Annotated in this window: 186 protein-coding genes and 5 tRNA genes (2 of these 191 cut by a window edge); 75 read left to right on the top strand and 116 right to left on the bottom strand. The window is 72.8% G+C overall.

Features of this window, described 5'->3' with window-relative positions; genetic code table 11:
- From IE265_RS11525 to hrcA, 7 genes are all read right to left on the bottom strand, one after another.
- Positions 1 to 668, bottom strand: the beginning of a protein-coding gene (locus tag IE265_RS11525) for a S41 family peptidase (RefSeq protein WP_190035361.1). 2,578 nt of this gene lie to the left of the window's left edge; the window shows 668 of its 3,246 coding nt (coding positions 1-668); it begins with the start codon at positions 666 to 668; the stop codon falls past the left edge of the window.
- A gap of 45 nt (positions 669 to 713) precedes the next feature.
- Positions 714 to 1,259 carry a hypothetical protein gene (locus tag IE265_RS11520; protein ID WP_190035360.1) on the bottom strand — a complete coding sequence of 182 codons (546 nt, stop codon included), beginning with the start codon at positions 1,257 to 1,259 and terminating at the stop codon, positions 714 to 716.
- Between the two features lie 83 nt (positions 1,260 to 1,342).
- The gene (locus IE265_RS11515; RefSeq protein ID WP_190035359.1) at positions 1,343 to 1,762 is read right to left on the bottom strand and encodes a VOC family protein; all 420 of its coding nucleotides are present in this window, start codon (positions 1,760 to 1,762) and stop codon (positions 1,343 to 1,345) included.
- A gap of 142 nt (positions 1,763 to 1,904) precedes the next feature.
- Positions 1,905 to 2,651 carry a 16S rRNA (uracil(1498)-N(3))-methyltransferase gene (locus IE265_RS11510; protein ID WP_190035358.1) on the bottom strand — a complete coding sequence of 249 codons (747 nt, stop codon included), beginning with the start codon at positions 2,649 to 2,651 and terminating at the stop codon, positions 1,905 to 1,907.
- Positions 2,648 to 3,733 carry a nitronate monooxygenase gene (locus IE265_RS11505; RefSeq protein WP_190035357.1) on the bottom strand — a complete coding sequence of 362 codons (1,086 nt, stop codon included), beginning with the start codon at positions 3,731 to 3,733 and terminating at the stop codon, positions 2,648 to 2,650. Before IE265_RS11505 ends, IE265_RS11510 begins: the two co-directional genes overlap by 4 nt.
- 111 nt (positions 3,734 to 3,844) lie before the next feature.
- The gene (dnaJ, locus tag IE265_RS11500) at positions 3,845 to 4,981 is read right to left on the bottom strand and encodes a molecular chaperone DnaJ (RefSeq protein WP_190035356.1); all 1,137 of its coding nucleotides are present in this window, start codon (positions 4,979 to 4,981) and stop codon (positions 3,845 to 3,847) included.
- A complete protein-coding gene (gene hrcA, locus IE265_RS11495) occupies positions 4,982 to 5,998 on the bottom strand; it encodes a heat-inducible transcriptional repressor HrcA (RefSeq protein WP_190035355.1) in 1,017 nt (338 codons plus the stop codon).
- A gap of 226 nt (positions 5,999 to 6,224) precedes the next feature.
- Between hrcA and IE265_RS11490 the strand changes: the two genes are divergently transcribed.
- Positions 6,225 to 6,956, top strand: coding sequence for an MBL fold metallo-hydrolase (locus tag IE265_RS11490; RefSeq protein WP_190035354.1), 732 nt, complete (start codon positions 6,225 to 6,227; stop codon positions 6,954 to 6,956).
- A gap of 46 nt (positions 6,957 to 7,002) precedes the next feature.
- Positions 7,003 to 7,803: a DUF3097 domain-containing protein gene (locus IE265_RS11485; protein WP_190035353.1), complete on the top strand. Its 801-nt coding sequence runs from the start codon at positions 7,003 to 7,005 to the stop codon at positions 7,801 to 7,803.
- A gap of 609 nt (positions 7,804 to 8,412) precedes the next feature.
- Here IE265_RS11485 and hemW read toward each other — a convergent pair.
- From hemW to lepA, 4 genes are all read right to left on the bottom strand, one after another.
- Positions 8,413 to 9,645, bottom strand: coding sequence for a radical SAM family heme chaperone HemW (gene hemW, locus IE265_RS11480; protein ID WP_190035352.1), 1,233 nt, complete (start codon positions 9,643 to 9,645; stop codon positions 8,413 to 8,415).
- Positions 9,646 to 9,676: 31 nt separating this feature from the next.
- Entirely contained in the window at positions 9,677 to 11,734 is a 2,058-nt protein-coding gene (locus tag IE265_RS11475) for a SpoIIE family protein phosphatase (protein ID WP_229916130.1), read from the bottom strand.
- A gap of 815 nt (positions 11,735 to 12,549) precedes the next feature.
- Entirely contained in the window at positions 12,550 to 14,436 is a 1,887-nt protein-coding gene (locus IE265_RS11470; RefSeq protein ID WP_190035350.1) for an AMP-dependent synthetase/ligase, read from the bottom strand.
- A 266-nt stretch (positions 14,437 to 14,702) separates the two neighbouring features.
- A complete protein-coding gene (gene lepA, locus IE265_RS11465) occupies positions 14,703 to 16,571 on the bottom strand; it encodes a translation elongation factor 4 (protein ID WP_190035349.1) in 1,869 nt (622 codons plus the stop codon).
- Between the two features lie 221 nt (positions 16,572 to 16,792).
- Between lepA and rpsT the strand changes: the two genes are divergently transcribed.
- Complete coding sequence (gene rpsT / locus IE265_RS11460; RefSeq protein WP_190035348.1) at positions 16,793 to 17,059, top strand: 30S ribosomal protein S20; 267 nt, start codon at positions 16,793 to 16,795, stop codon at positions 17,057 to 17,059.
- 679 nt (positions 17,060 to 17,738) lie between these two features.
- Here rpsT and holA read toward each other — a convergent pair.
- The 5 genes from holA to IE265_RS11435 all read right to left on the bottom strand — a co-directional run bounded on the left by holA (position 17,739) and on the right by IE265_RS11435 (position 23,398).
- Positions 17,739 to 18,725, bottom strand: coding sequence for a DNA polymerase III subunit delta (gene holA / locus IE265_RS11455; RefSeq protein WP_190035347.1), 987 nt, complete (start codon positions 18,723 to 18,725; stop codon positions 17,739 to 17,741).
- Positions 18,726 to 18,767: 42 nt separating this feature from the next.
- On the bottom strand, positions 18,768 to 19,013 hold the full coding sequence (locus IE265_RS11450) for a hypothetical protein (protein WP_190035346.1): 246 nt from the start codon (positions 19,011 to 19,013) through the stop codon (positions 18,768 to 18,770).
- A gap of 63 nt (positions 19,014 to 19,076) precedes the next feature.
- Positions 19,077 to 19,958 (bottom strand): YceI family protein, encoded by an 882-nt coding sequence (locus IE265_RS11445; protein ID WP_190035345.1) that lies wholly within the window; start codon positions 19,956 to 19,958, stop codon positions 19,077 to 19,079.
- Positions 19,959 to 20,130: 172 nt separating this feature from the next.
- Entirely contained in the window at positions 20,131 to 20,958 is an 828-nt protein-coding gene (locus IE265_RS11440) for an arylamine N-acetyltransferase family protein (protein ID WP_190035344.1), read from the bottom strand.
- A 4-nt stretch (positions 20,959 to 20,962) separates the two neighbouring features.
- Positions 20,963 to 23,398 carry a ComEC/Rec2 family competence protein gene (locus IE265_RS11435; protein WP_506005194.1) on the bottom strand — a complete coding sequence of 812 codons (2,436 nt, stop codon included), beginning with the start codon at positions 23,396 to 23,398 and terminating at the stop codon, positions 20,963 to 20,965.
- Here IE265_RS11435 and IE265_RS39530 point away from each other — a divergent pair.
- Complete coding sequence (locus IE265_RS39530; protein ID WP_506005195.1) at positions 23,295 to 23,618, top strand: hypothetical protein; 324 nt, start codon at positions 23,295 to 23,297, stop codon at positions 23,616 to 23,618. The genes IE265_RS11435 and IE265_RS39530 overlap by 104 nt on opposite strands.
- A gap of 175 nt (positions 23,619 to 23,793) precedes the next feature.
- On the opposite strand, the gene IE265_RS39480 is transcribed toward IE265_RS39530, so the two are convergent.
- From IE265_RS39480 to leuS, 4 genes are all read right to left on the bottom strand, one after another.
- Entirely contained in the window at positions 23,794 to 25,032 is a 1,239-nt protein-coding gene (locus IE265_RS39480) for a ComEA family DNA-binding protein (RefSeq protein WP_190035343.1), read from the bottom strand.
- A 304-nt stretch (positions 25,033 to 25,336) separates the two neighbouring features.
- Positions 25,337 to 26,182: a DegV family protein gene (locus IE265_RS11425; protein WP_190035342.1), complete on the bottom strand. Its 846-nt coding sequence runs from the start codon at positions 26,180 to 26,182 to the stop codon at positions 25,337 to 25,339.
- Positions 26,183 to 26,254: 72 nt separating this feature from the next.
- Positions 26,255 to 27,022: a hypothetical protein gene (locus IE265_RS11420; RefSeq protein WP_190035341.1), complete on the bottom strand. Its 768-nt coding sequence runs from the start codon at positions 27,020 to 27,022 to the stop codon at positions 26,255 to 26,257.
- Positions 27,023 to 27,588: 566 nt separating this feature from the next.
- Positions 27,589 to 30,462: a leucine--tRNA ligase gene (gene leuS / locus IE265_RS11415; protein WP_190035340.1), complete on the bottom strand. Its 2,874-nt coding sequence runs from the start codon at positions 30,460 to 30,462 to the stop codon at positions 27,589 to 27,591.
- 415 nt (positions 30,463 to 30,877) lie between these two features.
- Here leuS and IE265_RS11410 point away from each other — a divergent pair, with 415 nt between their 5' ends.
- Together IE265_RS11410 and IE265_RS11405 are read left to right on the top strand one after the other, a co-directional pair.
- The gene (locus IE265_RS11410) at positions 30,878 to 32,152 is read left to right on the top strand and encodes a ferric reductase-like transmembrane domain-containing protein (protein ID WP_190035339.1); all 1,275 of its coding nucleotides are present in this window, start codon (positions 30,878 to 30,880) and stop codon (positions 32,150 to 32,152) included.
- Positions 32,152 to 33,768 (top strand): NADH-quinone oxidoreductase subunit NuoF family protein, encoded by a 1,617-nt coding sequence (locus tag IE265_RS11405; protein ID WP_190035338.1) that lies wholly within the window; start codon positions 32,152 to 32,154, stop codon positions 33,766 to 33,768. Before IE265_RS11410 ends, IE265_RS11405 begins: the two co-directional genes overlap by 1 nt.
- Before the next feature lie 114 nt (positions 33,769 to 33,882).
- On the opposite strand, the gene IE265_RS11400 is transcribed toward IE265_RS11405, so the two are convergent.
- The 10 genes from IE265_RS11400 to IE265_RS11355 all read right to left on the bottom strand — a co-directional run bounded on the left by IE265_RS11400 (position 33,883) and on the right by IE265_RS11355 (position 39,706).
- Positions 33,883 to 33,955 (bottom strand) — tRNA-Ala (locus IE265_RS11400).
- Positions 33,956 to 34,404: 449 nt separating this feature from the next.
- Positions 34,405 to 34,638: a hypothetical protein gene (locus IE265_RS11395; RefSeq protein WP_054231942.1), complete on the bottom strand. Its 234-nt coding sequence runs from the start codon at positions 34,636 to 34,638 to the stop codon at positions 34,405 to 34,407.
- 3 nt (positions 34,639 to 34,641) lie between these two features.
- Entirely contained in the window at positions 34,642 to 34,815 is a 174-nt protein-coding gene (locus IE265_RS11390; RefSeq protein WP_190035337.1) for a hypothetical protein, read from the bottom strand.
- Between the two features lie 407 nt (positions 34,816 to 35,222).
- Positions 35,223 to 35,295, bottom strand: a tRNA-Ala gene (locus tag IE265_RS11385).
- A 124-nt stretch (positions 35,296 to 35,419) separates the two neighbouring features.
- Positions 35,420 to 36,082 (bottom strand): histidine phosphatase family protein, encoded by a 663-nt coding sequence (locus IE265_RS11380; RefSeq protein WP_190035336.1) that lies wholly within the window; start codon positions 36,080 to 36,082, stop codon positions 35,420 to 35,422.
- Positions 36,079 to 36,525 carry a ribosome silencing factor gene (gene rsfS / locus IE265_RS11375; RefSeq protein ID WP_190035335.1) on the bottom strand — a complete coding sequence of 149 codons (447 nt, stop codon included), beginning with the start codon at positions 36,523 to 36,525 and terminating at the stop codon, positions 36,079 to 36,081. Before rsfS ends, IE265_RS11380 begins: the two co-directional genes overlap by 4 nt.
- A gap of 158 nt (positions 36,526 to 36,683) precedes the next feature.
- Positions 36,684 to 38,537 (bottom strand): LCP family protein, encoded by a 1,854-nt coding sequence (locus tag IE265_RS11370; protein ID WP_190035334.1) that lies wholly within the window; start codon positions 38,535 to 38,537, stop codon positions 36,684 to 36,686.
- Between the two features lie 16 nt (positions 38,538 to 38,553).
- Entirely contained in the window at positions 38,554 to 39,228 is a 675-nt protein-coding gene (nadD, locus tag IE265_RS11365; protein ID WP_190035333.1) for a nicotinate-nucleotide adenylyltransferase, read from the bottom strand.
- A gap of 47 nt (positions 39,229 to 39,275) precedes the next feature.
- Positions 39,276 to 39,440, bottom strand: coding sequence for a hypothetical protein (locus IE265_RS11360; protein WP_190035332.1), 165 nt, complete (start codon positions 39,438 to 39,440; stop codon positions 39,276 to 39,278).
- 110 nt (positions 39,441 to 39,550) lie between these two features.
- Positions 39,551 to 39,706, bottom strand: coding sequence for a hypothetical protein (locus tag IE265_RS11355; protein ID WP_190035331.1), 156 nt, complete (start codon positions 39,704 to 39,706; stop codon positions 39,551 to 39,553).
- Between the two features lie 102 nt (positions 39,707 to 39,808).
- Between IE265_RS11355 and IE265_RS11350 the strand changes: the two genes are divergently transcribed.
- Complete coding sequence (locus tag IE265_RS11350) at positions 39,809 to 40,903, top strand: M48 family metallopeptidase (protein WP_229916129.1); 1,095 nt, start codon at positions 39,809 to 39,811, stop codon at positions 40,901 to 40,903.
- A gap of 4 nt (positions 40,904 to 40,907) precedes the next feature.
- Here the strand turns inward: IE265_RS11350 and IE265_RS11345 are convergent, their stop codons facing one another.
- From IE265_RS11345 to proB, 5 genes are all read right to left on the bottom strand, one after another.
- A complete protein-coding gene (locus tag IE265_RS11345; protein WP_190035329.1) occupies positions 40,908 to 41,975 on the bottom strand; it encodes an SCO2583 family membrane protein in 1,068 nt (355 codons plus the stop codon).
- Positions 41,976 to 42,222: 247 nt separating this feature from the next.
- On the bottom strand, positions 42,223 to 42,822 hold the full coding sequence (locus IE265_RS11340) for an SCO2584 family spore wall biosynthesis protein (protein WP_444545244.1): 600 nt from the start codon (positions 42,820 to 42,822) through the stop codon (positions 42,223 to 42,225).
- Between the two features lie 110 nt (positions 42,823 to 42,932).
- Positions 42,933 to 44,219, bottom strand: a complete 1,287-nt coding sequence (locus IE265_RS11335) for a glutamate-5-semialdehyde dehydrogenase (protein ID WP_190035327.1) — start codon at positions 44,217 to 44,219, stop codon at positions 42,933 to 42,935.
- An 82-nt stretch (positions 44,220 to 44,301) separates the two neighbouring features.
- Positions 44,302 to 44,760: a DUF8830 family protein gene (locus tag IE265_RS11330; RefSeq protein WP_190035426.1), complete on the bottom strand. Its 459-nt coding sequence runs from the start codon at positions 44,758 to 44,760 to the stop codon at positions 44,302 to 44,304.
- Positions 44,761 to 44,898: 138 nt separating this feature from the next.
- Complete coding sequence (gene proB / locus IE265_RS11325; RefSeq protein WP_229916128.1) at positions 44,899 to 46,026, bottom strand: glutamate 5-kinase; 1,128 nt, start codon at positions 46,024 to 46,026, stop codon at positions 44,899 to 44,901.
- Between the two features lie 485 nt (positions 46,027 to 46,511).
- Here proB and IE265_RS11320 point away from each other — a divergent pair, with 485 nt between their 5' ends.
- The gene (locus IE265_RS11320) at positions 46,512 to 48,620 is read left to right on the top strand and encodes a CDP-glycerol glycerophosphotransferase family protein (protein WP_190035325.1); all 2,109 of its coding nucleotides are present in this window, start codon (positions 46,512 to 46,514) and stop codon (positions 48,618 to 48,620) included.
- Positions 48,621 to 48,904: 284 nt separating this feature from the next.
- Here IE265_RS11320 and obgE read toward each other — a convergent pair whose 3' ends face one another.
- The 18 genes from obgE to IE265_RS11230 all read right to left on the bottom strand — a co-directional run bounded on the left by obgE (position 48,905) and on the right by IE265_RS11230 (position 75,738).
- Entirely contained in the window at positions 48,905 to 50,341 is a 1,437-nt protein-coding gene (gene obgE, locus IE265_RS11315; RefSeq protein ID WP_190035324.1) for a GTPase ObgE, read from the bottom strand.
- Positions 50,342 to 50,461: 120 nt separating this feature from the next.
- A complete protein-coding gene (gene rpmA / locus IE265_RS11310; protein ID WP_006374707.1) occupies positions 50,462 to 50,716 on the bottom strand; it encodes a 50S ribosomal protein L27 in 255 nt (84 codons plus the stop codon).
- A 14-nt stretch (positions 50,717 to 50,730) separates the two neighbouring features.
- On the bottom strand, positions 50,731 to 51,051 hold the full coding sequence (gene rplU, locus IE265_RS11305) for a 50S ribosomal protein L21 (RefSeq protein WP_054231928.1): 321 nt from the start codon (positions 51,049 to 51,051) through the stop codon (positions 50,731 to 50,733).
- Positions 51,052 to 51,366: 315 nt separating this feature from the next.
- Positions 51,367 to 52,719 (bottom strand): phospholipase D-like domain-containing protein, encoded by a 1,353-nt coding sequence (locus IE265_RS11300; RefSeq protein WP_190035323.1) that lies wholly within the window; start codon positions 52,717 to 52,719, stop codon positions 51,367 to 51,369.
- A gap of 323 nt (positions 52,720 to 53,042) precedes the next feature.
- Positions 53,043 to 57,179, bottom strand: coding sequence for an Rne/Rng family ribonuclease (locus IE265_RS11295; protein ID WP_190035322.1), 4,137 nt, complete (start codon positions 57,177 to 57,179; stop codon positions 53,043 to 53,045).
- Positions 57,180 to 57,428: 249 nt separating this feature from the next.
- Entirely contained in the window at positions 57,429 to 58,226 is a 798-nt protein-coding gene (locus IE265_RS11290) for a TIGR03936 family radical SAM-associated protein (RefSeq protein WP_190035321.1), read from the bottom strand.
- Between the two features lie 48 nt (positions 58,227 to 58,274).
- Complete coding sequence (locus IE265_RS11285; RefSeq protein WP_190035320.1) at positions 58,275 to 59,684, bottom strand: hypothetical protein; 1,410 nt, start codon at positions 59,682 to 59,684, stop codon at positions 58,275 to 58,277.
- 148 nt (positions 59,685 to 59,832) lie between these two features.
- Complete coding sequence (locus IE265_RS11280; RefSeq protein WP_190035319.1) at positions 59,833 to 61,794, bottom strand: TIGR03960 family B12-binding radical SAM protein; 1,962 nt, start codon at positions 61,792 to 61,794, stop codon at positions 59,833 to 59,835.
- A 40-nt stretch (positions 61,795 to 61,834) separates the two neighbouring features.
- Complete coding sequence (locus tag IE265_RS11275; RefSeq protein WP_190035318.1) at positions 61,835 to 63,391, bottom strand: CYTH and CHAD domain-containing protein; 1,557 nt, start codon at positions 63,389 to 63,391, stop codon at positions 61,835 to 61,837.
- Between the two features lie 135 nt (positions 63,392 to 63,526).
- Complete coding sequence (gene rodA, locus IE265_RS11270; RefSeq protein ID WP_190035317.1) at positions 63,527 to 64,726, bottom strand: rod shape-determining protein RodA; 1,200 nt, start codon at positions 64,724 to 64,726, stop codon at positions 63,527 to 63,529.
- Positions 64,723 to 66,975: a penicillin-binding protein 2 gene (mrdA, locus tag IE265_RS11265; protein ID WP_190035316.1), complete on the bottom strand. Its 2,253-nt coding sequence runs from the start codon at positions 66,973 to 66,975 to the stop codon at positions 64,723 to 64,725. Before mrdA ends, rodA begins: the two co-directional genes overlap by 4 nt.
- A gap of 122 nt (positions 66,976 to 67,097) precedes the next feature.
- Positions 67,098 to 67,769 (bottom strand): rod shape-determining protein MreD, encoded by a 672-nt coding sequence (mreD, locus tag IE265_RS11260; RefSeq protein ID WP_190035315.1) that lies wholly within the window; start codon positions 67,767 to 67,769, stop codon positions 67,098 to 67,100.
- A gap of 13 nt (positions 67,770 to 67,782) precedes the next feature.
- Positions 67,783 to 68,727, bottom strand: coding sequence for a rod shape-determining protein MreC (gene mreC, locus IE265_RS11255; RefSeq protein ID WP_190035314.1), 945 nt, complete (start codon positions 68,725 to 68,727; stop codon positions 67,783 to 67,785).
- Between the two features lie 161 nt (positions 68,728 to 68,888).
- Complete coding sequence (locus tag IE265_RS11250) at positions 68,889 to 69,908, bottom strand: rod shape-determining protein (RefSeq protein WP_081217257.1); 1,020 nt, start codon at positions 69,906 to 69,908, stop codon at positions 68,889 to 68,891.
- A 620-nt stretch (positions 69,909 to 70,528) separates the two neighbouring features.
- Positions 70,529 to 70,942 (bottom strand): nucleoside-diphosphate kinase, encoded by a 414-nt coding sequence (gene ndk / locus IE265_RS11245; RefSeq protein ID WP_190035313.1) that lies wholly within the window; start codon positions 70,940 to 70,942, stop codon positions 70,529 to 70,531.
- A gap of 151 nt (positions 70,943 to 71,093) precedes the next feature.
- Complete coding sequence (locus IE265_RS11240; RefSeq protein ID WP_190035312.1) at positions 71,094 to 71,447, bottom strand: DUF4233 domain-containing protein; 354 nt, start codon at positions 71,445 to 71,447, stop codon at positions 71,094 to 71,096.
- Between the two features lie 3 nt (positions 71,448 to 71,450).
- Positions 71,451 to 72,956: a bifunctional tetrahydrofolate synthase/dihydrofolate synthase gene (gene folC / locus IE265_RS11235; protein ID WP_190035311.1), complete on the bottom strand. Its 1,506-nt coding sequence runs from the start codon at positions 72,954 to 72,956 to the stop codon at positions 71,451 to 71,453.
- A 151-nt stretch (positions 72,957 to 73,107) separates the two neighbouring features.
- Positions 73,108 to 75,738, bottom strand: a complete 2,631-nt coding sequence (locus tag IE265_RS11230; protein WP_190035310.1) for a valine--tRNA ligase — start codon at positions 75,736 to 75,738, stop codon at positions 73,108 to 73,110.
- 137 nt (positions 75,739 to 75,875) lie between these two features.
- Here IE265_RS11230 and IE265_RS11225 point away from each other — a divergent pair, with 137 nt between their 5' ends.
- On the top strand, positions 75,876 to 76,793 hold the full coding sequence (locus IE265_RS11225; RefSeq protein WP_190035309.1) for a hypothetical protein: 918 nt from the start codon (positions 75,876 to 75,878) through the stop codon (positions 76,791 to 76,793).
- A 71-nt stretch (positions 76,794 to 76,864) separates the two neighbouring features.
- On the opposite strand, the gene IE265_RS11220 is transcribed toward IE265_RS11225, so the two are convergent.
- The 6 genes from IE265_RS11220 to IE265_RS11195 all read right to left on the bottom strand — a co-directional run bounded on the left by IE265_RS11220 (position 76,865) and on the right by IE265_RS11195 (position 82,263).
- Positions 76,865 to 77,116: a hypothetical protein gene (locus IE265_RS11220; protein WP_190035308.1), complete on the bottom strand. Its 252-nt coding sequence runs from the start codon at positions 77,114 to 77,116 to the stop codon at positions 76,865 to 76,867.
- A 198-nt stretch (positions 77,117 to 77,314) separates the two neighbouring features.
- Entirely contained in the window at positions 77,315 to 78,601 is a 1,287-nt protein-coding gene (gene clpX, locus IE265_RS11215) for an ATP-dependent Clp protease ATP-binding subunit ClpX (RefSeq protein ID WP_190035307.1), read from the bottom strand.
- A 160-nt stretch (positions 78,602 to 78,761) separates the two neighbouring features.
- Positions 78,762 to 79,442: an ATP-dependent Clp protease proteolytic subunit gene (locus tag IE265_RS11210; RefSeq protein WP_190035306.1), complete on the bottom strand. Its 681-nt coding sequence runs from the start codon at positions 79,440 to 79,442 to the stop codon at positions 78,762 to 78,764.
- A gap of 78 nt (positions 79,443 to 79,520) precedes the next feature.
- Positions 79,521 to 80,126 (bottom strand): ATP-dependent Clp protease proteolytic subunit, encoded by a 606-nt coding sequence (locus tag IE265_RS11205; RefSeq protein ID WP_190035425.1) that lies wholly within the window; start codon positions 80,124 to 80,126, stop codon positions 79,521 to 79,523.
- A gap of 448 nt (positions 80,127 to 80,574) precedes the next feature.
- A complete protein-coding gene (tig, locus tag IE265_RS11200) occupies positions 80,575 to 81,984 on the bottom strand; it encodes a trigger factor (protein ID WP_190035305.1) in 1,410 nt (469 codons plus the stop codon).
- A 202-nt stretch (positions 81,985 to 82,186) separates the two neighbouring features.
- Positions 82,187 to 82,263: transfer RNA gene (locus tag IE265_RS11195), tRNA-Pro, on the bottom strand.
- Between the two features lie 153 nt (positions 82,264 to 82,416).
- Between IE265_RS11195 and IE265_RS11190 the strand changes: the two genes are divergently transcribed.
- Positions 82,417 to 82,490 (top strand) — tRNA-Gly (locus tag IE265_RS11190).
- Between the two features lie 472 nt (positions 82,491 to 82,962).
- Here the strand turns inward: IE265_RS11190 and IE265_RS11185 are convergent.
- A complete protein-coding gene (locus IE265_RS11185; RefSeq protein WP_190035304.1) occupies positions 82,963 to 83,157 on the bottom strand; it encodes a hypothetical protein in 195 nt (64 codons plus the stop codon).
- A gap of 568 nt (positions 83,158 to 83,725) precedes the next feature.
- Here IE265_RS11185 and IE265_RS11180 point away from each other — a divergent pair.
- Positions 83,726 to 84,904, top strand: a complete 1,179-nt coding sequence (locus IE265_RS11180) for an acyltransferase family protein (protein ID WP_190035303.1) — start codon at positions 83,726 to 83,728, stop codon at positions 84,902 to 84,904.
- Here IE265_RS11180 and IE265_RS11175 read toward each other — a convergent pair.
- Complete coding sequence (locus IE265_RS11175; protein WP_190035302.1) at positions 84,901 to 85,491, bottom strand: HD domain-containing protein; 591 nt, start codon at positions 85,489 to 85,491, stop codon at positions 84,901 to 84,903. The genes IE265_RS11180 and IE265_RS11175 overlap by 4 nt on opposite strands.
- Positions 85,492 to 85,916: 425 nt before the next feature.
- On the opposite strand from IE265_RS11175, the gene IE265_RS11170 reads away from it, so the two are divergent.
- Positions 85,917 to 87,059, top strand: a complete 1,143-nt coding sequence (locus IE265_RS11170; protein WP_190035301.1) for a cation:proton antiporter — start codon at positions 85,917 to 85,919, stop codon at positions 87,057 to 87,059.
- Between the two features lie 503 nt (positions 87,060 to 87,562).
- On the opposite strand, the gene IE265_RS11165 is transcribed toward IE265_RS11170, so the two are convergent.
- On the bottom strand, positions 87,563 to 88,744 hold the full coding sequence (locus IE265_RS11165) for a PP2C family protein-serine/threonine phosphatase (protein ID WP_190035300.1): 1,182 nt from the start codon (positions 88,742 to 88,744) through the stop codon (positions 87,563 to 87,565).
- 186 nt (positions 88,745 to 88,930) lie between these two features.
- On the opposite strand from IE265_RS11165, the gene IE265_RS11160 reads away from it, so the two are divergent.
- Positions 88,931 to 90,166: a GNAT family N-acetyltransferase gene (locus tag IE265_RS11160; protein WP_190035299.1), complete on the top strand. Its 1,236-nt coding sequence runs from the start codon at positions 88,931 to 88,933 to the stop codon at positions 90,164 to 90,166.
- A 3-nt stretch (positions 90,167 to 90,169) separates the two neighbouring features.
- Here the strand turns inward: IE265_RS11160 and IE265_RS11155 are convergent, their stop codons facing one another.
- Both IE265_RS11155 and IE265_RS11150 read right to left on the bottom strand, forming a co-directional pair.
- Complete coding sequence (locus tag IE265_RS11155; protein WP_190035298.1) at positions 90,170 to 90,979, bottom strand: Fpg/Nei family DNA glycosylase; 810 nt, start codon at positions 90,977 to 90,979, stop codon at positions 90,170 to 90,172.
- Between the two features lie 267 nt (positions 90,980 to 91,246).
- Entirely contained in the window at positions 91,247 to 91,732 is a 486-nt protein-coding gene (locus tag IE265_RS11150) for a ribose-5-phosphate isomerase (protein ID WP_190035297.1), read from the bottom strand.
- Between the two features lie 314 nt (positions 91,733 to 92,046).
- On the opposite strand from IE265_RS11150, the gene IE265_RS11145 reads away from it, so the two are divergent.
- Positions 92,047 to 93,510: an amino acid permease gene (locus tag IE265_RS11145; RefSeq protein WP_190035296.1), complete on the top strand. Its 1,464-nt coding sequence runs from the start codon at positions 92,047 to 92,049 to the stop codon at positions 93,508 to 93,510.
- Between the two features lie 121 nt (positions 93,511 to 93,631).
- Here IE265_RS11145 and IE265_RS38290 read toward each other — a convergent pair whose 3' ends face one another.
- Positions 93,632 to 96,751, bottom strand: a complete 3,120-nt coding sequence (locus tag IE265_RS38290) for a protein kinase domain-containing protein (protein WP_308434783.1) — start codon at positions 96,749 to 96,751, stop codon at positions 93,632 to 93,634.
- Between the two features lie 195 nt (positions 96,752 to 96,946).
- Between IE265_RS38290 and IE265_RS11135 the strand changes: the two genes are divergently transcribed.
- The gene (locus tag IE265_RS11135; RefSeq protein WP_190035295.1) at positions 96,947 to 97,666 is read left to right on the top strand and encodes an LPXTG cell wall anchor domain-containing protein; all 720 of its coding nucleotides are present in this window, start codon (positions 96,947 to 96,949) and stop codon (positions 97,664 to 97,666) included.
- A gap of 171 nt (positions 97,667 to 97,837) precedes the next feature.
- Here the strand turns inward: IE265_RS11135 and IE265_RS11130 are convergent, their stop codons facing one another.
- The gene (locus IE265_RS11130; protein WP_190035294.1) at positions 97,838 to 98,422 is read right to left on the bottom strand and encodes a biotin transporter BioY; all 585 of its coding nucleotides are present in this window, start codon (positions 98,420 to 98,422) and stop codon (positions 97,838 to 97,840) included.
- Positions 98,423 to 98,868: 446 nt separating this feature from the next.
- Here IE265_RS11130 and IE265_RS11125 point away from each other — a divergent pair, with 446 nt between their 5' ends.
- The 8 genes from IE265_RS11125 (at position 98,869) to IE265_RS11090 (ending at position 107,576) form a co-directional block, all read left to right on the top strand.
- Positions 98,869 to 100,137: an ROK family transcriptional regulator gene (locus IE265_RS11125; RefSeq protein WP_190035293.1), complete on the top strand. Its 1,269-nt coding sequence runs from the start codon at positions 98,869 to 98,871 to the stop codon at positions 100,135 to 100,137.
- Positions 100,138 to 100,671: 534 nt separating this feature from the next.
- Entirely contained in the window at positions 100,672 to 101,745 is a 1,074-nt protein-coding gene (locus IE265_RS11120) for an ABC transporter substrate-binding protein (protein WP_190035292.1), read from the top strand.
- Positions 101,746 to 101,750: 5 nt separating this feature from the next.
- Positions 101,751 to 102,611, top strand: a complete 861-nt coding sequence (locus IE265_RS11115; RefSeq protein WP_190035291.1) for an ABC transporter permease — start codon at positions 101,751 to 101,753, stop codon at positions 102,609 to 102,611.
- Positions 102,587 to 103,372 carry an ABC transporter ATP-binding protein gene (locus IE265_RS11110; RefSeq protein ID WP_190035290.1) on the top strand — a complete coding sequence of 262 codons (786 nt, stop codon included), beginning with the start codon at positions 102,587 to 102,589 and terminating at the stop codon, positions 103,370 to 103,372. The genes IE265_RS11115 and IE265_RS11110 overlap by 25 nt, the downstream gene beginning before the upstream one ends.
- Positions 103,369 to 104,703 carry an LLM class flavin-dependent oxidoreductase gene (locus IE265_RS11105; RefSeq protein WP_190035289.1) on the top strand — a complete coding sequence of 445 codons (1,335 nt, stop codon included), beginning with the start codon at positions 103,369 to 103,371 and terminating at the stop codon, positions 104,701 to 104,703. Before IE265_RS11110 ends, IE265_RS11105 begins: the two co-directional genes overlap by 4 nt.
- A gap of 56 nt (positions 104,704 to 104,759) precedes the next feature.
- Positions 104,760 to 105,653, top strand: a complete 894-nt coding sequence (locus tag IE265_RS11100; RefSeq protein ID WP_190035288.1) for a TauD/TfdA dioxygenase family protein — start codon at positions 104,760 to 104,762, stop codon at positions 105,651 to 105,653.
- A 137-nt stretch (positions 105,654 to 105,790) separates the two neighbouring features.
- Complete coding sequence (locus IE265_RS11095; protein WP_190035287.1) at positions 105,791 to 107,179, top strand: amino acid permease; 1,389 nt, start codon at positions 105,791 to 105,793, stop codon at positions 107,177 to 107,179.
- 178 nt (positions 107,180 to 107,357) lie between these two features.
- Complete coding sequence (locus tag IE265_RS11090; RefSeq protein WP_190035286.1) at positions 107,358 to 107,576, top strand: hypothetical protein; 219 nt, start codon at positions 107,358 to 107,360, stop codon at positions 107,574 to 107,576.
- 89 nt (positions 107,577 to 107,665) lie between these two features.
- Here the strand turns inward: IE265_RS11090 and IE265_RS11085 are convergent, their stop codons facing one another.
- Positions 107,666 to 108,316: a DsbA family protein gene (locus IE265_RS11085; protein ID WP_190035285.1), complete on the bottom strand. Its 651-nt coding sequence runs from the start codon at positions 108,314 to 108,316 to the stop codon at positions 107,666 to 107,668.
- A gap of 160 nt (positions 108,317 to 108,476) precedes the next feature.
- Here IE265_RS11085 and pepN (IE265_RS11080) point away from each other — a divergent pair, with 160 nt between their 5' ends.
- A complete protein-coding gene (gene pepN / locus IE265_RS11080; protein ID WP_190035284.1) occupies positions 108,477 to 111,053 on the top strand; it encodes an aminopeptidase N in 2,577 nt (858 codons plus the stop codon).
- Positions 111,054 to 111,235: 182 nt separating this feature from the next.
- On the top strand, positions 111,236 to 112,282 hold the full coding sequence (locus IE265_RS11075; RefSeq protein ID WP_190035283.1) for a putative endonuclease domain-containing protein: 1,047 nt from the start codon (positions 111,236 to 111,238) through the stop codon (positions 112,280 to 112,282).
- Positions 112,283 to 112,478: 196 nt separating this feature from the next.
- Here the strand turns inward: IE265_RS11075 and IE265_RS11070 are convergent, their stop codons facing one another.
- Both IE265_RS11070 and IE265_RS11065 read right to left on the bottom strand, forming a co-directional pair.
- A complete protein-coding gene (locus IE265_RS11070) occupies positions 112,479 to 114,248 on the bottom strand; it encodes a TIGR03767 family metallophosphoesterase (RefSeq protein WP_190035282.1) in 1,770 nt (589 codons plus the stop codon).
- 200 nt (positions 114,249 to 114,448) lie between these two features.
- Complete coding sequence (locus IE265_RS11065) at positions 114,449 to 114,967, bottom strand: NUDIX hydrolase (protein ID WP_190035281.1); 519 nt, start codon at positions 114,965 to 114,967, stop codon at positions 114,449 to 114,451.
- A 220-nt stretch (positions 114,968 to 115,187) separates the two neighbouring features.
- Between IE265_RS11065 and IE265_RS11060 the strand changes: the two genes are divergently transcribed.
- Positions 115,188 to 118,493 (top strand): S8 family serine peptidase, encoded by a 3,306-nt coding sequence (locus tag IE265_RS11060; protein ID WP_190035280.1) that lies wholly within the window; start codon positions 115,188 to 115,190, stop codon positions 118,491 to 118,493.
- 184 nt (positions 118,494 to 118,677) lie between these two features.
- Here IE265_RS11060 and IE265_RS11055 read toward each other — a convergent pair whose 3' ends face one another.
- Positions 118,678 to 119,946 (bottom strand): hypothetical protein, encoded by a 1,269-nt coding sequence (locus IE265_RS11055; protein WP_190035279.1) that lies wholly within the window; start codon positions 119,944 to 119,946, stop codon positions 118,678 to 118,680.
- A 1-nt stretch (position 119,947) separates the two neighbouring features.
- Positions 119,948 to 120,502: an RNA polymerase sigma factor gene (locus tag IE265_RS11050; protein WP_190035278.1), complete on the bottom strand. Its 555-nt coding sequence runs from the start codon at positions 120,500 to 120,502 to the stop codon at positions 119,948 to 119,950.
- Positions 120,503 to 120,807: 305 nt separating this feature from the next.
- On the opposite strand from IE265_RS11050, the gene IE265_RS11045 reads away from it, so the two are divergent.
- Positions 120,808 to 121,824 (top strand): aspartate-semialdehyde dehydrogenase, encoded by a 1,017-nt coding sequence (locus tag IE265_RS11045; RefSeq protein ID WP_190035277.1) that lies wholly within the window; start codon positions 120,808 to 120,810, stop codon positions 121,822 to 121,824.
- Positions 121,825 to 122,177: 353 nt separating this feature from the next.
- On the opposite strand, the gene IE265_RS11040 is transcribed toward IE265_RS11045, so the two are convergent.
- Positions 122,178 to 122,666 (bottom strand): DUF1203 domain-containing protein, encoded by a 489-nt coding sequence (locus tag IE265_RS11040; protein WP_190035276.1) that lies wholly within the window; start codon positions 122,664 to 122,666, stop codon positions 122,178 to 122,180.
- Between the two features lie 112 nt (positions 122,667 to 122,778).
- Here IE265_RS11040 and pepN (IE265_RS11035) point away from each other — a divergent pair, with 112 nt between their 5' ends.
- Complete coding sequence (gene pepN, locus IE265_RS11035) at positions 122,779 to 125,355, top strand: aminopeptidase N (protein ID WP_190035275.1); 2,577 nt, start codon at positions 122,779 to 122,781, stop codon at positions 125,353 to 125,355.
- A 390-nt stretch (positions 125,356 to 125,745) separates the two neighbouring features.
- Here pepN (IE265_RS11035) and IE265_RS11030 read toward each other — a convergent pair whose 3' ends face one another.
- Together IE265_RS11030 and IE265_RS11025 are read right to left on the bottom strand one after the other, a co-directional pair.
- A complete protein-coding gene (locus IE265_RS11030) occupies positions 125,746 to 127,038 on the bottom strand; it encodes a M14 family zinc carboxypeptidase (protein WP_229916127.1) in 1,293 nt (430 codons plus the stop codon).
- Positions 127,039 to 127,544: 506 nt separating this feature from the next.
- On the bottom strand, positions 127,545 to 128,558 hold the full coding sequence (locus tag IE265_RS11025) for an EamA family transporter (RefSeq protein WP_229916126.1): 1,014 nt from the start codon (positions 128,556 to 128,558) through the stop codon (positions 127,545 to 127,547).
- A gap of 123 nt (positions 128,559 to 128,681) precedes the next feature.
- Between IE265_RS11025 and IE265_RS11020 the strand changes: the two genes are divergently transcribed.
- Positions 128,682 to 129,197 (top strand): MarR family winged helix-turn-helix transcriptional regulator, encoded by a 516-nt coding sequence (locus tag IE265_RS11020; RefSeq protein ID WP_190035274.1) that lies wholly within the window; start codon positions 128,682 to 128,684, stop codon positions 129,195 to 129,197.
- Here IE265_RS11020 and IE265_RS11015 read toward each other — a convergent pair.
- Positions 129,181 to 130,875 (bottom strand): FAD-dependent monooxygenase, encoded by a 1,695-nt coding sequence (locus tag IE265_RS11015; RefSeq protein ID WP_190035273.1) that lies wholly within the window; start codon positions 130,873 to 130,875, stop codon positions 129,181 to 129,183. The two genes, IE265_RS11020 and IE265_RS11015, sit on opposite strands and share 17 nt — an antisense overlap.
- Before the next feature lie 223 nt (positions 130,876 to 131,098).
- On the opposite strand from IE265_RS11015, the gene IE265_RS11010 reads away from it, so the two are divergent.
- Positions 131,099 to 131,722, top strand: a complete 624-nt coding sequence (locus tag IE265_RS11010; RefSeq protein ID WP_190035272.1) for a TetR/AcrR family transcriptional regulator — start codon at positions 131,099 to 131,101, stop codon at positions 131,720 to 131,722.
- A 362-nt stretch (positions 131,723 to 132,084) separates the two neighbouring features.
- Here IE265_RS11010 and IE265_RS11005 read toward each other — a convergent pair whose 3' ends face one another.
- The 3 genes from IE265_RS11005 to IE265_RS10995 are packed head-to-tail and all read right to left on the bottom strand — an operon-like array spanning position 132,085 to position 135,100.
- A complete protein-coding gene (locus IE265_RS11005) occupies positions 132,085 to 132,369 on the bottom strand; it encodes a hypothetical protein (RefSeq protein WP_190035271.1) in 285 nt (94 codons plus the stop codon).
- A gap of 20 nt (positions 132,370 to 132,389) precedes the next feature.
- Complete coding sequence (gene malQ, locus IE265_RS11000; protein WP_190035270.1) at positions 132,390 to 134,771, bottom strand: 4-alpha-glucanotransferase; 2,382 nt, start codon at positions 134,769 to 134,771, stop codon at positions 132,390 to 132,392.
- The gene (locus tag IE265_RS10995; protein ID WP_190035269.1) at positions 134,771 to 135,100 is read right to left on the bottom strand and encodes a hypothetical protein; all 330 of its coding nucleotides are present in this window, start codon (positions 135,098 to 135,100) and stop codon (positions 134,771 to 134,773) included. The genes malQ and IE265_RS10995 overlap by 1 nt, the downstream gene beginning before the upstream one ends.
- Positions 135,101 to 135,362: 262 nt before the next feature.
- On the opposite strand from IE265_RS10995, the gene IE265_RS10990 reads away from it, so the two are divergent.
- From IE265_RS10990 to IE265_RS10980, 3 genes are read left to right on the top strand one after another with little or no spacing between them, the layout of a single operon-like run.
- On the top strand, positions 135,363 to 135,896 hold the full coding sequence (locus IE265_RS10990) for a PadR family transcriptional regulator (protein WP_190035268.1): 534 nt from the start codon (positions 135,363 to 135,365) through the stop codon (positions 135,894 to 135,896).
- Positions 135,893 to 136,606 (top strand): ABC transporter ATP-binding protein, encoded by a 714-nt coding sequence (locus IE265_RS10985; protein ID WP_190035267.1) that lies wholly within the window; start codon positions 135,893 to 135,895, stop codon positions 136,604 to 136,606. Before IE265_RS10990 ends, IE265_RS10985 begins: the two co-directional genes overlap by 4 nt.
- A complete protein-coding gene (locus IE265_RS10980) occupies positions 136,603 to 137,958 on the top strand; it encodes an ABC transporter permease (RefSeq protein ID WP_190035266.1) in 1,356 nt (451 codons plus the stop codon). Before IE265_RS10985 ends, IE265_RS10980 begins: the two co-directional genes overlap by 4 nt.
- A 132-nt stretch (positions 137,959 to 138,090) precedes the next feature.
- Here the strand turns inward: IE265_RS10980 and IE265_RS10975 are convergent, their stop codons facing one another.
- Positions 138,091 to 138,627 carry an HNH endonuclease gene (locus tag IE265_RS10975; protein ID WP_190035265.1) on the bottom strand — a complete coding sequence of 179 codons (537 nt, stop codon included), beginning with the start codon at positions 138,625 to 138,627 and terminating at the stop codon, positions 138,091 to 138,093.
- A gap of 273 nt (positions 138,628 to 138,900) precedes the next feature.
- On the opposite strand from IE265_RS10975, the gene IE265_RS10970 reads away from it, so the two are divergent.
- From IE265_RS10970 to IE265_RS10925, 10 genes are all read left to right on the top strand, one after another.
- Positions 138,901 to 139,974, top strand: coding sequence for a mechanosensitive ion channel family protein (locus IE265_RS10970; protein ID WP_190035264.1), 1,074 nt, complete (start codon positions 138,901 to 138,903; stop codon positions 139,972 to 139,974).
- Positions 139,975 to 140,285: 311 nt separating this feature from the next.
- Positions 140,286 to 141,449 (top strand): ROK family transcriptional regulator, encoded by a 1,164-nt coding sequence (locus IE265_RS10965; RefSeq protein ID WP_190035263.1) that lies wholly within the window; start codon positions 140,286 to 140,288, stop codon positions 141,447 to 141,449.
- Positions 141,450 to 141,536: 87 nt separating this feature from the next.
- Entirely contained in the window at positions 141,537 to 142,865 is a 1,329-nt protein-coding gene (locus tag IE265_RS10960; RefSeq protein ID WP_190035262.1) for an ABC transporter substrate-binding protein, read from the top strand.
- 6 nt (positions 142,866 to 142,871) lie between these two features.
- Complete coding sequence (locus tag IE265_RS10955; RefSeq protein ID WP_190035261.1) at positions 142,872 to 143,840, top strand: carbohydrate ABC transporter permease; 969 nt, start codon at positions 142,872 to 142,874, stop codon at positions 143,838 to 143,840.
- Positions 143,841 to 143,843: 3 nt separating this feature from the next.
- Positions 143,844 to 144,737 carry a carbohydrate ABC transporter permease gene (locus IE265_RS10950; RefSeq protein ID WP_190035260.1) on the top strand — a complete coding sequence of 298 codons (894 nt, stop codon included), beginning with the start codon at positions 143,844 to 143,846 and terminating at the stop codon, positions 144,735 to 144,737.
- Position 144,738: 1 nt separating this feature from the next.
- A complete protein-coding gene (locus IE265_RS10945) occupies positions 144,739 to 146,004 on the top strand; it encodes a 6-phospho-beta-glucosidase (protein WP_190035259.1) in 1,266 nt (421 codons plus the stop codon).
- Positions 145,995 to 146,969, top strand: a complete 975-nt coding sequence (locus IE265_RS10940; RefSeq protein WP_190035258.1) for an N-acetylglucosamine kinase — start codon at positions 145,995 to 145,997, stop codon at positions 146,967 to 146,969. Before IE265_RS10945 ends, IE265_RS10940 begins: the two co-directional genes overlap by 10 nt.
- A 204-nt stretch (positions 146,970 to 147,173) precedes the next feature.
- Positions 147,174 to 148,622, top strand: a complete 1,449-nt coding sequence (locus IE265_RS10935; RefSeq protein WP_190035257.1) for a GlnX family signal transduction membrane protein — start codon at positions 147,174 to 147,176, stop codon at positions 148,620 to 148,622.
- A 14-nt stretch (positions 148,623 to 148,636) separates the two neighbouring features.
- Positions 148,637 to 149,650: a glutamate ABC transporter substrate-binding protein gene (locus tag IE265_RS10930; RefSeq protein ID WP_190035256.1), complete on the top strand. Its 1,014-nt coding sequence runs from the start codon at positions 148,637 to 148,639 to the stop codon at positions 149,648 to 149,650.
- 237 nt (positions 149,651 to 149,887) lie between these two features.
- Positions 149,888 to 151,210 (top strand): hypothetical protein, encoded by a 1,323-nt coding sequence (locus IE265_RS10925; protein WP_190035255.1) that lies wholly within the window; start codon positions 149,888 to 149,890, stop codon positions 151,208 to 151,210.
- 1 nt (position 151,211) lies between these two features.
- On the opposite strand, the gene IE265_RS39475 is transcribed toward IE265_RS10925, so the two are convergent.
- The gene (locus IE265_RS39475) at positions 151,212 to 151,556 is read right to left on the bottom strand and encodes a hypothetical protein (protein WP_444545243.1); all 345 of its coding nucleotides are present in this window, start codon (positions 151,554 to 151,556) and stop codon (positions 151,212 to 151,214) included.
- On the opposite strand from IE265_RS39475, the gene IE265_RS10920 reads away from it, so the two are divergent.
- The 4 genes from IE265_RS10920 (at position 151,531) to IE265_RS10905 (ending at position 158,051) form a co-directional block, all read left to right on the top strand.
- Entirely contained in the window at positions 151,531 to 153,801 is a 2,271-nt protein-coding gene (locus IE265_RS10920) for a serine/threonine-protein kinase (RefSeq protein WP_444545242.1), read from the top strand. The two genes, IE265_RS39475 and IE265_RS10920, sit on opposite strands and share 26 nt — an antisense overlap.
- Positions 153,802 to 153,804: 3 nt before the next feature.
- Entirely contained in the window at positions 153,805 to 155,196 is a 1,392-nt protein-coding gene (locus tag IE265_RS10915; RefSeq protein ID WP_190035254.1) for a protein phosphatase 2C domain-containing protein, read from the top strand.
- 217 nt (positions 155,197 to 155,413) lie between these two features.
- Positions 155,414 to 156,760, top strand: a complete 1,347-nt coding sequence (locus tag IE265_RS10910) for a vWA domain-containing protein (protein ID WP_190035253.1) — start codon at positions 155,414 to 155,416, stop codon at positions 156,758 to 156,760.
- A gap of 91 nt (positions 156,761 to 156,851) precedes the next feature.
- A complete protein-coding gene (locus IE265_RS10905) occupies positions 156,852 to 158,051 on the top strand; it encodes an FHA domain-containing protein (protein WP_190035252.1) in 1,200 nt (399 codons plus the stop codon).
- Positions 158,052 to 158,186: 135 nt separating this feature from the next.
- Here IE265_RS10905 and IE265_RS10900 read toward each other — a convergent pair whose 3' ends face one another.
- On the bottom strand, positions 158,187 to 159,173 hold the full coding sequence (locus IE265_RS10900) for a methyltransferase domain-containing protein (protein WP_190035251.1): 987 nt from the start codon (positions 159,171 to 159,173) through the stop codon (positions 158,187 to 158,189).
- A 120-nt stretch (positions 159,174 to 159,293) separates the two neighbouring features.
- Between IE265_RS10900 and IE265_RS10895 the strand changes: the two genes are divergently transcribed.
- A complete protein-coding gene (locus IE265_RS10895) occupies positions 159,294 to 159,707 on the top strand; it encodes a globin (protein ID WP_190035250.1) in 414 nt (137 codons plus the stop codon).
- Between the two features lie 162 nt (positions 159,708 to 159,869).
- Here IE265_RS10895 and IE265_RS10890 read toward each other — a convergent pair whose 3' ends face one another.
- The 7 genes from IE265_RS10890 to IE265_RS10860 form a co-directional block, all read right to left on the bottom strand.
- Positions 159,870 to 160,559 (bottom strand): DUF8185 domain-containing protein, encoded by a 690-nt coding sequence (locus tag IE265_RS10890; protein WP_190035249.1) that lies wholly within the window; start codon positions 160,557 to 160,559, stop codon positions 159,870 to 159,872.
- A complete protein-coding gene (locus IE265_RS10885; protein ID WP_190035248.1) occupies positions 160,556 to 160,975 on the bottom strand; it encodes an acyl-CoA thioesterase in 420 nt (139 codons plus the stop codon). Before IE265_RS10885 ends, IE265_RS10890 begins: the two co-directional genes overlap by 4 nt.
- A gap of 2 nt (positions 160,976 to 160,977) precedes the next feature.
- Positions 160,978 to 162,642 (bottom strand): energy-dependent translational throttle protein EttA, encoded by a 1,665-nt coding sequence (gene ettA / locus IE265_RS10880; protein ID WP_190035247.1) that lies wholly within the window; start codon positions 162,640 to 162,642, stop codon positions 160,978 to 160,980.
- 638 nt (positions 162,643 to 163,280) lie between these two features.
- A complete protein-coding gene (locus IE265_RS10875; RefSeq protein ID WP_229916125.1) occupies positions 163,281 to 164,687 on the bottom strand; it encodes a Cys-Gln thioester bond-forming surface protein in 1,407 nt (468 codons plus the stop codon).
- 287 nt (positions 164,688 to 164,974) lie between these two features.
- Entirely contained in the window at positions 164,975 to 165,553 is a 579-nt protein-coding gene (locus IE265_RS10870) for a single-stranded DNA-binding protein (RefSeq protein WP_190035245.1), read from the bottom strand.
- 280 nt (positions 165,554 to 165,833) lie between these two features.
- A complete protein-coding gene (locus IE265_RS10865) occupies positions 165,834 to 167,942 on the bottom strand; it encodes a YfjP family GTPase (protein WP_373302928.1) in 2,109 nt (702 codons plus the stop codon).
- The gene (locus tag IE265_RS10860) at positions 167,939 to 169,546 is read right to left on the bottom strand and encodes a dynamin family protein (RefSeq protein WP_190035243.1); all 1,608 of its coding nucleotides are present in this window, start codon (positions 169,544 to 169,546) and stop codon (positions 167,939 to 167,941) included. Before IE265_RS10860 ends, IE265_RS10865 begins: the two co-directional genes overlap by 4 nt.
- A gap of 311 nt (positions 169,547 to 169,857) precedes the next feature.
- Between IE265_RS10860 and IE265_RS10855 the strand changes: the two genes are divergently transcribed.
- The 3 genes from IE265_RS10855 (at position 169,858) to IE265_RS10845 (ending at position 172,608) form a co-directional block, all read left to right on the top strand.
- Positions 169,858 to 169,930: transfer RNA gene (locus IE265_RS10855), tRNA-Arg, on the top strand.
- Positions 169,931 to 170,578: 648 nt separating this feature from the next.
- A complete protein-coding gene (locus IE265_RS10850; RefSeq protein ID WP_190035242.1) occupies positions 170,579 to 172,141 on the top strand; it encodes a serine/threonine-protein kinase in 1,563 nt (520 codons plus the stop codon).
- 197 nt (positions 172,142 to 172,338) lie between these two features.
- Positions 172,339 to 172,608, top strand: coding sequence for a chaplin (locus IE265_RS10845; protein WP_190035241.1), 270 nt, complete (start codon positions 172,339 to 172,341; stop codon positions 172,606 to 172,608).
- Positions 172,609 to 172,892: 284 nt separating this feature from the next.
- On the opposite strand, the gene IE265_RS10840 is transcribed toward IE265_RS10845, so the two are convergent.
- From IE265_RS10840 to IE265_RS10805, 8 genes are all read right to left on the bottom strand, one after another.
- A complete protein-coding gene (locus tag IE265_RS10840) occupies positions 172,893 to 173,759 on the bottom strand; it encodes a tyrosinase family protein (protein ID WP_190035240.1) in 867 nt (288 codons plus the stop codon).
- Entirely contained in the window at positions 173,743 to 174,252 is a 510-nt protein-coding gene (locus tag IE265_RS10835) for a tyrosinase family oxidase copper chaperone (protein ID WP_190035239.1), read from the bottom strand. Before IE265_RS10835 ends, IE265_RS10840 begins: the two co-directional genes overlap by 17 nt.
- 66 nt (positions 174,253 to 174,318) lie before the next feature.
- Positions 174,319 to 174,825 carry a hypothetical protein gene (locus tag IE265_RS10830; RefSeq protein ID WP_190035238.1) on the bottom strand — a complete coding sequence of 169 codons (507 nt, stop codon included), beginning with the start codon at positions 174,823 to 174,825 and terminating at the stop codon, positions 174,319 to 174,321.
- Between the two features lie 98 nt (positions 174,826 to 174,923).
- On the bottom strand, positions 174,924 to 175,505 hold the full coding sequence (locus IE265_RS10825; protein WP_190035237.1) for a vitamin K epoxide reductase family protein: 582 nt from the start codon (positions 175,503 to 175,505) through the stop codon (positions 174,924 to 174,926).
- 1 nt (position 175,506) lies between these two features.
- Entirely contained in the window at positions 175,507 to 176,004 is a 498-nt protein-coding gene (locus tag IE265_RS10820; RefSeq protein ID WP_190035236.1) for a DUF5949 family protein, read from the bottom strand.
- Positions 176,005 to 176,225: 221 nt separating this feature from the next.
- On the bottom strand, positions 176,226 to 176,519 hold the full coding sequence (locus tag IE265_RS10815) for a hypothetical protein (RefSeq protein ID WP_190035422.1): 294 nt from the start codon (positions 176,517 to 176,519) through the stop codon (positions 176,226 to 176,228).
- 321 nt (positions 176,520 to 176,840) lie between these two features.
- Positions 176,841 to 177,614, bottom strand: coding sequence for a hypothetical protein (locus tag IE265_RS10810; protein WP_190035235.1), 774 nt, complete (start codon positions 177,612 to 177,614; stop codon positions 176,841 to 176,843).
- Between the two features lie 248 nt (positions 177,615 to 177,862).
- Positions 177,863 to 178,102: a chaplin gene (locus IE265_RS10805; protein ID WP_190035234.1), complete on the bottom strand. Its 240-nt coding sequence runs from the start codon at positions 178,100 to 178,102 to the stop codon at positions 177,863 to 177,865.
- A gap of 309 nt (positions 178,103 to 178,411) precedes the next feature.
- Here IE265_RS10805 and IE265_RS10800 point away from each other — a divergent pair, with 309 nt between their 5' ends.
- From IE265_RS10800 to IE265_RS10760, 9 genes are all read left to right on the top strand, one after another.
- Entirely contained in the window at positions 178,412 to 179,557 is a 1,146-nt protein-coding gene (locus IE265_RS10800; protein WP_190035233.1) for a DUF3344 domain-containing protein, read from the top strand.
- A 55-nt stretch (positions 179,558 to 179,612) separates the two neighbouring features.
- Complete coding sequence (locus IE265_RS10795) at positions 179,613 to 180,806, top strand: glycosyltransferase family 4 protein (protein WP_190035232.1); 1,194 nt, start codon at positions 179,613 to 179,615, stop codon at positions 180,804 to 180,806.
- Entirely contained in the window at positions 180,803 to 182,242 is a 1,440-nt protein-coding gene (locus tag IE265_RS10790) for an exopolysaccharide biosynthesis polyprenyl glycosylphosphotransferase (RefSeq protein ID WP_190035231.1), read from the top strand. Before IE265_RS10795 ends, IE265_RS10790 begins: the two co-directional genes overlap by 4 nt.
- A gap of 98 nt (positions 182,243 to 182,340) precedes the next feature.
- Entirely contained in the window at positions 182,341 to 183,606 is a 1,266-nt protein-coding gene (locus tag IE265_RS10785) for an O-antigen ligase family protein (RefSeq protein ID WP_190035421.1), read from the top strand.
- Positions 183,603 to 185,558: a lipid II flippase MurJ gene (locus IE265_RS10780; protein WP_190035230.1), complete on the top strand. Its 1,956-nt coding sequence runs from the start codon at positions 183,603 to 183,605 to the stop codon at positions 185,556 to 185,558. The genes IE265_RS10785 and IE265_RS10780 overlap by 4 nt, the downstream gene beginning before the upstream one ends.
- A complete protein-coding gene (locus IE265_RS10775; protein ID WP_229916124.1) occupies positions 185,542 to 186,318 on the top strand; it encodes a polysaccharide deacetylase family protein in 777 nt (258 codons plus the stop codon). Before IE265_RS10780 ends, IE265_RS10775 begins: the two co-directional genes overlap by 17 nt.
- Complete coding sequence (locus IE265_RS10770; protein WP_190035229.1) at positions 186,315 to 187,442, top strand: glycosyltransferase; 1,128 nt, start codon at positions 186,315 to 186,317, stop codon at positions 187,440 to 187,442. The genes IE265_RS10775 and IE265_RS10770 overlap by 4 nt, the downstream gene beginning before the upstream one ends.
- Positions 187,439 to 188,095: a YveK family protein gene (locus IE265_RS10765; RefSeq protein WP_190035228.1), complete on the top strand. Its 657-nt coding sequence runs from the start codon at positions 187,439 to 187,441 to the stop codon at positions 188,093 to 188,095. Before IE265_RS10770 ends, IE265_RS10765 begins: the two co-directional genes overlap by 4 nt.
- Positions 188,092 to 189,198 carry a GNAT family N-acetyltransferase gene (locus IE265_RS10760; protein WP_190035227.1) on the top strand — a complete coding sequence of 369 codons (1,107 nt, stop codon included), beginning with the start codon at positions 188,092 to 188,094 and terminating at the stop codon, positions 189,196 to 189,198. The genes IE265_RS10765 and IE265_RS10760 overlap by 4 nt, the downstream gene beginning before the upstream one ends.
- A 22-nt stretch (positions 189,199 to 189,220) precedes the next feature.
- Here IE265_RS10760 and IE265_RS10755 read toward each other — a convergent pair whose 3' ends face one another.
- The gene (locus IE265_RS10755) at positions 189,221 to 190,612 is read right to left on the bottom strand and encodes a glycoside hydrolase family 26 protein (protein ID WP_190035226.1); all 1,392 of its coding nucleotides are present in this window, start codon (positions 190,610 to 190,612) and stop codon (positions 189,221 to 189,223) included.
- A 153-nt stretch (positions 190,613 to 190,765) separates the two neighbouring features.
- Here IE265_RS10755 and IE265_RS10750 point away from each other — a divergent pair, with 153 nt between their 5' ends.
- Together IE265_RS10750 and IE265_RS10745 are read left to right on the top strand one after the other, a co-directional pair.
- A complete protein-coding gene (locus IE265_RS10750) occupies positions 190,766 to 192,031 on the top strand; it encodes a carboxylate--amine ligase (protein WP_190035225.1) in 1,266 nt (421 codons plus the stop codon).
- Complete coding sequence (locus IE265_RS10745; RefSeq protein WP_190035224.1) at positions 192,031 to 193,290, top strand: FAD-dependent oxidoreductase; 1,260 nt, start codon at positions 192,031 to 192,033, stop codon at positions 193,288 to 193,290. Before IE265_RS10750 ends, IE265_RS10745 begins: the two co-directional genes overlap by 1 nt.
- A gap of 97 nt (positions 193,291 to 193,387) precedes the next feature.
- Here IE265_RS10745 and IE265_RS39110 read toward each other — a convergent pair whose 3' ends face one another.
- From IE265_RS39110 to IE265_RS10730, 3 genes are all read right to left on the bottom strand, one after another.
- Positions 193,388 to 194,293, bottom strand: coding sequence for a chaplin (locus IE265_RS39110; protein WP_190035223.1), 906 nt, complete (start codon positions 194,291 to 194,293; stop codon positions 193,388 to 193,390).
- 106 nt (positions 194,294 to 194,399) lie between these two features.
- Positions 194,400 to 194,657: a chaplin gene (locus IE265_RS10735; protein WP_190035222.1), complete on the bottom strand. Its 258-nt coding sequence runs from the start codon at positions 194,655 to 194,657 to the stop codon at positions 194,400 to 194,402.
- 287 nt (positions 194,658 to 194,944) lie between these two features.
- Positions 194,945 to 195,361, bottom strand: coding sequence for a rodlin (locus IE265_RS10730; protein WP_190035221.1), 417 nt, complete (start codon positions 195,359 to 195,361; stop codon positions 194,945 to 194,947).
- Between the two features lie 251 nt (positions 195,362 to 195,612).
- Between IE265_RS10730 and IE265_RS10725 the strand changes: the two genes are divergently transcribed.
- Positions 195,613 to 196,026, top strand: a complete 414-nt coding sequence (locus tag IE265_RS10725) for a rodlin (RefSeq protein WP_190035220.1) — start codon at positions 195,613 to 195,615, stop codon at positions 196,024 to 196,026.
- A gap of 186 nt (positions 196,027 to 196,212) precedes the next feature.
- Positions 196,213 to 196,623: a rodlin gene (locus IE265_RS10720; RefSeq protein ID WP_190035219.1), complete on the top strand. Its 411-nt coding sequence runs from the start codon at positions 196,213 to 196,215 to the stop codon at positions 196,621 to 196,623.
- A 26-nt stretch (positions 196,624 to 196,649) separates the two neighbouring features.
- Here IE265_RS10720 and IE265_RS10715 read toward each other — a convergent pair whose 3' ends face one another.
- Entirely contained in the window at positions 196,650 to 198,608 is a 1,959-nt protein-coding gene (locus tag IE265_RS10715) for an AMP-dependent synthetase/ligase (RefSeq protein ID WP_190035218.1), read from the bottom strand.
- 233 nt (positions 198,609 to 198,841) lie between these two features.
- Between IE265_RS10715 and IE265_RS10710 the strand changes: the two genes are divergently transcribed.
- Positions 198,842 to 200,593 carry an arabinofuranosyltransferase AftB family protein gene (locus IE265_RS10710; RefSeq protein WP_190035217.1) on the top strand — a complete coding sequence of 584 codons (1,752 nt, stop codon included), beginning with the start codon at positions 198,842 to 198,844 and terminating at the stop codon, positions 200,591 to 200,593.
- Positions 200,594 to 200,696: 103 nt separating this feature from the next.
- Here IE265_RS10710 and IE265_RS10705 read toward each other — a convergent pair whose 3' ends face one another.
- The 4 genes from IE265_RS10705 to IE265_RS10690 all read right to left on the bottom strand — a co-directional run bounded on the left by IE265_RS10705 (position 200,697) and on the right by IE265_RS10690 (position 208,072).
- Positions 200,697 to 202,412 (bottom strand): vWA domain-containing protein, encoded by a 1,716-nt coding sequence (locus IE265_RS10705; protein ID WP_190035216.1) that lies wholly within the window; start codon positions 202,410 to 202,412, stop codon positions 200,697 to 200,699.
- A gap of 271 nt (positions 202,413 to 202,683) precedes the next feature.
- Entirely contained in the window at positions 202,684 to 203,547 is an 864-nt protein-coding gene (locus IE265_RS10700) for an ABC transporter permease (RefSeq protein ID WP_190035215.1), read from the bottom strand.
- Entirely contained in the window at positions 203,544 to 206,480 is a 2,937-nt protein-coding gene (locus IE265_RS10695; protein WP_190035214.1) for an alpha/beta fold hydrolase, read from the bottom strand. Before IE265_RS10695 ends, IE265_RS10700 begins: the two co-directional genes overlap by 4 nt.
- A 125-nt stretch (positions 206,481 to 206,605) precedes the next feature.
- On the bottom strand, positions 206,606 to 208,072 hold the full coding sequence (locus IE265_RS10690) for an APC family permease (RefSeq protein WP_190035213.1): 1,467 nt from the start codon (positions 208,070 to 208,072) through the stop codon (positions 206,606 to 206,608).
- A 923-nt stretch (positions 208,073 to 208,995) separates the two neighbouring features.
- Between IE265_RS10690 and IE265_RS10685 the strand changes: the two genes are divergently transcribed.
- Together IE265_RS10685 and IE265_RS10680 are read left to right on the top strand one after the other, a co-directional pair.
- Positions 208,996 to 209,466, top strand: coding sequence for a hypothetical protein (locus tag IE265_RS10685; RefSeq protein WP_190035212.1), 471 nt, complete (start codon positions 208,996 to 208,998; stop codon positions 209,464 to 209,466).
- Positions 209,463 to 210,131 carry an HNH endonuclease gene (locus IE265_RS10680; RefSeq protein ID WP_190035211.1) on the top strand — a complete coding sequence of 223 codons (669 nt, stop codon included), beginning with the start codon at positions 209,463 to 209,465 and terminating at the stop codon, positions 210,129 to 210,131. Before IE265_RS10685 ends, IE265_RS10680 begins: the two co-directional genes overlap by 4 nt.
- A gap of 106 nt (positions 210,132 to 210,237) precedes the next feature.
- On the opposite strand, the gene IE265_RS10675 is transcribed toward IE265_RS10680, so the two are convergent.
- Complete coding sequence (locus IE265_RS10675) at positions 210,238 to 210,420, bottom strand: hypothetical protein (protein ID WP_190035210.1); 183 nt, start codon at positions 210,418 to 210,420, stop codon at positions 210,238 to 210,240.
- Between the two features lie 162 nt (positions 210,421 to 210,582).
- Here IE265_RS10675 and IE265_RS10670 point away from each other — a divergent pair, with 162 nt between their 5' ends.
- Positions 210,583 to 210,813 (top strand): winged helix-turn-helix domain-containing protein, encoded by a 231-nt coding sequence (locus IE265_RS10670; RefSeq protein WP_190035209.1) that lies wholly within the window; start codon positions 210,583 to 210,585, stop codon positions 210,811 to 210,813.
- Positions 210,814 to 211,433: 620 nt separating this feature from the next.
- Here IE265_RS10670 and IE265_RS10665 read toward each other — a convergent pair.
- From IE265_RS10665 to IE265_RS10645, 5 genes are all read right to left on the bottom strand, one after another.
- The gene (locus IE265_RS10665; RefSeq protein WP_190035208.1) at positions 211,434 to 212,696 is read right to left on the bottom strand and encodes a phage major capsid protein; all 1,263 of its coding nucleotides are present in this window, start codon (positions 212,694 to 212,696) and stop codon (positions 211,434 to 211,436) included.
- A gap of 235 nt (positions 212,697 to 212,931) precedes the next feature.
- Positions 212,932 to 213,174, bottom strand: a complete 243-nt coding sequence (locus IE265_RS10660) for a hypothetical protein (protein ID WP_190035207.1) — start codon at positions 213,172 to 213,174, stop codon at positions 212,932 to 212,934.
- Between the two features lie 151 nt (positions 213,175 to 213,325).
- Positions 213,326 to 214,612 carry a YfjI family protein gene (locus IE265_RS10655; protein WP_190035206.1) on the bottom strand — a complete coding sequence of 429 codons (1,287 nt, stop codon included), beginning with the start codon at positions 214,610 to 214,612 and terminating at the stop codon, positions 213,326 to 213,328.
- Positions 214,609 to 215,523 (bottom strand): bifunctional DNA primase/polymerase, encoded by a 915-nt coding sequence (locus tag IE265_RS10650; RefSeq protein ID WP_190035205.1) that lies wholly within the window; start codon positions 215,521 to 215,523, stop codon positions 214,609 to 214,611. The genes IE265_RS10655 and IE265_RS10650 overlap by 4 nt, the downstream gene beginning before the upstream one ends.
- A complete protein-coding gene (locus tag IE265_RS10645; RefSeq protein ID WP_190035204.1) occupies positions 215,520 to 215,714 on the bottom strand; it encodes a helix-turn-helix domain-containing protein in 195 nt (64 codons plus the stop codon). Before IE265_RS10645 ends, IE265_RS10650 begins: the two co-directional genes overlap by 4 nt.
- 126 nt (positions 215,715 to 215,840) lie before the next feature.
- Here IE265_RS10645 and IE265_RS10640 point away from each other — a divergent pair, with 126 nt between their 5' ends.
- The gene (locus tag IE265_RS10640; protein ID WP_190035203.1) at positions 215,841 to 216,371 is read left to right on the top strand and encodes a helix-turn-helix domain-containing protein; all 531 of its coding nucleotides are present in this window, start codon (positions 215,841 to 215,843) and stop codon (positions 216,369 to 216,371) included.
- Positions 216,340 to 217,455, top strand: a complete 1,116-nt coding sequence (locus IE265_RS10635; protein ID WP_190035202.1) for a tyrosine-type recombinase/integrase — start codon at positions 216,340 to 216,342, stop codon at positions 217,453 to 217,455. The genes IE265_RS10640 and IE265_RS10635 overlap by 32 nt, the downstream gene beginning before the upstream one ends.
- A gap of 39 nt (positions 217,456 to 217,494) precedes the next feature.
- Here the strand turns inward: IE265_RS10635 and mmsA are convergent, their stop codons facing one another.
- The 3 genes from mmsA to IE265_RS10620 all read right to left on the bottom strand — a co-directional run bounded on the left by mmsA (position 217,495) and on the right by IE265_RS10620 (position 222,591).
- Entirely contained in the window at positions 217,495 to 218,997 is a 1,503-nt protein-coding gene (gene mmsA, locus IE265_RS10630) for a CoA-acylating methylmalonate-semialdehyde dehydrogenase (protein ID WP_190035201.1), read from the bottom strand.
- A 14-nt stretch (positions 218,998 to 219,011) separates the two neighbouring features.
- A complete protein-coding gene (iolD, locus tag IE265_RS10625; protein ID WP_190035200.1) occupies positions 219,012 to 220,937 on the bottom strand; it encodes a 3D-(3,5/4)-trihydroxycyclohexane-1,2-dione acylhydrolase (decyclizing) in 1,926 nt (641 codons plus the stop codon).
- Between the two features lie 769 nt (positions 220,938 to 221,706).
- Positions 221,707 to 222,591, bottom strand: coding sequence for a Cgl0159 family (beta/alpha)8-fold protein (locus tag IE265_RS10620; protein ID WP_435843707.1), 885 nt, complete (start codon positions 222,589 to 222,591; stop codon positions 221,707 to 221,709).
- A 374-nt stretch (positions 222,592 to 222,965) separates the two neighbouring features.
- On the opposite strand from IE265_RS10620, the gene IE265_RS10615 reads away from it, so the two are divergent.
- From IE265_RS10615 to IE265_RS10605, 3 genes are all read left to right on the top strand, one after another.
- The gene (locus IE265_RS10615; RefSeq protein WP_190035199.1) at positions 222,966 to 223,895 is read left to right on the top strand and encodes a sugar phosphate isomerase/epimerase family protein; all 930 of its coding nucleotides are present in this window, start codon (positions 222,966 to 222,968) and stop codon (positions 223,893 to 223,895) included.
- A gap of 273 nt (positions 223,896 to 224,168) precedes the next feature.
- Complete coding sequence (locus IE265_RS10610; RefSeq protein WP_190035198.1) at positions 224,169 to 224,369, top strand: helix-turn-helix transcriptional regulator; 201 nt, start codon at positions 224,169 to 224,171, stop codon at positions 224,367 to 224,369.
- A 191-nt stretch (positions 224,370 to 224,560) separates the two neighbouring features.
- Positions 224,561 to 225,181, top strand: coding sequence for a GNAT family N-acetyltransferase (locus IE265_RS10605; RefSeq protein WP_190035197.1), 621 nt, complete (start codon positions 224,561 to 224,563; stop codon positions 225,179 to 225,181).
- Between the two features lie 304 nt (positions 225,182 to 225,485).
- On the opposite strand, the gene IE265_RS10600 is transcribed toward IE265_RS10605, so the two are convergent.
- The gene (locus IE265_RS10600) at positions 225,486 to 226,520 is read right to left on the bottom strand and encodes a zinc-dependent alcohol dehydrogenase family protein (RefSeq protein WP_190035196.1); all 1,035 of its coding nucleotides are present in this window, start codon (positions 226,518 to 226,520) and stop codon (positions 225,486 to 225,488) included.
- 272 nt (positions 226,521 to 226,792) lie between these two features.
- On the opposite strand from IE265_RS10600, the gene IE265_RS10595 reads away from it, so the two are divergent.
- Both IE265_RS10595 and IE265_RS10590 read left to right on the top strand, forming a co-directional pair.
- Entirely contained in the window at positions 226,793 to 227,032 is a 240-nt protein-coding gene (locus IE265_RS10595; RefSeq protein WP_190035195.1) for a heavy-metal-associated domain-containing protein, read from the top strand.
- Between the two features lie 91 nt (positions 227,033 to 227,123).
- Positions 227,124 to 229,394: a heavy metal translocating P-type ATPase gene (locus IE265_RS10590; RefSeq protein ID WP_190035194.1), complete on the top strand. Its 2,271-nt coding sequence runs from the start codon at positions 227,124 to 227,126 to the stop codon at positions 229,392 to 229,394.
- A 669-nt stretch (positions 229,395 to 230,063) separates the two neighbouring features.
- Here the strand turns inward: IE265_RS10590 and IE265_RS10585 are convergent.
- Positions 230,064 to 230,686, bottom strand: the final stretch of a protein-coding gene (locus IE265_RS10585; protein ID WP_190035193.1) for a citrate synthase. The gene runs 667 nt beyond the window's last position; only the last 623 of its 1,290 coding nucleotides appear in the window; the start codon falls outside the window, past its right edge — the gene reads right to left on this strand; the stop codon is at positions 230,064 to 230,066.

Here is a 230,686-nt window from a genome sequence, read left to right as displayed (position 1 = left end):
TCGGCGAGGGACGAGTAGACGGCCCCGACGCCCTCGTGGTCGGACAGGAAGGCGATCCGGTCGCCCACCCACGACGGGTACTCGATGTTGCCGTCGAGGTCCGCGTGCAGCCGCTCGAACCGCCCGGCCGCCTCGCCCTCCCCCTCGATCCACAGCTTGCCCGCGGTGCCGCCCCGGTAGCGCTTCCACCAGGCGGCCTCACGGCCCATGGGCGCGGAGAGCAGCACCGTACGGGGCCCGTGGGCGACGTCGCCCACGGGGCCGTAGGGCAGGGTGTCGGCGGGTCCTCCGTCGAGCGGCACGGACCGCGCCCAGCTCCTGCGCAGGCTGGCCTGCCCCTGCGTGCTGAGCGCGAGGACCCGCCCCTCCGAAGTCCAGCCGCGCACCTGGGTCCGCCAACTGCCCCAGTACGTCAGGCGGGTGGTGGACCCGCCGTCGACCGGGGCGATGTGCACCTCGGGCGCTCCGTCCCGGGTGGAGGTCCAGGCGACGGTGGTGCCGTCCGGGGAGATCCGCGGATGGCTGACCGGGACGTTGTCGGCGCTCACCCGCCAGGCGCGACCGCCGTCGAGCGGCGCGACCCAGACGTCGTCCTCGGCGGTGAAGGCGAGCAACTCGCCCTGCAGATGGGGATACCTGAGGTATGCGGAGGATGCAGGCTGTGTCACCCGATCACCCTATGCAGCGCTCCTGTCCGCGGCCAGGCCTTTGGATCACTTGCCCTCGAAGCAGGAGCACGTCGGGTTCGGGTACGCGGTGACGGTCCGCGTGACCGTGACGGTCGGCACGGGCTGTCCGGGCGGCGGGGTCGTCCGGGCGCCGACCGGTGGCGTGCCCGCGCGGCAGTTGCCGAGGACGGCGAGACGGAACCGCTCCTTGCCGTCCACCCTGGCGGTCAGGTCGCCGCGCACGCAGGTCCCGTTGACCTCCTGGGTGACCCTGCCCTTGATGGTGATGTCCCCGCCGTCCTTCGTCTCCCCCACGCAGTCGACGGTCGCGACACTGCGCGCGCTGGGCGAGCTGCCCGCCGTGACCTTGTCCCCGTAGGACGCCGTGCAGGTGAGCCACCGCACGTCGACGCCCCGTCTCTCCAGCTCCTTGGTGCCCGTCTGGTCGGTCGTGATCGCCACCGCGGCCGTGCTGAGCCCGTCGCCGGGCTCGCACGCCGTCAGCCCGAACACGGCCGCCACCGCGACCAGGCCCGCCAGGGAACCCCGGCGGCCACTCGGACGACGCCTAAAACGCCTCAATGCCCCCATGCACGGCAGGGTGCCACCCCTGCGCGGGCGGCGGTAGACCGCATGCGGCCACGATCGGGTGGCGTTCGGTGGCGTTCGGCGCGTCAGCCGAGCAGCAGCTGCCACTCCTGGAGTTCCACCAGGTTCCCCTCCGGGTCCTTGAGGTACGCCACCCGCAGCCGGTCCGTCGGCGCGACGGGCTCCCCGAGCAGTGCCGCGCCCCGGGAGACGATCCCGGCGCAGTAGGAGTCGAGGTCGGAGACCCTCAGCACCACGAGCGACCGGTGCCCGGCCTCCGTGCCGCCCGGCCCGTCCGACGCGCCCAGCTCTCCCAGCTCGCCCAGGATCTCGGCCATGGCGCCCCGGTCCTGGAGCGCGATCCCGGCCGAGCCGGTCGTGGGACTGAACCTCTCGTAGGGCCCGTCCACCGCCCCCGACTGCGGCTTGAGGCCCAGCACGTCGGCGTAGAAGTGGTAGCAGACCCGGAAGTCCGAGACGAGCAGCCGTACCTGAGCGAGTTCCACCGCGTGTCTCCCGGAGCTGGATGCGAGCCGTTTCGTGGGCCGTGGTGCGGACCCGAGCCGTGTCGTGGGCCCGGAACCGGGCCCTGGACTGGACATGTGCCCCGTCACGGGTCCCGTGTACCGGTTCGCGGTTGGCCCCGGTTCAGGACCAGCGGCCCGTGCGCCCCAGCAGCAGCGCCGTCGCCGCGGTTCCCGCGGTCGAGGTGCGCAGCACGCTGCGGCCCAGCCGGTACGCCTTCGCCCCGGCCCGGGTGAACGCCTCCAGCTCCTCCGGGGACACGCCCCCCTCGGGTCCCACGACCAGCACGATCTCCCCGGTGGCGGGCAGTTCGGCGGTCGCGAGGGGCTCACTCCCGTACGCGCGGTCCTCGTGCAGCACGACCGCGAGATCGGCCGTGGCGAGAAGTGAGGCAACCTGCTTGGTCGTCATCGCGTCCGAGACCTCCGGGAAACGCACCCGGCGCGACTGCTTGCCCGCCTCGCGCGCGGTCGCCCGCCATTTGGCGAGCGCCTTGAGGCCGCGGTCGCCCCTCCACTGCGTGATGCAGCGCGAGGCGGCCCACGGGACGATCCCGTCGACGCCGGTCTCCGTCATCGTCTCGACGGCCAGTTCGCCCCGGTCGCCCTTGGGCAGCGCCTGGACGACGGTGACCCGGGGGGCGGGCGCGGGTTCCTCGCGCACCCCGTCGACGCCGGTCACGACGAGCCGGTCCTTGCCCTCGGCCGCCTTCACGACGCCCTCCGCCCAGCGCCCCAGCCCGTCGGTGAGGACCACGTCCTCACCCGCGCGCAGCCGCTTCACGGACACCGCGTGCCGTCCCTCGGGACCGTCGAGCACGAACTCGGGGCCGGGGGGCACCTCGTCCACCACGAACACGGGAGCCGTCATCGGGCCGACCCCCTGCCCTGCCGGGCCGACAACGCTGTCCTGGCGGCGGCGAGTTCGGCCGCCAGCACCTCGACGAGCTGCCCGGCCGGCAGCTCGCGCGCGAGCCGGTGCCCCTGTCCCGCCCACAGCGCCATGGCCTGCGGGTCCCCCGCCTTGGCCGCCGCCTTGCGCACCGGTGCCGTCAGATGGTGGACCTCGGGGTACGCGGCGGGCGCGTACGGCCCGTGCTCGCGCATGAAGCGGTTCACGAGGCCGCGCGCGGGCCGGCCGGAGAACGCGCGCGTCAGCTCCGTGCGCACGAACAGGGGGTTGGTCAGTGCCTGCTTGTGCAGGGCGTTGGCGCCCGACTCGGGGGTGGCGAGGAAGGCCGTGCCGAGCTGGGCCGCGTCGGCGCCCGCGGCCAGCACGGCGGCGATCTGGCTGCCGCGCATGATGCCGCCGGCCGCGACGACCGGGATCTGCACGGTCTCGCGGACCTGCGCGATCAGCGACAGCAGCCCTATGCCCGAGCCGTCGGTCTCCGGGTTGTCCCGGTGGGTGCCCTGGTGTCCGCCGGCCTCCACGCCCTGCACGATCACCGCGTCGGCGCCCGCCCACTGCACGGCCTGTGCCTCCTCGGCGGTGGTCGCGGTGACGAGCGTCAGCGTGCCCGCCCGGCTCAGGGATTCCAGGACGTCACGCGTCGGGCAGCCGAAGTGGAAGGAGACGACCGGCACCGGGTTGTCCAGCAGGACGGCGAGCTTGGCGTCGTAGCCGTCGTCCCGTCCGCTGTCCGGGTCGCCCAGCTCGGTCCGGTACCAGGAGGCCTCGCCGGCGAGCTGGTGCTCGTAGACGCCGACCGCGGCGGGGTCCGCGTACTCGGGCTGCGGCATGAACAGGTTGATGCCGAACGGACGGCTCGTCGCCCCCCGCAGTTGCTTGATCTCCTGGTACATGCCGTCTGCCGTCTTGTACCCGGCAGCGAGGAAACCGAGCCCCCCGGCCTCGGACACGGCCGCAGCGAGCTGCGGCACGGAGACACCGCCCGCCATGGGGGCCTGCACGATCGGGAGAGGAAAAAGATCGGTCAGTGCGGAGGACATGACGGCATGTTGTCACGTCCCCCGTACAAGTCCGAATCCGGCCTTCCGCGTGGCATAGGCCAGTGGGAAGGGCCCGGCGGGCGGCCTCGGAAGGCGCCCGGCGGGCGCCGGTCACCGTCCGTTGAACGCGTCCTTCAACCGGGAGAACAGGCCCTGCTGACCGGGCTGGAACTGCCCGGTGGGCCGCTCCTCGCCGCGCAGCAGGGCGAGCTCGCGCAGCAGTCGCTCCTGCTCGGGGTCGAGCTTCGACGGCGTCATGACCTCGACGTGCACGACGAGGTCGCCGCGGCCGCCGCCGCGCAGGTGCGTCACACCCCGGCCGTGCAGCGGGATCGACTGGCCCGACTGGGTGCCCGGCCGGATGTCGATCTCCTCCAGTCCGTCGAGCGTCTCCAGCGGCACCTTCGTGCCGAGGGCCGCCGCCGTCATCGGGAGGGTGACCGTGCAGTGCAGGTCGTCGCCGCGGCGCTGGAACATCGCGTGCGGCAGTTCGTGGATCTCCACGTACAGGTCGCCGGCGGGGCCGCCGCCGGGGCCGACCTCGCCCTCACCCGCGAGCTGGATGCGGGTGCCGTTGTCGACACCGGCCGGGATCTTCACGGTCAGGGTGCGGCGGGACCGCACGCGGCCGTCGCCCGCGCACTCCGGGCACGGGGTCGGGACGACCGTGCCGAAGCCCTGGCACTGGGGGCAGGGCCGCGAGGTCATGACCTGGCCGAGGAAGGACCGGGTGACCTGGGACACCTCGCCGCGCCCGCGGCACATGTCACAGGTCTGCGCGGAGGTTCCGGGGGCCGCGCCCTCGCCGCTGCACGTGGTGCAGACGACTGCGGTGTCGACCTGGATGTCCTTCGTGGTGCCGAAGGCCGCCTCGTCGAGCTCGACCTCCAGCCGGATCATCGCGTCCTGGCCCCGGCGCGTGCGCGACCGCGGGCCGCGCTGCGAGGCCGTGCCGAAGAAGGCGTCCATGATGTCCGAGAAGTTCCCGAACCCGCCGGCGCCGAAGCCGCCCGCGGCCCCGCCGCCCGCCTGGGACAGCGGGTCGCCGCCGAGGTCGTAGACCTGCTTCTTCTGCGGGTCCGACAACACCTCGTAGGCGGCGTTGATCTCCTTGAAGCGTTCCTGCGTCTTCGGATCAGGATTGACGTCCGGGTGCAGCTCGCGTGCGAGCCGCCGGAAGGCCTTCTTGATCTCGTCCTGGGACGCGTCGCGGCGCACGCCGAGCACGGCGTAGTAGTCCGTGGCCACTCAGGACTCCGCCAGGATCTGTCCGACGTACCGTGCCACCGCTCGTACCGCTCCCATCGTTCCCGGGTAATCCATGCGGGTCGGTCCGACCACGCCCAGTTTGGCGACTGCCTCGCCGCCCGAACCGTAGCCGACCGAGACCACGGACGTGGAGTTGAGTCCCTCATGGGCGTTCTCGTGACCGATCCGGACGGCCATGCCCGAATCGTTGACCTCACCTAGGAGTTTGAGGAGCACCACTTGCTCCTCAAGGGCCTCCAGCACCGGACGGATGGTGAGGGGAAAGTCATGTCCGAAGCGCGTGAGATTGGCGGTGCCGCCGATCATCAGCCGCTCCTCGGTCTCCTCGACAAGGGTCTCCAGCAGAGTGGAGAGCACCGTCGAGACGGTACCCCGGTCCTCCGACTCGAAGGCGTCGGGGAGGTCCTGCACCAACTGGGGCACGTCCGCGAACCGGCGGCCCGCCACCCGGCTGTTGAGCCGCGCGCGCAGGTCGGCCACGGACACCTCCCCGATGGGTGCCGGACAGTCCACCATGCGCTGCTCCACCCGGCCGGTGTCCGTGATCAGCACGAGCATGAGGCGGGCCGGGGCCAGCGACAGGAGCTCCACGTGACGCACGGTCGAGCGGGTGAGCGACGGATACTGGACCACGGCGACCTGCCGGGTGAGCTGCGCGAGGAGCCGGACGGTCCGCCCCACGACGTCGTCGAGGTCCACGGCGCCGTCGAGGAAGTGATGGATCGCACGCCGCTCGGGCGCGGTCATCGGCTTCACGCCCGCCAGTTTGTCGACGAACAGGCGGTAGCCCTTGTCGGTGGGGATGCGGCCGGCGCTGGTGTGCGGCTGGGCGATGTAGCCCTCGTCCTCCAGCACCGCCATGTCGTTGCGGACCGTCGCCGGGGAGACGCCCAGCCTGTGGCGCTCCGTGAGGGCCTTGGAGCCGACCGGCTCCTCGGTGCCCACGTAGTCCTGGACGATGGCGCGCAGCACTTCGAGCCTGCGTTCACTGAGCATCGCGCACACCTCCAGATGGTCTTCCCCGCGGTCTTCGCTCGCCTCGACCGGTCCCGGCCTGGCACTCAGCGCGCACGAGTGCCAGCATCCCCGCCCAAGTGTACGGCCGGTTGGTACGACCCGGGCAAGGGCGGTCCCGCGCGCCACGGCGAGGTGTACGGGGCTGTCCCGCTCTGTCCGGGCTGCCTTCGACGCTGTTCGGGGGGCATGGGGCTAGCGTCGGCGCATGAGGGTGACTTGGGAAGAGGCGGGGTGGGAGGAACTCACCCCGCACGTGGGGCGCTGCCGGCTGCCGGTGTGGGACTGCACGGCCGGCCTGGTGGTGGGCGAGGGCGCGGCCCTCGTGGTCGACGCTGGCTCGGGACTGCGGGAGGGCGCGCTGCTGCGGACGCGGGCGCAGCGGCTGGCCGGGGGCGGCCGGGTCACGCACCTGGCGCTCACCCACCCGCACTTCGACCACGTCTTCGGCGCGGCGGCGTTCGCGGGGGCCGAGGTCTTCGCCGCCGTGGGGGTGGAGCGGGTGCTCGGCGGGGGCGGGGAGGAACTCCGCGCGGACGCGGTGCGCAACGGGGCGGACGCCGGGGAGGCCGCGGAGGCCGCCGACCTGCTGGTGCGGCCCCGGCACCTCGTGTCCGGCGAGTGGACGCTCGACCTGGGCGGCGGCCGGCGGGTGCTGCTGGCGAACGTCGGGCCCGGCCACACGGGCCACGACCTGGCGGTCCTGGTCGCCGGGCCGGAGGCGCCCGGGGTGGTGTTCTGCGGGGACCTGGTCGAGGAGTCCGGCGAACCCCAGGCGGGGCCCGACGCCGTGCCGTCCCACTGGCCCGCGGCGCTCGACCGGCTGCTGGACCTCGGGGGCGAGGACGCCCTGTACGTGCCCGGGCACGGGGCGGTGGTCGACGCGGCGTTCGTCCGGGCCCAACGGGACGCCCTGGCCCGCCGTTTCGGCGTGTCGTAGCGGGCCCGGCCCTCGGGGCGGGACGACTTCTCCTATCGTCGTGCGAATGCGCCAGTACTCACCGGACCTGACCCCTCCGTGGAAGAAGCCCAAGCCCGTGCCCGAGGTCGCGGCGGATCCGGGACTCGTGGTCGAGGAGCCGGGCACCGGCTTCTGCGGTGCCGTGATCCGCTGCGAGGCCGGCACGGTCACGCTGGAGGACCGCTTCGGCAAGCACCGGGTGTTCCCCCTGGCGCCCCGGGGATTCCTGCTGGAAGGGCGCGTGGTGACGCTCGTACGCCCCTCGGCCGCTCCGGTGCGCCCCACACGGACGGCGTCGGGCTCGGTCGCCGTGCCGGGCGCGCGGGCACGGGTCGCCCGGGCGGGCCGCATCTACGTCGAGGGCCGCCACGACGCCGAGCTGGTGGAGCGGGTCTGGGGCGACGACCTGCGGGTCGAGGGCGTCGTCGTCGAGTACCTGGAGGGCGTCGACGACCTGCCCGCCGTGGTCGAGGCCTTCGGTCCCGGGCCGGACGCCCGCCTGGGCGTGCTCGTGGACCACTTGGTGCCGGGCTCGAAGGAGTCCCGTGTGGCGGAGGCCGTGACGAGCGAGTACGCGCTCGTCGTGGGCCATCCGTACATCGACGTGTGGGAGGCCGTGAAACCGGCGTCCGTGGGCATCCGGGAGTGGCCCCGGGTGCCGCGCGGGCAGGACTGGAAGACGGGCGTCTGCCGGGCCCTGGGGTGGCCGGAGAACACCGGGGCCGCGTGGGAGCGGATCCTCGGCTCCGTGCGCTCGTACCGGGACCTGGAGCCGGAACTGCTGGGCCGCGTGGAGGAACTGATCGACTTCGTCACGGCCCCCTGACCGGCCCCCGGACTCGGCACGTGGGCCGGGCACGTGGGCCGGGCACGTGGGCCGGTCGCGGTTCGGGCCGCGTGAGCCGCTCCCGGGGACCGCCGGGGAGCGGCTGGGGAGCGGCTCGGACGACTCGTAGGGCCCCGGCGGCGACCGTGAGGGCCGGGCGGACCAGGAGCCCCGGGGCGGCCCGCCGGGCCGAGCCGACGGGGAGCACCAGGAGCACCGCGGCGGCGCGAGGACCGAGCCGTCCGTGACGGCCCTGGCGACCGGAACCGCCGTGGCGACCATGTGGTGGCCCCGGCCGCCCGGGACGGCCGGAACAGCCGGACCCGCCGGGGCGACCGGAAGGTGGCCCTGCCGCCGGAACAGCCGGGCGGCCGGGAGGGCCGTGGCGACCGCGGCGTGGCGGTCGGGAGCTGGGCCGTGCGGCCCCGCGGCCCGCCGCCGGCGCCTCTCCAGGTCCGTGGCGGGCGCCGGAGCGTGCGGAACGCGTCGGGCGCCCCTTCAGCCCAGTGGCGGGGAGCCGGACCGTGCGGAAGGCGTCGGGCGCCCCAGGACCGCTGCCGCCCCCGCGCCCCGCGCCCCCTCCCGCCGAGGCCGGCGGGGGCCCGGCGGTCAGTCGACCAGGTCGCGCACGACCGCGTCGGCCAGCAGCCGGCCGCGCAGGGTGAGGACCGCGCTGCCCGCCTCGTACGGGCCGCTCTCCAGGAGGCCGTCGGCCAGTGCCCGGCGGGACGCCGCCAGTCCGTCCGTGTGGAGGAGCGACAGCGGGACGCCCTCGCGCAGCCGCAGCTCCAGGAGGACGCGTTCCACCCTCCTGTCCTCCTCCGACAGCAGTTCACGGCCCGCTCCGGGGGACCGGCCCGCCGACAGGGCCGCCGCGTAGGCGCCGGGATGCTTGACGTTCCACCAGCGCACCCCGCCGACATGGCTGTGCGCGCCGGGGCCCGCTCCCCACCAGTCCGCGCCGCGCCAGTACAGCTCGTTGTGGAGGCAGCGGCCCGCCTCCGAGGTGGCCCAGTTGGAGACCTCGTACCAGGAGAAGCCCGCGGCGGCGAACCGGTCCTCCGCGATGAGGTAGCGGTCCGCGTGCACGTCGTCGTCGGTCATCGGGACCTCGCCGCGCCGGATGCGCCGGGCGAGCTGCGTGCCCTCCTCGACGATCAGCGCGTACGCCGACACGTGGTCGGGCCCGGCGCCGATCGCCGCGTCGAGCGAGGCCCGCCAGTCGTCGTCGCTCTCCCCCGGCGTGCCGTAGATGAGGTCGAGGTTGACGTGGTCGAAACCGGCCGCGCGGGCCTCGGCGACGCACGCTTCCGGCCGGCCGGGCGTGTGGGTGCGGTCCAGCACCTTCAGGACGTGCTGCCGCGCGCTCTGCATCCCGAACGAGATCCGGTTGAAGCCCCCTTCGCGCAGTGCGGCCAGGTAGGCGGGGTCCACCGACTCCGGATTCGCCTCGGTGGTGATCTCCGCGTCCGGCGCGAGACCGAACTCCTCCCGCACGGCAGCCAGCATCCGTACGAGGTCCTCGGCTGCCAGCAGCGTCGGCGTGCCGCCGCCGACGAAGACCGTGCGGACCGGGCGCGGGTCGTCGCCGAGCACCTTGCGGGCCAGCCGGACCTCGTCGACCAGGGTCGAGGCGTAGTTGTCGCGGGAGGCGAGCACGCCCCCCGAGCCGCGCAGCTCCGTCGCCGTGTACGTGTTGAAGTCGCAGTAGCCGCAGCGCGTGGCGCAGTACGGGACGTGGAGGTAGAACCCGAGCGGACGGTCGGCCGCGCCGGCCAGGGCGTGCGCGGGCAGAGCCCCGTCGTCGGGGACGGGCTCGCCGTCGGGAAGTGCGGAAGGCATGCCTTCCATTGTCCCGCACCGCCGGGAATGCCTACTCCGCCTGGAGCACCAGCAGCGCGAGGTCGTCCTCGGGGGGCTTCGGGCCGAACTCGTGCACCAGCCGTCTGATCCGCTCGGCGATCAGTTCGGCGCTGAGGCCAGCGCAGTCCGCGAGGGCGGCGGCGAGGCCCTCGTCGTCGTCGAACTGCCGGTGCCCGCTGCGGCGCTCGGTGACGCCGTCCGTGACGCACAGCAGGCTGTCGCCGGGGCACAGGTCGAAGGTCTCGCAGCGGTAGGCCGCGTCCTCGAAGACACCGAGGATGGTCTGCGGCCGGGCCGTCTCGCGTACTCCTCCTGTCGGGTCCAGGAGCAGCGGCAGCGGATGGCCCGCCGAGGCGACCGTGCAGCGCACCCCGCCCTCGAAGGGCACCAGCTCGCCGTAGAGGAGCGAGAGGAAGCGGTTCTGCGGGCCCTCCGCGGCGAGCCCCCGGCCGCCCGCCGCGACCAGGGCCCGTGCCGCCGCGTCGGACACCTCGGTGGCGTCGTCGAGGAGGAGCTGGTTCAGGCGGTCGAGGACGTCGGGCACCTCGTACCCCTCGCGGGCGAGCAGCCGCAGCCAGGGCCGGGCGAGGCCGATGACGACCGCCGCCTCGGGGCCCTTGCCCTGGACGTCGCCCAGGGCGAAGCACCAGCGCCCGTCGCCGGCCGGGAAGAGGTCGTAGAAGTCCCCGCTCGGCCCGCCCTTGTCGCAGGGCTCGTACACCAGGGCGCTGCGCACACCGGGTATCTCGGCGACCGCCCCGGGCAGCAGGCCCCTCTGGAGCACGCGGCTGATGGTGGCCTGGCGCGCGTACTGCCTGGCGGCGCCGATCGCGAGCGCCACCCGGCGGCTGAGGTCCTCGACGAGCCCCGTGATCTCGTCTGGGAACCGGGGCAGCCCGGCCCGCCCGATGACGAGCGTGCCCAGCGGCCTGCCGCCGGCCACCAGCCGGTACGCGAGCGCCGACCCGGTGGCGCCGCGCGCGCCCAGGGCCTCGGCGGGCCAGCGCACGGCGACCGGCCCCGAGTGCGGGGCCTCGGGCGGCTCGGGCGGGTCCTTCTCCAGGACCCGGCGCAGTTCCTCGATGCGGTTCTCGCTGCCGTGCCATACCCGGGCGAGCCGGGGCCCGCCGACGACGACCCCGTCCATCCGGCCCGGTGCCTCGTCCTCCAGCCACACCGCGCACCAGTCGGCGAGCCTGGGCACCAGCAGCTGTCCGGTGAGCACGGCGACCAGGTCCTCGTCGAGTTGCCCGGCGAGCAGGTCGGAGGCCTCCGCGAGGAAGGAGAGCGCGCCGCGGTTCAGCCACTCCTGGTCCTGGACGCTGCGCCGGTACGCGGGGGCGAGGATCTCGGCGGCCCGCTGCCCGCGCAGCAGGGCGTGCTCCCCGGCGTACGCCTCTGCCCTCTCGGTGAGCGCGACCCCCTCGACGGGCAGCCGGGCCCAGACGGTCTTGGTCCCGGCGCGGTAGGTGATGCCCCAGGCGTCGGAGAGCGTGGAGACGAGCCGCACCCCGCGCCCGTACTCGACGGAGTCCCGGGGCCGCTCGTCGCCGTCGTCGTCCGTGCCGGCGTCCCCGTCCGCGTACCTGTCGTCCTCGTCGCCCTCGTCCCGGACGCCTCGCGCGGGACGGTTGTCGGAGACCTCCAGGACGAGCGCGCCGGGCTCCGGCTGCCGCCCGTCCGCTCCCGGCGGCACGGCGGTCGCGGACACTCCGCCCACCGGGACGCCGACCACCGGGACGCCGTCCGGCATCGCGGCCGTGGAGTCGTCCCGGGCGATGTCCCGCGCCGCGTCGGGGAGCTTCGGGGCGGGCGGCGGGTACTCCTCGGGGCGGGGGTCGAGACGGCACAGCAGATCCACGTCGGTGCCCGCGTGCACCACCGCGTTCGTGACCAGTTCGCTGACGATGACCATGGCGTCGGCCACCAGCAGGTCCGTGATGAACTCGGCTCCCGGCAGGGCCAGCTCGGTCCAGTCGGCGAGTGCGCACCGGACGAAGCGGCGGGCGGCGCCGGGGGCGAGGTGGTTGCCCGGTAACGAGGTGCGCGCGAACGCGCGCGGGCGCACAGGCGTTCCAGGAGCGTGGTGCACGGACTCCCGTTGCGTCGGTATTGCCCCCACTGTGCGGCTCCCTGAGCAGTTCGGACGAGTACGCCTCAGGCGATGCGGACAGAGTGACAGACCGGCCCCGTCCATAAGCACCGAGTTACCGAAGTGGGCCGCCATGAGTGAGAACAGTGCTACACGAGTGCTCGAAGTCGGACAGATTCGGGCACGGGAACCACCGGCACGGCGCCGGATCCGGGCACGCCCCTCACACTCCCCACCCTGCGGGACGCGCAACGGGACGGAAGCGCGGCACGTCCACCGTGGACCGTCCGGGCCCGCGACACCTCACGGCGCACACCGGCGCCGGGACACGGGAGGCGCGTACGGGGGCCGCGGCGGACCACCCCACGCGGGGAGGCCGGGGACGCGGCGGACGCGTACGGGGGCCGTGGGCGAGCCCGCCGCACGTGAGGGGCCGGGGACGCGGCGGACGCGCGCAGGGGCCGTGAGCGGGCCACCGCACGTGAGGGGCCGGGGACGCGGCGGACGCGTACGGGGGCCGTGGGCGAGCCCGCCGCACGTGAAGGGCCAGGGACGCGGCGGACGCGCGCAGGGGCCGTGAGCGGGCCACCGCACGGGGCGCGGGGACACCCAGGACCCGTACGGGGGCCGGAGGCGGGCCGCCGCACCTGCGGGCCGGGGAGGCGCGTACGGGGGCCGGGACGCGGGAAGGGGCGGGGTCCGCGACCCCGCCCCTCACGAGCGGACATCCGCCGGCTCTCCCGGCGGGACCACCGGGTCCGGCCGGGCGCCGGACCCGGCCGGCTTCGCGCTTATGCCTCGCGCGAGCCCTCGTACATCTCCTCGATCAGGTGCTTGTACTCCCTCTCGACGACCGGGCGCTTGAGCTTGAGGCTCGGGGTGAGCTCGCCGTGCTCGATGTCGAGGTCGCGCGGCAGGAGCTTGAACTTCTTGATCGTCTGCCAGCGCTGGAGGCCCTGGTTCAGCTCCTTGACGTAGCCGTCGATGAGCTCGACCGTCGCGGGAGCGGCGACGACCTCGGCGTACGGCTTGTCCGCGAGGCCGTTGTCCGCGGCCCAGCCGAGGATGGACGGCTCGTCGAGGGCGATCAGCGCGGTGCAGAAGTTCCGGTCGGCGCCGTGCACGAGGATGTTCGAGACGTACGGGCACACGGCCTTGAACTGGCCCTCGACCTCGGCCGGCGCGATGTACTTGCCACCGGACGTCTTGATCAGGTCCTTCTTGCGGTCCGTGATGCGCAGGTAGCCGTCCGCGGACAGCTCGCCGATGTCGCCGGTGTGGAACCAGCCGTCGGACTCCAGGACCTCGGCGGTCTTCTCCGGCAGCCCGTGGTAGCCCTCCATGATGCCGGGGCCGCGCAGCAGGATCTCGCCGTCGTCCGCGATGCGCACCTCGGTGCCGGGCAGCGGCTTGCCGACCGTGCCGGTGCGGTACGCCTCGCCCGGGTTCACGAAGGAGGCGGCCGAGGACTCGGTGAGCCCGTAGCCCTCCAGGATGTGCACGCCGGCGCCGGCGAAGAAGTAGCCGATGTCGGGCGCGAGCGCGGCGGATCCGGAGACGCAGGCGCGCAGCCTGCCGCCGAAGGCGTCGCGGATCTTGGCGAAGACGAGGGTGTCGGCGACCTTGTGCTTGGCGGCGAGCCCGAAGGGCGCGGACGCCGTGCCGGTGCGGCGGAAGTTGTCCTGCGTGGCCTTCGCGTACTCGCGGGAGACCCCGGCCGCCCACTGGAAGATCTTGTACTTGGCGCCGCCGCCGGCCCGGGCCTTGGCCGCGACTCCGTTGTAGACCTTCTCGAAGATGCGGGGCACGGCCGCCATGTAGGTCGGCTGGACGACCGGCAGGTTCTCGATGATCTTGTCCACGCGGCCGTCGACGGCCGTCACGTGGCCGACCTCGATCTGGCCGGAGGTGAGCACCTTGCCGAAGACGTGCGCGAGCGGCAGCCACAGGTACTGGACGTCGTCCTGGCCGACCAGGCCGGTCGAGGCGATCGCCTTCGCCATGTACGACCAGTTGTCGTGCGGCAGGCGGACGCCCTTGGGCCGGCCGGTGGTGCCCGAGGTGTAGATGAGGGTCGCGAGCTGATCGGAGGTGATCGCGGCGACCTTCTCCTTGATCAGTTCGGGGTGCTTCTCCAGGTACGCGGCGCCGCGGGTCTCCAACTCGGCCAGCGTGAGCAGCCAGTCGCCCTCATCGGCGCCGGGCTCGACACCCGTGGAGTCGATGACCACGACATGGGTCAGCGCGGGCAGTTCGGCGCGCTTCTCGCGGGCCTTGGCGAGCTGGGCCGCGTCCTCCGCGATGAGCACCCGGCTCTCGGAGTCGGCCAGGATGAAGGCGGACTCCTCGGCGTTCGTCTGGGGGTACACGGTCGTCGTCGCCGCGCCGGCGCACATGATGCCCAGGTCGGCGAGGATCCACTCGACGCGGGTCGAGGAGGCGAGCGCGACGCGCTGCTCCGGCTGTACGCCCAGCTCGATCAGTCCGGCCGCGATCGCGAAGACCCGGTCGGCCGCCTGGGTCCAGCTGAGCGACTTCCAGTCGTCCGGGCCCTCGCCCGACGCCGGCGGGACCGGGTAGCGGTACGCCTCCGCGTCCGGGGTGGCCGCCACGCGCTCAAGGAAGAGTGCCGAGACGGACGGTGGACGGTTCTCGATCAGGGTCAGTGTGTCGCTCACGACATCCTCCGGGGCCCGCGACATTGCGTGTGGCTGGCTCATTGTGGTCGGCTCGGTGCACTGCTTGTTTAACTCGCGAGTAACCATCGAGTGGTGATCAGAGTAGAGGCCGACCGGCCGGTGCGTAAGAGGCCGCGGCCTGTCACTTCCTACAGAGCGCGGGCGGAATTCGACGGGTCCGCGGCCGCGCGGGGACGCCGAGGGCCCGCCGCGCGAGTGCGCGACGGGCCCGGGATTGCGGGGCCGACCACCGGACGGCGGGGCGGCTACTTCTTGCCCTTGGCCGAACCACCGCTGTCGTCACTGGACAGGACGGCGATGAAGGCCTCTTGCGGAACCTCCACGGAGCCCACCATCTTCATCCGCTTCTTGCCTTCCTTCTGCTTCTCCAGCAGCTTCCGCTTCCGGGAGATGTCACCGCCGTAGCACTTGGCGAGAACATCCTTGCGGATCGCCCGAATGGTCTCCCTGGCGATGACCCGGGAGCCGATGGCCGCCTGGATCGGCACCTCGAAGGCCTGCCGCGGGATCAGCTCGCGCAGCTTGGCGACGAGCCGCACCCCGTACGCGTACGCCGCGTCCTTGTGCGTGACCGCCGAGAAGGCGTCGACCTTGTCGCCGTGCAGCAGGATGTCGACCTTGACCAGGCTGGAGGCCTGCTCGCCGGTGGGCTCGTAGTCGAGCGAGGCGTAGCCGCGGGTCTTGGACTTCAGCTGGTCGAAGAAGTCGAAGACGATCTCCGCGAGCGGCAGGGTGTAGCGGATCTCGACCCGGTCCTCGGAGAGGTAGTCCATGCCGAGCAGGGTGCCGCGCCGGGTCTGGCACAGCTCCATGATCGAGCCGATGAACTCGCTCGGCGCGAGGATCGTGGCGCGCACGACCGGCTCGTACACCTTGTCGATCTTGCCCTCGGGGAACTCGCTCGGGTTGGTGACCGTGTGCTCGCTGCGATCCTCCATCTCGACGCGGTAGACCACGTTGGGCGCGGTGGCGATCAGGTCGAGGCCGAACTCGCGCTCCAGCCGCTCACGGATCACGTCGAGGTGCAGCAGCCCGAGGAAGCCGACGCGGAAGCCGAAGCCCAGCGCGGCGGAGGTCTCCGGCTCGTAGACGAGGGCGGCGTCGTTGAGCTGGAGCTTGTCCAGGGCGTCGCGCAGCTCGGGGTAGTCGGACCCGTCCAGCGGGTAAAGGCCCGAGAAGACCATGGGCCGGGGGTCCTTGTACCCGCCGAGCGCCTCGGTGGCGCCCTTGTGCAGGGTGGTGATCGTGTCACCGACCTTGGACTGGCGGACGTCCTTCACACCGGTGATGAGGTAGCCCACCTCACCGACGCCGAGCCCGTCGGCCGCCTTCATCTCGGGCGCCGAGACGCCGATCTCCAGCAGCTCGTGCGTGGCTCCGGTGGACATCATCCTGATGCGCTCGCGCTTGTTGAGCTGCCCGTCGATGACACGTACGTACGTCACGACACCGCGGTACGAGTCGTAGACCGAGTCGAAGATCATCGCGCGCGCGGGGGCGTCCTGGACACCCACCGGGGCGGGGACGTCGGCGACGACCCTGTCGAGCAGCGCCTCGACGCCCAGGCCCGTCTTGGCGGAGACCTTCAGCACGTCCTCGGGGTCGCACCCGATGAGGTTGGCGAGCTCCTCGGAGAACTTCTCCGGCTGGGCGGCCGGCAGGTCGATCTTGTTCAGTACGGGGATGATCTTGAGGTCGTTCTCCATCGCCAGGTAGAGGTTGGCGAGAGTCTGCGCCTCGATGCCCTGGGCCGCGTCGACCAGCAGGACCGTGCCCTCGCAGGCCGCGAGGGACCGGGACACCTCGTACGTGAAGTCGACGTGCCCGGGGGTGTCGATCATGTTGAGGACGTGGGTCGTGCCCGGGTCCTCGGTCGGCGCCCAGGGCAGCCGGACCGCCTGGGACTTGATCGTGATGCCACGCTCGCGCTCGATGTCCATGCGGTCGAGGTACTGGGCACGCATCTGCCGCGGGTCGACCACCCCGGTCAGCTGGAGCATGCGGTCGGCGAGCGTGGACTTGCCGTGGTCGATGTGCGCGATGATGCAGAAGTTGCGGATCAGAGCCGGGTCGGTACGGCTCGGCTCGGGCACATTGTTAGGGGTCGCGGGCACGCAGGGTCCTGTCTCTTGAGGCGCCTGTCGCCTCGGGTCGGATCGATACGTAGGTTCCATCGTCCCATGGGTGGGGGCGTGCGACCGGTTTGGGCCGGTCGGGGTACCGCTGGTAGTGTGGGCGGCTGTGTCTCATGCCCTCTCAGCAGGAGGCACACCCCAAGAAATCAAACGGCGTGCGGGGCCAGTCCTCGTGCGCCTGAACCTGAAAAGGCTCATTCGTGGCGAACATCAAGTCCCAGATCAAGCGGATCAAGACCAACGAGAAGGCTCGGCTGCGCAACAAGGCCGTCAAGTCCTCCCTGAAGACTGCGATCCGCAAGGCCCGCGAGGCTGCTGCCGCGGGTGACGTCGAGAAGGCCACCGTCGCGGCGCGCGAGGCTTCGCGCAAGCTCGACAAGGCCGTCTCGAAGGGCGTCATCCACAAGAACCAGGCCGCCAACAAGAAGTCGGCGCTTGCTTCGAAGGTCGCGGCCCTCCAGGCCTGAACCTCTGCCGGGTGACTCGGCTCCGCCGGTCACCCACTTGATTCGAACGCCGGAAGGACCTGAGCGGGCCCTCTCTCTCCGCTCCCGACCGGCATCCCGACTCGTACACGGCCTGCGTTCGCCACGCGGGTACGGGTCAATCGCTTGAACCGGGGCCCCGGCCACCCGTCCTTTCCGAGGACGAGCGGCCGGGGCCTTCGGCATGCCGGGCGATGGTTCCGGGGCGTCCCGGGGTGGTCCGGGGCGTCCCGGGGTGGTCCGGTACGGCCTGGCGCGTCCCGGGGTGGTCCGGCGCGTCCTGGGGTGGTCCGGCGCGTCCTGGGGTGGCGAGGGCCGGCGGCCGGGCGCGGGGCGGGGGCACGGCTGGGCGGAGTGGCGCCGGGCGGCACGGGCAGGGTGCGCTGGGCGCGAGTCGACGGGTGGGGCCGGGTCTGGGCGCGGCGCCCGGCAAGGCCCGCCGGGCGCGGGGTGCCATCGGGGCGGGGGCTCAGGCTGGGACGCGGCGAGGCATGTCGGGGCGCGATCGCTCGGGCGCGGGGCGGGGTCACGGCCGGCGCGGCAGGACAGGCCGGGCCAAGGCGCGGGGCGGGCGAGGTCCGGGCGGGCGAGGTCGGCGAGGTCGGCGAGGAGCAGGGCCGAGGCCGGCGCGTCCGGTGGCGGGGCCGTGGAGGCGGGTGCGCTATCCCCGGCGGGAACGGGCCGCTCGGGCCACCGCGACGACCGCCTTCTCCAGGGCGTACTCGGGGTCGTCCCCGCCGCCCTTGACCCCGGCGTCGGCCTCCGCGACCGCCGTCAGCGCGACCGCGACCCCGTCGGGCGTCCAGCCCCGCATCTGCTGGCGCACCCGGTCGATCTTCCAGGGCGGCATGCCCAGCTCCCGGGCCAGGTCGGCCGGCCGGCCGCCACGGGCGGAGGAGAGCTTGCCGATGGCCCGCACTCCCTGGGCGAGCGCGCTGGTGATCAGCACCGGCGCGACCCCCGTCGACAGGGACCAGCGCAGCGCCTCCAGCGCCTCGGCCGCCCGGCCCTCGACGGCCCGGTCCGCGACCGTGAAGCTGGAGGCCTCGGCCCGCCCGGTGTAGTACGTCCCGACAACCGCCTCGTCGATCGTCCCCTCGATGTCCGCGACGAGCTGCGTCACCGCCGAGGCGAGCTCCCGCAGGTCACTGCCGATGGAGTCGACGAGCGCCTGGCACGCCTCGGGCGTCGCCGCCCGGCCCAGCCCGCGGAACTCGCCGCGGACGAAGGCCAGCCGGTCCGCCGGCTTGGTCATCTTCGGGCAGGCGATCTCGCGAGCGCCCGCCTTGCGCGCGGCGTCGAGCAGTCCCTTGCCCTTGGCCGCCCCCGCGTGCAGCAGCACGAGCGTGATCTCCTCGGCGGGAGCGCCCAGGTACCCCTTCACGTCCTTGATCGTGTCGGCGGACAGGTCCTGCGCGCCGCGCACGACGACGACCTTGCGCTCCGCGAAGAGCGACGGGCTCGTCAGCTCGGCGAGCGTGCCCGGCTGCAACTGGTCGGACGTGAGGTCCCGTACGTCCGTGTCGGGGTCGGCGGCCCGCGCGGCGGCGACGACCTCCTGCACGGCGCGGTCGAGCAGCAGATCCTCCTGCCCCACGGCGATCGTGACGGGAGCGAGCGGGTTGTCCTGAGCGGGGTTCCTGGCCATCGCGGTCAAGCATCCCACGCGGCACCGACAACGGGCCGACGGCTACGGCTCCTCCCGCCAGCCGTCCCACTCCCCGGCGAACGAGTCCAGCTCCCGGGCGTCCAGCCGTCCGGGCTCGTCCCTCAGGACCAGCAGCCACTGGGCGTCCTCCGCGTCGTCCTCACCGGCGAGGGCGTCCCGGACGAGCTGCGGCTCCTCGTCGAGTGCGAACCGCTCCCCGAGCGCCTCGGCCGCCTCCTCGGCGGCATCGCGGTCGGGCAGCACCAGCACATGTCTCACATCGCTCACCCGGACATCTTCCGCTACGCGTCCGGAGCCCCGCGCGGGGGTCCTGGCCCTCGGGACACCGGGTCAGGTCTTGGGCACGATCTGCACGTCGAGGTCGATGGCGATGCGGGGACCGATCGCGCCGACGCCCCGCGTGAGCACGGTCTGCCAGTTCAGCGCGAAGTCGTCGCGGCGCAGTTCGGCGGTGGCCCGGCAGGCCGCCCGCACCTCCCCGTCCATGCCGTTGCCGATCCCCAGGTACTCCGCGTCGAGGCCGACGGTCCGCGTCACCCCGCGCAGCGAGAGGTCTCCCGTGACGGACCACCGGCTGCCGCCCTGGTGCGTGAACCGCTCGCTGTAGAACTCCAGGGTCGGAAACCGCGCGACGTCCAGGAAGTCCGCCGACCGCAGATGCTCGTCGCGTCTTCGCATGTTGGTGTCGACGGAGGACGCGTCGATCACCACGTGCATGGCCGACCGCTCCGCGTGCTCGGCCATCCGGATCACCCCGGCGAAGGTGTTGAACCGTCCGCGCACCCGCGCCAGCCCGATGTGCCGGGCGGTGAAGGTGATCGACGAGTGCCCCGGCTCGATCTCCCAGTCGCCCGGCCCGGGGAGCGCCGGGGGCCGTGCGACGCTCAGCGTCACATCGCCGAGCGGCGCCAGTTCCCCCTCGGTGACCGTGGCGTTCATCAGGCAGGGCGCGTACCCGTCCGCCGACACCTCGACCTGGTACTCCCCCGCGGGCACGGTCACCATGAAGGACCCGAAGGGGTCCAGCCCGCCGCCGACCAGTTCGCGCCCCGAGGCGTCCGCGACCGTGAACTCCGCGTGGCGTAAGGGCTGGTCGGCCGGGTCCAGCACCCGGCCCCCGAGCACTCCGGCGCCGGCCGGCACGGTCACCGTGGTGAGGTGTCCCTCCCGCTGCCCGCGGTTCGTACGGTTTCCCCGCCAGTTGCCGACCATCTGCGACCCACCCTCGCGCTGCCGAACGACGTGAAATCACCTGTTGTCGAGGCGGTATCCGACCACTGTTGCGACCTTCGAAGCAACGCGTGACCACATCGCGGGAATCCAGCACATGTGATGGGACTACGCACGGGTAGACCGGATTGCCCACTCCGTTTATGTCTTTCCGTCAGGAGTCCCCTTTCCGGACAACCGGGACGCTCTTCAGCACGATCCCGAACCGCTCCTTGTACGCCGTCAGCACGTCCTCGTCCGCCACCAGTTCGGACGTCTCCTTGCGGCCGTCGGGGCCCGTCACCGTGAGCGTGCGCCCGCTGAGGGTTACGCGCCCGCCGTCCTCGGTGACCCGAGAGCACACCAGCGACCGGGTGAAGTGGGACGCGGGCGAGGTGCTGTGCCACCACGCCCCCGCGGTGAAGTCGCCGAGCACCCGCGGCCGCGTCTCCAGGCGGTACTGCGACTTGCCGTCCTTGACCACCTCCAGGTCCCCGAACTGGCCCGCGCTCCCCTGCACCCCCGCCGGGTCCGCTCCGGCGACGATCACCCGGAAGGTCCCGCCCGGGTCCGCCTGCTCGCCCCGCTCCTCCAGGGCCAGCGGATAGTGGCTGTGAGCGCCGAACCCCACATCGGCCAGCAGATCGCCCCCGTCCACCGTCCGCACCCGCAGCGCGAGATGGTCGTACGGGATGCCGAGCCGGTTCTTCTCCCCGTACACCCGTCCCGCCAGCAGTGTCACCCCGAAGCCCAGCGCACTGAGCAACGCCCCGAACGCGCCGTTCAGTTCGTAGCAGAAGCCGCCCCTCCGGGCGCCCACCACCTTCTCCACGAGCCGCTTCTCCTGCAGCACGATCTCCTCGCCGAGGTGGATCGACAGGTTCTCGAACGGCACGGTCAGCAGGTGCCTCAACTGAAGCTCGCGGAGTACGTCGACGGTGGGCCACGCGGGGTGGGCGGCGCCGATCCGGCGGAGGTAGGCGTCAGCCTGTGCGGGTTTCATGCCCTCAGTCTCGCGCCACCAGCAGGCGATCACCTCCCCCGGCCACGGCGACGGCCCCTCCCCGGTCCGTACGCAGCACCTCGGCACCCCCGGCTCGCAGCGCCGCCACGGTGGCGGGCGCGGGGTGTCCGTACGGGTTGTCGGCCCCTGCGGAGACGACGGCCAGACGCGGCGCCACCCTGCGCATCAGGTCCGGGTCCTGGTAGGCCGAACCGTGGTGGGCGACCTTCAGCACGTCTACGGACCGCACGGCGGCCCCCGCCGGCGACTCCAGCAGTGCTCGCTGGGCCGGTGGTTCGAGGTCCCCGAGCATCAGCAGGGTCGGACCGGCCGACCGCACGAGCAGGACGACACTCGCGTCGTTGGGGCCCCCGGTACCCGGAACCACGGGCGGCGGCCACAGCACCTGCCAGTCGAGCGCCCCCACGCGCCGCCGTTCCCCCGCCACCGCCCGGGTCACCGGAATACGTCGCGCCGCCGCCTGTCTGCGCACGAACTCCGCCTGCTCCACCGGCTCCTGGAGTCCCGTCGTCTCGATCGCCCCCACCGACCTGCCGCGCAGGACACCCGGCAGCCCCGCGACGTGGTCCGCGTGGAAGTGGGTCAGCACGACGAGCGGAATCCTGGTGATGCCGAGCGTCCGCAGGCACCGGTCGACCAGCACCGGATCCGGTCCCGCGTCGACCACGACACCCGCGCCGTCGCCGGCGTGCAGAACCGTCGCGTCCCCCTGACCGACGTCGCACATCGCGTATCTCCAGCCGGGCGGCGGCCACCCCGTGATCACCCGGGTGAGGGGTGGCGGCTGCACCAGTACGAGCAGGAGCAGCACGGCGCAGGCGCCGACCAGCCACGGATGCCCGAGAAGTCTCCGGCCGACGAGCAGCAGGACGACCGTCGTGCACGCGAGCAGCAGCGCACCCGTCCAACTGCCCGGCCAGTCCACCCCCGCGCCCGGCAGGGCCGACCCCGCGCGGGCGATGTCGGCGATCCAGCCGGCAGGCCAACCCGCGCACCACGAGAGCGCCTCGGCCACCGGCATCGCCCACGGAGCCGTGCCCAGCGCGGCGAATCCGAGCACCGTCGCCGGGGCGACCGCGAACTCGACCAGCAGATTGCACGGCACCGCCACCAGGCTGACCCGCGCCGACAGCACGGCGACGACGGGTGCGCACACGACCTGGGCGGCAGCGGCGGCGGCCAGCGCCTCGGCCACCCGCGGGGCCATCCCCCTGCGGCGGAGCGCGGCGCTCCACCTCGGCGCCAGCGTGAGCAGCGCGCCCGTCGCCACGACCGAGAGCAGGAAGCCGTAGCTCCGCGCCAACCACGGGTCGTACAGCACCAGCACGAGCACCGCCGTGGCCAGCGCCGGGATCAGCGACCTTCGGCGGCCGGTGGCGATGGCCAGCAGCGCGACGGCTCCGCAGGCCGCGGCCCGCAGCACGCTCGGGTCGGGCCTGCACACGATCACGAAGCCGAGTGTGAGCACCCCGCCGCACACCGCGGTCGCTCTCAGCGGGATGCCCAGCCCGGGTGCGAGGCCTCGCCGCTCGATCCGCTGGGCACGGCCGGGCGGGCCGATCAGCAGCGCCATGAGAATCGTGAGGTTCGCGCCACTCACGGCGAGCAAATGCGTGAGGTCCGTGGCCTTGAACGCCTCGTCCAGCTCCGGCGTGATCCGTGAGGTGTCCCCCACCACCAGTCCGGGCAGCAGGGCCCGCGCGTCCGGCTCGAGCCCGTCGGTCGCCGCCCTCAGCCCCGCCCTCAGCTCCCCCGCGAACCTCTGTGTGCCCGACGGCCTCCCCACCACTCTCGGCGGTCCGGAGCCGCGCACCCTCAGGACCGCCGCGACCCGCTCGCCGCCCCCGAGTGCGGGGACGACCCTGGCGGTCACCCGCAGCCGTGTGGTGGGGAGGAGGGAGAGCCATGGCGAGGCGGCCCGCTCACGGGCGGCCCACCCACTCGCGTCCACGATCAGCAGGACCGGGGTACGGGTCACCTCCGTCGTGCCGTCCGGCTTGTCGACTCTCCGGACCTCGGCGTCGACCAGCACCGCGGGCGGGGCGGCGCGGGCACCGCTGATCCGGGGCCGGGTGAGACGTGGGTCCGAGGTCACCTCGGCCTCGGCGGTCACCACCTCGTACCGCCGCGCCAGCTCCGGGACGGGGCCTCGGCGCAGGTCGGCCCCGTGCAGTCCCGCCGAGGCGGCCGCCGCGGCGGCGCAGAGCAGCGCGGCGGCGACGGCTCCGCGCGGCCACCCGTGCCACCACCACATCCTCGGGGGCCACGCGCGCCGCCCGCCCCGTCGACCGGCGGCCAACCCCGAGGTCGTGGGCGTGGACCCCGAGGTCGTGGGCGTGGACCCCAAGGTCGTGGTGGCGGGTTCCGAGGGCATGGTGACGGGCCCGGCGGACATGGTGGTGGCCGGACCCGAGGGCATGGTGACAGGCCTGGCGGACGCGGTGGTGGCGGGGGCGGCATCGGGGTCCGCACCGGCGGCGGTACCGCGTCGACCGGCGGCCAGCAGTCCACCGGCCACGACCACGCACCCGGTCGTCACGGCGACGACCCACTCGGCGGGGGCGGCCAACGCCCAGGCCGCGACGGCCCACGCCACCAGGGCCGGCGGCACCAGTCGCAGATCCGCCGGCCCCTCCTGACGGGGATGCGAGGCACCGAGCGGACTCCCGGCGGCCGCGTGCACGTCTGTCACGTCTGGCACGTCCGGCCGGCCACCGCTCGTGGCGGCCCGTCTCCCGGTGGCCTGCCGCCCGGAGGTCGACGAGGGGGTCCCGCGGCGCCCCCGGCCCGCCGCGTCGCGAACTTCCGCGCCCATCATGGCCGTACGAGATTCCGCAGGTCGGCGAACCGGCGGTCGCCGATGCCGGTCACCTCGCGCAGCTGCTCGACCGAGCGGAAGCCGCCGTGCCGGGTGCGGTAGTCGATGATGTGCTGCGCGAGCACCGGGCCGACGCCGGGCAGCGTGTCCAACTGCTCCGGGGTGGCCGAGTTGAGGGAGACCGGAGTGGCCGGACCGGGAGCGGCACCACCCGCTCCCCCGGGGCCCGGGGCCACCGCGGGGCCGGGTCCCGCCGCGGCCGGAGGAGCTCCGCTCGCCCCCTGGGGCGCCCCGACCACCACCTGCTCGCCGTCCACGAGGACCCGCGCGCGGTTGAGGCCCCCCGTGTCCGCACCCGGCCGCACCCCACCCGCGGCGCGGAGCGCGTCGGCGACCCGGGAACCCGCGGGCAGCCGTTGGACACCGGGCTCGCGCACCTTGCCCCCGACGTCCACAACGACGACGGCACCGGCCGTCGCGGCGGCTCCCACCGAGCCCCGGGCGAGGGCCGAGGACCCCGGTGCCGGCTCGGGTCCGGGGCCGCCCCTCTCGCCGTACTGAGCCGCGGCCCGCACCACCTGGGGCGGCCGCACCGGCTGGGTGCGCCCCGACCAGAAGTGCTGCACGGCGAAGACCGTCGCGACCAGGAGCACCACCGTGAGCGCGACCACGCTCCTCGGCTCCAGTCCGCACCGGGACTGCAGCCACAAGGGCATCCGCTCCCTGACCGCGAGCCCGGCCCGCTCCCGCCAGGCCGACCCGCTCCCGACACCCGCGCCGACGTCCACACCACCCACGCCCGCACCCACATCGGCGGAGGCAAGCGCACCGGCTTCGGCACCGGCACCCGAGTCCACCCACCTCGGGACATCGGGCCTCGGCACCCGCGCTCCCGGCACCGGGGACCTCGGCACCCGTACCCTCGGCGCCCGGGGCGCCATCGGACCCGCCGCACGCCCGGCCGCCCCCGCCGGAGGGCCGTGCCCGAACTCCCCTCGTCCCTCCGCCTGTTCCCCGTCCCGCCCCTCGGCCGCATCCTCGGGCCGCTCCCCGGCCCGTTCTCCGAAGAGGGTCGCCGCCCGTGCTCGCAGGCGCAGTGCACCCGCCGCCGACTCCCGGCGCCGGGACCCGAACCGGGAAGGGCGGGGGCGGTGTCGCGCGCGGCTGTCGGAGACCGGCCCGCGCCCCGGTCCGCTGGTGACCGTCGCTGTCCGTGAAGAAGATCGAAGTGCCATGCGAGGAGGATCGGGCATACCCGCCCCATCGCGATGATCTTGCTCAATTCCCGGGGATTACCGTCGGGTTGTGGACAACTCCGTCACCCACACGAGCCAACGATCGGCCGAACAAGCCGCACGCGAGCACGCCAGCACGCCAGCACGCCAGCCAAAACGCCTGACCGACCCCGGCGGCCCGCCGACCGAACCAACAGATCAGTCCGGCAGACCGAACCAGCAGATCAGTCCGGCAGATCGCCCCGGCAACTCGACCCGCCGCGCAGGCCTCCCGCCCCGCAGGCCTCCCAACCCGCAACCGTCCTCACCGAGGCGAGATGACGGCCCCCAGCAGCCCGGGCCCGGTGTGCGCCCCGATCACCGCGCCCACCTCACTGACATGCAGGTCCGCCAGTCCTGGCACCCGGACCCGCAGCCGCTCCGCGAGGGCCGACGCGCGCTCGGGCGCCGCGAGGTGGTGGACCGCGATGTCGACCGGGGAGTCGCCCGCCCGCTCAGCGACGATCTCCTCCAGGCGCGCGATGGCCTTGGTGGCGGTCCGTACCTTCTCGAACATCTCGATGCGCCCGCCGTCCAGTTGCAGCAGCGGCTTCACGGCGAGTGCGGACCCCAGCAGCGCCTGGGCCGCGCCGATCCGTCCGCCCCGGCGCAGATAGTCGAGCGTGTCCACGTAGAAGTAGGCGCACGTCCCGGCGGCCCGCTTCTCCGCCGCGGCCACCGCGTCGTCGATCGTGCCGTCGGCCTCCGCCGACTCGGCGGCGGCCAGCGCGCAGAAGCCGAGGGCCATGGCCACCATCCCGGTGTCCACCACCCGCACGGGTACGGGTGCCTCCCGGGCGGCCATGACCGCCGCGTCGTAGGTGCCGGAGAACTCGGCGGAGAGGTGCAGCGAGACGATGCCCGAGGCACCGGACGCGGCGACCCTGCGATAGGTCTCCGCGAAGACCTCGGGACTCGGCCTGGAGGTTGTGACGGAACGCCGCTTCTGCAGCGCCTGGGCCAGTGAGCGGGCGGAGATCTCCGTACCCTCTTCGAGCGCCTGGTCGCCGAGGACCACGGTCAGGGGCACCGCGGTAATGCCGTGGCGCTCCATCGTCCGCTGCGGCAGGTAGGCCGTTGAATCGGTGACGATCGCGACATGGCGGGACATGACCTGGAGGTTACCTGTCGGTGGCCGTGGGCGGCAGCCCGGCCCCTCCCGCCTGCGGCCGGTCCGGCGGGATCAAGTCGTGCTCTCGGGGCGGGGCTTCTTCTCCCAAGGGTAGGCGGCCCGGACGCGCGGCGGGTCGATGGAGGCCCGGGTGGGCTCCTCGGCCGGCCGCGACTCGGGGCCGTCCGGCCAGGTCTGCCGCCCCGAGGCGACGGTCGGGGCCTCCGGCCACGGGGGCGGGGCCTGCGCGGGCGTGCCCGAGGCAGCCGGTCCCTCGGCGGTGCGCGGGGCGGGTTCCGTGGTCCAGTGCCGCAGGGCTCCGGCCTCGACGTCGATCTGGTCGCTGAGGGAGTCGAGGTCGTCGCTCCCGAAGCGCTGTGCCCGGTCGCGGGCCGCCCAGCGCAGCGCGTCCGCCGACGACGTGATCCGCTCGGCGCGCTCCCGCAGCTCCGGCAGCCGCTCGGTGAGGCGGACCCTGTCCGGCTCGTGCTGGAGCCGCTTCAGCTCGTCGTCCAGCTCGTGCCCGTGCGCGCTGAGCCGCTGGAAGAGGCTCAGGGACTCCTTCAGCGACTCGTCCTCGGCCACGCCCGCCTGCAGCGCGTCCTGAGTGGCCCGCATCGACGTGCGCAGCGAGAGCCGGAGCTGGGCCAGCTCGCCCTGGGCTCCGGGCTGGGCGAAGGTCTTCGCCCTGAGCGCGGAGTCCTCCACGGTGCGGCGGGCCTGCGCGACGGTACGGTCCACCCCGCGCTTGGCCGCGCCGACGACCTTGACCGTGGCGTACGCGCCCAGCACCACGAACAGCACGAGGATCAGCGCCACGACTGCGACCACGGCTTCCATGACGATCCTCTCGGGTGCTGCGTCCAGTGACGGCCGGCTTCTTCACGGTAAACGGAAAAGGAGGGCGGAGGGTTCCAGCGGAACCCCCAACCTGCCCGTAGGGGACTTCCCCGACCTCCCGGCCCCGGGAAACGGACGCGGCACCCGACCGGGCACCGCGTCAGCCCGAACCCCGGCCCGGCGCGGGCGCGGGACGCCCGCACCCCGGGCCCGAACCCGGCGCGGACCAGGAACGCGGCGCCGACCCGGAACGCGGCGCGGCCCCGGGGCCCAAGGCCGACCCAGACCCCGACCCCGACCCCGGCCCCGGCCCCGGCCCAGGACGCAAGCCCGAACCCCGACCGCCCGGGCCCAAGGCGCGCGCGAACCCCGAGCCCGCCACGGACATCAGCCCGATCCAGGCCCCGCTCCAGGCTCCGATCCCAAGCCTCGACGCCATGCCCCGATCCCAGGCCCCCGTCCGAGGCCCCGCGCCAGACCCCGGGCCGGGCGCGGACCCGGGCGCGAACCCCGAGCCCCGCCCCGGACATCGGCCCGGCCCCAGGCCCAAGCCCAGGCCCCAGGACCTACGCCGGAACGATGTTCACCAGCTTCGGCGCCCGCACGATCACCTTGCGGATGCCCGCCCCCTCCAGCGCGGCGATCACCCGGTCGTCGGCCAGCGCGGCCTTCTCCAGGTCCTCGTCGGAGATGGACGGGGAGACCTCCAGGCGCGCCCTGACCTTGCCCTTGATCTGCACGACGCAGGTCACGGCCTCGTCCACGACGTACGCGGGGTCGGCGACGGGCAGGTCCTGGTGGACGACCGAGTCCGTGTGGCCCAGCCTGCGCCACAGTTCCTCGGCGATGTGCGGGGCCAGCGGGGCGACCAGCAGGACCAGCGCCTCGGCGACCGGACGCGAGACCGGGCCGCCCACCTTGGTCAGGTGGTTGTTCAGCTCGGTGACCTTGGCGATGGCCGTGTTGAAGCGCATGCCCTCCAGGTCGTGGCGGACGCCGTCGATCGCCCGGTGCAGAGCGCGCAGCGTGTCCACGTCGGCCTCGGTGTCGACCACGGTGACCTCACCGGTGTTCTCGTCGACCACGTTGCGCCACAGCCGCTGCAGCAGCCGGTACTGGCCCACCACCGCGCGCGTGTCCCACGGCCGCGAGACGTCCAGCGGGCCCATCGCCATCTCGTACAGGCGCAGGGTGTCCGCCCCGTACTCGGCGCAGATCTCGTCCGGAGTGACCGCGTTCTTCAGGGACTTGCCCATCTTGCCCAGCAGCCGGGAGACCCGCTCGCCCTGGTGGAACCAGGCGCCGTCGCGCTCCTCCACCTCGGTGGCCGCGACGGCGATGCCGCGGCTGTCGCGGTACACGTAGGCCTGGATCATGCCCTGGTTGAACAGCTTGTGGAACGGCTCCGCGGAGGAGACGTGCCCCAGGTCGAACAGGACCTTGGACCAGAAGCGGGCGTACAGCAGGTGCAGCACGGCGTGCTCGGCGCCGCCGACGTACAGGTCGACACCGCCGTGCGGCTGCCCCGCGCGCGGGCCCATCCAGTAGCGCTCGATCTCCGGGTCGACCAGCCGCTCGCTGTTGTGCGGGTCCAGGTAGCGCAGTTCGTACCAGCAGGAACCCGCCCAGTTGGGCATGGTGTTGGTCTCGCGCCGGTACCGCTTGGGGCCGTCACCCAGGTCCAGGGTGACGTCGACCCACTCCTCGTTGCGCGACAGCGGGGTCTCGGGACGGGAGTCCGCGTCGTCCGGGTCGAAGGTGCGCGGCGAGTAGTCCTCGACCTCCGGCAGCTCCAGGGGCAGCATCGACTCGGGCAGCGGGTGGGCGACGCCGTCCTCGTCGTAGACGATCGGGAAGGGCTCGCCCCAGTAGCGCTGCCGGCTGAACAGCCAGTCGCGCAGCCGGAAGTTGACCGTGCCGCGGCCGATGCCCCGGCGCTCCAGCCACTCGGTGATGCGCGCCTTGGCCTCGACGACACCCAGGCCGTCCAGCGAGACGTCGTCGCCCGAGGAGTTGACCAGCCTGGCGTCGTACGAGGCGAACGCGTCCTCCCACGTGGAGGTGTCCGTGCCGCGGTCGTCCGACGGCTCCACGACGCAGCGCATCGGCAGCTCGAAGGCGCGGGCGAACGCGAAGTCGCGGGTGTCGTGCGCGGGGACGGCCATGATCGCGCCGGTGCCGTAGCCCATCAGCACGTAGTCGGCGACGAAGACCGGCACCTGCTCCCCGGAGACCGGGTTGGTCGCGTACACGCCGGTGAAGACACCGGTCTTGTCCTTGGCCTCGGCCTGCCGCTCGACGTCGGACTTCGAGGCGGCCTGGGCGCGGTAGGCGGCGACGGCCTCGGCGGGGGTGGCGTGGCCGCCCGTCCAGACGTCGTGGGTGCCCTCGGGCCAGGCGGCCGGGGTGAACTTCTCGACCAGCGGGTGCTCGGGCGCCAGAACCATGTACGTCGCGCCGAACAGGGTGTCCTGACGGGTGGTGAAGACGGTGATGGCGTCGCCGTCGACCGGGAAGTCGACGCGGGCGCCCTCGGAGCGGCCGATCCAGTTGCGCTGCTGCAGCTTGATGGCGTCGGGCCAGTCCAGCGCGTCCAGGTCGTTCAGCAGCCGGTCGGCGTAGGCGGTGATGCGCATGTTCCACTGGCGCAGCTTGGCCTTGAAGACGGGGAAGTTGCCGCGCTCGGAGCGGCCGTCGGAGGTGACCTCCTCGTTGGCCAGCACGGTGCCCAGCCCGGGGCACCAGTTGACGGGCGCGTCGGAGGCGTAGGCCAGGCGGAACCCGCCCAGGACGTCGGCCCGCTCGACGGCGGTCAGCTCGTGCCACGCGCGCGCGTGGCCCGGTACGGCGCGCTCACCGCTCTCGAACTGGGCGACCAGTTCGGCGATCGGGCGGGCCCTGTCGACCTCGTCGTCGTACCAGGAGTTGAAGATCTGCAGGAAGATCCACTGGGTCCACTTGTAGTAGTCCGGATCGATCGTCGCGAACGACCGGCGCTTGTCGTGGCCCAGGCCCAGCCGGCGCAGCTGGGACGTCATGTTGCCGATGGCCGCCTCGGTGGTGACCCGGGGGTGCTCGCCGGTCTGCACGGCGTGCTGCTCGGCGGGCAGGCCGAAGGCGTCGAAGCCCAGGGTGTGCAGGACGTTGTGACCGGTCATGCGCTGGTACCGGGCGAACACGTCGGTGGCGATGTACCCCAGGGGGTGGCCGACGTGCAGGCCCGTACCGGAGGGGTACGGGAACATGTCCATGATGAACTTCTTGGGCCGGGCGACCAGCTCGGGGTCACCGGCCAGGTCGCCGGTCGGGTTCGGCGCCTCGTAGGTGCCCTCGGCGTCCCAGAAGTCCTGCCAGCGTGCCTCGATCTGCTCGGCCATGGCGGCCGTGTAGCGGTGCGGCGCGGCCACCTCGGAGGCGGCAGCGGTGTTCGTCTCGCTCATGATCCTCAAAGCTCCATCGATCGTCTCTGCCAGCGGCCCGGAAATGAAAAAACCCCTCGCACAGGAGGGGGCGCCGCGCCGATGCCGGCCACGGTCTCACCGGTGGCCGGGAATGATCAGCGCGGCTCGCTAAGCAGAAGGCGTACAGCACGCATGGCGTCAGGGTACCGCAGCGGCCGAGCGGGCCGCGACGGGCCGTGGGCTACGCTCCGGCACTGAGTGTCACGCACGCGCCGGGTCGGCCAGAACTGAACAAGAGTCAAAGGTTACTTCGCGTAAGGGCCGCTAAGGGACATCACAACTCCCTCGCTGCCCTTTGATAACAACGCAATAACTCAAACCTCCTACCCCTCGGTAGAGGTCGACCTAGAGTGCGGCAGCGGGACCGCTTTCCCGAACTGTTCGGAGTTGCCCCATGAACTCTCGCCGCAACAACAGCACGCTCCCGACGCCCGGCCGTTCGGTCCGGGGCGGAGTGACCGCTGCCGCCTTGCTGCTCATACCCGTGATCGTCCTGGTCGGAGGTGACGGACTCCGCGACTTCCTCAACTTCGGCGCCGGCGTCCTGTCGCTGGTCTCCCTCACCTGCTCAGTGCTCTGGGGACTCGTCGCGACCGACCGGGTCTTCCTGAACACGCGCCAGCGGCTCATCGCCCAGGCCGTGCACCGGTCGACCGCGGTCGGCTCCGTCGGCTTCCTCCTGCTGCACGTCACGGTCAAGCTCGCACTCGACCACACGTCGGTGATCGCGGTCGTCATCCCCTTCGGCCTCGGCGTCACCGGCTCCAACGGCCTCATCGGCTTCGGCACCCTGGCCGGACTGCTGATGGTCTTCACCGCCCTCACCGGCGCCCTGCGCAGCGCGTTCGCGTCCCCCGCGGAGGTCGCCGCACGCTGGCGGGCGGTGCACATGCTGGCCTACCCGGCCTGGTGCTCGGCCCTGATCCACGGCCTGTTCGCGGGGCGCGAGGCGAAGCCCGTCTTCGTGATCCTCTACAGCCTCGCCCTGGCCGCCGTCATCGGCGCGCTGGGCCTGCGCTCGGCCCCGGCCTCGTTCAAGCGCAAGGTCTCCCGGCGCGTCCTGTCCCTGCTGGAGACCGGCAACCGGCCCTACCGCGACGACCTCGACGCCCGGCGCGGCAACCAGGACGGCGCGAGGCAGGCCGGCCGCGGCGGCCGGCCCGAGGTCCCCCAGCAGCGGTCCGCGTCCCGGTTCGACTCCCCGCAGCGGTCCGCCCTCACGGACACCGGATCGTTCACGGACACCGGGTCCCTGACCGACACCGCGGGGTTCGCCGCCGCCTACCGGGCCGTCTCCCCGCAGCGCCCGCAGGACCCGACCCAGGCCATGCAGCCGGTGGACATGCAGGCCACCGAGGCGATGCCGCGCGTCGACGGCGGCGAGGGTCCCCGCTGGCCGGCCCCGTCCCCGACCCTCTACGAGGCCCCGCCGCGGCCCGCCGGGAACCAGCCCTACGACCCGTCCTACGGCGGCGGCTCGTACGACACCTCCACGAATGTCACGTACGGCGCGAGTGACGTGTACGACACCGGTGAGACGAACAACCCCCTCGGTACGTACAACCCGAACGACACGTACAACAGCGGTCCCGCCACTGAAACGCTGCCCGGTTCCTACGAGGCACCGAGCAACGGCGAACCCTGGAACGCGCCTTCCGGAGGCTTTTAGTGAACGAGGCCCTTCCCGACGTCCCCGAAGTCCGCGTGGTGGGCCTTCCCCAGCTCACCTCCGGATTCGACCTCGTCGAGAGACTCGATCTGCCCATGCACCTGAAGGTGCACGGGCCGCTCGAGCCGATGGGCGGGGAGCAGCTCGCGCAGCTCTCCGAACGCATCTCCCTGAAGGGCCGCGGCGGCGCGGGCTTCCCGTTCCACAAGAAGCTGCGGTCGGTCGCCGAGGCGGCGATCAAGCGCGGCGTACGGCCCGTCGTAGTGGTCAACGGCAGCGAGGACGAGCCCGCCTGCCGCAAGGACACGGTGATGATCAACCGTGCCCCGCACCTCATCCTGGACGGCGCCCTGCTGGTCGCCGAGGCGCTGGGCGCCCGCACCCTGGTCGTCGGCGTCACCCGTGAGTCCACGCAGCGGTCGATGGAGGCCGCGCTCGCCGAGCGCGGCCTGACCAACCGGCGCGGGGCGACCATCCGCGCACGCGTGCAGCGCAATCCCGTACGGATGGTCACCGGCGCGGCGGCCTCGCTGGTCCGCTCCATCGACGGCGGTCCGGCGATCCCGCCCGGCCGCAAGACCAGCGCCTCGCAGAACGGCGTGGGGGGCGCGCCCACCCTGCTGTCGAACGCGGAGACGTTCGCCCAACTCGCCATCGGCGCGCGCATCGGGGCCGAGCGGTACGGCAACACCGGCCTGTACGACGAGCCGGGCACCGTCATGCTGACCGTCTCCGGCGCCGTCGCCCGCCCCATGGTGATCGAGGCCCCCACCGGTGTGCCGCTGCGCTACATCCTCCAGCTGGCCGGCGCCCCGCCGGTCCCGCAGGGCGTGCTGACCGGCGGCTACCACGGCAAGTGGATCGACGCGGCGACCGTGAACGAGGCGGTCGTCTCGCGCAACTCCCTGGACGCGGTCGGCGGCGCGCTCGGCGCGGGCGCGATCATGCCGATCAGCATGTCGACCTGCCCGCTGGGCGAGTCTCTGCGGGTGGCGCAGTGGCTGGCGGAGGAGAGCGCGGGCCAGTGCGGCCCCTGCTACCTCGGGCTGCCGGCGGCGGCACGCGGCATGGAGGACATCCTCAACGGCGGCGGTCCGGCCGCCCTGGAGGCCCTCAAGCAGGTCGCCAACTCCGTGAAGCGGCGCGGCGCGTGCTCGCACCCGGACGGCTCCGCGATGTTCCTGGAGTCGACCATCAAGGCGTTCACGGACGACCTGGCGGCCCATGTCCTCGGCAACGGCTGCGGACGGCCCGTGGAGGGCGTGCTGCCGCTGTTCGAGGGCGGCCAGCTTCCCACCGGCATCCCGGGCGGCCAGGCGGAGCAGGACCAGGGCCCCAGCCGCCAGAAGATCTTCGTGGACTGGACGCTGTGCCGAGGGCACGGACTGTGCGCGGACATCCTTCCCGAGGTCTTCGAGTTGGGCGCCGACGGCTTCCCCACCGTCGCGCAGGCCCAGGTGCCCCGGTACGCGGAGGCGAAGGCCCTGCGGGCCGTGCGCCGCTGCCCGGCGCTCGCCCTGCGCCTGGAGGAGGACACGCGAGGAGCGGCTCCGCGGCAGAACCTCCCCGCCGTGCGCGAGGGGCGCGGCCGCCGCGCTCTCGGCAGCGGGCGCTGACGTACGGGCGGCCCGGGCGACCGGGCCGCCGGACCGGCACCGCGCCCCCACCCGGTCGACCCGGACAACGCAGAAGGCGGGCCGTCCTATCGGACGACCCGCCTTCATCTGCTGTGGAGCTAAGGAGAATTGAACTCCTGACCTCCTGCATGCCATGCAGGCGCTCTACCAACTGAGCTATAGCCCCTCGCGGTGTTCCGCCCGGTCTCCCCGGCGGCGTCGCCAACATTACCGGTCCTCCCTGCGGTCCACCAAATCGTTTCCGGGACACCGGACGAAGTGGCCGAAGTGGATGAAGTGGACGAATCGGATGTCCCGGGCCCGGCTCGCCCCTCATCCGCACGGACCGGGCCCCGGCCTCCATTACGCGCCTCGGGACGACACCGGCGGTGCCGCCGCGCTCCGCCGCCCGTCCACGCCGTCCGCCCCCGGAGGGCCCTCGTAGGGGCTGCCGCGGGCCGTACGGGGTCACGGGCCGTCATTGGCCGGGAGAGCGCGCGGGAGGCGCGTGTGGACGGTTCCTCGCCGGGGACGCGGCGCCCGCCCGCCGCCGGCCGCCCGCGCCGTACGGCCGCGGGGGCTCGAACCTCGGTGGGACGGCGCCGAGTTGACGGTGGCGGGGCCACGGCCCGGAGATCAGGCCGTGGCGAAGGTGTAGAAGCGCTTGAGGGTGCAGTGCTCGTCCAGGAGGCGCCCGTAGATCGGCTCGCCCTCAAGCTCCCGGTACGTCTCGATGGGGTCGCCTTTTATGATCAGCGCCCGTGCGCATTCCTCGCACCAGTACTGGTAGTCGTGGTTGACCGGTTCCATGTCGCGGACAATCGGCGTACCGCTGCCGCACCAATCGCATTTTCGCCTGTGCGCACCCATCGATCAGCTCCAGCTGTGGCCGCAGGCCGTGCACACGTAGGAAATTCCGCCGTTGTCGCCGAGAAGCTGGGCGACATGGGCCGAACCGCAGGAAGGGCAGTCGAGGCGGGTGATCCGGTCGCGTATCACCTCGGTTCCGGGAAGGTCGTCGACCTCCCCGAGGATGCTCGCAGGCATCGCCACTCCCTCCCGTCGGGCCGCGCCCCCTTCCGGCCGTTTGATTCTGCCACGGCCGGAGCAATACGGTCAGCGACGCCTTCGTACCAGTCCGGACACGGCCCCCGTCAATGCGGCCGGGGCCGGCGCGAACACGCAGACGGGAGGCGTCCTTGAGGAGGTATACGCCGCCGGAGCCCCAAGTGACTCAAGAGCACTCCAAGAAGAGTGTGCCGAACGCCTCGCCACGACGGGCCGGACGTCCGCCCGTCCGGCGGCGCGGCCCCCGCCCGAGGTCGGGAACCGCCGCTGCCGCAGGGCCTTCGAGGCCTCCGCAGTCCGGTTCCCGGACCGTCGGCACACCGGCTCGTCGGCACGCGGGTACGACAAAGGATCCCGCCCCTGACGGGACGGGATCCTTCGAACTGTGGAGCTAAGGAGAATTGAACTCCTGACCTCCTGCATGCCATGCAGGCGCTCTACCAACTGAGCTATAGCCCCTTGCGGTGTTTCCGGCCTTGGGGCCGAACAAGAAGAACTTTAGCCTGCGACCAGCCAGAAAGTGAAATCCGGTCCCGGGGCCCGCCACGAACAGGACGGACCGGCCCCGCACCCCGTGGAGCACCTAGTCGTCGTCGCCGAGCACCGGCTCGGGCAGCGTGCCCGCGTTGTGCTCCAGCAGCCGCCAACCGCGGGCCCCCTCGCCCAGGACGGACCAGCAGCAGTTGGACAGGCCGCCGAGGCTCTCCCAGTGCTGGGACTCCAGCCCGAGGAGCCGGCCGATCGTGGTGCGGATGGTGCCGCCGTGGCTCACGACGACGAGCGTTCCGTCGTCGGGCAGCTTCTCGGCGTGCCGCAGGACCACGGGCGCAGCACGGTCGGCGACCTCGCTCTCCAGCTCGCCGCCGCCCCGGCGCACGGGCTCGCCGCGCTTCCACGCGGCGTACTCGTCGCCGTGCCGGGCGATGATCTCCTCGTGCGTCAGGCCCTGCCAGACACCCGCGTAGGTCTCGCGCAGATCCTCGTCGTGGGTGACGTCGAGACCGGTGAGGGCGGCCAGCTCGGCGGCGGTGTTCGCCGCCCGGCTGAGGTCCGAGGCGACGATCGCGTCCGGCTGCAGGGACGCGAGCAGCCGGGCGGCGCGGCGGGCCTGGCCCACGCCGGTCTCGGTGAGCTCGACGTCCGTGCTGCCCTGGAAGCGCCGTTCCACGTTCCACGAGGTCTGGCCGTGACGCCACAGGATGACGCGGCGCCCGCGACCGGCCTTGCGGCCGGCCCCGGCGCTCATCGCAGTTCTCCGCGCAGCTCGGCGGTGTCCTCCGCGTCCTTGAGCTCGGCGTGCTCGGCGGCCCTGCCGCGCGTGGCCTTGGCGTCGGCGGGCAGGTCCAGCTCGGGGCAGTCCTTCCACAGGCGCTCCAGCGCGTAGAAGACGCGCTCCTCGCTGTGCTGGACGTGCACCACGATGTCCACGTAGTCGAGCAGGATCCAGCGGGCGTCGCGGTCGCCCTCGCGGCGGACCGGCTTGGCGCCGAGTTCCTTGCTGAGCCGCTCCTCGATCTCGTCGACGATCGACTTGACCTGGCGGTCGTTGGGCGCGGAGGCCAGCAGGAAGGCGTCCGTGATGGACAGCACGTCGCTGACGTCGTACGCGATGATGTCGTGCGCGAGCTTGTCTGCGGCCGCCTGCGCGGCGGTGGTGATGAGTTCGAGGGAGCGGTCGGTCGCGGTCACTACAAGGCTTTCCGTAGGCGGTCAGAGTCCCCGAGGGGATACCCCAAGGGTCTCACGGACCGCCGACGGCGCCCCACGCGTCGTACGGACCGCGCTCCCGGGCCGTGCCGGGCGGACCGCGGCGCCGGAGGCGTACGAGCCCCCGGCGCCGTGTCGCCTCACCCGGCGGCGGCCTTGCCCACCTCGTAGTCCTGGCCCAGTACGACCGACACGTCCGCGTTCGAGGTGGTCCTGCCCTTCTTCACGGCAGTGGTCGGCAGCCCCAGGGTCTTGGCGACCTCGACCGCGTCCTCCTTGCGTTTCGCGTCGCTGTACGTGATCCGGGACACGGTCTGCGCGACGGCCTCCCGGCCGCCGTCGACGAAGGTGTAGCCGCCGTTGAGCAGCACGACCCTGGCCTGCTCGGTGGCGTCCTCGTCGCCCGTCGCGTCGCGGACGCCGACCTGGACGGACGCGCCCTTCTCGGGGCTCTTCGCGGTGCCGCCGAGCACGTCCTCGACCACGCTGTCGGCGGCCTGCGCGCTGAGCCTGCCGTCCGTCTGCACCGGCAGCAGGGCGGTCTTGAAGTCGCCGCCCTTCGCCCGGTCGGCCAGCTTGGCCAGGAACGCGCCGAGGTCCTTGTCGCTCAGTGAGGGGTCGAGGATCTGCGCGAGGGTCTGCACGGTGGTCGTCGCGGCCTGCTCGTCGGACGACAGCTTGCGCAGCACTCCCTGCACGACCTGCCCGAACCGTTGCAGCTGCGCGTTCTGGGCCTCGCCGGGGGCGCGGTAGGTGGCGTAGGCCACGGCGGCACGGCCGCTGAGGGTCCGGTCCTCGCCCTTGCGGACCAGCGGCGCCTCGCCCTTCTTCTTGGCGTCCGGGTCCGGCACGTTCACGTCGGTGTCGATGTCGATGTTGCCGACGAGCTCGACGAGGTTGTTGAGGTACGGGGTGTCGAGGCGCCAGGTGCCCTCGATGTCCGTTCCGAGGACGGTGTCCAGTTCGTCGCGGGTGCCGGAGGAACCGTCGTCGTCGACCGACTTGGCGAGCGTCGTGGTCGTGCCGTCCTCACCGGTCAGCGCGAGGGCGTTGGGCAGCAGGACGGTGGTGCCCTGCCCGGTGGTGGTGTTGTCGACGAGCAGCGCGGTCGAGGTGCCGCCGCCCTTGGTGTTGTGGAGGTGGACGACGATCACGTCGCGCTTCTGGGCGCCGCCGGCGGTGGTCGTGCCGGACTTCTTGTCGGCCGGGGCGCCGGGCAGCTTCCCGGCGTACCAGAGGTAGCCGACGCCGCCGGCCACGACCAGCGCCAGCACCACGACGAGGGCCACCACGCGGCCGCGGGCCCTGCGTTTGGCCTCCTCGCGTCGCTCGGTGCGGTTCTCGGTGAACTTCAGCCAGTCGATGACGTCCTCGGAGCTCTCCTGCTCCTCCTCGACGAACGCGAACTGCCCGGTGCCGTAGTCGCGTTCGGGCTCCCGGTCGTCGTCCTGCCGCTCCGCGGGCCCCGCCTGCTGGGGGATGCGGGCGGTGCGCTCCGCGGCCCGGGACTGCTGCCGTCCGGTGTCATGGGACGCCACGGGCTGCTGCGATCCGGTGTCGTAGGGCGCCACGGGCTGCTGACGGCCGGTGTCGTAGGGCGCCACGGGCTGCTGACGGCCCGTGTCGTACGAGGGCACGGGCTGCTGCGTGCCCGTGTCGTACGACCCCACGGAGGTCGCGGACTGCCCCTGGTCCGTCGCGTACGGGTCGTACCCGTAGCCCTGCCCCTGGCCGCCCTGGACCTGCGTCGGCCCCTGGCCGTAGCCCTCGTCGTTCCCGTACGCCTGGCCCTGGGCGTAGCCCTGGTCGGCCGCGTACGTCTGCCCCGCGTAGGGGTCGTACGAGCCGTACTCCTGCTGCCGCGGAACCTGCCCGGGGCCCTGCGGAGGCTGCCCGGGCTGCGGCGCCTGCCGGTACACGGGCTGCCCGAACTCGTCGTAGCCGACGAGTTCGTACTGGTCGCCCCCGTACCCAGCGTCGTATCGGTCGTTCACCGGTGCCCCTCTCGGCTCACTCGCCGCGGTACAGCTCACGCTTGTCGATGTAGCGCACCACGCCGTCCGGCACCAGGTACCAGACCGGGTCGCCCTTGGCGACCCTGGACCGGCAGTCGGTGGACGAGATGGCGAGCGCGGGCACCTCGACGAGCGAGACACCGCCCTCCGGCAGGCCGGGGTCGGCCAGGACGTGGCCGGGCCGGGTGACCCCGATGAAGTGCGCGAGGGAGAACAGTTCCTCGGCGGCGCGCCAGGTGAGGATCTGGCCGAGCGCGTCGGCGCCGGTGATGAAGAAGAGGTCCGTGTCCGGGTTGAGGGCCCGCAGATCGCGCAGTGTGTCCGTGGTGTAGGTCGCGCCGCCGCGGTCGATGTCGATGCGGCTCACGGAGAACTGCGGGTTCTCGGCGGTCGCGATGACCGTCATCAGATAGCGGTCCTCGGCCGGGGAGACCGCGCGCTCGCTCTTCTGCCACGGCTGGCCGGTCGGCACGAACACCACCTCGTCGAGGTGGAACTGCGCGGCGACCTCGCTGGCCGCCACGAGGTGTCCGTGGTGGATCGGGTCAAACGTTCCGCCCATGACGCCGAGGCGGCGCTTGCCCGGGTTCGACGGGCCGTTTCCCGGGCCGCGCCGTGCGTCACGGCGTGCGCCGCCCGCCGGACCGGTAGGCATGTCCTGCTCTCCCATGCGTGCAGACCCTACCGGCCCGGACGGCGGGCCTTGTCGCGCGGGCTTCAGCGGTCGCGGTTGAAGCGGGTCGTGATCCACAGCAGCAGCATGAGGATGACGAAGGCGGCACCGCCGGTCAGGAGCGGGTTGAGGCTCTCGTGGTTGCCACCGTGCTCCTCGCCCTCGGCGGCGAGAGTGACCAACTGGGCTGCGGCGCTGTGGAAGCTCATCTTCGGCAGGACCTATCCGGTGTGGGCGGGATAAAGACTTCCGCACATCGTATGCGGGGGGCTTCTCCCGCATCACTCCGACTCCGCCGTTGGGAACCTTCGGTGGGGTCTCAGTCGTCCCGCTTGTAGCCGCGCAGCAGGAACCAGCCGACCAGTACGCAGCCGACGACCATCACGATCAGCACGACACGGAGGAGATTGCCCGCCCCCTGCTGCTGGGCGGCGCTCGCGGCCTCGGTGAGCCAGGGTCCGGGGAGATGCTCCATGACGTACTACTCCTTCGCTGTACTGCCCGTCCACGGTATCTCCGCCTAGGCTGGGCTCCGCCTTGGGGGCACGGAAAGGCAACCAAACGCATGGGGGACCACATGCCAGAAGACAGCCACGAACACGTACCCAGCAGGCAGCGCCGGCGCTTCGAGGGGATCTCCTCGCGGGCGTACGAGCACCCGGCGGACCGCTCGGCCCTGGTGGCCCTGCGCAAGCTCAGCGGATTCGACACCGTCTTCAAGGCCCTGAGCGGACTGCTCCCCGAGCGCAGCCTCCGACTGCTGTTCCTGTCGGACTCGGTGCGGGTCTCGGACGCCCAGTTCGCTCACCTGAACGACATGCTGCGAGACGCCTGCTACATCCTGGACCTGGAGAAGGTCCCGCCGATGTACGTCAACCAGGACCCGCAGCCGAACGCGATGTGCATCGGCCTGGACGAGCCGATCATCGTCGTCACCACGGGCCTCGTGGAGCTGCTCGACGAGGAGGAGATGCGGGCGGTCGTCGGCCACGAGGTCGGCCACGCGCTGTCCGGCCATTCGGTCTACCGGACGATATTGCTGTTCCTGACGAGTCTGGCCCTGCGGGTGGCGTGGATCCCGCTGGGGAACATCGCGATCATGGCGATCGTGACGGCGCTGCGCGAGTGGTTCCGCAAGTCCGAGCTGTCCGCGGACCGGGCCGGGCTCCTGGTCGGCCAGGACCTCCAGGCGTCGATGCGCGGCCTGATGAAGATCGCGGGCGGCAACCACCTGCACGAGATGAACGTGGACGCGTTCCTCGCGCAGGCCGAGGAGTACGAGGCGGGCGGCGACCTGCGCGACTCCGTCCTCAAGATCCTCAACGTGATGCCCCGCTCCCACCCCTTCACCACGGTCCGGGCGGCCGAGCTGAAGAAGTGGGCCGAGTCCCGCGACCACCAGCGGATCATGGACGGCCACTACCCGCGCAGGGACGAGGACAGGGACACCTCGGTGACCGACTCCTTCCGGCAGTCGGCCGCGAGCTACGCCTCGGACGTCAAGAACTCGAAGGACCCGCTGATGAAGCTGGTCAGCGACATCGCGGGCGGCGCGGGGGACCTCGGCGGCCGGGTGCGGCGGGGCTTCGGCGGCTTCGCCAACGGAGGCTCGCCGCAGGACGGGCCGCCCGCCGACCGTCCGGGCGACGGCGGCCCTGGCTCGGGTGCCTGACGGATCAGAGTTTGGGCTGGGCGCTGGCCGCCAGCGACCCGCACAGCGACGTGGCGCTGCCCGTCGCGTACGGGTCGGTGCCGGCCGGGCCGCCCGCCTTGGCCGTCTCCCCGGCGAGCAGCGGGCGCAGATGGTTCGTGGCGTCCTCGGCGCAGGCCAGCGGCCCGGCCTGGACGTACGACACGACCAGCTCGACCTGGCGCATGCGCAGGTCGTCCCGGTCGAAGCGGAAGTGCAGCTCGCGCCGCACGGTGAACAGGGAGGCCTCGGCCTCCTCGTCCGCGCCCGTCGGCCGCAGCGCGTAGACGAAGGTGTGGTCGGCGCTGACCTCCAGGGTGTCCGAGTCGGTCTCGGCGGCGGCCAGGGTGCCCTGCACCCTGATCCTGGGGTCGGCGAGTTCGGCGCGGTTCGGATCGAAGCGGACCAGCCAGCCGGTGGGGGCGTGCCGTCCGTCCGCGACCGGGTGCTCGAAGCTCTGGTCGAACTGGTCGAGCTGCTGCGGGTCGAGCAGGATCCGTACGGGCCGGGTGGCGCCGCCGGTCAGTACGTCCGGGTCGAGCGCCGACTCGACGAGGTAGTCCTTCGCGGTGGTCAGGGCGGTGACGACCTGGCTGTCGGAGAAGTGCGCGGTGCGCCGGGAGGCTGGCAGGGTGATGCCCTCGGCGCCGATGCGGAACTGGTCGGCCGGGCTGTGCGCGAACAGCGCCTCCACGTCGGCGGAGCCGGGCACGGCGGACTGCGGCGCCAGCGGGATCACGGTCATCCGCAGCGGCTCGGGCGGCTTCACGGCGGGCGTCTGGTACGGATGGCGTACGCCCATGTAGATCGCGGTGCCGAAGGCGACGGCGATCAGGACGACGAGGACGAGCGCCTGCCGGGAGAGGCCGCGTCGCACGGGCTGCCGGCGGCGGACGGCCGGCGCGTGGTCGCCGACCCGTTCCTGGGCGGAGAACTCCTGGAGGCGGGCAGCGCGGACGAACGATTCGTCGAAGACGACGGATCGGTACTCCTCCTCGCCACCGCCCGGAGCGCCCTCGGGCGCCCCTTCAGGTGGGTCTCCTGGTCCGCCCATACATTCAGAGTAGGTCTCCCGGACCTCGGGTAAACGCCCCGTCGCACCACAAGTTCTGACAGGTTCTCACCGGACTCGTCCCCGGGCTCCGGCACGGTCGAGCGGAGCTCGCGAGCACGGTTCCAAACCTCCGCGGGCCCGTGTGCGCTCCCCCGTGTCCGCCCCCGTCCCGCCACGCGCTTCCGCGGGACACCGCCCTCCCCCTCGGGACGCGGCACGGCCGCGGGGCCGCGCGCGGGACCCCCGCTCAGGGGATGCGCGGCACCGCCGACACGGGCGGCTGGGAGTAGTCGGCCGAGGCCGAGGGCCCCACTCCGCCGCCCGGTTCGAGGCCCGTGGCCGCGGGCGCCGGCACCTCTTCCCGGCTGCCGGAGGAGGCCCCCCGGTAGACGGCGGTGAAGGCGAGCGCGACCATGCCGATGCCCATCACGAGGGCGAGCATCCAGGCGACGGGCCGGTGCCAGCGGGTCTGCTTCCCGTAGAGGCCCGGGCCGCGGTGGCCGTGGTACAGCACATCGCGGTCGTCGAACTCGTCGGGGTCGTCCGGATCCGTGTCGCGGCCGAAGCCCCCGCGGTCGTCGGGGCCGAAACCGTCATCGTGGAGTTCGTCGTCCCCGCGCAGGCCCCTGGCGTGCGCCCGGCGCGCCTCGGCCTCCGAGGCCTCGGCTCTCGCCTGGGCGGCGGCGAGGAGGCGTTCGACGGCGGTCGGCTCGTGAACGGTCGCCGCCCGCACGAAGGCCTCGTCGAAGACCACGGAGGCGAACTCTTCGTCCGCACCCCCGCGGTCGCGGTCGTCGTCGGGCTCCCAGCCGTCAGGGAACGGCGTGCCCCCCACGTCCTCCGGCACGGATCCAGAGTAGACCTGGGTGGTCAATTTGGGCAGACCGTACGGAAATTCATCCGCCTGGCGAGACGGCTGTCCGCGCGCCGCCCCGCCCCCGGCGCCGAAGGCCCCGCTCAGCGCCGGATGTGGCCGTCGCCCGTGACGATGTACTTGGTGCTCGTCAGCTCCGGCAGCCCCATCGGGCCCCGCGCGTGCAGCTTCTGCGTGGAGATCCCGATCTCGGCGCCGAAGCCGAACTGGCCGCCGTCCGTGAAGCGGGTGGACGCGTTCACGGCGACCGTCGTGGAGTCGACCAGCTGGGTGAAGCGGCGGGCCGCCTGCTGCGAGGTGGTGACGATCGCCTCCGTGTGGCCCGAGCTCCACAGCCGGATGTGCGCCACCGCCTTGTCGAGCGAGTCGACGACCGCGGCGGCGATGTCGTACGACAGGTACTCGGTGTCCCAGTCCTCCGTCGTGGCCTCGACCACCGTGGCCCTGGAGTCCTTGGCGTGGGCGAGGACCCGCTCGTCGGCGTGCACGGTGACACCGGCGTCCGCGAGGGCGTCGAGGGCGCGCGGCAGGAACTCGGGGGCGATGTCCTGGTGCACGAGGAGCGTCTCGGCGGCGTTGCAGACGCTGGGCCGCTGCGCCTTGGAGTTGATCAGGATGTCGACGGCCATGTCGAGGTCGGCGTGCGCGTCCACGTAGACGTGGCAGTTCCCGGTGCCGGTCTCGATGACCGGGACGGTGGACTCCTGGACGACCGTGCGGATCAGGGAGGCGCCACCGCGCGGGATGAGCACGTCGACCAGCCCTCGGGCGCGCATCAGCTCCCGTACGGACTCGCGGCTGTCGCCGGGGACGAGCTGCACCGCGTCGGCGGGCAGCCCCGATCCGCCGACGGCGTCGCGCAGCACGCGGACGAGGGCCGCGTTGGACTCGTACGCCGAGGACGAGCCGCGCAGCAGGACCGCGTTCCCGGACTTCAGGCACAGGGCGGCCGCGTCGACGGTCACGTTGGGGCGGGCCTCGTAGATGATGCCGACGACCCCGAGCGGCACACGGACCTGCCGCAGGTCGATGCCGTTGGGCAGGGTCGAGCCGCGGACGACCTCACCGACGGGGTCGGGCAGGGCCACCACGTCGCGCACGTCGGACGCGATGGCGCGGACGCGCTCGGGCGTCAGGGTCAGCCGGTCGATCACGGACTCGCCGGTACCGGCCTCGCGGGCACGCTCGACGTCCTTTGCGTTGGCCTCGACGATCTCGCTCGTACGGACCTCCAGCGCGTCCGCGATCGCGAGCAGCGCGTCGTCCTTGTCGGCGCGCGGCAGCGGGGCGAGGTCGGCGGCAGCGCCCTTGGCGCGGTAGGCGGCCTGCGCGACCGGGGACATCGAGTCGTACGGCGAGAGCGTGGTCATAACCCGCAGGGTAGTGCGCCCGCCAGAGGCGCTCAGCCGTTGTCCCACACCGCGAGACAGGTCCTGGACCGGCCCTGGAAGGCTAGAAAGGGTGCACGCCGACCGGGGTGGCGGGCTGGGGGCCGAACCCCTCGGCGATGCGCTGGTGGTAGGTCTCCCGGTCGATGACCTCCAGGCCGACGATCTCCCAGGGCGGCAGCTTCGCGGTCTGCCGGTGCTCCCCCCACAGGCGCAGGGCGACCGCGGCGGCGTCGTGCAGGTCCCGGGCCTCTTCCCAGTAGCGGATCTCCGCGTGGTCGTTGGCGTACCTGCTGGTCAGCAGAAAGGGATGGTCGTGGGCCAGCTGCTCGAGCCCTCGCCTGACCTCCTTGAGCGGGGCCTCCTCGCCCGAGACGCTGAGCGTGACGTGCCACAGCCGCGGCAGGTCCCTCGGGTCCCCGGCGTCGAAGGCGTCGCCGGCCGCGACGCTCGTGAGGGCCCGCTCCTCGCCGACCGCCCGGGCCGCGCCGGCCTCACGGGCCATCGCCGCCCCAGGGCGCACTCGTCTCACGACGGCCTCCTTCACGCATGGGTCCGCTCGGACTCGGGGGGTCTCCCTGAAACAAAGTTGAGCAGGTGGGGCGGCTCCGTGTGACGGTTTTACGGAACGTCCACCGGCGGGAGCCTTCCTTTCGGCCGTTTACGGGTGCAGCAGCACCAGATCGTCCCTGTGTACGACTTCCCTCTCGTACGCCGCTCCCAGCTCGCGGGCCAGCTCGCGGGTGGAGCGGCCGATCAGCTGGGGGATCTCCTTGGCGTCGAAGTTGACCAGCCCCCGGGCGACCGCGCGTCCCGTGCCGTCGCGCAGCTCGACCGGGTCGCCCGCGACGAAGTCGCCCTCCACGGCGGCGATGCCCGCGGGCAGCAGGGACGTACGCCGTTCGACCACCGCCCGCACGGCCCCGTCGTCGAGGACGATCGCGCCCTGCGGGGTCGACGCGTGCTGGAGCCACAGGAGCCGGTCGGCGGAGCGGCGGCCCGTGGCGTGGAAGTAGGTCCCGGTGTCGCGTCCCGCGAGGGCGTCCGCCGCGTGGACCGCGCTGGTCAGCACGACCGGGATGCCGGCGGCCGCCGCGATCCGGGCGGCCTCCACCTTGGTGACCATGCCGCCGGTGCCGACGCCCGCCTTGCCCGTGCTGCCGATCTCGACGTGCGCGAGGTCGGCCGGGGTGCGCACCTCCGCCAACCGTGTGGTGCCGGGTCTGGCCGGGTCGCCGTCGTACACCCCGTCGACGTCGGACAGCAGGACCAGCAGGTCGGCGCGTACGAGATGGGCGACGAGGGCCGCGAGGCGGTCGTTGTCGCCGAATCGGATCTCGTCCGTGGCGACGGTGTCGTTCTCGTTGACGACCGGCAGCGCGCCCATCGCGAGCAGCTTGTCGAGCGTGCGGGAGGCGTTGCGGTGGTGGGCGCGGCGGCTCATGTCGTCGGAGGTGAGCAGGACCTGGCCGACGCGGATGCCGTGGCGGGCGCAGGACGCGGTGTAGCGGGCCACCAGGAGGCCCTGGCCCACGCTGGCCGCGGCCTGCTGGCGGGCGAGGTCCTTGGGCCGGCGGCGCAGGCCCAGCGGGGCGAGGCCCGCGGCGATGGCGCCGGAGGAGACGAGGACGATCTCCCGCTCCCCGCCGCTGCGGCCCTTGGCGAGGACGTCGACCAGGGCGTCCACCCGGTCGGCGTCGAGGCCCCCGGAGGCGGTGGTCAGGGAGGAGGAGCCCACCTTGACGACGATCCGGCGGGCGTCCGCCACGTCCTGCCTTGCCGCTGACACGCTCTCCCCCATGTTCGGAAACGTCCGACCCGGTGTTCCGGCGGGCCCGGTGCGTGCAATCTACGTGACCGGGAGTGCCGGACGCCGCCGGATTCCGGGTGGCGGACACCCCGCCGGACCGGGCCCGAGGGCGCCGCCGGACACCGCGCGTCCGGCCTTCCGGGTGACGGGCGCGTGACTCCTGCGGGTGACGGCCTCCGGGACCTTCCGGGTGACGGTCCCGGACGCTCCGCGTGACCGGGGACACGCCCTACGCCGAGTGCGCCGGCCGGGAGGCCCGCGGACCAGGGCGGGAGGCGGAACTGCCGGTCGCCGCACGGGCTCTCGCCGTTTTGGCCCGATATCCGGTGATAGTTCTCACGCAAGATTGCTAGGCGACCCGCAGAGGTCATACGGTCAGGGATCGGCCTCTCTCTCACGAGGTACGAGGGGCCCGCCCCCCGACGCCTTCCCCATCCGCCGCATCCCTCGCAGGAGCCCATTCCGTGCCCTCCGCCGGACTCGCACCCCGCCGCATCGTGCAGCTCTCCGCGCTGTTCGCGATGTTCGCGCTCTTCACGGCCCAGATCGTTTCAGCACTGGTGCCGAACGTCCCGGTGTTCGTCGCCGTGAGCGCCGCCGGCCTCGCCCTCGACGTACTGCTCCAGTACCGGGACCCCGGGCTGCTCTCACTGCTGGGCAAGGTCCGCTTCGACGTCACGGTCCGGCAGTTGCTGCGCGACATGCTGGTCCTGGTGGCACTTCTGCGGATCGACGGCATCAACCCGCTGCGCGAACAGGCGCCGCTGCTCGTCGCCCTGTGCGCCTTCTACGCGCTGCACTTCGCCTGCCAGGCCGTCGCGGTCGTGGTCCGCCGCACCCGCACGCTGCCGATCGTCACGCGCAACATCGACGCCTCGGCACTGCGCCTGTCCGCCGCCCCGCCGCGCATCCTGGCCCGCCGCCAGGGCCACCGCCTGCTCACCTTCTCCGTGCCGGCCACGACGGGCCTGCTGCTGACCGCGGCCACCACGGACGCGTACTGGGGCGGCATCGGCCTCGGTGTCTCCCTCGCCCTGCTGGGCGGCGGCACGGTCCACCTCGCCACCTGGCTGCTGCCGAGGAAGCGCGCCAGGAACGAGCAGCAGGTCGTGCAGTGGCTGGACAAGTGGCTCGCCGACTACCGGCCGACCGTCGCCATGTACTTCTCGGGCGGCACGACCTCCGCCTACCAGGCGAACATGTGGCTCTCGACGCTCTCCGCGATCGACGCCAAGCCGCTGATCGTGCTCCGCGAGCGGTTCATGGTGCAGAAGATCGACGCCACCGACGTGCCGGTCATCTGCTTCCCGAAGGTCTCGACCATGTTCTCGCTGGAGAACTCGACGCTGAAGATGATGCTGCACCCGGCCAACGCCGCGAAGACCTCGCAGGTGCTGCGCATCCCCACGATCAAGCACGCCTTCATCAACCACGGCGAGAGCGACAAGCTGTCCTCCTGCAACCCCTACGCGAAGGCGTACGACGAGGTGTGGGTGGCCGGACCCGCGGCCCGCGAGCGCTACGCGCTGGCCGAGGTCGGCGTCGAGGACAAGGACATCGTGGAGGTCGGCCGCCCGCAGCTCGCGCCGATCCGGCCGTTCTCCGGTGCCCCCACCGGCACCTTCACGAACGTGCTCTACGCGCCCACCTGGGAGGGCTGGGACGGCAACCCCGGCAACACCTCGGTGGTGCTGGCCGGCGAGAACATCGTCCGCCGGCTGCTCGCCGACGAGGGCGTACGCCTCCTCTACAAGCCGCACCCGATGACCGGTTCCGTGGACCCGCGCGCGGGCGCCGCGAACGAGCGCATCAAGGCGATGATCCGCGAGGCCAACACCAGGCGCTCCGGTGCCCGGCCGGACTCGAGCGCGGCGGCCGAACTGGCCCGCCGTACGACCGCCCTGGACCAGCTCACCTCCACCGCCTTCCGGGAGAGCGCCGACGAAATGGAGCGGATGCTGCTCCAGGGCGCGCCCGAGGGCGACCGCGAGACCGCCATCACCGAGGCCACCCTGGCCTGGGAGAAGGCCTACTGGGCGTCCTTCCCCGAGTGGGAGCACCAGATCGTCACCGAGGCGCGGCCGGCGATCTTCGCCTGCTTCAACCAGGCCGACCTGCTCGTCAGCGACGTGTCGTCGGTCGTCTCCGACTGGCTGTCGAGCGAGAAGCCGTACGCCGTCGCCAACACCTCGGGGATGTCCGAGGAGGCGTTCCGCACGGGCTTCCCGACGGTGTCCGCGGGCGTCATCCTCTCGCCCGCCGCCGAGGGTGTCGCGGACCTCCTCGAAGCGGTCCGGCACCCGGAGCTGGACGGTCACGCGGCGGCCCGCGCCACCCTCAAGGAGCACCTGCTCGGTCCGTCCGACCCGCCGTCGCTGGCCCGCTTCAACGCGGCGATCGACGACCTGTGCACCCAGGCGGACGAGCGGAGCGTACGCATGGAGGCGCGGCTCGCCTCGGAGATCCCCTCGCCCCGGGCCGGGGACGCGGAGGCGGTCGCCGAGGCCGCCGAGGAGGCCGCCACGGAGGACGCGCAGGAGCAGAACGGCGCGGAGGACTCCGTCAACGCGTGACGCGCTGACGCACCGACACGCGGAAAGGGCCCCGGGAGACTTCTCCCGGGGCCCTTTCCGCGTGCTCCCCGCCTCCCCGCACCCGGCGGTCACCCGCGGGCTCACCCTGAGGCCGCCCACGGCCCGGGGAGAGGCCCCGTACCCCGTGCCCCTCCCCCGCCCACCCGGGTCTCGGCCCGCTCCCGGACGGGCACGGGAGACCGGAAGCGGTCGGCACGGAACGCGGAACGCCCCGCGGCCCTCCGGAGAGGGCCGCGGGGCGCGGGGTGGTCCGTACGGACGCCCTAGAAGGGGTTGAAGTCGTCGAACTCCTGGTCCGCCTCGTCCCGCTCCGCCTGCTTGTCGCGGCGGCGCTGGGCGGCCGGGCGGGGCTCGTCCAGGCGGTGGTCCTCACCGCGGCGGCCGAGCATCTCCGCGCCTGCCATGACCGTGGGCTCCCAGTCGAAGACGACCGCGTTCTCCTCGGGGCCGATGGCGACGCCGTCGCCCGAACGGGCGCCGGCCTTCATCAGCTTGTCCTCGACACCGAGGCGGTTGAGCCGGTCGGCCAGGTAGCCGACGGCCTCGTCGTTGTTGAAGTCCGTCTGGCGGACCCAGCGTTCGGGCTTCTCGCCGCGGACGCGGTAGAGGCCGTCCTCCTCCTGCACGACGGTGAAGCCGGCGTCGTCGACCGCCTTCGGGCGGATGACGATCCGGGTGGCCTCCTCCTTCGGCTTCGCCGCACGGGCCTGCCCGACCAGCTCGGCGAGCGCGAAGGACAGCTCCTTCAGTCCCGTGTGGGCGACGGCCGACACCTCGAACACGCGGTAGCCGCGCGCCTCCAGGTCCGGGCGGACCATCTCGGCGAGGTCCTTGCCGTCGGGTACGTCGATCTTGTTGAGCACGATGAGCCGGGGACGGTTGCCGAGGCCGCCGTACTCCCGCAGCTCCTCCTCGATGATGTCGAGGTCGGAGATCGGGTCGCGCTCCGATTCGAGGGTCGCCGTGTCCAGCACGTGCACGAGCACCTCGCAGCGCTCCACGTGCCGCAGGAACTCGAGCCCGAGGCCCTTGCCCTGGCTCGCGCCCGGGATCAGTCCCGGCACGTCGGCGATGGTGTAGACGGTCGAGCCCGCCGTCACCACGCCGAGGTTCGGGACCAGAGTCGTGAACGGGTAGTCCGCGATCTTCGGCTTGGCCGCGGACAGCACCGAGATCAGCGAGGACTTGCCGGCGCTCGGGTAGCCCACCAGGGCCACGTCCGCGACGGTCTTCAGCTCCAGGACGATGTCCTGGAGGTCGCCGGGCACACCGAGCAGCGCGAAGCCGGGGGCCTTGCGGCGGGCCGAGGACAGCGCGGCGTTGCCGAGGCCGCCCCTGCCGCCCTCCGCGGCGACGTACGTCGTGCCGTTGCCCACCATGTCGGCGAGCACGTTCCCCGCACGGTCCGTGACGACCGTGCCGTCGGGCACCGGCAGGACCAGGTCCTGGCCGTCCTTGCCTGACCGGTTGCCGCCCTCGCCGGGCTTGCCGTTGGTGGCCTTGCGGTGCGGGGAGTGGTGGTAGTCCAGGAGTGTGGTGACGGACTGGTCCACGACCAGGATCACGTCGCCGCCGCGGCCGCCGTTGCCGCCGTCCGGACCGCCGAGCGGCTTGAACTTCTCCCGGTGGACGGAGGCACAGCCGTGGCCTCCGCTACCCGCGGCGACATGCAGCTCGACGCGGTCCACGAAGGTGGTCATGGGATGTGCCTCCAGTTACGTACGGGAAAGACCAGCTGAGATCTCTACTCAGTTAGAACACGCGAAAGGCGGACCCGCTTCCCGTACGGGAAGTGAGGTCCGCCTCGCGAAAAGTACCGGTCAGGCGACCGGAACGATGTTCACGACCTTGCGGCCACGGTGCGTACCGAACTCGACCGCACCGGCGGCCAGCGCGAACAGCGTGTCGTCCTTGCCACGGCCGACGCTCGCGCCGGGGTGGAAGTGGGTGCCACGCTGGCGGACCAGGATCTCACCGGCGTTGACGACCTGACCGCCGAAGCGCTTCACGCCGAGCCGCTGAGCATTGGAGTCGCGACCGTTCCGGGTGGACGATGCGCCCTTCTTGTGTGCCATCTCTCCTCAGTCCCTTACTTCGCAGCCGCGGGGATCTCAGTGACCTTGATCGCCGTGTACTGCTGGCGGTGGCCCTGACGACGGCGGTAGCCGGTCTTGTTCTTGTAGCGAAGGATGTCGATCTTGACGCCCTTGTGGTGGTCCACGATCTCGGCCTGGACCTTGATACCGGCAAGGACCCACGGGTCGCTGGTGACAGCGTCGCCGTCGACAACGAGCAGGGTCGAGAGCTCGACCGTGTCGCCGACCTTGGCAGTGGGAATCTTGTCAACCTCAACGATGTCGCCGACAGCAACCTTGTGCTGGCGACCACCGCTGCGCACGATGGCGTACACGCTGATCTCTCTCTCGTTCGCTCGGAATCCCCGCAGTCCAGCCACCGACGCAAAGCAGGTGGCCTCTCCCGGGGCGCGAGCCACCGGGAGGAAGAGGTTTACGGGAATGCGGCGTGTCTGTGGACACGCCGAGGGTCAAGGTTACGGGGCCCCGACCTGGGGGTCAAACCGGGCCCCGGGCGGTCCCGGGACGGGCCGCGGACCGGTCCCCGCGGGCCCCGACCGGCCCGTACGCGCCGCTCCCCGGGCCCGTGCGGACGGGAGCCGCCGACGGCCGCGGGAGCGGGCCCGTGGGACTCCCCCGAGCCCTCGCCCCTAGACGGTGGGCTTCTCGCCGTCCGCCGGCAGCGGCTTCACGCCCTTGCACAGGTCCGTGGCGTCCGCCGTGCCCGGGTAGGCCACCTTGGTCACCCGGTCGAAGTGCACGCGGTACATGTCGTGCACGGCGTCGTCGTCGACCTTCACGATCGACTCGTCGTTCTCGCGGAGCGCGGGGCCCGTGTAGTTCCCCGAGCCGGTGAAGCTCACCTTGTTCTTCACTCCGTCGTACATGCCGTCGATGAGGATGTACTTGGAGTGGATGATGTACGGCGTCGTGAGCTTCTGGCCGGGGTTCAGCGGGTCCCGGTCGTCGTTGTAGCAGCGGACGGTCGGGCCGCCGCTGGTGTGCATCTTCTCCCAGGTGCCCGGGGTGCCGCCGGTGCTCTTGGCGCTGTCGGACTCGGCGTAGACGATGCTCACCGAGCAGCCCGCCTTCTTCAGCGCGACCATCTTCTCCGCGATGGCCATCCGCGTCAGCTTGAAGATCGCCACCCGGACCTTGGTCGACTGCGTGACGCCCGCGGTGTCCTTGTACTTGCAGGTGACGTTGTTGAGGACCGAGTACACGGTGTCCGTGGCACGGCTGTTGCCGGTCCGCGGGAAGAAGTACGCCTTGTAGAGGCCGTTGCTCACCGTGCGGTAGTTCCAGGACTCCCAGTCCTGCGCGACCATCGTGTCGAAGTAGTCGGCGTACGCGTCGTACATCGTCGGGTTGTTGGGCAGCAGCAGCGCGTCGTTGAAGAACCGGGTGTGCGCGGAGGGCGTGGAGTTCGAGGTGGTCTGCACGACCACGTTCGTGGCGCCCTGCACCGCGGAGAACAGCCAGAACTTGTTGTGCATGATCGACTGCCCGAACTTCGGGTCGCCGAGGCACGACTTGTTCTCCGGACAGGTCGCGACGTACGAGCCCTGCGTGCGGTCCGTGCCGAGGCCCGAAGCCAGCACGCCGTACGCGGTGTTGGTCGGCCGGTCGCTGATGCTGGACTCGTCGAGCAGCACCTGCACGTGCACACCGCGGCTCTTGGCGGCCACGAGCGCGTTGACGACGCCGGCCTCCCACACGTGGTAGACCGCAACCTTGATGGTGGACCCGGGCAGCGCCGCGTTGGTCAGCTCGATCAGCCGGGTGCGGATCGCGGCCTGCTCGTCGACCGTGCCGAGCGGATCGTTGAAGATCGGCCCCTCGATCCACGTCGGGTTGTCCAGAGCCTGCGCCGAACCGGCCGACGTGGCGGCCTGGACGCCCGCCGCGGACAGCACCGTGGCCAGTGCGACGGCCTGACGCCCTCCGGTGACCGGCTTCACGGCACGGTGTCGCCCCGTGCCCTTCAGGCGCACGCGCGCCATGGTGATCCCCTCCCCTGACACGTGTGAGCGTTCTCCCCAAACACGCACCCGTGCATTCACACGAACGACTGCATGAGTTTTACACGTAGATGATCTCGATCCAAGGGGCGGGGGGTGGAATGTGAGATCCGTGATGCTCCTGAAACCATGTCAGCCAATGCCAAACGGGGCGGTCCGCCCGGCAGTTGGCGGACACGGACGCATCCGGGCGCCGGACACGGCAACGCCCTCCGGCCGGCGGTCGTCCCGCCGGCCGGAGGGCGCGGATGTCGGAAGCCGGAGCCCGGAGGCCGGGGCCCCGGGCCCCGGCCTCCGGTCCTCGGCTAGTCCTCGTCGGTCGAGGCCGTGACGGCGGACGGCGCCTGCTGCTCGGCCGCCGCGGTCTTCTTCGACGTCGACTTGGCGGCCGTCTTGGCGGTCTTGGTCGCCTTCTTGGCCACGGTCTTCTTCGCGGCCGTCTTCTTGGCCGTCGTCGTCTTCTTCGCGGCGGCCTTCTTCGCCGGCGCCTTCTTGACCGCCTTGCGGGCCGTCTTCCTGGCCGGAGCCGCCTCCTCCTCGGACGCGTCCTCGGCCGCCTCGACCTCGGCGGGCGCCTCGGCGGACGGGGCCTCCGCGGGCGTCGCGGGGACGACCGTGACGGCGGACTCCGCGGCGGCGGTGGGCGCGGTGGCCTTGCGGACCGCGCGGCGGCGCGGACGGGCCGGGGCGGCGCTGTCGGCGACGGCCTCCGGCTCGGCTGCCTTCGGCTCGGCGACGGCCTCCGGCTCCGCGGGAGCGGCGACCGGCTCGGTGACCGTCACCACGGCCGCCTCGGCGGACGCCGGCGAACCGGCGGGCGCGGACACCTTGCGGGTGGCCCGGCGACGCGTACGGCCCTTGGGAGCGGCGTCGTCGACGACGGCCTCCGCTGCCGGGGCCTCGACGACCGGCGCCTCGACGACCGGGTCCTCCACGGCGGCGGGCTCGGCGTGCGCGTCGGCGGCGGGCTCGGTGGGCGCGGAGCGCTCGTCCTCGTCCCGTGCCGCCTCGAACCGCTCGGCCCGCTCGGCCCTGCGGGACTCGGAGCGCGGCGCACCGGCCGGGGCCGACGCGCGCCGGCCGGTCCGGCGCCGCGAGCGGCCACGGGTGGCCGCGGCCTCCGCCTCGGCGGCGCTGCCGTACAGCTCCTCGTCCGGGACGAACTCGGGCTCGGGCAGCGCGACGGGCTCGGCGGCCTCCGCGGCGACCTCGGCCGCCGTCTCGGCCGGCTCGGCCGTCTCCGTCTCGTGCGTGTGCTCGTGCTCGTGGGTCTGCTCGGAGCCGCCCCGGCCGCGCTTCTTGCGCTTGCCGCCGCCCCCGACGGAGGTCGGCTGCTCCATGTGCACGATGACGCCGCGGCCGTTGCAGTGGACGCAGGTCTCGGAGAACGACTCCAGCAGGCCCTGGCCCACCCGCTTGCGGGTCATCTGCACGAGGCCCAGCGAGGTGACCTCGGCCACCTGGTGCTTCGTACGGTCGCGGCCCAGGCACTCCAGGAGGCGCCGGAGCACCAGGTCCCGGTTGGACTCCAGGACCATGTCGATGAAGTCGATGACGACGATGCCGCCGAGGTCGCGCAGCCGCAGCTGGCGCACGATCTCCTCGGCCGCCTCCAGGTTGTTCCTGGTCACGGTCTCTTCGAGGTTGCCGCCCTGACCGGTGAACTTGCCGGTGTTGACGTCGACCACGATCATCGCTTCGGTCTTGTCGATCACCAGCGAACCGCCGCTCGGCAGCCAGACCTTGCGGTCCAGCGCCTTCGCGAGCTGCTCGTCGATCCGGTACGTCGCGAAGACGTCGACCTCGGAGGTCCAGCGGGACAGCCGGTCGGCCAGGTCGGGCGCGACGTGCGAGACGTATCCGTGGATGGTCTCCCACGCCTCGTCGCCGCTGACGATGACCTTGGAGAAGTCCTCGTTGAAGATGTCGCGGACGACGCGGACGGTCATGTCCGGCTCGCCGTACAGCAGCGTCGGCGCGTTGCCGCTCTTCGCCTTCTTCTGGATGTCCTCCCACTGCGCCTGGAGCCGCTCGACGTCACGGCGCAGTTCGTCCTCGCTCGCGCCCTCGGCGGCGGTGCGCACGATGACGCCCGCGTCCTCGGGAACGATCTTCTTGAGGATGGTCTTCAGGCGGGCCCGCTCGGTGTCGGGCAGCTTGCGGCTGATGCCGGTCATCGAGCCCTCGGGCACGTAGACCAGGTAGCGGCCGGGCAGCGAGACCTGGCTGGTCAGGCGGGCGCCCTTGTGGCCGATCGGGTCCTTGGTGACCTGCACGAGGACCGACTGGCCGGACTTCAGGGCCACCTCGATGCGGCGCGGCCCGTTGGCCATGCCCAGCGCCTCGAAGTTGACCTCACCGGCGTACAGGACGGCGTTGCGGCCCTTGCCGATGTCGATGAAGGCGGCCTCCATCGACGGCAGCACGTTCTGGACCTTGCCCAGGTAGACGTTGCCGACGTACGAGGTCGACTGCTCCTTGTTGACGTAGTGCTCGACGAGCACGTCGTCCTCCAGGACGCCGATCTGGGTGCGCTCGCCGCTCTGGCGGACGACCATCACGCGCTCGACGGCCTCACGGCGGGCCAGGAACTCGGCCTCGGTGATGATCGGGACCCTGCGGCGGCCCTGCTCGCGGCCCTCGCGGCGGCGCTGCTTCTTGGCCTCCAGGCGGGTCGAGCCCTTGATGGACTGCACCTCGTCGGAGCTGTCGTGCGGACGCTCGTCCTTCCGGCGGGGCTCGCGGACCTTCACGACCGTGCGCTCGGGGTCCCCACCGCCGGACTCGGCCTCGCCGGACGAGTCACCGGCGCGGCGGCGACGGCGACGGCGGCGACGGCTGCTGCTGGAGCCGCCCGCCTCGTCGCGGTCGTCGGCGTCCTCCGCCTCCTCGATGGCGTCGGCCTCGTCGCCGGCGTCCTCCGCCTCGTCACCGTCGCGCCCGCTCTGCCGGGCGGTCCCCTCGTCGGCGGAGCCGGCGCTGTCGCGGCCGGCGTCGTCGGAGGCGAACTCGTCGCCGTCCGTCTCGGCCGAGTCGCCCCTGCGGCGGCGGCGGCCACCGCGGCGGCGACGGCGGCGCGAGCCGGTGTCTGCGCTCTCGTCGTGCTCGTCGTGCTCGTCGCCGTCCGCGGCGTCCTCTGCGGACTCGTCGTCGCCGGTCTCGTCGGCGGGCTCCTCGGGCTCGGGGGCGCGCTCCACCGGGGCGGCGGGCTCCTCGGCCTTCCTGCGGCGGCGCCTGCGCGGCGCGGCGGCCTCCTCCTCGACGACCGGGGCGGTCTCCTGGACCGGCTCCTCGATCTCCTCCGCGGCCTCGGCCGCGGCGGCAGCGGCGGCGCGCTCGGGCGTCTGGAACATCGGCTCGGCGAACACCGGGGCCTGGAACACGGCGACGGCCGGACGTGCGGGGCGCCGCGAGGAGTCCTCGCCGCCTTCCGCGGTCCGGTGCGGCGCGGGCGCGGAGAAGCCTCCGGCGGCCTTGCGCGTGGCACGGCGGCGGGCGCGGCGCGGGGCGCCGTCCTCGGTGTCGGCGGTGTCGGCGGTGGCGTCGGCCTCGGCGGACCGGTCGTTGTCGGCAGCGGCCACGGGGGCCTCCCTGCGCTCGTCGCGGGCGACGGCCCCGGTGGGCTCGTCGGTCGCGGTGGGGGTCCCGTCACGTCCGGCCTTCGCGGCGGCGCGGCGGGTGGGCTCGGCGGCGGCCTCGGCGGGCGCCTCCGCGGGTGTCTCGGTCTCCGCCTGCGGGGCGCCGGCGGGCGCGGTGGCGCGGCGGGTGGCACGGCGACGGGTGCGCGGCGCGGGAGCGGCGTCCTCCGCCTCGGCGACCTCGGTGACCTCGGCTGCCTGGGCGGGCGCGGCCTCGGCGGCGGGCGTCTCCTCGACGGCCGGCGCGGCGGTCACGGACTCGGCCGCGGTCCGGCCCTCGGCGTCGGCGGCCTGGGGCGCGCCGGCGGGGGCGGAGGCACGGCGGGTCGCGCGGCGGCGACGCGGCGCGGGAGCGGCGTCCTCCACCTCGGTGACCTCGGCGACCTCGGCTGCCTCGGCTGCCTGGGTGACCTCGGCTGCCGGGGCGGCCTCGGCGGCGGGCTGCTCCTCGGCTGCCGGGGCGGCGGCCTCGGCGGTCTGCGGAGCGCCCGCGGGGGCGGACGCGCGGCGGGTGGCACGGCGACGGGTGCGCGGCGCGGGGGCGGCCTCCTCGGCCACCGGCTCGGCGGCCGTCACGGCCGCCTCCTCCACCGCTTCCGGCTCGTCCGTCTCCGGATCGGCGGAGCTCGCGGCCGGTATGGCCGGCGCGGCGGTCGCGGTGGCGTCGGTGCCCTCGCCGGGGCCCGTGGGCGGTCCCGCGGGGCGGGACGCGGCACGGCGCCGGCGGCGCGGCGGCAGGGTGTCGCTGGGGGTGTTGTTCTCGGAGCCCTTCGAGGGCTCAGCGGGTTCGGTCGGCTCGAGCATGCGGGTGGATCTCCCGTCAGGCTCCCGGGCGCCGCGGTTCCGGTGACGTCCGCGGCTCGCGCGATGCGCGGTGCCGCCGTCCGGGGCGCGGGCGCCGCACGGGAGCTCTCTGTGTCCTGTCTCGCCGGTTCCGTACGCCATGTGTGCGTACGGCCTGGCGAAAGTCTTCTGGTCGGTGCGCTGCCCGACCCAGGTGGCTCCCGGATACGAGGGCGGCGCTTCGACGTCCGTCCCTACGCGGGACCTTCCTTACGCCGACGCCTTCGCGGCGGCGGCTGCGGCATCCCCGGAGAAAGCTTCAGGGGGCGCTTCTGCCGCCTCGCGGTCGGGCGCGAGCGGGTCGGTCACCGTGCCGGTCTCTTCATCGAAAAGCCCCTGCGCCAGCCTGGTCACCGCTGCGGGGACCGGCGGCGCCAGGTCGGCCACGGCTCGGAGACCGGACAGGACGTCGTCAGGTCGAACGGCAGGCGTCACGTGCCGAACAACCAGCCGCAGTATCGCACAGGCCTGGTCGCTCGGCCTATCAGCCTGTGGACCGTGTGCTTCGGGCTGTGCCGCGCGGGCCTCCAGGCTCGCGACGGCGGCGCGGGAGTCGAAGGTCCGCATGCCGTTCTTCGCCCGGCGCTGGACCTCGACCGTGTCGGCCGACGTGAAGGCGTCGACGGCCCGCTGCGCGTCCTCGGGCGACACGCCGTCGAGGCGCAGCTCCCACACGGACGCCGTGAGCCGGTCGGCGAGGCCCGAGGTGCGGGCCTCGACCGCGTCGATGATGTCGAGCCCGTCGGGCAGCGACTCGTCGAGCAGCTCGCGGAGCTTGTCGGGGTCACGCGCCTCGGTGAGCGCGATCTCCAGGTACTCGGCCTCACTGCCCGTGCCGGTGGGTGCGGCATTGGCGTACGACACCTTCGGGTGCGGCGTGAACCCCGCCGAGTACGCCATGGGCACCTCGGCGCGGCGCAACGCGCGCTCGAATGCGCGCTGGAAGTCGCGGTGGCTGGTGAACCGGAGGCGGCCGCGCTTGGTGTAGCGCAGTCGGATGCGCTGCACCGCGGGTGCGGGCGGAGGGCCTTCGGGCTGTCGCTTGCCCAGTGTCGTTCAGTCCTTCGTGAGAGCGGTCGTACTGCTACCTAGAGTACGTGTCCCGGCGGCCGACGGTTCCCCCAGGGATGCGACGGACCCGGACCGCGGGGCCCCTCCGGGCACGGCGGGGCGCGCCGGACCGCCTGCGCCGCGGGGTTTGTCCAGGAGCACCCGCTCGGGTTCGCGGGGCGCCCCGAACAGGATGCGCCGGATGTCGGCCCGGGTCTGCCGTGCCGTCTCGCGGGCGCTCGCCAGTGCCTGCCTCGTGGTGCGGCGCACGCTCCGGGCGGCCTCGGCGGCGGGCCGCCAGACAGCGTCCCGCACCAGGTGGCCCGCGGGTGCGAGCACGCTCCGGTACACCCATCGCGCCGGTTCCACGAAGATCCACCGGAGGAGCCGGGCGAGGAACCGCCCGACGGCGAGCGACACGTGGCCGGCGACCCGCCACGCGTGTCCCAGGGCCTCGCCGACCTCGCGGGCGACGACGGCGACGCCCCGGCCGACCGGCAGGAGCACCCAGCGCCACAGGGCGACGGCGGGTACGACGAGAACCCAGCGCAGCAGGGTCGCGACGATCGTGGCGGTCCAGGTCGCACCGGCCAGAATCCCGCGTCCCACCCATGTCAGCGCGGCCCACAGTCCCCCACCGATCCATGTCATGCCGGCCCACAGGCCGCGCGAGACGCCGACGACACCGGTCCAGATGCCCCGCGAGACCCATGTGATGCCCGCCCACACCCCGCGACCGACCCATGTGATGCCGCCCCACAGCGCCAGGGCCAGCCAGGCGATCCCCCGCCCGGTCGGCGCGAGCAGCGCCCGGTGGAGCAGGCGGGCGGGCGCGACGACGAGGACGCGCCACGACCACGCGCATCCGGCTCCGATCCCCCGCAGCACCCACAGCAGGCCGTGCCCGAAGGGGGTCAGCACCCGGGCGTAAAGCCATCCGGCCGGGACGACGACGAGGACGTGCGCGAGCCAGGCCAGGGCGCGGCCGGTCGGCACGAGCGCGTACCGCCAGAGCCCCACCCACGGCCACACGAAGAGCAGTCTGCCCAGCCACGTCAGGACGTGCCCGAGTCCGGTCAGCAGCCACCCGGCGGCGGCCACTCCCGCCTCGGCGAGTCGGCGGACGGCCCGCCCGACCGGCGCGAACACCCACGCGAGGGCCCGCCCCAGCGGCCGGAGCACCGAGTCCCGCAGCAGCCGCCCCACGACCACCAGCGCGTCCCACGCCATCCGCACCGGCACCACCAGCACGAACACCACGATCCGCACCGGGACGCGGATCGCCACCACGAGACACCCTCCGGGCACCTCGTCCTGCCGCCCGGCGGGCCCGCCCGGTGGTACGGGCGCCGGGGGCGTCACCGGGCCCGCGGACGGCACGGGCGCGGCGTGCGGCGACGGCTTCTCCAGCTTCATACCGGGATAGACGCGCCGAGGGCCCGTACGGATGCGGAGAACCTTCCGTCGGCCGCCCACTCGACGCGAAAGCCCCGGGGGACGGCGGCGGGTGGTGTCCGCTGCCGTCCCCCGGGGCTTCACGACGCGCCGTGGCGCGGTGCTCGGGTCAGTGGGTGTGCCCGCTGGTCGCGACGTCCTTCTTGACCGTCAGCGGCAGCAGCTTCTTGCCCGTCGGGCCGATCTGGATGGAGGTGTCCATCTGCGGGCACACCCCGCAGTCGAAGCACGGCGTCCAGCGGCAGTCCTCGACCTCGGTCTCGTCGAGCGAGTCCTGCCAGTCCTCCCAGAGCCAGTCCTTGTCGAGACCGGAGTCGAGGTGGTCCCAGGGCAGGACCTCCTCGTAGGTGCGCTCGCGGGTGGTGTACCAGTCGACGTCCACGCCGAAGGCGGGCAGGGCCTTCTCCGCGCACTGCATCCAGCGGTCGTACGAGAAGTGCTCGCGCCAGCCGTCGAAGCGGCCGCCGTCCTCGTAGACCGCGCGGATCACGGAGCCGATGCGGCGGTCGCCGCGGGAGAGCAGGCCCTCGACGATGCCGGGCTTGCCGTCGTGGTAGCGGAAGCCGATGGAGCGGCCGTACTTCTTGTCGCCGCGGATCTTGTCGCGCAGCTTGGTGAGCCGGGCGTCGGTGTCCTCGGCGGAGAGCTGCGGCGCCCACTGGAACGGCGTGTGGGGCTTGGGGACGAAGCCGCCGATCGACACCGTGCAGCGGATGTCGTTCTGGCCGGAGACCTTGCGGCCCTCGGCGATCACGTTCATCGCCATGTCGGCGATCTGCATGACGTCCTCGTCCGTCTCCGTCGGCAGGCCGCACATGAAGTACAGCTTCACCTGCCGCCACCCGTTGCCGTAGGCGGTGGAGACGGTCCGGATGAGGTCCTCCTCGGACACCATCTTGTTGATGACCTTGCGCATGCGCTCGGAGCCGCCCTCGGGGGCGAAGGTCAGACCGGAGCGCCGGCCGTTGCGGGTCAGCTCGTTGGCCAGGTCGACGTTGAAGGCGTCCACGCGGGTGGAGGGGAGGGACAGACCGATCTTGTCCTCCTCGTACCGGTCCGCCAGCCCCTTGGCGATGTCGCCGATCTCGCTGTGGTCCGCGGACGACAGGGAGAGCAGGCCGACCTCCTCGAAGCCCGTCGCCTTGAGGCCCTTCTCGACCATGTCGCCGATGCCCGTGATGGAGCGCTCGCGCACCGGACGCGTGATCATGCCGGCCTGGCAGAAGCGGCAGCCGCGGGTGCAGCCGCGGAAGATCTCCACCGACATGCGCTCGTGGACGGTCTCGGCGAGCGGCACCAGGGGCTGCTTGGGGTACGGCCACTCGTCGAGGTCCATGACGGTGTGCTTGGACACGCGCCACGGGACGCCCGACCTGTTCGGGACCACGCGGGCGATGCGGCCGTCGGGGAGGTACTCGACGTCGTAGAAGGCCGGGACGTAGACATTGCCGGTCCTGGCCAGGCGGAAGAGGACTTCCTCGCGGCCTCCGGGGCGGCCCTCGGCCTTCCAGGCGCGGATGATGTCGGTCATGTCGAGCACGGCCTGCTCGCCGTCGCCGATGATCGCCGCGTCGATGAAGTCGGCGATCGGCTCGGGGTTGAACGCGGCATGGCCCCCGGCCAGCACGATCGGGTCGTCGATCGTACGGTCCTTGGACTCCAGCGGAATTCCGGCGAGGTCGAGCGCGGTGAGCATGTTCGTGTAGCCCAGCTCCGTGGAGAAGGACAGGCCGAACACGTCGAAGGCCTTCACCGGACGGTGGCTGTCGACCGTGAACTGCGGGACGCCGTGCTCGCGCATCAGCTCCTCCAGGTCCGGCCACACGCTGTAGGTGCGCTCGGCGAGCACGCCCTCGCGCTCGTTGAGGACCTCGTAGAGGATCATGACGCCCTGGTTGGGGAGCCCGACCTCGTACGCGTCCGGGTACATGAGCGCCCAGCGGACGTCGCAGGCCTCCCAGGGCTTGACCGTGGAGTTGAGCTCTCCGCCGACGTACTGGATCGGCTTCTGCACATGCGGGAGCAGAGCTTCGAGCTGTGGGAAGACCGACACAGCGGTTTCGGCAGGCATCTCGCGAACCTTCGTGAGCTGACAGGGGTGACCCTCAAGCCTAACGTGCTCGTGGACACCCCTTCGCCCGTCGCGCCGGCCCCTGGAGGACCGTACGGCCGCGGACCGCCTCCCACGTGCCCGGAAGCTCGGCCTCGACGGACGCGGCGGTCCGCTCCTCGTGCCCGTAAAGGACCCCGTAGGTGAACGCGTTCTCCCCCGCCGCGTGCGCCTGCGCGGCCAGGTCGCGCAGCGCGTCCCTGGCCATGACGCTGTCCTGGTGCTCGCCCAGCAGCGTCTGGAGGGACTTCATGTCTCCCACCAGGCTCTTCGCGGTCCTGCCGAGCACTGGAGTGGCCAGCTCCCCCGCGTACCGGGTGCGCTTGGCCTTCTTGCGTGCCTCGTGGATGGCCAGGTCCCGGTCGGCTCCGGACGGCAGTTCGACGGCCTGCGCGATCAGCTCGGCGAGCTTCGCGAAGTCCTTGCGCACCGCTTTGCCGATCACCTTGCCCGTGGTGTCCGAGGCGGCGCCGAGCAGCGGCGGAGTGGCGAGCAGCGCGTCGAGGGCGACGAGCAGGTCCAGATGGCGCCGTCCGTCGAGGACCGCGATCAGATGGCGTCGCGAACCGGACCTGCGGGCCTGCGCCCAGGTGCGCAGCCGGCCGCGGACGGGCCCGGCGAGCACGGCGCGCGGCAGTTCGTCGAGGGCCGCGGTCAGGCGCTCGGTCAGCACCTCCCTGTCCCGGTCGACGCCCAACTCCCCGGCCAGCCACTTCAGCTCGTCGCGGATCGGGTCGGTGACGGCCCGGTCCAGGACGTTCCCGTACGAGCGCAGGGCGCTGCGCATCCGGCGGGTGGCCACCCGCATGGCGTGCACGGAGTCGAAGACGTCGCGGCGGACGGCGGGATCGAGTTCGACGATGGCGTCGCGCTGGGTGCGGAGGTAGGCGAGGACGTGGTCGCCCGCGGTCACGGGGGCCGCCGCGACGACGGCGCGCGCCCGCGGCCTGCGTCCCGTCTCCTGGAGGGCCCTGGCCAGTTTGGACGCCGACCCGGAGCGGGTGACGCCGGCCTTGCGGAGCTTCTTCTCGACCCTGTCGAGGAACGCGGGGTCGCCGTCGTCGGCGAGCTCCACCTCGATCTCGGTCCACTCGGTGGTGCCGTCGCCGCCGCTGAGGCGTTCGGCGCGCACGCGGTCGAGGCTGATCTCGGCGAGCAGGCCTCCGGCGTCGTCGACGAGATGGCGGACGTCACGCGCCGACCGCAGGCGCACGACGGGGAGCAGTTCGGCGTCGCGCACCCGGGAGCGTACGAGTCCCACGAGGGTGCGGGGCACGGTGTCGGACAGCGGGGCCCGGATCTCGTCCCGTACGCCTTCGGCCACCGGCAGTTTGAGGTGCCAGCCCGCGTCGGCCCCGCCGGTGCGGCGGCGCAGGGTGAGCGACGCGGCGGCGAGCCGTTGGTCGGCCGTGTCGTAGTAGGTCGCGTCGAGTTCGGTGACGCCCTTGTCGACGACGGCCGAGACGCCCGCGACGCGCGTCAGGTCCGGCAGGTCCGACAGTCCGGCATGCTCATCGGCTTCGTACTTACGCTCGATCTCCCGCTTCGTGTCCGCCATGAACTGAATCTAGACGTGAAAACGGGCCCTGGGCAGTCCCTCTGACCTGCCCATGGCCCGAATCCGTCGATCCGCGGGGCGCGAGCGGTCCGACGCGTCCGTTCCGCTCCGGTTCCCGCTCCCCGTCGTCCCGGCCTACGCCGACATGGGCCGCTGCACTCTGATCGACTGCAGCAGCCCCACGGCCACCCAGACCGCGAACATCGAGGAGCCTCCGTACGACACGAACGGCAGGGGCAGGCCCGCGACCGGCATGATGCCGAGGGTCATGCCGACGTTCTCGAAGGCCTGGAAGGCGAACCAGGCGATGATCCCGGCGGCGACGATCGTGCCGTACAGCTCCGTCGTCTCACGGGCGATGCGGCAGGCCCGCCACAGGACGATGCCCAGCAGCACGAGGATCAGGCCGGCCCCGACGAAGCCGAGTTCCTCGCCCGCGACGGTGAAGACGAAGTCCGTCTGCTGCTCGGGGACGAACTGCCCGGTGGTCTGCGAGCCCTTGCCGAGACCGGTGCCGAACAGGCCGCCGGAGCCGATCGCGATGCGCGCCTGGTTGGTGTTGTAGCCGACGCCCGCCGGGTCCAGCTCGGGGTTGGCGAAGGCGGCGAAGCGGTTGATCTGGTACTCGTCGAGGATCTTGAGCTGCCAGACCGCGATCGCGCCGAGCGCGCCGGTGCCGATCAGCCCGAAGACCCAGCGGTTGGACGCGCCGGAGGCGAGCAGCACGCCCAGCACGATGATGACCATGACCATGACCGAGCCGAGGTCCGGCATGAGCAGGACGATCAGTATCGGTACGGCGGCCAGCCCGAGGGACTGGAGGACCGTGCGGTGGTCCGGGTAGGGCTTGTCGCCGGCGTCCACCCGGGCCGCGAGCAGCATCGCCATGCCCAGGATGATCGTGATCTTCACGAACTCCGACGGCTGGAGCGAGAAGCCGCCGCCGATGACGATCCAGGCGTGGGCCCCGTTGATGGTCGCGCCGGCCGGGGTCAGCACCAGGAGGATCAGGAAGACGGACAGTCCGTAGAGGATCGGCACGGCCGTGCGCAGGGTGCGGTGGCCGAGCCAGACCGTGCCGATCATCAGGGCGAAGCCGATGCCCGTGTTCAGCAGGTGCCGGAACAGGAAGTAGTACGGGTCGCCCTGGTTCAGCTCGGTGCGGTTGCGGGTCGCCGAGTAGACGAGGGCCGCGCCGATCAGGGAGAGCGCGACGGCCGAGAACAGTATCGGCCAGTCGAGCCGGCGGGCCAGCGAGTCGCGGGCGAACAGCCGCGACCAACTGGAGCGCTCGGGCCCGTATCCGGAGACGGAGAAGCCGTTCGCGCCGGTCATGTGAGCGTCCTCCGCCTCTTCCTCGGGCGGGCCGCGCGCCGCCGGGTGTCACGGTTGTTGCCCGTGTTGTTCGCGGGCACGGTGGCCGCCGGGTCGGCTCCCGTCAGCGCCTGCCCCTCCTCGACGGCCTTCTTCTCGGCCTTCGGCGGGTACACGCCGACCTTGGGCGCGTCGATCGAGCCGTCCGCCTCGATCTTCGGCAGCTTCTTCTGCGGGGTGGGGAGCAGCGCCTTCCTCTTGTCGATCTTGCCTTCCTCGGAGACGCCGTAGAGCGCGTTGTAGATCTTGCGCACCGCGGGGCCCGAGGCGCCGGAGCCCGTACCGCCCTGGGAGATCGTCATGACGACCGAGTACTCCTCGGTGTACGTGGCGAACCACGAGGTCGTCTGCTTGCCGTAGACCTCGGCCGTACCCGTCTTGGCGTGCATGGGGATCTTGTCCTGCGGCCAGCCGCCGAACCTCCAGGCGGCCGTACCGCGGGTCGCGACTCCCTCGAGGGCACCGTCTATCTCGTCGCGCGTCTTGCGGGACATCGGCAGCTTGCCGTTCGACTTCGGCTCGATCTGCCGGACGCTCCGGCCGTCGGCGCTGACGACGGCCTTGCCGACGGTCGGCTCGTAGAGCGTCCCGCCGTTGGAGATGGCCCCGTAGATGGTCGCCATCTGGATCGGGGTGACGAGCGTGTCGCCCTGTCCGATCGAGTAGTTGACGGAGTCACCGGCACGCATCCGGTTGCCTTCGAGGCAGTTCTCGTACGCGATCTGCTGGGCGTACGAGCCGCCCTTCTTGCCGTACTTGCACCAGGCGTCCTTGTTGGCCTTCCAGTAGTCCTGCTTCCACTGGCGGTCGGGGACGCGGCCGGTGACCTCGTTCGGGAGGTCGATGCCGGTCTCCTTGCCGAGGCCGAACTGGTGGGCCGTCTTGTAGAACCAGTTCTTCGCGTTCTTCTTCGGCTTGATGCCCCCGTCCCTCTTCCACTCCTCGTGCGAGAGGCTGTAGAAGACGGTGTCGCAGGACACCTCCAGCGCACGGCCGAGGCTGATCGGGCCGTACCCCTTGGACTCGAAGTTCTTGAAGACCTGGCCGCCGATCGAGTACGAACTGGCGCACTGGTAGGGGCCGTCGAAGGAGTACCCGGCGTTGACGGCGGCGGCCGTCGGGATGACCTTGAAGATCGAGCCGGGGGCCGACTGGCCCTGGATCGCCCGGTTCAGCAGCGGGTAGTTGGAGCCCTTGCCGGTGAGCCTGGCGTAGTCCTTGCCGGAGATCCCGCCGACCCAGGCGTTCGGGTCGTACGACGGGTTGGACGCCATCGCGACGACCCGGCCGGTCTTGGACTCCATGACGACGACCGCGCCGGAGTCCGCCTTGTAGTTCTCGCTCGTGTTCTTGTCGTACTCGGTGCGGGCGACCTTCATCGCCTCGTTCAGCTCGTACTCGGCGACGCGCTGGACGCGGGAGTCGATGCTGGTGACGACGTTCGCGCCGGGCTGCGCCTCGTCGCTCTTGGCCTGGCCGATGACCCGGCCGAGGTTGTCCACCTCGTAGCGGGTGACCCCGGCCTTGCCGCGCAGTTCCTTGTCGTACTGGCGCTCCAGGCCCGAGCGGCCCACCTGGTCGGAGCGCAGGTAGGGCGAGTCGGTGTCCTTGGCCTTGGTGATCTCGTCGTCCGTGACGGGCGAGAGATAGCCGAGGACCTGTGCGGTGTTGGCCTTCGCGGGGCTCGCGTACCGCCGGACGGCCTGCGGTTCCGCGGTGATGCCGGGGAAGTCCTCGGCGCGTTCGCGGATCTGCAGGGCCTGCTTGGGCGTGGCCTCGTCGGTGATCGGGATCGGCTGGTAGGGCGAGCCGTTCCAGCACGGCTGCGGCGTCTTCGCGTCGCACAGCCGGACCTTGTCGATGACGTCCTTGGCCTTCAGGCCCAGGACGCCGGCGAGCTTGGTGAGCACCGCCTTGCCGTCGTCGTCCATCTTCAGCAGGTCCGTGCGGGACGCGGAGACCACCAGGCGGGTCTCGTTGTCGGCGATCGGCACACCGCGGGCGTCGAGGATCGAGCCGCGCACGGCGGGGCTGACGACCTGCTGGACGTGGTTGCCCGAGGCCTCCTTGGCGTACTCGTCGCCGTTGCGGATCTGGAGGTACCAGAGGCGTCCGCCGAGTGTGCCGAGCAGGGACAGGACAAGGATCTGGATGACGACGAGCCTGATCTGGACCCGTGGGGTCCGGCCGGTCTCGGGGATGTTCGTCACTGCTGCTGGGTCCCCCTCTCAGTGCGCGTACGTGTCATACGAGTACACGACCGGGCTGTGTACGCGCGGCGCCTTGTGGACAAGTGCCGCGCTGTGGACAAGTGCGGTCGACGGGTGCGCGTTCACAGTCGCTTGACCCCCTTGATGCGTCCCGCCCTGGCGACCCGCGCCTTGGCCGCCTTGACCCGCAGTCCGCCGCGCTGGCTGCCGATGCGCAGCCCGGTGCCTGCGGACAGCCAGCCCGCGGAGACGTCGGCGGCCTTGGACCCGCCGCCCGCCTCGGAGAGCGGATCGTTCTCGGCGCGCCTGGCCAGGGCCATGATCCCGGGGACCACGAACGGGGCGAGCAGCAGGTCGTACAGGGCGGCCGTGAACAGCAGGCCGCTCAGGCCGACATGGCGGGCGGCCGTGTCGCCGACGAGGGCGCCGACGCCCGCGTACAGGAGCGTGGAGCCGACCGCGGCGGCGACGACCACGGCCATGGGCCCGGTCGCGGACTTGAGCTGGCCGTGGTCGGGCCGCGCGAGTCCGGCGAGGTATCCGATGACGCACAGCACGAGGGCGTAGCGTCCGACGGCGTGGTCGGCGGGCGGGGCGAGGTCGGCGAGCAGGCCCGCGCCGAAGCCGATGAGGGCACCGCCGACGTGTCCGTAGACCAGGGCGAGGCCCAGCACCGTGAGCAGCAGCAGGTCGGGTACGGCGCCCGGAAGGTGGAGGCGGGCGAGGACGCTCACCTGGATCACCAGGGCGACGATCACCAGGGTCGCGGAGAGCAGCATTCGGTTGAAGCGCATGGCAGATCAGCTCCTACTGCTCTTGCTGCAGACCGTCGGCGGGCGCGTTCGCCGAGGGGGTGACCGTCACGGTCACGGTCGGCGTGGGAGTCGGTTTGGGCTTGGCCGGCAGCACCTCGTCCCGCGGGTCCTTGCGGGGGGCCTGGACGACGACGCCGACGATGTCGAGCTTGGTGAAGGAGACGAACGGCCTGACGTAGAGCGTGCGGGTCAGGTCGCCGCCCGAGGGGTCCACCCGGGACACCACGCCGACGGGGACACCGGGCACGAAGGGCTTGTCGGCCTGGGAGCCGAAGGTGACCAGCCGGTCACCCTTCTTGATCTTGGCCTTGCCGTTGAGCAGTTCGACCCGCAGCGGGCGGTCGCCCTGACCGGAGGCGAAGCCCAGTTCGTCGGTGGACTCCATCCGCGTGCCGACGGTGAAGTCGGGGTCGTTGGCGAGCAGTACGGTGGCGGTGCCGGGGCCGACGGTGGTGACGCGCCCGACCAGTCCGTCGCCGTTGAGGACCGTCATGTCGCGCTCGATCCCGTCCTTCGCGCCGACGTCGATGGTGACCGTCCAGGAGAAGCCCTGGGCCGCTCCTATCGCGATGACCTGGGCGCCCTTGATGCCGTACTGCCCGGCACCGGCCGTCTTGAGGATCTTGCCGAGCTGCTTGACGCGGCTGTTGTTGCGGTCGTCGCTGCCCAGCTTCGCCTTCAAGGCCGCGTTGTCGCGTTCGAGTTGTGCGACGCGGTCGTGGCGCTCGTCGGAGTCCTTGACCGCCTGGATCGCGTTGCCGACGGGGTCGACGGCGGACGACACCCCGTCCTCGATCGGGCCGAAGACCGTGGCGGCGGCCTGCCGGGCGCCGTCGACGGGCGAGTCCTCGCCACCGCGGATGTCCACCGTGATCAAAGCGAACGCGATGGCGATCAGCAGCACCAGGAGCAGCCGGCTCTCTCGTGTGTCCCTCACGTGCGGCGGCCGTGCCTTCCTCGTCGGAATTCGTGTATGACTCACCCGGCTGCGCCCCGGAGGGCGGAACTCACGGGTGTTATAGGGGAGCTTATGCCTGAATATCAACGATCCGCCGTACGAGAGGAGGTCATCTCGTACGGCGGAATCGAAGAGTTACGTCATCTGCGCGGCTGGGCGTCCAGCACCTGCTGAAGAGCCTCGAACTCCTCGACGCACTTGCCGGAACCGAGCGCCACGCTGTCCAGCGGGTCCTCGGCGATGTGGATGGGCATACCGGTCTCGCGGCGGAGCCGCTCGTCGAGGCCGCGGAGCAGGGCGCCGCCGCCGGTCAGGACGATCCCTCGGTCCATGACGTCGCCGGACAGCTCCGGCGGGCACTTGTCGAGGGTGGTCTTGACGGCGTCGACGATCGCGTTGACCGGCTCCTCGATCGCCTTGCGGACCTCGGCCGCCGAGATGACGACGGTCTTCGGAAGGCCGGAGACCAGGTCCCGGCCGCGGATTTCGGTGTGCTCGTCAGTGTCGAGGTCGTACGCAGAACCGATCGTGATCTTGATCTGCTCGGCCGTCCGCTCACCGAGGAGGAGCGAGTACTCCTTCTTGATGTGCTGGATGATCGCGTTGTCCAACTCGTCGCCCGCGACACGGATGGACTGTGCCGTGACGATTCCGCCGAGCGAGATGACCGCGACCTCGGTGGTGCCGCCGCCGATGTCCACCACCATGTTGCCCGTGGCCTCGTGGACCGGCAGGCCGGAGCCGATGGCCGCGGCCATGGGCTCCTCGATGATGTGCACCTGGCGCGCGCCGGCCTGCGACGACGCCTCGATGACGGCGCGGCGCTCGACGCCTGTGATGCCGGAGGGCACGCAGACGACGACACGGGGGCGGGCGAGGTAGCGCCGCTTGTGGATCTTCAGGATGAAGTAGCGGAGCATGCGCTCGGTGATCTCGAAGTCGGCGATGACGCCGTCCTTCAGCGGGCGCACGGCAACGATGTTGCCCGGCGTCCGCCCGATCATCTTCTTCGCTTCCGCGCCGACCGCGAGGATGCCACCGGTGTTGGTGTTGATCGCGACGACGGACGGCTCGTTGAGTACGATCCCGCGACCCCTGACGTACACCAGCGTGTTGGCGGTCCCGAGGTCGACAGCCATGTCACGGCCGATGAACGACATTGAGTTCCCCATCAGGATTCGTCTGGCCTTCCCAAGTGGAGCTTTTGATGGCTTTTTAGGACGGCGAGGGTGAGCGCTGTGACGTGAAGGGCTCCATCGTAGTCACGCCTGCACGAGCACTGCGCGAGGGTCTCCGCCATTGTCAGCAGATGATGAGCCGCCTCGCTTGTGGAGACGGTCCAACGGGGGAACGCGTTCCCCCGATCGGCAGTCATATGCCAGCCTAAGGCCGTTTTTGCGCTGCCGCCCCTGGTCAGACGGTCACGTTCCTGATCCGGTGTCAGCGGTTCCGGCGCCGAACATTTCATTTTGGACGCGATCCCGGGACCGTGTCCGAACCGCCCCGCACGGGGCGGTTCGGCCCACGAACGGCCCTCGACCGGGCGGACCGGTCCCTACGGCTGACACCCGGCTCGACGGATGGCGCAGGGCGGACGGCGGAGGTCCGCCGGCGGTCCGGCGGTGCGGGCGGCCCGGCCGGCGGACCCGACAGGTCCGGCCCGCCCGCGAGGCGGACGGGCCGGACGACCGGGGTCACTTCCGCGCGGCGGCGCGGTGCGCCCGGTGGGGAACACGGGCGCGGCGTCCGGGGAGCCGGACCCCGCCGCCGCGGAGGTGGTCTACGCGCGGCCCGGGAAGAAGATCTTCAGCTCACGCTCGGCGGACTCCTCGGAGTCGGAGGCGTGGATCAGGTTCTCCCGGACGATCACACCGAAGTCGCCGCGGATGGAGCCGGGAGCGGCGGCGATCGGGTCGGTCGGACCCGCGAGCGCCCGTACGCCCTCGATGACGCGCTCGCCCTCGACGACGAGCGCCACGACCGGACCGGAGGCCATGAAGGCGACGAGCGGCTCGTAGAAGGGCTTGCCCTTGTGCTCGCCGTAGTGCTGCTCCAGCGTGTCCTGGTCCAGGGTGCGCAGTTCCAGCGCGGTGATCTGCCAGCCGGCCTTGCGCTCGATACGGCTGATGATCTCGCCGGTCAGGCCACGACGGACCGCGTCGGGCTTGAGAAGGACGAGGGTGCGCTGGCTCACTGTGATGGCTCCTTCGGGTCACGGACGTGCGGATGAACGAGGCTACAGGGCGTGTCGGGACGCGGGTCACGCAGCGTCAGCTGATACGGGCCCGGGACGCGCCGGGGCCCGGGACGCCGGGCGGGCCCAGCACACCGGACCGGCCGGCCCCTTACGCCGCGTGACCCTCGGCCTCGGCCTGCGCGGCGAACCGCGCCTTCGCCTCGTCCACCTTCCGCCCGAAATGGATCGAGGCCCACCACAGGGCCGCGAAGACCACGCCGAGGAAGAACATGACCGGCACGACGAACCCGCCGGCGATCAGGCCGAGCTGCAGCGCCCAGCCGAGCTGGACGCCGCCCGGCCGGGTGATCATTCCGCAGAGCAGCAGGCACAGCAGCATCGCGATCCCGCTGACCGTCCAGACCGTGGCCATGGACAGATCGGGATCCTTCATCGCCACGAGTCCGGCGAACCCGATCACGAAGAACTCCGCGATCAGCGTCGAAGCACCGAGCGTACGCACGGATCAACCCCTTCCCAGAAGCAGCCGGGCCTCGCCGACCGTGATGACGGAACCGGTGACGAGGACGCCGCCGCCCGCGTACTCCGCCTCCTCCTCGGCCAGCGTGATCGCGGCCTCCAACGCGTCGTCCAGGCGCGGCTCCACCTGCACCCGGTCCTCGCCGAAGACCTCGACGGCGATCCCGGCCAGCTCGTCGACGTCCATCGCCCGGTGGCTGGAGTTCCGGGTGACGACGACCTCGGTGAAGATCGGCTCGAAGGCCTCCAGGACACCGCGTACGTTCTTGTCGGCGCTCGCGCCGACGACGCCGATCAGCCGGCTGAAGTCGAAGACCTCGCGGACGCCCTCGGCGGTGGCGCGGGCCCCGGCCGGGTTGTGCGCGGCGTCCAGCACGATCGTCGGGGACCGGCGGACGACCTCCAGCCGGCCCGGCGAGGTGACCGAGGCGAAGGCCTTGCGGACCGTGTCGATGTCGAGGGGCTCGGGGCGCTGGGAGCCGACGCCGAAGAACGCCTCCACGGCGGCGAGCGCCACCGCCGCGTTGTGCGCCTGGTAGGCGCCGTGCAGCGGCACGTACACCTCTTCGTACTCCCCGCCGAGGCCGCGCAGCGTCAGCAGCTGTCCGCCGACGGCGACCTGGCGGCTCACCACGCCGAACTCCAGCCCTTCGCGGGCCACCGTGGCGTCGACCTCGACGGCCTTCTTGAGGAGGACCTGGGCCGCGTCGACGGGCTGCTGGGCCAGGATGACCGTGGCGTCCTGCTTGATGATCCCGGACTTCTCCCGGGCGATCTCCCCGGGGGTCGTGCCGAGCCGGTCGGTGTGGTCCAGGTCGATCGGGGTCACCACGGCGACGTCCGCGTCGATCACGTTCGTCGCGTCCCAGCTGCCGCCCATCCCGACCTCGACGACGGCCACGTCGACGGGCGCGTCCGCGAAGGCCGCGTACGCCATGCCGGTGAGCACCTCGAAGAAGGAGAGCCGGAAGTCCTGGCTCGCGTCGACCATCTCCACGTACGGCTGGATGTCGCGGAAGGTCTCGACGAAGCGCTCGGCCGGGATCGGGGCGCCGTCCAGGCTGATCCGCTCGGTGACGGACTGGACGTGCGGCGAGGTGTAGCGCCCGGTGCGCAGGTCGAAGGCGCCGAGGAGGGCCTCGATCATGCGGGCGGTGGACGTCTTGCCGTTGGTCCCGGTGAGGTGGATCGAGGGGTAGGCCCGCTGCGGCTCGCCGAGCAGGTCCATGAGCGCGGAGATGCGGCTCACGGACGGTTCGAGCTTGGTCTCGCCCCAGCGGGTGGCGAGCTCGGCCTCGACCTCGCGCAGCGCCTTGTCGGTCTCGGGGTCGGCCGGACGTGCGGGAACGTCGGCCTGCGGCCGGCTGCCCGACGTGCGCAGAGTACGGCTGCCGGCCTCGATGGCGGCAAGGTCGGGGTCACGGTCCGTCTCGGCCTCGACGATCTCGTCGAACGGGTCGGACTCACTGCTGTCGCGCGGGAGCTCACTCACGGGCCCCAGTCTACGGAGCCGGACCGGCGGTGGGCCGGACAGCCCCGGCGACACCGGGACGCTCCGGACACGCGGACGCCCCGGAGGCCCGGAACCGTGTGGGGTTCCGGGCCTCCGGGGCGTGCTGCCGGGCCGGGGCGGGCTGCCGGGCTCAGGCCTGGGGCAGGCCCTCGAGCTGGGTGCCGATGCGGGCGATGTCCTCGTCCGCCTTGGCGAGCCGCGTACGGATCTTGTCCACGACCTGGTCGGGGGCCTTGGCGAGGAACGCCTCGTTGCCGAGCTTGGCGTTCGCCTGGGCCTTCTCCTTCTCGGCCGCGGCGAGGTCCTTGGCGAGCCGCTTGCGCTCGGCCGCCACGTCGATCGTGCCGGACAGGTCGAGCGCGACCTGCGCGCCCGCCACCGGCAGGGTCGCCGTGGCCGTGAACCCGTCGCCCTCGGGCTGCAGGCGCAGCAGCTGCCGGATGGCCGCCTCGTGCGGGGCCAGCGCGGTCCCGTCGAGGGTGAGCCTGGCCGGGACCCGCTGGCCGGGCTGGAGGCCCTGGTCGGCGCGGAAGCGGCGGACCTCAGTGATGACCTCCTGGAGCGTGCCGATCTCGCGCTCGGCGCCGGAGTCGCGGTAGCCGCTGTCCTCGGGCCAGTCGGCGATCACGACGGACTCGCCGCCCGTGAGGGTGGTCCAGAGGGTCTCCGTGACGAACGGGACGACGGGGTGCAGCAGCCGCAGGGTGACGTCCAGGACCTCGCCCAGGACCCGCTTGCTGACCTCGGCCGCCGGGCCGCCCGCGAAGAACGTCGTCTTCGACAGCTCGACGTACCAGTCGAAGACCTCGTCCCACGCGAAGTGGTACAGCGCGTCGGAGAGCTTGGCGAACTGGAAGTCCTCGTAGAACGCGTCGACCTGGGCGACCGTCTCGTTGAGGCGCGAGAGGATCCACCGGTCCGTCGCCGACATCTCGGACGGGTCGGGGAGCGGGCCCTCGACGGTCGCGCCGTTCATCAGCGCGAACCGGGTCGCGTTCCAGATCTTGTTGGCGAAGTTGCGGGACGCCTGGACCCAGTCCTCGCCGATCGGCACGTCCGTACCGGGGTTGGCGCCGCGGGCCAGGGTGAAGCGGACGGCGTCCGAGCCGTACTTGTCCATCCAGTCGAGCGGGTCCACGACGTTGCCGAAGGACTTCGACATCTTCTTGCCGCGCTCGTCGCGGACCAGACCCGTCAGGGCGATGGTCTTGAAGGGGACCTCGCCGTCCATCGCGTACAGGCCGAACATCATCATCCGGGCGACCCAGAAGAAGATGATGTCGTGGCCGGTGAGCAGGACGTCGGTCGGATAGAACTTCTTGAGGTCCGGGGTCTGTTCGGGCCAGCCGAGCGTGGAGAACGGCCACAGGCCGGAGGAGAACCAGGTGTCGAGGACGTCGGTGTCCTGGCGCCAGCCCTCGGCCTCGGTGCCCGGCGGCTGCTCGTCGGGGCCGACGCAGACCGTCTCGCCGTCCGGGCCGTACCAGATCGGGATGCGGTGGCCCCACCACAACTGACGTGAGATGTTCCAGTCGTTGAGGTTGTCGACCCAGTCGAAGTACCGCTTCGACATGTCCTCGGGGTGGATCCTCACCCGGCCGTCGCGGACCGCGTCACCGGCGGCCTGCGCGAGCGGGCCGACCTTGACCCACCACTGCAGGGACTGCCGCGGCTCGATGGTGGTCCGGCAGCGCGAGCAGTGCCCGACGCTGTGGACGTACGGACGCTTCTCGGCGACGATCCGGCCCTGCGAGCGCAGCGCGCCGACGATGGCGGAACGCGCCTCGTAGCGGTCGAGTCCCTCGAAGGGGCCGTGGACGGTGATGATCGCCCGCTCGTCCATGACCGTGATCGACTCCAGGCCGTGGCGCCGGCCGATCGCGAAGTCGTTGGGGTCGTGGGCGGGGGTGACCTTGACGGCACCCGTGCCGAACTCGGGGTCGACGTGCGTGTCCGCGACGACCGGGATGGTGCGGTCGGTCAGCGGCAGCTTGATGCGCCTGCCGACGAGGTGGCGGTAGCGCTCGTCGTCGGGGTGGACGGCGACGGCGGTGTCGCCGAGCATCGTCTCGGCGCGCGTGGTGGCGACGACGAGGGTCTCGTCGCCCTCGCCGTACTTGATGGAGACGAGCTCGCCGTCGTCCTCCTGGTACTCCACCTCGATGTCCGAGATGGCCGTGAGGCAGCGCGGGCACCAGTTGATGATGCGCTCGGCGCGGTAGATCAGCCCGTCGTCGTACAGCTTCTTGAAGATGGTCTGGACGGCCTTGGACAGGCCCTCGTCCATGGTGAACCGCTCGCGGTCCCAGTCGACGCCGTCCCCGAGCCGTCGCATCTGGCCCAGGATCTTCCCGCCGTACTCCTCCTTCCACTGCCAGACGCGCTCGACGAACTCCTCGCGCCCGAGGTCGTGCCGCGACTTGCCCTCCTCGGCGAGCTGCTGCTCGACCTTGTTCTGGGTCGCGATACCGGCGTGGTCCATGCCGGGCAGCCACAGCGCCTCGTGCCCCTGCATGCGCTTGCGCCTGGTGAGGGCGTCCATGAGCGTGTGCTGGAAGGCGTGGCCCAGGTGGAGGCTGCCGGTGACGTTCGGCGGCGGGATGACGATGGTGTACGGAGGCTTCTCGCTCTGCGCGTCGGCGGCGAAGTAACCCCGGTCGACCCAGCGCTCGTACAGCTTCCCCTCTACCTCGGCCGGCGCGTACTGGGTCGGCAGTTCGGGGGTGTCGGCTGGCGGCTGCTGCTGAGCGTTGTCGGTCACGGAGTCAGTTTAGAGGTGTCACGGGCTCGTCCTGAAACGGGATTCTTTGGTAACGGTGATGTCCCCGCCGCTCCGCCGGGCCGCCGCGTGGGACAGGATGTCAGGAACGCATAAAGCATCCGGAGGGGAACCCAGGAATGAGCTACAACCAGCCGGGCCCGTACGGCGGGCAGCCTCAGCAGCCCGGACCGTACGGTCAGCCGGGTCCTTACGGCCAGCAGCCGCAGGCCCCTCAGCCCGGCTACGGCTATCCGCAGCAGGCCCCCGGGCAGCAGCCCGGCTACGGGTACCCCCAGCAGGCCCCTCCGGGGGTCCCGCCGCAGCCCGGCTACGGCCAGCAGCCGCCCGGCGCGCCCTACGGCCCGCCGATGCCCCCGGCCCCCGGCGGCGGCAAGAAGAAGACCGGACTGATCGTCGGAGCGGTGGCGGTCGTGGCCGCGATCGCGGTGGGCGCGTACTTCGTCCTCGGCAGCAGCGGCTCCGCGGAGGTCGCGGACGACGGCCCCCACAAGCTGACGACGCCGGCGACGTTGCTCACCGAGTACAAGAAGGGCAAGGACTCCGAGGACGGCATGACCAAGTCCGATCTGAAGGACGCCGAGTCCTGGGGTGTGAAGAACCCCAAGGACGTCAGCGCCTCCTACCAGGCGGGCGAGGACGCGGACAACCCGCTGGCCGGGAAGCTGCTCACCTTCGGCGGTGTCTACGGCGACATCGAGGACCCGGAGAAGGCCGTCGACGGGTTCTTCGGCTTCATGAAGAAGGACGCCAAGGACGAGGACGTCACCTTCGTCGGCAGCCCGAAGGCGTACGAGCCCAGCTCGTTGGACGGCGCCGTCCTGAAGTGCCAGGAGGCCAAGTTCGACAACTCCGACGCTGGCGCGGGTGTGCCGAAGTCGATGAATGTGACGTACTGCGTCTGGGGCGACCACAGCACACTCGGCTTCGTGATGCCGATGGAGTACTCCGACGTGGCGGCCGGCAAGAGCTCGGACCCCGCGGAGGTGGCCGACACCACCGCCAAGGTGCGCAAGGAAGTCCGCGTAAAGGCCTGACGAAGCACCGACACAGGGGTCCTGGTCAGCGGTCGACCAGGACCCCCCAGGTCAGCGATCCGAAGTCACGATCAGCGCTTATTGCACGCAATCAGGGCGTGCTCGGACCGCACATCGATGTTCAAAAGCCTCTGGACGCAGGCCTGGTAGCCGGTGAGCCCGGTCTGCGCACACGCCGCCGTGACCTTCGGACCAACGACGTAGCCCCGGCTCGCCAGATAGTTCCGGCAGTCCGCTGCGCTCGCCTGTGCCGGCGCCGCGGTCATAAGCGGCACCACCACCGCCGCCGCAGTCAAACCAGCCGCCGCCAGCGCTCGTTTCATCCTCGTGTCCTGTCCCTCCGTCTTGTTTGCGTCGCAGGGCGGTCACCCCTGACGGAGGTCACGAGATCAAACAGCGAGTGCATGGCACCAAGGTACGCATCGTGAGCTGGCTTGATCCAGGCGAAGATCGACCGGGGCATAGGCCGAGGGGACACCCGACCTGCATCGTCGGGTGTCCCCTCGGCTGACGAAACCCGCTTACGCCGTCTTCTGCTCGCCCGGGCCCCGGCCCCGCGCGTCGCGCGGGATGAGGGTCGGGTTCACGTTGGAGCGGACGACCTCCGAGGTGATGACGACACGGGCCACGTCCTTGCGGGACGGGACCTCGTACATCACCGCCTGCAGGACCTCTTCCATGATGGCGCGCAGGCCGCGCGCGCCGGTCTGGCGGAGGATGGCCTGGTCGGCGATGGCCTCCAGCGCCTCGCGCTCGAAGTCCAGCTCCACACCGTCGAGTTCGAAGAGGCGCTGGTACTGCTTGACCAGCGCGTTGCGCGGCTCGACCAGGATCTGGAGGAGCGCCTCGCGGTCGAGGTTGTGGACCGAGGTGATGACCGGGAGGCGGCCGATGAACTCCGGGATCATGCCGAACTTCACCAGGTCCTCGGGCATGACGTCCTCGAACCGGTCCTTCGCCTCCAGCTCCTTCTTCGAGCGGATCGTCGCGCCGAAGCCGATGCCCTTGGCACCCGCGCGGGACTCGACGATCTTCTCCAGGCCGGCGAAGGCACCGCCCACGATGAACAGCACGTTCGTCGTGTCGATCTGGATGAACTCCTGGTGCGGGTGCTTGCGTCCGCCCTGCGGCGGGACCGAGGCCGTGGTGCCCTCCAGGATCTTCAGCAGAGCCTGCTGGACGCCCTCGCCGGAGACGTCGCGCGTGATCGACGGGTTCTCGCTCTTGCGGGCCACCTTGTCGATCTCGTCGATGTAGATGATGCCCGTCTCGGCCTTCTTGACGTCGTAGTCGGCGGCCTGGATGAGCTTCAGCAGGATGTTCTCGACGTCCTCGCCGACATAGCCCGCCTCCGTCAGCGCCGTCGCGTCCGCGATGGCGAACGGGACGTTGAGCATGCGGGCCAGGGTCTGGGCGAGAAGTGTCTTGCCGGAACCCGTCGGACCGAGGAGCAGGATGTTGGACTTCGCCAACTCGATGGCGTCCTCGCGGTTCTGGCCCGCGCTGTTCTCGCCGGCCTGGACCCGCTTGTAGTGGTTGTACACCGCGACCGAGAGGGCCTTCTTCGCGGCCTCCTGGCCCACGACGTACCCCTCGAGGAACTCGTAGATCTCACGAGGCTTGGGCAGTTCCTCCCAGCGGACCTCGCTCGTCTCCGCGAGCTCTTCCTCGATGATCTCGTTGCAGAGATCGATGCACTCGTCGCAGATGTACACACCAGGGCCTGCGATGAGCTTCTTGACCTGCTTCTGGCTCTTGCCGCAGAACGAGCACTTGAGCAGATCGCCGCCGTCACCGATGCGTGCCACGGTGTGCTTCCCCTTCGCCTGGGAGACGCCTAGGTCCAGCGGCTCCTGGTGCTGCCTTATGTCCGACGGTACCTTGCCCGGCCCCCCGTCCGGGCCCCCCTTGGCGCGGTTCACTTTGACGTGAACCGCGTCAAGGAGCGGCAGACGATACAGCGCTGCGTCACGCGACCGCGGCGTTGTTCATCTTCCGGGTCGAGATGATCTGGTCGATCAGGCCGTACGCGAGCGCGTCCTCGGCCGTCAGGATCTTGTCGCGCTCGATGTCCTCGCGGATCTTTTCGATGGGCGTCGTCGAGTGCTTGGCCAGCATGTCTTCGAGCTGACCGCGCATCCGGAGGATCTCGTTGGCCGCGATCTCGAGGTCGGAGACCTGCCCGCGACCCGTCTCGCTGTAGGGCTGGTGGATCAGCACGCGCGCGTTGGGAAGAGCCATGCGCTTGCCCGGTGTACCGGCCGCCAGAAGAATCGCGGCGGCCGAGGCGGCCTGGCCCATGCACACCGTCTGGACGTCCGGCTTCACGAACTGCATCGTGTCGTAGATGGCCGTGAGGGCCGTGAACGAGCCGCCGGGGCTGTTGATGTAGACCGAGATGTCACGGTCGGGGTCCATCGACTCCAGGCACAGCAGCTGCGCCATGACGTCGTTGGCGGAGGCGTCGTCGATCTGCACGCCGAGGAAGATCACGCGCTCCTCGAACAACTTCGCGTACGGGTCGTACTCACGGACGCCCTGCGAGGTGCGCTCGACGAAACGCGGGATGACGTAGCGGGACTCCGCGCGAGGGCCGGTGTACTCGGCCTCTGTGCGGGCGTAGAGGCCGCTGCCGGGGAAGTCGTTCACTGTGTCTCCTGGAGAGCCTGAAAATGGCTGAGGCGGTCGGCTGGGGGCTCGGAGGGGCTTGCGTCGGTCTACGCCGACCTAGGCCGCCCCGGTGCCGCCGCCGCCAGGCATCGCGGCAGCGGTGGGCATGATGTCGTCGATGAGGCCGTACTCCTTGGCCTCCAGCGGGTCGAACCACCGGTCGCGGTCCGAGTCGCGGGTGACCTGCTCCACCGTCTGGCCGGTGTGGAAGGCGGTCAGCTCCGCCATCCGCTTCTTGGTGTGCAGCAGCCGCTCGGCGTGGATCTTGATGTCCGACGCGGAGCCGGCGAGGCCGGCCGAGGGCTGGTGGATCAGGATCTCCGCGTTCGGCAGCGCGAAGCGCTTGCCGGGAGTACCCGCGCTCAGCAGGAACTGCCCCATGGAGGCAGCCATGCCCATGGCGATCGTCACCACGTCGTTCTTGATGTACTGCATGGTGTCGTAGATCGCCATGCCGGCGGTGATCGAGCCGCCGGGGCTGTTGATGTAGAGGTAGATGTCCTTCTCCGGGTCGGAGGCAAGGAGCAACAGCTGCGCCGTGATCTTGTTGGCGATGTCGTCGTCGACCGCCTGGCCGAGGAAGATGATCCGCTCGCCGAGCAGCCGGTTGTAGACCTGGTCGCCGAGGCCACCACCGATGGGGTCGCCGGCGGCTGTGGGCATCAGATTCGTCACGTATCCACCTGCTCGTCTTACGACGGCGCCGGGCCGTCTCACGTGTTCTGCCGGGGCGTGGGGCCCCTGTGCGCGCCGCGTCGGACGGCTCCGGGGACTCCCCTGCCCTCGTACTCATGGACCCTAACGCGCTGGTCCCTCCAGAGAATCCCGCAGAGGTGACTGTTCGCTGTGAGCGCATGCGCTCCGTGGTCGGACGGGAACGGCCGCAAGCCCCGTACGGGACTGGGGAACCGCGCGTCGCGCCGCCCGGGCGCCGGGGCGTCCTCACCCCCGTCCGCGGGCGGCACGGGGCGGCACGGGCCGTTCTCGCGGCGTCCCGGCCCTGAGGACCCGGAACCCGCAGGGGCCGTACGGCCCGTACGGCCCGAAACGACGGCGGGCCCCCTGGACGCAGAGGTCCAGGGGGCCCGCCGGGGCGTGCGAGCGGGGCCGGTCAGGCCTCGGACTTGTCCTGGGCGGCCTCGGGGGCCTCCTCGGCGGCGTCCTCGGACGAGCCCTCGGCGGAGACGCCGTCCTCGCCGTCCTCGCCGTCCTCGTCGTCCAGGTCCACGATCTCGCCGTTCGTGTCCTTGACGGTGGCGGACTCGACGACCACGGCGAGCGCCTTGCCGCGGGCGACCTCGCCGACGAGCATCGGGACCTGGCCGCCCTCGACGACGGCCTGGGCGAACTGGTCGGGGGACATGCCGGAGGAGGCTGCGCGCCGCATGAGGTGCTCGGTGAGCTCCTCCTGGTTGACGTTCAGCTTCTCCTTGTTGACCAGCTCGTCGAGGACGAACTGGGTCTTGATGCCCTTGACGGCCGCTTCCTTGGTCTCGGCGTCGAACTCCTCGGCCGTCTTGCCCTGGATCTCGAGGTACTTCTCGATGTCGATACCCATCTGGCCGAGCTGGTGGTGCTCCAGGTTGTGCTTGCGGGTGTTGATCTCGTCCTCGAGCAGCTTCTCGGGGACGGGCACCTCGACGAGCTCCAGCAGCTTCTCCAGGACGCGCTCCTGGGCCTGCGTGGCCTGGTCGTACTGCTTCATGTTCTCGAGGCGCTTGCGGCTGTCCGCGCGCAGCTCCTCAAGGGTGTCGAACTCGGAGGCGAGCTGCGCGAACTCGTCGTCCAGCTCGGGCAGTTCACGGGCGGCGACCTGGGTGACCTTGACGGTGACCTCGGCCTCCTTGCCGGCCGCCGAGCCGCCCTTCAGCTCGGAGGCGAAGGTGGCCTCGCCGCCGGCCTCCAGGCCCTTCACGGCCTCGTCGATGCCGTCCAGCAGCTCGCCGGAGCCGATGGTGTAGGACACGCCGCTCGCGACGCCGTCCTCCAGGACCTCGCCGTCGACCTTGGCCTCGAGGTCGAGGGTCACGACGTCGCCGTCCTCGGCGGCACGCTCGACCGGGGAGGTCGAGGCGAAGCGCTCGCGCAGCTCGGTGACGGCCTTGTCGACGTCCTCGTCGCCGACCTCGACCGCGTCGACCTCGACCTCGATGCCGGAGTAGTCCGGGATCTCGATGGTCGGGCGGACGTCGACCTCGGCGGTGAAGTTCAGCGTCTCGCCGTCCTTCAGCTCGGTGATGTCGACCTCGGGCTGGCCGAGGACGTTCAGCTCGGCCTCGTTGACCGCTTCGGTGTAGAACTTCGGGAGCGCGTCATTGACGGCCTCTTCGAGCACGGCGCCGCGACCGAACCGCTGGTCGATGACGCGCGCCGGGATCTTGCCCTTCCGGAAGCCCTTCACCGTGACCTGCTGGTTGATCTTCTTGTACGCCGCGTCGAGGCTGTCCTTGAGCTCCTCGAAGGGCACCTCGATGCTGAGCCGAACCCGGGTCGGGTTCAGGGTCTCCACGGCGCTCTTCACGGTTCGGTCTCCTTGGGGGCTGACTTCTCTGGGTTCTGCCGATGTCCTCGTGCCGGGTACGGCCGAGCCTCAGCGGATTTAGCGGCCCTTGAGAGACGTCTTCGAGACGTCGTAACAATGCAGACACACGGGCGCGCAGTTTGCATACTAGCCGCAGCCGGTACACGCCCCAAAAGACGATCTCGCCGGTGGTCCGGCGCGGTGGTCGGGGTGGCGGGATTTGAACCCACGGCCTTCCGCTCCCAAAGCGGACGCGCTACCAAGCTGCGCCACACCCCGTCTGGTGCGACACGTAGGGTACATGCCCGCAGACAGCACCACTCCCGCATTTCCCGGGGTACTTCGGCACACCGGGAGGGGGTGTGCGGGGAGGGGCTCCGACCCGCTACGATGCATTCGTGCCGCGCGTCACTGACCTGCGGCGCACTCCGCGCGGGCGTAGCTCAATGGTAGAGCACTAGTCTTCCAAACTAGCTACGCGGGTTCGATTCCCGTCGCCCGCTCCAAAAGACGTAGAGCCAGGTCAGAGATCACTTCCTCTGCCTGGCTCTTGTCGTTCCGGGGCCTGTCCCCCGCGCTCCGGCGGGGTCCGCCGCTCCCGTTCGCGGCCCGTCGGCTCCGGTCGCCGTGCGCCACCGCCGCGCGGGCGGCCGTTCAGTTCGCCGTGCGCCACTGCCGGTGACTCTCCGTACCGCCCGGCGAGGAGTCGGGCGCCGTGGGGCCTCACACCGGAAGCAGGAGTGCGTGCCGCCGGGCCGAAGGGTGCGCCGCCACCGGATCGGGGTGCGGGGTCCGCGTCGCACGGGCCGTCGCCGGGTGGGCCGGGGTCCGCCTTGTTGACGGCGACCTTCGCCCCCGCCGCGTCCGCGGGCGACCGGCGCCCCGGGCGGAGCGCGGCGGGCCGCCGGGCGGGGCCTCTCGCGCCGGGGTCGCCTCGCGCGAGGCCCGCTCGTCACCGGTTCCCGCGAAGCCCTCGGGTCAGAACTGGATCGAGTTGATGGTCTCCGCTATCGAGTTGAGGAAGCGCTGGATGTCGTCCGCCATGCCCGTGGAGGCAAGGAAGAAGCCGAAGAGCACGGCGACTACAGCCGGCCCCGCCTTGATCGATCCGCCTCGTATCAACACCACGAGGATGATCGCCAACAGCAGCACCACTGACAGCGAAATGGCCACAACTGATCACACCCTACGGTCGGTCCGCTCTCCCGGCCCGGAGGTGCAGCCCCGCACACCCCCGCCAGAACCATCGTGCCACCAACAGGCCCCGCCTATGCGGCGGGTGAGGCATCCATCGGGCCGCGGCCGCGAACGACGGCTCTCCGCACGACAATTCGAGACACCCCCCGTACGGGAATTCAGGATGATCGTTTCCGTGTCCACACAACCTGTTCGCAGGCAATTCGAATTGTTGCCACAGGCACATCGGGCGGGCCGGTGGACCGGCGACCAAAGGCCAATGAACCGGACATTCCACCAGAGTCCCCCGCGGGCGTTATGCACCGTTACGTCATGACGAGTCAGGACGTAACGCCCTCTGGTGGTACGGAAATCAGGTTGAGGATCATCATGTTGACTTCCCCGAATCCGGGGTAGGCGGGCAGCGATAAGCAGGATTCACCCCAGGGGTTTTACGGAATCCCACAGACAACGCTAGGGTCCCTCAGATGTTCTACGCTGCCTCGTCCCCCGCACGCGCAGCGAGGTCCCGGATCGACTCCCGCGGTTCCTGGCGGGAGGGTCTGTGACGAACTCGCTCCGTCCTCACGGCCACGGGAGGACTCCGCTCCCACCGGCAGAGACACCGGAACCGGCACGGGGAGTGCCGAGTCCGCGTACCTCGCACCGGCCGGGGTCAAACACCGCCGCCGCTCCGGGCACCGCACCCGTCAAGCAGCGGGACGCCTTCTTCGACAACGCCAAGTACCTGGCGATCGTGTTCGTGGCGATGGGCCACGCGTGGGAGCCGCTGACCGACCACAGCCGCGCCGCTGAGGCGCTCTACATGGTCGTCTACACCTTCCACATGCCGGCGTTCATCCTCATCTCCGGCTACTTCTCCCGCAGTTTCGACATGCGCCCCGACCGGCTGCGCAGGCTCGTCACGGGCGTCGCCGTGCCGTACGTCCTCTTCGAGGTGGCGTACTCCCTCTTCAAGCGGTGGGCCGACGACGACCCCAGCCACCCGATCAGCCTGCTCGACCCCTGGTACCTGACGTGGTTCCTGGTCGCGCTGTTCGTGTGGCGGATGACCGTCCCGCTGTGGAAGGTCGTGCGCTGGCCGGTGCCGCTCGCGCTCGCCGTCGCGGTCCTCGCCTCCGTCTCCCCCGACATCGGCGACGACCTGGACCTCCAGCGGGTCCTGCAGTTCCTGCCCTTCTTCGTCGTGGGCCTCTTCATGAAGCCCGAGCACTTCCAGCTGCTGCGGCGCCGCGAGGTCCGGATCCTGTCGGTGCCGGTCTTCGCGGTGGCGCTGCTGTTCGCGTACTGGGCGGGCCCGCGGATGAACTCCGCGTGGTTCTACCACCGCGACAGCGCCCAGGAGCTGGGTGCCCCGTGGTGGGCGGGCCTCGTGATGACGCTCGCGCTGTTCGGCTCCTCGCTGGTCCTCACCTCCTGCTTCTTCGCCTGGGTGCCGGGCCGCAGGACGTGGTTCACGGTGCTCGGCGCGGGCACGCTGTACGGCTACCTGCTGCACGGCTTCCTCGCCAAGGGCTCCCGCTTCTGGGGCTGGTACGACGACTACACCTGGCTGCACCAGCCGCTCGGCGAGATCTTCCTGACGGTCTTCGCCGCGACACTGATCACCGTGCTGTGCACCCCGCCGGTCCAGCGGATGTTCCGATTCGCGATGGAGCCGAAGATGGAGTGGGCGTTCAAGCGGGACGCGGCGGAGCTGGCCCGCGAACGGGCCAGGTCCTAGGACCCGTCCGCGCGGTCGCGCGCTCCGCCCGGCGGGGCCGGGAGTCCGCTCCCGGCCCCGCCGGCCGGGCGGGACCCCGCGGAGGCCCTCCCGGCCGGCCCCCGCTCCGACTCCCCCGCTTGGCCCAGGAGTTCGCGCATCCGCGCGTACTTCCGGGCCAGGCGGTCGCGGGTCGCCCCGTCCAGGACCGCGAGCCGGACCGGGTCCGCGTTGTGGGCGAGGTCGGACTCCTTGACCATCAGGGCTCCAGGGGTGGCGAGCACACGCCCCGCGTACGCCTCCAGGGGCTCGCCCGCCCGCTTGGTGAGGGCGAGCACGATCTCCTTCGTCCGCCCGGACAGGGCTGCGCCGCGCAGCCACTCCTCGGTGAGCGCCCCGTCCTCCACCGCGTCGTGCAGCCAGGCCGCCGCGATCTGGTCCTCGTCGCCGCCGCGCGCCCGCACGCCGTCGGCCACGGCCCTCAGGTGCTCGGTGTACGGCCGGCCCGCCTTGTCCCTCTGGGCGGCGTGCGCGGTACGGGCCAGCGCCTCGACCTCGACCAGGTCCAGCAGTGGGCGGCCGGTCGCGCGGGGTGTGTGATCGGTCATGCGTCGAGTGTGCCGCGCGCCGCCGGCGCGGTCCGGCCCTTCCGCCGCATCCCCTTCCGCCGAATTCCCTTGAGCCCCCTGCCTCCTGCCTCCTGCGGCCCTTCGCCGCCCCGGTCGCCTACGGGTGCGCGGGCCCTCGTGGCTGACGGTGGGGACGACGCGGGACCGACGACCGCCGACCCACACCGCCGCGCCCCGCCCCACCCCGCCGCGCCCCACGCGGCCTCAACGGCCGTTCGCCACAGCCAAGTCCGGGCAAACACACCCGAACAGGCGCGCAATATCGTTTGGTAAACTAATTACTGACGATTCCTTGACACTCTCTTGACGATTCTCGGACCAGTCCTCCGGCCGCCGCCCGGCCGGCCGACCGCCCTCGACCGTGAAGGAAACGGCCCATCGGACACGCAGAGCTCCTGATCGCCATGGGCGGCGCCTTCCTGGCCGCCGCCGTACTCGCCCGCGCGGGAGCCCGGATCGGGCTCCCCACGATCCCCCTGTTCATCCTGGCCGGGATACTCCTCGGCCCGCACACACCCGGCATCGTCCTCGTCTCGGACCCGCACGACATGGAGATGCTCTCCGCGCTCGGCCTGGTCCTGCTGCTCTTCTACCTCGGCCTCGAGTTCCACATGGACGACCTCAAGGCGGGCGGGCGCCGGATGGCCCTCGCCGGAGGTACGTATCTCGCCCTGAACGTCGGGGCGGGCCTGGGCTTCGGCTTCGCCCTCGGCTGGGGCTCCTCCGAGGCGCTGGTGCTCGCCGGAGTGCTCGGCATCTCCTCGTCGGCGATCGTCACGAAGGTCCTCGTGGACACCGGCCGCCTGGGCAACCCGGAGACCAGGCCGATCCTCGGCATCATCGTCGTCGAGGACGTCTTCCTCGCCCTCTACCTCGCCGCCCTCCAGCCGATCCTGTCCGGGGCCGACTCCCTCGGCTCGGCCGTCCTCGACGGGGGCAAGGCCTTCGCCTTCCTTCTGCTGCTCGCACTCGCGGCGCGTTTCGGGACACGGGTCGTGGGGCGCCTGTTCGCCACCAAGGACGACGAGTTGCTGGTCATCTCGTTCCTCGGGGCCGCCGTCTTCATGGCGGGAGTCTCGGAGTGGTTCGGGGTCGCGGACGCGATCGGCGCCTTCATGGTCGGCCTGATGCTGGGCAGCACCGCCTCCGGCACCCGCATACGCAAGCTGGTGCACCCGCTGCGGGACGCCTTCGGGGCGATGTTCTTCTTCGCCTTCGGCCTCTCCATCGACCCGGGCGACCTGCCCTCGGTCCTGTGGCCCGTCCTCGCGGCGGTGGCGCTGACACTCGCCATGAACGTGCTGGCGGGCCTGGGCGCGGCCCGCATCTACGGCTTCGGTCCGGGGCCGGCGGCCAACATCTCCACCACGCTGCTGGCCCGCGGGGAGTTCGCCCTCATCCTGGCGACGATGGCCGCCGCCGCGGGGCTCGACTCCCGGCTGTCGCCGTTCATCGCCGGGTACGTGCTGCTCCTCGCCGTGCTGGGCCCGCTCGCGGCGGGACGGTCGGCGCTGCTGGCCCGGATACTCCCGGCCCGCACCGGCTGACGGGACTCCACTGCGTACTGATGCGGCGGCGGCCGTCCCGGGACACCGCCGCCGCTTCCGCGCGTCCGCACGGGTCCGCGGCCGTTCCCGACGGGACCGCGGCCGTTCCCGACGGGACCGCGGCAGTTCAGCCGGGATCGCTGCCGTCCCGCACGGTCCGCGGGACCTCCGTCCGCGGACCGGCGCGGGGACACCGGCCGGGAAGGCCGACAGCCGCCGGGTGGGGAGCGCCTGCCATGGTGCGCCGGCAGAAGAGCGCCGGGCGCCGGGCGCCGGGCGGCAGTCGGGGACGCCAGGCGGCAGGCGGCAGACGGCAGACGGCAGGCGGCAGGCGGCAGACGGCAGACGGCAGGCGGCAGGCGGCAGGCGGCGGGCGGCGGGCAACGAGCACCAGCGGCGACCAGCCGCCGGACGGCCGGGCGCCGATGGCCGCCGAGTACGTACGGCCGCGCGTCCGGCATCGAGCGGCCGCGGCGGGCCGGGCCGGGTCGGGCGGGGTCGGCTCAGACTGTCGCGGGTCCGGTCACCGCGCCCTCGCGGCAGATCAGGAGCAGCGCCCGGTCGTCGTTGACGTCCTTGGCCACCGCTTCGATGAGGTGCCAGGCCGCCCCGTGGAACCCGCCGGCGACGTACCGGTCGGCCTCCCCGGTCAGCCGGTCGATGCCCTCGACGATGTCGCGGTCCGACGTCTCCACGAGCCCGTCGGTGAACAGCATCAGGACGTCACCGGGCCGCAGCGAGCCCTTCACCGAGTCGAACTGCGCCCCGTCGTAGACCCCCAGCAACGGGCCCTCCGCGGACATCTCCTCCCAGCGCCCGTTGCCCGCGCTGAGCTGGAGCCCCGGCGGATGTCCGGCCGAGAAGAGTTCGTAGTCGCCCGAGTCCAGGTCCAGGACGAGGTGGATCGAGGTGGCGAAGCCCTCGTCCCAGTCCTGCCGCAGCAGATAGCCGTTGGCCGCGGGCAGGAACGCGTGCGGGGGCAGCGACCCCAGCAGTCCGCCGAACGCGCCGGAGAGCAGCAGCGCGCGTGACCCGGCGTCCATCCCCTTGCCGGAGACGTCGGTGAGGACCACTTCGAGGGTGCGCCCGCCGTTCGTGCGGGCCGCGACCACGAAGTCGCCGGAGAAGGACTGCCCCCCGGCCGGGCGCAGCGCCATCTCGCGGTGCCAACCCATGGGCAGCTTGGGCAACTTGCTCTGCACCCGGATCCGCTCGCGCAGGTCGAAGAGCATGGTCCCGCCCCGGCGCCAGGGCACACCCACCCGGCTGCGGAACTGGGCGATGAGCAGGCCGAAGAACCCGCACGCGGCCACGACGAGCACGATGCCCGGCGTCACCCGGGACGGGCCCTCGGTGTACGGGCCGAGCCGGACGGACTCCACGATCAGCGCGGTGGCCGCCGCCGCGTAGAGGCCGAGCAGGCTGGACGGGCGCAGCAGCAGTCCGCCCGCGACGATCGGCAGGACCAGCATGGCCGGGGAGCACCAGACGGAATTCACGAGAGTGATCGAGGCGATCACGGGAATGGTCATCAGGAGGCCTGCGAGCGCGACCCAGTCCGATCCGTCGCCGCGGAAGTAGTCGACGGCGGATCTGCGCAGCCCTGTGCGGGCCCGGTGTACCTGCATCTTCAACCGGGCCGTGAACGTCTCGGCCTCCGCGCGCCGCTGTCGTCCTGCTGCCATTAGTTCGGGACCCTATCCATCGGACCAGGTGCTTGGCACGGGAGGTCCCACTTGTCCCCCGTCCGGGGACGTACGTCACAGGGAAGTGCGGCCCCAGCCGAGGGTACGGCCGGATCGCCGCCCGGGAGCGGCGAGCCCTGAGAAATCCAGTCGCTGATACCGGATTGCCCTGGTAGGCATGGGTACATGACGACAGACTTGCGTGTGCTCAGCCCCGACGACTGGGACGAGTGGTACGGGAAACTGGAGCTCGCGTTCGGCGGGGTCGCGGAGTCCCCGGAGGAGCGGACCCTCTGGAAGGACCTCACGGAGCCCGACCGGTTCATCGGCGCCTGGGACGAGGACGAGTGCGTGGGCACGGCCGGGGCGTTCGACTTCCGGCTGACCGTTCCCGGCGGCGCGCCGGTGAGGGCGGCCGGCGTCACGATGGTGAGCGTCTCCCCGACGCACCGCAGGCGCGGGGTGCTGACGTCCATGATGCGGCGCCAACTGGACGACGTACGGTCCTGGGGCGAGCCGCTCGCCGTGCTCACCGCGTCGGAGCCGGACATCTACGGCCGCTTCGGCTACGGCATCGCGACCCAGCAACTGCGTGCCGAGATCGACACCTCACGGGTCCGGCTGTCGGTGCCGGAGGGCACCGACGACGTACGCCTGCGGCTCGTGGCACCGGACGCCCCCGCGGTGCGCGAGGCCTGCGAGGCCGTCTACGCGCATGAGGTGGCCGGGCGGCCCGGGATGCTGGAGCGGCGGCCCGGCTGGGAGCGGCTGATGGTGCTCGACCCGGAGGCCGACCGCAAGGGCTCGTCGCCCCTGCAGTGCGTGCTCGCCCGGCGGGACGGCGAAGTCGTCGGCTACGCCCGGTACTTCAACAAGCCCGAGTGGGACGCGGCCGGCCCCAGGGGCACGATCGAGCTGCGCGACCTGGCGGCGCTCGACCCGGCGGCGTACGCGGCCCTGTGGCAGCACCTGTTCGCCATCGACCTGACGGCGAAGGTCGTGGTGCGCAACCGGCCCGTCGACGACGCCTGGCAGCATCTCGTGTCGGACATCCGGCGCTGCGCCGTGGGGCTGCGGGACTCCCTGCACGTGCGGCTCGTCGACCTCGGCGGCGCGCTGGAGGCGCGCACCTACCAGGCGCCCGTGGATGTCGTGTTCGAGGTCGAGGACGCCTTCTGCCCCTGGAACGAGGGTCGTTGGCGGCTGTCCGGCGACAGCAAGGGCGCCTCGTGCGCGCGGACCGCCGACGCGCCCGATCTGCGCCTGTCCGTACGGGACTTGGGGGCGGCCTACCTCGGCGGTGTGTCCCTCGGCTCGCTGGCCGCGGCCGGGCGGGTGCGGGAACTGCGCGCGGGTGCCCTCGCGGAGGCCTCCACGGGCTTCGCCTCGTCCTCCGCGCCCTGGCTGCCGCACGGCTTCTGACCGTCAGCTCCGCTGGCAGCCGGGGCACCAGAAGAGGTTGCGGGCGGCGAGATCGGCGGTGCGGATCTCGCCGCCACAGATGTGGCAGGGCATCAGGGCCCTGCGGTACACGTAGACCTCGCCGCCGTGGTCGTCCTTGCGCGGCGGGCGGCCCATGGCGTCCGGTTCGTGTTCCGGGCGGACCGTGTCGATCCTGTTGTTGCGGACCCCCTCGCGCATGAGCGCGACCAGGTCGGCCCAGAGGGCGTCCCACTCCGCGCGGCCGAGGTCGCGGCCCGCCCGGTAGGGGTCGATGCCGTGCCGGAAGAGGACCTCGGCGCGGTAGACGTTGCCGACACCCGCGATGACCTTCTGGTCCATGAGCAGCGCGGCGACCGTGCTGCGACTGCGGGAGACCCTGGCATACGCGCGGGCGGGTTCGGCGTCCTCGCGCAGCGGGTCGGGACCCAACCGGTCGTGTATCGCCCGCTTCTCCGCGTCGGTGATCAGGGCGCAGGTGGTGGGGCCGCGGAGGTCCATGTACGCGGTGTCGTTCGCGAGGCGCAGGCGGACCGTCGCGGTGGGCGGGGGCGCCGGGGTGCCGCCGAAGTCCACCTTGCCGAAGAGGCCGAGGTGGATGTGGACCCACTCCTCGGTCCCGAAGCCGAGGAAGAGGTGCTTCCCGTGGGCCTCGGCCGTCGTCAGGGGTGCCCCGTCCAGCAGGGCCGCGGCGTCCGCGAACTTGCCCTGGGGGCTGGTGACGCGCGCCCCGCGTCCGCCGAAGGCGGCGAGGCAGTCGTCGGCCAGCCGGTGGATGGTGTGCCCTTCGGGCACGGCGGCCTCCTGGTCGGATCGGGAGTGGGCGGGTGGGTCCGTCTGCCCTGCTCCACGCCTTCCCCGTTCCGGGGCGGCACCCGGCGTCCGGTCGGCCGGTCCGCCGCCGCGTGCGGTCGGGCAGGGGCCGGGGCATCCCCCGGTCCCCTCGCCCTCCGGTGCTCTGCCGCCCCACCCTCCCCTTCCCGCCTCCTGGTCCGCACGGGCGGAAGGGGAGTCGGGAGGGGAGGGGCGGACAGTGGTTCGGTCGGGAGAGGGGGGCGGGCCTCAGCCCTGCGGGTGGTGCGCCGGGACGGGCGGCAGCTCGCGCGTCGCCTCGTACGCCGTGAGCATGTCGATCCGGCGGACATGGCGCTCGTCACCGGAGAACGGCGTGGTGATGAAGGTCTCGACGAACTTCGTCGCGTCCTCCTGGGAGTGCATCCGGGCACCGACGGAGATGACGTTCGCGTCGTTGTGCGTACGACCGAGCTCGGCGGTCTCCGCGCTCCACGCGAGGACGGCCCGCACGCCGGCGACCTTGTTCGCGGCCATCTGCTCGCCGTTGCCGGACCCGCCGATCACGATGCCGAGGGAGTCGGGGTCGGCAGCCGTGCGCTCCGCGGCGCGGAGGCAGAAGGGCGGGTAGTCGTCCTGGGCGTCGTAGATGAGGGGCCCGCAGTCGACGGGCTCGTGCCCGGCCGCCCTGAGCCACTCGACAAGGTGGTTCTTGAGTTCGAAACCAGCATGATCGGAACCGAGGTACACGCGCATGGTCCGAGTGTGACACGGCTGTTTCGGATCGGCCCCGTCGGGGCAGGCGCACGGAACGCTCCGCATCGATTGCCGGAATCATGTGAGCTTGACCATAGAACCTCAAGGAAACCTCAAGTAACAATCCGGATTCAGAGGTTCAAGAATCAATTCACCTGGGATTCACTGGACCGGCTCGTGCTCCCGGAGCGCGTCGCCCGCACCCCCACCGCTCGTGCGGGCACCCCGAGCGGCCCCCAGGAAAGGTCCCACTCGGTCCCATCCAGTCCCCACGCAGTTCCCCCCACAGTCCCCGGCACAAAGGAACAGTCCCCATGACCTCGCAGCCGACCCTGACGAAGGCCGGAAGCGGCCCCGGAGACCCCGGCGAACCCGACGGCGGCCTCCAGGCAGGACTCAAGAACCGCCACCTCTCGATGATCGCCATCGGCGGAGTCATCGGCGCCGGCCTCTTCGTCGGCTCCAGCTCGGGCATCGCCACGGCGGGCCCCGGCATCCTCCTGTCGTACGCCCTCGTCGGCACGATGGTCGTCCTCGTGATGCGGATGCTCGGCGAGATGTCGGCCGCGAACCCGACCTCGGGCTCGTTCTCCGCGCACGCGGACCGCGCGCTCGGCCGCTGGGCCGGCTTCTCCATCGGCTGGCTGTACTGGTTCTTCTGGGTCGTCGTGCTGGCGATCGAGGCGACCGCCGGCGCGGTCATCCTGGAGAGCTGGATCCCGGCCGTCCCGCAGTGGGGCTGGGCGCTCATCGTCATGCTGGTGCTGACCGCCACGAACCTGGTCTCCGTGGGCTCCTACGGCGAGTTCGAGTTCTGGTTCGCCGGAATCAAGGTCGTCGCGATCGGCGCGTTCATCGTCATCGGCGGACTCGCGGTCTTCGGTGTGCTGCCCGGCGTCGACAGCGAGTCGGCCGGGCTCGGCAACCTCACGGAGCACGGCGGCTTCCTGCCGAACGGCCCCGGCGCGATCCTCACCGGCATCCTGCTCGTGGTCTTCTCCTTCATGGGCAGCGAGATCGCCACCCTCGCGGCGGGCGAGTCGGAGAACCCCCAGCGCGCGGTCACCAAGTCCACCAACAGCATCATCTGGCGGATCGGCGTCTTCTACCTCGGCTCGATCCTGGTCGTCGTCACGCTGCTGCCCTGGGACTCCGAGGCCATCCAGAAGGACGGCTCGTACGTCGCCGCCCTGAACTCGCTCGGCATCCCGAACGCCGGCGAGATCATGAAGTTCATCGTGCTGACCTCCGTGCTGTCCTGCCTGAACTCCGGTCTGTACACGGCCTCCCGCATGGCGTTCTCGCTCGGCCGGCGCGGGGACGCGCCCAAGTCCTTCGCGCGCACCACCGAGCGGGGCGTCCCGCGGACGGCGATCATCGCGTCCGTCGTGTTCGGCTTCGTCGCGGTGTTCTTCAACTACGAGTTCCCGGACTCGGTCTTCCTCTTCCTGGTCAACTCCTCCGGTGCCGTCGCCCTGTTCGTCTGGCTGGTCATCTGCCTCTCGCAGCTGCGGATGCGGAAGATCATCGAACGTGAGACGCCGGAGAAGCTGGTCGTCCGGATGTGGCTCTACCCGTACCTGACGTACGCGACGATCGGGCTGATCGTCTTCGTCCTCGGCTACATGCTCACCGACACCGAGCACGACGGCCGCCAGACCGTGCTGCTGTCGCTGCTCGTGGCGGCGATCGTCATCGGCATCTCGCTGGTACTGGAGAAGGTCCGGCGCGGGAAGGCCGCCAGCGGGCGCGCCGCCGACCGGGACCTCACGGTCTGACGGTCCCCACCGGCACCCGGCTCGCCGTTCGATGCCGCAACGCCACAGCACGGGACGCCCCCGCGGGACCTCCGCGGGGGCGTCGTGGTTCCGGCGAGGGCGGCCGCCCCGGGGTGACCGCTCACAGGGGGGTGAAGCCTTCCTTGACCTCCTCGTAGACCGGAACGGCCCGCTCCGACACCTCGGGGCGGTACCACGTGGTGATCTCGTAGGTCCGGCCTCCCGAGTCGAACCCGAGCAGCAACGCGTGCCAGGGCAGACCCTTGGCCGTCACGGTGTACTCCCACACCACCGCGGGCCCACCGCGGAACGTGGTCTCCTCCAGACGGATCCTCCGGTAGTTCAGGCCCTTGCTCCTGATCTCCTCGGTCTTCTTCCACTGCGCGAACAGGTCACCGCGGGCCGGTGAGGCGTTGGCCAGGACCTCCTGCTTGCGGTCGGGCGAGCTGTAGTGCACCTCGGCACCGCTCTGCGCCGCGCGCTCCCAGCCCTTGGGCGGGACCCACGCGTACATCCCGGCCTCGGTACGGGAGCCCGCGGGCAGGGTGGGCGGACGCACGGTGCCCGCGACCGTCGGCGACCCCGGCGGGGACGAGGAGGAGGGGCCCCCGCCCCCGCCGGAGGACGGGCCGCCGCTCGCGGCCGAGGACGCGGCGGGCGAGGAGGCGGAGGCCTTGTCGTCCCCCTCCGGCGATCCGCCCAGGCCCGGGACGACGAGAGCCGCGACCAGCCCGGCAACGGCCACTCCCGCGGCCGCCATCAGCGCCTTGCGGCCCCGGCCGCCGATCCGACGCGGACCGGACGGGCCGCCGGGGCCCGGCGGTTCGTCCGGGGACACCGGCGGGGGCGGGGCGAGGGGCCGGGACTGCGTGGGCAGTTCGTGTCCCGCCTCGCCTGCCGCCCGGACGGGTTCCGTCGCCTCCGGCTGCCGCGCCCCGGCGTTCGTGCCCGGGTCCGCTCCCGGTCCGGTGTCCGTCCCTGTCCACGGGTCCGCCCCCGGTCCGGTGTCCGTTCCGGGGCCGGAGGGGGCGTACACCGTGCCGGGTGCGGCGCCCGCCGAGGAGATCTCCGGGGTGCCCTCGGGCGAGGACTCGGAGGACACGTTGCCGGCTGCCGCCGGGGGTGCGGGGAGCGCGGTTCCGGCGGAGGCCACGGTCAGCGGTCCGCGGGTGGGACTCTCCGCTGACGGGCCCGGCGACGTCTCCGGGAACGCCTCCGCCGGGGACTCCGACGCGGTCGACGCCGCGGTGGTGCGGACCGGGTCGCCCGCCCCGGTCGACGGGTCCGCCGCGGGAGGCGTCTCCCCGGGCTCGGGCCGGTGCCACGGCGTGGGCGTACGCCGTACCGGTACGGCGTCCTCCACCGTCCCGGCGGACGCGGCCTCCTCGTTCGCCGCGGGGGCGGGGTCGGGGTCGGGGTCGGCGGATGCGGCGTCCGGGCGGGACGCGGCCACGGGTTCCTGCGGGTCGGGGGCCGCCGGTCGGCGGCGCGGGACGGAGTCCGTCCGCAGCCGTGAGGTCGGGCGTTCCACCGGCGGGGGCGGCTCCTCGGGCACGGAGGTCTCCCGGCCATCCGCCTCTCCGGTCCCGTCACCGGTCGCGACACGGGCGCGGGGGTCCTCGCGATCCGTCACGGCGGCCCGCGGGGGCTCCGGCTCGGCGGCCGGCTGCCCGGGCGGGGCCGACGGTGCCTGTGCCGGTACGGGAACCGCGTCCTCGGGCGGCGCCTGTGCGTGTTCCTGTTCCTGTTCCTGTGCGGGAGCCGGGGTCCGGCCCGTGGCGGGCTCCTCGTCCGGTTCGCCGGGCGAAGCGGCGCCGGGCCCGTCTGCCGGTCCACCGCACTCGCCCCCGGCCTGTCCCGTCCCGGGCCTCCCCGCCGGTTCCGTCCCGGGCTCGGGGCCTGCGGCCGGAACCGCCGGCGGTTCCGGGGGTCCGTCCGGGGACGGACCCCCGGCGACGGCTTCCGCGACCGGTCCGGCGGACGGCTGCGCGTCCGTGCCTGCGCCGGGGTCCGTGTCCGTGGCCCGCGCCTCGCGCGGCGGGTCCGGGCGTCGGCGGGGCGACGGGACCGGCTCCGGGTCCGGCCCCGGACGCGGCACCGAGCCCTCGGTCCGGGCGGGGGCAGAACCGGCTCCCGTGCCCGGGTCCGGGGCCACCGCCACGGCAGCGTCCGCGCCCCCGGCCGGAGCCCGCCCGGCCCCGGCCGCGGCGGGCCGCGCGGGCTCCGCGTCCGGAGCGTCGGCGTCCGCCCCCGGGTCCGGCTCCGGGTCCGCCTCGGGCGCCGGACCGGCGCTCCACGCCGTGGCGGTCCGCGAACCGGAGTCCGGGCCGGCGCCGGGTGCGGAGTCCGGCGGCTGCCGCGAGGACCGCGCGGCCCCTACGCGGCCGTCCGGCCCCGCGTCCCCGGTAGCGGCCGCCGTGCCCGCCGTACCCCGTGACGCGGTGTCACCCCGTGCGAGTGGCCCGAGGGCCTCGGCGAGGGCGTCCAGGCCGGGCCGCCGGGCGGGGTCCTTGTCCAGCAGGGCGGCCAGGACCTCCCGCAGCCCGTCGGCCACCGGCGGGATCACGGGCTCCTCGTACAGCACCGCGTGCAGCGTGGCGAACGTCGTCGCACGGGAGAAGGGGGAGCGGCCGCCGAGGGCCGCGCAGAGCGTGGCACCGAGGGACCACAGGTCGGAGGGCGGCCCCTGCGGCCGGCCGGAGATCCGCTCGGGCGCCATGTAGTCCGGCGAGCCGACCAGCATCCCGGCCATGGTCAGGGCCTCGGCGTCGCGGATCGCCGCGATGCCGAAGTCGGTGAGGACGACCCGGCCCGCCCGCCGCTCGACCAGGACGTTGCCCGGCTTGATGTCCCGGTGCAGCACGCCCCCCGCGTGCACCTGGCCGAGCGCGGCGACCAGTTCGAGTCCGATCCGGGCCGTGCCGCGCGGGCCCAGCGGCCCGTCCTCCGCCACGACCCTTTCGAGGGAGCGCCCGTCGACCAACTCCATGACGATCCAGAGGCGTTCGCCCTCGTCGACGACGTCGTACACGCGCACGATGCCGGGATGGTCCATCCGCGCCGTGGCCCTGGCCTCCCGCAGCGTCCGCTCGCGCCGGGTCCGGGTGTCCTCCTGGTCCATTCCGTCTATCCGCATTTCCTTGACGGCGACCGGCCTGTCGAGTACTTCGTCGACGGCACGCCACACCCGCCCCATTCCCCCCTGCCCGATGATCCCGGCCAGCCGGTAGCGGCCCGTCACCAGCAATCCCGGAATACCGCCCCTGGTTATTCCCGGCACCCCCGTTCCCCCCTTCACCACGCGCCACAGAAGAATCGCAAAGAAGCACATTGGCCACAACTTCGTGCCACACCAGCATAGTGCGGAGAAATCTTGTGGTACCTCTTCAAGTACTGCGAATTCAGGCGCAGTCAGGGGGATACAAGGGGGACGAACATGAGTTCTCGTCGTACGACGTCCATCGCGGGATCGCTGCTCACCGCATCGTTCGCGGCAGTGATGATCCTTCCCTTCTCCGCGGCGGCGGACGACCAGGGGCCGATGAGCGGCAAGGGCGGAAAGGCCGTCGACGAGGCACCGGCGGGCGTGAAGTTGACGACGCTGCTGCCCGAGAAGATCGAAGTGGACAACAGCTCGAAGGAAACGGCCATTACCGCCACGGTGAAGAACGGGGGAACCGAGGACAGCGGCAAAATCCGACTGCTCGTGGTCGGTTTCGACGGCCTCTCGGTCAAGAGTGTCGAGGGCTGCTCGGAAATCGCGGAGAAGGACCTTCCCGAGGGATCGAACAGCGGTTTCGCCTGTGCGATCGACAATCTGGCGGCCGGCAAGTCGAAGTCGTACGCCGTGGACGCCACCTTCGATCTGAAGAAGGAGGGAAAGATCTGCCTGCCCGTCCAGGACGCCGACGGGGCGAAGACGTTCTGGCAGCAGGGCCCGGTCCCGTTCGGCGCGAACGACCCGTCGCCGAACGCCCCCGCCACACCGCTCCTGCTCGGCACGGACAACAGCCCGGTCACCCCGGGCGGCGACGAACTGCCGAAGACCGGTCCCGCCGACCGGATCGTGCCGCTCGGCGCGGCGGGCGCGGCACTCGTCTCGGCCGGCGTCGCGGGCCTGTGGTGGATCCGGCGGCAGCCCCGGCCGAGCGAGTAGCGGGACGCACGGCCGCTGTCCGGGTGCCGGGCGCCCCCGGCACCCGGGATCCGCGCCCGGGGCCCGTACGGAGGACTCGTACGGCCCCGGACGCACGGGAGGCCCGCCGGGCCGGAGTCGGTGTGGACGACTCCCCCGGCGGGCCTCCGGCGCGTGCACCGCGCGCGGCTGTCAGCCCTCGCGGTGGACCAGCTTCCAGGCGGCGGGCAGCAGCCCCATGGCCAGCACCGCCTTGAGCGCGTCGCCCAGCAGGAACGGGGTGAGGCCGGCGGCGATCGCCTGGGTCGCCGTCATGCCGGTGGCGAGCGCCAGGTACGGGACGCCCACCGCGTAGATGATCGCCTCACCCAGCAGCATCGTGCCCGCCATGCGCAGCACGGAGCGGTCGGCGCCGCGGCGGGCGAGGGCGCCCACGACCGTGGCGGCGAGCAGCATGCCGAGGATGTAGCCGAAGGACGGCGCCGAGGCACCCGAGCCGCCCTCGGCGAACCACGGGACGCCGGCCATGCCGACGACCGCGTACACGGCGAGGGACAGGAGGCCGCGGCGGGCGCCGAGCGCGGTGCCGACCAGGAGGGCGGCGAAGGTCTGGCCCGTCACCGGGACCGGGGAGCCCGGCACGGGCACCGCTATCTGGGCCGCGACACCGGTGAGCGCGGCGCCGCCCGCCACCAGTACGGCGTCCCTGACACGGGAGGCGGGGAGCAGGTCGGCGAGCACCTGGCCCGGACGGGCGGGGGCGACGGCGGTGGTCATGGGGACTCCGGCGGGTGAGGGCAGTGGGGACCTCGTGACGCTATCCCAGGGCGCTCGCGCCGATCACCGTCAGCGCTCGACAAAGCGGGGAGCGGGTGCGTAGTGGACCTTTCACAAAGAGTGTCGTGTACACCCGCGTGGACGTGATGCTGGTCACCCAGGTGGCGTGCGGTGTGCTTCCCGAGCGGGAAGGGGCCACGACTGTGGGGTCCCACCAAACCCCTGAGACGGTGTCACCCGGCCCCCTGGCCGGACCGGGCCCCGTCCGCCTACCCTCGACCCATGGTCGCCCAGGCAGAGAACTTCGCGTCGCGTCGCTATGTCGACCTGCGACGCCAGGGCACGGCCACCTGTCGCCACCGCTGAGGCGGGCGGAGGGGATCCGGCTCGCCGAGACGAGACAGACGTCGGCACCGTGTCGCGACCAGCCCTCGAGGAAGTCCTCCATGCCCCGCTCCTCCGTCGTACCCCGCCCGCTCCCCCCGTACCGCCCGGGTCCAGGTCCGGCCCCCTCGCCCGTGCGCCGGGCCGTCGACAGCGACCGGCGCAGGACCAGTGCCAGTGCCGTGCTGCGGTCGGTGCTGGACGGCGGGCCGGTCGCCCGCAGCACCATCGCCCGGCTGACCGGGCTCTCCGCCGCGTCGGTCACCGAGCACTGCGCCCGGCTCACCGCTCTCGGCCTGATCCGGGAGACGCCCGGGCCCCGGCGGTCGAACGGGGTCGGCCGGCCGCACGTACCGGTCGACCTGGACGACTCCCGGTTCGTCGTCGGCGGTGTCCACGTGGCGGTGCCGTACACCACCGTCGCGCTGCTGGACCTGCGCGGCCGTGTGGTCGCCGAGCGCCGGCTCGACCACGACGGGGCCACCGAACCGGGCCGCGTCCTGGCGAACGCCGCCGCGGCGCTGCGCTCCCTCCTGGCGGACGCCCCGGCCCGCGTCCCGCTCTCGGTGGGGGCCGCAGCGGGCGGCTGGGTCGACCGGGCCTCCGGGACCGTCGTGGAGCACCCGCTGCTGGGGTGGCGCGAGGTCGGGGTGCGCGAGGCGATCCGCGCCCACACCGGGCTCCCGGTCCATGTGGACGGCCACGCGCGGTCGCTGGTCAACGCGGAGCGGTTGTTCGGGCGGGCGGGCCGCGGCGGCGGCGGCGCCAGCCTGCTGCACCTGTTCGTCGGCAACGTGGTGGACGCCGCGTTCGCCACGCACGACGAGGTGCACCACGGTCCCCGCTCGCAGTCCGGGGCCATCGCGCACCTGCCGCTCGCGGGCGGCACCGAGCCGTGCGCCTGCGGCCGGACCGGCTGCCTCCAGGCGGAGTTGAGCGAGCTGACACTGTGCCGCCGGGCGCGGGAGGCCGGCGTGCTGCGGACCTCGAACCCGATGCACGTCGTCGCCGCGGCGGCGGCCGGCGACCGTGTCGCCGCCGGGCTGCTGCTGCACCGCGCCCGGATGGTCGGACGGGCGGCGGGGCTGCTGCTCGACGTGCTCAACCCGGACACGGTGGTCGTGACGGAGGTGGGCGCCGTCCACCGGGCGGAGTGCCTCGCGGCCCTGCGGGAGGAGGTCGGCGCGGACCGGGCCGCCGCCGTGGTGCCCACCAGCTTCCCGGACTCCGTGCTCGCCGTGGCGGGCGGTTCGGTGGCCCTGGACGTGCTGTACCGGGACCCGCTCAGCGTGTCCTCGGGGTCGGTGGGCCCGCCACCGGGGCCGATTTAATTCAGAGAATCCGAATGTTGACAGCGGTTGTACGAGGCCAGGAGCATCGTCCCCATGAGCAGCTCGCGGGTGCAGGTTCCGCTCACCAAGTGCCGTGTCGTCGACCTCATGCGGGTCGCACGCACACGTTGTTGCTGACGCTCCGGCGCCCCGGCACACCGCCGCGCGGCTGAACCGGCGCGCCGGCGCGGCAGCCCTCTGACGGCCGCCGCGCCGGATGCCGGTGCCACCCGCGCCGGAGCACGGACCGCCGCCGGGCCCGCCGCCGAGCCGCGGGCCCGGTCCCCGGCCGGGTCCTCCCGGCCGTCCGCGCTCCGGGCGCGCCCGGTCGTACCCCTTCCTCCGCCGCCCCACGGGCGTGCGTCCCTTCCCGCGTGCCGTCGTCCCGTCCGGTCCCCCGCGGCCCGGCGGGTCCTCCGGCGATCCGGCCCCGCCGGGCCCCGGAACCCCGGTGGCTCCGGTCACGCCCGCCCGGAGCCGCCGTCCCGGCGCGCACCACCGCCTCCTGCCCACCTGGAACCCGGGAGTCCTCCCATGCCACCACCGTCCTACGCCCCGCACGGTCTCGACCGGCGCCTGTTCCTCGGCTCCCTGCTCGGTGCCGCCGCCGTCGCCGGGCTCAGCGGCTGCGCGGGCAGCAGCGCCGCCGACTCCGGGAGCAAGGGGTCCGCCTCCGCTCCCCTGGCGAGCAAGGTCCCGGCCGGCACCCGCCTCAAGATCGCCTCGTACCAGGGCGTCCAGCAGCTGCAGTTCAAGCTCGCCGGTCTGTCCGACCTGCCGTTCGAGGTGTCCTCCTGGGCCAACATCGGCGCCGGGCCCGACGTCATCAACGCCTTCCGCGCCAAGTCGCTCGACCTCGCCAACAACGCGGGCATCCCGCCGATCCAGGCGTACTACCAGGGGTTCGACGCGAAGATCGTCGCGATCAACATCACCCGCAAGCCCAACTACCTGTTCGCCACCAAGCCCGGCAGCGACATCAGGAGGACCGGGGACTTCAAGGGCAGGAAGCTCGCCTTCTCCCAGGGGCAGGCCCAGGGCGTCGTGCTGCTGCGCGCCCTGAAGCAGGCCGGGCTGGCCTACGACGACGTGGAACTCGTGCCGCTGACCAGCAACCAGTTCCTCACCGCGCTCCAGGCCGGCCAGGTGGACGTCGCGCCCCTCGCCAACCAGCAGGCACCGGCCTACCTCAAGCAGTACGGCCCCCGGGGCGCCCGCACCATCCCCACCGACGTGGTCGACCTGCTCAACCTGCTGTGGGCGCCCGCCTCCGTGCTGGCGGACCGCGCGAAGGCCGCCGCCGTGGCCGCGTACATCCCGCGCTGGGCCAAGGGCCAGGTGTGGGCGTACGAGCACCCGGACCGCTGGAACGAGGAGTTCTACGTCAAGACGCAGAACCTCACCCTCCCCCAGGCCCGGTCGATCACGGCACTGGCCAACAAGCCGTACTTCCCGCCGAGTTGGGACCGGGCCGTGGCCTGGGAGCAGGAGACCGCCGATCTGCTCGCCGAGGGCGGCTTCGTGAAGGCGTTCAAGGTCGGGGCCCTCTTCGACCGCCGCTTCGAGGGCCTCGCCGCGCGGGCCGTCCCGACCGAGTACCGGAGGTGACCGCCATGACCACCACCGCGGCGGCACCCGCCGTCACCACGTCCGCGCAGGAACCGCCGGCTCCCGCGCGCGGGAGCGCCCGGCGCCGCAGGCGCGGCCTCGCGCCGGGCAAGCGGCTGCCCGCCTCCCGCCTCGTCGGGCCGACCCTGGTCGCCGTCCTGTGGGCCCTCGCCTCGGCCGCCGGGCAGCTCGACCCCGGGGCGATCCCCGCGCCCTGGACGGTCGTCGCCACAGCCGGCCGGCTGTGGGGGGACGGCACCCTCGCGACCGACGTGCTGACCTCCCTGGAACGCGCCGGCTACGGGTTCACCATCGGGCTGACCGCCGGGGTGGTCCTCGCGCTCGCCGCCGGGCTCAGCCGGGTCGGCGAGGCGCTGATCGACGGGACGGTCCAGCTCAACCGGGCGATCCCGACGCTCGGCCTGATCCCGCTGTTCATCCTGTGGCTGGGCATAGGCGAGACCTTCAAGATCGCGATCATCGCGATCGTCGTGTACATCCCGATCTATCTGAACCTGCACGCCGCGCTGTCGGGCATCGACCACCGCTTCGTCGAACTCGCCGAGGTCCAGGGCCTGTCGAGGGTGGCGTTCATCCGCAGCATCGTGATCCCCGGCGCCCTGCCCGGCTTCTTCGTCGGGCTGCGGCTCGGGGTGACCGGCTCCTGGCTCTCCCTGGTCGTCCTGGAGCAGATCAACGCCACCAGCGGCCTCGGCTACATGATGTTCCAGGCCCAGAACTACGGCCAGACGGACGTCATCCTCGTCGGCCTGCTGATCTACGGGATCTTCGGGCTGGCCTCCGACACCGCGGTCCGTCTCGTCGAACGGAGGGTGCTGTCATGGCGACGCACGCTGAGCAGCTGACGTCCACGGCCCCCGCACCGGCCGTCCGGCTCACGGGGCTGACCCGGTCGTTCGACGGGCGTACGGTCCTCGACGCGGTCGATCTGGACCTGCCGGCGGGCCAGTTCACGGCCCTGCTCGGGCACAGCGGGTCCGGCAAGAGCACGTTGCTGCGGGCCATCGCGGGGCTGGACCACGAGGTCGCGGGAAGCGGCGGGCTGACGGCTCCCGACCGGGTGTCCGTCGTCTTCCAGGACTCGCGGCTGCTGCCGTGGCGCCGCGTCCTGGACAACGTGCTCCTCGGCACGGACGGCAAGGAGGCAGAGGCACGCGGTCGCGCCGCCCTCGCCGAGGTGGGCCTGGCGGGCCGTGAACGGGCCTGGCCCAACGAGCTGTCCGGCGGTGAGGCCCAGCGTGCCGCGCTGGCCAGGTCCCTCGTCCGGGAGCCGGAACTCCTGCTCGCCGACGAGCCGTTCGGGGCGCTGGACGCGCTCACCCGGATACGTATGCACGCCCTCCTGCGGGAGTTGTGGGAACGGCACCGGCCGTCCGTCCTGCTCGTCACGCACGACGTGGACGAGGCGATCGTGCTGGCCGACCGGGTGCTCGTGCTGGACGAGGGCCGCATCGGCCTCGACCTGGCCATCGACCGCCCGCACCCGCGCTCGTACCGGGACCCGCTGCTCGGCGAGTACCGGGAGCGCCTGCTGGCCGCGCTCGGCGTCACGGAGGACCACGGCGCCGGGGACGAGCGGGACGCCCGGCAGGAGGCGGCCCGGTGACACAGCGCCTGCTCCATCTGAACGCCTTCCTCATGAGCACCGGCCACCACGAGGCCTCCTGGCGGCTGCCGGAGAGCGACCCGTACGCGAGCGTCGACCTCGCGCACTACCGCGAGCTCGCCCGGATCGCCGAACGCGGCACCTTCGACTCGCTGTTCCTCGCCGACGGCCCGGTGCTGTTCAGCGACGTCGGCCAGCGGCCCTCCGGTGTGCTGGAACCCCTCACCCTGCTCACCGCGCTGGCCACGGCCACGGAGCACATCGGTCTGATCGCCACGGCGTCGACGTCGTACAACTCCCCCTACAACCTGGCCCGCAGACTCGCCTCGCTGGACCACGTCAGCGGTGGGCGGGCCGGCTGGAACATCGTCACGACCGCGGGCAGCGAGGCGGCCCGCAACTTCGGCCTCGACGCCGAGCCCGTGCACGCGTCCCGCTACGAGCGCGCGGCCGACTTCCTGGACGTGGCACTCAAGCTCTGGGACAGCTGGGAGGACGACCTGATCGTCGCGGACAAGGCGGCCGGGGTGTGGGGCGACGCCCGCAAGCTCCATCCGCCCCGGCACCGCGGCCCGTACTTCAGCGTCGAGGGGGCGCTCAACGTCCCGCGCTCCCCGCAGGGTTACCCGCTGCTCGTGCAGGCCGGGTCCTCGGAGAACGGCAAGCGGTTCGCCGCGCGGTACGCGGAGGCGGTCTTCACCGCCCAGCAGACGCTCGGGGACGCGCAGGACTTCTACGCCGACCTCAAGTCCCGTACGGCGCGCGAGGGCCGGGACCCCGGCCACATCAAGGTGCTGCCCGGGATCGTCCCGGTCGTCGGCTCCACCGAGGCCGAGGCGCTGCGGGACGCCCGCGTGCTGGAGGAGCACATCGTGTACGAGCACGGGCTGAACCGTCTCGAACACCTGCTGAACCTCCCGTCCGGCACCCTCGACCTCGACGCCGGGCTCCCCGCGGACCTGCCGCCGGACAGCGCCGTCGAGGGGTCGAGGAGCCGCTACGCGCTCGTGGTGGAACTGGCCGAACGCGAGCGGCTCACCGTCCGCGAGCTGATCGGGCGGCTCGGCGGCGGACGCGGCCACCTGACCTTCGCCGGCACCCCCGAGCAGGTCGCCGACACGATCGAGGAGTGGTTCCGGCAGGGCGCGGCCGACGGGTTCAACATCATGCCCGCCGTGCTCCCGTCCGGTCTCGGACGGTTCGTCGACCACGTCGTGCCGATCCTGCGCGCCCGCGGCCTGTTCCGCACGGAGTACGGACCGCGGCAGACCCTGCGGGAGCGGTACGGACTGCCGCGCCCCGCCAACCAGTACGCCTCCGCCCTCGCCTGAGGCACCCGTACGAGAACCGACCCCGTCCGAGAATCCCCCGGAAAGGACCGTTCCCCATGGCCGACCTCCAGATCCGCAAGGTCACCGCGCACATCGGCGCGCAGGTGTCCGGCGTCGACATCGCCAAGCCGCTGGACGACGACAGCGTGGGCGCGCTGCGCGCCGCCCTGAACGAGCACAAGGCGCTGGTCTTCGACGACGTCGACCTCGACGACGAGGGCCAGCAGGCGTTCGCCCGTCACTTCGGCGAGCTGACCACCGCCCATCCGACCGTGCCCGCGATCGACGGCGCGGCGAACGTGCTGCCCGTGGACAGCGAGCGCGGGCGCGCCGCCAACCACTGGCACACCGACGTCACCTTCGTGCTCAACCCGCCGCAGGCCAGCACCCTGCGCAGCATCACGCTGCCGCCGTACGGGGGCGAGACGCTGATCGCCAACTCGGCCGCCGCGTACCGCAGCCTCCCCGAGCCGCTGCGGCTGCTCGCGGACAGCCTGTGGGCCGAGCACACCAACGACTACGACTACGCGGTGCCGGAGGAGGAGGTGGACGAGCAACTGTCCTCCCAGCGGGCCCAGTTCACGTCCATCACCTACCGCACGGCCCACCCGGTCGTCCGGGTCCACCCGCTGACGGGTGAGCGCGGGCTGTTCATCGGCGGCTTCGCACAGCGCGTCGCGGGGCTGTCTGTGGGCGAGTCGCGCAAGATCCTCGACCTGCTCCAGGCGTACGTCACCCGCCCCGAGAACGTCCTGCGGCACCGCTGGTCCCCGAACCAGCTCGTCCTGTTCGACAACCGGATCACGCAGCACTACGCGATCGACAACTACGACGGGCTGCCCCGGCGGCTGCACCGCGTGACGGTGGCGGGCGACGTGCCGGTGGGCATCGGGGGTACCGCGAGCCGCTCGATCGCGGGCGACGCCTCGCACTACACGACGGTGGCCTGACCCCTTCCCGGGGTGACCGGAGTCTTACGTTCCGTATCGTGCGCGTCCGCATGCTGGGCGGCCTCCTCCCGCGACTGGGGAGGCTGCCCAGACTGTGGGCGTTTTTGCCCTCGCACGCAAGGGACCACCCCCCCCTCATGTCCCGTACCACCCCCGACACCGCGTCCGGCAGCGGCCAGGACACGGACGTCGCGCTCTCCCACGGCCTCAAGCAGCGCCATCTGTCCATGATCGCCCTCGGCGGTGTGATCGGCGCCGGCCTGTTCGTCGGCTCCGGCGCCGGCATCGCCGCGGCCGGTCCCTCGATCGTCGTCGCCTACGCCGTGTCCGGCCTGCTCGTCATGCTGGTGATGCGGATGCTCGGCGAGATGTCGGCCGCCCATCCGTCCTCCGGCTCCTTCTCCGCGCACGCCGAGAGAGCGATCGGACCCTGGGCGGGCTTCACCGCCGGCTGGTCGTTCTGGGTGCTGCTGTGCACGGCCGTCGGACTGGAGGGCATCGGCGCGGCGAAGATCGTCACCCGCTGGCTGCCCGGGACGCCCGAGTGGGCCTGGGTCGCGCTGTTCATGGTCGTGTTCTGCGTGGCGAACCTCGCCGCGGTGAAGAACTTCGGCGAGTTCGAGTTCTGGTTCGCCGCGCTGAAGGTGGGCGCGATCACGCTGTTCCTGGTGCTGGGCGTGCTGGCGATCGCCGGTGTCCTGCCGGGCACCGACTCCCCCGGGACGGCCCATCTGGGCGACTTCCTGCCGAACGGCGGCGAGGGGCTCGTGATCGGCCTGCTCGCCTCGGTCTTCGCGTACGGCGGACTGGAGACCGTCACCATCGCGGCGGCCGAGTCGCCCGACCCGGTCCGCGGTGTCGCGCGCGCCGTCCGCACCGCGATGTGGCGCATCGCGCTGTTCTACATCGGCTCGATGGCGGTCGTCGTCACCCTCGTCCCGTGGGACTCGAAGGCGGTCGTCGAGCAGGGCCCGTACGTCGCGGCCCTGGACCGGCTCGGCATCCCGGGCGCCGCCCGGCTGATGGACGTCGTCGTGCTGGTCGCCCTGCTCTCGGCCATGAACGCCAACATCTACGGCTCCTCGCGCATCGCGTACTCGCTGGTGGCGCGGGGCCAGGGCCCGAAGTCCCTCGGGAAGGTGTCGGCGGGTGTGCCGCGGGTCGCGGTGCTGGTCTCGTGCCTGGTCGGCTTCGGCTGCGTCCTGCTCAGCCACTGGCGGCCCGACGACGTCTTCCCGTGGCTGCTGAACATGATCGGGGCCGTGATCCTGGTCGTCTGGATCTTCATCGCGGTCTCGCAGCTCCGGCTGCGGCGCGCCCTGGAGCGCGAGTCGCCCGAGAGGCTGACCGTCCGGATGTGGGCGTTCCCCGTACTGACCTGGGTGGCGCTGGCGGGCATGGCCGCGATCCTCGTCCTGATGGCGCGGGAGCCGGACACGCGGGTGCAGCTCTACTCGACCGGCGCGATGACGCTGGTCCTCGCGCTCGTCGGGTACGCGCGCCAGCGGGCCCGCGCCGCGCGCTGACCGCTCCCCGTTCCGGAACGGCCTCGCGCCCCCGAAACGGGAAGGGGTCCCCGCGAGGCCGAGCCTCGCGGGGACCCCTTCCCTTTCGCCGGGCGGCCGACGGCGCCGGGGGGGCGACACGGGCCGGGCAGCGGCCCGGACACTGTCGGTGGCCGCGATTTCCGTGCATGGTGGCTCGATGGCGAACGAAAGAGTGTTCCGCTGTTTCACCTGCCGCACCTACGAGGCCCACCGACCGCCCGCCGGGGAGCCCGAGCGCCGCTGGCTCCGGGAGCTCACCGGCAAGAAGTACGTCGACGACTACTGGATGTGCACCAGGGGCGAGTGCCGCAACGTCCGCTACGCCTGGGACGACGACCCCTTCGACCCACCGCTGCGGATGCCCGAGTTCGACTGACCGGCCGCCGCCCAGGTGTCCGTGGGCGACCACCGTCGCAGTCGCATTCGCAGGCGGTCGCCGCCGCGGGCAGCAGCCGCGGGCCGCTGCTAGAGGTTGCTGAAGTCCGGACCCTTGGTACGGCTGCGCTTGATCTCGTAGAAGCCGGGCACGGAGGCGACGAGCAGCGTGCCGTCCCACAGCTTGGCGGCCTCCTCGCCCTTGGGGGCCGGGGTGACGACCGGCCCGAAGAACGCCACCTGGCTGCCGTCGGCGCCCGGTACGGCGATCACCGGGGTGCCGACGTCCTGTCCGACCTTGTCGATGCCCTCCTGGTGGGAGGCGCGCAGCTCTGCCTCGTACGGGGTGCTGTCCCAGTGGTCCATGAGGGACTCGGGGAGCCCGACCTCCTTGACGGCGGCGGCCACCACCGCCTTCTCGGGGCCCTCGCCCTGGTTGTGGATGCGCGTGCCGAGCGCGGTGTAGAGGTCACCGAGCACCTCGGGGCCGTGCTCCTGCTGGGCCGCGATGACGACGCGGACAGGACCCCACGCCTTGGTGGAGAGCATCTCCCGGTACTCCTCGGGCAGCTCGTCCAGCTTCGGCTCGTTCAGCACGGCGAGGCTCATGAGGTGCCACCGGACCTCGATGTCCCGGACCTTCTCCACCTCCAGGACCCACCGCGAGGTCATCCACGCCCAGGGGCACAGCGGGTCGAACCAGAAATCGACGGGGGTCTTGACGGGGGTCTGCTCGGACATGGCTCTCCTAGTCGGGGCGATTCGAGGGTCCTCGATGCACGTCTCCACAGGTGCAACGCAACCGGTCACCCGTGCCATTCCCGGGTGTCCGCCGTCAGGGGCACATGGCAGGATCGGTCCTGTTCACACGAACCCAAGACACGACGAGGGAGTGCCGCCCGTGCCCGGTGAGAATCTGTCCCGCGACGAGGCCCGCGAGCGGGCGGCACTGCTGTCCGTGGAGGGATACGAGGTGTCCCTGGACCTGCGGTCGGCGATCGGCGGACCGGACACCGGGCCGCGGACGTTCCGGTCGGTGACGACGATCCGCTTCCGCAGCGCCGAACCGGGCGCCACCAGCTTCGCCGACCTGATCGCCCCGAGCGTCACGGCGGTCTCCCTGAACGGCCGGGACCTCGACCCGGGCGCCGTCTTCGACGGCACCCGCATCCTCCTGGAGGACCTGGCCGAGGACAACGAGCTGGTGGTCGACGCCCAGTGCGCGTACAGCCGCACCGGCGAGGGCATGCACCGCTTCGTCGACCCGGAGGACGGCGAGGTCTACCTCTACACGCAGTACGAGCCCGCCGACTCCCGCCGTGTCTTCGCCAACTTCGAGCAGCCCGACCTCAAGGCTCCGTACCGCTTCGACGTGCGGGCACCCGAGGGCTGGGTCGTGTGGAGCAACGGCGTCGGCGAACTCACCGACGGCGTGTGGGAGTTCGCCGAGACCAAGCCCATCTCCACGTACATCACGGCCGTCGTCGCCGGCCCGTACCACTACGTGACGGACACCTACGAGCGGGTCTTCGAGGACGGGACGCGGCTGGAGATCCCCCTCGGCGCGCTGTGCCGCAAGGGCCTGGCCCGGCACTTCGACTCGGACGACGTCTTCCGGGTGACCAAGCAGGGGCTCGACTTCTTCCACGACCACTTCGACTTCCCCTACCCCTTCGGGAAGTACGACCAGGCGTTCGTGCCGGAGTACAACCTCGGCGCGATGGAGAACCCGGGCTGTGTGACCTTCCGCGAGGAGTTCATCTTCCGCGGCAAGGTGACGCAGGCGGCGTACGAGCGCCGCGCCAACGTCATCCTGCACGAGATGGCGCACATGTGGTTCGGCGACCTGGTGACCATGGTGTGGTGGGACGACCTGTGGCTCAAGGAGTCCTTCGCGGACTTCATGGGGACCTTCTCCATGGTCGAGGCGACCCGCTTCACGGACGGCTGGATCACCTTCGCCAACAACCGCAAGGCCTGGGCGTACCGCGCCGACCAGCTGCCCTCCACGCACCCGGTCACGGCCGACATCCGCGACCTGGAGGACGCCAAGCTCAACTTCGACGGGATCACGTACGCCAAGGGCGCCTCCGTCCTCAAGCAGCTCGTCGCGTACGTCGGGCGGGACGCCTTCCTGGAGGGCGCGCGCCGCTACTTCAAGCGCAACGCGTACGGGAACACCCGCCTCGGCGACCTGCTGTCGGTGCTGGAGGAGACCAGTGGACGCGACATGGCCGCCTGGTCGCGCTCCTGGCTGCAGACCGCGGGCGTCAACTCCCTCACCCCGCAGGTCATCCTGAGCGCGGAGGGACGCGTCACCGAGCTGGCGATCCTCCAGGAGGCCGCCGAGTCGCACCCCGAACTGCGGCCGCACCGCGTGGCGGTGGGGCTCTACCGCCGCCAGGACGCGGACGGCTCGCTCGTGCGGTACGCGCGCGCCGAGGTCGACGTCGACGGACCGCGCACGGTCGTCGGGGAACTGGTCGGCGCGGACGCGCCCGAGCTGGTCCTCGTCAACGACGACGACCTCACGTACTGCAAGATCCGTTTCGACGAGGGCTCGCTCGACACCCTGCGGGCCCGGCTCGGCGACCTCACCGACCCGCTCGCCCGCGCCCTGTGCTGGTCGGCGCTGTGGAGCCTCACCCGTGACGCGCTGATGCCCGCGCGGGACTTCGTCGACCTGGTGCTGCGCTTCGCGGGCCGGGAGTCCGACATCGGCGTGCTCCAGATGCTGCACGCGTGGGCCGAGTCGGCGCTCACCCACTACGCGGCCCCCGCCTGGCGGGCGGAGGGCGCGCGGCTGCTCGCCGAGGGCGCGCTGCGTGAGCTGCGGCTCGCCGAGCCCGGCAGCCAGCACCAGCTCACCTGGGCCCGCTTCTTCGCGTCGGTCGCCTCGGACGCGGCCGATCTCCAGTTGCTCGAAGGGCTGCTGGAGGGCACGGCGAAGATCGACGGGCTCGATGTCGACCAGGAGCTGCGCTGGGCGTTCCTGGAGCCGCTGGCCGCGCACGGCGCCGCCGACGAGGCCGTCCTCACCGCCGAACTGGCCAGGGACGACACCGCGTCGGGCAAGCGGCACCAGGTGCGCTGCCTGGCGGCCAGGCCCTCGGCCGCCGTCAAGGCGCAGGCGTGGGCGGCGGTCGTCGAGTCGGACGCGCTGTCCAACGCGCTGGTCGAGGCGACGATCGCGGGCTTCGCCCAGCCGTCGCAGCGGGAGCTGACAGCCCCCTACACCTCGAAGTACTTCGAGGCGATCGGGCGGGTCTGGGCCGAGCGGTCCATCCAGATCGGCATGGACGTGGTCAGGGGCCTGTTCCCGTCCCTCCAGGCCTCGCAGGAGACGCTGGACGCGACCGACGCCTGGCTCCGCTCCCACGAGGACGCCCCGCCCGCGCTGCGGCGGCTGGTCCTCGAGGCGGGCGACGACCTGGCGCGCGCGCTGCGCGGACAGGCGTGCGACGTGGCGGCCGGCTGAGCCGGTTGACGGAAAGCTGCCGATAACAGTTACGGAATGCAGCTAATCGACGCCGTAACCCCCGGACGGACCAGGGGGTTTCGGCAGTCGAACGTCTGCACTTTAGGACGGGCTCGTCCGGTTTTGCCTACGGGCGTGTAACAGCGGTTAGGGGTGGGGGCGGCGGCGGGAAACCCCGGGGCATGAACCACGACACCCCGCTCTCCCCCCGCCCCCTCCGCCATGTGCCCGACGTCCAGCAGCGCGTGCTGACCTCCGCCCAACTGCGGTCGCACGGGGTGACCGCCGCGGACACCAACGCGCGGTGCCGGCCGGGCGGCCCCTGGCAGCAGCTCCTGCCGGGCGTGTTCCTGCTCCGCCCGGGCCCGGCCACCGGCGAGGAGCGGCTGCACGCGGCCCTCATGTACGCGGCGCGCTGCCCCGCTCCCCACGCGTCGGTGCCCGCGCAGCCCGGCGCGGGCGAACCGCACGGACCCCGGCAGTACGCGGAGGCGATGGTCACCGGGCTCGCGGCGCTCACCCTGCACCGCTTCTCCTGCGCTCCCCCGCTGCTGTCCCTGGACCGCGTCGACGTGCTCGTCCCGCGGCTGCGCCGGCTGCGCTCGACGGGCTGCGTGCGGATCGTGCGCACCGCGGGCCTGCCCGAGCCCGAGCAGGTCGCCGGCCTGCCGGTGGCACCCGTGCCGCGCGCCCTGGCCGACGCGGTCGCGGACCTCACGGACGCGGACGCGGTGCGCCGGCTGCTGACCGAGGCGGTGCGCGGCGGCCACTGCGACCCGGCCGCCGTCGTACGGGAGCTGACCCAGGCCCGGCTGCTGGGCCGTCCGCACGTCGTGGACGCCGTGGACTCGCTCGTCGCGGAGGGCCGCTCCGTCGCCGAGGAGCGCCTGTACCTGCTGGTCCGCGAGTACGGCCTGCCGGACCCGGTCTGGAACGTGGACCTGCGGCTGCCGGGCGGCCCGCACCTGGGCGGCGTCGACGCGTACTGGCCCGACCAGGCCGTCGCCCTCGAACTGGACACCCGGACGCCCCGGCAGGACGAGGACGCCGCGTGGTCCGAGTGCGCCCGCAGGCGCGAGCACATGGAGCGGCTCGGCATCACGGTCGTGCACGTCACTCCGAGGAAGCTGCGGGAGTCGGCGGAGCAGCAGGCGGCAGTCGTGCGGACCGCTCTGACGGCCTCGGGGGACCGCGACCCGGCCGCGTACGTCGTGGTGGTTCCCCGGTAGTGGCGGACCGGGGCCCCTGCACGCGCACTCGGGAACGGGAGGCGCGGGGTGCGGGGCGCGGGGCGCTAGGAGGGGCCGTGCGGAGGTGCCACCGAGGTCCGTCGGCCCCTCCTCGTGCCGGGGCGGGTCCCGCGGACGTGGCGGGCACGACGGTCCGGCGGGTGTGTCGGGCCCGCCGGACCGGCCGGTGCGGTGGTCAGCTCTTCCTCAGGACCAGTTCCGTGTTCCGGTCGCCCGCCCGCCCGTTCAGGTCGGCGCGCGCGCCGGGGGCGTTGAAGGACAGCTCCCGGTAGAGGGCGGCAAGGCCCGTCTGGGAGAGGTCGGCGAAGTCCGTGCGGTGCGGGGCGCCCGACTCGATCAGCGTCGTGAACAGCGAGAGCGTGCCGTCGTGGTTGTCGACGATCTCGATGACCCGGGCGAGCTGCGGGAAGTCGACGTGCGAGGCGGTGGAGACCTCCCAGAAGGAGCGGCCGTCCGGGGCGGGGTGCGGGGTGATGTCGTTCTTGTGGCTGTGGCCGTTCACCCAGGCCAGCACCGGGCGGTGGGCCCCGAGCAGGGCGAGCACCTCGTCCCCGCCGTGCCGCCGCTCCCCCGGGTGCGCCGGGTCCTCGCGGAGGTTGCGCATCGTCCTGCTGGTGTGGTGGCTGAAGACGACGACGTGCTCCTTGTCCGTCTCCGCGGCCCTGAGGGTGCGCTCCAGCCACCTGAGCTGGGCGGTGCCGAGCGAGCCCTCGTAGTGGCCGCCCGGGTCGGTGGTGTCGAGGCTGACGCCCAGCAGGCCGTCCGCGATGCGGAAGGTGTAGTACTGGGTCCCCGCGTCGATGTTGGCCTGCGAGTAGCCGTGTCCGGTGGGCCCCGCGCCGGTGTGCGCGGGGTCGAGGTGGGCCCGGAGGTACTCGGCGGGGGTGAAGGGGGCGCGGCGCTCGTCCGGGGTGACCGAACGCATCTCGCGCCTACGGGACTTGAGCATCTCCCGGAAGCCCGCTCCCTTGGGGTCGCGGCCCTTCCTGACGTTCTTCCAGAGCGCGGCGCCGACCTGTTCGTCCAGTGCCATCAGCTTCCTGCCGCCCACCGCGAAGTCGGTGAGGAACGAGTCGCCGGGCGCGTAGCAGCCGCCGGGCAGCGAGTCGTGGTTGCCGACCGTCGAGTACCAGGGCAGGTTGAGGCCGGGGCTGCGCAGTTCGCGGATCGCGGCGGCGAGGAAGCCGTCGACGCGCGGGAACCCGAGCTGCTTGTCGGCGTCGCGCAGGGCCGCGTCCGGCTGCCAGTACAGCTTGAGGCCGCTGTCCTGGACGCCCTCGTAGCGGTCCGGGTCGCCGGAGTTGGGGGTGATGCGGCCGCCGCTCATCACCTTCAGGAACCAGTCGAGTTCCGTCCTGGCGTTGTTGTCCGTGTTGTCGCCGGTGGTCATCACGAAGTGCAGCGGTGAGCCGGTGATCGGGGCTCCCCGCAGCGCGTTGACGCGCTCCACGAGGGAGACCGCGCCGGCCACCGACAGGGACTCCTGCGGACGCCAGGCGCTGGCGGTCTGCGCCCGCAGGTACTCGTACCGCAGCGGGTGCTGGACGTCGACCAGGTGCAGGTCGGTGAACTGCACGAACGAGGCGAGCGCGGTACGCCGCCCGGCGCGGCCCGCCCGGGGCGCGGCGAGTTCGCCGCGTACGACGCGGGGCCAGGCGGGTCCGTCGCCGAGCCGCCGGAAGCCCGATCCGGGACGCGGTGCGGCGACGCTCGCGAGAGTGGTGCCGCGGGTGTACGGGGCCAGGGGCGCGGCCGGCGCGCGCCGGGAGGCGGCGGCGGGCGAACCGTGGGCGGTGGTGGCGGTACCGGCCGCGGCCTCGGCCTCGCCGGCGGGTGGACGCAGCGCGAAGCCGAGGCCCGCGGAGAGGGACACGGCCCCGGTGGCGGCCAGGAAGGCGCGGCGGTCACGGACAGTGGAGGTGGCGACAGAGCGTATGCGCGGCATGGCGCGGTCTCCCCGAGTGCGAACGCGTCGGCAGTGGTCGCGGGGAGTCCGGCTGACGGACTCCCCGCTCACTCCGGATCGTTGGCATCGGGGATGACCTGGGCGTTAACTGGGCCGCAACGGGCGACACCGATCACCGTACGTGGATCTCGGCCCGCCCCGCGCGTCCACCGAGCCCTCGCGGAACCGAGGGGAGGCGGTCACTCCGTGTTCATGTCGCGGGGTAGGGGCGGGGTCCGCCCGTCCGCGGGGCCCTCCTGGAACTCGGGAATCCCCGTCACGCGGCCGGCCGCGGGCCGCTCCCGCCAGAGGGCGAGACCGACGTCGACGAGGCCCACCCGGTCCAGCGCGGGCACGTCGTCGAGGGGGTGCCAGGCCGCCATGTCGGTGGAGCCGTCCGTCTCGTTGCGCAGTTCGCCGCCGGTCACCCGGACCTCGTAGACGATCCGCAGGCCCTGGAAGTCGACGGCGGTGCCCAGGCGGCGCGGATGGCTGCGCCGGAACGAGTCGACGCCGAGGAGCGCGAGCGGCTCGACGGCGTAGCCGGTCTCCTCCTCGGCCTCCCGGACCACGGTGTCGTACGGGTCCTCGCCGTGGTCCATTCCGCCGCCGGGAAGGGTCCATCGCCTGCGGCCGTCGCGCGACACCCAGCGCGCGAGGAGCATCCGCCCGTCCCGCACACACACGGCGTAGGCCGCCACCCTCAACTCCTTGTGCATGCGCCGACGTTAGGCCAAGGCGGGTCGCACGTCCCGGTTTGGCCGGAGATCCACCGCATGACGTATGGCGGAATTACGCCATGGACACCTCACGCCACGGTCAACCCTCCCCAAACGTGCGCCTCTTGGGTAAAGCTGAGCGATCATCCGGGTTCACATACCGGACTGATGTGATCGATCCGATCGCCAACGCTCCATTCCTTTACCTACAAGGATGCTGATGACCCCCAACCCTCAGCGTGCTCCGATCACCGGAGCGAGACGCGCGGCACGCATCGCCGTGGCCGCCGGACTCGTGGCCGCGCTCTCCGCGGCCGGGCCGATACCCATGGCCTTCTCCGCGGACGATCCGGGCACACCCGCCGACGCGGCCGTCAAGTCCGCGACCGGCAAGCTCGGTTCTGCCGACGCCGACCTCCTCACGGAGGCCGTGGCGAACGGCGACAAGAACGTCACGATGATGATCGCCACCGCCCCCGGGCAGACCGAGCAGGTCGCCGACCAGCTCGACGCGGTGCGCGGCGGCTCCGTGGGCCGCACCTACGACAAGCTCGGCTACGTCCGCGCCACCGTCCCCACCGCCAGGGCCGAGGCGGCCATCGCGGCGGCCTCGAAGCTCTCCTCCGTGCACGGCATCGACCTGCGGCAGGAGATCGCGCTGGACGACCCGACGCCCTCCGCCGACCGGGCCAAGGGCGCCAAGGCGGCCCCGACGGCGGGCACCTACCCCGCCCCCGGGAAGAACACCCCCGCGGAGAACCCGTACAACCCGTCCTTCGAGACGGGTGCGGTCGACTTCGTGGCGGACCACCCGAAGGCGGACGGCCGCGGCATCACCATCGGCATCCTCGACTCCGGTGTCGACGTGGCGCACCCCGCGCTCCAGAAGACCACGACCGGCGAGCGCAAGATCGTCGACTGGGTGACGGCGACCGACCCGCTGGTGGACGCCGACGCGACCTGGCGCGCGATGGTCAACGCCCGTTCCGGCCCGGCCTTCTCCTTCGACGGCGAGAGCTGGAAGTCCCCGGCCGGCGACTACGCGGTCAGCCGCTTCCGCGAGTCGGCGTCCGTCGGCGGCGACGCGAACGGCGACCTGAACCGCGACGGCGACACGACCGACAGCTGGGGCGTGCTGTACGACGCCGCGGCCGGCACGGTCCGCGTCGACCTGAACGACAACAACGACTTCACCGACGACGAGACGATGAAGCCGTACAAGGACGGCTACCAGATCGGCTACTTCGGTACCGACAACCCGGCGACGGACGTCGTCGAGCGGGTGCCGTTCGTCGTGGAGATCCGCAAGGACGTCCCGATGGACCCGCTGGGCGGGACCTGGGTCGGCAAGAAGTCGGACTTCGTCAACATCGGCATCATCGAGTCCGAGCACGGCACGCACGTCGCCGGCATCACCGCCGCCAACAAGCTGTTCGGCGGCCGGATGAACGGCGCCGCGCCCGGCGCGAAGCTCGTCTCCTCCCGCGCCTGCACCTGGTCCGGCGGCTGCACGAACGTGGCGCTCACCGAGGGCATGATCGACCTCGTCGCCAACCGCGGCGTCGACATCGTCAACATGTCGATCGGCGGCCTGCCCGCGCTCAACGACGGCAACAACGCCCGCGCCGAGCTCTACACGCGCCTCATCGACACCTACGGCGTCCAGCTCGTCATCTCGGCCGGCAACTCCGGCCCCGGTGCCAACACCATCGGCGACCCGGGCCTGGCCGACAAGGTCATCTCGGTCGGCGCGTCCATCTCCAAGCAGACCTGGGCCGCCAACTACGGCTCGGCCGTGGAGAAGAAGTACGCGATGATGCCCTTCTCCTCGCGCGGACCGCGCGAGGACGGCGGCTTCACGCCGACGCTGACCGCGCCCGGCGCGTCGATCAACACCACGCAGACCTGGCTGCCCGGCGGCCCGGTCGCCGAGGCCGGCTACTCCCTGCCGGCCGGCTACTCGATGCTGCAGGGCACCTCGATGGCGTCCCCGCAGGCCGCGGGCGCCTCCGCACTGCTGCTGAGCGCCGCGAAGCAGCGCGGCACCGACCTCACCCCGGCCACCCTGCGCACCGCGCTGGCCTCCACCGCCGACCACATCAGCGGTGTGCAGGCGTACGCGGAGGGCGCCGGCCTGATCAACGTCCCCGACGCCTGGGACTCGATCCGTGACGGTGCCACCGCCCACACCTACGCGGTGAAGGCCCCGGTCGACACCGCGATCGACTTCGCGCTCAAGGACCCGGGCTTCGGCACCGGCATCTACGACCGCGAGGGCGGTCTGCGCGTCGGGCAGAAGAAGACGTACGACGTCACCATCACCCGCACCTCCGGAGCCGACCGTGCCGTCCGGCACGAACTGCACCTGGAGAACAACAGGGACGACACCTTCCGGATCGTCGGCAGCGACGAGGTCTCGCTCCCGCTGAACAGGCCGGTGACCGTCAAGATCGCCGCCAAGCCGGAGAACTCCGGCCTCAGCAGCGCGATCCTGGAGGTCGACGACCCGCGCACCGAGGGCGTCGACAAGCAGGTCCTGAGCACCGTGGTCGCCTCCGCGCCGCTCAAGTACACCTACTCCGCGTCGGGTTCGGTGCAGCGCAACAACCACAAGTCGTACTTCGTGACCGTCCCCGAGGGCGCCAAGACCCTCCAGGTCGCGATCGGCGGGCTGAAGGGCCTGAGCCAGACCCGGTTCATCGCCATCCACCCGTACGGCGTCCCGGTCGACGTCACCTCGACGCCGAACTGCTACAACAACTACCTCGACGGCAACGGCTGCCGCCCCGACCTGCGCTCGTACAGCGACCCGCAGCCGGGCGTCTGGGAGATCGAGGTCGAGTCGCGCCGTACGTCGCCGCTGCTCGACAACCCGTACAAGCTGGACGTCGAGGTGCTGGGCGCCGACTTCGACCCGGCCGTCGTGACCGTCCCCGAGGCCAAGGTCGGCACCCCGGCCCCGGTCTCCTGGAAGGTGACGAACAAGCTCGTGGCGATCGACGGCTCGCTCAAGGGCGGCCCGCTCGGCTCCTCGAAGTCCTCCCGGCCGACCATCGCCCAGGGCGCCACGGACACCACCACGGTGGACGTGCCCGCGGGCGCCGGTTCGCTCGACGTGTCGATCGGCAACGTCTCGGACGCGGCCGCCGACCTCGACCTCACGGTCTACGACGCCACCGGCAAGGTGGTCGGGCAGTCGGCCGACGGCGACTCCGAGGAGGCCGTCTCCGTCAAGTCGCCCGCCGCCGGCACGTACACCGTCGAGGTCGCCGGCTACTCGGTCCCGGCGCAGACCACCGCGTACGACTACCTCGACGTGTACTTCGCGCCCTCGCTCGGGCAGGTCGAGGTCGACGCGACGCCCGTGAAGCTCGCCACCGGGGCCTCGGCCCCGGTCGCGGCGAAGGTCGTCGCGAACGCCGCGCCGCCGGAGGGCCGGACGTTCTTCGGCCGCGTGCAGCTCGTGAACGCGCGGGGCACGGTGGCCGGCACCGGCAGCGTGCTGATCGAGAAGGTCGTGCCGTAGCACCTGGTACGTCCTGAAACGCCCGGGGCGGGCGTCCGGTCCACCGGACGCCCGCCCCTTCCGTTCCCCCGGCCGGTTCCCCCCGGACCGGCCACGGACCGGCCCACGCCGGGCGGCTCTCCCGGACCGGCTGTCCTGGTCGGCGGAACCGGCCGGAGGGCCCCGGGGGGGCCTTCCCCGGACGTCAGGGGCCGCCTTCCGTCCCGCCTTCCGTCCCGTCCGGGCAAGGGACGCCCCGGGCGCCCGGCAGCGCCCTCAGGATGTCCTTGCGGGCGTCGCCGACACCCCAGCCGGTCTCCCAGTCCTGCCGCTCCTGCGGGTTCACCGGCACCCTGACCAGGGTGTACATGCCGACCTTCAGGTCCTCGCGGGCACTGTCCGCGAGGGTGACGGCGATCGTCGGGTGGTCCGCCACGGACCGCTCCGGCCGGTAGTAGTGCTTCACCTTCAGGACGACGCTCACCGTGTCGTCGGCCGTGGGCGTGATGCTCCGCACGGTTCCCTCGACGAGGACCTTCGAGCACGCGATGTGCCTCTCGGGCGAGTACTCCGCCCGGCCGCCGTCCAGGCTGCCGCCCGCCTTGGAGTCGGCCTGGCTGCTCTCCGCCTTCGAGACGTCCGCGTCGCCGGCCCCGTTCTGACCGAGCCACACCAGCCCGCCGAGGACCGTCGTCGCCGTCGCCACCGCGAGCGCGCCCACGGCGACGGCCGCGTAGCGCCGGACCCGGTGGCGCCCGGCCGGCCCCGTACGCCCCGGCGGTCCGGCGCGCCGCGGCGCGGTGGCCGTCCCGGACGTGCCCGCCTTCCTGAGAGCCGTGCCCCTCCCGGACGGACCGTCCGGGTCCCCCCGGCCGACCTCGCCGTCCGGGCCGCCCGGAATCTCGGGACCGTCCGGACTCCCGGGGGTGTCCCGGTGCGCGACCCCGGCCCCGTTCACGGGGGCCCGGGTGTCCCGCTGCTCGCCGGCGCCGTCGTGCGCGGCCGACCCGCGCCCTACCGGGGCGGTGTGCCGGACCCGCCCGTTCAGCACGGGCCGGCCCGTCCGCTCCGGAGCCGTGTCCGCGGCGTCCGTGTGCGCGGGCTCCACGTGGATCGCGTCCGTGTGCGTCGCGTCCACCTGGGCGGACCGGCCCGCGTCCCCGGAGTCCGCGCGGCCCGGGTCCACGTGCCCGGGGTCCGCCGAGCGCTCGGTGCGCTCTGTGCGCTCCGTGCGCTCTGCGTGCTCTGTGCGCTCTGTGCGCTCTGTGCGCTCTGTGCGCTCTGTGCGCTCTGCGTGCTCGCTCTCCGCGGCGAGGGTGTCGCCCATGAGTTTGAGCTGTTCCCTGAGCAGGGCCACGTCGGCGACCGCCGCCCGGTGCTCCGCCGCGAACTCCGCGTCGTCGCCCGCCCCCTCGGGCAGGGGCTCGTCGGTGAGCGCGGCCAGCAGCGCGTCGATTCCCTCGTACTCGGCCACGTCACACCACCTCGTCCTCGTGCAGGCGGGCGCGCAGCGCGCGGACCGCCGTGTGCAGCCTGCTCTTGACCGTGCCCTCCGGAATGCCGAGCTCCTCGGCGATCCCCCGCACGGGCAGGTCGGCGTAGAAGCGCAGCACGAGGATCTGCCGCTGGGCGTCCGGCAGTTCGTCCAGGCCCTGGGCCACGGCGAGGGACAGCACCTTCGTGTCGTCGCCCGTCGAGTGCTCCGGGTGCTCCGCGTGCCTCAGCGAGGCCAGGCGCTCGCCTATCCGCTCCTGGCGGCGCCTGGCCCGGTGCCAGTCCATCGCCAGGTTCGAGGCGACCACCGCGGCCCACGCGGACACGTCACGCGGGGCCTCCGTGCCGCTCGCCGCGCGCTCCAGGAGCCGCAGGCGTACCTGCTGCACCCCGTCCGGCAGGTCCGCCTGCGGCACCCCGCCGAGCGCGAGCACCGCCCGCACCCGGCGCTCCTGAGCCGCGTCCAGTGGGTCGTCGGGGCCTCCCCCGGCCCCGGCCCCCTGGACGCGGCGGGCCATTCTGCGCAGCACAGCCACCCCTCCCCTCGCCGCGTTTCCCCTAAGACGCCGGCGCCGCGCGAAACGTTCGAGCGGATTTCGCGGGCCCCGGGGCCACATCCTGCACCCCGGCCCCGCGCTGCCGACCACCCGGCCGTACGCGGGCCGTGCACCCGGCCGTACGTGGCCGTGCGCGGCGCTGCCACGCCCGTTCCCGGCGGACCCCCGCGGCCGTGACGTGTCCCACTCCGTGAGCCGGACGGCAAAGGATTGGACAGGCGGGCCCGGGTGAGACGCATCATGGAAGCGCTGGACCACGCGAAACGTACGCAAAGGGAGTCGCCGTGAAGGTCGGAATCGTCGGAGCCACCGGTCAGGTCGGCACGGTCATGCGCAGGATCCTGGTCGAGCGGGACTTCCCGGTCACCGAGCTGCGCCTGTTCGCCTCGGCCCGTTCGGCCGGTTCGGTCGTCGACGGTGTGACCGTGGAGGACGCCTCCACGGCCGACTACTCCGGCCTGGACATCGTCCTGTTCTCCGCGGGCGGCGCCACCTCGAAGGCCCTCGCCGAGAAGGTGGCCTCCCAGGGTGCCGTGGTGATCGACAACTCCTCCGCCTGGCGCCGGGACCCGGACGTACCGCTGGTGGTGTCCGAGGTGAACCCGCACGCGATCGCCGACCGGCCCAAGGGGATCATCGCCAATCCGAACTGCACCACGATGGCCGCGATGCCCGTGCTGAAGCCGCTGCACGAGGAGGCGGGCCTGGAGGCGCTGGTCGTCGCCACGTACCAGGCGGTGTCGGGGTCCGGTGTGTCCGGTGTCGCCGAGCTGCACGGCCAGGCGCAGAAGGTCGTCGCGGACGCCGACAGGCTGACGCACGACGGGTCGGCGGTGGACTTCCCCGAGCCGCAGGTCTACCAGCGGCCCATCGCCTTCAACGTCGTCCCGCTGGCCGGCTCCGTCGTCGACGACGGGCTCAACGAGACCGACGAGGAGCAGAAGCTCCGCCACGAGTCCCGCAAGATCCTGGAGATCCCGGGGCTCAAGGTGTCCGGCACGTGTGTCCGGGTTCCGGTCTTCTCGGGCCACTCCCTCCAGGTCAACGCCCGTTTCGCGCGGCCCCTCACGGCCGAGCGGGCCACCGAGCTGCTCGGCGGGGCGCCGGGTGTCGCGCTCTCCGACATCCCGACCCCGCTGCAGGCCGCCGGGCAGGACCCGTCCTTCGTGGGCCGCATCCGCGCGGACGAGACCGTCGAGCACGGGATCGCGCTGTTCGTCTCCAACGACAACCTCCGCAAGGGGGCCGCGTTGAACGCGGTGCAGATCGCGGAGCTCGTGGCTGCCGAGCTTCGCGGCTGAGGCCGCGGTCTTTCCTGCCTTCCGGGGGCGGTCACCTTTGCGGTGGCCGCCCCCCGTTGCGTGCCGCGGCCCGGGGGCCCTGGGGCGCCTCGTCCGTCGGGTGCCGCGCCGTTCTGGCTGGGCGCGCCGTTCCCCGCGCCCCCGAGGTGGGGGCCTGGGGCGCCTCGTTCCTCGGGTGCCGCGTCCTTGTGGCTGAGCGCGCCGTTCCCCGCGCCCCTCAGGTGGGGGCCTGGGGCGCCTCGTTCCTCGGGTGCCGCGCCGTTGTGGGTGAGCGCGCCGTTCCTCGCGCCCCCGAGGTGGGGGCCTGGGGTGCCGCGTCGTCGGGGGTGGGTGGTGGTTTGTCGTGCGGGGGGTCAGGGGGTTCTGCGTATCTCGTAGAGGAAGCAGCCGTACTCGACGGCGCGGACGTGGACCGCGGCCACCTCGGGGTCGGCGAACGCCTCGGCGAACGCGGCCGTGAAGTCGGCCTCCGCCGCCGGCGCCCCGACCAGGCGGCCGCCGAGTATCCGGCCGTCGGCCGCGTACCGCCGCACCGTCCGGTGGGCGCCCGTGAACGGGACCGCCTCCGTCTCCGGGCCCTCGCACTCCAGCGCGTGGACGAACACCGGCCCCTGCTCGTCGTAGGCGCCCGGATCGGCACCCGTCAGCGCGGCCCAGCGGCGCAACGGGGCGTACGACACGAGGGCGATGCGTTCCCCCGGCCTGCTGCGGCGCAGGCAGCAGCGCAGCGGGGCGCCGCCCTCCTCGTCGGTCAGGGGACGCGCGACGCGCCCCGCGTCGTCGGTGACGCGCAGTTCCTCGAGTGCTTCGGGCGGGACGGGTCGCGGAGTGTGTGTCGCCATGTCACCAGCCTCGCCGTCCGGGGACCCGGCCACCGGCGGGAAACGGACATCGCATTCCCCGCAGCTCCCGTGGAAGGATGGCGCAACCCACACATAACGAGGAGATGACCGCGTGCCTGGCACAAACCTGACCCGCGAAGAGGCACAGCAGCGGGCGAAGCTGCTCAGCGTTGACTCGTACGAGATCGATCTCGACCTCTCCGGCGCGCAGGAGGGCGGCACCTACCGGTCCGTGACCACGGTGCGCTTCGACTCGGCCGAGGGCGGCGCCGGGTCCTTCATCGACCTGGTGGCCCCGGCCGTCCACGAAGTCACGCTCAACGGCGACGCGCTCGACCCCGCCGAGGTCTTCCAGGACTCACGGATCGCGCTGGCCGGCCTGCTGGAGGGCCGCAACGTCCTGAGGGTCGTCGCGGACTGCGCCTACACGAACACCGGTGAGGGACTGCACCGCTTCGTCGACCCGGTCGACCAGCAGGCCTACCTCTACACGCAGTTCGAGGTGCCGGACGCCCGCCGCGTCTTCGCCTCGTTCGAGCAGCCCGACCTCAAGGCCACCTTCCGGTTCACCGTGAAGGCGCCCAGCGGCTGGACGGTCATCTCCAACTCGCCGACGCCCGAACCCAAGGACGACGTCTGGGAGTTCGAGCCGACCCCGCGCATCTCCACGTACATCACCGCGCTGATCGTCGGCCCGTACCACTCCGTGCACAGCGTGTACGAGAAGGACGGGCAGTCGGTGCCGCTCGGCATCTACTGCCGGCCCTCGCTGGCCGAGTTCCTCGACTCGGACGCGATCTTCGAGGTCACCCGGCAGGGCTTCGAGTGGTTCCAGGAGAAGTTCGACTACGCGTACCCGTTCGGCAAGTACGACCAGCTGTTCGTCCCGGAGTTCAACGCGGGCGCGATGGAGAACGCGGGCGCGGTCACCATCCGCGACCAGTACGTCTTCCGCTCGAAGGTGACGGACGCCGCGTACGAGGTCCGGGCCGAGACCATCCTGCACGAGCTGGCCCACATGTGGTTCGGCGACCTCGTGACGATGGAGTGGTGGAACGACCTCTGGCTCAACGAGTCGTTCGCCACCTACACGTCCATCGCCTGCCAGGCGTACGCGTCCGGGTCACGCTGGCCGCACTCCTGGACCACGTTCGCCAACTCCATGAAGACCTGGGCGTACCGGCAGGACCAACTGCCGTCCACCCACCCGATCATGGCGGAGATCCGGGACCTGGACGACGTCCTCGTCAACTTCGACGGGATCACGTACGCCAAGGGCGCGAGCGTCCTCAAGCAGCTCGTCGCGTACGTCGGCATGGACGAGTTCTTCCGGGGCGTGCAGGCCTACTTCAAGGCGCACGCGTACGGCAACACCCGTCTGTCCGACCTGCTCGGCGCGCTGGAGGAGACCAGCGGGCGCGATCTGGGCACCTGGTCGCAGAAGTGGCTCCAGACGGCCGGCATCAACATCCTGCGCCCCGAGATCGAGACGGACGCCGACGGTGTCATCACCTCCTTCTCGATCCGCCAGGAGGCCCCCGCCCTGCCCGCCGGCGCGAAGGGCGAGCCGACGCTGCGGCCGCACCGCATCGCGGTCGGCCTGTACGGCCTCGACGGGGGCAGCGGCAAGCTGGTCCGCGCCGAGCGCGTCGAGCTGGACGTGGACGGCGAACTGACCGCCGTGCCGCAGCTCGTCGGCAAGCACCGCTCCGACGTGGTCCTGCTCAACGACGACGACCTCTCGTACGCGAAGGTCCGCCTCGACGAGCAGTCCCTCGCCTTCGTGACCGAGCACCTCGGCGACTTCGAGGCCTCGCTGCCCCGCGCCCTGTGCTGGGCCTCGGCCTGGGACATGACCCGCGACGGCGAACTCGCGACCCGCGACTACCTGTCGCTCGTCCTGTCGGGCATCGGCAAGGAGTCCGACATCGGTGTCGTGCAGTCGCTGCACCGCCAGGTGAAGCTCGCCATCGAGCTGTACGCGGACCCGACCACCCGCGAGGCGCTGCTGACCCGCTGGACGGACGCGACGCTGGCCCACCTGCGGTCCGCCGAGGCCGGCAGCGACCACCAGCTGGCCTGGGCGCGCGCCTTCGCGGCCACGGCCCGCACGCCGGAGCAGCTGGACCTGCTGGAGGGCCTCCTCGACGACCGGGAGACCGTCCCGGGCCTGGCCGTCGACACCGAGCTGCGCTGGTCGTTCGTCCAGCGGCTCGCCACCGTCGGGCGTTTCGACGAGGCGGAGATCGCGGGCGAGTACGAGCGCGACCGGACCGCGGCCGGTGAGCGGCACGCGGCGACCGCCCGAGCAGCCCGCCCGACCGAGGAGGCGAAGGCGGAGGCCTGGGCCTCGGTCGTCGAGTCCGACAAGCTCCCGAACGCCGTGCAGGAGGCCGTCATCGGCGGCTTCGTCCAGACCGACCAGCGTGAACTGCTCGCCCCGTACACGGAGAAGTACTTCGCGTCGGTCAAGGACGTCTGGGACTCGCGCTCGCACGAGATGGCCCAGCAGATCGCGGTCGGGCTCTACCCGTCGATCCAGGTCTCCGCGGACACCCTGGCGCTGACGGACGAGTGGCTGGCCTCCGCCGAGCCGGGCGCGGCCCTGCGCCGGCTCGTCTCCGAGTCCCGCTCGGGCATCGAGCGCGCGCTGAAGGCACAGGCCGCGGACGCTGCGGCGGCCCGGTAGCCGGCTCCCCCGCTCTTCGGGGTACGAGGAGGGGCGTCCCGCATCACGCGGGGCGCCCCTTCCGCGCGTGATGCGGCGCTCGGGCCTTGCCCTGTACGGGCCTTGCCGCGTACGGGCCCTGCCGCGTACGGGCCTTGCCGCGCGGGGACCGGCCGCGTGCGGATCCTGCGCCGAGCGGGCGCTGCGGAGTCCGGGCGCTGCCGGGTCCGGGCGCTGCGGAGTCCCGGCTCCGGGGCGGGGCGGCCGGTGGGGCGGGGCGGCCGGTGGGTGTGGTGTCGCGGGGGGACCCGAGCGCGCGGGGCCGCCCTGTCCCCGGGGGGCCTGCTCGCCCGCCGCACGCCTCACGCCCGCCGCCGCACGCCGTACGCAGGCCGCCGTCCGGCGGGACCGTCACGGGCTCAGGAGCTGCCGGGCCAGGTGCATCATCGTGCGGGTGTGCAGCGCGGTCTGCCGGTGCACGGGTACCCAGCGGGTGCCGAAGGTGGCCCGCAGCTCCCGGCTCCACTCGCGCACCAGGGTGTCGACGCCCTCGGACGGCTCGTCCAGGGCGCTGCGCATCATCGCGGCGGCGCGCAGCGGGATGCGGCGGGCCGCGATGCCCAGGGAGACCGAGTTGCCGACGGTCGTGGCGAGTTCGGCGTCGCCGAGGCCGTGCGCGTCGTGCGTGTTCCAGGTGTCCACCACTCCGGGGCCGATGTCCATGAGTTCGCGCGCGGCGGTGTGGAAGGCCAGTCGGCGCGCGTCGCGCGGCGGCCGGTCGGCCAGCCCGCCGAGCACCTCCTCCAGTTGCTTGGCACGGCCCAGCAGGATCTCGGCGGCCCGCGATATCACCTGCTCGGGCCGGGTGACGGGGCTCGGGTCGCTCACGGCGGCCACGCTCCAGAACGGCGCCTCGACGACCGCCGTCACGGTCCCGTGGCGCATCGCGTACATCCAGGTCGCCTGCGACGTGTAGCCGGAGGGGTCGCGTTCGTCGGTGGGGCTGCCGTCGGGGAGCACGAGCACCCCCGGGCTGTCGACGAACCAGCCCATCCCGTCGAACGGCCGGTACTCCAGCGGGATGCCGAGCTCGGCCGCGACGGACCGGAAGGCACGCGCCGCCCCCGCCACGGGGCGGGTCAGCTGCAGGAACGATCCTCCTACCTCGACGCCGTGCAGGGAGAACTGCAGCACGGGCCGCAGTTCGTCGATGAGCCCGATGAGCGCCCGCGACTCGGGCATCGGCAGGTGCGGATCGGTCGACACGGGCGGGAACTCGGGCTGGCTCACGAAGGCGGGACGGTAGAAGCCCCGGTAGTAGCCGTCCAGGGTGGGGGTCCCGGCGGGGTGTTCGGTGAGCCTGCGCTGGCCGAGCGTCGTACCGTCCGGATCCAGGCAGAGCAGGAAGTGCCAGGTGCAGTCCAGCTCGTCCAGCACGCGCGGATCGCGCACGAAGTCAGCGGCGAGGGCGAGTGAGGAGGCGCCGCCGACCGGTTCGTTCGCGTGCGCCCCGGCCACCGTGAGGATCTGACGGCGGCCGTGCCCCGCGGACAGGAGCCGGAGCGGGCGGCCGGCGCGTGAGGTCCCGACGGTCCGCAGGCGCACGGTGTCGGGCCGCGCCGCCACCATCGCGCGCGCCTCGCGTGTCAGCTCGTCGACGGTGGGATAGGGGGTTCCCCGGCTGCCGGCACCCTTGACCCTCACGCCAACTCCTCACCCTTGTACGGCTGTTGAGCGTTCCCATCTGCAACCCGGGGCGTCCGGGGTCCGTGCCCCGTCAAGGCTCGACGGGCCGGGTCAGGGTGTCAAGGGGCCGTTGTGGCGGCCGCGTCGGAGGCACAGCGGAGTGAATATGCCGGAGTGATGTCCCTCCGGCGACCCCGGGCAACCCCCGGGCACCCCCAGACGCCCTCGGGCACCCCCAGACGCCCTCGGGCACCCTCGAACGGCGTCCGCCGCCCCGACGGCCTCCCGCCCCCGGCCGGTCCGCCCTGCCGGTCGGCCCTGCCGGTCCGCGCCGCACGGCCGACCCTCCTCCCGCCGGTGGCCTCGGCCTCGTACGGGATTCAGGCCGGGCACGGCTTTTCGGCCCGTACGGGTTTCCGGCCCGGCGCGGGATTACGGCCCGGCGCGGGATTACGGCCCGGCGCGGGATTACGGCCCGGCGCGGAGTTACGGCCCCATGCAGGATTCCGGCCCGTGGCGTCGACTCAGTGGCGCGCCGCATCGGTTCGGCCTTGGTGGGTCGCACGCGCCAGGTCCTCGCGGGCGGTCCGCGGCACGCCCCCGCCAGCACCCTCGCGCGCCCCTTCCCGAACCCCGTCTCGCACGCCGCCCCGCGGGCCGGGGAAGCGGGTCGCGGGCAGGGCGCCCGGCCGCGCGCCGAGCTGCCCGAACACCGTGGCGCCGAAGGCCAGTGCCATGCCCGCCAGTTGCACCGGGCTCAGCGCCTGGCCGAGCGCCGCCCAGCCGATGACGGCCGCCGTCAGCGGGGACAGCGGGCCGAGGAAGGTGACCTGGGTCGCGGTGAGCCGGCCGATGCCCCGGAACCAGAGCCAGTACGCCACCGCCGTGTTCGCCAGTGCCAGGTAGACGTAGCCGCCGACCGCCCGGCCGTCGAGTGCGGGCGGCGCGCCCTCCACCAGGAGGGCCACCGGCGCGATCAGCAGCCCGCCGGCGGTCAACTGCCAGGCGGTGAGGGCCAGTGGGCCCACTGCCTCGGGCCGCCCCCACCGCTTCGTCAGCACCGTCCCCGCCGACATCGAGGCGGTGGAGGCGAGGGCCGCCAGCAGTCCCACGGCATCGAGCGCTCCGGCCGCCTTCAGGACGACGAGGCTGACCCCGAGCGCCGCCGCCACCCCGGTGAGCAGCGTACGCAGGGTCGGGCGCTCGCCGAGCAGGGCCACCGCGAGGCCCGCGACGAAGAGCGGGCCGACGGAACCGACGACCGCCGCCATGCCGCCGGGCAGGCGGTACGCGGAGAGGAACAGCAGCGGGAAGAAGGCGCCGATGTTGAGCAGGCCCAGCGTCGCCGCCTTCCACCACCAGGCACCGCGGGGCAGCCTGCGGGCGAGGGCGAGCAGCACCAGTCCGGCGGGCAGGGCGCGCGCGAGCCCGGTGAACAGAGGGCGGTCCGCCGGCAGGAACTCCGTGGTGACCGCGTACGTGGAGCCCCAGGAGACGGGCGCGAGGGCGGTGAGGAGGGTGGTGGCGACGCGGTTCATGACCGACTCCGTCGAGGGGAGATGGGCTGGCGCGGGCGAGTGCAGAAATAGCTTAGCGCTAAGCTACTTTCCGTCAAGCTACTTTCTTGCGGTCCGGCGCCACCGCGGCGGATACTCGCCCTCATGAGCACGCCCAAGGCATCCCGGGACCCCGTCGACGCGATCGTCGACCAGTGGGCCGCGGTCCGGCCCGATCTGGACACGGCCGCGATGGAGGTCTTCGGCCGCGTCTACCGGCTCGCCAGGACCATGGGCGACCGGATGGAGAAGGCGTACGCCCGATTCGGCATCTCACGCGGCGAGTTCGACGTCATCGCGACGCTGCGCCGCTCCGGCGCCCCGCACACCCTCTCGCCCCGGCAGCTCTCGGCGACCCTGATGCTGACGACCGGCGGCATGACGGGCCGGCTCGACAAGCTGGAACGGGCGGGCCTGCTCCGCAGGTCGCCCGACCTCCACGACCGCCGGGCCCTTCAAGTCACGCTGACCGACAAGGGGTTGGCCGTCGTCGACGAGGCGGTCGGCGCCGGGCTCGCCCTCCAGACGGAGGCCCTGTCGGCGCTCGACGAGGAGCAGGCCGGCCAACTGGCCGACCTGCTCCGTCAGTTGCTCGCGGGCACGGTCAACCCGCCGTCCTAGACGGCACCGCGCCGGCCAGCACCGCCCCGATCTCCGCCGCGTCCGCCGACTCGGAGGCCCAGGCCACATGGCCGTCGGGGCGGACCAGCAGCGCCGTACGCCGGTCGCTCGCCCAACTCGCCACCGCCAGCCTCCCCTTGCGGTCACCCCCGTCGAGGTCCGCGAACGCTCCGGCGCGCTCCTCCGGGACGATCAGGACGAACCTGCCGCCGCGCAGGGCCTCGTACAGGCGGCCGTCGCGCAGCGCCACGTCCGGGGCGCGCCGGCCGACCAGGGGGTGGGAGCCGCGCGGCGCGGGGTAGGCGTAGCCGATGCCGGTGATCCGGCCGAGCATCCGGGTACGGGCCGGGCCCACATGGTCCAGGAACGTGGTGAGCAGCCGGCGGGCCGCCAGCGTCCAGGGCCGCTTGGCCATCGCGAGCCGCACGATCCCGCCGCTGCTGCGCAGGACGGACCGTCCCACGGGGTGCCGTTCGGCCTGGTAGGTGTCGAGCAGGGCGTCGCCGTCCCGACGCCCGTCGAGGACGGCCGCCAGCTTCCAGCCGAGGTTCGCGGCGTCCTGGAGACCGGTGTTCATGCCCTGCCCGCCGGCCGGGGTGTGGACGTGCGCGGCGTCACCGGCGAGCAGGACCCGCCCCACGCGGTAGGACGGCGCCTGGCGTTCGTCGCTGTGGAAACGCGACATCCAGCGCGCGTCGTGCATCCCGAAGTCGCGGCCGAGGGCCAGCCGGGTGATCTCCCGGACCTCGTCGAGGTCGAGGGGCTCGTCGTCGGCGACGTCACGGCCCCGGTGCCAGCCGATCACCCGGTAGTAGCCGTCGCCGAAGGGGGCGAGGAACGCGAACGCGTCCCCCACCGCGTTCACGGTCAGCAGCGTCTCGGGCTCCTCGGCCAGCCGCACGTCCGCGAGCACGACGGAACGGATCACCGAACGCCCGGGGAACGCCAGCCCCACCGCCTGCCGCACGGCACTGCGCATCCCGTCCGTCCCGACGACGTAGGCGGCCCGCAGCTCCTCCCCGCCACCCGAACCGGCCCGGCCCGTCGTGCCGACCCCATCCGTCCCGCTGACCCCATCCGCCCCATCCGCCGCATCGGTCTCGTCCGTCCCGCCGGTCCCGTCCGCGCCCGCCCCGCGCACCCGGAGCGTCACGCCGTCCGCGTCCTGGACGAGACCCGTCACCTCGGTCTCGTACCTGAATCGCACCCCCGCCGCGACCGCCCGGCGCTCCAGCACCTTCTCCACCTCGTACTGCGGCAGCACGAGCAGGTGGTTGAAACGGGACGGGAGCGTGCCGAGGTCGATCGTGAGGCGGGTGAACAGGCCCAGCCGGTCGAGGGTCTGCCTCTTCGCCTCCAACTCGTCGGCGAGACCCCGGGCGTCGAGCTGCTCCAGCGTGCGGGCGTGCAGGACGAAGGCACGCGAGAGGTTGCTGATCCTGTGCGCGCGCTTCTCGACGAGGGTGACTTCGACTCCGGCCTCGGCGAGGTCTCCGGCCAGCAGCAGTCCGGTGGGCCCGGCGCCGACGACGATCACTCCGCCGGCAGCGGCGCCGGGAACCTCGGCCCGCGCGGCGGTGGGCGCGGTGCCGGGAGCGTCCGCCGGGGTCTCGGCGGACGTGCCCGCGGGAGCTGTCAGCGCGGCGGCGTCCGCGGCGTTACGGGTCGTGCCGTTCATGGCGGCCTCCTGATGCCAACGCTCGTTGGTCGAGGGCGGTGGGACCTACGGCTCCTGATCAACAGCCGTTGGCCACCCGTTGTGGGCCGGCCCGGCCGTTCACCGGTTCAGTCACGCCTTCGATGCCTACAGCCGTTGGCCAACACCTGTAGGCCAACGCTTGTTTGCCACCATAGGGTGGCACTCCTGGACTGTCAACAGTTGTTGGCCTACGCTTGTTGGCATGATCGAGACGGACACCGACTCCGACACCACCGCCGCCGAGCGCGCCCGGGACACGGCCCCCCGCCGCTCCGACGCCACCCGCGCGACCATCCTCGCCGCCGCGCGGGAGCGCTTCGCGGCCGACGGCTACGAACGCGCCACCATCCGTGCCATCGCCCGCGACGCACGGATCGACCCGTCGATGGTGATGCGCTACTACGGCAACAAGGAAGGGCTGTTCGCGGCGGCCATCGACATCGACCTGAGGCTGCCGGTGCCCGACACGGTGCCCAGGGAGGACGTCGGCCGGGTCTTCGTCGAGCACTTTCTCGACGTGTGGGAACGGAACGAGGTGTTGACCGCGCTGCTGCGGGTGGGGGTCACCAACGCCGCCGGGGCCGAGCGCATGCAGGGCATCTTCAAGCAGCAGTTGATGCCGGTCGCGCTGCGTGTGTGCCCCGACCCCGAGCAGGCGCCCGCGCGGGCCGCGCTGGTCTCCTCGCAGATGCTGGGGATGGCCCTGACGCGGTACGTCCTGCGGTTCCCGCCCGCCGTGGACCTGCACCGGGACGAGATCGCGGCCTGGCTGGCGCCGACCGTGCAGCGCTACCTCACAGCCGCGCACCCGGGCCGGTCGGACTGAGCCCGCCCGCACCCGGCCACCCGGCGGATGCCACTACCGGCCCCGCTCCGACCGGAGCCGACCCGCCGGGAGCCCCCGCTCCGACCGGAGCCGACCCGCCGGGACCCGACCCGCCGCGGCCGGCCACACCCCTGCACGCCTCGGCACCCCTCGGCACCCCGAAACGCCGTCCCGCCCCGACCGGCCACACCAGCCCGGCCGAGTCCCGCGGCGTCCCGCCGCACCCCGCCCCGCCGCACCCCGCTCCGGCGCGTCGCGGGGCCGGGACGCGCCGAGGGCACCGGCCCCGCCCACGTGCCGCGACGAACGCGTACGTGGGCGAGGGCGGTGCCCTCGGGTGAGAAGTCTCGTGCCGTCCGGGGTCAGGAGGCGGAGGTCTTGACCTCGACCTGGCCCTTCGACCCGGCCTTGGCCTTGGGCTGCCGGTCCGACGACTTGTCCAGGACCATCACCAGACCGGTGATGAGCGCGAACAGCCCGATCGGAGCGGCGACGAACAGACCCAGCGTCTCGACGACGCTGAGGCCGGAACCGGGGCCGTCGCCGTCGTCACGCGTCAGCGCGAGCGCGGGGGACGACATGAGCAGCATCATCAGCGTCGTACCGGCAGCCAGGGCGCCGGCGCGCAGGGCGTTCTTCTTATCCACGGTGCAAACGTAGCGAACACCTAAACCGGCCGCGCGCCCGGGGGTGCCGTACGGGGTGCGGGGCCCTCCGCGTCCGGTGCGACCGCGTCGGCGGACCGGCTCCCGCGCACCACGTCGAACAGGGCGTACAGCCGGGGGGACGCGGCGAGTTCCTCCAGGGTGACCGGGCGGCCGTCCGCGTCGGCGACGGGCAGGCGCCAGTTGGGGTACTGGTCCCAGGTGCCCGGCAGGTTCTGCGGGCGGCGGTCGCCGATCGCGTCCGGCAGCCAGACGCCGACCATGCGGGCCGGAGTGCGCAGCAGGAAGCGGTGCAGCGCCTGGATCTCCGCCTCCTCGGACACTCCGCCGCCGGACCCTTCGAGCAGTCCGAGCCGGGCTAGCAGCCTCAGCCACTCCCCCGCCTCGGCGGCGGCCTCGGCGCGTTCCTCGGCGAGGGGGCGGGTCAACAGGCCGAGCCGGTCGCGGAGTTCGACATGGTCGCCGGTGAGCCTCGACGCGGTGGGCGGCAGGTCGTGGGTGGTGGCCGTGGCGAGGCAGTCCGCACGCCAGCTCTCGGGGGGCAGCGGCCGCCCCGTACCGGCCCAGTCGCGTTCGAACCACAGCACGGAGGTGCCGAGGACCCCGTGCTCGTGGAGGGTCTCCCGTACGCCCGGCTCCACGGTGCCGAGGTCCTCGCCGATCACCGGAGCCCCCGCCCGGGAGGCCTCCAGCGCCAGGATCGCGAGCATGGCCTCGGCGTCGTAGCGGACGTACGCGCCCTCGGTGGCGGGTCGGCCCTGCGGGATCCACCAGAGCCGGAACAGGCCCATGACGTGGTCGATGCGCAGGGCGCCCGCGTACCGGAACAGGGCGCGCAGGAGGCGGCGGTAGGGGGCGTAGCCGGACTCGGCGAGGCGGTCCGGGCGCCAGGGCGGCAGGCCCCAGTCCTGGCCCTGGACGCTGAAGGCGTCCGGGGGTGCGCCTACGGTCATACCGGCGGCGAAGTGCTCCTGCTGCGCCCACGCGTCGGCGCCGCCCGGGTGGACGCCGACCGCGAGGTCGTGGACGATCCCCACCGGCATCCCCGCGTCCCGCGCGCTGCGCTGGGCGGCGGAGAGCTGGGCGTCCGTCAGCCAGGCGAGGCGGCAGTGGAAGTCGACGCGGTCCATCAACTCGGCCCGGGCGCGGGCGGTCTCCGCGGAGCGGGGGTCGCGCAGGGCGGCCGGCCAGTGATGCCAGTCGGAGCCGTGGACCTCCGCGAGCGCGCACCACGTGGCGTGGTCCTCCAGCGCCTCGCCCTCCTCCGCGAGGAAGTCGCAGTAGGCGGCGCGCCGCCCGGGCCCGAGGGGCACGTCCCGTACGAGTTCCAGGGCCTCCCGCTTCAGTTCCCACACCGCGTCGCGGTCGATCAGGGCGTCCTTGTGGAGCACGGACGCGCGTTGCCGCTCGGCCCGCTCCAGGAGCGCGCGCAGGCGGTCCCGGTCCTCGGTGTGGGCGAACTCGGGGACGTCCTCGACGCGCAGGTGGACGGGGTCGGGGTAGCGGCGGGAGGAGGGCCGGTACGGGGAGGGGTCGGTCGGCGCGCCGGGCACGGCCGCGTGCATCGGGTTGACCTGGACGAACCCCGCGCCGAGGGAGCGCCCCGCCCAGGAGGCGAGTTCGGCGAGGTCGCCGAGGTCGCCCATGCCCCAGGAGCGACCGGACAGCAGGGAGTAGACCTGCACGAGCAGCCCGTACGTCCGTCCGGGCGGCGCGGGCAGCCGCGCCGGGGCGACGACGAGGTGGGCGCGGGCGGTGCGGCCGTCGGGGGCGGTGGCCTCCATCGCGTGCACACCGGGTGGGAGGCGCTCCGTGGACGCGCGGGTCTCGCCCTGCTCGGTGCGGATCAGCAGGCGGGTGCCGGGCGGCAGTGCGGCGAGGACGGCCGGGAGGGACGACCCGGCCCGGAGCCCGGTCCCGTCCGCGTCGGCGGCGGCCTCCGCCGCGCCGGCGCTCTCCGCCGGGCCCGCGCTCCCGACCGCATCAGGGCCCTCATCGGAATCAGGCCTCCCGGCGGTACCTGGGCTCCCGGCCGCATCAGGACTCCCGGCCGTACGAGCGCTCCCCGCCGCACGGGAGGACCCGTCCGGCGAGGCGGCCCCGGCCCCTCCACCCGACGGCTCCCCCGGCGACGCGGCGCCACCGGACGGCCCCGTGCCGGCCGCCCCGATCCAGCTCACGACCGTCGGCGGCAGCAGCCGGTCCCGCAGGTGGGCCTCGCGCGCGGTGAGGGCCTCGCGCACGGCCTCCGGGGTCCCCGCGGGGACGCCCAGCGCGGCGAGCGCGGCGACCACCGCGGCGTCGGAGGCCGCGACCGTCCGGCCGGGGGACGGACTGTAGGAGGTGGCGACGCCGTACAGCGCGGCGAGCCGGGAGAGCGGCATCAGACCCCCGAGGGATCCGGGCCCGCGCCGACACCGGTGGACGAGGGCCCGCCCTGGTCGGACGGGGCGGCGAGCAGGAGGGAGGGCTCACTGGTCAGGGGCGCCGCGTCGGCGAGCGGCGGCTCGCTGGTGAGCGGGGCGGCGTCGGGCAGCGGCGGCTCACTGGTGAGCGGCGCCTCGGCGCGGGCCCCCTGGGCGCTGAACACGCACAGGTAGGGGTCGGGTTCGGCGGGCAGGTCCACCACGGGCTCGTCGGCGGGCTCGTCGGCGGGCAGGTCCGCCGGGGGTTTGGAGAGGGCCGAGAGCAGAAGCTGTGCCGATGCGGCCACAGGGGCCTCCTTGTCGGTCGTGCGGGCGGGTACGGGCAGCCCTACCCAGCGAGCGGGCCCGCAGACGTGACGGCTCGGACAACGTGCCCCCGGTCACATTCTGTCCCCGGATCGTCCGGTGACCAAGAGCACCGGGAGACATACCCTCCGTCACGGCCCGCCACTCGTCCGGCCGCCGGCCCGTCGACCCCTCCCGCACGTCCGGCACCAATTCCCTCTCGACTATTCACTCAGTACATATATCGAGTGCATAATGATCGCCATGAGCACCCGTCACATCCTGCTGGGCCTGCTCGCCGGAGGTCCCAGCCACGGCTACGACCTCAAGCGACGCCATGACGAACGCTTCCCACAGGCCCGCCCCCTGGCCTACGGCCAGGTCTACACGACACTTCAGCGCCTGGTCCGCGACGGTCTCGCCGAGATCGACGGGACCGACTCGGACGGCGGCCCCGAGCGCACGCTGTACCGCTCCACCGACGAGGGGGCGAAGGAACTCCTCGGCTGGACGGGGGAGATCACCCCTCCGGCGCCCTTCGTGACCAACGAGATCTTCGCCAAGGTCGTGTGCACGATCCTCGCCTCGGCCGACCCGGCCGACTACCTGGCCTCCCAGCGGACCGCGCACATGGCGCGGATGCGGGAGCTGACGGCGGTCAAGACCGCTCCGGGCACGGATCTCGCCACGGTCCTCTCGGCCGACTACGCCCTCAACCACCTCGACGCCGACCTGCGCTGGATGACGACCACCGCGGCCCGGCTCGGCACTCTGACCGCGGAGGTCCACACAGCATGAGAAGTACGGAGCGAACCGTGCCCGTCCTGACGGCCGAGGGGCTGACCAAGACGCACGGCAGGACCGAGGCGCTGCGGGGCGCGTCGGTCGAACTGCGGGCGGGCGAGATCCTCGCCGTGTCCGGGGCGAGCGGCAGCGGCAAGTCCACGCTGCTGCACTGCCTGGCGGGGATCACGCGACCCGACGGCGGCTCGGTCGTCTACGCGGGGCAGCGCCTCGACACGCTGCCCGAGAAGCGGCTGAGCGAGCTGCGCCGCACGGAGTTCGGAGTGCTGTTCCAGTTCGGTCAGCTGATCCCGGAGTTGACCGCGCTCGACAACGTGGCGCTGCCGCTGATGCTGGCCGGCATCTCCCGCGGGGCCGCCCACGTCCGGGCGTACGAGTGGCTGGAGCGGTTCGGCGTACGCGGCCAGAGCGAGCTGCGGCCCGGCGAGATGAGTGGCGGCCAGGCCCAACGCGTGGCTCTGGCGCGGGCGTTGGTGACCGAACCGAAGGTCGTCTTCGCCGACGAGCCCACCGGCGCCCTCGACTCCCTGGCGAGCGAGGACGTGATGACGGCCCTGACGCACACGGTCCGGGAGGCCGGCACCGCGGTCCTGCTCATCACGCACGACGCCCAGGTGGCCGCGTACGCCGACCGCGAGGTGGAACTGCGCGACGGCACGGTCCTCGTGCCGTCGGACGCGCAGGCGATGGAGGTGGTCCGGTGACCGGGGATCTCGCACTCGCCTGGCTGCTGGCCCGCGGCTCGGACCGGCGGGAGTGGTGGCGCGTGCTCCTGACGGCGCTGGGGGCCGCGCTCGCCACCGCCCTCGGATTCGCGGCGGCCGCGGTCGCCTCGGTGGAGGGGCAGGTCTCCACACCGTACTTCCACGGCCTCCTGAACCAGCCGGGGCAGCGCGCCGGGGTGGTCGTCACGCTGCTGCTGCTGTGGGTGCCCGTGCTCGGCTTCCTCGGCCAGTGCGCGCGCATCGGCGCCGTGCACCGCGACCGCCGGCTGGCCGGACTGCGCCTGGCCGGGGCGACCGCGCGGCAGGTGCGGCGGATCGCCGCCCTGGAGGCCGGTCTCGCCTGCCTGCTCGGTGCGGCCGTCGCCGCGTCGTTCTCGGCGCTCCTCCTGCTGAGCGTGCTGCGGCAGCCGCTGCCCGCGGCGGCCTGGGGCGGCTTCGCCCTGGTAGCGGTGTCCGTACCGCTGCTGGCCGTGCTGGTGAGCGTGCTCGCGCTGCGCCGGGTCGTGGCCTCGCCGCTCGGCCGGGTGCTCCGGGTGCGCCCGGCCCACAGCCGGGTCGCCGCCCTCGCCGTCGTGGTGCCGGCCGCCCTCGTGGGTCTGGCCGCCCTGCTGATCGTCACGCGGAGCACCGGACCCGGGCAGACCGCGTTCCCCCTCCTGGTGTTCTCGGCGGTGGCGCTGACCGGAGCGGGCGCGGTGGGGGCCGCCGGAGTCACCGCGCGGTTCCTCGGCGGGCGGCTCGCCGCCCGGGCCGGGAACCCCTCGATGCTGCTCGCCGCGGAACGGCTCCGGGCCGACCCGTGGGCCACCGCGCGCACCAACGCCGCCGTGCTGCTGGTGGCCGTCGTGGGCGTCGGCTTCACGGGGGTGCGCGAGATGTTCCTCGACGTCGTGCACCACCCGCGTCAGGGCGTGCCGTACAGCCCCGACGACGTGGCGTTCTACACCACCGGGATCGACCTGGCGGGTGCCGCCGTCCTGGTGGCGCTGCTGATCAGCCTGGCCGGCCTCGCCGTGGGCACGGCCGAGTCGCTCGCCACCCGGCGCCGCGGCCTCGCCGCCCAGGCCGCGGCGGGCGTCCCCCGGAAGGTGCTCGGCCGCGCGCTGCTGCTGGAGACCGCGCTGCCGCTGGCTCCGGCGATGCTGCTCGCGGGCCTCGGCGGGACGGCGATCCACCTCGTCTACGGGAGGATCGTGGACGCCGCGATCGTCCCGGTGCTGGTGCCGCTGCTCGTGCCCGTGGCCGTGTACGCGGCCTGCCTGCTGGCCGCGGCCACGTCCCTGCCGCTGCTGAGCCGCTCGGTCCGCCCGGCGGAGCTGCGCTTCGCCTGAGCGGACCGGCCGGGCAGGCCGGGGGCGTCGCGGACCGCACCGGGTCCCCAGGAGGCGCGAGGGGGGCCTCCCGGGGGCCCGGCGCGGGACGCGGGACCCGGACCGCTCCGGGCAAGACGAAGGCCCGGGTCGTCAGGCGGAGATGCCGTCGATCCGGGCCATGGCGTCCTCGGCACCGTACGGCTGCAGGTACGGCAGCCAGCGCGGGTCCCTGTGCCCGGTGCCGATGATGCGCCAGGCGAGCCCCGTGGGCGGGGCCGGTTTGTGGCGCAGGCGCCAGCCGATCTCCACCAGGTGCCGGTCGGCCTTGGTGTGGTTGCAGCGGCGGCAGGACGCCACCACGTTGTCCCAGGCGTGAAGACCCCCGCGGCTGCGCGGGATGACGTGGTCGACGCTGGTTGCGACGCCACCGCAGTACATGCACCGGCCGCCGTCGCGGGCGAACAGCGCCCGCCTGGTCAGCGGAACGGGCCCGCGGTAGGGGACCCGTACGAACCTCTTCAGCCGGACCACGCTGGGTGCGGGGACAGTAACGGTCGAACTGTGCATGAAGGCGCCGGACTCCTCGAGGCAGACTGCCTTGTTCTCCAGGACGAGGACGAGCGCGCGGCGGAGCGGTACGACGCCGAGGGGCTCGTACGACGCGTTGAGGACCAGGACATGCGGCACGGATGGCCTCCTTGTACGCCGGCGGCGCGTGGCTCGCGCCGGGACGATCTGTAGTCAGTCTCCCCTCATGCCTGGTGGAAGCGCCACCATGTCCCGGTAACGGGCTGGGAGTGTTTTCGACCACATGTACTTCATCCCCAGGTGAGCACCGTCTCTCCCCCGAACATTGCAACGATCCACACACGATGCCCCGTTAGTGTGGTGGTTCCGCCCGTCGGCATTTGTCCCGATGTCCCGGCCCCGGGCGGGCCGCTACGCCTGGAGGTACCTGCCGTGTTCTTGTCCGTCCTGTCGGCCGCCGATCCCACCGAGGAACCGACGGCACCGACGCTCCAGGACGCCCAGGAAAGAGCGACCAACGCCGCGAGCTGGGTCGAGCAGAACTGGTCCACATGGCTGAGCATCGGCCTGCGGGTGCTGCTGATCGTGGTCATAGCCGCCGTGCTGAGAGTCGCCGTCAGGCGGGCCATCACCAAGCTCATAGACCGGATGAACCGCACGGCCCAGGCGGTCGACGGCACGGCGCTGGGCGGCCTGCTCGTCAACGTCGAGCGCCGCCGCCAGCGGTCCCAGGCCATCGGCTCGGTGCTGCGCTCGGTCGCGTCCTTCCTGATCATGGGCACGGCCGCACTGATGATCCTCGGCACCTTCGAGATCAACCTGGCCCCGCTGCTGGCCTCGGCCGGCGTGGCGGGCGTGGCGATCGGTTTCGGCGCCCGCAACCTGGTGACCGACTTCCTCTCGGGTGTCTTCATGATCCTGGAGGACCAGTACGGCGTCGGCGACACGGTGGACGCGGGCGTGGCCTCGGGCGAGGTCATCGAGGTCGGCCTGCGCGTCACCAAGCTCCGCGGCGACAACGGCGAGATCTGGTACGTCCGCAACGGCGAGGTCAAGCGCATCGGCAACCTCTCGCAGGGCTGGGCGACCGCCGGTGTCGACGTCACGGTGCGCCCCGACGAGGACCTGGACCGGGTGCGCGCGGTCCTGACCGAGGTCGGCGAGGCCATGAGCAAGTCCGAGCCCTGGAACGAGCGCCTGTGGGGCCCGATCGAGGTGCTGGGCCTCGACAGCGTGCTGCTGGACTCCGTGGTCGTGCGCGTCTCAGCGAAGACCATGCCCGGCAAGGCCCTGTCGGTCGAGCGCGAGCTGCGCTGGCGCGTGAAGCACGCCTTCGACAAGGCGGACATCAGCCTCGTGGGCGGGCTGCCCGCGGCTGCGGCCGAGGAGGCCGCGGACCCGACGGCCGGCATGGCGGCCCCGTCCGCCTACGCCAACGCGGCGTCCCCGCAGTCGATGACCGCGTCCCCGCTCGCACCCGCGGCGCCGACGAATGTGACCAAGTAGCGACGAGACCCTTCTCATACGTGTGGGGCGGCATCCGGAGCGCATCCGGGTGACGCCCCACACGTGTGTCGCGGGGTAACGAGTTGGTTGCCCGCGGGTGGCCGGTATTGACGCCTCCCCCGCGTCCGGCCTACCTTCCTCCCACCGATAGGAAAGTTTCCTAACAGTGATCACACGGTGGACTTCCCGGTGGCACCACTGGGAAGCTGGTCAGCCGAAAGGCAGGTGTCGACCCCGTGACAGGCCCCGCAGGAACCGCTGGACCCGCAGGACCCGCCGGCACGCCGGGCACCCCGCGCGTCCTGCGCGCCATGAACGACCGTGCCGCACTCGACCTCCTGCTGGCCCACGGCCCGCTGTCCCGGACCAGGATCGGCAAGCTGACCGGACTGTCCAAGCCGACCGCCTCCCAGCTGCTGGCCCGGCTGGAGGCGGCGGGCCTGGTCCTCGTCACCGGCACCACCGAGGGCAGGCCGGGGCCCAACGCACAGCTGTACGCGGTGAACCCGGCCGCCGCGTACGCCGCCGGGCTCGATGTGACGCCCGAGCGGATCCTCGCCGCCGTCGCCGACGTGACGGGCCGGACCGTGGGCGAGTACGAACTGCCCACACCCGGCCGGCGCGGCGGGCAGAGCGTCGTTCGGCAGGTCACCGACGCGCTCGACGGAGCGGTCAAGGCGGCGGGCCTCGTACGGGCCGACATCCAGCGGCTCGTCATCGGCACACCCGGCGCGTTCGACCCGAACACGGGCCGGCTGCGCTACGCCTCCCACCTCCCCGGCTGGCACTCCACCACCCTGCTCGACGAACTGGCGGCGGCGCTGCCGATGCCGGTCGAGTACGAGAACGACGTCAATCTCGTCGCCATCGCCGAGCAGCGGCTCGGAGCGGCCCGCGGCCACGAGGACTTCGTACTGCTGTGGAACGAGGGCGGTCTCGGCGCGGCGCTCGTGCTCGGCGGGCGGCTGCACCGCGGCTGGACCGGCGGCGCGGGAGAGGTCGGCTTCCTGCCGGTGCCCGGCGCCCCCCTCGTACGGCACGTCACCAAGGCCAACAGCGGCGGCTACCAGGAGCTGGCCGGCTCCCAGGCGCTGCCGAAACTGGCTCGCGAACTGGGCATCGAACCCGTACCGGCGGGGCCGTACGCCGAGGCCGCCGCGGCGCTCGTCGAGCAGGCGGCGGACATCGGCACGGGACCCCACCTGCAGCTCCTGCGGACCTACGCGACGGGCCTGGCCACCGGCCTCGCCTCGCTCGTCTCCGTCCTCGACCCCGAACTCGTCGTCCTCAGCGGCGCCTCGCTCACCAGGGGCGGCGAACCGCTGCGCGCCCTGGTGCAGGCCGAACTGGAGGAACTCGCCGCGTCCCGGCCCCGCCTGGTCGTCGGCGGCGTCCATGAACACCCCGTGCTGCGCGGCGCGTTGGAGAGCGCGCTCGCGGCCGCCCGCGACGAGGTCTTCGACACCTCGCGCTGACCCGGCCCTCCGGGGCCCCGTACCGCCCGCACGCTCCGTAGCCATGTCTCGCTCACCCACCCCGTCCCGCCCCAGGGAGACCTCGCCATGCCCGGAATATCCAGAAAAGCGCTGCTGACCGTCGCCTCCGTGGCCCTGCTCGCCACCGCGTGCACCGGTCAGGCCGACACCGGCGCCACGGACGACCCCGACGCCGAGACCACGATCACGTTCTGGCACGGCTGGAGCGCGCCCTCCGAGGTCGAGGCCATCAAGGCGAACATCGGCCGGTTCGAGAAGAAGCACCCCAACATCAAGGTGAAGGTCGTCGGCAACATCAACGACGACAAGCTCAACCAGGCGCTGCGGGCCGGTGGTTCGAACGGCCCCGACGTCGTGTCGTCGTTCACCACGTCCAACGTCGGCAAGTTCTGCTCCTCCGGCGCCTTCGCCGACCTCGGCCCGTTCATCGAGAAGTCGAAGCTCGACCTGGACAAGATCATCCCGAAGCCGATGCTGGAGTACACCCAGTTCGAGGGCACCCGCTGCGCGATGCCGCTCCTCGGCGACGCGTACGGGCTCTACTACAACAAGGACGCCTTCGCCGCGGCCGGCATCGACGCGCCGCCGAGGACGTGGTCCGAGTTCGCGAAGGTCGCCGAGAAGCTGACCGAGCCGAAGGGCGACTCCTACGAGCGGCTCGGCTTCATGCCGAACTACCACGGCTACGAGACGGTCGTGGACCACTACATGTCGCAGTGGGACCACGCGTACTTCGGCAGGGACGGCAAGTCCACCGTGGCCTCCGACCCCGCGTTCGCGGAGATGTTCAGGTACCAGAAGAAGCTCGTGGACGACCTCGGGGGCTTCGCGAAGCTGGAGAAGTACCGCAACACCTTCGGCGACGAGTGGGGCGCCAAGCACCCGTTCCACACCGGTCAGGTGGCGATGCAGCTCGACGGCGAGTGGCGGCTCGGGATGGCCCAGGACGCCGGTGTGAAGTTCGAGATCGGCACCGCACCGATGCCGGTGGCGGACGACGAGGCCGACGAGTACGGCAAGGGATTCCTGTCCGGCACGATCATGGGCATCGCGCCGCAGAGCAAGAAGCAGAACGCGGCCTGGGAGCTGGTGAAGTACATGACGACCGACACCGAGGCCGTCGTCGCCTTCTCCAACGCCATCCACAACGTGCCGTCCACCTTCGAGGCGCTGAAGTCCCCCGACCTGAAGGCCGATCCGGGCTTCAGGACCTTCCTCGACATCGCGCAGCACCCCGAGTCCAACACCCCTCCGGCCTCCGTCAACGGCTCGACGTACCAGCAGACCCTCCAGGACTTCGGGTACCAGTACGAGTCCGGCAAGGCCAAGGACCTCAAGGAGGGGCTGGCGAGGACGGCCGCCCAGATCGACCGTGACATCGAGCAGGCGAAGTAGCCGGCGATGGCCACGCACACTCCGCGCGCCGGGGCCGGTTCCGCCGGCCTCGCCGCGAAGCACCGGCGGCAGGCGCTGCGCACGCTCGCCTTCATGTCGCCCTGGCTGATCGGCTTCGGGGTCTTCTTCGCCTACCCGCTGGTCTCGACGGTCTACTTCTCGTTCATGAAGTACGACGGCTTCGGGGTCCCCGAGTTCAGGGGGCTGGGCAACTGGAGCTACGTCTTCAACGACTACCCGATGTTCTGGCCGGCGCTGCGCAACACCCTGTGGCTGGTGCTGGTCATGGTGAGCTGCCGGGTCGTGTTCGGGCTGGGCGTCGGGCTGCTGATCACGAGAATCCGCACGGGCACGGGTGTCTTCCGCACCCTGTTCTACCTCCCCTACCTGGCCCCGCCGGTCGCGGCGACCCTGGCGTTCGTGTTCCTCCTGAACCCCGGCACCGGACCGGTGAACTCGGTCCTGGACGGGCTGGGCCTGCCGACCCCCGGCTGGTTCACGGACGCCACGTGGTCCAAGCCGGCCCTGACGATGCTCGCCCTGTGGGGCGTGGGCGACCTGATGGTCATCTTCATGGCGGCCCTGCTGGACGTGCCCAGGGAGCAGTACGAGGCCGCCGAGCTGGACGGCGCGTCCGCGTGGCAGCGGTTCCGCTTCGTGACGCTGCCGAACATCTCGCCGATCGTCATGTTCGCGGTGGTGACCGGTGTGATCCAGACGATGCAGTACTACACGCAGCCACTGGTCGCCGGGAAGGTCGCCTCCGGCGTCATCGGCGGCTCCGGCCAGCAGTTCGAGCCGGGCTACCCCGACAAGTCCACGCTCACCCTGCCGCAGCTCGTCTACAACCTCGGCTTCCAGCGCTTCGACTACGGCTCGGCGTGCGTGGTCGCGCTGGTGCTGTTCGCCCTGTCCATGGTGTTCACCGCGTTCCTGATGCGGCGCCGGGGCGGTCTCATCCAGGCAGGTGACTGACCCATGACCCAAGTCCTCGACAAGCCGACCGAGTTGCGGGCACCGGTGTCGCCCGCCGAGCGGACCGCCCGGCGCAGGGCGCTCCTGGAGTGGATCGCCGTGCACGCCCTCGGGGTGGCGGCCGCGCTCTTCTTCGTCCTGCCGTTCGTGTTCGTGGTGCTGACCTCGCTGATGAGCGACAACCAGGCGCTGAGCAGGGACCTGGTCCCGGACACCTGGGAGTGGGGCAACTACACGAAGGTCCTCGACACCCCCGGCTTCCTGACCTGGTGGCGCAACACCCTGCTGTACGCGGGCGCCGGCACGGCCCTCACGGTGCTGTCGTCCGTCCCCGTGGCGTACGCCCTCGCCAAGTTCCGCTTCCGTGGCCGGAACCTGTCCCTGATGCTCGTCATCTCGATGATGATGCTGCCGCCGCAGGTCATCATCATCCCGATGTACCTGTTCTGGGCGAAGCAGCTCGACCTGTCGGGCACGCTGTGGCCGCTGATCGTCCCGATGGCGTTCGGCGACGCGTTCTCCATCTTCCTGCTGCGGCAGTTCCTGACGACGATCCCGAACGAGTACCTGGACGCGGCGAAGGTCGACGGCTGCGGGGACCTGCGGACCCTGCTCAAGGTCGTGCTGCCGATGGCGAAGCCGGGGATCGCGGCCGTCGCGCTGTTCCAGTTCTTCTACGCCTGGAACGACTACTTCGGGCCGCAGATCTACGCGTCCGAGAACCCCGGCGCCTGGACCCTGAGCTACGGCCTGGAGTCCTTCAAGGGCGCGCACCACACCGACTGGAATCTGACGATGGCCGCGACCGTCCTGGTCATGGCCCCCGTGATCCTCGTGTTCTTCTTCGCGCAGAAGGCGTTCGTCGAGGGCGTCACGCTCACCGGAGTGAAGGGCTGACATGAAACTCGCAGTAGTGGGCGGGGGTTCCACGTACACCCCTGAACTGATCGACGGATTCGCGAGGCTGCGGGACACCCTGCCCATCGAGGAACTGGTCCTGGTCGATCCGGCCGTCGACCGCCTGGAACTGGTCGGCGGGCTGGCCCGGCGGATCTTCGCCCGGCAGGGTCACCCGGGCCGGATCACCACGACCGCCGACCTCGACGCGGGTGTCGACGGGGCCGACGCGGTGCTGCTGCAGTTGCGCGTCGGCGGGCAGGCCGCCAGGAACGAGGACGAGACCTGGCCGCTGGAGTGCGGCTGCGTCGGCCAGGAGACGACCGGCGCGGGCGGGCTCGCCAAGGCGCTGCGCACCGTTCCGGTGGTGCTCGACATCGCCGAGCGGGTCCGGCGCGCGAACCCCGACGCGTGGATCATCGACTTCACCAACCCCGTCGGCATCGTGACCCGCGCCCTCCTCCAGGCCGGCCACCGGGCGGTCGGGCTGTGCAACGTGGCGATCGGCTTCCAGCGGAAGTTCGCCGGGCTGCTCGGGGTCGCCCCCGCCGACGTGCACCTGGACCACGTGGGCCTCAACCACCTCACCTGGGAGACGCGGGTGCGGCTCGGCGGGCCCGAGGGCGAGAACGTGCTGCCGAAGCTCCTGGCCGAGCACGGGGACGCCCTCGCCGACGACCTGCGCCTGCCGCGGGGCGTCCTGGACCGCCTGGGCGTCGTCCCGTCCTACTACCTGCGCTACTTCTACGCCCACGACGAGGTCGTGCGGGAGCTGCGGACGAAGCCGTCACGGGCCGCCGAGGTGGCCGCGATGGAGAAGGAACTGCTGGCCATGTACGGGGACCCGCAGCTCGACGAGAAGCCGGAGCTGCTCTCCCGCAGGGGCGGGGCGTACTACTCCGAGGCCGCCGTGGACCTCGCGGCCTCGCTGCTCGGCGGCGGGGGCAGCCCGTACCAGGTGGTGAACACGTACAACAGGGGCACTCTGCCGTTCCTGCCGGACGACGCCGTCGTGGAGGTGCAGGCGGCCGTCGGACGCACCGGCGCCGCTCCGCTGCCGGTGGCACCGGTGGACCCGCTCTACGCGGGTCTGATGGCCGGCGTCACCGCGTACGAGGACCTGGCGCTGGAGGCCGCGCTGCGCGGGGGCCGCGAACGGGTGTTCCGGGCCCTGCTCGCGCACCCGCTGGTCGGCCAGTACGCGTACGCCGACGACCTCACCGACCGTCTGATCGCGCACAACCGGGAGCACCTGGCGTGGGCGTGACCGCACATGTCCTCGCCGTCGACGCGGGGAACAGCAAGACCGACGTCGCGGTCGTGGCGGCCGACGGGAGCGTCCTCGCCACGGCGCGCGGCGGAGGCTTCCGGCCGCCCGCGGTCGGTGTCCGCCAGGCGGTGGACAAGGTCGCGGACGCCGTCGGGCGCGCGTTCGCGGAGGCGGGCGTGCGAGGCGTCGAGCATGTCTCGGCCTGCCTGGCCAACGCCGATCTCCCGGTCGAGGAGGCGCAGTTGGCCGCCGCTCTGCACGAGCGGGGCTGGGGGGCGACCGTGGAGGTCCGCAACGACACCTTCGCGATCCTGCGCGCCGGTGTCGAGGAGCCGCGGGGCGTGGCGGTGGTGTGCGGCGCGGGCATCAACTGCGTGGGCATGCGGCCCGACGGGCGCACCGCCCGCTTCCCCGCGCTCGGCCGCATCTCCGGTGACTGGGGCGGTGGTTGGGGGCTCGCCGAGGAGGCCCTGTGGCACGGGGCGCGTGCCGAGGACGGGCGGGGCGGCCCCACCGCGCTGGCCCGCACCCTGCCCGCGCACTTCGGGCTCGACTCCATGTACGCGCTGATCGAGGCGCTGCATCTGGAGCGTGTGGCGGAGGAGCGGCGGCACGAACTGACGCCGGTCCTGTTCGCCACGGCGGCGGCCGGCGACCCGGTCGCCCGCGGGATCGTCGACCGGCTCGCGGACGAGGTCGTGGCCATGGCGGTCGTCGCGCTGACCCGCCTCGGCCTGCTGGACGAGGAGGCCCCGGTGCTGCTCGGCGGCGGGGTCCTGGCGGCACGCCACCCCCAACTCGACGACCGGGTGCGGGAACTGCTGGCGGAGCGCGCCCCCAAGGCCGTGCCCCGGGTCGTCACCGCGCGGCCGGTGCTCGGCGCCGCCCTCCTGGGACTCGACCACCTGGGCGCGCCGGGCCGGGCGCACGCCCGCGTGCGCGCGTATTACGAGAAGGTCTGAGCGCGCAGGGAACCGAACCGTTCGGGTTGGCGTATTCATGAGCAGGGGTGGTGGGGGATCTTCGAGGTGCGGTGATCCGGAACAAGATCGGGACAAGGCCTGTGCGGATGTCAGTCACGGCGGCGATACTTGCGGCCGTGCACCTCTTCCCGTGCCTCCCGGCGCCGGGCGGAGGTGACCGGCCGTGACCATGGGGGAGGTCAAGTGACACACCAGCAGACGGGCAGCGCCGCGCCACCGGGGCCGCCTGTGCCCGTGACGCCCACGGTGCCGCCGCAGGTGCCCCGGCCCGGCCCGCAGGGCGTTCCCGACACCCCGCCCCCGCGTCGTACGGCCTGGGCGGAGGGTGTCGACAGGCTGCGTGCCGCGGCGACCACGGAGCCCGGGCGGCTGCGCGTCATCGGCGCCGTCCTCGCCGTCCTCGTCGTCGCGTTCGGCGCGGTCACCGCCTGGCAGATGACGGAGCGTTCGACCGCGGCGGACGCGGTGCTGAACAGCAGCCAGCCGCTGAGCGCCGACGCCGCGGACATCTACCGCTCGCTCGCGGACGCCAACACGGCCGCCTCCAGCGGCTTCCTGGCGGGCGGCCAGGAGACCGAGGCGTCCCGCACCCGCTACGAGAGCGACATCCGGCTGGCCGCGGACAAGCTGGTGACGGCCGCCGCGAACTCCGAGCCGGGCTCGCCCTCCGAGAAGACCATCACCCGGCTGAACAAGACGCTGCCCGAGTACAAGGGCCTGGTGGAGCGCGCCCGGGCGAACAACCGGCAGGGCTTCCCGCTGGGCGGCGCCTACCTGCGGTACGCGAACTCGAAGATGCAGGTCATGCTGGACGACGCCGAGACGCTCTACAAGGTGGAGAACCAGCGGCTGCGGTCCGACTACGACGACGCGACGCCGTACCCGTGGATCGCGATCGGCGCCGGAGTCCTCGCGCTGGGCGCTCTCGTCTGGGTCCAGCGCCGCAACTACCGCCGCACGAACCGTGTGCTGAACCACGGCCTGGTGGCCGCGACCACCGCCACCGCGATCGTGCTGCTGTGGCTGGCCGTGGGCCACACCGTCGCCCGTGCCGGTCTGAACGAGTCGTACGACCACGGCGTCCGCTCGCTGAACACGCTCAACGACGCCCGGATCGCCTCGCTCAAGGCCCGCGGCAACGAGAACCTCACCCTGGTGTCCCGCGGCGCGGAGACCAAGGAGGTGGGCACCGGCGCGGACGTGAAGGTCGTGGACGTCTACGACTACGACTTCGAGCGCCAGATGAAGGACCTGACCACCAAGCTGGCCGCGGCCGAGGCCCTCGCGGACGACGGCGCGGGCGTGCGGCCGGTCCGGGCGGCGACGGCCAACATGAAGGTCTGGAAGGACCGGCACAGGGAAGCCCGCGCGCAGGACGACGCGGGCAACTACCAGGGCGCGCTCGACAGGATCATCGGCTCCAAGGCGGACGAGCCGACGGGCGAGTGCTTCGACAACGTGGACGACGCCCTGAACACCGCGCTCAAGCACGAGCGCGTCCAGTTCGAGCGGGCGGCGGGCGACGGTCTGGGCGCGATGAGCGGCCTCGCCGCGGGCGCCGCGGTGCTCGCCGTGCTGGCCGCGGCCGGAGCGGTGCTGGGCATCGGGCGCCGGTTGTCGGAGTACCGGTGAGAGGGGGCGTGACGATGAACGCACGGCGTGTGCGGGCCGGCCTGAGGGGCTGGGGCGGAGTGGGCGCGATGGCGGTCGTCTGCGTCCTGGCCGCGGTCTTCGCGCTGCTGCTGCCGGTGGCCCAGTCCCGTGTGGACGGCGGACGGGACGCCGGCGCGCGGGGCGTGGCCCACGGCGAGCAGGCCAGGGCCGAGGAGTGCGAGGCCCCGGAGGACCAGAGCCTGTCGCCGTCGTCGGGTCCCCAGGACGGCGCGAACGTCCAGGCCATCAAGGACCGCGGCTACCTGACGGTTGGCGTCGACCAGAACAGCTACCGCTGGGGCTACCGCGATCCGAACAGCACCTCGGAGACCACCCAGTTGGAGGGCTTCGACATCGACCTCGTGCACGCGATCGCCGACCGGATCGTCGGGAAGAAGGAGAACAACGTCCGCTTCCGCGCGATCCCGACGATCCGGCGCATCCCGGCGATCCAGAAGGGGGAGGTCGACATGGTGGTCCGCACCATGACGATCAACTGCGCGCGGCTGAAGGATGTCGCGTTCTCCTCGCCCTACTTCGAGACCGGCCAGCAGGTGCTCGCCCCCCGGAAGTCGGACATCACCGGCTACGACGAGTCGCTCGCGGGCAAGCGGATCTGCTCGGCGACGGGTTCCACGGCGTACGACGCCCTGGCGGCCGACAAGAAGGACGGCGACCTCGTGGGGTCCGCCGACATCCGCACCACCGTGCCGAACCAGCTCGACTGCCTGGTGCGGCTGCAACTCGGCGAGGTGGACGCCGTGGTGACCGACGGGGCGCTCGCGGCGAGCCAGGCCGCGCAGGACCCGACGGTCGAGCTGAAGGGCGAGCCGTTCACCGACGAGTACTACGGCGTGGCGATGAAGAAGGACTCCGACGATCTGGTACGCCGGGTCAACCAGGTGCTGGTGGACTACCGCGAGGACGGCTGGCAGCAGTCGTACGACACCTGGCTCGCGAAGGGCCTCGGCAAGTCCGAGGGGCCGCCGCCGGTCGAGTACCGGTGACCGGGCCCGGCCGCCCGGGCCGCACCCCGCCGCCGGGGCGCTCCGGGTGAGGACCGCCGGCCACCGGCAGCGGCAGCGGCAGCGGCAGCGGCAGCGGCAGCGGCTGGGAACGTCCGGGAGCGACCGGAACCGACCGGGAATGGCAGAGTCGGACTGGGAACGACCGGGAACGGGAAGTGAGTTGCCCGGGCGCACCTCCTGAGTGCGCCGGGAACGACCGAGAGCGAGAGGTGATCGATGGGCGTCACGGGAGCCTCCGGGCCGGTGATGGACCGGGACGAGGTGGACCGTGCGCTGGCGCGGCTCGGCGCGGAGCACGAGGCCATCGAGACCTCGCTCCTCGCCCTGCAGGACCACGCGGGCCGCAGACTCCTCGAGGGGGCCGAGCTCACCGGCACGACCAAGGAGCGCTGGCGGACCACCGAGGCGTCGGTCACCCTGCTGTGGGCCTACTTCGACGCGTACGCGGACGCGCTGCGGGCCGCGCGCGCGATCCGCGCGCGGCGGCGCTGGTCGAGCCGCGACGACCTCGTGGAGCTGACGGAACTGCTGCGCGGCGAGAGCGTCACGGTGGCCGGCAGCGCCGCCGCGACGGCCGCGGCGCCCACCATGGCGGGCACGGGCCGGCTCAGCGAGCGCTTCACCCTCGTCGAACTCGTCGAGCGGATGAACGAGTTGTACGCCTCGTCGCTCGACATGGTGGTGACGGCCGACGCCGTGTGGTCGGCCCTGCCCGCACGGATCGATTTACTCGCCGCGGAGCTTCAGCGCACCCGCCGGCTCGCGCACTCCGTGGGGGTGCGTCCCGGCGAGCACCCCTCGGGCGACGACCTGGAGCGGATCACCCGCGCCCTGACGTCCCTGCGCGAGCAGGTGGTGTCGGACCCGCTGGCCTTCTGGCGTCCCGCGCAGGGCAGTTCGGCACCGGGCGGCGGCCGTCCCGACAGCGAGCGCTACGACCGTGAGGCGCGGGCGCTGGAGGAGGTGCGCCGCGAGATCGACGCCGTCCTCACCGTGCGGCAGGACGCGGAGAACCGGCTGGTGCGGCTGCGGGACGTGCTGAGCCGGGCGGACCGCACCCTGGCCGAGGCGCGCAGCGCCCGGGGTGAGGTGCTCGCGAAGATCGCCGCGTCGGAGGTGCCCGCCGTGAGCGGTCCGCCGACCGCGCTGCAGGAGCAGCTCGCGACCGCCGCCGAGTACCGCAGGCACGCCCAGTGGCACCGCCTCTCGCCGCTCCTGGAGTCCCTGGAGGAGAAGGCCGAGGACGAGCTGATGCGCGCCCGGGAGTCGTTGACGGCGGTCACCGCGCCGCTCGCGGTGCGCGCCGAACTGCGCGGCCGCCTCGACGCGTACAAGGCGAAGGTCGCCCGGCACGGCCTCGCCGAGGACCCGCTGCTCGTGGAGCGGTACGACGCGGCGCGCCGCATGCTGTGGAGCGCGCCGTGCGATCTGCGCGTGGCGGAGGCGGCGGTGCTGCGCTACCAGCACGCGGCCGCCGAGTTGCTGGTGCCCAGGGTCCCCGAACAGGGCGGGCCGCAGGACCGGAGGGGGGAATCGTGAGTCAGCCGAACGAGCCGAACGAGCCGAACAAGGGTGGAGAGAGCCGGCAGCAGTGCCGGCGCCCCGGATGCGAGGGGGCGTACGAGGACATGGGCGGCGGGGAGCTGTACTGCGACACCTGCGGTCTGGCACCCGAGGTCCCGTCGGGCGGCAATGTGGGTTCGCCGCCGACCGGGATCACCGCGGGCGGCCGGGGTTCGCGCGGCTCCGGCAGCACCGGCTCCCGGGCCTCGTCGCGCTCCTCCCGTTCCTCGCAGTCGCGGCGCTCGGTGTCGGGGCGGCTGTCGCGCTCCCTGTCGGGCAGGGTGTCGAGCCGCTCGGTGTCGGTGCGCAGCTCCGGCTCCACCGCCGGGTCCTCGGGCCGGGGGCGGCTCGGCGTCGGCCTCGTGCAGGTTCCCGACGTGCCGCGCCCCGACCCCCGGGAGATGGTCCAGGAGAACCCCGAGGTCCCGGAGAGGAAGCGATTCTGCTCGCGTTCCGACTGCGGCGCGCCCGTCGGCCGCTCGCGCGGTGAGCGGACCGGGCGCACGGAGGGCTTCTGCACCAAGTGCGGCCACCCGTACTCGTTCGTGCCGAAGCTGGCGGGCGGCGACATCGTGCACGGGCAGTACGAGGTCGTGGGCTGCCTGGCGCACGGCGGGCTCGGCTGGGTCTACCTCGCCGTCGACCGGGCGGTGTCCGACCGCTGGGTGGTCCTCAAGGGACTCCTCGACACGGGCGACCAGGACGCGATGGAGGCCGCCATCTCCGAGCGCCGCTTCCTCGCCGAGATCGAGCACTCCAACATCGTGCGGATCTACAACTTCGTCGAGCACCTCGACCAGCGCACGGGCTCCCTCGACGGCTACATCGTCATGGAGTACGTGGGCGGGAAGTCGCTCAAGGAGATCGCCAACGGCCGCCGCACCCCGGACGGCCGCCGCGACCCGCTGCCGGTGGAGCAGGCGTGCGCGTACGGCATCGAGGCGCTGGAGGCCCTCGGCCACCTGCACAGCCGCAACCTGCTGTACTGCGACTTCAAGGTCGACAACGCGATCCAGACCGAGGACCAGCTCAAGCTGATCGACATGGGCGCGGTCCGCAGGATGGACGACGACGAGTCGGCCATCTACGGCACGGTCGGCTACCAGGCCCCCGAGGTCGCGGACGTCGGCCCGTCGGTCGCCTCCGACCTCTACACGGTCGCCCGCACCCTCGCGGTCCTGACCTTCGACTTCCAGGGCTACACGAACGTGTTCGTGGACTCCCTGCCCGATCCCGACACCATCGAGGTGCTGCGCACCTACGAGTCCTTCTACCGGCTCCTCGTACGGGCCACCGACCCCGACCCGGCCCGCCGGTTCGCCTCCGCGCAGGAGATGGCGGAGCAGCTCACGGGAGTGCTGCGCGAGGTCGTCTCCGTGCAGAGCGGACGTGCCCGGCCCTCGCTGTCGACGCTGTTCGGCCCGGAACTGAAGGTCACCGAAACGGAGTTGTTCGGCACGCTGGAGTCGGACGTCTCGCGGCTCGGGCTGCGGATCGCGCCCGTACGGAGGAAGAGGGGTGCGCCGGAGCTGACGGCCGGCACGAACGGGGCGCCCCCCGCGCTGCCCGCGGCCGCCGCCCCGGCGGGACCGGCCGCCCTCGTCAAGGCGCTGGACACGGCCGCCGCGGCGCTGGCGCTCCCGGTGCCGCGGGTGGACCCGGGCGACCCGAACGCCGGGTTCCTGGCCGGTCTGATGACGTCCGCCCCCGGAGAGCTGATCACCGCGCTGCGGGCGGCGCCCGCCGCCTCCCTCGAACTGCGGCTGCGGGAACTGCGGGCGCGTCTGGAGCTCGGCGAACTCGACCCTGCCGGCCGGGCGCTGGAAGCCCTGGAGGCGGACCACCCCGACGACTGGCGGGTGGTCTGGTACCGGGGCGTGGCCGCGCTGGCCACCGGCGACCACGAGGTCGCGGCGGTGTCCTTCGACGCGATCTACGACGCGTTCCCCGGCGAGCCCGCGCCCAAGCTGGCGCTCGGCGTGTGCGCGGAGGTCCTCGGGCAGCTCGACAACGCGGCCGAGTACTACCGCCTCGTGTGGACCACCGACCCCAGCTATGTGAGCACCGCGTTCGGCCTGGCCCGCGTGCAGCTCGCGGCGGGCGACCGCAGGGGCTCGGTGCGGACGCTGGAGTCGGTGCCGGAGTCGTCGATCCACTACACGGCGGCCCGGGTCGCCGCGGTGCGGGCCCGGCTCAGGCAGCGTTCGGGCGGGGCCGTGCCACCCGCCCCCGGAGTACCGGACGTGCCCTTCCTCGACGACCTGACCTCGGCCGCGGCGCAGGTCGCGGCCCTCGACGGGTACGGTCTGGACGCGGTGCGGCGCGAGCAGTTGTCCACAGAGGTCCTTGGCAGCGCCCTGGACTGGGTACTCTCCGGTAGCCAGGGTTCCGCCCCGCAGAGCGGCGGTGCGCGGACCGTACTTCTCGGCAGTGATCTGGACGAGCGGGGCCTGCGCTTCGGTCTGGAGCGCTCGTACCGGACACTGGCCCGGCTCGCCCAGCGTGGCGAGGAGAGGATCCATCTGGTGGAGCGGGCCAACCGCTACCGCCCCCGGACGTGGGTGTAATTCATGTCGCAGATGCCCCAACTGGCCGCCTGCCCCAGCTGTGAGGAACCGCTGGACTCGGGTGACCGTTTCTGCGGTGCGTGCGGGTTCGACCTGTCGGCCGTACCCGTGCCGCCGGACGACAGCCCCACAATCGCGATGAACGGCACGGAGCCGGCGGCCCCTTCGGCCGCCGCGCCCGTGGACTGGCCGGTCGCCCCCGACCCGGCGTCCTCGGACACGCCCGCGCCCGTGGTGCTGCCCACCGACATCGAGGGCCGCGAGTCGGGCGGTTCGGACAGCCCCGGCGTCCGGTTCGACCGGCCCGCGCAGCCGCCCGTACCGCCGCAGCACGTGCCCGAGCCGCCCCCGGGGCAGCCGGTGGCCCAGGGCCACCGGCAGTCCGGCGAGCCCGACGCGTACCCGCTGGCCGCGCCGCTGCCCCCGGAGGAGCCGCCCGCCGATCCGCGGGCCGCAGCCTTCCCGACGCCCGCCGCCGGCACGAAGGTCTGCGTGGCCTGCCGCGCGGGCCACGTCGACCGGGACGGCTACTGCGAGAACTGCGGGCACGCACAGCCGCGCGAACGGGACCACATGGAGCAGGAGTTGAGCTGCGTCGCCGCCGTCAGCGACCGGGGTCTGCGCCACCACCGCAACGAGGACGCGTTCGCCGTCTCCTCGACCGCGCTGCCCGACGGTTCGCCGGCGGTCGTCGCGATCGTCTGCGACGGAGTGTCCTCGGCGACCCGTCCCGACGAGGCGTCCCTGGCCGCCTCCCGGTCGGCAGCCGAGTCCCTGCTGACGGCACTCCCGCGGGGCACGCACCCGCAGCAGGCGATGCACGACGCCATCCTCGCCGCCGCCGGGGCGGTCAACGCCCTCGCGGACCCCACCACTTCGGCCACTGAGCACCAGCCCCACGTCAACGCCCCCGCCTGCACCCTCGTCGGCGCGGTCGTCACGCCCAGCCTGCTGGTCGTCGGCTGGGTCGGCGACAGCCGCGTCTACTGGGTCCCGGTGGACCGCTCGTCGCCGCCGGCCCGGCTCACCGAGGACGACTCCTGGGCGGCCCAGATGGTCGCCGCGGGCCTGATGAACGAGGCCGAGGCGTACGCGGACGACCGAGCGCACGCCATCACGGGCTGGCTCGGCGCCGACGCGTACGAGATCGAGCCGCACACCGCGTCCTTCAAGCCGGACCGGCCGGGTGTCGTCGTGGTGTGCACCGACGGACTGTGGAACTACGCCGAATCGGCCGGGGAGATGGCCGAGGTCGTCCCATACGACGCCGCGGCCCGGCCCCTGCACGGCGCGCAGGTCCTGGTGGGGCACGCCCTCGACGGCGGGGGCCACGACAACGTAACAGTGGCCGTCGTGCCGTTCCCCGCCCCCTCTCCGGGGGCAGGATCGGCCTGAGGCCGAATCGGTATCGGCCTCCGGGGCGGGACGGGACCCGGCCCGGGCGACCGGAGGGAACGGCGGGAACGGGCCGCGCCCACCCGGGACGACCGGGTGCGGGCCGCGACGGCGCGAACGGGCGGGCCGTGCACGGCCCATGGACCGGAGGGGACCGGTCCGCCCATCGACATCACCCCACGGCCTGTGGGGAGTCCTGAGGGGGAGCACAGAGGGCATGGCCAATTTCTCGAAGTCGAACGTGCCGCAGTTCTCGGTGGACGTCTACCAGAACGAGTACCTGCCGGAGGGCGGCCGCGAGGTCAACGCGATCGTCACGGTGACCTCGACCGGCGGCGGAACGATCGGGAGTGCCGTGGCGGCACCCCACGTCTACACACCGGGTCAGGGCCCGGACGCGGCCGTGGCGATCATGGTCGACTGCTCGGGGTCCATGGACTACCCGCCGACCAAGATGCGCGGCGCCCGGGACGCGACGGCCGCGGCGATCGACGCGCTGCGGGACGGGGTGCGCTTCGCGGTGATCGGCGGCACGCACGTCGCCAAGGAGGTCTACCCGGGCGGCGGGGGCCTCGCCGTCGCCGACCCGCGGACCCGCGAACAGGCCAAGCAGTCCCTGCGCAGGCTGAGCGCGGGCGGCGGCACCGCGATCGGCACCTGGCTGCGGCTGGCCGACCGGCTGCTGGCGTCCGCCGAGGTCGACATCCGGCACGGCATCGTGCTCACCGACGGCCGCAACGAGCACGAGTCGCCGCAGGACCTCAAGGCCGCGCTGGACTCCTGCGCGGGGCGGTTCACGTGCGACGCGCGGGGAGTCGGCACCGACTGGGAGGTCAAGGAGGTCACCGGGATCGCGTCCGCGCTGCTCGGCACCGCCGACATCGTGGCCGATCCGGCGGGCCTGGCCGCCGACTTCACGCAGATGATGGAGACGGCCATGGGCAAGGAGGTCGCGGACGTGGCGCTGCGGCTGTGGACCCCGGTCGGCACCGCGATCAAGTTCGTCAAGCAGGTCGCGCCCACGGTGGAGGAGCTGACCGGCCGCCGCACGGAGGCGGGCCCGCGCGCCGGGGACTACCCCACCGGCTCCTGGGGCGACGAGTCCCGCGACTACCACGTGTGCGTCGAGGTCCCCGAGGCCGGCATCGGGCAGGAGATGCTCGCCGCCCGGGTCTCCCTGGTCGTCCCGCAGGGCGACGGCCCGGCGCAGAACCTCGGCGCGCAGGGGCTCGTACGGGCCGTGTGGACCGACGACATGGCGGCGTCCACGTCCATCAATCCGCAGGTCGCGCACTACACGGGTCAGGCGGAACTGGCGCAAGTCATCCAGCAGGGGCTGGACGCGCGCAAAGCGGGCGATGTCGACGGGGCAACGGCCAAACTGGGCCGCGCCGTTCAGCTCGCCAGTGCCTCGGGAAACGCCGATACCGCCAAACTGCTTGCCAAGGTGGTGGACGTGGTCGATGCCGCGGCGGGTACTGTGCGATTGAAGGCGAAGGTCGCGGAGGCCGACGAGATGACTCTCGAAACACGGTCCACAAAGACTGTTCGTGTAAAGAAGTAGCAAGAATCAGATCGATCCGCGGTCGTGAAGCACGCGGTTCGCATCGCATACGGTCCATCCGGGGCCGAAAAGGAGAGGGGGAAGCGCCGACATGCCGACCTGCCCGAACGGACACCAGTCGGGTTCCGACGACTGGTGCGAGGTCTGCGGTCACCGCATGGCCGGTGCCGTGCCCCCGCCCCCTCCGCCGCCCCCGGCCGCCGGCTACGGCTATCCGCCGCCCGGCCAGGGCGGCCGCCACCCTTCCCAGGCACCCGACCAGATGTCCGGGGCCGAGCTCTGCCCGCAGTGCCGCACCCCCCGTGAGGGCGGGGCGCCGTTCTGCGAGGAGTGCCGGTGGAACTTCCTCACGAACACCGCGACCTCGTACACCCCGGCCGCGGTCCGGCCGCCGTCCCCCGGGCCCGGCGGCCAGAACCCGGCGCCGCGGTTCCAGCAGCAGCCGCCCGGCCAGCCCGGCTCCGGCGGGTTCGACTACCAGGGCTCCCGGCCCTCGCGGGTGAACAGGCCCGCCGAGCCGATCCCGCCGTACGGCGAGGACCCCTCGGGGTTCCCCGGCGATCCGTCGCAGCCGGTTCCGGCACCCACCGGCCCCGCCACGAACATGCCCGGCCTGCCCGGCGGATACGGCGGCCAGAACGGCCCCGGCGGCCCGCAGGGCTACCAGCAGCCCGGACCACCGGCCCCGCCCGGCTTCCCGCAGGAGACCGGGCGCCCGCAGGCTCACGGCGGACCGTCCTACGGCGGCGGTGAGGACGACTGGGTGATCTCCCCGCCGTCGGCCGGAGCGCCCGGCGGCCAGGGCGGCCCTCCCGGGCCCGGCGGCGGCTACGGCTACCCGCAGCCCGGCGCCACGCAGGCGCCCCCCGGGTACCAGCAGCAGCCCCTGTCGTGGAGCATCACGATCGGCCCCGACCGCGAGTACTTCATGGCGATGATGCAGCGCTCGGGACCCGAGGCCGCGGGCCTGAACCTGCCCGCCTACTCGCCCGAGCAGCAGCGCCCGCTCATCGGCAACCAGATCACCATCGGCCGCCGTCGCCACTCGACCGGCGACACCCCCGACATCGACCTGGCGGTGCCGCCGGAGGACCCGGGCGTCTCGCACCAGCACGCGGTGCTCGTCCAGCAGCCCGACGGGGGCTGGGCGGTCGTGGACCAGAACTCCACGAACGGCACCACGGTGAACGGCGCCGAGGAGCCCATCCAGCCCTTCGTCCCGATCCCCCTCCAGGACGGCGACCGGGTCCACGTGGGCGCCTGGACGACGATCACCATCCGCCGCGGCTGACCGACGGGCACGGGTCCGGGGCGCGGGTCCGGGTCCCGGACCGTTCCGCTGTGGCTCGTCCCGCTCCGGGGCATCGGGCTCGCTCGGCGCCGGTCGGGGTGCGCGGTCCCGGCTCGCAGGGGCCGGGCGGGCCCGTCACGGAAGCGGCCAGGTGTACGGCCCCCCGGGGTCGTCCAGCCACGCCCACGCCCGGCCGTCGTCGACCGTGATCCCGTACCGCTCGCGCTGCGGGCGCTCCTCCCGCTCCCAGATCGCGTACGCCTCGTCCACGGCGAGCGTGCCCGCGGTCAGGGCCAGCAGGAAGCGGAACAGCTCGTTGCGGCCCGCCCCGCGCGGCAGGGCGTCGAGCTCCCGGTCGGACGGCTCGGGCCCCGGCGGGGCACCGCCGCGCAGGGGGACGAAGTAGGCGGAGGTGTGCAGGAAGCGGCCCTCGGCATGGCCGGCGTCCCGGACCCGCAGGACGACGATCCCGGTGGCGAACGGCGCGAGGATGCGTGCGCCGGGCCGGCACTGGGGCAGCCAGGCGCGCGGGATCGAGCCGAGCGTGCAGGTCGCGATGATCCGGTCGAAGGGGGCTCGCTCGGGACAGCCGCGCGCCCCGTCCCCGGTGACGACCGTCGGACGGTGGCCGGCCGCGGCGAGGTGCCGCCGGGCGGCCTCGGTGATCTCCGGGTCCAGGTCCACCGAGGTGACGAGCGCGTCGCCCAGCCGGTGGGCGAGCAGGGCCGCGTTGTAGCCGGTGCCCGCGCCGATCTCCAGGACCGCGTCGCCGTCCCGCACGTCCAGCGCGACCAGCATCGTCGCCATCAGGGACGGCTGGCTGCTGGACGAGAGGAGCTCCCCGTCCCGCATCCGGGTGGCCAGCGGCGCGTCCGCGTAGGCGCCGCGCAGCCAGGTCTCGCGCCTGCCCCGGGCCGGATCGTCCCCCCACCGGCGCTCGTAGCCGCTCACGGTGCCCGCGTAGTAGTACGGGACGAAGAGGTGGCGCGGGACGCTCTCGAAGGCATCGCGCCAGACCGGGGCCGAGTCCCACGCCCCGCTCGCCTCGATGGCGCGCACCAGCGCCGCCCGCGCCGTGGCGGCGAGGTCGTCGAGGCCGTGGTCGGTCGCGTGCCCGCCCATACCTCCACTGTGCGGCCGCAGGGGCCGGGAGGCGAGCGCCGGGGCCGCCCGCGGCCCCGGGACCGCCCCCGGGAGGCGGTGGTCCTAAGCCTTGAGTCCTCGGCCGCCGCGTCTGAGACCATGGACGACGTGAAAGAGATTCGGCGCGGCACGCTTCAGGAGCAGACCTTCTACGAGCAGGTCGGCGGCGAGGAGACCTTCCGGCGCCTCGTGCACCGCTTCTACGAGGGTGTCGCCGGGGACCCGCTGCTGCGGCCCATGTACCCCGAGGAGGACCTGGGCCCGGCCGAGGAGCGCTTCACGCTGTTCCTGATCCAGTACTGGGGCGGCCCCACCACGTACAGCGAGAACCGCGGCCACCCCCGGCTGCGGATGCGCCACGCGCCGTTCGCCGTCGACCGCGCCGCCCACGACGCCTGGCTGAAGCACATGCGGGTGGCCGTGGAGGAGCTCGGGCTCTCCGAGGAGCACGAGCACACGCTGTGGAACTACCTGACCTACGCGGCGGCGTCGATGGTCAACACGGAGGGCTGAACCGGGCGGGGCGCCGCCCGGCCCGGCGCCGGGGCGCCCTCTGGGACGCAGGTCGAAGGCACGCAGGGCCTACGGGATTGTTCGGCGCCCTGCGAGGCCGTTCGGCACACGGCGGTGTCGTTCGGCGAACGGCTGTGTCGTTCGGCGCGCGGGCGGGAACGCTCAGCGCACGGTGACGCCGAAGGCGCCCAGTCCGGCCCTGCGGACGGCGATCGATCCGTACGGGGTCCACAGCCTGAGCCACGCGCCCGAGGCGAGCAGCCGCAGGACGGCGTCCCCGGGCGCTCCCGCCCGCGCGGGCCCGAGGAATCCGAGGGACTGCGCCGCGTGGGCGGCCCGCACCGGCAGCCCGGTGTCCCCGACGGGCCGGGACCAGATCTCCCGCCCTATCCGGTCGACCACGGCGCGCGTACGTCCTTCCGGCGCCAACTCGTCGATCCGTGCCCGGAATTCGGCCACCGCGGCGCCCACCATCGTCCGTACGGCGCCGGGCACGGGCAGCCCCGGCTCGGAACGCCAGCCTCCGCGGGGCGGCAGCACCCCGGCCCACGGCGGGCCGGTGACGGCGGCGGGCACGACGGCCGTGGCGGCCGGCTCGTCGAGGGCCTCCAGCAGCTCACCGGCCGAGACGGTCACGTCGAGCGCGACCTCGAGACCGTTCTCGTACGGCTTGGCGAGCCGGGCCGCGCGGATCGCGAGCACCTCGAACGACGGCGGCCGGCCGAAGACCGCGAGAGTGGTCCCCGACGCCTGCAGCCGGACCGCGGCCGCGCGGTCGTAGTGGATCAGCCGGGCGAGGAAGGCGGCGAGATCCGCCGCCTCCCCCTCGTCGACGAGCTCCAGGGCCGTCATGCCGCGACGGCCCCCGCGGGATCGGCCCCGTCGTCCGTGTACTCCTCCAGGAACGCCCGCTCCTCGGCGGTGATGCGGCGGGGCCGCTGCGCCTCGAAGTCGAACGGCACGATGACCGTCTCGGCCCGGACGTACACCTGGTCGGGGTCCTTCACCTCGTAGGCGACGGTGAACGACGCCGCCCTTATACGGGTGACCCACAGCTCGATGTCGACCGGCGTGTGCCGGTGGACGAGCTGCTGCTTGTAGTCGATCTCATGGCGCGCCACCACGGACCCCTGCTGGAAATCCTTGTCGGGGCGGAACAGGAAATCGATGCGCGCCTCCTCCAGGTAGCGGAGGAAGACCACATTGTTGATGTGGCCGTACGCGTCCATGTCCGCCCAGCGCAGCGGGCAGCGGTAGATGTGCCGCAAGATCAGCCCCGGGTCAGCTTCTTGTAGGTGGCGCGGTGCGGACGCGCCGCGTCCGGTCCGAGCCTCTCGACCTTGTTCTTCTCGTACGACTCGAAGTTGCCCTCGAACCAGAACCACTTGGAGTCGCCCTCGTACGCGAGGATGTGCGTCGCCACCCGGTCCAGGAACCAGCGGTCGTGGGAGACGACCACAGCCGCGCCCGGGAACTCGAGCAGGGCGTTCTCCAGCGAGGAGAGCGTCTCGACGTCGAGGTCGTTGGTGGGCTCGTCGAGGAGCAGCAGGTTGCCGCCCTGCTTGAGGGTGAGCGCGAGGTTCAGGCGGTTGCGCTCACCGCCGGAGAGCACACCGGCCGCCTTCTGCTGGTCCGGGCCCTTGAAGCCGAACGCGGACACGTAGGCGCGCGAAGGCATCTCGACCTGGCCGACGTTGATGTAGTCCAGCTCGTCCGAGACGACGGCCCACAGCGACTTCTTCGGGTCGATGTTCTCGCGGCTCTGGTCGACGTACGAGATCTTGACGGTCTCGCCGACCTTGATCGTGCCGGAGTCCGGGGTCTCCAGACCCTGGATCATCTTGAAGAGCGTGGTCTTTCCGGCACCGTTGGGGCCGATGATGCCCACGATGCCGTTGCGCGGCAGGGTGAAGCTCAGGTCGTCGATGAGGACCTTCTCGCCGAAGGCCTTCGAGAGGTTGTTGACCTCGACGACGATGGAGCCCAGACGCGGGCCCGGCGGGATCTGGATCTCCTCGAAGTCCAGCTTCCGCATCTTGTCCGCCTCGGCGGCCATCTCCTCGTAGCGCGACAGACGCGCCTTGGACTTGGCCTGGCGCCCCTTGGCGTTGGACCGCACCCACTCCAGCTCGTCCTTGAGCCGCTTGGCGCGCTTGGCGTCCTTCTGGCCCTCGACCTTGAGGCGGGAGGCCTTCTTCTCCAGGTAGGTGGAGTAGTTGCCCTCGTAGGGGTGCGCGCGGCCGCGGTCGAGTTCGAGGATCCACTCGGCGACGTTGTCGAGGAAGTACCGGTCGTGGGTCACGGCGACGACGGTGCCGGGGTACTTCGCGAGGTGCTGCTCCAGCCACTGCACGGACTCTGCGTCCAGGTGGTTGGTGGGCTCGTCGAGGAGCAGCAGGTCGGGGGCTTCGAGGAGCAGCTTGCACAGCGCGACGCGGCGGCGCTCACCACCGGAGAGGTTGGTGACGGGCCAGTCGCCGGGCGGGCAGCCCAGGGCGTCCATGGCCTGCTCCAACTGGGTGTCCAGGTCCCACGCGTTGGCGTGGTCCAGGTCCTCCTGGAGCTTGCCCATCTCGTCCAGCAGCGCGTCCGAGTAGTCGGTCGCCATGAGTTCGGCGACCTCGTTGAAGCGGTGCAGCTTGCCCATGATCTCGGCGGCGCCGTCCTGGACGTTCTGCAGGACGGTCTTGGACTCGTCGAGCGGGGGCTCCTGGAGCAGCATGCCCACGGTGTAGCCGGGCGAAAGGAACGCGTCACCGTTGGAGGCCTGCTCGAGGCCCGCCATGATCTTGAGAACGGTGGACTTACCGGCACCGTTCGGACCGACCACACCGATCTTGGCACCCGGGAGGAAACTCAAGGTGACGTCGTCGAGGATCACCTTGTCACCGTGCGCCTTGCGCGTCTTGCGCATGGTGTAAATGTACTCAGCCAAGAGAAACCGTCCGGACGCTTGAAATCGGCAGTGGGCAGATACACCCCATCTTGCCTGACGGCTACCCCTCGGGGGAAACCCGTTCAGCCGGGGGCCCCTGACCTGCGACTCCCCCACTCCCACCAGGCGGACCGCCCGTCACTGTCAGTCGCCCGCGCTCACCTTCGGACACGACGGCCTGCCCCGGGACGCCCTCGGGGACGATCACGCGCCGACCGAACGGCACGGGCACGGGCGTCGGCGCACGCACGGGACGACATGCGGCACCCGCTCAACGACGAGCCGCGCTCCGGACGACGACCTCGGCGGACGGGTCCACCGGGCCGCGTCCGCTCGGCGAGGCCCCGGCCTTCTATTGGCGGCGGGCCCCGCCGACCCGCACTCACGGCCTTCACCGCCACTCCGCCGGGCCCGGACCAGGGCACCTGATCCGTCCCGCCGGTGCGGCGCCCCCGGAACGACCACCGGTGACCGGACCGGACCGGGACGGTGGCTCCGCCGGGCTTCCTCACGGACACGGCCCTCGGAACCGCCGGCCGCGACCCTCGGAAGCGCCGGGCGCGACCCCAGGAACCGCCGGACACGGCCCCGGTGCCGCCGGGCGGCACCGGGCGTGGTCGCCGGCGGACCGTCGCGTCTCAGTGCTGCTCGGGCGTCTGCTTCCTGCGGACCAGAACCAGTGCCGCGCCGCCCGCCACGACCAGGGCGATCGCCACACCGACGATGACCGGGGTGGCGCCGGAGGCTCCGGTCTCGGCCAGGTCGGCCGTGGTGCTGGTGATCCCGCCGGCCGTCGCGGGGCTGGGCTCGCTCAGGGTCTGGGTCGACTCTCCGCCGGCGCTGCTCTGCGTCCGGCAGTCGAGCACTCCGTGGAACCGCTTCTCGTAGCCGTTCGGACCCGTGATCGTGAAGTCGTAGGCCTGGTCCTCCTGCAACGGGATCGTGACGGTCTGCGACGCGCCCGCCTCGATGGAGTGGGTGGAGCCCATCAGCTCGAAGGTGAACGGCGCGTCGCCCTTGTTCACCGCGGTGATGTCCACGCCGCCCTCGGCGCAGTTCTTCTCGGCCGACAGCGCGGGCGCGGGACCCGTTTCGGCCCAGTTCGCCGTGGCGGTGGCGGAGACCGTCGACTCGCTGGAGCCCGCGAGGATCTGCGTCTGGCTCCGGGTCTCGGAGGCGAAGGCCCGGCCGACCGGCACCGTCGTCGAGGCCTGGACCGTGAGGGCTGCCGAGCCGTCCGCGGTGTCCTCGGGGACGTCGAAGTACAGCTCGGCGCCGTCGGTCGCGGTGGTGACCTCGTTGCCGTCCCGGTCGACGACGATCACGCCGTTGGCCGCCTCGGCCGGCGGCGTCACCGACACGCCCCGCGCGTTGGTGCGCACCGTGACGGGGCCGAGCAGCTCACCGGCGTGGCCGGAGACCGCGGGCGGGTCCAGGGTCAGCGACGCCTCGGGCTCGTCGAGGTCCCGGGCGCTGCGCTGCAGGTAGTCGGCGAGCTTCTCGGCCTCGGGGTCCACGGCGTCCACCTCGGCGCCGTCCGAGTACCGCCAGATCGCCACCTGCGTGCCGGCCGCCGCGTCCTGCTCGGTGAGCCCGCTCACGCCCGCCTTGCCGGCCAGCGCCGCGAGGTCGTTCACCTGCGGGTAGGAGTTCTGCAGGATCCAGCGGATGCGGCCCGCGTCGGGATTGCCGTTGAGCGAGGTGCCGCTCCAGGGCGTCTCCTGGTACCTGGCGTCCTTCTGTGTCGGGGTGTGGATGTCGATGCAATAGGTCTGCAGGGTCCCGCCGTTGTCGACGGACATCTCGAACAGCCCCGCGGAGACCGGCAGGTCCTGGCCGTTCTCGTGGATGACGGCGGGACCGGACGTCTTGAGCCCGCCTATCGTGGCGGTCGCGCCGCCATGCCCCTGCGGGCCCTCGTCCGCGGCGGCCGTACCCGCACCGGCGAGGGCACCGACGGCGAGGAGTCCGGACACCAGCGTCACGGCGGCGAGGCGAACGCGGCCCCGCCCCCTCGCGGGCGACGCAGAGAACGAAGAAAGCACAGGATTCCCCTTCGAGCAGGACCCGTTCACGTGGGGGGTTACGGTCCCACCAGCAGAATCAGAAGCCCCGAGAGCTATGCCCGGCATCCTAAGGACGGGGCGCACCGCTCCCCCCGGTCCTGCCATCCCCGTGAACGATCCGAATCGGAATCGTTATCGCCAAGATCCGCCGCGAGCGGGTCCTGTCGACAAATCCACAGGGACCGTTGTGAACGCAACGGCCGATAAGCCGCACTCCGGTCGGGCGCCGGACCTGTCGCCCGGTCAGGCCGTTCCGCCATCTGAACTCAGGTCGCCAGAGCGGGTTCCCGGCGCGACCGACCGCTCTCGCCCGGTCCACCACTCCCCTTCGTCGCGCGAGCCCCCGCCGCCGGCCCCGCCCCGTCCGTCGGCCCCGCCCCGCTCACGTGCCCCGACCGGCTCCCCTGCTCCCCCGGCTCCGCACGGGCCCCCGGCTCGGTCTCCCAACTGGGCTCCGGACCGGCGGGAGTCTCCGGTGCCGCCTCGCTCCTGTGGCCCCGGCGGAACGCCGACGTGCCCCGTGCCATGTCGTGCCCGATCGCCGAGGCCTCGATGTCCGCGTACGCGAACGACTGCCCGTCGCGCTGCTCGGAGCGGACCTTCAACCTCCCCCGCACGACCAGCGGATCGCCCACCGCGACGGACCCCTGGACGTTCGTCGCGAGTGTCCGCTTGGACCACACCGTGAAGAAGTTGGTGTGCCCGTCCGTCCACACGTTCTTCTCGCGGTCCCAGTACCGCTGGGTCACCGCGAGCCGGAACCTCGCCGTCGGACCCGCCACCGTCTCCCGGAACACCGGCTGCGTGGCCACGTTCCCCACTACGCACACCATGGTCTCCTTCATCCCGAACCCCTCCCTCGCCCACACGCACGGCGGTCCCGTGCCGATGCGCCGGCGCCGGCCCCTCGCCGCCGCCGGGGCGGACCCGGCCCGGTCGCCCCGACCGCCCCGTGTCCGCCGCGGTCCAGACTGCCTCCGCCCGGCCGGGCCCGCTGAGCGCTGTGGGCCACCGCCCGGTTGTGGACAACTCCGCCACCCGCAAGGGTGACCAGCGACCACGGGAACCCACGGCCCCGGTACAGGAACGCCACCCCGGGCCCGCGCCCCCAGCGGCAGCCCCGCCTCACCCCGTACCGGCACCGACCCCCATGACCCGTACGTACTGCTCACGGACCTCCCGGTAGCGGAGCAGCTCCGCCGCCACCGGATCGAGGACCCTGGCCCGGCCGCAGCCGGAAGCCGCCTCCCGCAGGCGCCGTTCCGCCTCCAGGCCGTACCTCCTCGCGGGTCCCCGCACCGCCATCCGGCACGCCCACTCGACGGCCGGACCGCCCACGATGCCGATCACCATCAGCAGGACCGGCACCCCGAGGTTCGGCGACAGGACGCCGACGATCTGCCCCAGCAGCCACAGTCCGCCGACGACCTGAAGGATCGTCATGGAGGCCTGCGCCAGCACCGCGGCGGGCCACCAGCCGGGGCGCGGCGGCCTGCCGGCCGGCGTCCCGGCCCGTACCGCCAGTTCGTCGAGCGCCTCACTGAGCCCCTGCGCGCCCCGTACGGCGGCCTCGCGCACCGCCTGCGCCCAGGCGCCGGGCAGCCCCGCGGCCGCCTCGTCGGCGACCGTGCGCACCGCCTGCTCGACGCGCTGGCGCGCCGTGGCCTCCTCGTCGGCCTGCGACCGCACGGACATCCGGCCGGTGGGAGGGTCGCACCGGTCCTGGCACCAGCGCCAGAGCCGCAGCCAGGGGGTGCCGCAGGCACGGTTGGCATGGCGGCGCCACTCCCGTTCCGCCGCCTCGCCCGCCGCCGACGCGCCGACCGCCTCCGCGAGCCGGTCGGCGAACTCGTCGCGCGCCTCCTCGGTGAGCCCGGCCTGCCGCTGGTTCGCGTACACGGGCCACAGCCGGGCGGCGGCAGCGTCCACGTCGGCGGAGATCCGGCGCGCCGCCGCGCCCCGCTCGGCCACGAAGTGGCCCAGGGCCTCGCGCAGTTCGCCGATGCCGTCGCCGGAGAGCGCGGACACCGCGAGGACGGTGGCGCCCGGCTCGCCGTACTCGCCCAGGGCGATCCCGTCCTCGTCGAGCAGCCGCCGCAGGTCGTCGAGGACCTGGTGGGCGGCCTCGCCCGGCAGCCGGTCGACCTGGTTCAGGACGACGAAGGTGACCTCCGCGTGCCCCGCCATGGGGCGCAGATAGCGCTCGTGCAGCACGGCGTCGGCGTACTTCTCCGGGTCGACGACCCAGATGACGGCGTCGACCAGCGCGAGGACGCGGTCGACCTGGGCGCGGTGCTGGACGGCCGCGGAGTCGTGGTCGGGCAGGTCGACCAGGACGAGGCCGCGCAACTGCGCCTCGGCCTCGGGGCTCTGCAGGGGCCGCCGCCGCAGCCGGCCCGGGATGCCGAGCCGGTCGATGAGGGTCGCCGCGCCGTCGCTCCAGCTGCACGCGATGGGCGCGGACGTGGTGGGCCTGCGGACGCCGGTCTCCGAGATCGCGACTCCGGCGAGCGCGTTGAAGAGCTGGGACTTGCCGCTGCCGGTGGCTCCCGCGATGGCGACGACGGTGTGCTGCCCGGAGAGCCTGCGGCGCGCCGCGGCCTCCTCCAGGATGCGTCCCGCCTCCGCGAGCGTCCTGTTGTCGAGCCGGGCGCGGGAGAGGCCCACGAGCTCCCGCAGCGCGTCCAGCCGGGACCGCAGCGGCCCGTCGTACGCGAGCGGGGTCACCACGGGCGGCCGGTCGTCCGCGGCCGTCTCCGGTACGGGCCGGACGTGGCCCTCGGCGCCCACGGCCACGCGTCGCGCGATCAGCCCGTCGTCCCAGGCGCCCCCCTCCGACTCCTCGGGGGCCTCGGGAGCCTGGGCCGCCTCAGGCCCCCCGTTCCCGCCGTCCGTCCCCCGCCCGGCGTCCGCGGCGCCTTCGCCGCCCGGCGAGTCGGCGGTGTCCGTGACACCCGCCGCGTCCGTGGTGTGCGGCGGGTCCGTCGCGGCCCCGGAGCCCGGGCGCGCCCCCGCAGCACCCCCGTCGCCGGACGCCCCCTCCTCCGGCGACGCGGCGGCGTCCCCGTCGGCCCGCACGCGCGCGTGCCCGTCGTCGCCGTCCCGCGGGTGCGCGCTGTCGCGCCCCGGCACGCGGTCGTCCTCCTCGCGCACGCGCGCGTCGTCGCGCCCGTCGTCGTCCCCGGGACGGTCGGCCTGATCCGTGTGGTCCGTGACGGCGGTCACCGCGGTCACCTCTCCTTCTGCAGTACGGACAGCGCGGCGATGAGTTCGGCCTGGGGCTCCGGATGTACGTCCAGGGCGTCGAGCGGGGCGAGCCGCCGCTCCCGTTCCGCGCGCAGTGTCTTGTCGAGGTAGTCGGTGAGGAGGCGGCCCGCCTTGTCGCGCAGCCGCAGCGCGCCCTGGGCCCCGATCCGCTCGGCGAGCCCCTCGCCCGCGGCCCGTGCGCGGCGCCCGCCGAGCAGCGCGGTGGCGACCAGCGCGGCCACCGCCTCGGCATCCGGCGCCACGCCCTTCTCCAGGCCGCGCACCTCCTCCTCGGCGTGCTCCTCGACGACCCGGCGCCAGCGCCGCACCGCGACCCCGATGCGCTGCTCGGCGCTCTCCTCCTCCGGGGCACGGTCCGTCAGCCCCGGCGCGCCCGCCGCGGGTTCGCGCCGCCAGGCGTCGTCGACGCGCTCGTCCGCGGCGCTGACGGCACACAGCAGGAGCGCGGCCAGGCTCTCGCTGAGCGCGTCGAGCAGTTCGCCGGCGGTGCAGTCGAGCGGGTAGCTGCGCCACCTCTTGAGCGCCCCGCCGGCGAGCACGGCCCCGGCCTGGAGACGGCCCCGCACGCGCGCGTACTCGCTGTCGTACGCCCCGTCGACGGCCGCCGTGAGCCGCAGCGCGGCGGCGTACTGCGCGGCCGCCGCGCCGGCCAGCTCGGGCATCCGCGTCCTCAGCGAGTCGAGCGCCCCGTGCGCCGTGCGCGCCATCGCGTGCCGGCGGGCCGCCGGGTCCTGCGCCTGCTGTACGAGCCACGCGCGCAGCGGTGCCACGGCGGTCGCCGGGAGCAGCCCTCCGCCCCACGCCGACTCGGGCAGTTCGGGCACGGTGAAGCGGGGCACCTCGCCGAGTCCCGCCTTGGTGAGCAGTGCGCCGTACTGGCGCGACACCTCCGAGAGCACCTGGTGCGGCACCCGGTCGAGCACCGTCACGAGCGTGGCGTCGTGCTCCTTGGCGGTACGCAGCAGGTGCCACGGCACCGCGTCGGCGTACCGCGCGGCCGTGGTGACCATGACCCAGATGTCGGCCGCGCAGATCAGTTCGGCGGCGAGCACCCGGTTGTCGGCCAGCAGGGAGTCGACGTCGGGGGCGTCGAGCAGGGCGAGTCCGCGCGGCAGCGTGTCGACGGTCTCGACGCGCAGGGTGCGGGGGCCCTCGTCGCCCGGCAGCAGCGATTCGTCCCCGGCGTCCTGTTGGGGCACCCACACGCGCGTGAGGTCGGGCAGGACGCGCATCCCGCTGAACCAGTGGTGGTCCTCCGGGTGGCACACGAGCACCGGGGTCCGGGTCGTGGGCCGCAGCACCCCCGCCTCGCTGACCCGCCGCCCCACGAGGGAGTTGACCAGCGTCGACTTGCCCGCCCCGGTCGAACCCCCGATCACGGCGAGCAGCGGTGCTTCGGGGTCTCTCAACCGGGGCACCAGATAGTCGTCGAGCTGCGCGAGCAGTTCGTCGCGGTTGGCACGCGCGCGTGGAGCCCCAGCCAGGGGCAGCGGAAAGCGTGCAGCGGCAACACGGTCGCGCAGGGCGGAGAGTGCGTCGAGCAGCTGAGGCCGTACGTCCAAGGTCACCACATGCGAAGAATGCCCAATTTTGGAGTCTTTCTGAAGCATATGGCCATGTCTGCGCGCCGATCGGGTACGCGAGGCGGACGGGACGACTGGGGCGCAGGCATAACGAGTGCACAACACCCGGGGCGTGAGACGCTAAAAGCGATGCACGATTCGCACCTGCCTGCGATTATCAGGACCGCTTCACTGAACCTCCACATCGAGCCACGGAGGCGAAGCACCGAGGACAGGGAGCGGGGAGCTCTATCCTTGTCCCCGGCAAGGTCACGGACCGCCCGCACCCCGGGCACCCGCACCACAGGCCACCACACCCGGCCCCCGTAGCTCAGTGGATAGAGCAGGCGCCTTCTAAGCGCTTGGCCGCAGGTTCGAGTCCTGCCGGGGGCGCTCACTCCCCGCCCTCCCTCCGGGAGGGCTTTTCGCTGTTCGGGGCGTGTCCGTCCGCCGGCACCGGCATCCGCCCGATCTCCCCCGCGCCTCCTCCTCGCCCCCTTCCGCAGCCGTCGGACCGGTCCGGCCGTACGCCGTGAAGCCCGCGGTGACGCGCGTCGCGGAGCCCGTCCGGGCCCTCCGGGAAAATGGCCGGAAGTTCCCGCCGCGGTCGGCCGCCCCGCCCGTCCGGTTGGGCCATTCGCCGGAACCGCACCGGCGTGTCGGCCATTCGACGCCATCCGTGGCGCGCCCCGTACGCCCCTGGCGCCCCACCCGCCCCATGCCGCACCCGGGTTCCGCCCCCTTACGGGCGTCGCGCGCCCGAAACGATGCGGGCACCGAAGCGTTTCGGTCTCCCGGACCGCCCCCGCCGGGCACCACGACACCCACCGCCCCGGAGCCGCGGCCCCGCCCGCAGCGCGCCCAGCGGCCCGTCGCCCGACCCCGGCCCCGACCCGCAGCCCCCGCCAGGCCCACCCCGGCCCCCGCACTCCTCCCGCTTCCCGGACTTTCGTCCCGGCCTCGTACCGACCCCGTCCCCGCCCGGTCCCCGGCCCGCCCCGCCCGCCGGTCGGAGGCGTCAACTCCTCTAATCTGTCGGCCATGAGCAGACCGGGGGACATGGTCGACGGGCGGTTCGAGCTGATCCGACCGCTCGGCAGCGGGGGCATGGGGACGGTGTGGCGGGCCCGCGACAGCGTGCTGCACCGGGAGGTCGCCCTCAAGGCCGTACGGCAGGACGCGGCGGCCTCGGAGGCCGTCCGCGAGCGGGTGCTGCGCGAGGCGCGGGCGCTCGCCCGCATCAGCCATCCGAACGTGGTGACGATCCATCACATCGTCGACGACGATCCGCATCCGTGGATCGTGATGGAGCTGGTCGACGGCATCTCGCTGCAGGACCGGCTCGCCGACGGCCCCCTGCACCCCGCGGACGCGGCCCGCCTCGGCCGCCAGGTCCTGGCCGCCCTGCGCGCCGCCGACGCGGCCGGCATCCAGCACCGGGACGTCAAGCCGGCCAACATCCTGCTGCGCCCCGACGGCCTCGCCGTGCTCACCGACTTCGGCATCGCCGCCCTGCGCGGATCGACCGCGCTGACGGCCACCGGTGAACTCATCGGCTCCCCCGAGTACATCGCTCCCGAGCGCATCCGCGGCACCGACGACGACCCCGCCTCCGACCTGTGGTCCCTCGGACTGGTCCTCTACGTCTGCGTGGAGGGCGTCAGCCCGCTGCGCCGCGCCACCACGCTGGCCACCCTGGCGGCGGTCCTCGACGAGGCCGTGCCGCCCCCGGTGCGCTCCGGTCCGCTGGCCCCCGTACTGGAAGCACTGCTCGTACGGGACCCCGCGGCCCGTCCCGACGCGGCGCGGCTGGACGCGATGCTCGCGCAGGTGGAGTCGGGCACGACCCCGGACTGGGCCCTGCCCACGGCCACGGCGCAACTGCCCCCGATCCCCACGACGACCCCGACGCACGTCCTGCGCGCGAGGCCCCCGCACGGCCCGGGCCCCGGAACCGCAGCGGGCGCCGGCGACGACCCCACCCGCATCGGCCCCGCCCCGGCGCCCCGGCGCAGGACGGCGGCGGTCGTCGTCGCCGTCGTGGCAGCCCTCGCGACGGCCGCGACGGCCCTGGTCCTGACGCTGACGAGGCCCGACGACGGCCGCAGGGCCGAGGGGAACGGGGGCGCGACGGCGGCCGCCTCGGCCACGCCGTCCCGCTCCGCGGCCAAGTCCGCGAGCCCGACGCGCAAGCGGACACCGACGTCCGCGCCGCCGAGCAGCGCGACGAAGGCCCCGGACCCGCCGCGGACGACGGCCCCGCCGCCCGCCGGACAGGGCCGCTGGATCGCCCAGCTCCACTCCGAGCCGGTCGGCTCCGGCACCGCCGCGCGGGACCGCAGGCTCGCCGCCGTCCGCGCCTCGGTACCGGAGGCCCAGGTCCTGCGCAGCGACGACTACGCGTCGCTGCGTCCGGGCTACTGGGTGATCCACGCACCCGGCCCGTTCGCGGACGGCCGTGCGGCGCTGGCCTTCTGCGCCGAGCGCGGCAGGACCACGCCCGGCACCTGCATCGGCCGCTATCTGAGCACGGCGTCGGCCGACTTCGGCCTGCAGTGCCGTCCTCCCGCCGCCGCGCCGACGGGCCGCTGCACCCGCGGGTGACAGCGTGCGCGGCCCCGCCGCCGGCCCCGGTCGGCGGGCCGCGCGGCGGCCCTGCGCCACCCGGTCCGTTCCCGTCCGGATTACCGCTGCGCGGATGATGCCCCGGCGCACGCCGTTACCCGTCGTTCCTCCTCGCGTTGAAGGGGCAGTGCGGTTCGCGCTCAGGCGGCCGTGCTCGACGATTCGAAGGAGAGAACGTGAAGTCTCGCATCGCGAAGGCAACCGGTGTCGCTCTCGGCACGGGTGCCGTTGTGCTCAGTGGTGCCGGCATGGCCATGGCGGACGCGGGCGCCGCGGGCAAGGCCGTCGGCTCGCCCGGCGTCCTGTCGGGCAACGTCATCCAGGTGCCGATCAACGTGCCGGTCAACGTCTGCGGCAACACCGTGAACGTGATCGCGCTGCTGAACCCGGCGTTCGGCAACAAGTGCGCGAACGTGGGCGACGCCCCCAAGGGTTACGGCCACTGAGCCACGCCCCACGCGACGGGCCCCCGGCGGTGCACACCGCCGGGGGCCTTCCCGTGCCCGGGCTCCCGTGCCCGGGCTCCCGTGCCCGGGCTCCTGAGTCCCGCGTCCCCCCGTCCTCACCGGCGGCCCGTCCCCCGGGGTCGGCATCCGCCTCCGGGCGTACGCCCCACCGCCGGACGTACGCGCCCCGTCGCCCCTCGGCACCTGGACACCGTCCCGGCCCCGGGCCGCCCAGGAGCCCGTACGCCCCCGAGGCGCGGGCGCGTTCGGCGCCCGCACCGGCCTCACACGTACCGGTAGATCCGGCTGACGTCCTCCGTCGCGTCCGGTGTGACGCCCCACGGCGGCATCCGCTCGTTCCGTGCCACCACCCGCCCGCGCTGCCGGTCGCCGAGCCCCGGCGGCGAGCCGGGCAGGTAGCGCGCGCCCGGGTGCCGCCGCTGCCAGCGCGTCCAGAGCAGGTCGACGAACGAGTGGTGCAGCCAGAAGACCGGGTCGTTGACCGACGCCCCGCCCAGCATGTGCCCGCCGACCCAGCGGTGGACCCGGTTGTGGTTGCGCCAGGCGTCGTTGCCCCGCCCGGTCCCCCACCCCTCCAGGCGGTTGCGGAAGCCTCTGGAGGACGTGGAGTCCCAGGGCGACACGTCGTACACGGGGTCCTCCAGCGCCCGCGCCACGTCCTGCGCGGTGGGCAGGCCGAGCGGGTCGCGGGGCCTGCCGAGGTCGCGCGTGAGGTAGTCGGCGTCCGTCATCGACTCCTTGACGGTCCACTTCCCGTTGCGGCGGGCGAAGGGCCCCGTCGTCACCTGGTGGTCGGAGCGCCGCCCGTTGCCGCCGAGCAGGTCCTCCGCCCACAGGGACGCGGCCGGCGTACGGTCCTTCGTCCAGTCCCAGTACGGCACGGAGACCCCGGAGTCCACCCTGCGCAGCGCCCGTTCCAGTTCCAGCAGGAACCGCCGGTGCCAGGGCAGGAAAGAGGGCGTCATGTGGGCCGCGCGCAGGCCGCCCTCGCCGTCCGCCACGTAGTGGTCGATGTGCAGACGGACGAACTCGTCGTACTCGCCGGTGCGTTTGATCTCCAGGAACGCTCCGACGAGCCTGCGCCGTTCGGTGCTCGTCAGCGCGCTCACGTTCTTACGCGTGTACGCCATGCCCGTGTCCCTCCCCCCGCTCCGCCTCCCCGGCGGTGGCGCGCAGTCGCTGCGTGCCAACCAGCTCGTCCACGGCCGCGCGGGCGGCGGCGAGCGGAGTCGGGTACGACTGGTAGTGGTCGATCATGGTCAGATAGCCGCCGTCGGCCCGCCGCATGAGGTGCAGCGGACGCTCGTCCACGGTGACCCGCCACTCCCCCGGGGGGGCGGGGGGACCGGCCTCCCCGGCCGCCCGTACCCCGTCGGCCGTGTCCCGCACCCCGCGGATGCGGTGGCCCCGGTACATCTCGTCGAACGCGCCGCGGGGCTCCTCCCCGGGTCCCGCACCGGGCCGTCCGAGCGCCCCGCCGGGCCCACCGGCCGCGTCCGGCGCGGGCGGCGGGCGCCGCGAGGCGGCGACCAGCGGGGCCAGGGCGGCGGACACGGCCGCGACCGCCGCCGCCGCGACCAGCCCGCCCAGGAGGTTCCGCCGCGTACCGTTCGCCGCAGCCATCCGCGCGCCTCCGTGTCCGAGCTCCTCGGCGCCGTCCGGGCGCCCCGTTCACGTGTCCGACGGGTCCTACTTGCCGGGGCCGAGGCCCAGGACCGCGCCCGGCGCCGTCTGCAGCACCGGGGTGAGGAGGCCGGCCTCCGGGAGCTTCGTGCCCGGCAGGCCGAGGCTGTCGGCGCGGGGCGCGGTCAGCGGGGCGTCCAGGGAGGCGCCGGGCGTCAGGGCGCGCAGGTCCGACGCGGGGGTGGCGGCGGACAAGTGGTCGGAGGAGCCTCCCGGCAGGTGCGGCAGCGGGGTACGCAGGTCCAGCGACGGCAGGTCGGACGTGAGGGGCAGTTGAGGGACCGTCCGGTCCGGCAGCAGCCGGCCCTCGACGTAGCGGGGACCCTCAGGGCTGCCCGGCATCAGCACCGGCACGGTGCCGCCGACGGTGGGCATCTCGACGTTCAGGGACTTCTCCACACCGTCCAGGGGCACCGCGACCGGAACCCCTTCGACCGCGACTGCGGGGGTCGCGACGGCGGCCGCCACACAGGTGACGACGGCGGCGAGGGTTCCTCGGGTGGTCGGCTTCATCTCGGGTACGGGCCTTTCGGGTTCGGGGGGCTGCGTCCGAAACGGGTAACGACCCGACGCACGGGACCAGGTCAAAATTCCCCCGGTCGGGGGAATCCTCAGCTCGTCCAGAAGTCCCACCAGCGCGTCAGTACGAGCATCCCGACCACCCCGGTGTGCAGGACCGGCGGGACCCAGGCGAACTCCTCCAGGAAGCCCTTCAGCCAACCGGGCGCCGGCAGGTACGCGTTGCGGACGGTGTACGCGGTCACGTACCAGAACAGGACGATGGTGGCGACCCAGGCGAGGCAGCACCACAGGCACAGCGAGCCGATGCTGTAGAGCGACTCGTACTGGAGCCAGGTGACGAACCCGATGCCGAACAGGGTGCCCGCGTCGAAGGCTAGCCAGTACCAGCGGGGGAAGCGGGCGCCGGCGAGCAGGCTCACGCCGACGCACACGACGACGCCGTAGGCGACGAGCCCGAGCATCGGGTTGGGGAACCCGAAGGCGGAGGCCTGCTCGCTCTTCATGATGTTGCCGCACGAGACGACCGGGTTCAGGCTGCAGCCGGGCGTGAAGTCCGGGTCCTCCAGCAGCTTGAACTTGTCCAGAGTGATCACCCAGGACGCCAGCAGCCCCGCCGCCCCCGTGATCACCAGCAGCAGGGCGAACGCGCGGCCGGCGCCCGAGGCGCGCACGTCAGCCGCGCAGGCTGCGGGCCGGGAGAAGCGCGTGCGCCGAGGCGTTGAGGGTCTCCTCGTCCCCGGCGAAGGCGGCGAGGGCCTCGGGGGAGACGGGCCTGCCCGGCGCGGCCTCGGGCCAGGGGCGGGTGGTGAACAGGAGGTAGGCGTGACCGCGCACGCCGACGGCGGCCAGCCACTCCGGCGGTACGGGGCACTGGGCGTTGAGCCGGGGCATGGTGACGACGGCCTGCTCCCCCTGGACGAGGAGGCCGACCGGGAAGCTCGGCTGCAGCGTGGCGTCCGTGACCGTGTCCCCGATGGACAGGCCGTTGGCGCGCAGGAGGTGCCCGACCGCGATCGCGGAGCCCTCGGGGCCGTTCTCGCCGTCCCCGAGGGAATAGGCGAGGAGATAGGGCATGTCGCCGTCGGGGTGTTCGCCGCTCCACGCCATGACGACGAGTGTTCCGAGGTCGGGTGCGTGGAAAGGACGGGTCTCGCTCGAGGTTGAGGTCACCGCGGAACCGTATCGACGCGTTTGAACGTGCCAGCCCTCTTTCTCACCCGCCCGGGGGATTTACGGCGGGCTCTCCACACGAAAGAGGGATCGTGTCGAACGGCCGGAATGAAAAATCGGCGCGACCGGAAAGGGAACGGGCAAGCGGGTGACAGCACGGAGGACCGATTCCGAGCGATACGGATCCGGTCCTCGTGTCATGCGGCCGATTGCTCCCGGCGTCACTTCTGCAGGGGAAGTCCGCCCAGGAGTCCGGTGGGGCCGCCCGCCGAGTTCAGGGCCTCGGTGGCGCCGTCCACCGTGCTGAGCACGGAGTCCTTGTTCTCCGTGTCGAGCGCGTTCGACTGCGACTGCAGCGGCATCGGGTTCAGCGGCTGACTGCCGACCGAGCCGAGGGCCGACTCGAGGCCGCCGTTGAGGCTGGTGGGCGTGAGGTCGGCGGCAAAGGCGGGCGCCGCGGCACCCGCGATGACCAGGGACCCGGCAACGACGGCGGCGGCCTTCAGCGACTTCATCGTGTTCCTTTCGTCGGCGACCAGCGTCACCGGGAGGAGTCTGCGCCGATCAGGCCCTGTGCGCGCCTGGTCTCGCACTGCGCCCTGCCCAACGATCTCCGGACGGGGCGGAAACCCCGTACGCCGAGGTTTTCCCGGAACCCACCCGTTCGAAGGGGTGTCTCATCGTCAAATGGGATCCCTCATACGAGATCCCCGAAAGGATGCGCGAACGGACGTCGCGCCGACCCGGGAACGGGCCGGCGCGACGTCCGGGACGGTGACTGCTTCGCCTCAGTCACCGGCTTCCCGCACCGCCGTGGGCAGCGGGCGGGAGGTCCTTCACGACGGCAGGAGACCGTCCGTGGGCAGGGGCAGCGCGTCCGTCGGCAGCGGCAGCGCGTCCGTCGGCAGTGCCGGCAGGGCGGGCAGGCCCGGCAGGTTCGGCACGGGCAGGCCGCCGCCGAGCACGGTCGCCACGACGAAGTTCACCAGCCCGGTCACGACGGCGAGCGCGGCCGCGGCGACACCGGCGACGTCGCCGCTCGTCGCGGCCTTGACCAGGGCGTCCACCGAGGCCTGCAGTGCCGCGAGGGCGTCGCTCTTGACGTCGGCCGGGACCTGGCCGGCGGCCCGGTCGGCGACCGGCAGCGGTACCGGAAGCGCCGGCACGGCCGGCACGGCGGGCACTGCGGGCACTGCGGGCACGGCCGGTACCGCGGGCACGGCCGGTACCGCGGGCACGGCCGGTACCGCCGGGACGGCGGGCAGGTCCACCGGCGGGGTCACCGGAGCGGCGGCGCCCGCGGCGGCGATCGCCTGCTTGACCGCGTCGGCCAGCGTGGCGGCCTCGGCGGCCGGAAGCTGGCCGTCGTCGGCCTTGAGCACGGCGTTGAGCAGGTCGGTCACCGGCTTGAGCACCCCGGCGAGGTCGCCGAGGCCCTTCACCTGGGCCAGCAGAGCGTCCGCTCCGGGCACCGGCGCCTGGGCCGCTATGGAACGGGCGTCGCGCGTCGCGCCGTGGTCGGCGGCAGCGGCGGCGGGGCCGGCGATTCCGAGCAGGAGGGTGGCACAGAGCGCGGAGGTCGCGATACGCCGTGCGGGCAGAACACGCATGGGGTGGGTCCTTTCGGTGGTGCTTGGAAACCTGCTTCCACCGTGAAAGCGGTTGCCACCGCGTGCAACCGATCGACCACTCAGCGTCACCCAGCGCATCCCTCCGGACCCGCGTCGCCGCTGGTGGGGGACCTGCGCGGGCGCTCTGGGGCACTTGGCGCACCCCCTCCATTCGGGTCCCCCCGCACAACGCGAACCGGCCGTCCTCCCGAGCGGGAGGACGGCCGGTCAGGGGCTGCGCCGGAGCGTCAGTCGTTGACGCACTCGTTGCCGAACGCCGGGTTCAGCAGCGCGATGACGTTCACGGTGTTGCCGCAGAGGTTGACCGGCACGTGAATCGGGGCCTGGATCAGGTTGCCCGACAGGACGCCCGGGGAGTGGGCGGCCGCGCCGTGCGCGTCACTGTCGGCGGCGGCGATGCCGGCGGTACCGGCCATGGCGGCGGCGGCAACGGAGGTAAAGACCAGGCCCTTCGCGATACGCGACATGGGGAGGTGCTCCTTGGAATTGGCACGAACAACCGGGCGGGGATGCCCGACTCTGGAAACAACGCGCGGCGCGGGCGCGGGTTGTGCCCCCGAAAGAGTGATGTCCCGAAGTCGTCAACTTCACCATTCCGACACACTTGGCGGGTTTCGCCGATAAATACTCACAGCGGCTACAGTTGCGTTCCTCCTCAAGCCGCTCGAAACAGACACCAGGTCATGGCGGCATTCATGTGATGGACACGTCGTGTCCGTCCGCAGGGTTCGGAAACCTCTTCCCGCGAAATTCCCCCCGAAAGGGCAACGCCGGTCATGCGCAATTCCCTGGGTCTTCTGCTGCGTCGTGGAACGGTGGGTGTTTTCTCCCTGGCCTCGCTCTGGGCGCCCGGCGGCCCTGCGACGGCCGCCCCCGCCGCCCCCCGAGAAGCGGAGAGGGTCCCGTTCACGCAGCGGTACCACGCTCTCCAGCACGGCGGGATCGTCCGGGCCGCCAACTCCTCCATCACCTGCCGCGGCACAGCCCCGCAGCGCCCGCCGTCCTCGGCCCCGAACGCCGCGGCCCCGGCACCCGCCGCACCCTCCGCGGCCTGCACGTCCGCGCGCGCGGGCGGGGCGGTGGCCAACAACGACTTCGACATGTTCTACATCGACGTCGACAGCGACCCGAACACCTACAACTCCAGCCGTGCCGAGGTCCGCCTGCCCAGGGGGTCCCGCGTCTCGCACGCCCGTCTGTACTGGGGCGGCAACCTCCGGGTCGGCGAGCAGAAGCCGCCCGCGGACAACGGGCGGGTGCTGATCGCCGAACCGGGCGGCGAGTACAAGGCGGTGCTCGCGGACAGCGTCGTCGGGCACCGGGTGGCCCACGGCGCGGACGCCTACCAGGCCTCGGCCGACGTCACCCGGCTGGTGCGGGCGAGCGGCTCCGGCGCGTACACGGTGGCGCAGGTCAACGTGGCGATGGGGCGCTCGGCGGCCGGCGCCTGGGGCGGCTGGACGCTGATGGTGGCGTACGAGAAGAAGGCGGAGCCGCTGCGGCACCTCGCGATCTGGGACGGCTTCGACTCACTCGGCGCGGGACGGGACCGGACGGTCCGGCTGCGCGGCGTGAAATTCCCCGAAAAGGCTGAAGGCCGCGCCGGTCTCGTCGCCTACAACGGCGACCGCGGGCGGCGCGGCGACACCGTGACGGTCGCGCCGGGCCGCGGCCGGGCCGTCGCCCTCGCCAACGGCGCCAACCCCCGTGACGACGTGCTGAACTCGACCATCAGTGAGCCCGGCTCCCGCGCCGCGGGCCGCACGCCCGCGTATCCGAACACGCTCGGATACGACTCCGACGTCTTCGATCTCGGTCCGGTGCTGCGGCGGGGCGGCGACGGTCTGCGCTTCCGGCTGGAGTCCCGCCGGGACGCCGCGTGGGTCGGGGCGCTGTTCGTCGCCGTCGACGCGAAGCGCTGACGCCCCTTTCCACCGAGCTCCCTCCGAGCGCCACCCGTGAGCGAGGAAAGCGCCCATGCAACTGTCATCAACCGGCCCTCGGCCGCGGGTCCTGCACGTCAGCCAGCCCGTCGACGGCGGGGTGGCCCGCGTGGTCACGGACCTGGTGCGGGCCCAGCTGGCCGCCGGGGCGGAGGTCACCGTTGCCTGTCCGGCGGACGGCGGACTCGCGCCGGCCGCCGGGGCCCTGGGCTGCGACGTACGGCACTGGCGGGCCACCCGCTCGCCGGGGCCGCTGCTCGCCCGGGAGGTGCGGGACCTGCGCCGGGTCCTGCGGGAGGTGTCGCCCGACCTGGTGCACGCGCACAGCGCGAAGGCCGGGCTCGTGGCACGGCTCGCGGTGCGCGGGCGGCTGCCGACCGTGTTCCAGCCGCACGCCTGGTCGTTCGAGGCCGTCGGCGGCGCCACTCGGCTGCTGGCACTCAACTGGGAGCGCGCGGGGGCTCGTTGGGCCTCGCGGATGGTGTGCGTCAGTGAGGCGGAGCGGTGCACGGGCCGGCGTTCGGGGATCGGCGGGCGGTGGAGCGTCGTACCCAACGGCGTCGACACCGACCGCTTCTCCCCGGTGCCTGCCCACGTCGGGCGGTCCGGGATCGCGCTGCTCGACGGGACGGCGCCGACGGCGCCGCTCGTCGTCTGCGTGGGACGGCTGTGCCGGCAGAAGGGGCAGGACGTCCTCGTCGAGGCCTGGCACGAGGTGACCCGCCGGGTGCCCTCGGCGCGGCTGGTCCTGGTGGGCGACGGTCCGGACGCCCCGGCGCTGCGGGCCGCCGCTCCCTCGTCCGTGCTGTTCGCGGGGTCCGTCGCCGACGTCGTGCCCTGGTACCGGGCCGCCGACCTCGTGGTCCTGCCCTCCCGCTGGGAGGGCATGGCCCTCGCCCCGCTGGAGGCCATGGCCTGCGGGCGGCCCGTCGTGGTCACCGATGTGGACGGCGCGCGGGAGAGCCTGCCGCCCGGCCAGGGGCCGCGCTGCCTGGTGCCGCCGGAGCGGCCGGACGCGCTGGCGGGCGCCGTCGCCGACCTGCTCCTCGACCCGCCGCTGCGCGAGTCGCTCGGCCGCCAGGGGCGCCGGTACGTCACGACCACGCACGACGTACGGCACATGACGGGGGCCGTCCTCGACGTGTACCGCGAACTGCTCGGCACGGCGCCGGGCGGGCGGGCCACGGGCGTGGCACACACCGAGTACAGGGAGTCCATCCACTCGTGACTGCGGAAAGCACCGTTCCCTCCCCCGGTGGCCGGGCGCGGGTGACGGACCACGGATTCTCACCCGTCTCGGTCATCCCGCCGCGCGAGGCCGCCGGCGGCTTCAGATTCCCCAGCGGGCGGCGCCCGTTCGTCCGTCGCTTCTCACGGGTGCCGCTGCCTGCCGCGGACGGTTGCGCCGCGCTGCTCGGCGGCGCGCTGGCCCTGCCGTGGGCGCACCCCCTGCCGCTCGCCCTGCTCGTGCTGACCGTGCTCCTGTTGAACGGCCACGCCTCTCTGTACCGCGCCACCGCCGTACCCGCCGTGCTGGACGAACTGCCCGCCGTGTGCGGCCGGATCGTGGTGGGCTGGTGCGCGCTCGCCGCCCTGTTCGCGGCGTACTCCCCGGCCCACGCGCTGTCCGCCCGCACCCTGGTCCTCGGCTGCGCCGTGCAGTGCGCGGTGGGTTGCACGGGCCGCGCCCTCGTGCACGGACGCCGGCGCCGGGCGCTCCTGCGGCGGCCCCGCGCCGCCCTGGTGGCGGGCCGCGCCGGGCCCGCGCAGCGCGTGGCGGCCGCCTTCCTGCGCCATCCGCAGTGCGGCGTGCGGCCGGTGGGCATCGTCTCCGACGAGCCGACGGGCGGTGAGGGCCTGCCGGTCCTGTCCACCGGGGAGGAGGTCCAGCGGGCCCTCATCCAGAACGGTGTGCAGGACGTGCTCGTCGTGGGACCGGCCGTGCGGGCCGAACAGGGTCCGCTGCTGCGCGCCCTCGGCGAGTCGGGCTGCACGGTCTGGGAGGTCGACGCGGGCGCGCCCGCGCACGGGGCGGCCGACCGGCTCGCCGGGTTCGCCGTCCGCCGGATGCCCGGCGGACGGCGGTACGGGAGCGCCGGGAAGCGGCTGCTCGACGTCCTGGTCTCCGGGGCGCTGCTCCTGCTGGCGGGTCCGGTGCTGCTGGCGTGCGCGCTCGTGCTGCGGGTGACCGAGGGGCGCGGGGTGGTGTTCCGGCAGGAGCGGATCGGCAAGGACGGAATGCCGTTCACACTGCTGAAGTTCCGTACGCACCGGCCGGTGGACGCGCACGAGGCGGCGACCCGGTGGAGCGTGGCGAACGAGCAGGAGATGGGCTGGTTCTGCCGCTTCCTGCGGCGGACCTCGCTGGACGAGCTGCTCCAGCTGTGGAACGTGTTCAGGGGCGACATGAGCCTGGTCGGCCCGCGGCCCGAACGGCCTTACTTCGTGGGCCAGTTCAGCCAGACCTATCCGGGATACGCGACCCGCCACCGGATGCGGACCGGCATCACAGGTCTCGCCCAGATCCACGGGCTGCGGGGCGACACGTCCATCGAGGACCGGGCCCGGTTCGACAACGCGTACATCGACGACTGGTCGCTCTGGCGGGACGTCTGCATCCTGCTGCGCACCGCGGTCTCGCTCGTCCGTCCGACGGGGAGCTGAACGCCGTGACCCAACTGCTCGCCGCTCCGCCGCTCGCCGCCGTCGCCGCGGCGCCGCGGCGGTTCCTGCCCGTGCTGCCCGTGGTCGCGCTCGTCGCCATGCTCGCGCTGCCGGTCTCCGGGGAGGGCGGCGGCACGGCGGCCGACGCGGTGTCCGGGCTGGTCGTGCTCTGCTGCGCGGTGCGTCTCGTACGCCATCGCCTCCGCCCGCTGTCCCGTACCGCGGCCGTCGTGCTGGGCCTGCCCGTGGTCGGGCTCGCGGTGGCCGCGACGGGCGCCGCCTCGCCGGGGGTCGGGGTCGCCGGGCTCGTGCGCTACCTCCAGATCTTCGTGCTGGTGCCCGCCGCAGTGCTGCTGCTGGTCCGGGACCGGCGGGACGCCCGCCTGGTCGCCTGGTCGCTGGTCGGGATCGCGCTGTGGCAGGGGGCGATCGGGGTCCACCAGTACGCGACCGGGACCGGCGCCTCGTACATGGGCGAGGAGATCCGGGCCGTGGGCACCTTCGGGCCGACGGACGTCATGGGGATGGCGACCGTGGTGTCCTTCGGGCTCGTGAGCGCGCTGGGTCTGGCGCTCGGCCCGGGCGCCGGGACCGGCACCGGGGCCCGGCCGTCCGGCCCTGGACTGCCGGGAGCCTGGTCGCGGACGGCGGCGGTGGTGTGCGCGCTGGCCCTCCTCGTGCCGCTCGCGCTGTCGTTCAGCCGGGGCGCCTGGATCGCGACGGCCGTGACCTGCTCGGTGCAGCTGGCGCTCGCCGGACTGCGCCGCGCGGTGGGGGTCTTCGCCGCGGTGGCGGCCGGCGCGGTGATCCTCGTCGGCGGGCTGGGCGTGGGCACCGCGATGCTCCAGGAGCGGATCAGCAGCATCACCCAGGTCGCGGACGCGCCGGACCAGTCGGTGACCGACCGGTACACGATGTGGGCCGCCGCCGTCGAGATGTGGCGGGACCAGCCGCTGACCGGCGTGGGGCTGAAGGGCTTCCCCGACCACCGCGACGGGAACGCCTCGCTGGCGCTGTCGTCGGGCAGCGACACGGAGGGCGCGGGGTCCGGCTACCAGCGGCAGCCGCTGCTGTCGCCGCACAACATGTACCTGCTGATCCTCAGTGAGCAGGGCCTGCTGGGGCTGCTCGCCCTGGCCGGGAGCTGGCTGGCGCTGCTGGTCTGCGGCCTGCGGCGGCTCTCGCGCGTACGGCGGTCGCGGCGCGGCCTCGACTGCGCGCTGGTCGCGTGCGGTCTGCTGGTCTGGCAGCTCGTCGACTTCGCGTACGCCGACATCGGCGGCCCCTCCACCGTGCTGACCGCGCTGGTGTTCGGACTGGCCGCGTGGTGGGCGCTGGCCCCCGAAGGGGCCGGGGAGCGATGACGGTGACGCCTTCCCGGGCGGAGGGTGAGGACACCGCGTCCCGTGCCGGGACCCGGCACGGGACGGGGGCGTGGGCGAACGACGCGGCTCCCGCGACCGGGGCCGGGGGGCCCGCGGGCGACGCCGAACGGCCCGCGCCGGCGACCGCGACGACACGACGTGCTCCGGCGGGCGGGACCGGGCGGCACCGCAGGACGAAGCGGCGCGGCCGGGCCGCCGGGGGCGCGATCCCGGTGCCCGGCGCCCGGGTGGCCCCCACGGACGCCCCGGCCGGCGCCGCCGCCGACAACGCCGCCGGGGTCGCTCCGCCCAGCCGGGGCTTCCTCGCCCGCGCCACGATGATCACCGCCGTCCTGTCCATCGCGGGCGCGCTCCTGGGGCTCGGCAGGGACCAGGCGCTGGCGCACCTCTTCGGGGCCGGTACCGAGACCGACGCCTTCCTCGTCGCCTGGACCGTGCCGGAGGTCGCGGCGACGCTGCTGATCGAGGACGGGATGGCCTTCGTCCTCGTCCCGGCGTTCAGCCTGGCGGTGGCCCGGCGGGCGCGCGGTGCCGCCGGGGACCCCGTACGCGCGCTCGTCGCCGGCACGCTGCCGCGCCTCGTCCTGGCCTTCGTGGCGGCTGCGGCCCTGCTGATGGCCGGGGCGCCGTACCTGGTGGCGGTGCTGGCGCCGGGGCTGCCCGACCCGGAACTCGCCGTCGACTGCACCCGGCTGACCGCGACCTGCGTGCTGAGCTTCGGGCTCGCCGGGTACTGCAGCGCGGCCCTGCGGGCGCACCGCCGCTTCCTCGCGCCCGCGGCCATCTACGTGGCCTACAACACCGGGATCATCGCGGTGATGTTCGTCCTCGGCGGCCGCTGGGGCGTACGGTCGGCGGCCCTCGGTGTCGCCGTCGGCGGCTGCCTGATGGTGGCCGCGCAGGCGCCCTCGCTCGCCCGGCAGGTCTTCGGCCGCCGCCGGCCCGTGCCGGCCTGCGATCCCGTGCCCGCCGGCGCGCCCGCGGCCGAGGCGGCCCCGGAGCCGGATGCCTCGGCCGGGAGCCCGGCCGCCCGGTCCGCGTCCCCCCTCGACTCCCCGAACCTGGCCCTCATCACGCCGGTCCTGTTCTTCGCCCTCTGCCGCCAGTCGCAGGTGCTCATCGAGCGCTTCCTCGCCTCGAACCTGCCCTCGGGCGCCATCTCGCACCTGAACTACGCGCAGAAGGTCGCCCAGATCCCGATGACGCTCTCGCTGATGCTGTGCACCGTCACCTTCCCGGTGCTGGCGCAGGCCCTCGCCGAGGGCGACACCGAGCGGGCCCGGGCCCGGGTGGAACGGGACGTGGCGGTCGCCTCCTGCGTCCTGCTGCTGGGCGCCGCCGCGGTGTTCGCGTGCGCACCGCAGATCATCGAACTCCTCTTCCAGCGGGGCGCGTTCAACGCCGGGGACACCTCGGCGACGGCCGCCGTCATGCGCGTGTACTCCGTCGGGCTGCTGGGCCACACCCTGGTCGGCGCGCTCGTCCGCACGTACTTCTCGGCGGGCCGCCCCACCTGGTACCCGCTGGCCGCGATGACCGCGGGCATCGTCGCCACCACCTGGATCGGGGTGGGGACGGTGGAGGCCTGGGGCGTGTGCGGCATCGCCGCCGCCAACGCGGTCGGCATCACCGTCACGGCCGTCCTCCTGCTGACCGGCATGGGCGAGCGGCGCAGCGTGCGCATCCACACCCGCCGGGTCGTCCACGAGCTCAGCAAGCCGGTGCGCGCCGCGGTGTGCGCGGCGACGGCGGGGGCGCTGTGCGCGAGCCGTGTCGATTCCCCCGTCCTCGCCCTGGTCGCCGGCGGTCTGACGGTGACCCTCGTCTACGTCCTGCTGCTCCGGGTGCTCGGCGTCCAGGCCGTCGCCCCCGCCTTCCGCACCGTCCTCCGCTCCGTCACACGAAGGCTGCCGCATGCCCGTTCCCGCTGACACGACCGAACCCACCACCTCAGGCACCCGACCGGCCGCGCCCCTGTGGGTGGCGATGTACCACTCCGTGGGCGACTGCTCGGACGATCCCTACCGCGTCACGGTCTCCCCCGGGCGCCTGGACCGGCAGCTCGGCTGGCTGCGCAGGCGCGGTCTGCGCGGGGTGAGCATGGCCGACCTGCTCGCGGCCCGCGCCCGGGGCGGGGGCCGCGACCTGGTGGGGCTCACCTTCGACGACGGGTACGCCGACTTCGCCTCGGCCGCCCTCCCGGTGCTGAAGCGGTGGGACTGCGGGGCCACCGTCTTCGTGCTGCCCGGCAGGCTCGGCGGTACGAACGAATGGGACCCCCTCGGCCCGCGCAAGCCGCTCCTGACCGCCGACGGCATCCGTGCCCTCGCCGACACGGAGGGCCTGGAGATCGCCTCGCACGGCCTCACCCATGTCGACCTCACCACGGCGGACGACGCCGAGCTGGGTGCCGAGGTCGGCGGCAGCCGGGCCCTGCTCGGCGAACTGACGGGCCGTGACGTCCAGGGCTTCTGCTACCCGTACGGCACCGTCGACCGGCGGGCCGCCGACGCCGTGCGCTCGGCGGGCTACCGCTACGCGTGCGCCATCGACCCGGGCCCGCTCACCGGGCCCTTCGCCCTCCCCCGCGTCCACATCGGGGAGAACGACACCTCGTGGCGGCTGCTCCTGAAGTACCGCCTGAACAGGCTGCGGCGGCGGCCGGTGCCCGTCACAGGGGAGGCGCCGTGAGGGCACTGCACGTCATCACCGGTCTCGGCATCGGCGGAGCGGAGCAGCAGCTGCGGCTGCTGGTGCGCCATCTGCCGGTCGACTGCGACGTCGTGACGCTCACCAACCCGGGCGCGGTCGCCGACGGCCTGTCCGCGGACGGGGTCCGCGTCACCCACCTCGGCATGGCGGGCAACCGCGACCTCGGCGCGCTGCCCCGCCTGGCGGGCCTGATCCGGGCGGGCCGGTACGACCTCGTCCACACGCACCTCTACCGGGCCTGCGTATACGGCAGGGTCGCCGCGCGCCTGGCGGGCGTCCGGGCCGTCGTGGCCACCGAGCACTCGCTCGGCGACTCCCAGATGGAGGGCCGCCGGCTCACCGCGGGGGTGCGCAACCTCTACCTGGCCAGCGAGCGCCTCGGCCGCGCGACGGTCGCCGTGTCGCCCACGGTCGCGGACCGGCTGCGCCGCTGGGGCGTGCCGGGGCCGCGCATCGAGGTCGTCCCGAACGGCATCGACGTGGCCCGCTTCCGCTTCGACCCCGCCCTGCGCGAGAGCACCAGGCGGCGGCTCGGGCTGCCGGCCGGGGCGTACGTCGTGGGCGGCGTGGGGCGGCTGACGGCAGGCAAGCGTTTCGAGGTGCTGATCCGCGCCCTGGCCGAACTGCCCGAGGACGTCTGGCTGCTGCTGGTGGGCGGCGGCCCGCAGGAGAACGTCCTGCGGCGGGCGGCGCAGGACCGGGGCGTCGCCGACCGCGTGCTGTTCACGGGCGAGCGCCCCAACGGGCCCGCCGACCCGCCGGGCCTCGACCTGCCGTCCCTGATGGGAGCGATGGACGCGCTCGCCTCGCCCAGCGCGGAGGAGGCGTTCGGGCTGGCCGTCGTCGAGGCGCTGGCGGCCGGCCTGCCGGTGCTCTACGTCTCCTGCCCGGCCGTCGACGACCTGCCTCCCGCGGCGGCGCCGTACGCGCGGCGCGTCCAGGGCGGCGCGGACTCGTTCGTACGGGCCCTGCGGCAGGTGCGCGCGCAGGGCCCGCGGCCGCGGTCGGCACCGGACGCGGCCCACCACTACGGCATCGCCCGCAGCGCCGACCGGCTCATGGACATCTACACGGCCGCAACCCTGGGAGTGAGTTCCGCATGACCGAAAACCCCAACCGTACGACCGGCCGGCCGGGCACGGCGCTCTCCCGCGTCGGGGGCCTGCCGCCCTGGTCCCTGCTCGCGGCGGGCGCCGTCCTCGGCGGTGTGCTCGGCGGCGCGTACGGCGTACTGAAGACACCGCAGTACACGGCCACGAGCTACGTCATCGTCGTACCGACGGAGAAGTCGGACCCGGCGTCCGCCCTCGGCTTCGCACAGGCGTACGGGCGCGTCGCCACGCAGGTCGCGGTGCTCGGCGACGCGCAGGTGTGGGCGGGCGTGCCCGTGTCGACCCTGCGCAGGAGCGTGCAGACCGCCACCTCGCCGGACGCCCCGATGGTCGCCGTCACCGGCACCTCCTCGCGCGCCGACCTCGCCGCGGACATCGCCAACGCCGTGACGCGCTCGCTGACCCGGCACGCGAACGACAGCAAGGACAGCACGAACGTCGAGCTGGTCCCGTTCTCCCGCGCGGTCCGGCCGACCTCGCCGTCCTCGGCGTCCCCGACGGTGACCGGCCTGGTCGGCGCGAGTGCCGGCGGGCTGCTCGGCGGACTGCTGCTGCTGGTCAGACCGCGCCGGGCCGAGGACGCCGCACCCTCGGCCTCGGTGCCGGGACCGGCCACCGCCGCCGACGTGCACGGCCAGCTGTGAAGCGCCGGCTGTGCACGGACGAGGGCGAGTTCGGCGAACTGGCCGACGCCTGGGGGCGGCTGTACCAGCGGTGCGGCGCGGCGACCCCGTTCCAGAGCCACGCCTGGCTGCACTCCTGGTGGCTGTCGTACGGCACACCCGGTCGGCTCCGGCTGGTCCTCGTACGGGACGGCGACGACCTGGTGGCCGCCGCCCCGCTGATGCTCGTACGGCAGCCGTGGCCGGCGCTGGTGCCGCTCGGCGGGTCGATCTCCGACTTCGGGGACGTGCTGATCGAGGACGGCGAGCGGGGCGACCGTGCGGCCGCCGCGCTCGCGGAGGGGCTCGCCCAGGCCGCCCGCACCGCGCTGATCGACTTCCGCGAGGTGCGGCCGGGCGGCGCGGTCGAGCGGGTCTACGCGAGCTGGCGGGGGCCGCGCCGCAGGGTGCGGGACTCGCTGTGCCTGGAACTGCCCGCCGTGTCGATGGACGATCTGATCGGCCGGCTGTCGACCGCCAAGGCCCAGCAGCGGGTACGGGCGAAACTGCGCAAGCTCTCCGCGCTGGGTGTCGAACGCCGGGCCGTGCGCCCCGACGAGGTGGACGCGGCGCTGCGCCGGCTGCTGGAGCTGCACCGCCTCCAGTGGCAGGGGCGCAAGGTGACCAACGAGCACCTCCAGGAGCGGTTCGCCGAGCACCTGGTGCGGTCGGTGGGTCCGATGGTCCGCTCCGGGGACGCCGTGGTGACCGAGTTCCGGCTGGACGACACCGTGATGGCGGTCGATCTGACACTGCTGTCGCGGCAGTTGGCGGGCGGCTACCTGTACGGGGCGCATCCCCAGCTGCGGGAGCGCAAGGCCGACGTGGCGACGATGCTGCTGCACGCCTGCGCCCAGCACACCCAGGCGGGTGCGCGCGGAGTCCTCAGCCTGCTGCGGGGCAACGAGCCCTACAAGCACCACTGGCGCCCCCAGGAGGTCGTCAACCAGCGCTACCTGCTGGCCCGGCGCCGGACGGCCCCCCTGATGTCGGCCGCCGTCTGCGACGTGGCGGCGCGCAGCCGGGGCAAGGAACTGCTCGACCGGTTCCTGCGCTGGAGGGAGCGCGGTGGCGGCAGGCCGTGACCGGCCCGCCGCCACCCCGGGGTCAGTGCATGCGCGACCACCAGTCGAAGCGGAGGCACAGTTTCCCGCCGATCCAGTACTCGACCCACGCACCCAGCTCCAGCGGCGAGCAGTTCGGGGTGACCGCCGTGGGCACCGGGAGCGGGACGGTGGGACCGGGCTCCGGGACCGTCGGCGCGGGCACGGGGTCGGTCGGCGCGGGATCCACCGGGTCGGTGCCGGAGAGCGCCGACCGGTAGATCTCGGACGCCCGCGGGTTGTCGTCGCACTGCCACACGCCGTGCGGGCAGTAGTCCGTGAGCGTGTTGTAGAGCGGCTTGTGCTCGTCCATCCACGCGAGCATGCGCTTCATGTACGTCGCGTTGTCGCCGTTGCGGTAGAGCCCCCATTCGGGATACGAGATCGGCTTCCCGTGGGCCTTGGCGAAATCGACGTGCGCCTGGAGTCCGTAGGGCTCCGAGACCTCCTGGTCGAATGACTGTCCGTGCGGCTGGTCGTACGAGTCCATTCCGATGATGTCGACCGTGTCGTCGCCCGGATAGCACTGGGTCCACGGAATGGCGTCCCGGCCGCGGTTCGGAGCGAAGTCGAACTTGAATTTCTGTCCCGGCACCGACCGCATGGTGGTGACGATCCTGTTCCAGTACGTCTTCCAGGCCTCCGGGTCCGGCCCGCAGCGATGGGTGTACGTGATGCCGTTCATCTCCCAGCCGAGCACGATGACGGTCTCGGGCACCTCCAGCTCGACCAGCCGCTCCGCCAGCTTGCGGAAGTGCCCGTCGAACTGCCCGGCCGCCCCGCTCCGCAGCAGACCGCGGACCTCGGCGTCGGAGACGCCCTCCTCGTTGCGCTCCAGCATGGGCACGTTGAGGACGAACATCCGGTCCTTCTTCTCCCGCGTCCAGTCGGCCCAGACGTCGAGGAAGCCGGGCAGGCCCTCGATGTTGCTCCACAGGTCGCCGGGCAGGTACGTGTGCGCCACGCGCAGTTCGGCCCCGCCCAGCCAGCGGCTGAGTTCGGCCATCCGGGCCACGCCGCGGGGGCCGTAGTCGAGGTAGGCGCCGAACGCGGGTCGCGCCGCCGCCGCGGGCGCGGCGGGTGCGGCGGGTGCGGTGGTCTGCGCGGGCGGGGTGGTCCCCGCGGGCGCGGGAGTGACGGCCTGCGTGTCCGGCGGCCGGTTCACCGGATCCTGGGACGCCGTCGCCGCCGCGGCGGGCGCGGCAGGCGCGACGGCCCCGGCGGGCGCGCTCGGTGCGGTCGGTGCGGTCGGTGCGGGAGCCGGCGGATCGCCCGCTCTCGCGCCCGCCGCGTGGCCGGGCCCCGACACGAGAGCGGCGGACACGAAGAGTCCGGCGGTGAGTGCGGCGGTGACACAGGTCAGCCGTTTCGTTCTTTTGCGCTGCAGTGGGGCCATGTCCGCTCCTCGCGATCCTTTTCCACCGTCCACTGACACTCAGTCATACGAATGTGTATTGCGCCAACCGGACCGGGTGCCGGAAGAAATCGCGCTCACTCTCCCGGGTGAGAAATCCGCAGGGATCACAGAAGACCTCAAGGAGACGAACCCGTGCCGTCATTCGACACCCGCGTCCCGGCCGTACTGCTGCGCGTAGACCGGAATCCCTTTCACCACGGCACGCTCGGAGCCGTGCGCTCGCTCGGCAGGGCCGGGATCGACGTGCACCTGGTCGCCGACTGCACCGGCAGCCCGGTCCGCAGATCGCGGTTCGTGCACCGGCTGCATCCGCCGCCCGCACCCGGCGCCTCACCCGCGGAGATCGCGTCGGCGTTGCGCCGAGTGGCGGCCCGCGTGGGCCGTCCCGCCGTACTGCTCCCGATGGATGACGCGGGCGCCGTCGCCGTGGACCGGATGCGGGAGGCGCTCGGGGACCGCTACCTCCTGCCGCCCTCGCCCGGCGGCCTCACCGAACGCGTCGCGGACAAGGCGGAACTGGCCGCCGTCTGCGCGGCCGTCGGCGTCCCGCACCCCCGGACGCTGTCGCCCGAGGGCCCGGCGCAGGCCGTCGCGGCGGCCCTGCGGCTGGGCCTGCCCGTGATGGCGAAGTGGAGCAGGCCCTGGCTGCTGCCGCCGGACACGGGGCTGCGCAGCACGGTGGTGCTGCGCAGCGCACAGGAGGCGGGCGCGCTCTCGCTGCGCTCCGACGAGGCGGGCAGCCCGCTGCTCCTCCAGGAGTTGCTGCCGCCGGGACCCGGCCTCGACTGGTTCGTCCACGGGTACGTCGACCGCGGGGGCTCGGTGTGCGGCGGCGGCCCCGGGCGCAAGCTGCGTGCCTGGCCGCCCGCCGCCGGGTCCACCGCGGTGGGCCGCTGGACGCCCAACCCGGTCGTGCAGGAACTGGCCGGCCGGCTCACGTCGGCGATCGGCTACCGGGGCGTCTTCGACCTGGACTTCCGCCGCGACCCGGCCTCCGGCGCGTACCACCTGCTGGACTTCAACCCGCGTCCCGGCGCCCAGTTCCGGCTCTTCGCCGACGGGGCTGGGCTCGACGTGGTGCGCGCGCTGCACCTGGACCTGACGGGCCGGCCGCTGCCGCCGCCCTCCCCGCTGCCCGGGCGGACCTTCGTGGTGGAGAACCTCGCCCCGTTCGCGTCGCGTCCGCGGCGCGGCACCGAGCGGGCCTGGCACGCCCGTGACGACCTCGCGCCCGGCGCCGCCCTGTGGGCGCTGTGGCCCCCTCACGTGGGACGGCGGCTGCTCGGCCGCGCGTACCGCTCGTCCGCCGGACCGGACGCCGCGCGACTCGTCGTACGGCGTCCGGTCCGGCGGACCACGAACTCCCTGCCCGACGACGAGAAAGCGAACACCTGCTGATGTACGACCTGCTGGTGGTGGGGGCCGGTCCCTACGGCCTGTCCATCGCCTCCCATGCCGCGGCGGCGGGCCTGAGCCTGCGCGTGTTCGGACGACCGATGGCGTCCTGGCGCGACCACATGCCCCCGGGCATGTTCCTGAAGTCGGAACCGTGGGCCTCCAACCTCTCGGACCCCGAAGGCCGTTGGCGGCTCGACGCCTACTGCGCGGAACGCGGGGTACGGGCCCGCCACGGGGAGCCGATCCCGGTCGAGATGTTCGCCTCGTACGGCCTGTGGTTCGCCCGGCATTCCGTACCGGAGGTCGACGAGCGCCTGGTGGCGCACGTCCGGGCCTGCCCGGGCGGCTTCGAGGCCCTCACGGAGGACGGCACGAGCGTCCGGGCGAGGACGGTGGCGCTGGCGGTCGGTGTGCTCCCGTTCACCGAGATCCCGCCGGTACTGCGCCGGCTGGGCCCGGAGTTCGTCTCGCACAGCAGCGACCACGCGGACCTGGACCGCTTCAGGGGACGGGACGTGACCGTGGTCGGCGGCGGGCAGGCCGCACTGGAGACGGCGGCCCTGCTGGCCGAGCAGGGCACCCGGGTCCGTGTCGTGGCCCGCGCCGAGGCGCTCGGCTGGAACGACCTGCCCCCGGCCTGGGAGCGGCCCTGGTGGCAGGCGGCCCGCGCCCCGCACAGCGGCCTCGGCTGCGGCTGGCGCAACTGGTTCTACGCCGAGCGCCCGGGCGTCTTCCGCCGGCTGCCCGAGCCCACCCGCGCCAGGATCGCGGCCTCCGCGCTGGGTCCCGCGGGCGCCTGGTGGATCCGCGACCGCGTGGAGCCCTCGGTCGAGGTACTGCTGGGCCGGGAGGTGGCGGAGGCGTACGCGTCCGGGGGCCGGCTGCGCCTGGACACGGTCGGCCGCACCGGTGAGCCGATGTCCCTGGACACCGACCACGTGGTCGCGGCGACCGGGTTCAGGGCGTCACGGGAGCGGCTGGCCCTGCTGGCGGACGAGCTGCGCGACGGCCTGGCCGCCTCGTCCGACGGATCGCCCCGGGTGGGGCGGGAGTTCGAGTCGTCCTGGCCCGGCCTCTTCATGGCGGGCCTGGTCACGGCGGGCGGCTTCGGGCCCGCGATGCGCTTCGTGCACGGGGCCTCGTTCACGGCCCCCACCCTGGTCAGGGGCGTGCGGCGCCGGTTGCGGAACGGCCCGGCCCAGCTGCGGCTGCCCGCCGCCCGGGAACGGCGCGGGGCGCTCGGGGCGGCGGAGCGCTGACACGCGGGTGCCGGACTCGCTGCGTGCGTGTCCGGCACCCGACACGGCACCGCGCCGTGTCCGGCACCCCCTGCCCGACGGGATGCGTACGGACGCCCTAGCGACGGGAGGCGACCCGTCCTCGCCGGTACAGCACCGCGCCGCCGAGCAGCAGGCCGGCGCCGGCGGCCGAGGCCGCGAGCACGCCTTCGCTGCCGGTCTTCGGCAGCTCGGCCCGGGGGCCGGGGGCCGGGGTGCCCGAGGGCGGCGTGACGGCCGGCGGAGTACCGGGAGGCGTCGCCGGCGGGGTGCCGGGCGGCTCCGCCGTCGGCGGCTCCATGGTGGGCGGCTCGGACGGGGGCGTCGACGGCGGTGTGTCGTCGCCGTAGCCCTTCGGCCCCCGGTGCTCCCCGCAGTCGTTGCCGAACACCGGGTTGAGCAGGCCGACCACGTCCACGGCGTTGCCGCACAGGTTCACCGGCACGTCCAGGGGCACCTGTCCCTTGTTGCCGGACCCGACGCCGGGCGACCCGTGGGCCTCGCCGTGCGCGGACGAGCCGCCCCCGTCGTGACGACCGCCCCCCTGGTGGCCGGAACCGCCGTGGTGGCCGCCCCCCTGGTGGCCGGGACCCGCGTGGTGGCCGCCGCCCTGGTGGCCGGAGCCGCCGTGGCGGCCCGGGCCGCCCCCGCGGTCGGAGCCGTTGCCCCGGTCGGAGCCGCGGTCGTGGCCCGAGGGGGTGCCGCGCTGGGGTCCGTCAGGCTTGCGGTGCCTGCCCGTGGAGCCGGAGTTGGCGCACTTGTTGCCGAAGGCCGGGTTGAGGGCCGCGACGACGTCCACGGTGTTGCCGCAGGCGTTGACCGGCACGTTCACCGGTGCCTGCACGTTGTTGCCGGACAGCACGCCGGGTGAGTCCGCCGCGCCCCCTTCCGCGGTCGAGTCCGCGAACGCCGAGGGGCCGCACAGGGACAAGACGCTTGTCGCGGCGGCAGCCGCGACCATTCCCTTGCTCAGGGTCTGTCGCAATCTCGTTCGTCTTCTCTGCTGGTAGAAGTGGGAAAGCCGGCCTTGGCACCCGGAGGCGTTCCAAGGCCGGCGTGACACAGCCGGGTGGGGCCGGCGCGCTACGACGTCAGTCGTTGACGCAGACGTTGCCGAACGCCGGGTTCAGCAGGCCGACCACGTTGATCGAGTTGCCGCACACGTTGACGGGAATGTGGACGGGCACCTGGATCACGTTGCCGGAGAGGACACCGGGCGAGCCGATGGCGGCACCCTCGGCCTCGGAGTCGGCGAAGGCCGGGGCGGCCATGCCCATGGCCATGATCGCGCCGGCGATGACGACGGCACTCTTCTTGTGCTTCACGTACTTCCCTTTCTCTGCGGTCATGCCCTATGACGGTCGAAACCGGACGAGCCCAGTCGGAACGGCTCGCACCATGACCTGCGGGCTGTAGAACGAGGGGGACCGGTGGAGGAAACTGGAGAAGGCGCGGCATTCCACATTTCACCCGAACGCCCCGCATGAAATGGGATGAGTGCACGGAGAAACGTCACTCCGTCAACTCACTCCGTCAACCGGGGACGACGCGGGAACACGGCAGGACAATAGGAAAAACCGAGCGGCCCCTCCGCCGAATGCGGAGGGGCCGCCCGATCGGTCGGGGCGTGGGCCGGTCAGCTGCCGACGGCGCCGTTGCCCGAGAGCACCGGGATGTTGTCCAGGATGTGCGACAGCGGCTCGTCACCCTTGGCCTGGGTGGAGTTCTCGGCGCACTGCTGGTTCTGCGGGGCCGACAGGATCGGCACGTCCTGGGCGACGGTGAGCGGGGCGACGACACCCAGGAGCGAGGCGGCGTTGACCTTGGCCGGCAGGCCGATGCAGGCCTTGTTCAGCGTGCCCTGGGCCAGCGAGAGCTGGGGGCTCTTGTTGCCGTGCGTCTTGGCGTTTCCGTACGCCTGCTCGGCGTGGTTGCCGTTGGCGGTGGTGACGCCCCCGTCGTTGCCGATGGCAAGCGCCTGGGGGGCTGCCGCCGCCGAGACACCGACGACAGAAGCGGCGACCGCCGCCGCGGCCATTGCCTTCTTGAGCATTTCTCCGGTCCTTTCCTGAACACACAAGCGTGTTCCTGCTCCCGATTCAACCGGCGGCGGCGTGATTGGTTTCGACCTGTCACTCGATCGGCTCGTTCGGGGCCCTCGAATTCACGGAACCCTCGCGCACGTGTGGCCTACAAGCAGACTTCTCAAATGGGCCATCGGAGTGAATCGCAGCAACCATGCGCGTCGGCCGGAGTTGATCAGGAGGCTCCGGTGGACGGGGTTACTCCAGAAGGGACCAGCAAGTGATCAAGAAGGTTATGGCTGCCGCGGCGGTCGCCGCTTCCGTCGCCGGTATCTCGGCTGCCGCCGCGCCCCAGGCGATGGCCATCGGCGACGACGGCGGTGTCACCACCGCCAACGGCAACCACGCCGCGCAGATCTACGGCAACCAGGCCACGTACGGGAACATGAGCCCGCAGATGGCGCTCATCCAGGGCTCGCTGAACAAGCCCTGCATCGGCCTGCCCGCCAAGGCCAACCTGGCCTCGCTCGCCGGACTCACCCCGATCACCGTCGCCCAGGACGTGCCGATCCTCTCCGCCCCGCAGAACCAGCAGTGCACCGAGAACTCCACCCAGGCCAAGGGTGACGAGCCGCTGTCGCACATCCTGAGCAACATCCCGGTGCTGTCCGGCAACGGCTCCGCCGGAAGCTGACACGCCGGGCGGCGGACCACCGGTCTCCGGCGGTCCGCCGCCCCGTCCGACAGCGGCGGCGCGTCGACCGTGGTCCCGAGAACCCCCGTGGGCCAGTCGGGGTACACCCCGCAACCGCACCGTCCACCGCGCTGTTGATCATCACGCGGCTCCGTACACGGGGGCCACTCTCCGAAGGGAACGACCATGAAGAAGCTGTGGGCGACCGCTGCCATCGCCGCCTCCGTCGCCGGGATGACGGCCGTCGCCGCGCCGCAGGCGATGGCCATCGGCAACGACGACGGCGTCACCACCGCCAACGGCAACGGTTCCGTGCAGAAGTACGGCAACCAGGCCACGCACGGTGACCAGAGCCCCCAGCTCTCCCTCGTCCAGGGTTCGCTGAACAAGCCCTGTGTCGGCCTGCCGGTCAAGGCCAACCTGGCCTCGCTCATCGGCGCCGCCCCGGTCACCGTCCTCCAGGACGTGCCGATCCTCTCGGCCCCGCAGAACCAGCAGTGCACCGAGAACTCCACCCAGGCCAAGGGCGACGAGCCGCTGTCGCACATCCTGGACAACATCCCGGTGCTCTCGGGCAACGGCGCCGTCGGCAGCTGATCCTTCGCACGGCACGGAACAGCGGGTCACCCCTCGGGGGTGGCCCGCTGTTCGTCCGTCCGGGACCCGTCGCCGTACAGCTCCTCGATGTGCCGCGCGTACGCCGCCGTGACGGCGTGGCGCCTGATCTTCAGGGACGGCGTGAGCAGTCCGTTCTCCTCGGTGAACTCGCCCTCCACCAGGGCGAAGTCGCGGACGGACTCGGCGCGGGAGAAGGCCCGGTTGGCGTAGTCCACGACCTGCTGGACGTCGGCGCGCAGCCGCGGGTCGTCCACGAGTTCCGCGATCGGGGTGTCCTCGGGCATGCCGCGGACGTACAGCCAGTGCGCGAGGTCCTCTCGGTCGAGCGTGATCAGCGCGGCCACGTAGGGGCGCCTGTCGCCGACGACGACGCACTGCCCCACCGGCGGACGGCTGCGGAGGCGGTCCTCCAGGACGGCCGGGGAGACGTTCTTGCCGCCCGAGGTGACGAGGATGTCCTTCTTGCGGCCGGTGATCGTGAGATAGCCGTCGCCGTCCAGGGCGCCGAGGTCCCCGGTCGCGAACCAGTCGCCGGTCAGCGCCGCGTCGGTGGCCGCCGGGTCGTTCCAGTACGCGCCGAAGACGATGCCGCCCCGGACGAGGACCTCGCCGTCGTCCGCGATGCGGATCGCGGTGCCGGGCACGGGGCGGCCGACCGTGCCGGGACGGGGGCCGAGGGGCGGCACGATCGTCGCGGCGGCGGTGGTCTCCGTCAGCCCGTAGCCCTCGTACACGAGGATTCCGGCGGCGTAGAAGAAGAGGTTGAGGTCGCGGTCGAGCGGCGAGCCGCCGCTGATCGCGTACCGCGTGCGGCCGCCCAGCTCCTTGCGGACGCGACGGTAGACGAGCAGGTCGTACAGGGCGCGGGCGGCGTACAGGCCGGGGCCCGGCCCCCTGCCCCGGCCGAGGAACCGGTCGAGGTGGCGCTCGCCGAAACGGACGGCGATCCGGTGGGCTCGGTCGAACGAGGCCCCCCGGCCGATCCGTTCGGCGGTGGCGCGCCCGGTGCCGTGGATCTTCTCGAAGAGGTAGGGGACGCCGACCAGGAAGGTGGGCCTGAACTCCTTCAGGGCCGGGCGGAGTTCTTCGGGCCGGATGCTCGGGAAGTGCCCCAGCTCGATACGGGCCGTCAGGCAGGCGATCTGGATGGTGCGGCCCAGGATGTGGGCGAGGGGCAGGAAGAGCAGGGTCGAGGCGGCCCGGCCCGTGACCTCGGTGAACACGGGATGCAGGAGCTCGACCGTGTTCGCCGCCTCGGCGTGCAGGTTGGCGTGGGTGAGGACGCAGCCCTTGGGGACCCCGGTGGTGCCCGAGGTGTAGCAGATCGTCGCGATGCTCCGGGGGGTCAGTGCGGCACGGCGCCCGGTGACCTCCTCGTCGGCGATGTCCCGCCCCAGGGCGGTGAGTTCGGCGACCGCTCCGCCGTCGATCAGCAGGATGCCGGGGGGCTCGGGGTGCCCGGACGTGGCGGCGGCGACCACCGCCGCGTGCTCCGGGGTCTCGGCCAGGACCAGACGGGCGCCCGAGTCGCGGACGATCCACTCGACCTGCTCGGCCGAGGAGGTGGCGTAGACGGGGACGGCCACTCCGCCGGCGGCCCAGATGGCGAAGTCGAGCAGCGTCCACTCGTAGCGGGTGCGGGACATGACGGCCACCCGGCCGCCCGGTTCGAGGCCGGCCGCGATCAACCCCTTGGCCACGGCGGTGACTTCACCCGCGAAGTGCGCCGCCGTCACGGGACGCCAGGCCCCGTTCTCCCGGCGGCGCAGGACCACGGCGCCGGGGGCCTCGGCCGCGTTGGTGAAGGGCAGGTCGGCCGTGCTGCCGGTGGTGGGCTCCGGCGCGAGGGCGGGCACCCGCGCCTCACGGACGGCTCCCCGTTCGTCCCTGGTGATCACGACCTCGGCACGGTCCGCCAGGTCGGTGCGCCTCCTGGCCTGCTTCAGGTCCCTGCGTACGCCCATGACGGCTCCCGGTGGCGACTCGCGTTGCGGTGGCGCGTACTTACTTGCGGGTCAACTTACTCATGCGTAGGGGATTTTCAACCGGTTCCCAGGGATCGGCCCACCGGGCGGACCGTGCGCGCCGCCGAGGGACGCGGCGCGGAGGGGGCCGGCCGTGCCGGATTCGCCCGCGGACCCCCGTTCGGCCCAGGGCCCGCGTCAAGCTCGGCTTGACGCGGGCCGAAGTACGGATCATGACGTCGACGCATGCGCCCCCGCACCTCCCGCCGCGCGGCCCCCGGCCGCCCTCGCCGCCCGCGCTCCGCCGGCGCACCGGCCCGCGCGCCGCCGTCCGGGTCGCGGTGTGGCTCCTGCCGGCGCTCGTCGTGGCGTACGCGGGGTTCCGGCGGCGCTGGATGTCCGACGACGCCTTCATCTACGTACGGACCGTGCGGCAGGTACTGGCGGGGAACGGGCCCGTGTTCAACGCGGGTGAGCGGGTCGAGTCGTCGACCGGGACCCTCTGGCAGTGGCTGCTCGTGGCCGCCGGGGCGGTCGGGGCCGATCCGGCGACGGCTGCGGTGTACGGCGGGCTGCTGCTGACCTCGGCGGGGTTCGCACTAGCCGGGATCGGCGCGCTGCGGACGTACGGCGGACGGGCCTGCGTGCCGCTGGGGGCGCTGCTGCCGCTCGGGCTGCCGCCGGTGTGGGACTTCGCCACGTCCGGGCTGGAGACGGGACTCGCCACCTGCTGGATCGCGGGAGCGTGGCTCGCGCTCACGGCGCGGCCCGGCTCCCTCGCGACCTCGGCGGTGATCGGCCTCGGGCCTCTCGTGCGGCCCGATCTGGGGCTCGTGAGCGTGGTGTTCCTCGCGGCGCAGTGGCTGCTCGCGCGGCCGTCGTGGCGTGGCGCGTCCGCCGGGGCGGCGGCGGCCGGCGCGCTGCCGGTCGCCTACGAGGTCTTCCGGGCGGGCTACTACGGCCATCTGGTGCCGCTGCCCGCCGTCACCAAGGAGGCCTCGCGGAGCCTGTGGGGACGGGGGTTCGGATATCTCGCTGACTTCGCCCAGCCCTATCTGCTGTGGCTGCCCGCGCTGTTGGTGGCACTCGCCGTGCTCGGGCCGCGGGCGGCGGGGACCGGAGGGGCGGGACGGAGCGGGCCGGCTGGAGGGACCGGGCAGGTCGCCGCGCGGCGGATCGGCGTGCTCGCGCCGGTCGTCGCCGGTCTGCTGTGCTGGGTGTTCGTCGTCAGGGTCGGCGGCGACTTCATGCACGGTCGCATGCTGCTGCCGGGGCTCCTGCTGATGCTGCTGCCCGTCTTCGTGGTGCCCGTGACCCGGTCGCGGGCCGCGGCGGCCGTCGGCGTCGCCGTGTGGGCGCTGGTGAGCGCGGGGTGGCTGCGGATCCCGTACGAGGGCCACATCGGGCCGGCGGGGATCGCGGACGAGCGCGGGGTGTACGTCCGGCACAACGCCGACCCCCATCCCGTGCACCACACATTCGCGGGGGCACCGCACCACCTGGAGTACCTGCGCGCGGTCCGGGCGGCGGCGCGTTCGGGAGAACCCGTCCTGCTGTACGGCAGGAACGGCCGGGCCGCCGCCGACTCCCCCTCCGTGACGGGAAGTTACGTCGTGCTGGGGCTCAACGGGTCGGCCGTCCCGCTGGACGGGGCCGCGCTCGACCCGATCGGGCTGGCCTATCCGGTGGCCGCGCACTCCGAGCGGGTCGGCGGCGGACGGGTCGGGCACGACAAGCGGCTGCCGGACGCGTGGCTCGCCGCCGACCGGGGCGCGCCCGGGGAGGTGCCGCCGTCGGCGGACCCGGTCGGGGTGGCCGCCGCCCGGCACGCCCTGCGGTGCGGGGCGCTCGCCGAACTGAACGCCTCGGCCCGTGAACCGCTCACCCCGGCGCGTTTCCTGCGCAACGCCGCCGGGGCCTGGGAGCGCACGTCGTTCCGCTTCCCCGCCGATCCGGTGCGGGCGGAACGGGAGTTGTGCGGTTGAGCGGTCCGGCCGCCGGCGGGGTCCCGCGCGTGGGCGCGGGGCACCCCCGGCGGCCGGCCGCGCCGGGGGCTGCGGGTCCGGCCGCCCGGTCCCGGCCCGGCACTCAGTACGACAGGCTGTCCGCCCGGTGGATCGTGTCGGCGAGCCGCGCCACGGCCCGGGTGCCGGTGGCACGGGCCAGCCGGTCGGCCCGTGCCGCGAGCTCCGTCAGGGAGGGAGCGGCCGGCAGGGTGCCCCGGCCGTCCCCGCCGGAGCGCAGGGCGTCGGCGAAGTAGGCCGCCACGGCGGTGACCTGGAGGCCGGCGTCCGCGCTCCGCAGCGGCCGGTCCAGTGCCGCGGTCCCGATCCTGCCCGACTCCTCGTGCGGCCTGCGCGTCCTCGGGTCGAGCCAGCGGACGGTCGCGGTGGCCAGGTGGCCCGAGGCGCCGGGCCGGGTGCGCACCGCGTAGAGCGCGGTGACCGTGTGGCCGGGGCCGACCTCGCCGCCGTCCACCCGGTCGTCGCGGAAGTCCTCGTCCGCCACCTCGCGGTTCTCGTAGCCGATCAGCCGGAACCGCTCGACGGTCCGGGGGTCGAAGGCGACCTGCGCCTTGGCGTCGCGGGCCGTGAGCTGGATGTTCCTCGGGAGTTCGTCGCAGAAGACCGTGCGGGCCTCCTCGGCGGTCGACACGTACGTCGTGTGGCCGTCGCCCCTGTCGGCGAGGCGCTCCATCAGGGCGTCGCCGTAGTCGCTGCCGACGCCGACGCCGAAGAGGGTGATGCCGTGCGCGCGGCGGGCGTCGGCGACCCGGTCGAGGATGGCGTCGGAGTCCGTCTCACCGGTGTTGGCGAGCGCGTCGGAGAGCAGGACCACGCGGTTGGTCGCACCGTCCCTGAGGCCGTCCACGGCCGTGCGGTAGCCGGTGGTGACGCCCGCGCCGAGGTTCGTCGACTGCTCGGGCTCCAACTCGCCGATCGCCTCGTGGACCCGGCCGCGGCGGTCACCGAGCCGGGTCATCGGGAGTACGGTCCTCGCCTCGTCGCTGAAGGCCACGAGCGCGACCGCGTCGTCGTCGCGGAGCCGGTCCGTCATGACGCCGAGGGACTCCTTGACCAGGTCCAGGCGGCCGGGCTCCGCCATGGAGCCGGAGACGTCGATGACGAACGTGAGGGCGGCGGGCCGCCGTTCGCGCTCGTCCTCGGCCCCGCGGGTGGCGAGGCCGACCCTGACGAGACGCCAGTCCCCGTCGTCGCCGCCGGACCCCCCTGCGTAGGGGTCGTCGTCGTACGACCGGTACGGGGTGTCCTCGCCGTAGGGCTCGTCGGTGCCGTCCGCGTCCTCGGGGCGGACTCCGGTGGGCTCGGGGCGGGCCCCGTCCACCGTGACCGTGAAACCGTTCCCTTCGGGGCGCTCGTAGTCCTGGTGGAAGCTGTTGATGAACTCCTCGGGACGGACGGTCGCCGGGTCGGGCCTGCGTCCGTCCGCCAGGGTCCGGCGGGCGTAGCCGTACGAGGCCGTGTCCACGTCCAGCGCGAAGGTGGAGAGGTAGTCGGCGGGCGGCGCGCTCTCCCGCAGTCCGTCCTTCTGCTCGCCCTCGGCGGCGCCCTCCTCGGTGCCCGGGGGGCCGGTCGGCATCGCGGGGGCCGGGAAGCCGTCGTACTCCCGCGAGTCGGTGCCCTTGCGGTCGCCCGAGTGGTCGCTCGACCCGCCGCCCCCGCACGCCGTCAGCACGAGCGCGGCCGCGGACACCGCGGCGAGCACCGCGGCACCCGATCCGTGCCGTCCCGCCCGCCGCCGCACGCGGCCTACGTCCCGGACGTGCCGTTCGCTGCGCCTCATGTCTGCCCCCTCGTGACCCGTGTGAGCCGATGTCTGTGACTGTGACGTCGGAGGAGGCTGGAAGGAGCGGTCCGCGGAGTTGCGGATGAATCTCGATGCGGCCACGGCAGGGCCCCGGCGAGACCGGTGGGTGATCCTCCGGAGACCGGGCGGTGTCCGGGGAACGGACCCCGGACCCCGTGCGAACCCGGCACACCGGCCGGGACCTGCGACGACACGGCTGGTCGCCGGGCCGGGTGCCGCGGGCCGGGGCCGATCCGGGCGAAGGGCCCTAGGACACCACGTCCTTGCGGGCGAAGCCGCGGAACGCCAGGGCGAACAGCACCACCGCGTACGTGAGCGAGATCGCCGCGCCCTGGATCATGCCGCCCCACTCCGGGCGCGGCTGCACCGCGTCCGCCCAGGCGAACTGCCAGTGCGCGGGCAGGAAGTCGCGCCACTCGCCGAGGGCGGTGACCGCGTCCAGGACGTTCCCGACGATCGTCAGGCCGACCGCGCCGCCCACCGCTCCGAGCGGCGCGTCCGTCCTCGTCGACAGCCAGAACGCGAGCCCCGCAGTGACCAGTTGGGACACGAAGATGTACGCGATCACGACGACGAGGCGCTGCGCGGCCGTCCCCGGGGCGAGGGTGCCCCCGGTGGGGATCTCCAACGGGCCCCAGCCGTACGCGGCCGAACCCACCAGCAGGGCGACGATCGGCAGCAGCACCATCGCAGCCAGACTCAGGCCGAGGGCGACGACGAGCTTCGACCACAGCAGCCTGGCCCGGGGCACGGGCGCGGCCAGCAGGTACCTCAGCGAGGACCAGCCCGCCTCCGAGGCGACGGTGTCGCCGCAGAACAGCGCCACGGGGATGACGAGCAGGAAGCCCGCGGAGACGAAGAGGTTCGTCGCCGCGAAGTTCGCGGCCGACGCGGTGGCCGTGTCCATGAGGGTGATCCGGCCCTCGCGCCCGCCGGGTTCGCCGCCGATCGCGAACGCGACGGCCAGCACGAAGGGGAGGGCGGCGAGGACCGCCCCCATCACCAGCGTGCGGCGGCGCTTGAGCTGCCGCAGCAGCTCGACCCGCAGTGGCAGCGTGCGTCCGGGCAGGTAGCCCTCGGCCACCTCGGCCCGCTCTGCGAGGGTGCTCACGCGGAGCCTCCGATCAGGGTGAGGAACGCGTCCTCCAGGCGGCGGTGCGGGCCGAGCGAGGCGACCGGCACCTCCAGCCGGACGAGTTCGACGAGGAGCCGGGCCGCCGCCGCGGAGCCGCCGGCCGTGGTGACGGCCACCGAGCCGTCCGCCGCGGTGGTGACGCCGGAGGCCGTGTCGGTGCCGGAGTCCGGGTCCGCCGAGGCCGTTGCGGTGAGGGCCGTGCCCGTGAGGGGCATGTCCGCGAGGGGCCCGTCCGTGAAGGGCGCCTCCGTGGAGACGGTGGCCGTGCCGGTGGCCGTGACCGCGCCCTCGGGGAGGGGCGCCGTTCCGGTGGAGGTCGCGGGCTCGGAAACGGTCCGGGCGCCGGTCCGGGCCGGTGTCCGGTCGGGGACCGGGACGCCGCCGCGGACCGGGTCCGCCGGGGCGAGGCGCACGAGGAGGCCGTCGTCCGTCCGGACCGCGGACTCCACGCCCGGCAGCGCCGCGACCTTCTCCACCAGCGGGTCCGCGACCTCGGCGGCGAGGCCCACGAGGAGTGTGTCGCCGGAGCCGATGATCTCGCCGACGGGGCCCGCCTGGACCAGCCGGCCCCGGTCCATCACGACGAGGTGCGTGCAGGACTGCTCGACCTCGGCGAGCAGGTGGCTGGAGACGATGACCGTCCGTCCCGCCGCCGCGTAACGGATCATGACCTCGCGCATCTCGCGGATCTGCGGCGGGTCGAGGCCGTTCGTCGGCTCGTCGAGGATCAGCAGGTCCGGCAGGCCCAGCATGGCCTGGGCGATGGCGAGGCGCTGCCGCATGCCCTGGGAGTAGGTGCGGACCGCGCGCGCGAGCGCGTCGCCGAGGCCCGCGATCGCCAGGGCCTCGTCGAGGTGGGCGTCCTCGGCCGGTCGGCCGGTGGCCCGCCAGTACAGCTCCAGGTTCTCGCGGCCCGAGAGGTGCGGCAGGAAGCCCGCGCCCTCGACGAAGGCCCCGACCCGTGAGAGCACCGGGGCTCCCGGCCGGATCGCGTGCCCGAAGACACGGATCTCGCCGCTGTCCGGCGTGATCAGGCCCATGAGCATCCGCAGGGTGGTCGTCTTGCCCGCGCCGTTCGGTCCGAGCAGACCGAGGACCTGCCCCTTCTCCACACGGAACGACAGGTCCCGTACGGCGTACCGGTCGGCGGACTTCGCGTAGCGCTTGCCGAGGTCCGTGATCTGGAGGGGGACGTCGGCGAGCGCGGGGTCGGGCGGCACCGCGGCGGTCCGGCGCCGGCCCGTGACGAGGAGCAGCAGCGCGACCAGCGCGCCGGCCAGGGGCAGCCACCACACCCAGGCGGGCAGCGCCGCGGCGGCCGTGGTGACACCGGGCGCCGTCGGTACGGCGAGGTCGCTGCGCAGGGAGACGGTGTAGGTCGCCGGCGCGGCCGGGGACGCGTAGCCGAGGTCGGTGGAGGCGAGCACCAGGCGCAGCCGGTGGCCCTGACGCACCTCGTGGTCGATGGCGGGCAGGGTGATCCGGACGTCCTCGCCGCCGGCGACGCGGACCGGTGAGACCAGTTGGGAGGGCAGGACCTGCTGACGGCCGCCGGGACCGACGTCGTACACCTTGCCGAAGAGCACGGCCTCGTCGTCCGTCGACTCCACGTGGACCGTGACCTCGGGCGATCCGGTGATCCGGACGTCCTCGGCGAGCGGCGCGGACTCGAAGCGCGCGTGCTGCCCGGGGAAGTCGAGCGAGACGCCGACGCCCAGCGAGGACAGCTGCGAGAGGCCGCCGGCGCCGCCGAGTCCCGGCAGCGCGGAGACCGCGGGCGGACTGGCGCCCGCCGGGTTGGCGAACTCCTGCTCGCGCCCGCTCAGTTCCACCGAGCGCTCACCCGCGGTGAGTCCCGGGTAGGTGTCGCCGCTCGCGCCCCTCAACTGCGCGGCGCCGTCGGTCGAGTCGATGCCCCCGGTGCGGGTGACACGGAACGCGGGGCCCGTGTCGGCGGTCCTGTCGTCCTTCAGGTAGCGGTCGAACCACGAGGTGACGCGGGCGTGCACCCGGTCCACCTCCATGTCGCCGCCGTCGTGGCCGCCGGCGATCCAGTCGACGTCCACGGGCGCGCCGTTGGCCCGGATCGCCTTGGCCATGGCGTCGGCGTGGCCGAGCGGGAAGAGGGAGTCCGTCTGGCCCTGCGTGATGAGCGTGGGCACCTGGATGCGGTCGGCGACGGCCGAGGGGCTGCGCTCCTCCAGCAGGTCGACGGCCCGCGCGTCGGGCCTGCCGGACTCGGCGACCCTCTCGTACATCCGGCACAGCCGGTCCTCGAACCGGTCGCAGCCGCCGCCGGAGTTGATGAAGATCCCGGCCCACAGCTTCTTGAAGACGCCGTTCGGGAACAGCGCGTCCGCGAGGTTCCAGTAGGTGATCGCCGGGGCGAGCGCGTCGATCCTGTCGTCGTGCCCCGCCGCGAGGAGGGACACAGCGCCCCCGTAGGAGGCTCCGGCGGCGCCCACGCGCGGGTCGCCGGCCGCGTCGAGTTCGACCTCGGGCCGCTTCGCCAGCCAGTCGATCAGGCGGGAGGCGTCGGCGACCTCTCCCTCGGGGTCGTTCAGGCCGATCCTGCCCGTGGAACCGCCGAAGCCGCGGGCCGACCAGGTGAGGACCGCGTAGCCGTCCTCGGCGAGCTCCTCGGCCTGGCTCCGCACGTCCTCCTTGCTGCCGCCGAAGCCGTGCGCCAGGAGGACCGCGGGCCTGCGCCCGGCGGCGTCCGAGGTGAAGTAGGAGGTCTTGAGTCTCACCCCGTCACCCGTCGCGAGGACGTGGTCGGCACGGTGCACCGCGGGCGCCCCGTCGGAGGCGACGGCGGTCCAGGTGCCTGCGCCGGCGAGCACGACGACGGCCGCGGCGGCGGCCAGCAGCCGTCGCGGCCCTCGCAGTGCGGGCATTCGAAGATCCATGCGTCAACGGTAAGGGCGGGTGCCGACAACCGATGCAGCCGGCGGTCTGACCCCGTGCCCTCCTTGAGGATTACGGGCTCCGTGCCGTGTACCGCGTCGGGTGTACCGGCGGACTCCGGAGGCGCTCACGCCCGGGCGCTCTCCGCGGGGCCGGCGGGGCCGGTGGCACCGCGGGCCTCCGCCGTCCCGAGGTCCTCGGGGACCGTCACCAGCCACCGGGTCCCGCGGCGCGGACGCAGGTAGAGGACCCAGTACAGGGTGGCGACGGCGGTGATGCCGCCGGTCCACAGGAGGTGGCGGGCCTCCTGCGTGCTCAGGACGTAGGCGAGGACCGCGATCAGCACGACCGGCATCGCGGGCCACAGCGGCATCCGCCAGGCGGGCGCGTGCGCGTGCGGGCCGCGCCGGGCGAGCAGGGCGGCGACCGCCACCAGGAGGTACATGCTCGTCACGGAGACACCGGTGATGCCGTACAGCGTGTCCAGGTCGACGAAACACAGCACCGCGCCGGGCACGCCCACCAGGAGCGTGGCGACCCACGGGGAGCCGAACCGGCCGAGCTTCGACAGGACGCCGTTGACGGGCGCGGGCCACGCCTTGTCGCGGGCGGAGGCGAACAGCACGCGGGAGTTCTGGATGACCATGACGATGCCCGCGTTGATGATGGCGAGCGCCACGCAGAGGCTGACGAAGGTGCCCACGGCCGAGTTGGACCAGGCGGTGACCATGCCGCCGATGTCGCCGCCGGTGAGCGCGGCCAGGTCCGGGGCGCCGAGCGTGATCGCGACCACCGGCACCAGGATGATCACGGAGGAGATGGCGAGGGTGGCCAGGACCGTGCGCGCCACGTTGCGCCGCGGGTTCTCCAACTCCTCCGACAGGTACACCGCGGTGGAGAAGCCCTGGGTGACGAAGAGCGCGATGGCCAGCCCGGAGACGACCAGCATCGCCGTCACGGTGTCCGGGTGCCCGCCGGGGCCGGCCGCCTCCATCGACACCAGGCTGCCCGCGCCGCGCTCGCCGTGCGCGAACCCGAGGACGGCGACGACGGCGGCCGCGATCACTTCGAGGACCAGGAAGACGCCGGTGATCCAGGCGTTGGCCCGCAGGTCCAGCAGGCCCGCGAGGGTGGCGAGCACCATGACGCCCGCGCCGGCGAGGGAGGGGTCGAGGTGCACGACCGGCGCCAGGTAGTCGGCCGTGCCCATGGCGATCACGGGCGGGACGATCATGACGACCAGCAGGGACAGCACGAACACGAGCCAGCCGGCGAGGCGTCCGGCCATCGTCGAGACCATGGCGTACTCGCCGCCCGCGCTGGGGACGAGGGTGCCCAGCTCCGAGTAGCAGAACGCCACGGCGACGCAGAGCAGCGAGCCGATGGCGATGGTCAGCGCGGTCGCCGTGCCGAGGGAGGAGAACAGGTCGGGCACGACGACGAAGAGCGTGGAGGCCGGCGTCACGCAGGAGACCGTGAGCAGGGTGCCGCCGACGACGCCGATGGAACGCCTGAGCTTCCGGGGACTGTCCGGGTCCGCCGTCGTCGCGGGCGCGTCGGGCGGGGCGGCGGAAGGGCGGAGCGTGTCGGTCATCGAGCGGTTCCGATCGACTCGTGCGGCGGTTCTGTGGACGGGAGCGCTATCGCCTCCGGCGGCTGCGTGATGGGTGGTGCCTGCTCCCCGGCGGCATCGAACCCTGCGGATTCCGAATCGTCAACGGTCATTCACCTACGGAATCCGTAGGTGAACCACCGTTCAATTGCCTTTCACAGCACCGGAAGCCGGAAAACCGGTTCCTCCCGGGCGTACGGGAACCGCAGCGCCGGCCGCGAAATCGGCTCGCGCGCGTCCGGACTCCGGACGGTCCGGGCCCCTTCCCTGCACGATTTCGGCGCCGCGACATCGGCGCCGCGGTTCCGGCGCGCCGCACGCGCGCGGGGTGGCGGCGCGCGCTTCCCCGCGCGCGTGCGGCGCGTGGTGCCCGCACCCCACCGGCCGACCCACAGGCCGGGCGGCGTACGCGACACCGCCGGGCCCGGCACGCGGCCACCCCAAGCCCCGTTGGGGGCACCCCCCGGCCCTCGTACGGGCACCGCACGCCCCGCACGCGGCCATCCACCGACCCCGCACGGGACACTGACGCCCCGTACGGGACACCGTCCGCCCCCTCGCCGTCCCGGGGCCATCCGCCGGGGCGGAACGCGCCGGTGCCCCGCCTCCTTCGGAGGAGGCGGGGCACCGGGCGGCCGTCGTCAGTGGTTGCGCGGGAACCTTCGGCGCCTTTCGCTGACCAGCGGTTTTACCCACTACACCCCGTCTGAGCTGCGGAAACCCTCACGGTTGAATCCGGTTGCCACCGGTCATTCCTGGTCGTCCTGCGGACTGTCCGCGGACTGCAGGCCACGCGCTCCCCCCGACTCCGCTCGTCTGCCCTGCGTAGACAGAGCGGCGCCGCCCGGTGTGTCACCACCAAAGCGGCGCCTTGATCCGACCCTTCGCATCAAGGAGTCCAGACCATGCGCAACAACGTACAGCCCAGCGCGTCCGCCAGAATCCAGACCACCGACGACGAGCAGGCGGCCGCGCAGCGTTCCGTCGACCGAGCGTTCCCGGCCGTCGCCGCGTTCCTCGCATCCACTGATGCGCCGCAGGTCACGCCCCCGTCCGTCGACCACCTGATGGACGCCCCGCTACAGCAGCTCGTCGACGAGCTGGGCATCACCCTCGACGAGTCGTCGATCGACGAGCCGGGGTTCACCGGGTACGCCTACGTCACCCGTAACCGGGTCGTCGTCTCCCTCCCACCGAACCGGTCGGAGCTGGAGCACGACTGCATGGCCCGCTACCTGATCGGGACCGCGTTCAAGGTCGACGGCCTGCCGCCGCTCCCCGAACCGTTCCGGGTCGTCGACATCACGGCAGACGTACAACGCGAGCAGGCGCCTGCGGCCGGCTGCGCTGACCACGAGGGGCGGGGATCCTGGTGAACACTCGTGAACTGAAGCTCGTCAACGGCTGCCCGTCCTGGTGCATCGAGGACCATGGGGCCGAGCCGCCCGAGGACTGGGGGCACGTAGGCGAGGACTTCGACCTGCGCCTCCCTGACGGCACCGTGATGCTGGAAGCCCGGCTCGTCCACGAGCCCGACGCGAACCTCCCCCAGCTGGCCGTGAACGGCCCCGGCCTGGGCATCCTGCTCGACGATGTGGCGCTCCTGGACGCGGCCGGCGCTCACGCCCTCGAGGCGGCACTGCACAAGTTCACCGCGCGGGTGCAGCGGGTGCAGCGCACCTTGCAGGGGAAGCCCAGCTCCACCCCGGGCGGGAAGAAGTGCAAACCGGGCAAGAGCAACCGGGCAGGGTGGCGCGAGATGCGCATGTACCTGGTCGAGCGGGACGGCCGGCGCTGCTTCTACTGCCGGACCGAGTTCGACAAGCTCACGGGCGTCACCATCGACCACTACGTGCCGAAGAGCGTGTGGCCGTGCAACCTGCCCGCCAACCTCGTGCTGTCCTGCGAGCCGTGCAACCGGACCAAGAACGACCGGCTCACCTGGTCCATGGCTGCGGTCCTGCTCGCCTGGGCAGGGAGGGAGGCACCCGAGGCCGGAAACGAACCGCCCCGGGAGCTGGCAGAGGCCGCTTGCTCGTAGCCTCCCTCGCCTCCCTCCGGACCGTATCCGCAGGTCAACGGAGGGAGGCACCCCAGGGAGGCGCTGAGGGAGTTCTCCCTGCCTCCCTGGGGTGCATCCCTGGGGTTCAGCCCTGCCGGGCCTGCCTCACCGTGCGCACCAGGACCCGTCCCGTAGCGCACTTCCGGGAGTCCGCGATGCACTGCACGCAGGTCTGCGTGTGGTCCAGGAGAGCCCGGAACGCCAGCGCCGCGGGCCCGTCAAGGTGCGCGTCTGTGCGGGCCGTCCCGCCGTCTGTAGCCTCTTCCATGTCGTCGCTCCCTCGTAGCGTCGTCCACGCCCCTGGGCCGTCTCACCGGCCGCAGGGGCTTTCTCTCGTCCGACCGTACCCCTACTGCGTCCCACCGCGTCCCACCGCGTCCAGACGCGTTCCCCAGATGTGGGACGCGTGGGGCAGCGGCACCGTGAAGGGATGAGCGATCTCCCGCAGTACGAGTACGTGAAGCTCGCGGACCGGATCGCCGCGGAGATCGCGGCCGGGACCCTGCCCGCCGGCGCCGCCCTGCCCGGTGAGCGCGCCATGACGGAGATCTACAGCGTGTCCATCGGCACCGTCCGCCGCGCCGTCCGGGAGCTGCGAGCCCGCGGCCTGGTCGCCACCCTCCCCGCCAAGGGCACGTTCGTCGTCGCACCCAGTGAGTGAGGCAGCGAGCAGGCGCCCCGGGGCCCGGGGGCGGCCGGTCGTCGGGCGGCTGAACGTGGCCTCACTGCCTCACTGAACGGCCGTTTCAGCAGGTCACAGCCAGTGACCCGGGGCAGTGACCCGGTCAGTGGAAAGTCACTGCCCCACTGGGACGTCACTGGTTTCGCCTGGGGCCCCGGTTTCGGGTTGAGGCGAAACCGGTTTCGGGGGCGATGTCGGGGCTGGCCTGCGAAGTTTCGGGTTTCGGGGGTACGCCCGAACCCCCTCTACCCCCTCTACAGGGCAGGTCAGACCCCATGACCGACCCCGCTACCGGGGTAGAGGGGCCCCTCTACCGAGGACGGTCCGGTAGAGGGGCCCTCCGCTATTCGGCTCGAACCAGGTTCAGGCGAAATAGCAGCGAGCCCCCTCTACCCGGGGCGTCACACAGGGTGACGATCGCTAATTCACTCGAACCGAGTTCGCGCGGACTGATCTTTCAAAATCGCCGCGCAAAAAATCGGGCGACAAGGGCGTTTGGGTCGCCCGGTCCTGCCCTCAAAGAATGGCTCCGCTCTCCCCCCGCACGTGCGAGCGCCCCGGCTCGGGTGATCCGGCCGGGGCGCTCGGGTGTCGTCGGGTCAGGTCGCGGAGTGCGCGAAGTACTTGATCGCGCCCGTGCTGTCGATGAGCGCAGCGTCCGCGCGGAGCAGCGCGCGGAACGTGACGAGGTCCTGGTCGAACGCGAACTCGTCGGACCGCTCGAAGCGGATGCCGTTGACCATGCGGACGAAGTAGCGGGACCAGTCGCCGAACAGCACGCTCTTGGCGTTGGCGGCCATGGCGGGCACGAACGGGTCGACGAACGCGGGCTTGCCGATCATCTCGCCCGATGCGCCGGCCGGGCCGGACCCGACGAACTCCCCACCGACGATCTCACCCGCGGTGCCGGTCTTCAGCTTCCTGATCGCGGTGAGCGTGGCGTTGCGCAGTACCCAGCCCGTGCCGGGCTGCACCACGTAGGGCTCAGCGAGGGAGCCGAACAGGTCGTACAGCAGGTCTGTTCCCTGCCCTGCCGTGCCCTGCGCACCGAAGCTGGTGGCCGTGCCGGTCGGGCCGGTGGCGCCCGCTGTGGCGTCCAGGAGGACGCCCCGGGGCTGGCCGCTGCCGGTGCCGTTGATGAGGTGGTTGCCGAGTCCGAGCCCGATGGCCTGCCCTGCCTCGCGGGCGAGGTAGCCGGGCAGGTCGACGCCGGAGTCCTGCACCATCTCGGTGGACACCTGGACTTTGAACCCGTACTTGTACGCCCCGAGGGCGACGGACGACAGAGTCGGGTCGGAGTCGGGGATGGTGCCGGCCTCGGCGACGATCGCGGCCGTGGACAGCGCGGTCGTGCGCGGTACCCGCAGGGTCTCGCCCGAGCTGGTGGTGAGCAGGGTGGCGCCGGCGCGGAGGACGGCGCTGTTCTCCACCATGTGCTCTACCAGCTGGCCGTAGAACGACACGGGGCTCATGTTGGCCGGGGACGTGGTGACGAGGTCACGGGCTTCCAGGCCGGGCTGGTAGGCGGAGCGGGCGTTCTCCCACTGCACGGTGATGGGCCGCGGGTTGTTCTCCAGGATCATCGAGCGGAAGTCGTCGGCGAGTTCGGTCTCGGCCTGGGTGCGGCGGACGCCTCCCCCGAGGCGCGCGAACGCGCCCGTGACCGCGTTGGTGCGCTTGGCCTGGTCGCTGAGGTCGGTGAGCCGGGCGTCGATGTTCTCGATGCGCTCGCCGAGGGCGCGGTACTCGGCATCCTCGGCGGGAGTGAGGTCGCGCTGGGCGGCCTCGGCGGTGTCGAGCATGCGCTTCTGCTCGCCCCACAGGGCGGCACGGCGCTGGGTGAGTTCGTCGGTGAGGAACATGGGCTGTCTCCACAAGGGGTGTTGTGCGTGGAGCGTGGCCGTAGGGCTCAACAGCGGCATCTCTGCCCGGTGGTGGTCGACCTGCCGGGCGCCGGTGGAACGGGCCTCGCGTCACGCGTCCCGGTGGGTTTCGCCCTGCCGTTCTGCGTCGTCCGTGCGGACATGACCATGATGCCACGGGTTCCCCGGCGCCCGGAGGTACCAGGAGGGTTGAGCTGTCGTCAGGATGCCACGGTCACGCGCTGGGCGGGGCGTTGAGGTCGTTCTCCGTGCGGCGCAGTACGCGGTTCTCGCCGTCGGTGACGTCGGCGACGAGGACGGCGAGGGCGTTGAAGAACTCGGCGGTGACGGGGTCGCCGAACGCGACATGCCTGTCGCGCCGTTCGGTGAGGGCGACGGCGAGCAGGCGCCTACGCGTGACTCCGAGGGCGGAGACGGCGTCGACGAGGAGCTGTCCGGTGGTGGGCGGCGTGCTCACGGTGCGTAGTCCCTTCGGTGAGGTGGTGGGGAGGTACGGAGTAAGCCGGATTTACGGATTAAGCAGGTCAGCGGGGGTGTCTTACCTGACCCTTTCTCCGTCGCCCGGATTAAGTCCCCCCATAAGTCAGGGCTGTGACCTGCTTTTTCCGTTAAACCGGCTTAGTCCGTCGCATCCTCTTGACGGGCCTCCCCTTGGTCGGGGTCGACCACTCTTCGTAACCATCGAGGGTGAGGAGCCGGGACCACACGGCGTCGATCTGGTCGCCCGTCTTGTTCTTGCCGAAGCACTCGTTGGCCACTGCGGTGCGGGTGACGCCCTCGGGGCCAGCCGCGTCGACGAACAGCTTCAGCCGGTCGAGGTCGGTGTCTCCGGTGCCCTCGCTGAAGACGTACCAGGCGGAGTCTTCGATGTAGTCCCACATCGCCTCAGCCGCCTGCATGTGGGGCAGGTCGATGTAGTCGGCGCCGTCGAGCAGGGCCGCCATGACGGACAGCCGCAGCACCTGCGGAGCGGCACGGGCGACGACTTGAGCAACCCGCCCGTCCCCTGCATGGTCGGACGCGAGACGGGTGTAGAGCGTCACCCACGCCTTGTGGGCGTCGACTCCGCGGGACATCCGGCCAATGTCCTTGGCCTTGTCGAGGACGGCGGCCAGCTCGGCGCCGAGCGCCTTTACGGTCGCCTCCTCCAGATGGCCGCCGTCGGGCAGCAGCTTGGACCGCTTCGACATGACGGGCAGGAAGCGGTTCATCGTGCCGCCCGCGCGCTCGGCCTCGGACAGCCGCACCCGGAGCTCGGTCGGCGTGATGTGGCCGATGATGACGACGTGCGGGTCCGTAGCGACACGGGGCCGGATCGTCATGGTGCGCAGCGTGCCGCCGTCCCACGCCTGCCTGATGAGCGGCAGCAGGGTATTGCCCTCCCGCTTGCCCTGGGCGAGGACGGAGGCGAACTCCGTCTCGACGACCAGCAGCCGCTTGTCCTTCACGCCGGGGTCGAACCCTTCCTCCTGCTCGTCGTCGGGGTCCCCACCGTCCCGCACCGCATAGATCAGCCCCTCGGCGGAGGAGAGGCCGCCCACGACCTTCCCCTGCATGAAATCGTGGTCGGCTGCTCGCATCACGCGCCGGATCTCTGCCCATGAGGTGCCCTTCACGCCGCCCGCGGTGCGGCCGATGATGAGCGGCCAGATACGGGCGCCGTGCTCCTCGGCGCCGGCGAACATGTGGGGCTTGCGCCCGATGTACGCGCCAGCTGCGGCGTACAGGGTGAACAGCATCGCGGCGGGGTCCGCTTCGGTGTGCGGCTCGATGGTTCGGACGATGCGCCCGGGGAGCCCGTGGAAAGCGTCCTCGCCGAGGACGGGCCAGGGACGCCCGGTCGGCGAGGGTCCGCCCTCGCGTCCTGCCGCGTCCTGGGCGTCCTGGTCGTTCATGCGGTGGCTCCCGTGCGGTTGTACGCGGATCGGATGGTGGCGGACGCCTCGCGCTCGCTGAGGCCTGCTTGGACGGCCGCGGCGAGTAGGGCGTCCTGTGCGTCCTCGCGGCCGTCCTGTGCGTCCTCGGCGGCGCGGCACGCTGCCCAGAACAGGCGGTTGTTGCGGTCCCCGGGGCGGGAGTCGAGGACGAACGCGACCAGGCCACGGACGCCCGAGGACGCCGGACGGGACGCGTCCCTCCACCGCGTCCTACGGGCCGCGAACGTCGGCTTCGTGACGAGCGCATCGAGCAGCCAGGACGGGGCCAGGACGGGCGGACGCTCGGGGTCGTCCAGCTCGTACAGGACGCCGGACGCATGCAGCGCCCCCGGGCCGATCACGTAGGCGTTGCCCGCCCGGACGTCGCCGTCGAACTGGCCCTGCAGCGTCCCGAGTCCGTTGCCCAGCCGGAGAGCCGCGGGCGCCCACAGGTAGTCGTGGTGGCCCTTGGCGGTCCAGACGCGCATGGTGGGCGGCCACTGCTCGCCGCGGGCGCTTGCTACGTCTTCAATGGCCCCAGGGCGGTCGCTGTCGACGACGACGAGCCGCGTCCCGTCAGGACCCGAGCAAGCGCCAACGGCCACGGCGGGGTTCCGCAGTCCGCGGGCGAACGTCTCGTGGACCTTGCGCTCGTCGAGCGTCCAGGCCCGGGTGAAGGCGACGGCCGGATGCTTCCCCCGGGATCCGTCGCACGTCTTGTGCAGGCCCGCGCAGCGGGGCGTAGCGGGGCTGTCGGCGGGGAAGGCGGGAAAGCCGTGGCGAACGAGCCACAGGGCGCCCTGTAGGGCCGGTAGGCTGGTTCTCGACTCGCGGGCCAGTGGGTCGTGCGGCGCCCTCACTTCGGTGGGGGCGTTCGTGTTTCTGCTCATGCCGCCGCGCCCTCGAGCTTCTGCGCGTCGTGCGCGTCCACGTCGGCCCACCGGGCCCGCAGGTACTTCCCTACGCGGAACATCAGCGGGCCGATCTCGACCTGCCGAAGGTGCCAGTCCCGCACCGTGCTTTCCGAGACGCCGTAGTGCTCGGCGAGCTGGGGCACCGTGGCAAGCGGTCGCCTATCCATCGTCACTCCTGTGCGCTCATGGTTCACAAGCGTTCTCTGAAAGAACACTAGCGGGCAATGATCGCCCGTTGGCCCCGAGTGTGCCCGGTTGTTGCGCGTTCCGCAAGTTCCCGTTAGTGTGCTCTCATGGAACACAACGAAGCGTGGTCCCCCACGGCCACCGTCGCGAAGCGTGTCCGCGAAGCCAGAAAGCGGCGAGGCCTGACGGCCGAGCAGGTGGCCGAACGGCTCGCCGAGCAGGGCATTCCGTGGGAGCGCAGCACGGTTGCCAAGCTAGAGAACGGCAACCGGCAGAACCTGACGCTGACCGAGTGGCTGGCGCTGTCGGTCGTCCTGAACGTCGCGCCCGTGCACCTGCTCCTGCCGATCGATGCGGACGGAGACCCCTACCAGGTCACCCCGGAGCGCACGAACGAGGTAGAGCACACACGCGGCTGGATCCGCGGCCACTGGCCCCTGCCCGGATCGAACGCCATCCAGTACCAGGGCGAGATGCCCGAGGCCGAGCAGGGACGCATCCACCTCCCGCCGGCCAAGGACAGGGCGGACCGCATCAACGGCATCGAGTCGTCGATCCACCAGCTAACGACCGCGCTCCAGCATCTCCAACAGGAGGAAGGCGACGATGGCGAACATCGCGAAGCGCCCGAACGGTAAGTGGCGTGCTCGGTACCGCGACGACGCGGGCAAGGAACACGCCCGCCACTTCCCCCGCAAGGTCGACGCGCAGCGGTGGCTGGACGAGGTCAGCGCGTCCGTCCTCACAGGGCAGTACGTCGACCCGCAGGCCGGCCGAGTCACCTTCCGTGCCTACGGGGAGCAGTGGCGGCTGGCGAAGCCTCACCGGCCCACGACACAGGTGAAGGCGGAGCAGCACCTGCGCGTGCACGCCTACCCGGCATTCGGCGACAAGCCGCTCGCACGCATCCGGCGCAGCGACGTCCAGAGCTGGGTGACGGGACTGGAGAAGAGTGGCCTACGGGCGTCGACCGTGCGGACGACGTTCAACACGATCCGCGCCGTGTTCCGGGCCGCGGTCGCCGACCGGGTCATCGCCGTCTCGCCGTGCACAGACGTCGACCTCCCCGAGGTGCCGCGCCGAAGGGTCGTGCCGCTCACCGTTGACCAGGTGCAGGCTCTCGCCGCGGCGATGCCGGACCGGTACCGGGCGCTTGTCATCCTCGGCGCCGGTACGGGCCTGCGGCCGGGCGAGCTGTTCGGCCTCCAGGTGCGGCACGTCGACTTCTTCAAGCGGCAGCTGCACGTCGAACAGCAGGTGCAGCAGACCAAGGGCGGAGGGACGCGGGTCTGCCCACCGAAGACCAAGGAGTCGGAGCGGGTCATCCCGCTGCCTGACGTCGTCCTGCACGCCCTGGTGGCCCACCTCCGGGACTTCCCGGCAGGGGCGGACGATTTCCTGTTCCAGGACCCCAAGGGCGGCGCCGTGGTGTCCACGCGACTCATGGACAGCTCATGGCGGCCCGCCCGAAAGCTGGCCGGCCTCCCCTCGGTGACCATGCACCAGCTGCGCCACACCTACGCCTCGCTCCTGATCGCTGCAGGCGAGTCGGTCAAGGTCGTGTGCGAACGGCTCGGCCACACGAACGCGGCGATGACCCTGAACGTGTACAGCCACCTGTTCCCCGACTCGGAGGACAAGACGCGGAAGGCCATCGACGGCGCGTTCAGTGCCCCGCTCCAAGATCATGCGGACTCCGAGCGGACCGACGATGCCCGCTGACCGGGAAACAGCAGGCCAACGGGCATCGAGAGGGGGTGTTCAGGAGTTGCGCGGGAAGCCGAGGTCGACGCCCGTCGGGGCCTCCGACGGGTCCGGCCAGCGGGTCGTGACGACCTTGCCGCGGGTGTAGAAGTGCGTGCCGTCGTTCCCGTAGATGTGGTGGTCCCCGAAGAGGGAGTCCTTCCAGCCGCCGAACGAGTGATAGCCCACCGGGACCGGGATCGGCACGTTCACGCCGACCATGCCCGCCTCGATCTCCAACTGGAAGCGGCGGGCCGCGCCGCCGTCCCGGGTGAAGATCGCGGTGCCGTTGCCGAAGGGGGACGCGTTGATCAGCGCCACGCCCTCCTCGTAGGTGTCGACGCGCAGCACGCACAGCACCGGGCCGAAGATCTCGTCCTTGTACGCGTCCGCCGTCACCGGCACACGGTCCAGCAGCGAGATCCCGATCCAGTGGCCCTCCTCGTGGCCCTCGACCGTGTGGCCGGTGCCGTCGAGGACGACCTCGGAGCCCTGGGCGGCGGCGCCCGTCACGTACGAGGCGACCTTGTCGCGGTGGGCGGCCGTGATCAGCGGGCCCATCTCCGAGGCCGGGTCGCTGCCGGGCCCGATCCTGATCTTCTCGGCGCGCTCGCGGATCCTCTCCACCAGCTCGTCGCCGATCGAACCGACCGCGACGACGGCCGAGATGGCCATGCAGCGCTCGCCGGCCGAACCGTAGGCGGCGGACACGGCCGCGTCCGCCGCCGCGTCCAGGTCGGCGTCCGGCAGGACCAGCATGTGGTTCTTCGCGCCGCCGAGCGCCTGTACGCGCTTGCCGTTGGCGGACGCCGTGGTGTGGATGTACCGGGCGATCGGGGTCGAGCCGACGAAGGAGACCGCCTTGACGTCCGGGTGCTCCAGGAGGCGGTCGACGGCGACCTTGTCACCGTTGACGACGTTGAACACGCCGTCCGGGAGGCCCGCCTCGGCGAGCAGCTCCGCGAGCCTGAGGGCCGCAGACGGGTCCTTCTCGCTCGGCTTGAGCACGAAGGTGTTGCCGCACGCGATGGCCAGCGGGAACATCCACATCGGCACCATGGCAGGGAAGTTGAACGGCGTGATGCCGGCCACGACACCGAGCGGCTGGCGGATCGAGGCCACGTCGACGCGGGAGGCCACCTCGGTGGACAGCTCGCCCTTGAGCTGCACGGTGATGCCGCACGCCAGGTCGACGATCTCCAGGCCGCGCGCGACCTCGCCGAGCGCGTCGGAGTGGACCTTGCCGTGCTCGGCGGTGATCAGCTCGGCGATCTCGTCGCGACGGGCGTCGAGCAGCGCGCGGAACGCGAAGAGGACCGTGGAGCGCCTGGCGAGCGAGGACTGGCCCCAGGTCGCGTAGGCCTCCTTGGCGGCGGCGACCGCGGCGTCGACCTCGTCGACGCTCGCGAAGGCGACCTTCGTGGTGACGGCGCCGGTCGCGGGGTCGGTGACCGGCCCGTACGAGCCCGACGCGCCCTCGACGGCCTTGCCGCCGATCCAGTGGTTGACGATCTTCGTCATGCCCAAGAACTCCTTCACAGATGGCGGCGCCGGGTGGAGACGTGCCGGTCGTACTCTTCGCGAGCCTTGACCGCCGACGGTCGGGTCGCGGTCTCGGCCACAGGAACATCCCACCAGGCTTGCGCCGGAGGCGCGCCCGACACTGTGTCTGCCGTTTCGGTCTCCACGTAGACACATGTGGGAGTGTCGGCGGCCCGGGCCTCGGCCAGGGCCGCCCGCAGGTCGCGGACGGTCTTCGCGCGCAGCACCCGCATGCCGAGGCTGGCCGCGTTGGCGGCCAGGTCGACCGGCAGGGGCCGCCCGTCGAAGGTGCCGTCCCCGGAGCGGTGGCGGTAGGCGGTGCCGAACCGTTCGCCGCCCACGCTCTCCGAGAGCCCGCCGATGGAGGCGTACCCGTGGTTCTGCAGGACGACGACCTTGATCGGGACGCCCTCCTGCACGGCGGTGACGATCTCGGTCGGCATCATCAGGTACGTGCCGTCGCCGACCAGCGCCCAGACGGGCCGGCCGGGCGCGGCGAGCCCCACACCGACGGCGGCCGGGATCTCGTAGCCCATGCAGGAGTACCCGTACTCGACGTGGTACTGGTCCCGGGACCGGGCGCGCCAGAGTTTGTGCAGGTCACCGGGGAGGGAGCCGGCCGCGTTGACGAGGATGTCGTCGGCGGTGACGATCTCGTCGAGCAGGCCGAGCACCTGGGGCTGGGTGGGCCGGACGTCCGGGTCCTGCACCTCGTAGGCCGCGTCGACGCGGTACTCCCAGCGCTCCTTGTCGTCCGTGTACTCGGTGACGTACGAGGGCTCGGCACGGTGGCCGTGCGGCGCGAGGGCCCGGGTGAGCGCCTCCAGCGCCGTGCGCGCGTCGGCGACGAGCGGCAGGCCGGCGAGCTTGTGGCCGTCGAACGGCGCGATGTTGATGTTCAGGAAGCGGACGTCCGGGGCCGCGAAGAGGGTGCCGGACGCGGTGGTGAAGTCGGTGTAGCGGGTGCCCACGCCGATCACCAGGTCGGCGGTGCGGCCCAGCTCGCAGGCGGTGGCGGTGCCGGTGTGCCCGATGCCGCCGACGTCCGCCGGGTGGTCCCAGTCGAGCGAGCCCTTGCCCGCCTGCGTCGAGGCCACCGGGATGCGGGTCAGGTCGGCGAACTCCCTCAGCGCGTCCTCGGCCCCGCTGTGGTGCACCCCGCCGCCCGCGACGACCAGGGGGCGCCGGGCGGCCCGTACGGCGTCCGCGGCGGCGGCCAGTTCCCCGGGGTCGGCCGCCGGGCGGCGGACCCGCCAGACGCGCTCGCGGAAGAACGCGGCCGGCCAGTCGAACGCCTCCGCCTGCACGTCCTGCGGCAGCGCGAGCGTCACGGCGCCGGTGGCCACCGGGTCGGTGAGGACGCGCATCGCCTCCAGGGCGGCCGGGACCAGCGCCTCGGGGCGGGTGATCCGGTCGAAGTACCGCGACACGGGCCGCAGGCAGTCGTTGACCGACACATCGCCCGCGTACGGGACTTCGAGCTGCTGGAGGACCGGGTCGGCGGGGCGGGTCGCGAAGGTGTCGCCCGGCAGGAGCAGCACCGGCAGGTGGTTGATCGTGGCGAGGGCGGCGCCGGTGACGAGGTTGGTGGCGCCGGGGCCGACGGACGTCGTGACGGCCTGCACGGAGAGGCGGTCGCACTGGCGTGCGTAGCCGACGGCCGCGTGCACCATCGCCTGCTCGTTGCGGCCCTGGTGATAGGGCATCACGGGCCTGCCGGGAGGCCCCTCCTCCTCGGGGACGGCCGCGTACTCGACGAGCGCCTGGCCGATCCCGGCGACGTTGCCGTGGCCGAGGATGCCCCAGGTGGCGTCGATCAGGCGGCGCCGCACTCCGTCGCGTTCCGTGTACTGGACGGCGAGGAACCGCACCAGTGCCTGCGCGACCGTCAGCCTCGTCGTCGGCGTCGCCTCTGTCATCGGTAGCCCTCCGTCCGCTCCGGGTGGAAGCAGGTCCGCGGCCCTCCGCCCCCGCCGGGCCCGTACGTCCGCGCGGGACGGGACGGGTCCGGGCCGGGCGGCGGTCCTGCCGCGCCCGTCCGTCGGGGGCGCGACCGGTCCCGCCGGTGCGGACCTCGGCGGGGGCGTCGGATCCGCCCTCGCGCGAAGGGAATACGCGCTGCCGGGCCGATCCGTTCGGGCGGTCGGCCCCGGAGCCTCGGATCGGGCCCGGCTCGCCCGCGGGCCGCCCGAACGGGTCGGCACGGCACCCCCGGGCGCGCGGGCCCGTGCGCCCGGGGGTGCCGCGGCCGTGGGCGGGCGACGTGCCGGTCGACGAGCGCCCGCGGCCCGTTCCGGGTGCGAACCGCCGCTCCCCGCAAGGGAGTCGGTGGTTCGACGGGCCGCGCGCACGGTTCGCGGGGGTGCCGTCCCACGGGTCGCGGCGGGTACCTCCGGCGCGGGGCCGTAGCGGGCGGGGAGTCGTCGCCCGCACTTCGCTCCTGCCAGGGCGAAGCGGCCTCCCGCGCCGGAGGCGATCGGTTCCCGGGCGTCGCGGGAGGCGCGCGCGAGGCCGGCGGCTCCCGCGAACACGTCCCCCCTGCCCGGGAGTTCATGAAGTTTGTCCTCTTTATTCCCCTCTGCGGGCTCGGTGCAACCGCCGTGCTCCGTCCGCCCGGGACGGGTGCCCTCGCCGCGCGCGGCGGCACCTCCGAAGGCGTACGGCGGCCGCCCGGTCACGACGGCGGCCTCACAGCAGTCCCACGGCGGTGTCGACCGCGGCGGCGACGTCGCCGTCGGCCGGATGGAGCAGCGAACGGCCCACCACCAGGCCCCGGACCGTGGGCAGCCGCAGCGCGCCGCGCCACTTCTCGTACGCGCCGTCCTGGTCGTCGCCGACATCGCCGCCCAGCAGTACGGCCGGCAGCGTGGAGGTCTCCATGACACGGGCCATGTCGTCGGGGTTCTCCGTGACGGGGACCTTCAGCCAGGTGTACGCCGACGTGCCGCCCAGCCCGCTCGCGACGGCGATCGACGTGGTGACCGCTTCGGCGCCCAGGTCGTTGCGGAGGTCCCCGCGCGGGGTGCGGCGGCTCAGGAACGGCTCGACGAAGACGGGCAGCCGGCGCCCGGCCATGTCGTCCACGACCCGGGCGGCCGTCTCCAGCGTGGTGAGCGAGCCGGGGTCCTCGTAGTCGATCCGCAGCAGCAGTTTGCCCGCGTCGAAACGGGACCGTTCGAGGTCGCAGGGCCGGTGCCCGGTGAACCGGTCGTCCGCCTCCCACGCCGCGCCCGCGAGTCCGCCCCGGTTCAGCGAGCCCATGACCACCTTGCGGTCCAGCGCGCCGAGGAGAAGCAGGTCGTCGAGGACGTCGGCGGTCGCCAGCACGCCGTCGACCCCGGGCCGGGAGAGGGCCAGGCAGAGGCGTTCGAGCAGGTCGACGCGGTCGGCCATGGCGAGCCGGCGGTCACCCACCGCGAGCACCCCGCGGGCCGGGTGGTCGGCCGCGACGATCATCAGTCGGCCGGACTCGCCGAGGAGGGCCCTGCGCGGCCGCCGGGCGGCCGCCTCCGCGACGGCCTCGGGGTGCCTGGCCCGGACGCGGACGAGTTCGCCGATGTCGACGCGCGGCAGGGCGGTGTCGGGCCCCGGCCGCGCGCGCCCCGCGCCGCCTCCGCCGCCCACACCGCTTCCGCCGCTCTCGCCGCCTTCGCCGCGGGCTCCGCCGACGCTGCCCGCCCTCATGGCCCGACCGCCGTCCGGGGGCGCCGGCCGCCGGGCACGACCCGCTCGCGGGGGCCCCGGGTCCACGGCGGACACGGGCCCGCACCGGCCCGCACCGCGGTGACGCGGTCGTACGCACTGCGCTCCGCGGAGCCGGCCATCGGGTTCCCTTCGCATCGGCTGCCCTCAGATCTAGCCGCGTTTCCAGAGCCCTGTCAATTGGTTGTCCGGACATTCGGACCAGCCCTTGACACCCTTCCCCGGACACCCCGAAGCTGACGCCCATGACGCCGTTGTCACCTCAGTCATCGCCGCAGCCCTCACTGTCGCGCATCCGGGTCGGTTCGGCTCCCGACTCCTGGGGCGTGTGGTTCCCCGACGACCCCCGGCAGGTCCCATGGCAGCGCTTCCTCGACGAGGTCGCGGAGTCCGGGTACGAGTGGATCGAGCTGGGCCCGTACGGCTATCTGCCGACCGAACCGGCCGTTCTCGCGGACGAGACCGCGCGCCGCAACCTGCGCGTCTCGGCCGGCACCGTCTTCACCGGACTGCACCGGGGCCCGGACGTGTGGGACGCCACCTGGGCGCACGTGTCCGACATCGCCGCGCTCACCCGGGCGATGGGCGCCGAGCACCTCGTCGTCATTCCGTCCTTCTGGCGCGACGACAAGACCGGCGAGGTGCTGGAGCCCGACACGCTCACGCCCGAGCAGTGGCACCACCTGACGAAGCAGACGGAGCGGCTCGGGCGCGAGGTGCGCGAGCGGTACGGGCTGAAGATCGTCGTCCATCCGCACGCGGACACGCACATCGACAGCGAGGAGAACGTGACGCGCTTCCTCGACGGCACGGACCCGTCGCTCGTGTCGCTGTGCCTGGACACGGGCCACTACGCCTACTGCGGCGGCGACAACGTCAAGCTCATCGAGACGTACGGGGAGCGGATCGGCTATCTGCACCTCAAGCAGGTGGACCCGGAGATCCTCGCCGACGTCCGGGCGAACGCGGTCCCGTTCGGGCCCGCGGTGGCCCGCGGGGTGATGTGCGAACCGCCGTCGGGCGTACCGGCGCTGGAACCGGTGCTCGCGGCGGCGCAGAAGCTGGACGTGGAGCTGTTCGCCATCGTCGAGCAGGACATGTACCCGTGCCCGCCGGACAAGCCGTTCCCGATCGCCCAACGCACCCGTTCGTTCCTGAGGTCGTGCGGGGCGTAGACGGCTCGTCTCGGAGCGTTCCGGCACGGCGGCGGGCGCCGTCGCGCGCCCCCCGCCGTGCCGTAATGCGTCACTCGTGTCACAAAGACCTCATTCCTGTCACGCATGTCGCGCATACGCGGGTCTTGCGTCACACCCGGGCGACAGCCGCTACCGCATGATCGCGCGGTGTCGTTCACCCGTCGCAGGCTTTGTGATCGCCGGCGCAGCGCCCGGCTCCCCCGACGGCCGTCCCCCGGCCGCCGCTGCGGCGCGTGCAGGGAGGTGCCACGCATGACCGACCGAAGGCTCTGGTCGTACAAGGAGATCGCGGCGCACATCAAGGTGCAGCCGGACACGGTGCGGTCCTACCGCAAGCACGGGCTGCTCCCCCCGCCCGACCACGTGGAGAGCGGCAAGCCCTACTGGTACGCGGACACGGTCCGGGCCTGGGTCGCCTCCCGCCCCGGCAACAGAGGCCGCAGAGAGGGCTGAACCCGCGACCGGCCAGACCACCGGCCCCCCGCACGTCCGCCGTGCGGGGGGCTTCGCGCGGCGGGTCCGCAGGGGCAGGTGCGCCGGGGCTTCGCGGAGCGGGTGCGCGGCGGACGCGCCGGGGCGGGCGGGGCATTCCGACTCCCGATATTCGATTGCCCCGGCACCGGCCGGACTCCGAGGATGCCCGGATGAGCCCTCGTACGCCTCCTGCCGCGCCCGGCTGCGACTTCTCCGTGAAACCCGTCCTCACCGGGGAGAAGGCCCTCCTGCGGCCGTTCTCCGAGGACGACGTCCCGGTGATGGCCGAGATCCTCGCGGACCCCGAGGTGCTGCGGCTCACCGGCAGCCCGGTCACGGACTTCGACCCGGAACGGCTGCATGCCTGGTACGCCACCCGCAGCGAGCAGGACGACCGGCTCGACCTCGGTGTCGTCGACCGGGCGAGCGGCGAACTGGTGGGCGAGGCGGTGCTGATGGAGTGGGACGAGCCAAACCGAAGCTGTACGTTCCGAATCCTCCTCGGCCCGCGCGGCCGGGACCGGGGCCTCGGCACCGACGCCACCCGGCTGATCGTCGGGTACGCCTTCGAGCGGCTGCGGATGCACCGCGTGGCGCTCTGGGTGTTCGCCTTCAACCCGCGGGCCCGGCGCGCCTACGAGAACGCGGGCTTCGTCGCGGAGGGCGTCGAGCGCGAGACCCTGCTGCACGAGGGTGAGTGGATCGACGCCGTCCGGATGTCGGTGCTGTCCCGGGAATGGGCCGCCCACCGGGGCCGGCCCGCGGGTCCGCGGACCCTTCCCGCGGATTGACCCCGCGCACCCCGCCGACACCCCGGCCCGCGCCGGGCGGATGACCGCCGGTCGACCCCCCGCAGGAGTCCCCTTGGGGCGCGGGCCGGCACCCCGCCGCCGTCCCGACCGCCGCAGAACGCCACCGCGCCGGCCCCGCGGACGCCACGCCCGGCGGGCTCGGCGGACCCGAGGACCCGCGGCAGGCCCGACAGCCCGCAGGCTCGCGCCCGCTCGCCCGGCGGACCACCGCGGGCGCTGTGGCCGGCACGCGGTCCGCGGCCGTCGCGGCGGGACAGCGGCCGGGGCAGGGAACGCGTGCTCGTCACCGCCACGGGTCGATGACCGTGACACCCGCGCCGGGCGACCCGCCCATCGCCGCGAGGGCGTCCGGGGCCTCGTCCAGGGGAATCGTGGAGGTCACCAGCAGGTCGGGGCGCAGGACCCCGGCCCGTACGGACTCCAGCATCGGCGGGTAGGCGTGGGCGGGCATCCCGTGGCTGCCGAGGAGTTCGAGTTCCAGGCCGATCACCCGGGCCATCGGCACGGCGGGGTCCACGGGCAGCAGGCCGACCTGGACGTGCCGGCCCCTGCGGCGCAGGCTGTCGACCGACGCCGCGCAGGTGACCGGCGAGCCGAGGGCGTCCAGCGACAGATGGGCGCCGCCGCCCGTCAGGTCCCGCACGGCGGCCGCCGGATCCCGTACCGCCGAGGCGTCGACGCACCGGGCCGCGCCGAACGTCCGGGCCAGGTCCAGCGCCCCGGGCGAGAGGTCGACCGCGACGACCCGCGCCCCGGCGGCCGCCGCGATCATCACCGCCGACAGCCCGACGCCGCCGCAGCCGTGCACGGCCACCCACTCCCCCGGCGCCACCCGGCCCCGCGCGACGACCGCGCGGTACGCCGTGGCGAACCGGCACCCCAGAGAGGCAGCCGTGGCGAAGGACAACTCGTCGGCCACGGCCACGAGGTTCACGTCGGCGTGGTCCAGGGCGACGTACTGCGCGAAGGAGCCCCAGTGGGTGAATCCGGGCTGGGTCTGCCGTTCGCACACCTGCTGGTCGCCCGCCGCGCACGAGGCGCACCGCCCGCAGGCGCAGACGAAGGGCACGGTGACCCGGTCGCCCGGGCGCCAGCGGGTCACCAGGCCGCCGACCGCCTCGACCGTTCCGGCGAGTTCGTGACCGGGCACGTGGGGCAGCGCGATGTCCGGGTCGTGCCCCTGCCAGCCGTGCCAGTCGCTGCGGCACAGCCCGGTGGCCCCGACCCGGACGACCACCCCGTGCGGCGCGGGCTCCGGGTCCGGCACGTCCCGCACCTCGGCCGGCTCCCCGTACCGCTCGAACACCACTGCCCGCATGCGTCTCGCTCCCTCAGCCGTGGACCACCGCTCGGACCGAACGCTAGCCCCGCCCCCGGCGCTCACGCCCCTGGCGAAAAGCCGCATGGCGGTCATGCACCATGAGGTGCGGACATTCCCCTCCGGGACCGGCCCCTGCCGCGCAAGAGGGGACGCGGGGGCCCGGCGCACCGCGGCCCCTCCTGGATAAATACCCCCTAGGGGTATAGCCTGAACAGTGTGCGGCCCCTCGGGGCCGCCCCGCCCCACACGTCTCGACGAGGAGCAACGACATGACCGCCCAGACCGACACCCCGGGCTCCGTCACCACCGTCTACCAGGTGAGCGGGATGAGCTGCGGACACTGCGAAGGCGCGGTCTCCGGTGAGATCTCCGGGATCGCAGGCGTCACCTCGGTGAAGGCCGTCGCCTCCACCGGCGAGGTGACCGTGGTCTCCACCGCCGCGCTCGACGCGGAGGCCGTGCGCGCCGCCGTCGACGAGGCCGGCTTCGAGCTGGCCGGCACGGCCTGACGGGCTCCCCGCCGCACCCTCACCGCACCGGGCCGTACGGACCAGTCGATACTGGTTCCGTACGGCCCGGTTCGTTCCCTGGAGCACGGACATGACCAGCACCACCGCAGCGATCGCCCCGGAGGCCGCGGCCTCGGAGGTCGAGCTGGCCATCGGCGGGATGACCTGCGCCTCGTGCGTGTCCCGCGTCGAGAGGAAGCTCAACCGGATGGCGGGGGTCACCGCCACGGTGAACCTCGCGACGGAGAGGGCGAGGATCTCGTACCCGCACGGGGTCGAGGTCGCCGACCTGATCGCCACCGTGGTGCGGACGGGCTACACGGCCGAGGAGCTGCCGCCGCCGCGCACCGCCCCGGCCGGACCCGCGGCCGAGGCGGCCGGGGACCCGGAGCTCGCCGCGCTGCGCGAACGCCTCACCGTGTCCGCGCTGCTCGCCGCCCCGGTGATCCTGCTGTCGATGATTCCCGCACTCCAGTTCGACAACTGGCAGTGGCTCGCGCTGACCCTCGCCTCGCCCGTCGTGGTCTGGGGCGGGCTGCCCTTCCACCGGGCGGCCCTCACGAACGCCCGGCACGGCTCGGCCACCATGGACACCCTCGTGTCGATCGGCACCCTGGCCGCCTTCGGCTGGTCCCTGTGGGCCCTGTTCCTCGGTGACGCCGGAATGGCGGGGATGCGGGACGAGGGGTTCTCGCTCACGGTGTCCCGCGCGCACGGCGCCTCGGCCGTGTACCTCGAAGTGGCGTCCGGCGTGATCGCGTTCATCCTGCTCGGCCGCTATCTGGAGGCCCGCTCCAGGCGCAGCGCCGGCGCGGCGCTGCGCGCGCTCCTGGAACTGGGCGCGCAGGACGCCCGCGTCCTGCGCGACGGCCGCGAGGTGCGCGTCCCGGTGGACAGCCTGGCCGTGGGCGACCGCTTCGTCGTACGGCCGGGGGAGAAGGTCGCCACGGACGGCACCGTCGTCGAGGGGGCCTCGGCGGTGGACGCGTCCATGCTGACCGGCGAGTCGGTACCGGTGGACGTCTCCGTGGGCTCCTCCGTCACGGGCGCGACGGTGAACGCGGGAGGGCGGCTGGTCGTCGAGGCGACCCGGGTCGGCTCCGACACCCGGCTCGCCCACATGGCCAGGCTCGTGGAGGACGCGCAGAACGGCAAGGCCCGGGTGCAGCGGCTCGCCGACCGGACGTCGGCCGTGTTCGTGCCCGTGGTCCTCCTGATCGCGGCCGGCACCTTCGGCTGCTGGCTGGGGATCACCGGCGACACGGCCGCCGCGTTCACCGCCGCCGTCGCCGTACTGATCATCGCCTGCCCCTGCGCCCTCGGCCTCGCCACCCCGACCGCGCTCATGGTCGGCACCGGCCGCGGCGCCCAACTCGGCATCCTCATCAAGGGCCCCGAGGTCCTGGAGTCCACCCGCCGCGTCGACACCGTCGTCCTCGACAAGACCGGCACCGTCACCACCGGCCGCATGACCCTCCAGGAGGTGTACGCGGCCGAGGGCACCGACGAGCCGGAGGTGCTGCGCCTCGCGGGCGCCCTGGAGCACGCCTCGGAGCACCCGGTGGCGCGGGCCGTGGCGGCGGGCGCGTCGGCCCGGACCGGGCCCCTGCCCGCCGTGGACGCCTTCGAGAACGTGCCCGGACTCGGGGTGCGCGGCACGGTCGAGGGCCACGAGGTGCTCGTCGGGCGCGTCCGCCTCCTGGAGGAGGCCGGCATCCCGCTGCCGGACGGCCTGGCCGCGCTGCGCACGCGGGCCGAGGAGGAGGGCCGTACCGCCGTGGCCGTGGCCTGGGACGGGCGGGCGCGCGGCGTCGTCACCGTCGCCGACGCGGTCCGGGAGACCAGCGCCGAGGCCGTCCGGGCGCTGCGGGCCCTGGGCCTCACCCCGATCCTGCTGACCGGGGACAACCGGACCGTGGCCGAGTCCGTGGCCCGCTCGGTCGGCATCGGGTCCGACGACGTGATCGCCGGGGTGCTCCCGCAGGACAAGGTCGACGTGATCCGGGGGCTGCGGGCCGGGGGCCGGACCGTGGCGATAGTCGGCGACGGCGTCAACGACGCCGCCGCGCTCGCCACCGCGGACCTCGGGCTCGCCATGGGGACCGGGACGGACGCCGCCATCGAGGCGGGCGACCTGACGCTGGTACGGGGCGATCTGCGGGTCGCCGCGGACGCCATCCGTCTCTCGCGGGCCACCCTCTCCACCATCAAGGGCAATCTCGTCTGGGCCTTCGGCTACAACCTGGCCGCGCTGCCGCTCGCCGCCGCGGGCCTGCTCAACCCGATGATCGCCGGAGCGGCCATGGCGTTCTCGTCCGTGTTCGTCGTGACGAACAGCCTCCGGCTGCGGGCATTTTCATGACGAAGAGACAGGAGTCCCCCTAGAGTCCGGCACACCCCTTCACATAAGCTCTTCACAAGGCTCGCGCATCATCCTTACGCTTGGGCGCCGATAGTCATATCGGGGCTCTTGCTCATCTTCAGGACATAAGCAAGAGACGCAGATCACAGTGATGTGAACGTAACCATCGAAGGGGTTCGTGAGTCTAGATTGACGATGTCAGACACGTCTTGGGGGGCGTCTCTGACATCTGAGGACGTCTTGGGGGACGTTCTCGGAATTGCGTTGCCGGGGCACGTACAGCGGGGAGCTTTGAGCGGCCCTCCCGTTCCGTACGGGTCCCGGCAGACCGCACAGCGGTAGGGCGAGTTTTGCTCGTTCTGCCGACAGCGACTCAGGCGCTGTCCTCCATACGCCCGGCCGGATCCCGTGGGGGGAATCCGCACCGGGACATGGGAAGGCGCCCTGACTCCGGCCCGTGGGGGGACCGGCAGCGGGGCGCCTTCCCCCTTTTTTCGGGCTCTACGGGCTCCACAGGCCCTTCGGGGCCCGGCCCGCCCCCGGGGCGGGCTCTTCGGGGCCCGGCCCGCATCCGGGCCGGGAAAACAGGCGCGCCCCTCCGGCCCACTCGCCCCTGGGGGGGCGACACCTGTGGGCCTCGGGGGCGGCGGTACGGCTCCGCTGCTCGGGTCAGCGCTCCTCGACGGGAACGAAGTCCCGCTCGACGACACCCGTGTAGATCTGGCGCGGGCGGCCGATGCGCGAACCCGGCTCCTTGATCATCTCGTGCCACTGCGCGATCCAGCCGGGAAGGCGGCCGAGCGCGAACAGCACGGTGAACATCTCGGTCGGGAAGCCCATGGCCCGGTAGATCAGGCCCGTGTAGAAGTCCACGTTGGGGTAGAGGTTGCGCGAGACGAAGTACTCGTCGGAGAGCGCGTGCTCCTCCAGCTTGAGCGCGATGTCCAGCAGCTCGTCGGACTTGCCGAGCGCGGAGAGGACGTCGTGCGCGGCGGCCTTGATGATCTTGGCGCGCGGGTCGAAGGACTTGTACACCCGGTGGCCGAAGCCCATCAGGCGGACGCCGTCCTCCTTGTTCTTCACCTTGCGGATGAAGGAGTCGACGTCGCCGCCGTTCGCCTGGATGCCTTCCAGCATCTCCAGGACGGACTGGTTGGCGCCGCCGTGCAGCGGACCCCACAGCGCCGAGATGCCGGCCGAGATCGACGCGAACATGTTGGCCTGCGACGAGCCGACCAGACGCACGGTCGAGGTCGAACAGTTCTGCTCGTGGTCCGCGTGCAGGATCAGCA

Source organism: Streptomyces fructofermentans (genome assembly GCF_014651055.1).
Lineage (GTDB): Bacteria > Actinomycetota > Actinomycetes > Streptomycetales > Streptomycetaceae > Streptomyces > Streptomyces fructofermentans.
Note: the sequence above shows the minus strand (reverse complement) of the source record. Positions and strands in the feature narration are given on the sequence as shown.

Excerpts from the sequence above, each read along its gene's own strand:
- IE265_RS11520 (WP_190035360.1), bottom strand. The coding sequence starts at position 1,259 with ATGGGGGCATTGAGGCGTTTTAGGCGTCGTCCGAGTGGCCGCCGGGGT.
- IE265_RS11510 (WP_190035358.1), bottom strand. The coding sequence starts at position 2,651 with ATGACGGCTCCCGTGTTCGTGGTGGACGAGGTGCCCCCCGGCCCCGAG.
- IE265_RS11505 (WP_190035357.1), bottom strand. The coding sequence starts at position 3,733 with ATGTCCTCCGCACTGACCGATCTTTTTCCTCTCCCGATCGTGCAGGCC.
- hrcA (WP_190035355.1), bottom strand. The coding sequence starts at position 5,998 with ATGCTCAGTGAACGCAGGCTCGAAGTGCTGCGCGCCATCGTCCAGGAC.
- IE265_RS11490 (WP_190035354.1), top strand. The coding sequence starts at position 6,225 with ATGAGGGTGACTTGGGAAGAGGCGGGGTGGGAGGAACTCACCCCGCAC.
- IE265_RS11485 (WP_190035353.1), top strand. The coding sequence starts at position 7,003 with ATGCGCCAGTACTCACCGGACCTGACCCCTCCGTGGAAGAAGCCCAAG.
- hemW (WP_190035352.1), bottom strand. The coding sequence starts at position 9,645 with ATGCCTTCCGCACTTCCCGACGGCGAGCCCGTCCCCGACGACGGGGCT.
- holA (WP_190035347.1), bottom strand. The coding sequence starts at position 18,725 with ATGGCCAGGAACCCCGCTCAGGACAACCCGCTCGCTCCCGTCACGATC.
- IE265_RS11445 (WP_190035345.1), bottom strand. The coding sequence starts at position 19,958 with ATGGTCGGCAACTGGCGGGGAAACCGTACGAACCGCGGGCAGCGGGAG.
- IE265_RS11440 (WP_190035344.1), bottom strand. The coding sequence starts at position 20,958 with ATGAAACCCGCACAGGCTGACGCCTACCTCCGCCGGATCGGCGCCGCC.
- IE265_RS11435 (WP_506005194.1), bottom strand. The coding sequence starts at position 23,398 with ATGCCCTCGGGTCCGGCCACCACCATGTCCGCCGGGCCCGTCACCATG.
- IE265_RS39480 (WP_190035343.1), bottom strand. The coding sequence starts at position 25,032 with ATGGCACTTCGATCTTCTTCACGGACAGCGACGGTCACCAGCGGACCG.
- IE265_RS11425 (WP_190035342.1), bottom strand. The coding sequence starts at position 26,182 with ATGTCCCGCCATGTCGCGATCGTCACCGATTCAACGGCCTACCTGCCG.
- IE265_RS11420 (WP_190035341.1), bottom strand. The coding sequence starts at position 27,022 with ATGGAAGCCGTGGTCGCAGTCGTGGCGCTGATCCTCGTGCTGTTCGTG.
- leuS (WP_190035340.1), bottom strand. The coding sequence starts at position 30,462 with ATGAGCGAGACGAACACCGCTGCCGCCTCCGAGGTGGCCGCGCCGCAC.
- IE265_RS11410 (WP_190035339.1), top strand. The coding sequence starts at position 30,878 with ATGAACTCTCGCCGCAACAACAGCACGCTCCCGACGCCCGGCCGTTCG.
- IE265_RS11395 (WP_054231942.1), bottom strand. The coding sequence starts at position 34,638 with ATGGGTGCGCACAGGCGAAAATGCGATTGGTGCGGCAGCGGTACGCCG.
- IE265_RS11390 (WP_190035337.1), bottom strand. The coding sequence starts at position 34,815 with ATGCCTGCGAGCATCCTCGGGGAGGTCGACGACCTTCCCGGAACCGAG.
- IE265_RS11380 (WP_190035336.1), bottom strand. The coding sequence starts at position 36,082 with ATGAGCGCCGGGGCCGGCCGCAAGGCCGGTCGCGGGCGCCGCGTCATC.
- nadD (WP_190035333.1), bottom strand. The coding sequence starts at position 39,228 with ATGGGAGAGCAGGACATGCCTACCGGTCCGGCGGGCGGCGCACGCCGT.
- IE265_RS11360 (WP_190035332.1), bottom strand. The coding sequence starts at position 39,440 with ATGAGCTTCCACAGCGCCGCAGCCCAGTTGGTCACTCTCGCCGCCGAG.
- IE265_RS11355 (WP_190035331.1), bottom strand. The coding sequence starts at position 39,706 with ATGGAGCATCTCCCCGGACCCTGGCTCACCGAGGCCGCGAGCGCCGCC.
- IE265_RS11350 (WP_229916129.1), top strand. The coding sequence starts at position 39,809 with ATGCCAGAAGACAGCCACGAACACGTACCCAGCAGGCAGCGCCGGCGC.
- IE265_RS11345 (WP_190035329.1), bottom strand. The coding sequence starts at position 41,975 with ATGGGCGGACCAGGAGACCCACCTGAAGGGGCGCCCGAGGGCGCTCCG.
- IE265_RS11335 (WP_190035327.1), bottom strand. The coding sequence starts at position 44,219 with ATGACCACGCTCTCGCCGTACGACTCGATGTCCCCGGTCGCGCAGGCC.
- obgE (WP_190035324.1), bottom strand. The coding sequence starts at position 50,341 with ATGACCACCTTCGTGGACCGCGTCGAGCTGCATGTCGCCGCGGGTAGC.
- rpmA (WP_006374707.1), bottom strand. The coding sequence starts at position 50,716 with ATGGCACACAAGAAGGGCGCATCGTCCACCCGGAACGGTCGCGACTCC.
- IE265_RS11300 (WP_190035323.1), bottom strand. The coding sequence starts at position 52,719 with ATGGCGCGCGTGCGCCTGAAGGGCACGGGGCGACACCGTGCCGTGAAG.
- IE265_RS11295 (WP_190035322.1), bottom strand. The coding sequence starts at position 57,179 with ATGCTCGAGCCGACCGAACCCGCTGAGCCCTCGAAGGGCTCCGAGAAC.
- IE265_RS11285 (WP_190035320.1), bottom strand. The coding sequence starts at position 59,684 with ATGAAGCTGGAGAAGCCGTCGCCGCACGCCGCGCCCGTGCCGTCCGCG.
- IE265_RS11280 (WP_190035319.1), bottom strand. The coding sequence starts at position 61,794 with ATGCCTGCCGAAACCGCTGTGTCGGTCTTCCCACAGCTCGAAGCTCTG.
- IE265_RS11275 (WP_190035318.1), bottom strand. The coding sequence starts at position 63,391 with ATGGCGGACACGAAGCGGGAGATCGAGCGTAAGTACGAAGCCGATGAG.
- rodA (WP_190035317.1), bottom strand. The coding sequence starts at position 64,726 with ATGACCGGCGCGAACGGCTTCTCCGTCTCCGGATACGGGCCCGAGCGC.
- mreD (WP_190035315.1), bottom strand. The coding sequence starts at position 67,769 with ATGCGCTTCAACCGAATGCTGCTCTCCGCGACCCTGGTGATCGTCGCC.
- IE265_RS11250 (WP_081217257.1), bottom strand. The coding sequence starts at position 69,908 with ATGTCGTTCATCGGCCGTGACATGGCTGTCGACCTCGGGACCGCCAAC.
- IE265_RS11225 (WP_190035309.1), top strand. The coding sequence starts at position 75,876 with ATGAGCTACAACCAGCCGGGCCCGTACGGCGGGCAGCCTCAGCAGCCC.
- IE265_RS11220 (WP_190035308.1), bottom strand. The coding sequence starts at position 77,116 with ATGAAACGAGCGCTGGCGGCGGCTGGTTTGACTGCGGCGGCGGTGGTG.
- IE265_RS11205 (WP_190035425.1), bottom strand. The coding sequence starts at position 80,126 with ATGCCCACAGCCGCCGGCGACCCCATCGGTGGTGGCCTCGGCGACCAG.
- IE265_RS11175 (WP_190035302.1), bottom strand. The coding sequence starts at position 85,491 with ATGACCGATCACACACCCCGCGCGACCGGCCGCCCACTGCTGGACCTG.
- IE265_RS11170 (WP_190035301.1), top strand. The coding sequence starts at position 85,917 with ATGGGCGGCGCCTTCCTGGCCGCCGCCGTACTCGCCCGCGCGGGAGCC.
- IE265_RS11165 (WP_190035300.1), bottom strand. The coding sequence starts at position 88,744 with ATGGCAGCAGGACGACAGCGGCGCGCGGAGGCCGAGACGTTCACGGCC.
- IE265_RS11160 (WP_190035299.1), top strand. The coding sequence starts at position 88,931 with ATGACGACAGACTTGCGTGTGCTCAGCCCCGACGACTGGGACGAGTGG.
- IE265_RS11150 (WP_190035297.1), bottom strand. The coding sequence starts at position 91,732 with ATGCGCGTGTACCTCGGTTCCGATCATGCTGGTTTCGAACTCAAGAAC.
- IE265_RS11145 (WP_190035296.1), top strand. The coding sequence starts at position 92,047 with ATGACCTCGCAGCCGACCCTGACGAAGGCCGGAAGCGGCCCCGGAGAC.
- IE265_RS11135 (WP_190035295.1), top strand. The coding sequence starts at position 96,947 with ATGAGTTCTCGTCGTACGACGTCCATCGCGGGATCGCTGCTCACCGCA.
- IE265_RS11130 (WP_190035294.1), bottom strand. The coding sequence starts at position 98,422 with ATGACCACCGCCGTCGCCCCCGCCCGTCCGGGCCAGGTGCTCGCCGAC.
- IE265_RS11125 (WP_190035293.1), top strand. The coding sequence starts at position 98,869 with ATGCCCCGCTCCTCCGTCGTACCCCGCCCGCTCCCCCCGTACCGCCCG.
- IE265_RS11120 (WP_190035292.1), top strand. The coding sequence starts at position 100,672 with ATGCCACCACCGTCCTACGCCCCGCACGGTCTCGACCGGCGCCTGTTC.
- IE265_RS11115 (WP_190035291.1), top strand. The coding sequence starts at position 101,751 with ATGACCACCACCGCGGCGGCACCCGCCGTCACCACGTCCGCGCAGGAA.
- IE265_RS11110 (WP_190035290.1), top strand. The coding sequence starts at position 102,587 with ATGGCGACGCACGCTGAGCAGCTGACGTCCACGGCCCCCGCACCGGCC.
- IE265_RS11100 (WP_190035288.1), top strand. The coding sequence starts at position 104,760 with ATGGCCGACCTCCAGATCCGCAAGGTCACCGCGCACATCGGCGCGCAG.
- IE265_RS11095 (WP_190035287.1), top strand. The coding sequence starts at position 105,791 with ATGTCCCGTACCACCCCCGACACCGCGTCCGGCAGCGGCCAGGACACG.
- IE265_RS11090 (WP_190035286.1), top strand. The coding sequence starts at position 107,358 with ATGGCGAACGAAAGAGTGTTCCGCTGTTTCACCTGCCGCACCTACGAG.
- IE265_RS11085 (WP_190035285.1), bottom strand. The coding sequence starts at position 108,316 with ATGTCCGAGCAGACCCCCGTCAAGACCCCCGTCGATTTCTGGTTCGAC.
- IE265_RS11075 (WP_190035283.1), top strand. The coding sequence starts at position 111,236 with ATGAACCACGACACCCCGCTCTCCCCCCGCCCCCTCCGCCATGTGCCC.
- IE265_RS11070 (WP_190035282.1), bottom strand. The coding sequence starts at position 114,248 with ATGCCGCGCATACGCTCTGTCGCCACCTCCACTGTCCGTGACCGCCGC.
- IE265_RS11065 (WP_190035281.1), bottom strand. The coding sequence starts at position 114,967 with ATGCACAAGGAGTTGAGGGTGGCGGCCTACGCCGTGTGTGTGCGGGAC.
- IE265_RS11060 (WP_190035280.1), top strand. The coding sequence starts at position 115,188 with ATGACCCCCAACCCTCAGCGTGCTCCGATCACCGGAGCGAGACGCGCG.
- IE265_RS11040 (WP_190035276.1), bottom strand. The coding sequence starts at position 122,666 with ATGGCGACACACACTCCGCGACCCGTCCCGCCCGAAGCACTCGAGGAA.
- IE265_RS11025 (WP_229916126.1), bottom strand. The coding sequence starts at position 128,558 with ATGAACCGCGTCGCCACCACCCTCCTCACCGCCCTCGCGCCCGTCTCC.
- IE265_RS11020 (WP_190035274.1), top strand. The coding sequence starts at position 128,682 with ATGAGCACGCCCAAGGCATCCCGGGACCCCGTCGACGCGATCGTCGAC.
- IE265_RS11015 (WP_190035273.1), bottom strand. The coding sequence starts at position 130,875 with ATGAACGGCACGACCCGTAACGCCGCGGACGCCGCCGCGCTGACAGCT.
- IE265_RS11010 (WP_190035272.1), top strand. The coding sequence starts at position 131,099 with ATGATCGAGACGGACACCGACTCCGACACCACCGCCGCCGAGCGCGCC.
- malQ (WP_190035270.1), bottom strand. The coding sequence starts at position 134,771 with ATGCCGCTCTCCCGGCTCGCCGCGCTGTACGGCGTCGCCACCTCCTAC.
- IE265_RS10990 (WP_190035268.1), top strand. The coding sequence starts at position 135,363 with ATGAGCACCCGTCACATCCTGCTGGGCCTGCTCGCCGGAGGTCCCAGC.
- IE265_RS10985 (WP_190035267.1), top strand. The coding sequence starts at position 135,893 with ATGAGAAGTACGGAGCGAACCGTGCCCGTCCTGACGGCCGAGGGGCTG.
- IE265_RS10965 (WP_190035263.1), top strand. The coding sequence starts at position 140,286 with ATGAACGACCGTGCCGCACTCGACCTCCTGCTGGCCCACGGCCCGCTG.
- IE265_RS10960 (WP_190035262.1), top strand. The coding sequence starts at position 141,537 with ATGCCCGGAATATCCAGAAAAGCGCTGCTGACCGTCGCCTCCGTGGCC.
- IE265_RS10955 (WP_190035261.1), top strand. The coding sequence starts at position 142,872 with ATGGCCACGCACACTCCGCGCGCCGGGGCCGGTTCCGCCGGCCTCGCC.
- IE265_RS10950 (WP_190035260.1), top strand. The coding sequence starts at position 143,844 with ATGACCCAAGTCCTCGACAAGCCGACCGAGTTGCGGGCACCGGTGTCG.
- IE265_RS10945 (WP_190035259.1), top strand. The coding sequence starts at position 144,739 with ATGAAACTCGCAGTAGTGGGCGGGGGTTCCACGTACACCCCTGAACTG.
- IE265_RS10930 (WP_190035256.1), top strand. The coding sequence starts at position 148,637 with ATGAACGCACGGCGTGTGCGGGCCGGCCTGAGGGGCTGGGGCGGAGTG.
- IE265_RS10925 (WP_190035255.1), top strand. The coding sequence starts at position 149,888 with ATGGGCGTCACGGGAGCCTCCGGGCCGGTGATGGACCGGGACGAGGTG.
- IE265_RS10915 (WP_190035254.1), top strand. The coding sequence starts at position 153,805 with ATGTCGCAGATGCCCCAACTGGCCGCCTGCCCCAGCTGTGAGGAACCG.
- IE265_RS10910 (WP_190035253.1), top strand. The coding sequence starts at position 155,414 with ATGGCCAATTTCTCGAAGTCGAACGTGCCGCAGTTCTCGGTGGACGTC.
- IE265_RS10905 (WP_190035252.1), top strand. The coding sequence starts at position 156,852 with ATGCCGACCTGCCCGAACGGACACCAGTCGGGTTCCGACGACTGGTGC.
- IE265_RS10900 (WP_190035251.1), bottom strand. The coding sequence starts at position 159,173 with ATGGGCGGGCACGCGACCGACCACGGCCTCGACGACCTCGCCGCCACG.
- IE265_RS10895 (WP_190035250.1), top strand. The coding sequence starts at position 159,294 with ATGGACGACGTGAAAGAGATTCGGCGCGGCACGCTTCAGGAGCAGACC.
- IE265_RS10890 (WP_190035249.1), bottom strand. The coding sequence starts at position 160,559 with ATGACGGCCCTGGAGCTCGTCGACGAGGGGGAGGCGGCGGATCTCGCC.
- IE265_RS10870 (WP_190035245.1), bottom strand. The coding sequence starts at position 165,553 with ATGAAGGAGACCATGGTGTGCGTAGTGGGGAACGTGGCCACGCAGCCG.
- IE265_RS10850 (WP_190035242.1), top strand. The coding sequence starts at position 170,579 with ATGAGCAGACCGGGGGACATGGTCGACGGGCGGTTCGAGCTGATCCGA.
- IE265_RS10840 (WP_190035240.1), bottom strand. The coding sequence starts at position 173,759 with ATGGCGTACACGCGTAAGAACGTGAGCGCGCTGACGAGCACCGAACGG.
- IE265_RS10835 (WP_190035239.1), bottom strand. The coding sequence starts at position 174,252 with ATGGCTGCGGCGAACGGTACGCGGCGGAACCTCCTGGGCGGGCTGGTC.
- IE265_RS10830 (WP_190035238.1), bottom strand. The coding sequence starts at position 174,825 with ATGAAGCCGACCACCCGAGGAACCCTCGCCGCCGTCGTCACCTGTGTG.
- IE265_RS10815 (WP_190035422.1), bottom strand. The coding sequence starts at position 176,519 with ATGAAGTCGCTGAAGGCCGCCGCCGTCGTTGCCGGGTCCCTGGTCATC.
- IE265_RS10810 (WP_190035235.1), bottom strand. The coding sequence starts at position 177,614 with ATGCGTGTTCTGCCCGCACGGCGTATCGCGACCTCCGCGCTCTGTGCC.
- IE265_RS10805 (WP_190035234.1), bottom strand. The coding sequence starts at position 178,102 with ATGTCGCGTATCGCGAAGGGCCTGGTCTTTACCTCCGTTGCCGCCGCC.
- IE265_RS10800 (WP_190035233.1), top strand. The coding sequence starts at position 178,412 with ATGCGCAATTCCCTGGGTCTTCTGCTGCGTCGTGGAACGGTGGGTGTT.
- IE265_RS10795 (WP_190035232.1), top strand. The coding sequence starts at position 179,613 with ATGCAACTGTCATCAACCGGCCCTCGGCCGCGGGTCCTGCACGTCAGC.
- IE265_RS10785 (WP_190035421.1), top strand. The coding sequence starts at position 182,341 with ATGCTCGCGCTGCCGGTCTCCGGGGAGGGCGGCGGCACGGCGGCCGAC.
- IE265_RS10780 (WP_190035230.1), top strand. The coding sequence starts at position 183,603 with ATGACGGTGACGCCTTCCCGGGCGGAGGGTGAGGACACCGCGTCCCGT.
- IE265_RS10775 (WP_229916124.1), top strand. The coding sequence starts at position 185,542 with ATGCCCGTTCCCGCTGACACGACCGAACCCACCACCTCAGGCACCCGA.
- IE265_RS10765 (WP_190035228.1), top strand. The coding sequence starts at position 187,439 with ATGACCGAAAACCCCAACCGTACGACCGGCCGGCCGGGCACGGCGCTC.
- IE265_RS10755 (WP_190035226.1), bottom strand. The coding sequence starts at position 190,612 with ATGGCCCCACTGCAGCGCAAAAGAACGAAACGGCTGACCTGTGTCACC.
- IE265_RS10745 (WP_190035224.1), top strand. The coding sequence starts at position 192,031 with ATGTACGACCTGCTGGTGGTGGGGGCCGGTCCCTACGGCCTGTCCATC.
- IE265_RS10735 (WP_190035222.1), bottom strand. The coding sequence starts at position 194,657 with ATGACCGCAGAGAAAGGGAAGTACGTGAAGCACAAGAAGAGTGCCGTC.
- IE265_RS10730 (WP_190035221.1), bottom strand. The coding sequence starts at position 195,361 with ATGCTCAAGAAGGCAATGGCCGCGGCGGCGGTCGCCGCTTCTGTCGTC.
- IE265_RS10720 (WP_190035219.1), top strand. The coding sequence starts at position 196,213 with ATGAAGAAGCTGTGGGCGACCGCTGCCATCGCCGCCTCCGTCGCCGGG.
- IE265_RS10715 (WP_190035218.1), bottom strand. The coding sequence starts at position 198,608 with ATGGGCGTACGCAGGGACCTGAAGCAGGCCAGGAGGCGCACCGACCTG.
- IE265_RS10710 (WP_190035217.1), top strand. The coding sequence starts at position 198,842 with ATGACGTCGACGCATGCGCCCCCGCACCTCCCGCCGCGCGGCCCCCGG.
- IE265_RS10705 (WP_190035216.1), bottom strand. The coding sequence starts at position 202,412 with ATGAGGCGCAGCGAACGGCACGTCCGGGACGTAGGCCGCGTGCGGCGG.
- IE265_RS10695 (WP_190035214.1), bottom strand. The coding sequence starts at position 206,480 with ATGGATCTTCGAATGCCCGCACTGCGAGGGCCGCGACGGCTGCTGGCC.
- IE265_RS10690 (WP_190035213.1), bottom strand. The coding sequence starts at position 208,072 with ATGACCGACACGCTCCGCCCTTCCGCCGCCCCGCCCGACGCGCCCGCG.
- IE265_RS10685 (WP_190035212.1), top strand. The coding sequence starts at position 208,996 with ATGCGCAACAACGTACAGCCCAGCGCGTCCGCCAGAATCCAGACCACC.
- IE265_RS10675 (WP_190035210.1), bottom strand. The coding sequence starts at position 210,420 with ATGGAAGAGGCTACAGACGGCGGGACGGCCCGCACAGACGCGCACCTT.
- IE265_RS10670 (WP_190035209.1), top strand. The coding sequence starts at position 210,583 with ATGAGCGATCTCCCGCAGTACGAGTACGTGAAGCTCGCGGACCGGATC.
- IE265_RS10665 (WP_190035208.1), bottom strand. The coding sequence starts at position 212,696 with ATGTTCCTCACCGACGAACTCACCCAGCGCCGTGCCGCCCTGTGGGGC.
- IE265_RS10655 (WP_190035206.1), bottom strand. The coding sequence starts at position 214,612 with ATGAACGACCAGGACGCCCAGGACGCGGCAGGACGCGAGGGCGGACCC.
- IE265_RS10650 (WP_190035205.1), bottom strand. The coding sequence starts at position 215,523 with ATGAGCAGAAACACGAACGCCCCCACCGAAGTGAGGGCGCCGCACGAC.
- IE265_RS10645 (WP_190035204.1), bottom strand. The coding sequence starts at position 215,714 with ATGGATAGGCGACCGCTTGCCACGGTGCCCCAGCTCGCCGAGCACTAC.
- IE265_RS10640 (WP_190035203.1), top strand. The coding sequence starts at position 215,841 with ATGGAACACAACGAAGCGTGGTCCCCCACGGCCACCGTCGCGAAGCGT.
- IE265_RS10635 (WP_190035202.1), top strand. The coding sequence starts at position 216,340 with ATGGCGAACATCGCGAAGCGCCCGAACGGTAAGTGGCGTGCTCGGTAC.
- mmsA (WP_190035201.1), bottom strand. The coding sequence starts at position 218,997 with ATGACGAAGATCGTCAACCACTGGATCGGCGGCAAGGCCGTCGAGGGC.
- iolD (WP_190035200.1), bottom strand. The coding sequence starts at position 220,937 with ATGACAGAGGCGACGCCGACGACGAGGCTGACGGTCGCGCAGGCACTG.
- IE265_RS10615 (WP_190035199.1), top strand. The coding sequence starts at position 222,966 with ATGACGCCGTTGTCACCTCAGTCATCGCCGCAGCCCTCACTGTCGCGC.
- IE265_RS10610 (WP_190035198.1), top strand. The coding sequence starts at position 224,169 with ATGACCGACCGAAGGCTCTGGTCGTACAAGGAGATCGCGGCGCACATC.
- IE265_RS10605 (WP_190035197.1), top strand. The coding sequence starts at position 224,561 with ATGAGCCCTCGTACGCCTCCTGCCGCGCCCGGCTGCGACTTCTCCGTG.
- IE265_RS10600 (WP_190035196.1), bottom strand. The coding sequence starts at position 226,520 with ATGCGGGCAGTGGTGTTCGAGCGGTACGGGGAGCCGGCCGAGGTGCGG.
- IE265_RS10595 (WP_190035195.1), top strand. The coding sequence starts at position 226,793 with ATGACCGCCCAGACCGACACCCCGGGCTCCGTCACCACCGTCTACCAG.
- IE265_RS10590 (WP_190035194.1), top strand. The coding sequence starts at position 227,124 with ATGACCAGCACCACCGCAGCGATCGCCCCGGAGGCCGCGGCCTCGGAG.